Origin of the sequence: Pseudoalteromonas sp. A22 (assembly GCF_018141345.1) — a bacterium.
In the GTDB taxonomy this organism is placed as follows: domain Bacteria; phylum Pseudomonadota; class Gammaproteobacteria; order Enterobacterales; family Alteromonadaceae; genus Pseudoalteromonas; species Pseudoalteromonas maricaloris.
The window spans coordinates 400857-631542 of record NZ_CP047238.1; the positions used below are offsets into that span (position 1 = coordinate 400857).

A 230686-nucleotide genomic window follows, 5' to 3' on the forward strand; every position below is an offset into this window, starting at 1 on the left:
GACCGTGGTAAATCACACTCATCTGGTAAAGTGTTATATAACGCACGTGTGATCCCTTACCGTGGTTCATGGCTTGACTTTGAATTCGACGTTAAAGATAACCTTTACGTTCGTATTGACCGTCGCCGTAAACTACCAGCATCTATCATCTTACGTGCACTAGAGTTCACTTCAGAAGAAATCTTGGCACTATTCTTTGAAACGACAAGTTTCGAAGTAAAAGATGGCAAAGTGTTGATGGAACTTGTGCCTTCACGCCTACGTGGTGAAACCGCTGCATTTGATATTAAAGATGCAAACGGTGACGTATTGGTTGAAAAAGGCCGTCGTATTACTGCACGCCACATTAAGAGCATCGAAAAGCAAGGCATCGACACTCTTGAAGTACCACATGAGTACATCATCGGTCGTGTTGTTGCTAAAAACTATATCGACGAGTCAACAGGCGAAGTGATTGCAGAAGCGAACACTGAACTATCACTAGAGCTTATGGCTGAATTGGTGAAAGCGGGTCACTCAAAGATCGATACGCTTTACATCAACGAAGTAGACAGCGGTGCGTACATGTCAGAGACATTACGTGTTGATTCTACTAACAATCGCCTAGAAGCATTGGTAGAAATCTATCGCATGATGCGCCCTGGTGAGCCACCAACAAAAGAAGCTGCAGAAGCGTTATTTGATAACCTATTCTTCTCTGAAGAGCGCTACGACCTTTCAACGGTTGGTCGTATGAAGTTCAATAGCCGTGTTGGTTATGATTCAGACGAAGGTGACGGTACGTTATCTAAAGAAGATATCGTGAGCGTGATGAAGGTATTGATCGACATCCGTAACGGTAAAGGCGATGTTGATGACATCGACCACTTAGGTAACCGTCGTATCCGTTCTGTAGGTGAAATGGCTGAAAACCAATTCCGTGTAGGCCTTGTACGTGTTGAGCGTGCAGTACGTGAGCGTCTAAGTCTTGGTGACCTAGATAACGTTATGCCACAGGATTTGATCAACGCTAAGCCAATCTCTGCAGCAGTAAAAGAATTCTTTGGTTCTTCACAGCTTTCACAGTTTATGGACCAGAACAACCCGCTTTCAGAAGTAACGCACAAGCGTCGTATTTCTGCATTAGGTCCGGGTGGTCTAACTCGTGAGCGTGCTGGCTTCGAAGTACGTGACGTACACGTAACGCACTACGGTCGTGTTTGTCCTATCGAAACGCCTGAAGGTCCAAACATCGGTCTAATCAACTCGCTATCTACTTACGCGCGTACAAACGACTATGGTTTCTTAGAGACTCCATACCGCAAAGTAGTAGACGGTATCGTTACTGACGATGTTGATTACCTATCAGCAATTGAAGAAGGTCAGTTCGTTATCGCACAGGCGAATACAACGCTAACTGATGATAACCAATTTGCTGAAGAATTGATTCCATGTCGTTTTAAAGGTGAATCAACCTTTATGCCAAGCGACAGCATCCAGTATATGGACGTATCTCCACAGCAGGTAATCTCTGTGGCGGCAGCGCTTATCCCATTCCTAGAACACGATGACGCGAACCGCGCATTGATGGGATCGAACATGCAACGTCAAGCTGTACCTACACTACGTGCTGATAAGCCGTTAGTTGGTACTGGTATTGAGCGTACACTAGCGAAAGACTCTGGTGTAACAATCGTAGCTAAGCGTGGCGGTATCGTTAAGTATGCTGATGCAAGCCGTATCGTTGTTAACGTTAATGAAGATGAGCGCATCCAAGGTGAAGCGGGCATCGACATCTATAACTTAACTAAGTACACACGTTCAAACCAAAACACTTGTATCAACCAGAAACCAACTTGTATGGTTGGTGAGCCGGTGGTACGTGGTGACGTGCTTGCTGATGGTCCTTCAACAGACCTAGGTGACTTAGCTCTTGGTCAGAACCTACGCGTAGCGTTCATGCCTTGGAATGGTTACAACTTCGAGGATTCAATCCTACTTTCAGAGAATGTTGTAAAAGAAGATCGTCTAACGACTATCCACATTCAAGAGCTTCAGTGTATTGCTCGTGATACTAAGCTTGGTCCAGAAGAAATCACTGCGGATATTCCAAACGTAGGTGAGTCTGCACTAGGTAAGCTTGACGAATCAGGCGTTGTATATATCGGTGCTGAAGTGAAAGGCGGCGACATCCTTGTAGGTAAAGTAACGCCTAAAGGTGAAACGCAGCTAACACCTGAAGAAAAGCTACTACGCGCTATCTTCGGTGAAAAAGCGTCTGACGTTAAAGACAGCTCACTACGTGTACCTAACTCTGTATCTGGTACGGTTATCGACGTACAAGTGTTTACGCGTGACGGTGTTGAAAAAGACAAACGTGCACTTGAAGTTGAAGATATGCAGCTTCGCGAAGCGAAGAAAGACTTCAACGAAGAGTTCAGAATCCTTGAAGGCGGTATCCTGACTCACGCTCGTAACCTACTGATTAAATCAGGTATGAGCGAAGAGCAGCTTGCTGGCTTTAACACTGAGAAGCTACTAACACAAAGCCTTGCTGATGAAGAGCATCAAGCTGAGCTTGAGCAACTAGCTGCACAGTATGACGAGCTTAAAGCTGACTACGATAAGCGTTTCGAAAACAAGCGTCGTAAGATCACTCAAGGTGATGACCTAGCACCTGGCGTACTTAAGATTGTTAAAGTATACCTAGCTGTTAAACGTCGTATCCAACCTGGTGATAAGATGGCGGGTCGTCACGGTAACAAGGGTGTAATCTCAACTATCGTTCCTGTTGAAGACATGCCTTACGATGATAAAGGTCGTACTGTAGATATCGTACTTAACCCGCTGGGTGTACCATCTCGTATGAACATCGGTCAGATCCTAGAAACTCACATGGGTCTAGCTGCTCGTGGTATCGGTGAACGTCTTGAAGAAATGATGAAAGAGCAACGTGAAATTCACGAGCTACGCGAATTCATCAAGAAAGCTTACGAAATCGGTGACTGCCGTCAGAAAGTAGATATTGCTAACTTCTCTGATGATGAAATCCGTCGCTTGGCAGATAACCTTAAAGGTGGTCTTCCAATCGCAACACCAGCATTTGATGGTGCACGTGAAGCTGAAATCAAAGACATGCTAGAGCTTGGTGGTTATCCAAGAAGTGGTCAGGTAACGTTATATGATGGTCGTACTGGTGATGCATTTGAGCGTCAAGTAACAGTAGGCTACATGTACATGCTGAAACTGAACCACCTTGTTGATGACAAGATGCACGCGCGTTCAACAGGTTCTTACAGCCTAGTTACTCAGCAGCCGCTGGGTGGTAAGGCACAGTTCGGTGGTCAGCGTTTCGGTGAGATGGAGGTATGGGCACTAGAAGCATACGGTGCTGCCTACACGCTACAAGAAATGTTGACAGTGAAGTCGGATGACGTTAACGGTCGTACTAAGATGTATAAGAACATCGTAGACGGTAACCACAAGATGGAACCGGGTATGCCTGAGTCGTTCAACGTACTGTTGAAAGAAATCCGCTCGCTAGGTATCAACATCGAGTTGGAAGAAATTTAATCCGACCGCCGCAGTGCGCTGCGGCGTTGCATAACTGCAACCGGACTGAAAAGAATGTAGGGGCAAGCATGGCTTGCCCTCAAGATTAACCTCCGACAGGAGAGCTAAGGTGAAAGACTTACTTAAGTTTCTGAAGCAACAAAATAAGACCGAAGAATTCGATGCAATTCGCATTGGTCTTGCTTCGCCAGACATGGTGCGTTCATGGTCTTACGGTGAAGTAAAGAAACCTGAGACAATCAACTACCGTACTTTCAAGCCTGAGCGTGATGGCTTATTCTGTGCCCGTATCTTCGGCCCAGTAAAAGATTACGAGTGTTTGTGTGGTAAATACAAGCGCTTGAAGCACCGTGGTGTTATCTGTGAAAAGTGTGGCGTTGAAGTAACGCTAACAAAAGTACGTCGTGACCGTATGGGTCACATCGAGCTGGCTAGCCCAGTTGCGCATATTTGGTTCTTGAAATCACTTCCGTCACGTATCGGCCTAATGCTAGATATGACGCTTCGTGATATCGAGCGCGTACTTTATTTCGAATCATTCGTGGTAACTGAGCCAGGTATGACTACGCTTGAGCGCGGTCAACTACTAGGTGAAGAAGAATACCTAGATGCACTTGAAGAGCACGGTGATGAGTTTGAAGCGAAGATGGGTGCAGAAGCTGTACTTGATCTACTTCGTGACCTAGACCTTGGTCAGTTAATCGCTGAAATGCGTGAAGAGTTGCCAACAATCAACTCTGAAACTAAGCGTAAGAAAATCACTAAGCGTCTTAAACTAATGGAAGCGTTCCACCAATCAGGTAACAACCCTGAGTGGATGGTTATGAGTGTGCTACCGGTTCTTCCACCAGATCTACGTCCTCTAGTACCACTAGACGGCGGTCGTTTTGCGACTTCAGATCTGAACGACCTTTATCGTCGTGTGATCAACCGTAACAACCGTTTGAAGCGTCTTCTAGACCTAGCTGCACCAGACATCATCGTACGTAACGAAAAGCGTATGCTTCAAGAAGCGGTTGATGCGCTACTTGATAATGGTCGTCGTGGCCGTGCAATTACAGGTTCTAACAAGCGTCCACTGAAGTCGCTTGCTGACATGATCAAAGGTAAGCAAGGTCGTTTCCGTCAAAACCTTCTAGGTAAGCGTGTTGACTACTCAGGCCGTTCTGTTATCACCGTTGGTCCTACACTGAAACTACATCAGTGTGGTCTACCTAAGAAGATGGCACTTGAGCTATTCAAGCCATTTATCTACGGTAAACTAGAGCGCCGTGGTATGGCGACAACCATCAAAGCTGCGAAGAAGATGGTTGAGCGTGAAGTACCAGAGGTTTGGGACGTACTAGACGAAGTTATCCGTGAGCACCCGGTTTTACTTAACCGTGCGCCAACACTTCACCGTCTAGGTATCCAAGCATTCGAACCTGTACTTATCGAAGGTAAAGCGATCCACCTGCACCCGCTAGTGTGTGCGGCGTATAACGCTGACTTCGATGGTGACCAAATGGCTGTTCACGTACCACTGACGCTTGAAGCGCAGTTGGAAGCGCGTGCATTGATGATGTCTACCAACAACATCCTAGCACCAGCTAACGGTGAGCCAATCATCGTTCCTTCACAGGACGTTGTACTAGGTCTTTACTACATGACTCGCGATCGCATCAACGGTAAAGGTGAAGGCACTGTATTTAAAGATGCTAAAGAAGCTGAAAAAGCATACCGTGTAGGTGCTGCTGAGCTTCACGCTCGTGTTAAAGTGCGTATCACAGAAGTGACTATCGACGAAGAAACACGTGAGCGCGGCACTTTAACTCACCTAGTAGATACGACAGTAGGTCGTGCAATCCTTTCATTGAATATCCCTGAAGGCTTGCCGTTTGAACTGATCAACAAACCACTAGGTAAGAAACAAATTTCTGGTCTTCTTAACGAGTGTTACCGTCGTCTAGGTCTTAAAGATACTGTTATCTTTGCTGACCAAGTGATGTATACCGGTTTCCACTACGCGATGAAGTCAGGTGTTTCTATCGGTATCAATGACATGGTAATCCCACCAACTAAAGGTGAGATCATCGATCGTGCGGAAGCTGAAGTTGCAGAAATCAACCAACAGTTCCAATCAGGTCTTGTAACTGCCGGTGAGAAATACAACAAAGTTATCGATATCTGGTCACGTGTAAACGAAAACCTTTCTCGCGAGATGATGGCTAACCTTTCAAAAGAAACGGTTATCAACGCTGAAGGTAACGAAGAAGAGCAACCGTCATTTAACTCAGTGTTTATGATGGCAGACTCAGGCGCTCGTGGTAGTGCAGCTCAGATCCGTCAGCTAGCGGGTATGCGTGGTCTAATGGCACGTCCAGATGGTTCAATCATCGAAACGCCGATTACAGCGAACTTCCGTGAAGGTCTAAACGTACTACAGTACTTTATCTCGACGCACGGTGCGCGTAAGGGTCTAGCGGATACGGCACTTAAGACAGCGAACTCGGGTTACCTAACTCGTCGTCTAGTAGACGTAGCACAAGATTTGGTTATCAATGAATCAGACTGTGGTACCGAAGAAGGTCTAGTAATGAAGCCGCTAATTGAAGGTGGTGACGTTGTAGAGCCGCTTCGTGAGCGTGTACTAGGTCGTGTTGTTGCTGAAGACGTGGTTAAGCCTGGTACAACAGAAGTACTGGTTGAACGTAACGTAATGATTGACGAAAAACTGTGTGACCTTCTAGAAGAGCACTCAGTAGACGAAGTTAAAGTACGTTCTGTAATCACCTGTCAAAACGACTTTGGTGTGTGTGCACACTGTTATGGTCGTGACTTGGCACGTGGCCACATCATCAACCCTGGTGAAGCAGTTGGTGTAATCGCGGCACAGTCAATCGGTGAGCCGGGTACACAGCTTACGATGCGTACATTCCACATCGGTGGTGCGGCATCACGAGCTTCTGCAGAGAACAGTGTTCAAGTTAAGAACAATGGTAATCTGAAACTTCACAATGCGAAGTTTGTAATCAATGCTGATGGCAAAATCGTTATCACGTCTCGTTCAACTGAGATCACGATAATCGATGAACACGGTCGTGAGAAAGAGCGTTATAAAGTTCCTTACGGTGCAGTATTAACTGTACAAGATGGTGCTGACGTTAAAGGTAACGATATCGTTGCTACTTGGGACCCGCATAGCCACCCAATTATCATTGAACATGAGTCAAAAGTATCGTTCAGCGATATCGATGATTCAAACACTGAAGCACAGACTGATGAATTAACTGGTCTAACACGTGTGGTTGTTAAGGATCTTGCGAAAGTAAACGCGAAAGAGCCTAAACTAATCATTGAGAACGAAGAACGTGGTCTTCAAGAGATCCGTCTGCCTTCATTCACAACGATTGAAATCACAGATGGTGCAACAGTACTACCTGGTTCGGTACTGGCTCGTATTCCACAAGAAGGTTCGAAGACTCGTGACATCACGGGTGGTCTACCTCGAGTTGCTGACCTATTCGAAGCGCGTAAGCCAAAAGATCCTGCAATCCTTGCAGAAATCACAGGTACCGTTAGCTTCGGTAAAGAGACTAAAGGTAAGAAACGTCTTGTGATCACACCGGAAGAGGGTGATGCATACGAAGAGATGATCCCGAAATGGCGTCAGCTTAACGTGTTCGAAGGTGAGCAAGTGGCTAAAGGTGAAGTAATCGCCGATGGTCCAGAGTCTCCGCACGACATCCTACGTCTACGTGGTGTTACTGATGTATCTAACTACATCACTAACGAAGTACAAGAAGTATACCGTCTACAGGGCGTAAAGATTAACGATAAGCACATTGAGACTATCGTTCGTCAGATGCTTCGTAAGTGTATCATCCTTGATGGTGGTGACAGTGAATTCCTAGTAGGCGAGCAAGCTGAAGTTGCACGTGTAAACATCGCTAACCGTGAACTAGAAATGCAAGGTAAGATCCCAGCTAAGTTTGAAATCCAACTAATGGGTATTACTAAAGCGTCACTTGCGACTGAATCGTTTATTTCTGCGGCATCGTTCCAGGAAACAACACGTGTTCTAACCGAAGCTGCGGTTAACGGTAAGAGCGATGAGCTACGTGGTCTGAAAGAAAACGTAATCGTGGGTCGTTTGATCCCAGCGGGTACAGGTTTCGCATACCATGAAGAGCGCATCAACCGTCGTAAGCAAGGTGAAGCAGCTGTTGAAGAGCAAACAGTAAGTGCTGAAGAGGCAACTCAAGCGCTAACAGACGCACTAAACGCTGATTTACTAGGTGGCAACGAGTAATCCTCGCCATTTAGCGAATTAATTGAAAAACCGCTGTGTGAATACAGCGGTTTTTTTATGCCTTTGCAACTCGCTGGTCGAATTGCCATCAAAGCGTCACATCAATATGTATACTGCAACAAAGGTTTTTCAATGCAATCGCTAACTTTTGTTAACTTTCAATAGCTTCTCAGACAAAACCATTCGAATTGCATGCATTTACTTAGCGCTGATGACGACTTTTGGTTGACAGGTTAAACTTTGGTCATTAAAATTCGGCCACCCATTTTAGTCGTTCAAGAAAATTGGATTTGACCTAAATGGTAAGATTTTATTTTTCAGTAGTAATTTATTAATTCAGGAGCTATTTAATGGCAACTATTAACCAGCTAGTGCGTAAGCCACGTCGTAGCAAGGTTACAAAGAGCAACTCTGCTGCTCTTAAAGCTTGTCCACAAAAGCGTGGTGTATGTACTCGTGTATATACAACAACACCTAAGAAACCAAACTCTGCATTACGTAAAGTAGCGCGTGTACGTTTAACTAACGGTTTCGAAGTAACTTCATACATTGGTGGTGAAGGTCACAACCTACAAGAGCACAGTGTAATCCTAATCCGTGGTGGTCGTGTTAAAGACTTACCAGGTGTGCGTTTCCACACTGTTCGTGGTGCACTTGACTGTGCAGGCGTAAACGACCGTAGACAGGCTCGTTCTAAGTACGGTGCAAAACGTCCTAAGGGCTAATGGTTCTCCGTTAGTAAGGCCAAGCACTTAAGTTTTAAATTTTTATATATTGTTTTGGGAATCCGTGTTTAGCACGGACCTGAAGATACCGGAGAAAGAAAATGCCTAGAAGACGCGTAATAGGTCAACGTAAAATTCTTCCAGATCCGAAGTTCGGATCAGAGCTTCTTGCTAAATTCGTTAACGTAGTAATGCTTGACGGCAAGAAATCTACTGCTGAAAAAATCGTATATGGTGCGCTAGACGTGGCTGCTGAAAAATCAGGCAAGTCGCACCTAGAAATCTTTGAATCTGCACTTGATAACGTTCGCCCACAGGTAGAGGTTAAATCTCGCCGTGTTGGTGGTTCAACGTACCAAGTACCAGTTGAAGTACGTCCAGTGCGTCGTAACGCACTAGGTATGCGTTGGTTGGTTGAAGCTGCACGTAAGCGTGGCGAAAAATCAATGGGTCTTCGTCTTGCTCAAGAGATGATCGACGCTGCTGAAAACAAAGGCACTGCGGTTAAGAAACGTGAAGACGTTCACCGTATGGCTGAAGCGAACAAAGCATTCGCTCACTACCGTTGGTAATCTGCTAACACCCTTTAAGAGGATATTATGGCACGGACAACTCCGATTGAGCGCTACCGTAACATTGGTATATGTGCTCACGTAGATGCGGGTAAAACAACTACGACCGAGCGCGTACTTTTCTATACTGGTCTTTCTCATAAGATTGGTGAGGTACACGACGGTGCCGCAACTATGGACTGGATGGAGCAGGAGCAAGAGCGTGGTATCACGATCACTTCTGCTGCAACGACGTGTTTCTGGAAAGGGATGGATGCTCAGTTTGATGAGCATCGTGTAAACATCATCGATACTCCAGGACACGTAGATTTTACTATCGAAGTAGAGCGTTCATTGCGCGTACTTGATGGTGCTGTTGTTGTGTTATGTGCTTCATCAGGTGTGCAACCGCAAACTGAGACCGTTTGGCGTCAGGCAAACAAATACGAAGTACCACGTATGATTTTCGTCAATAAGATGGATCGTACGGGGGCTAATTTCTTGTCTGTTGTTGAACAAGTTAAAAAACGTCTCGGTGCTACACCTGTGCCTATTCAGCTACCAATTGGTGCTGAAGATGAATTTAAAGGTGTTATTGACCTTATCAAGATGAAAGCGATTAACTGGAATGAAGAAGACCAGGGGATGACTTTCAACTATGAAGAGGTCCCTGCAGATCTTCTTGAGCTAGCTGAAGAATGGCGTTCTCATCTAATTGAGAGCGCTGCAGAAGCTTCTGAAGAGCTAATGGAAAAATATCTTGAAGATGGTGAGTTGAGCGAAGAAGAGATTAAATCAGCCCTTCGCCAACGCACATTGGCCAATGAAATTGTGCCTATGACGACAGGTAGCGCATTCAAGAACAAAGGCGTTCAAGCTGTGCTTGACGCTGTAATTGAATTCATGCCTTCGCCTACTGAAGTAAAAGCTATCCAAGGTGTCTTAGATGACGAAACCGAAGATACGCGTGAAGCTGACGATAATGCACCGTTTGCGGCGCTTGCATTTAAGATCGCAACCGATCCATTCGTTGGCACACTTACTTTCTTCCGAGTTTACTCTGGTAAAGTTAGCCAAGGTGATTCGGTACTAAATCCTGTTAAAGGTAAAAAAGAGCGTTTTGGACGTATTGTTCAAATGCACTCAAACTCGCGTGAAGAGATTAAAGAAGTTCATGCGGGTGACATCGCGGCTGCTATCGGTCTGAAAGATGTAACTACTGGTGATACACTTTGTGCTCAAGATGCCCCAATTACGTTAGAACGTATGGAGTTCCCTGAGCCTGTAATCTCGGTCGCAGTAGAACCTAAAACAGTAGCTGACCAAGAAAAAATGGGCGTTGCGCTTGGTAAACTTGCAGCAGAAGATCCTTCATTCCGTGTAGAAACGGACGAAGAATCAGGTCAGACGATTATCTCTGGTATGGGTGAACTTCACTTAGATATCATTGTCGATCGGATGAAGCGTGAGTTTAACGTTGTGTGTAACGTTGGTAAGCCTCAGGTTGCATACCGCGAAACTATCCGAGCTTCTGTTGAAGCTGAAGGTAAGTTTGTGCGTCAATCTGGTGGTCGTGGTCAATATGGTCACGTTTGGTTGAAGCTAGAACCAATGGATGTCTCTGATGATGATGCGCCAATATACGAATTCGTTAACGAAATCGTAGGTGGTACAGTACCAAAAGAGTATATCCCAGCGGTTGATAAAGGTATTCAAGAGCAGATGAAGCAAGGTGTTCTTGCCGGTTATCCGCTATTGGGTGTTAAAGCTACTCTGTTTGATGGCTCGTTCCACGATGTTGACTCAAACGAGATGGCGTTTAAGATCGCAGGTTCGATGGGCTTTAGAAAGGGCGCGCTAGAAGCAAGCCCAGTTCTACTTGAGCCTGTCATGAAAGTAGAAGTAATCACCCCTGAAGAAAACATGGGTGATGTAGTAGGCGACTTAAACCGTCGTCGTGGCATAATTGAAGGCATGGAAGAAGCATTTGGTGGCTCGAAGCAAATTAATGCTCAGGTACCGCTTTCTGAAATGTTTGGTTATGCAACAGACTTACGCTCCGCTACACAAGGGCGCGCATCATACTCTATGGAATTCCTAAAGTATGCTGAAGCGGCCAAAAACGTAGCTGATGCAATAATTGCAGCTCGCGCTGTTAAGTAATTTTAGTTCGGTCCGGTCTTAGGGCTGGACTTTAATTTCTTTATAGGAAATTTGAAAATGGCAAAAGAAAAGTTTGAACGCGTAAAACCGCACGTAAACGTTGGTACTATCGGCCACGTTGACCACGGTAAAACTACACTAACTGCAGCAATCACTAACGTACTTGCAAAAGTATACGGTGGTACAGCAAAAGACTTCGCATCAATCGATAACGCTCCAGAAGAGCGTGAGCGTGGTATCACAATCTCAACTTCACACGTTGAGTATGACACGCCAACTCGTCACTATGCACACGTAGACTGTCCAGGACACGCTGACTATGTTAAAAACATGATCACTGGTGCTGCACAGATGGACGGCGCGATCCTAGTAGTTGCTGCTACTGACGGTCCTATGCCTCAAACACGTGAGCACATCCTACTTTCTCGTCAGGTTGGTGTACCTTACATCATCGTATTCATGAACAAATGTGACATGGTTGACGACGAAGAGCTACTAGAGCTAGTAGAGATGGAAGTTCGTGAACTACTTTCTGAGTACGACTTCCCAGGTGATGACCTACCACTAATCCAAGGTTCAGCGCTTAAAGCACTAGAAGGCGAAGAGCAGTGGGAAGCGAAGATCATTGAGCTTGCAGAAGCACTAGATTCTTACATCCCAGAGCCAGAGCGTGACATCGATAAGCCATTCATCATGCCTATCGAAGACGTATTCTCAATCCAGGGTCGTGGTACAGTAGTAACAGGCCGTGTAGAAGCTGGTATCATCAACGTGAACGACGAAGTAGAAATCGTAGGTATTAAAGAAACTACGAAGACAACTTGTACGGGTGTTGAGATGTTCCGTAAGCTTCTAGACGAAGGTCGTGCGGGTGAGAACATCGGTGCACTACTACGTGGTACTAAGCGTGATGAAGTTGAACGTGGTCAAGTACTATGTAAGCCTGGTTCAATCAAGCCACACACAAAATTCACTTCAGAAGTATACGTACTTTCGAAAGATGAAGGTGGTCGTCACACTCCTTTCTTCAAAGGTTACCGTCCACAGTTCTACTTCCGTACAACAGACGTAACTGGTGACATCCAGCTACCAGACGGCGTAGAAATGGTAATGCCTGGCGACAACATCAAGATGACTGTTGAGCTAATCGTACCAATCGCGATGGACGAAGGTCTACGTTTCGCTATCCGTGAAGGTGGCCGTACAGTAGGTGCTGGTGTTGTAGCAACAATCGAAGAGTAATCTCTAGATTGTCGTAACACACATAAAAAAGGTCGCTTTGGCGGCCTTTTTTAATGCCTTGTCGCTGTGATTTTATATCGCGACAAATGAAAAGGGTCGTTCTCTAATAGGAGTTCGACAATAGGAGTTCGACCTTTTTTAATACCTCGTAGCAGCGATTTTATATCGCGACCAGCGAAAAGGGTCGTTCTCCAATAAAGACGTACAGGCTTTTATAATACCTTGTAGCTGCGATTTTATATCGCGACCAGTGAAAGGGTCATTCTCCGATAAGACGTACAGGCTTTTATAATACCTTGTAGCAGCGATTTTATATCGCGGCTAGTGAAAGGGCCATTTCCCCGATAAGACGTACATACTTTTTAATACCTTGTAGCAGCGATTTTATATCGCGACTATCGAAAAGGGTCGTTCTCCATTATTGAGTACAGCCATTTTTAATACCCTGTAGCAGCGATTTTATATCGCGACCAACAAAAAGAGTCATTCCTAGTAATTCAATAACTGTTCTCGAACCTTCTTAAGTGATATTCCCCACTTATAGATATAGAGACTCAATCGTGTTGATAACACGCGGTACTACACATAAACGGCATACAACACCTCTTTTTTGTTCTCTTTTTATACGGTTAAGTGTCAAAAATAAGCGTTTCGCTTTATTTTTGCTCGAAAAAACGTTTTTTCGCAATTTTCTTTAAAAAAAGGGTTGCACTAAAATCGGATCGCCCTATAATGCGACCCCACTGACACGGGGCACTACGCTGAAAAGCAAAGCAGCAACGAGTTAGCGTCAAGTGAAACTTAAGTTAGAAACTTCTTCTCAAGAAATTCAAAATTAAGTGTTGACAAAAAATCGGGAGTGCTTAGAATGCACACCCCTCGAAACAACGAAATGTTTCGAAATGTTCTTTAAAAATATGAAGCAATCATCTGTGTGGGCACTCGTACAGATTGAGTTCTAACAGCAGATTCTAGTTCGCTAGATGACGCAAACAAATTTAGAGTCTCAATTGTAACTGAGTGACTATATAGTCAATTCGTTTTGATTTTACTTTTTTGAAAAGTAGAAACAAACAATCAGAATTCATTGAGCACGAAACTTAGGTTTCAAAAAAACTTTTAATTGAAGAGTTTGATCATGGCTCAGATTGAACGCTGGCGGCAGGCCTAACACATGCAAGTCGAGCGGTAACATTTCTAGCTTGCTAGAAGATGACGAGCGGCGGACGGGTGAGTAATGCTTGGGAACATGCCTTGAGGTGGGGGACAACCATTGGAAACGATGGCTAATACCGCATAATGTCTACGGACCAAAGGGGGCTTCGGCTCTCGCCTTTAGATTGGCCCAAGTGGGATTAGCTAGTTGGTGAGGTAAAGGCTCACCAAGGCGACGATCCCTAGCTGGTTTGAGAGGATGATCAGCCACACTGGAACTGAGACACGGTCCAGACTCCTACGGGAGGCAGCAGTGGGGAATATTGCACAATGGGCGCAAGCCTGATGCAGCCATGCCGCGTGTGTGAAGAAGGCCTTCGGGTTGTAAAGCACTTTCAGTCAGGAGGAAAGGTTAGTAGTTAATACCTGCTAGCTGTGACGTTACTGACAGAAGAAGCACCGGCTAACTCCGTGCCAGCAGCCGCGGTAATACGGAGGGTGCGAGCGTTAATCGGAATTACTGGGCGTAAAGCGTACGCAGGCGGTTTGTTAAGCGAGATGTGAAAGCCCCGGGCTTAACCTGGGAACTGCATTTCGAACTGGCAAACTAGAGTGTGATAGAGGGTGGTAGAATTTCAGGTGTAGCGGTGAAATGCGTAGAGATCTGAAGGAATACCGATGGCGAAGGCAGCCACCTGGGTCAACACTGACGCTCATGTACGAAAGCGTGGGGAGCAAACAGGATTAGATACCCTGGTAGTCCACGCCGTAAACGATGTCTACTAGGAGCTGGGGTCTTCGGACAACTTTTCCAAAGCTAACGCATTAAGTAGACCGCCTGGGGAGTACGGCCGCAAGGTTAAAACTCAAATGAATTGACGGGGGCCCGCACAAGCGGTGGAGCATGTGGTTTAATTCGATGCAACGCGAAGAACCTTACCTACACTTGACATACAGAGAACTTACCAGAGATGGTTTGGTGCCTTCGGGAACTCTGATACAGGTGCTGCATGGCTGTCGTCAGCTCGTGTTGTGAGATGTTGGGTTAAGTCCCGCAACGAGCGCAACCCCTATCCTTAGTTGCCAGCGATTCGGTCGGGAACTCTAAGGAGACTGCCGGTGATAAACCGGAGGAAGGTGGGGACGACGTCAAGTCATCATGGCCCTTACGTGTAGGGCTACACACGTGCTACAATGGCAGGTACAGAGAGCAGCGAGCTAGCGATAGTGAGCGAATCCCTTAAAGCCTGTCGTAGTCCGGATTGGAGTCTGCAACTCGACTCCATGAAGTCGGAATCGCTAGTAATCGCAAATCAGAATGTTGCGGTGAATACGTTCCCGGGCCTTGTACACACCGCCCGTCACACCATGGGAGTGGGTTGCTCCAGAAGTGGATAGTCTAACCTTCGGGAGGACGTTCACCACGGAGTGATTCATGACTGGGGTGAAGTCGTAACAAGGTAGCCCTAGGGGAACCTGGGGCTGGATCACCTCCTTATACGATTTAGAACTTATTTGTTCGAAGTGTCCACACAGATGATTGTTGCTTGGCCTGATGGCTAAGTGATATTGCTCTTTAAAAATTTGGAAAAGCTGAAAAATTAAATTCTGATAGATAACGTAAAGTTATTTGTCGAGTTTTCGAAAGAAAATGCCGATTAATCATTTTTATGATTAATTAGCGTCTACTTTAGTATTCAATATTAACTTCTGGCGAAGTTAAACTGTCTTTGACACATACACCTCAAAATAATAAACCATTTTGGGTTGTATGGTTAAGTGACTAAGCGTACACGGTGGATGCCTTGGCAGTTGGAGGCGATGAAGGACGTACTAACTTGCGATAAGCCTAGTCAAGCCAGTAAGAGGCGCTTGAGACTAGGATTTCCGAATGGGGAAACCCACCTGCTTGCAGGTATCGTTAACTGAATACATAGGTTAACGAGGCGAACGCGGAGAACTGAAACATCTAAGTATCCGTAGGAAAAGAAATCAACCGAGATTCCGAAAGTAGCGGCGAGCGAAATCGGACCAGCCCTTAAGCTTTAGTGTAGTTAGTGGAACATGTTGGAAAGCATGACGAAACAGGGTGATAGTCCCGTACACAAAAACTTATCTAAAGTGAAATCGAGTAGGTCGGAGCACGTGAAACTTTGACTGAATATGGGGGGACCATCCTCCAAGGCTAAATACTCCCAACTGACCGATAGTGAACCAGTACCGTGAGGGAAAGGCGAAAAGAACCCCTGTGAGGGGAGTGAAATAGAACCTGAAACCGTGTACGTACAAGCAGTAGGAGCCTACTTGTTGGGTGACTGCGTACCTTTTGTATAATGGGTCAGCGACTTATATTCTGTAGCGAGGTTAACCATTTAGGGGAGCCGTAGCGAAAGCGAGTCTTAACTGGGCGCTTAAGTTGCAGGGTATAGACCCGAAACCCGGTGATCTAGCCATGGGCAGGTTGAAGGTTGAGTAACATCAACTGGAGGACCGAACCCACTAACGTTGAAAAGTTAGGGGATGACCTGTGGCTAGGAGTGAAAGGCTAATCAAACCGGGAGATAGCTGGTTCTCCCCGAAATCTATTTAGGTAGAGCCTCGGACGAATACTTACGGGGGTAGAGCACTGTTAAGGCTAGGGGGTCATCCCGACTTACCAACCCTTTGCAAACTCCGAATACCGTAAAGTAATATCCGGGAGACACACGGCGGGTGCTAACGTCCGTCGTGGAGAGGGAAACAACCCAGACCGTCAGCTAAGGTCCCAAAGTGTATGTTAAGTGGGAAACGATGTGGGAAGGCTAAAACAGCTAGGAGGTTGGCTTAGAAGCAGCCACCCTTTAAAGAAAGCGTAATAGCTCACTAGTCGAGTCGGCCTGCGCGGAAGATGTAACGGGGCTAAACATACCACCGAAGCTACGGCTGCAGACTTTGTCTGCGGGGTAGGGGAGCGTTCTGTAAGTGGCTGAAGGTGTGCCGGGAGGCATGCTGGACATATCAGAAGTGCGAATGCTGACATGAGTAACGACAAGAGGAGTGAAAAACTCCTCCGCCGGAAGACCAAGGGTTCCTATCCCATGTTAATCAGGGTAGGGTGAGTCGACCCCTAAGGCGAGGCTGAAGAGCGTAGTCGATGGGAAACGGGTTAATATTCCCGTACTCGGTATGAATGCGATGGGGGGACGGAGCAGGCTAGGCAAGCATGGCGTTGGTTGTCCATGTGAAAGGCTGTAGGCTGGTGACTTAGGAAAATCCGGGTTGCCAAGGCTGAGAGTCGAGACGAGCCACCAAGGTGGTGAAGTTGTTGATGCCCTACTTCCAGGAAAAGCCTCTAAGCTTCAGTTCATACTGAATCGTACCCTAAACCGACACAGGTGGTCAGGTAGAGAATACTAAGGCGCTTGAGAGAACTCGGGTGAAGGAACTAGGCAAAATTGTACCGTAACTTCGGGAGAAGGTACGCTCTTGTTTGTGAAAGACTTGCTCTGTAAGCAAACGAGAGCCGCAGTGACCAGGTGGCTGGGACTGTTTATTAAAAACACAGCACTGTGCAAAATCGTAAGATGACGTATACGGTGTGACACCTGCCCGGTGCCGGAAGGTTAATTGATGGGGTTAGCTTAGGCGAAGCTCTTGATCGAAGCCCCGGTAAACGGCGGCCGTAACTATAACGGTCCTAAGGTAGCGAAATTCCTTGTCGGGTAAGTTCCGACCTGCACGAATGGTGTAACCATGGCCACGCTGTCTCCACCCGAGACTCAGTGAAATTGAAATCGCAGTGAAGATGCTGTGTACCCGCGGCTAGACGGAAAGACCCCGTGAACCTTTACTACAGCTTGGCACTGAACATTGACCCTACATGTGTAGGATAGGTGGGAGGCTTTGAAGCAGAGACGCTAGTTTCTGTGGAGCCGACCTTGAAATACCACCCTTGTAGTGTTGATGTTCTAACTTAGGCCCCTGAATCGGGGTTGAGGACAGTGCCTGGTGGGTAGTTTGACTGGGGCGGTCTCCTCCCAAAGAGTAACGGAGGAGCACGAAGGTTTGCTAAGTACGGTCGGACATCGTACGGTTAGTGTAATGGTAGAAGCAAGCTTAACTGCGAGACAGACACGTCGAGCAGGTACGAAAGTAGGTCATAGTGATCCGGTGGTTCTGAATGGAAGGGCCATCGCTCAACGGATAAAAGGTACTCCGGGGATAACAGGCTGATACCGCCCAAGAGTTCATATCGACGGCGGTGTTTGGCACCTCGATGTCGGCTCATCACATCCTGGGGCTGAAGTCGGTCCCAAGGGTATGGCTGTTCGCCATTTAAAGTGGTACGCGAGCTGGGTTTAGAACGTCGTGAGACAGTTCGGTCCCTATCTGCCGTGGGCGTTTGAGAATTGAGAGGGGCTGCTCCTAGTACGAGAGGACCGGAGTGGACGAACCGCTGGTGTTCGGGTTGTGATGCCAATTGCATTGCCCGGTAGCTACGTTCGGAACTGATAACCGCTGAAAGCATCTAAGCGGGAAGCAGGCCTCGAGATGAGTTCTCACTTTGACTTAGAGTCAACTGAAGGGCCGTTGAAGACTACAACGTTGATAGGCGAGATGTGGAAGTGCTGTGAGGCATTAAGCTAACTCGTACTAATTACCCGTGAGGCTTAACCATACAACGCCAAAGTGGTTTATAAGCGACAGAAGTTAATAGACTAAAGTAGACAAAAGAATTTAATAAGCTTTTTCCGGATTTACATTGATGAGGTAGACTTCATTGATGAACAGAATTTCCTGGTGACTATAGCGTTTTGGACCCACCTGACCCCATGCCGAACTCAGAAGTGAAACAAAACAGCGTCGATGATAGTGTGGATTACCCATGTGAAAGTAGAACATCGCCAGGGCCAAATAAGAGAAACCCGTTGCAGCAATGCAGCGGGTTTTTTGCTATGTGTGATTTGAAAACCTCGCGAGATGAACTCGCTCCCAGCACAGTATCAGCACAGTGTAATATGGTAGGAGGTGGTTCACCCACCGATGCTTGCAATGAAGTTCCAGCAAAAAAACATGTGCATCAAAACCCGTTGCAGCAATGCGACGGGTTTTTTGCTATGTGTGATTTAAAAACCTCGCGAGGTGCACCCACTCCCACTATAAACACAGTATTGTGGGAGGTTGTGGTAACTTTGAGAGTAAGGTGGTTAAATAACGCGAGAGAAGCGGGTGTTTTTGACTTGGTTTTGTAAGTAGGCATCAAAGCACATGCAAATGATGCGAATAAATAAATTCCCGCTACTGGTGACTTTTATGGTGTGCTCATTCAGCTCTACCAGTTCATCTGCTGCTAGCGGTTCTAGAGCGTCAAGTGCTTGAGCAAAATATTCGTCAAAATTTATATCATAGCGTTGCTCGAACACCTTTTTATCTAACTCAAAATGACAAATAAGCTGTTTGATCACAGCCGCGCGTATTTCATCATCACCACTTAAAGTTATCCCTTTAGTGATCGCACACTTTTTATCACTTAAAGCCTGATAATAAGGTTTTAACTCTTTTTCATTTTGCAAAATCATGTGACCAATTTGGGAAATGGATGAGACACCAAGACCTAACAGGTCACACTCGCCATGAGTGGTATAGCCTTGAAAATTACGGTGTAGATGCCCTTCATTTTGCGCCACAGCCAGCTCATCGTCTTTTTTGGCAAAGTGATCCATACCGATGAATTGATACCCTGCGGAGGTCATCTGTTCCAGTGTTTGCTTAAAGATCTCAAGTTTTTCTCCCGCACTTGGCATGTCGGCTTCTTTTAGTTTTCGCTGTGCTGCAAATCTATCCGGAAGATGGGCATAGTTAAATACAGAGACCCTATCGGGAGAAAGCGCGATAAGTTGCTCAATCGTTTGCTTGTAGCTCTCTACAGTTTGAAATGGTAGCCCATAGATCATATCCATATTAATAGATTTAAAACCGAGCGTTCTCGCTTCAGTTAAGGTAGCCAGCACTTCATCTAGATGCTGTGGGCGGTTTACCGCAGCTTGTACTTCATCATTAAAATCTTGTACGCCAAAAGACACACGATTAAATCCGAGCTCGTGTAGGTGGCGCATCATATTTGGTGCAAGTGATCTTGGGTCTATTTCAATACCACGCTGTGCACTTTGAGAGAAGTTAAATGCACTATTCAGCATTTCGATTAGACGTGTCATTTGTTCGGTAGTTAAGAAAGTTGGTGTCCCACCGCCTAAATGAAGTTGTTCTACACGATACTCAGAAAATAGCGGCGCTTTTGCTGCGATTTCTTGTGCTAAGTAATCTAGGTAAACGTCAGCTTTGGATTGATGACGAGTAATGATTTTATTACAGCCACAGTAGTAGCACAGTTGATGACAAAAAGGGATATGAATATACAGCGAGAGTGAACGAGATTTTGAACCAGTAATAGCCGCTTGTAACTCTTTTTGGCTATAACCAGAATCAAGCGATAGGGCCGTTGGATATGAAGTATATCTAGGACCAGATATATTGTACTTGTTGATAAGGGAATCATTCCAAATAGGTAAATTAATCACGATACGCACTCTCGAGTTTTATTAAGAGTGTCAGTGTACTTTTTACCGCCTAGGTTAGATTTGCCTCAGATCAAAACACGCCGCGATTGCGACGTGTTTTGGTGTTTGATTAAAGCTTAAACTGGTTGACTGTTGAGTTCAGCGCCTTGGCTAAGTCGTTCAAGTCGCGGGCTTCATCTGCCAGTACATTGGCGTGATTGGCAGTGCTATTAACGAGCTCATTAATTTGGTTAAGGCTATTGTTAATATCTTCTGCAACAACGGTTTGCTGCTCTGTTGATGTCGCAATTTGATGACTCTGGTCTTGTACTGTCGTGACCGACTCTGTGATTTCTTTCAAGGCATCAAGCACGGCTTGTGTTTCCCCTACGGTCCCCTCTGCGCGGTCTTGACCTTGTTGCATCATCACTGAAGCTTGTTGGGCAATTTGCTGTAAACGAGAGATCATATTGCGAATGTCGTCGGTAGACTCTTGCGTGCGGCTTGCAAGCGATCTTACTTCATCAGCAACCACCGCAAAGCCTCGACCTTGCTCGCCCGCTCTGGCGGCTTCTATGGCGGCATTGAGTGCCAGTAAGTTAGTTTGTTCAGCAATACCGTTAATCACATCAATAACGGCACCTATGTTACTGGTTTCTTGTTCAAGTCCGGCAACCACTTTTGCAGCCTCACCAATATGAAGTGCAAGTTCAGTCATGACTTCTTGGGCTTGCGATGAACGTCCTGCACCTTCATTGGTAATACGTTGCACGACATCAGCGGCTTGGTTGGTCTCTTGTGCATTACGTGAGATTTCAGTCACTGTAGCTGCCATCTCGGTCACTGCCGCACTTACGCTATCGACCTGTTCTTTTTCGCGCTGAATTTCGCTGTTAGTATTGTTTGATACTTCACGCAATTGGGCGGAAGCATTACTTAATTGCTCCGCTTGTGCTGCGGTATCGAGCATCATTGCTCTAAGTTTATCGATGAAGGTATTCATATGCAGCGCGAGTTGACCGACTTCATCTTTACTGGTGATATCGATACGTCTAGTTAGGTCGCCTTCACCCGACGCGATGTCTCGCATGGTTTCGGTAAGCGCTACAATCGGTTTGGTGATCATTTGCGTGGCGAGCAAGATCATTGCCACGATAATGGCTAAGATAATAATCAAGGCTGTGATTGTGCTCATTACGGCGTCATTTACAGGCGCTTCGATCAGCGACACCGGAATAAGTAAGCCAACGTGCCAATCCAATAGGGGGTTGTCTAATTTCACATTGTCATAAACAACATAATACGCTTCCCCTTTGAACGTGACCGTACTATTGCCAACGGGGTTACGCTTGATAGCGGCATTTAGAGCGTCAAAGCCTGATGTATTGGTAAACTGGGATTCAAGGCCATCTAAACCTTCTTTGCCTTTCTCGCCTTCATCTGTGGTAGAGAGTGAATGACCAGTACGCTTAGATAAATGAACAACATTTAAATCACCATCGAGCAAAAAGCCAAAACCTTTATCTTGAAACTTGATACGTTCAACCATATCGTTCAATTTATTGATCTGTAAGTCGACACCACCCATGGCGACGAGTTTGCCGCTGTTATTGTAGATAGGTTGACGGATCACAGCAGACACCGCACCGGTATTGATATCGGTTGCAATTGGACCGACATACAATTTACCTACATCAAGCGTATCCTGCCACCATGGGCGCTGATAGGCGTAGTAAGGTCGACCATCTGAATATGCTGATGTACGATCATTTTCTTTAAAATACTCACCGGTGTTTGCTGAGGCAATAAATGCTGAGAGAATATTTTCATCACCTTTGGCGATCCTAACCAAGTCTTCATTGACCTCTTGATAGTCTTTATCTTTAGTCAGATCGGCGCCACGGGTATTATAATTTTCAAACCAATGAATGTTGTGAGGCGTAGAAACAAAGGTTTCAACCACTTTGCCGTATTGGCCAAAGAATGCTTCCATTGCCAATTTTTCGGCTTGAATATAGCTTTGCGTTTCTCGTTCAATTCCATCTCGAGAGAGCGTTGCAATATGGCTGACGAAAAAGCTTGATGCAATAATTAATAATACGGAAATGGTGCCGCCAATTAGCAGCAATATTTTCTTTCTAAGGGATAAATTCTCAAGCATGACACTTCTTATTTTTAGCTTATGCAAACGGTAATCAAACCATAGATAACAGGAGAACGCCACCGTTTGCGTTAACTTCTTTTACATAGATAATACAAGGTAACTTCCTGGTTAAGGTAATATTCATATGAAAGTATTAAATCGCAGTCTGGTCGTACTGGGCGCGGGTTGGCTCGGTGAAGCGTTGTGTCGCGAAGCTGAGTTGCAAGGGTGGCAAATAGAAGGCACCAGAACCCAAGCTAGCGAGATGCATAGCTGGTCAAGGCAGCTGGTCTTGACTGAAAATGGCACCTTAGCGCACTCAATTTCTTTACACAACGCGTATTGGGTGTGTGCGATCCCACCAAGAGCGAGGCATGTCGATAGTAACTATTTAGAAACGTTAGAACAGGCATTGTTACTTGCAAAGAAGATGTCAGCAGCTGGCTTCTTATTGTGTTCGACCACTGGCGTTTATAGCACCGAAAATGGTGAATATGATGAACAAGGTAAGTTAGCGGATAAAGTCAACCGACGTGTTGATATATTAAGAACTGCTGAAGAGATGGTGCTTAACGCAGGCGGTAAAGTTGTGCGCTTAGCAGGTCTTCAAGGTCCCGGTAGGGAACCTGGGCGATTTGTAGCAGGAAAGGCCTTGTCTAGCTCAGCGAATGGTAGAGTGAATATGGTTCATCGCGGTGATGTTGTTACTGCAATCAATACCGTGATCGCGCAGTGGCAGGATGCTGCAGACATTTATAATGTTTGCTATCCAGCGCACCCCACGAGACAGGCGTTTTATCAATATCACTGTGAAAAGTTAGGGAGTGAGATGCCAAGTTTCGCTTCGTCAAAAGAAGAAGCGCGTATTATCAAAGCCGAGCGTATTACCGAACTCGGCTTTGCCTATCATCATCCGATTGTTAATGAATCTGAGTTAGGCTGAAGGTAAGAGTTGTGCTGGTAGCAAGTGCGCCAGTGCAGCTTGACCCAATAACGCATTAGCACTTTCAATATCAGGTGCAAAATACCTATCTTTGTCATAAAAGCTCACGACTGCTCGTAATATTTGCTGAGCTGTAGCCACTTTGTCAGATGGCTTAAGTGGCGCTCTAAAATCTAACCCCTGCGCTGCAGCAAGATATTCAACTGCGAGTACACCTTGGGTGTTGTCAGCCATTTCCTGTAAGCGTCTTGCCGCAAAGGTTGCCATGGAAACATGGTCTTCTTGGTTTGCTGAGGTTGGGAGACTATCAACACTGCCAGGATGTGCGAGTGTTTTGTTTTCAGAGGCCAGTGCCGCAGCGGTGACTTGCGCAATCATAAAGCCCGAGTTTACACCGCCATTGTTAACTAAGAAGGGAGGCAGTTTTGATAAGCTCGAATCAATAAGCAGCGCGATACGACGCTCAGCCAATGCACCAATTTCAGCAATGGCTAGCGCTAGGTTATCAGCCGCCATCGCGATAGGCTCAGCATGGAAGTTGCCGCCAGAAATAATATCTCCAGCATCTGCAAATACCAGCGGGTTATCTGTTACCCCATTGGATTCTACAAGGATCACCTCAGCGGCTTGGCGGATCTGAGTTAAACAGGCACCAAGCACCTGTGGTTGACAACGTAAGCAATAAGGATCTTGTACTTTTTCACAATCAACATGAGCATCACTTATTTCTGAGCGAGTTTGTAAGATATCTCTAAACGCCAGTGCGGTGTCGATTTGGCCTTGCTGACCACGGACTTCGTGAATACGAGCATCAAACGGCGAGCGGCTGCCCATAGCTGCTTCAATGCTCATTGAACCAACGACACAGCTTTGCGCATAAAGATCTTCAGCTCTGAATAGGCCTTGCAGTGCAAAAGCAGTAGATGCTTGTGTACCGTTAAGTAGTGCGAGACCTTCTTTTGCAGCTAAAGTAAGTGGTTCAAGTCCTGCTATTTTTAAGCCATCGATGGCATCAATAAGCTCGCCACGATAGCGAACCTGACCTTCGCCGAGGATCGGTAAACACATATGCGATAGTGGTGCGAGATCGCCTGATGCCCCGACCGAGCCCTTCTTGGGCACACAAGGATAGACTTCGGCATTAACCAAGGCCGCTAAGAATTCAATTACATCCAAGCGGATCCCAGAGAAACCACGAGAGAGTGAATTGATTTTTAGCACCATCATGAGTCGAACGGTGCTATCGTCCATTAACTCGCCAATACCGGCTGCGTGCGACAGTACAATAGAGCGTTGTAGCAACTCTAATTCGTCTTTTGCAATTTTGGTGTTGGCCAGCAAGCCAAAACCCGTATTAATGCCGTAAACGGTGCGTCCTTCTTTGATCACTTGCTGAACTGTATCTGCACTGTTAGCAATAGCGGCTTTCGCTGATTCGTCTAAGCTGAGATGAACAGGCTGTTGATTGATTTGTCGTAACGTGTTTAAAGTCAGTTGGCCTGGGATTAAATTTAGTGAGTACATACTTACTTTCCTTCCAGCATAGGTAAATCTAGTTTTTGTTCTTTTGCACAGTCTTTGGCTATGTCATAGCCGGCATCGGCATGACGCATTACACCGGTACCTGGGTCATTCCATAGTACGCGAGATAAACGGGCGTCTGCTTCGTCTGTGCCATCTGCGACAATAACGACTCCCGAATGTTGACTGAAGCCCATACCAACGCCACCGCCGTGATGCAGTGAGACCCAAGTTGCACCGCCAGCCGTGTTTAACAAGGCATTGAGTAACGGCCAGTCCGATACTGCATCTGAACCATCCATCATCGATTCCGTTTCACGGTTTGGACTGGCGACAGAGCCAGAATCTAAGTGATCACGACCAATCACAATCGGTGCTTTGAGTTCACCATTTTTGACCATTTCGTTGAATGCTCGTGCTAAACGCGCTCTGTCCTTCAGTCCAACCCAGCAAATACGAGCTGGCAGGCCTTGGAATTGAATGCGCTCGCGCGCCATATCTAACCAATTGTGAAGGTGTGGGTCATCTGGGATAAGCTCTTTAACTTTCGCATCTGTTTTATAAATATCTTCAGGATCGCCAGACAGCGCAACCCAACGGAATGGACCTATGCCTTGGCAAAACAGTGGACGAATATAGGCTGGAACAAAGCCCGGGAAATCAAAGGCGTTATCAACCCCTTCTTCTAAGGCCATTTGGCGAATGTTATTCCCGTAGTCAGTTGTTGCGGCTCCGCGCGATTGCAGCGTTAGCATGGCTTGTACTTGCACCGCCATAGATTGTTTTGCGGCTTTTACAACTGCTTTTGGATCGCTTTCGCGAAGCGCGGCTGCCTGAGCCATAGTCCACGTTTGCGGTAAGTAGCCGTTTAATGGATCGTGCGCAGAAGTTTGATCGGTCACTACGTCAGGCGTGATATTGCGCTCAACCAATTCAGCATACACATCCGCTGCATTGCCCAACAGGCCAACTGATACCGGTTGCCCAGCAGCATTCGCTTCATCAATGATAGCTAACGCATCATCAAGTGTGGTTGCCTTTCGGTCAACATAGCGTGTGTTAAGACGAAAATCGATTCGTGACTCATCACACTCAACAACGAGGGCGCTAAAGCCTGCCATTGTTGCCGCGAGTGGTTGTGCGCCGCCCATCCCGCCAAGGCCACCGGTTAAGATCCACTTGCCTTTTGCCTCACCATTAAAGTGTTGCTTTGCCATTGCTACAAAGGTCTCGTATGTGCCTTGCACTATGCCTTGTGAGCCAATATAGATCCAAGAGCCAGCGGTCATCTGGCCGTACATCATCAGGCCTTTTTTATCGAGTTCGTTGAAGTGATCCCAGTTAGCCCAATGTGGTACTAAATTTGAGTTAGCAATTAAGACGCGAGGAGCATTGCTATGAGTTTTGAATACCCCGACAGGTTTACCTGATTGCACCAGTAAGGTTTCGTCTTCTTCTAAGCGGTCTAACGTTTCGACGATTTTATCGAAGCATGCCCAGTCGCGAGCGGCGCGGCCAATACCGCCATAAACTACTAGTGCATTTGGGTGCTCCGCAACTTCAGGGTCAAGGTTATTCATCAACATTCGCTTTGCGGCTTCAGTAAGCCAGTTCTTTGCGGTAATGTCTGCACCTCGTGGCGCGCGGATCTCGCGGCTAAGGTCTAATCTTGGGTTGTCACTCATTCTGCTCTCTCCTGTTGTATATACAACCTAAGTGAAATGTCTAGTTGTTGCGATTGCTTAGTTTCGCTAGGTTGTTAGTCTATTTGTATTGCATGGCAATCTAGGCCGCCATGTCGTTTTGATTTACCTGTCGCGATGTTTGGCGACACTTTATGTGTTACGACCTTTGCTTAAAGGTGAGATGACCACCTAAGCGATATTTACTGCCTGGCGAAATTAACCTCGCGAAGCTAACAATGCCTTTTGCAGACCAAGTTCGGCGGATCATTTGTAAGCATGGTTCTTCATTATAAAGCCCAAGCCACTGGCAAACCTCTGGTGATGGCATAACAGCTTCAACGGTGTGTCTAGCCTCTGTGAGCGGCGCGACTTGAGATAAATATTCATGAGGGGTAGTCAGTTCAAAGTTTTGGTCTAAATACTCCGGTGCCAACTGTGGATTGACAAAGCGCTCTTCGACTTGCAGTGGTTGTTCATTTTCATTATGTACAATTACGCTTCTGTAGACTGGCGCGTCCGCTTCTACACCCAGTGCAATGGCGATAGGCGCTACTGCAGCAATAAGTTCAAGCGTCAGTACGGTACATGAGTATTTGCCATTGCGTGCATTGACCTCGTCGGCAATATTGCGGATCTCAAGTAACGAAGACTGAGATTTAAAACTGGCAACAAAAGTACCTAGACCTTGGCTACGAGTTAAAATTCCGGCTTCAGTTAGCTCGCTTAGTGCTCGTCTTGCGGTCATTCGGCTAACATTAAATTGGTCAGCTAACTCATTTTCCGATGGCACGCGCTCGTTTTCGAGCCAGCGCGCGGCGCGAATATTATCGATAATATATTGTTTTATCAGCGCAAATTTAGGAAGCTCAGGCACAGTTGTTGTCTCGAGTTCATATTTATGTAAATAAAGATGGCACACTTCTCTTGTATATACAAGTATCCCTGATAGACTCAATGGATAAATCTCGCAGTGAGCGAGTTTCTTTTAATGTGTTGGCATATGGATTTGATTTAGATTAGGACAAGTATGATGTTAGAAGCCGATTTGCTTATTATCGATGTCAATATTGCAACTATGGATCCCAATTTGGATACCCCTTATGGTGCGATAGAAAACGCAGCGATCGCTATTAAAGATGGCAAAATTAATTGGTTAGGCCCTCGTAGTGAATTACCTGAGGTTGACGCCATAGCAACCCCTATTCATAAAGCCAATGGCCAATGGTTGACCCCAGGGTTAATCGACTGCCACACGCATATTTTATTTGCAGGTTCTCGGGCCAACGAATTTGAGCAACGATTACTGGGGGCGTCATATCAACAGATTGCCGCGCAAGGTGGTGGTATCGCAAGTACCGTTAAGGCGACACGATTAGCAGACAGAGAAACGCTGTATGTTAACGGTAAGAACCGCTTGAATAGTTTACTCAAAGAAGGGGTTACCACGGTTGAAAGTAAATCGGGTTACGGCCTAGACGTTGAAAATGAGCTAAAGCTGCTAGAAATTAATCAACTACTTAATGAGCATCACCCGATTGATGTGCATAGCACGTTCTTGGGCGCGCATGCATTACCCCCAGAGTACAAAGACAATAGCCAAGCCTACATTGATTTAGTCTGTGATGAGATGCTGCCACAAGTTGCTTCGCGCCAATTAGCAACGGCTGTTGATGTATTTTGTGAGAACGTCGGATTTACCTATCAGCAAACTGAGCAAGTATTTACTCGAGCACAACAGTTGGGATTACAGGTTAAATGTCATGCTGAGCAGCTATCTAATCAACATGGCAGCGAGCTGGTGGCAAAGTTTAAAGGGCTTTCAGCGGATCATATTGAATATCTTGATGAAGCTGGTGTGGAAGCGATGGCGAGAGGGGATGTGACTGCGGTACTTTTACCCGGCGCTTTTTATTTCTTACGAGAAACGCAATTACCACCAATTGACTTGCTCAGAAAGCACAAAGTAGCGATGGCACTCGCGAGCGACTTCAATCCAGGTACTGCGCCTTTGTGCTCACTGCGATTAATGCTGAATATGGCATGCACATTATTTAGAATGACACCGGAAGAAGCGCTCTGCGGTGTTACGGTTAATGCTGCGAAAGCCTTGGGGTTGAGCGATCGTGGAGTATTGAAAGTTGGAACGCGGGCGGACTTAGCGTTATGGGACATTACCCATCCTGCACAGTTAAGTTATCAATTTGGTGTAGCGGACCTGTCAAATTTGTGGATCTTAGGTAAACTTAATCAGTAATGATCCTTTTATAAGCAACAAATTATGCTTTCAATTTCAACAGCTAGTGGCGGAGCCACGGAATTATTGCTGTCTGAAGGAATAGCGATACTAATTACGCCAATGATGGCTGGCATGGCTGGAGCCATTGTAATGGGGGCGTTAGCATTAATGCTGCAGCGCCCCTCAGGTATGCTCAAGCTGGCTCACCTTAGCAGTGCAACACTTGCAATACTGCTCGCCTTTACGGGCAATATCACTACATTGCATTTGCTTACTCTGACGATACTCTTGTATTTATTCCATGGCTTACAGGAGCACAAAAGTGGCTTATTGTTGATAAGTGCTGCGGCGATAATCACTTTGGTAATGTGGACTGTGTCTGAATATCTATGGACATTTCCTGCCCGGCATGGCGCAATTGTCATTGTGTTTATGTATATTCTTTTCCTTGCCTATCAAGCGTATAGCAGCGCAAATGAATTTGAATTGAAAGAACACAATGATGACCACACCGAGCATGAAAGTTTGGGGTTACCTGGTCGGCAAAGTTTTAAACGTGCTTTTAATGAATATCGCCAAACGGAAGGGAGCCCTTGTATGCTCGTGCTAGTCCGTCTCATGGGTTTCGAGCAGGTAAATTTTCATTTAGGGCGTGAGTTTGGTGACTTGCTGTTAGCTCAATCGGCTAATCGTATTGCGCAATGTTTGCAATCCGGTGATGTTATGGCCATCACTCATGGCAATGAAACTGCGAAAATGGCGCATCTAGGTGGTCTTAACTTTGCGTTTGTCTGTTCGTTAAAGCATGGTAAGCACTTTCATGAGCAGTTGATAGAGGAAATATCAAACAGCACTTTAAAGCCATTCAATGTTGGTAGCTGTACGTTAGAGATCATGATGCGTGCGAGTTACGTAAATTGCGATGAAGAAATGGGGCAACTTGAGAACCTGATTTCTTGCGTGTTTTTAGCGCTAGATACACAATCAGAAGCGCATCAGCATAGCCATCAACAAGTCGTACCGTATCAACAACGTATGCAAATTCATCGACTGGAGCAACAGGTTAGGTTGTCGGAGTTAGCTAAAATCAACTTTAGATCTGAATTTGAGCTCTATTTTCATCCAGTCGTTCGTCATGAAGATAACAGTATTGAGTTTGTGGAATTACTGTTGCGTTGGCAGCATCCAAAGCAAGGGATTTTAAGTGCCAATGAGTTCATTGATGATATTCGTTTAGTTGGACTTGCTATTCCCGTTGCTGAATATGTACTAGAGCGCGCTTGCGAAATCGCATTGGCACTGAAAATGGAAGGGATCAGCGTTCCCATCAGTATTAATGTCTTTGGTGCTGAGCTCTTGAGCGAAAGCTTTATCGAGTTTATTGACTACACCATGCTCAACCATCAGTTAAGCCCCGGTGCTATCATTATCGAGTGTCCAGCTAGTATGCTTGCCGAACTAGATGAGCAAGAAATTGCGATGATCAGTCGTTTGAAGAACTTGGGTGTAAAAATGTGTGTCGATAGCTTTGGTGATGCGCCGCTGGTGCTTGCTAAATTACCGGCACTGCGTTTTGAGTACGTGAAACTGTCGCGCAATATGACGCAAGAGCCTGAGCATATGGGGCATACCAAATCCTTGGTAAAAGGCATTGTAGAGATGCATCAAGAAAAGCACTGTCGCGTGATTGGCGAGGGTATTGAATCTCTCGGGCAACTCGAATTTGTAAAAAGCATTGGCACGGTGGCAGCGCAAGGGTTTTACTTTTCTCGACCACAGAACAGTAATATTTTGATCAGTTGGCTGAAACAAAGGCTGCCTCAATAACTAGGAGCGCCTTACCTTTACATGGGTTTTGGCTGCGGTAGTGTTTAGCGCCTCTGTTGACGGGTACTTAAATAAGCGTTCGCAAGGTTCGTTAGTATTTGGCCACAATGTTCGATACCCGCCTGCTCACCAAGTGGGTGTCTAGTCGGGGCTGCTTCACATAAGTGCAAATATTTAGCATTTCGAGCCTGAGCCATACGGTAAACAAAATATTCGGCATCGCTAGTTGTGAAGCCTTGATAGGTCAGGGCACTTGCAGGCATACCGACGATGGCATCAACGTCTAACTCTACGCCTAATGGAATGTCGCTTGGCATCGTTGCCAACGCTTTGTCGAGTGATGCGGATAAACTCTGAGTTTGTCTGGTTTTTATCGCTTGATAACTTGAAAATCCGAATCCAGCGTTTTGCAATTGAGTAAGGATTGTTTGGTTATTTTTGTGCTCGTGCAAGCCGATTACATGATAATGCGACAAGCTACCAGCTTGATGCGCGTAACTGAAGCCATTACCGCTATGTCTACCTTCACAAGCTCGAAAGTCAGCATGAGGGTCAAAGTTGATGGCACCAGCGGCACGCTTGCTGGCCTCAAAATGTGCCTGCAAAATACCAAAAGCATTATTGTGACCACCACCAATGATAATTGGCTCCAAGCCTGCAGCAAAGATAGGTGCTAGGGTTGCAATAACTTGGTTGTCGAGGTCGGCACAGAGAGCGCGTAACTGCGCTAGCTGTTCGCTATTAGTGTTATCGAGCGATAGTGCGCGCGTTTGAATAGCCTGGGTATCCACCTCGCCTAGCAACAAAATCTTATCGCCCGACAAAAACTGGTTATCGGGCTGATTTAAAAAGCGTTTTAAGAAGGCTCGCCAACCAAGCTCGGCGCCGCCTTGCCCGCAATTGGCGCGCGGACCTATATCTTCAGGGATCCCCAACAACACATAACGGATCCCAAATTGGGCCGCGTCTCTAAGCGAAGCCGCGTAGTCATGATCACATTGTAAAAAGCTTATGCTTTGCCAAATTCTGGTTTCACCGGCTCTTGCACTGACAAAAGTGGCAATATCACTTTCATCATATATACGGACTGCTGTACTCATGACTGTTACTTCTAGCGCTTAATTGTCTTCGTTATCGTCTTCTAAAACTAACTCTTCTGCAGAGATGATAATGCCGGTGGAGTCGGCGTAAACAAAATCATCTTCGTAAAAAGAGACACCTGCGAAATTAACGGGAATGCCGACTTCGCCGCTGCCACTGCTATCTGCTGCCACAGGGATAGAAGCGATAGCTTGAATGCCAATATCGCTTTCTTCTAGTTCATCAACATGGCGCACCGCGCCGTAAACGATAATGCCTTGCCAGTTGTTCTCGACCGCCAGCTCAGCTAAATCAATATCAACTAGTGCACGACGAGTTGAACCACCACCATCAACGAGCAGCACACGACCAGTACCGTCTTGTTGTAGTACATCTTGGATCTGCTCATTGTTTTCAAAACATTTGACGGTAGTGATACGACCACTAAATGACGTCTGGCCGCCAAAATTGATGAACATAGGCTCTAGCACATCAACCACATCAGCAAAGTGGTCGCAAAGATCAGAAGTGCTGTATTCCATATTGAATCCTCGAATATTGATTGTCGATAACCAGTATACTCTCATACTTGTGCTTAGCAATGCTTTGATTCAACTTACATATTTGTGTCTTAAAAGTGTCACCCATTTGTTATTTTGCTCTTCTATGCTGATATTGTGAGCAATTAGGCGTGACTCGAATGATGAAAGCAAAACTAGCTGAGCTGGACGCTGCATTATACTTTGTGGTGTTTTGCCCTAAGCCAAGAAACTGGTTTAGATTGATAGCATTAGGTCTATCCAAAAGTGGCAACGGTGGACTCTATGTGTTGGTCGCAATTGCGTGTGCTCTGTTTTTGGAGCAGCTAGGTCAGCAGTTTGCACTCACCGTGATTTTGGCCTTTGCAATTGAAAGGCCGCTTTACTTCTATCTAAAAAATCGTTTTGCACGATTACGACCATGTGACTGCTACGCAGTGAAAGCCTTGTTGACGCCGAGCGATAAGTTTAGTCTGCCCTCGGGGCATAGTGCTGGCGCTTGGCTATATGCGACTTGCTTGATGGAGCAAATTCCACTGGCTGCATTTCCGTTGATAATTTGGGCTTCAGGAGTGTCATTGTCACGCGTAATTGTAGGGGTACATTATCCACTTGATGTGGTGCTTGGTGCGGCAATGGGTGTTGCCTGTGCAAGTTTAGCGATAGTGATATTAGGAAGCGTATGAAGATACTATATGGTGTTCAAGGAACGGGAAATGGCCATACGACTCGAGCTAGGGTAATGGCAAATTGCTTTCGCAACATGGGAATTTCTGTTGACTACTTTTTTTCTGGACGTCCTTCGGAAAACTATTTCGATATGCATGATTTTGGTGATTATCGCAGTTGCCGAGGATTGTCATTCGTTACCGAGCGTGGCCAGTTAAATCGTTTAAAAACTTTTCAGTCGCTTAAGTTTGGTGAGTTTATTCGCGACGTTAGAAAATTAGATGTATCAGGTTATGATTTGATCTTTAACGACTTTGAGCCTGTCACCGCGTGGGCAGGAAAGCTGACAAAGGTTCCGGTGATAGCAATGAGTCATCAAGCGTCATATTTATATGATGCTGTTCCACAATTTGCCGTACAGCCTTGGCATAAAGCTTTGATCCGGTATTTTGCACCAGCTGATATTCATCTTGGGGTGCACTGGCAACCGTTTGATAAGCATATTATTCCGCCTTTTATTCCTTATGAGGCTGAGCAGGAGCAATGTGCATCGATAATTAACAAAGTTTTGGTTTATCTGCCGTTTGAAGCATTGGATAGCATTATTGAGTTGTTAAAAGACTTCCCCGATAAGGAGTTTTACTGCTATCACCCGGATGCTGACAATGCTTCGTTGCAACATATTCACCTGAGAAAACCGAGTCGTTCTGGGTTTATTCAGGACTTAAGAAATACCAGTGGTGTGATTGCAAATGCCGGATTTGAGCTTTCTAGTGAAGCATTAAAACTCGGTAAAAAACTGCTACTTAAGCCATTAGATGGTCAATTTGAACAGCAGAATAATGCGCAGACGCTAGCCGAACTCGGTCATGCCCAAGTGATGAATTATCTCAATGCTGGCGCGCTGGAAGAGTGGCTGCAAACAGACGCGAAGGCATCGTTTTATTTTCCATCCGATCCTCGCTTGCTAGTGGAGTGGTTGATGGGAGGTCAATGGCATAATATTGATTTATTACACAATCAACTCTGGAACGGTGTTAATAATTTGTATGTAAAAGCAGCGTAAATATATTAATTTGTAATATGAACCCAGAATAATTACCTATTATGAGGCAAGGCAGAAAGGCTTCAGCTATACTTTAGCCAGTCTATTAACATTGTAGGTAAGCCGATGGCGGTATTAGAAAATCTGACTATCAGACGTCGTTTGCAAGTGAATGCATTAGTGGTAGGGATTGCCTTGGTTGTTATGTTAATTATGATCATGTACGAAGCTCGTACTATGCTGAAATTGAATGAAACCATTCAATATGCAGAGGAGCTCGACATTCATGAATTAGCAATGCGCAAACACGAGAAAAATTTCCTTTTTTACAAGCAGGTAGATTCACTCGATGAGTTTGAAAACGAGTATCGTGAGCTGCAAACTAAGCTCGCTTTGTTGCAAGGTACTTTTTCTGATTTTGATATCGATTTAGGTCGGATCAACGAATTTGAACGCTTAGCAAAAAGTTATTACGATGACTTTCAAAAAGTGGTGCAATTACAAAAAACAATTGGCTTGCATCCAAAGGATGCTCTTTACGGTGAGCTTCGTGGTGCGGTACACGAGGTAGAAACACTACTAAAAGAGCAGCAGAATTATCAACTCCTTTCAACCATGTTGCAGCTTCGTCGAGCTGAAAAAGACTTTATGCTACGTTTTGACATCAAATACTTGAAACGCTTTGACGAGCTGGTTGCACAGTTTTCTCAGGAAATTCGCAGCGCTGGGTTTAACGCTCAATATCAATCTAAGCTACTTAGTTTATTGAGCACCTATCAATCCAAATTTGCGGGTTTAGTTCGAGCACAAGAAGCACTTGGCTTAGATTTAACGAGCGGTGCGCTTGGCAAGATGAAAGTGAGTGTTGAGAAAAGTGATGCGGTGGTCTCTGAAGTCGTGGAACAGGCAAAAGCAGAGATCAAAGAAAACGTTGATAAAACTCAGATGCTTGCCATCGGTGTATTTGTTGTGGCTGGTATTATCGTGATGACTTTGGTGTTATCGACTAGTCGCTCAATTATTCAGCCCGTAGAGCGTGTTTATCAAACCATTGAGCGCATTCGTCGTGAAAATAATTTAAGTCTACAAATTGAACAAAGCGGTAATGACGAAATCACGATTATGACTCGTGATTTTAATAGCTTAATTTCTGACTTTAGAGATCTTATTGCAGATGTGAATGGAGCGTTGGCAACTATTAATGAAGCCACGGATCATTTAACGGAGACAACAGCCCAAACGAGTACTGGTATGGCTGAGCAGTTGCACGAAGCAGATATGGTCGCAACCGCTGCAACCGAGATGCAAGCGACGATCCAAGACATTTCTCATAATACGGGTGAAGCGGCGCATAAAGCCGAGACAACGAATGAAAATGCGCAACAAGGTCGTCGTGAGGTTACAGCAACAATTGAGCACATCATGCAGTTATCGGAATCGTTAGGTGGTGCTTCAAGTGTTGTTGCTCAGTTAGAGCGTGACGGTGAAACCATTGGCTCGGTCTTGGATGTGATCCGTGGTATTGCAGAGCAAACAAACTTACTTGCGCTAAACGCTGCTATTGAAGCTGCGCGCGCAGGTGAGCAAGGTCGAGGTTTTGCTGTTGTGGCGGATGAAGTTAGGTCACTTGCGCAGCGTACTCAAGACTCCACACAAGAAATCGAAAGCATCATTTCTACACTGCAACAGCGTACACGAGAAGTGGTGAACATCATGGAACAATGTCGTGAGCAAGGCAATGAAAGTGTGTCGCAAGCCGAAAAAGCAGGGGAGTTGCTCAGCATGATCACCCAAGATGTGCAAACGATTATGGAAATGAGCACGCATATCGCGACGGCAATTGATGAACAAAACCAAGTTGCTTCAGAGGTAAATAAAAACGTGGTTAAAATCAGAGACATTGCGCAAGGTGCATCAGAACATGCTCGTTCTAATGCGCAAAGTAGTGAAGAAGTCGCAGAGCAAGCGCGCGTATTACACGAAGCTGTGGCTAAGTATCAGGTATAAACACCAATTCAACCTGAGGTTCTTTATGTCAAAGCCCCACTTAATTTATAGTGGGGCTTTTATTTAGACTCAAGATAGGTATCGCTTAAATGAATACCAATATAGCAGTGGTAAGTTACAATTCGGATTGGCCGCACCAGTTCAATAAAGAGAAACAGGCGATACTCGCTCATCTATCCAAGGCAAATGTAGCAGCTTTACATCATATAGGCAGTACATCGGTGCCACAGCTGTGTGCTAAACCAATAGTTGATATGTTATACCAATTGAATTAATTCTCTAATCAATTTGAAGGGTGAAATAGCATATTAGCTTCGTTAAAAATTTCTCATTTAGAACAACTAAATAGTAAAATTTTTGCCTTGCTACTAAAGCTATTTCCCCGCTTCAAGATAGATCATTTACTTAATACAACTGGTATTATTGGAAGTAAATGACTTAGATAAATTAGACATAGAGTCAGAAAAACTGCGTGATTTAGGTTATGAGATAATGGGAGAGTTTGGTATTGCTGGGCGTCGTTATTTTCGTAAAGGCATAGCGTCTAGAACTCATCATCTGCATGCTTTTTTAGCCGGTTCTGATGGAGTTAAACGTCACCTTGCCTTTCGTGACTATTTAATTACTTTTCCAGATATAGCGAGGCAATACGCTAGGGTTAAGCAAGAAGCTGTAAACGCCTGTAACCAGGATATGGAGAAGTACATTGCATTTAAGAATGACTTTATTCAATACCATGAGCAGCATGCATTGCTATGGCGGTTTGGTTAAGGCACAAACTTGATAGGTACGCTGTCCTTTTGGGTTTTATATTCTTCTACAGCGTTTACATATTCCTGCCATAGCGCATCGTGTTGTGTAGCTATAGTGTATAAGTATTGCCAGCTGTAGAGCCCTGAGTCGTGGCCATCATCAAAAACAAAGCGTGCAGCATAGTGACCAACGGGTTCAATTTTCTTTATGGTGACATTCTGTTTGTTTAGCACGAGTTGCTTTTGCGCTGGACTATGTCCTTGCACTTCGGCTGATGGTGAATGTGTTCGTAAGAATTCGGCACTTAGCGTAAAACAGCGGCCGTCCTCAAAATAAACATCGAGCACTTTACTGAGCGTATGATAATGAAGTTTGGTGACTTGATACATAATTGGTATAACTCAAAAAGCGGAGCAAGGCTCCGCTTTTGATTTTAATTTACAGAATGAAGCGGCTTAAATCTTCATCCTGAACAAGCATGTCTAAATGCTGTTCAACGTAGGCGGCATCAATCGTCAAGGTATCACCGGCCTTTTCACTGGCATCGAATGAAATCTCTTCCATCAGTTTTTCCATCACAGTGTGAAGGCGACGCGCACCGATGTTTTCAGTTTTCTCGTTGACCTGATATGCAGCTTCAGCCAGTTTGGTGATAGCGTCATCGGTAAAGTCGATAGTGACGTCTTCTGTTTTCAGTAGCGCTTGTTGCTGCTCTGTAAGAGATGCATTTGGCTCAGTTAGAATACGTTTGAAATCACCCGCAGTCAGTGCTTCTAGTTCAACGCGAATAGGTAAACGACCTTGTAGTTCAGGGATTAAATCCGACGGCTTGGCCATTTGGAACGCACCTGACGCGATAAATAAAATGTGGTCGGTTTTTACCATACCGTGTTTAGTATTAACGGTTGAACCTTCGATAAGTGGTAGTAAGTCGCGTTGTACACCTTCACGGCTAACATCTGGGCCAGAAGATTCACCACGCTTACAAATTTTATCGATTTCATCAATAAACACGATACCGTTTTGTTCAACTGACTCAATAGCTTGCTCTTTAAGCTCTTCTGGATTAACAAGCTTTGCAGCTTCTTCTTCAATCAATAGCTTAAGTGCTTCTTTAATCTTCAGCTTACGGTTCTTTTTCTTGTCACCCGACATGTTTTGGAACATGCTCTGTAGCTGGCTGGTCATTTCTTCCATACCAGGAGGAGACATGATCTCAACATGAGGCGCCGTTTCTGCGATGTCGATCTCAATTTCTTTGTCGTCTAACTGACCTTCACGTAGCTTCTTGCGAAATACTTGACGTGTTGACGAATTTTCATTTGGCTGAGACTCACCCCAAGCGTCTTTTGCTGGTGGCAAAAGTGCATCTAAAATACGTTCTTCGGCGGCTTCTTCAGCGCGGAATTTGAATTTCTTGGTTTGCTGTTCACGTGTTAGTTTAAAAGAAACTTCGACTAGATCACGGATGATGGTTTCAACTTCTTTACCAACATAACCCACTTCGGTGAACTTAGTAGCTTCTACTTTGATAAATGGCGCGTTAGCAAGCTTTGCTAAACGGCGGGCAATTTCAGTTTTACCCACACCTGTTGGGCCGATCATCAAAATATTCTTTGGTGTAACTTCTGCACGCAGCTCTTCATCAAGCTGCATACGACGCCAACGGTTGCGCAGTGCAATCGCGACGGCTTTTTTGGCTTTGTCCTGACCGATAATGTGTTGATCAAGCTCGTGCACAATCTCTCTTGGAGTCATAGCTGTCATGACGAGTCCTATTACAATTCTTCGATAGTTTGGAAATTATTGGTAAATACGCAGATATCGCCAGCGATCTTCAGGCTCTTTTCCACGATTTCTTTCGCACTTAAGTCTGTATTTTCAAGTAGTGCGGTTGCAGCCGCCTGTGCGAAGTTACCACCACTGCCGATAGCAATAAGATCATGCTCTGGCTGCACCACATCGCCGTTACCTGTGATGATAAGCGAGGCGGTTTCATCGGCTACCGCAAGTAGGGCTTCAAGCCTTCTTAATGCTCTGTCGGTACGCCAGTCTTTTGCCATTTCTACGGCTGCTTTAGTGAGATGGCCTTGGTGCATCTCAAGCTTTGCTTCAAAGCGTTCAAATAATGTAAATGCATCAGCCGTACCGCCAGCGAAACCTGCCAGTACTTTACCATTGTATAGACGACGTACTTTACGTGCGTTGCCTTTCATAACTGTGTTACCAAGCGAAACTTGGCCATCACCGCCGATAACCACTTTGTCATCGCGACGAACACTAACGATGGTAGTCATAGTAATCCTTATCTGGGCCTGTGCCCGTGTAACTCTAGATTAGTAGGAAATATGGGTAGACTTATAAAAATCAAGTCCAGCCCCAAATCCCGCAGCCAAATATCCCAACACGCTGCAATTTGTTTTTATCGCTCTCGGCTAAACGTTTGGTATCGTAGGGACCAAGACGGACACGATACCAGACACCGTTACTCCCTTCGGTACGACGGATCTCCGCGATTAATCCAGCAAACGCAACTTTGGCTTTCATGGCTTCGGCTTGGCTATGGGTTCTAAATGAACCACACTGCATTTGATAGGGGCCTTTGCTCTCGATCTCTTTAACTTCGACCTTGATTTCATGATTTTTAATTTCTTCAATGAACTCAGGTGGGCGAGGCTTTGGTTTAATAACCTTTTGCTCGGCAACTGGGTGCGGATTTTTGGCTTGCTCTACTTCTGTAGGATCGGCATTGGTTTTTATAAACCAAAGACCGTAGGCAAACCCACCGATTAGTAGAAATGCAAAAATAGCAGCAATAACAGGAAATTTTGCCGATTTTTCTGGCTTGTCTTTCCCCTTGCCTTTAGGTTTCTTATTGATGTAATCGTGCTGTGCCATAGGTTATTTGATTTTAATAGCTATCCATTGGATCAACATCTATGCTCCAGCGTACTCGATTGGCAGACTCATGCGTAGCAATATAGCGCGCAAGTTGCGAAAGGTAGTCCCGCAGCACAGTGCGTTGTTGTGCGTGTATATGTAATTGATATCTGAACTTTCCAGCTATTCGTTCAAGTGGTGCTGGAATTGGACCCAGCAATTGTATACCAGGATAGGGGGTAGCTGGAACCAAATCCGACAAAAAGCGCAATACTGTATTTATATTTGTTGCCTCGGCGCGGATGATAGCTAAGTGTGCGAAGGGGGAAGCATAGCTTCTTCACGCTCTTGTAAGGCATATCGCGCGAAGTCGCCATAACCATTATTGATTAAATCTTGCAATAATGGATGTTCTGGAAAATGCGTTTGCAATAACACGGTTCCCGCTTCACCGGCGCGTCCGGCTCGTCCAGCAACTTGCGTAATAAGCTGCGCCATTTGCTCGGTTGCTCTAAAGTCGCAAGAGTAAAGTCCTGAGTCCACATCCAAGATAATCACAAGACTGACATCGGCAAAGTGGTGGCCCTTGGCAAGCATTTGAGTGCCGACCAGAATTCGCGCGCCACCTTGATTAATTTCTTCGAGTGCGCTTTCAAGGCTGCCCTTACGGCGCGTAGAATCTCGGTCAATGCGAGTAACGGGAATATCGGTGAAGCGTTCGCTTAAAAAGCCTTCGAGTTGTTCTGTACCAAGCCCTGTGGGCATGATTTGGGTGCTGCCGCAATCTGGACACTGTCTCGGTACAAAGTCCTGTTCACCACAATGATGGCATACCAAGCGGTTCATGTTTTTATGGTACGTGGCGCTGGTAGAGCAATGTTTACAGGTATTAAGCCATCCGCATTCGTGACACATCAATGTTGGTGCAAAGCCTCGACGATTTAGAAACACCATAACTTGCTTACCGCGAGCGAGTGTTTTTTCCATCCAATGTAAACTCATTGCTGAAAACCCGCCTTGTTCTGGCTGACCTTTCATGTCTACAAGGTGAAATTGGTTATCGTGCTGGGTCTGCGCTCGTTTACTCAGTGTGACGAGTTGGTATTTGTTGGTAATGGCTTTGTGTAATGTTTCTAATGCCGGTGTTGCGGTTCCTAAAAGCAAAGGGCAGTGTGCCTGATGCGCTCGAAATGCAGCGAGATCTCTGGCGTGATAGCGCAGGCCTTCTTGCTGTTTAAACGAGTTGTCGTGCTCTTCGTCAACGATGATCATGCCGAGATTTTGAAATGGTAAAAAAATGGCCGAGCGAGTACCGATAACCAAAGCGCTCAGACCCTTTTCGGCGCGACGCCAAGTATGTAGGCGCTCGTTATCGGTTAGATTTGAGTGCCATAAATCAATGGGCAGGTTATTGAAGCGCTTCTTAAAGCGGTTGACTGTTTGCGGTGTGAGTCCAATTTCAGGCACCAAGATCAGTGCTTGTTTACCCGCTTTTATTATGTTTTCAAGGCTTTGTAAGTAGACTTCGGTTTTACCACTTCCCGTTACACCTTCGATTAAAAAGGTACGGTAACCGACTTGTGCATTGACGGCGCTGCAAATAGTCGCTTGTTGGTCGTTTAGGCGTGGTTTTTCGCCAAGCTGTAATTCGTTTTGCGACCAATCACTATCATGCTCAATAGATTGTGAGATAAGCGCTTTTTCTTCCAATGCTTTAATTGTTTGGCTTGCAAATCCGAGCGCTTTGAGTTCGCTTAATTTTATTGCGCCACCTTCATATAATTGTGAAAGCAGTGCTTGTTGCTTTTTGGCTCGCAGTGTTGGTAGTTTCTGCCCTTTTTCCGTTAATCTGACGACTGGGATCTGAGTTTTGTCTGGGCTTCCACCGTCTCTAAGTACTGCCGGTAGTGCTGTGAATAAGGTATCGCCAATTGGATGACAGTAATACTGAGAGACAAAGTGTAAGAAGCTAAGTTGTGCTTGATTAAAGACAGGATGCTCGTCCAACACCTCAATAATTTGCTTGAGCTTTTCTTTTGGTACATCGGTGTCGTCTTTTTTAGCAAGCGCAATTGCAGTGCAACGACGGTTGGCGAAATTGACGGTGACTCTCATTCCTGCTTCAACTTGCATGGTTGGTGCTAGCAAATAGTCGAATGTTCGGTGCAGTGGCAGCTTTAAAGCTACTTCAAGAATGAGCATGTATTACAATTCCATAAAGTGAGCGCAGTGACGAAGTATATACCTAAGGTGGTACGAATTGAAAACGTACTCTGCGACGGTGACAAAAAACTCTGAAATATTGCTTGTAGATTGTTCAGATAGGCACTAAAATACGCGTCCACATTTTTGTATAACTACGTATGGTGCCAGACTTCGGGTTTGGAGAGCGATACGGCCTTAACTAGAGGTTGCTATGAAAGAAGGTATTCACCCTAATTACGAGACGATCACTGCATCGTGCTCTTGCGGTAACAAGTTCGAAACTCGTTCAACGCTATGTAAAGATATTCACCTAGACGTATGTTCTGCATGTCACCCGTTCTACACTGGTAAGCAGAAGATCCTTGACACAGGTGGCCGTGTAGATCGCTTTAACAAGCGTTTCGGTGCACTTAGCAGCAAGAAGTAATCTTGTTGGTCTAGTCGAAAAAAGCACCTTAGGGTGCTTTTTTTGTGCCGGTTTGAAAATACCTTCTCGATTTATACATCCTATTCTGCATCAGCAGATAGACCGTCAGTCTTCCCGTCTTATTGTGTCTTTTATTCTTCTAAAATAAAAAACTTGCCAGTTTGGCAGCAAAACTTTACTGATCTCTTGAGTAGAGTAAAAACTCTATTTAGTAGATAAATACTGAATATTTACGAGCTTAAGTTGTGAAAATAATCAAAGCTCATATAGTAAATAGTATCAGGTATGAGCACTTAATATAAACCAAAGTCAGTATATTGTGATTAAATGTCGGTATCTTGACGTTAAAATTAGCTAAGTTGCTATTTTCTTATTGTTTTTATAGTTAGTGTACATTTGTGCTAATTTTCTACATTTTGTGCTGGTTTTAGCGTCTTATTTTTTAAGTTTTAGTCATTTTATTTGTGAAATCTTTCTTAAAATTGAGCTTATCTTCTCGGAAAAGTATAGAAAATACCGTGCTAGTGGATAGACCTGATTTTACTTGAATAATGAGCAAAACTCGGTATTGTGTGAATACGGTCGATTAACTATATGTCCTATTGACATACCGCGACAGCAAAGCATATGCGCTTGTTGAGTGGTTGAATGTCGTCGCTCATATAGTTAATCGCACTGTGTGTTGCTGTAACCAGTCTGATAGGTTGCCAACATTCAGAATGCGAACGTTTACCACACTCTCACATTAACTTCGTAGGAAAATATCGCGCCATGACAGATTTTCGTCAACAAGCTCTAGATTATCACGAGAAGCCCGTTCCAGGTAAAATCAGTGTTGAACTCACTAAACCTGCCGAGACCGTAAAAGACTTAGCACTTGCATACAGCCCAGGTGTTGCAGAGCCAGTACGTGAAATCGCGGCTGATCCGGCGAATGCATACCGTTACACGGGTAAAGGAAATATGGTTGCGGTGATCAGTAATGGTACGGCAATTCTTGGCTTGGGTAACTTAGGTCCTTTGGCGTCAAAGCCTGTTATGGAAGGTAAGGCGCTATTATTTAAGCGTTTTGCGGGTCTTGATTCAATCGATATCGAAGTTAAGCACAACACCACCGAAGACTTCATTAATACGGTGGCAAATATCGCAGACACATTTGGCGGTATTAACCTTGAAGATATTAAAGCGCCAGAGTGCTTTGAAATTGAGCGTGCGCTAATCGAACGTTGTGACGTTCCTGTTTTTCATGATGATCAGCACGGCACCGCAATTGTAACCGCTGCGGGTATGCTGAATGCGTTGGAAATTCAAGGTAAAGATATTCATGATGCGATTATTGTGTGTCTTGGCGCGGGTGCAGCCGCTATCGCTTGTATGGAATTACTGATCAAATGCGGTGCTCAACGTGAGCACATATATATGCTAGACAGAAAAGGCGTGATCCATACTCGCCGTGATGACCTAAATGAATACAAAGAGCTGTTTGCAAACAACACGGATAAGCGTACGTTACAAGATGTGATTGCGGATGCGGACGTATTTGTTGGTGTTTCTGGCCCAGACTTACTTTCTGCTGAAGATCTAAAGTTAATGGCTGACAAGCCAGTGGTATTCGCTTGTTCTAACCCAGATCCTGAGATCAGCCCTGAAGTTGCACACGGTGCACGTAATGATTTGATCATGGCGACAGGTCGCTCAGATTATCCAAACCAAGTAAATAACGTGCTGTGTTTCCCGTTTATCTTCCGTGGTGCGCTTGATGTACGTGCAACCGCTATCAATGACGAAATGAAGATTGCAGCGGTTGAAGCAATTAGAACGATTGCGAAAGAACCTGTGCCTGCTGAAGTGTTAAAAGCGGCTGACGTGGATAGTCTTGAGTTTGGTCCTGAGTACATTATTCCAAAACCAATGGATCCGCGTTTGTTACCTCGTATCGCAAAAGCGGTAGCGGTAGCTGCAATTGAATCAGGTGTGGCACAAATCGATATGCCAGCTGGATATATGGAATAATACCATTGGTATTATCCAAATGAAAAAAGCCTCGATTGAGGCTTTTTTTGTGTCTGTAAGTCCACAGAAAAAGAGTAGTTATCACTCTTCGTTTATTTCTGGGATCTCCAAACCGCGTTCTTCCATTATTTGTCTTACCTCTAACGGAATACGCTCTGGATTATCTTTTCTCAAGTCTTCATCGCTCGGCAGTGGCTGACCTGTGAAGGCATGTAGAAACGCCTCACATAAAAGCTCACTGTTCGTGGCATGACGTAAGTTATTCACTTGGCGACGTGTACGCTCATCAGTTAGCACTTTGAGTACATTCAGAGGTATGCTCACCGTGATCTTTTTTACTTGCTCTGCTTTCTTACCGTGTTCTGCATATGGGTGAATATACTCACCGTTCCATTTTGCCATAATTGTGTACTTGCCTCAGTTACATCAATGCCAATATGACTGGGTTCTGGTCTACATTATTCACCAACCGCATGAATATAGGGATAACCTTACGAATTAAAGATAAATCCCAAACTCAAATAGATGAATAAACTAATCCGCCATAGCGAGATAGAAGAATCTCTGCCATAGTTTTCAATAACTCAGTCGTATTAGCAACGCCTAGAGTGGCGAAATTTTATCGGTTTAAAAAAGATAGTCAAATACTAGTTATTTAGCCATTTAGCAGTATAAATGTTTTGACTTCTAGTTTCTGTTGCTCTAACCTTTTAGACGTCTAAACATCCAACTATCTAGGTGACCTTATGAGTCAAGTTAACAAATCGACGGTTGCAGTGCGTCATGGTATAGAAGCTGATAAAGCACATGGGGCAGTAGTGCCACCGCTTTACCTTTCTACCACCTATTCTTTTGCCGATTTTGATACCAAACGCAACTACGATTATGGCCGCAGTGGTAACTTTAATCGTGATGTGCTTGCACAGGCACTTACCGAACTTGAAGGTGGTGCTCGTGGCATTATTACCGCGACTGGCATGGCTGCCGTTCACCTAGTAACTCAGCTACTTAACCATGACGATACGCTGGTTATTCCACATGACTGTTATGGTGGTAGCTATCGCTTGTTTACATCGCTTGCTAAGCGTGGATTGCTCAAATTAACCGTCTTGGATCTCACACAATCAGAAAGTCTTGCACAGCTGCAGCAGATCAAACCTAAATTAGTTTGGATTGAAACACCAAGTAACCCAATATTAAGGCTAACGGATATAGAAGCTGTCGTAAATGCAGCACACGCTGTGGGGGCTTTGGTCGCCGCCGACAATACCTTCTTGTCTCCGGCACTACAAAATCCCATTGCTTTTGGCGTAGATGTAGTCGTGCATTCAACTACTAAATATATCAATGGTCATTCTGATGTCGTGGGGGGCGCGGTGATCGCGCGTACACAGGAGTTGGGTGATGAGTTAGCTTGGTGGGCGAATAATATCGGTATTACAGGTGCACCTTTTGATAGTTACCTAACCCTACGTGGACTGCGCACCTTAAACGTGCGTTTACGCCAACATCAAGAAAATGCTCAGCTTATTGCGGAGTATTTAGAAAAGTCGCCGTATGTTAGCCAAGTTTATTACCCTGGCCTTGAGTCGCATCCTCAACACGAACTTGCGAAAAAACAACAGCTCGGCTTTGGTGGCATGGTGAGCTTTGATATCAAAGGCGATCTGCAAACATCAGCGAAGTTTTTAACGTCTCTAACACACTTTTCATTGGCAGAATCTTTAGGTGGGGTTGAGAGTCTTATTTGCCATCCAGCGACGATGACACACGCAGGTATGGATCCGCAAGCGCGTTTAGAAGCGGGAGTGGGCGACACGTTGATTCGTATTTCTGTAGGCATTGAAGATGCACAGGATCTAATTGCAGATCTGGAATCAGGATTTGCATGTATTGATGAAAGTCAGGCGAGTGATGATGCTAAGTCATTCAAATTAACGCCTGCACATACAGTAGCGTTGTGGTGAGTAAATGGCAAAAGTAGTACATAAGTTTGGTGGTTCGAGTTTAAGCTCGCCAGAGCGTTATCAGGCAGTTGCCAAGATAGTGTTAGAGCAATGTCAACTAGGTGACAGTGTTGTGGTTTCTGCTGCAGGAAAAACAACGAATACCCTAGTGAAGTTATGGCAAAGCTTTGAGCAGCAAGATGTTCGCGCATTCAACGATGTTTTATTACAAGTTGAAAATCATCAACGAGAATTAATTGATGCCCTGTTTGTAGGTGAACAACACAGTGTGTTACTCAAACAGCTCGTCAATGAGCTGCAAGCAATCGCTTTAGGGCGAGAAGAACAGCTGCTTCACTACGCGAGTTTACTTGCACATGGAGAGCTATGGTCGGCTCGTATATTAGCAAACTACCTAAGCTCTCAAGGTGTTGAAGCCAAAGCTATCGACGCTCGTACGTTATTTGTACAACAAGAGGGGGTGTTACTACACGCCCATAACAAAGAAGCGTGCTATCGCGCCATTGATGATCACGCTATCTATATCGTTACCGGTTTTATTGCTGCAAATGCACAAGGTGAAACGGTGACTTTAGGCCGAAATGGCAGTGACTATAGCGCAACTTTGTTGGCAAGTTATCTTGATGCGGCTCAAGTATCAATTTGGACGGATACAACTGGTGTATTCAGCACAGATCCACGTAAAGTCGCTAATGCCATAAAATACACTAAGGTATGTCGTGGCCAAGCTGAATTACTCGCACGATTAGGCAATCCGGTACTGCATGCAAAAACGCTGTCTCCACTTAAAGATACCGATATAAAACTACAAGTTCGCAGCAGCTTTGACGCCGATGCACTTGGCACTGAGATAGTAAAGGCAGGCTATAGCAAAGAGAAGCGCTTTATTACCACTTTTGGACAACTTGACCTGTTACGCGTTGAGCAGCTAAAAAGTGGTGAAGTGAAACAGCTAAGCCAGCTTATTCAGCATAGCATTCATCATTTTGTTAAAGGCGGAGAGGCACACTTACTGGTGCCATCTGAGTTTAGCCATGTTGTGATCAAAGCGCTGGATTCGCGAGCCAATATTATTGAGTCGCAAGTACAAGGCTTTGCTATTGTAGCCCCAAGTCAGGATGTTGCTGGGTTACATCAGCAAGCTCTGGAATTATTGGATGAACATGCGATTGTCACCCGTTTTGTGCTGCAAGAGCGCCATTACAGCTTAGTGTTAACCGATCAAGCAATTGATAGCGATCTACTTGCTATATTGCACGAACGTTTGGTGAATAAAGGCAGAGAGCTTGCTGTGATTGTAGCTGGTGTTGGCAATGTGGGTGAAGTGTTTATCGAACAATGCAAAAACCAAGTCGCTAAGCTGAGTGAGCACTTTGATCTTAAGTTGGTTGGCTTACTGCGTTCTAGGCAAATGTTGTTCTGTCCAAGCGGGTTGAATTTAGCATCGTGGCAACAGCAATGGCAAAATGAGGCCATCGAATATAATGAAGCAGAGCTATTCACTCGTATTAAAGAGCTAGATTACGAGCATAAAGTGGTGGTCGATATTACTGCGAGCGAGCGTTTCAGCGAGTTGTATCCGCAGTTTGTTGAACATGACTGCCATTTGATCAGCGCTAATAAATATGCCGGTACGGCACAACAAGGTTGGTACTCCAAGCTGCGTCAGCAGTTACAAGAGCGTAACCTGTTATGGCGTTACAACACCAGTGTTGGCGCGGGTCTACCCATTAACTTTGCGTTGGCTGATCTGCAAAATAGTGGCGATGAAGTGGTGAGAATTGAAGGCGTCTTTTCCGGCACTTTATCTTGGCTTTGTAGTCGCTATGATGGTTCTGAAGCATTTTCTGAGCTAGTGCTTGGGGCGCAAGAACTTGGTTTTACTGAGCCCGATCCGCGAGAAGACCTATCTGGCCGTGATATGCAGCGTAAGCTTTTGATCTTAGCACGAGAGTTAGGCATTGAACTTGAGCTTGAAGATATTGAATTAGAAGCGTTAATGCCTGAGTCCTTGAGTGTGGGTTCATGGCAAACGTTTTTAGAAAATCGCCAGCAACTCGATGACTTTTATGCGACACACTATGCGAAGGCCACAGCGAATGACGCAGCGCTTCGTTATACTGGTGCACTTGAAATTGCAAGCAATGGCAAAGTGTCTGCAAAAGTAGGCATTGCACAGGTACCAAACGGCTCGGCAATCGCGAATTTAACACCGGGTGATAATATTTTTGTGATCCACACTAAATGGTATGAACAAAACCCACTGGTGATCCAAGGCCCCGGGGCAGGTAAAGAAGTGACAGCTGCGGGAATACATTCCGATTTATTCTGGCTGACGCAAAATCTAAAATAACTCTTTTAAGAAAATAGATATAATACAACTGGTATAAGACAAAAATGCCGATACATCTGTATCGGCATTTTTATTTTAGATTTTTATTTTAGAATAACTCTTCGTGAGTCGGTAGCGGCGCGGTATCGTCAAACGGTGTGCTGCTATTCGTATCTAATACATATTTGGTTGGCGCTGTACCTTGCTCGAAATATTCAAACCGAGATGTGTAATCGTTCTTACGAGACAAAAGCCCTGTCTTTAAATCAATCCGAGTTGAAATAAGCCCAGGAGGCGGCTCTATTGGAGCCAAAGGCTCATCTTTAAGTGCCTCACGCATAAAGTCTATCCAAGCAGGTTGTGCTGAAATCGCGCCGGCTTCTGCGCCAACAAGTTGATTATTACCAAGGTTAGCGTTGTAGGCCGCACGACCCAAGGATTTACTCGCATCATCAAAGCCAACCCAAACTGTGGTGAGGACATTGCGGTTAAAGCCCGTAAACCAAGTATCTACTGAGTCATTGGTGGTACCCGTTTTTCCAGCAAGGTCACGACGTTTTAACCACTGACCACGCCAGCCTGTGCCGCTCCAACCCGTGTCGTGTTTCCAGCTACCGCCACCCCAGATTGCACTATGAAGCGCATCAGCAATCAGAAATGCGTTTTGCTCCGAAATTACTTGCGGTGCACAGCGCTCAGGTTGTTCTTCCAGCTGCTGCTCGTCGCAGACCAATAACGGCTCTGCCGAACCCAGCTCAGTGCCGAATGAGTCGGTAATTTTATCGATAAAGTACGGCTCAATGAGGTGACCGCCGTTGGCAAAAGTGGCCATGCCGCGCGCCATTTCAATAGGAGTCAGTGCAGCACTACCAAGCGCCAATGACTCACTGCGATTAATATCTGCGTCTTGAAAACCAAATTTAAGCAAATGATCAGCAGCCTTATTTATGCCAACACCTTTGATCAAACGAACAGATACCACGTTTTTCGATTGTGCAAGCGCTCGACGAATACGGATTGGGCCGTTATACACTTCAGGGCTATTCTTCGGACGCCAAGCCACGCCAACGCTTCTGTCCCAATGATTAATCGGGGCGTCATTAAGAATGGTGGCTAGGGTATAGCCATTTTCTAATGCGGATGAATAAATAAAAGGTTTGATGTTTGAACCCACCTGACGCTTAGCTTGGGTAGCACGATTGTATTGGCTAAGCTCAAAGCTGTAGCCACCCACAATCGCCTTTACACGCCCATCCTGCGGGTCGAGTGAGACAAGAGCACTGGATGCCTGTGGCAACTGACTTAACATCCAGCCGTCGTCTTGTTTACGGACAAACACTTGCATGCCCGGCGCGAGGATATCTGCGGTTGTTTTTGGTGGTAAGCTTTGACGCGTCTCACTGATGTATTGTCTGGCCCAACTTAAGCCTGACCATTCCAATGTAATTTGTTCACCGGTCTTTAAGAGCAGGTCGGCCGTTTTCTCTGCAATGCTCAGCACCACAGCGGCTTTTAACGGTCCAATTTCATTGACCTTTTTAAGGCGAGTAATAATACCTTCATGGCTTAGCGGCGATCCCGTCTCAGCATGCCAATAGGTTTCTTCTGCGCCTCTAAAGCCGTGACGCATATCGTAGGCATGTAAATTATCAACTAATGCATGCTGAGCAGCCTGTTGCATGTCAGACTCCACACTGGTGTAAACTTTCATGCCTGAGTTATAAGCTTTATCAGTACCGTAGCGTTCGACCATATAGGCGCGAACCATTTCAGAAATATAAGGTGCATACAGCTCGATTTCGGCGCCATGGAATTTAGCCGTGATAGGAGCTTGTGTCGCCTCATCATATTCTGCGCGGGTAATATACTTTTCAGCAAGCATTCGTCCGAGCACAACATTCCGGCGCAATTGTGCGCGCTCTGGGTTACGAATTGGATTTAACGCAGAAGGCGCTTTTGGCAGGCCTGCAATCATTGCCATTTCTGCTAAAGTTAATTCTGATAGTGAGCGACCGTAGTAGACTTGTGCTGCTGCACCGATACCAAAGGCGCGATTGCCTAGTTCAATTTTGTTTAAGTAAAGCTCAAAAATTTCATCTTTCGTTAATAGTTGCTCAATATGCAACGCAATAAAGATTTCTTTCACTTTACGAATATAGGCTTTCTCTCTTGTTAAGAAGAAGTTTCTGGCAAGTTGCATGGTGAGCGTACTGGCTCCCTGCTTTTTTTGCCCTGTGGTGATAAGCACTATAGCGGAGCGGACGATACCTATCGGGTCAATGCCGAAATGATCGTAAAAGCGATTGTCTTCTGTCGCTAAGAATGCTTTTCGCATGGGAAGTGGAACATCCTGCAAACGTACAGGGATCCTGCGCTTTTCACCAAACTGATTGATGAGTTTTCCGTCTCGTGTAAAGACTTGCATGGGTGTTTGTAGTTGAACATCTTTCAAAACCTCTACACTTGGTATGTCAGATTTGACATAATAATAAAGACTGATAAGTGTCAACACGCCTAAAAGGGTACAAACAAAAACGAATTGTAAAAATCTTTTCAATAATTTCACGGAATTATCCCTAGTTAGACTCCCAATTACAGGTAGACACTGCTAGTATATCTTGATTAAAAAACGATTAATATTTTTGTGTGCTAAATTTTTATGGTACACAGTCTTAAAAGGAAACGGGCGCTTCACATGCTGAGCCAACTACTAAAAAAACAAGCACCTCTGATGATAGGGATCGATATCGGTTCCCATTGTGTCAAAGCGGTGTTGCTGTCGAAGACAAGTTCCAGCTACCGAGTAGAAGCCGTTGCGATTGAACCTATTCCGAAAGGAGCAGTAAATGAAAGGGCCATTCAAGACATTGAAGCGATCGGCAACGCGATAACTAAAATGAAGCGGCGCATTCCAAAGCTCACGCAATATGCAGCAGTTGCCGTATCCGGTCAAACCGTGATTACAAAAGTGATCTTTATGGATGTGTCATTAACTGATGCTGAACTCGAGTCCCAGATAGCGATTGAAGCAGATAGCCTGATCCCTTACCCGTTAGATGAAGTTAGTCTAGATTTTGAAAAAATTGGAGTAAACGAAGCCGATCCGTCAAAAATGAATGTGCTGCTTTCTGCTGCGCGTACTGAAAGCGTGCAAGCACGGGTAGGCGCATTGGAAGAAGCGGGTTTCAAAGCGAAAGTTGTTGATGTAGAAAACTACGCACTAAGTAGAGCCATGGATGTCATTTACCCTGAACTGCCAACGGATGCCTTTGATAAAATCGTAGCAATGATAGATATTGGCGCTGTGCTTACGTTGATAAGCGTTATTCAATCTGGGAAAACGATTTACACCCGTGACCAAGTGTTTGGTGGTGAGCAATATACCAACAGCATTGTTGCTTATTACAACAAAACCTACGATGAAGCGGAACTGGCGAAAACGACGGGTGATTTACCGCCAAACTATACCTTTGAAGTCTTGGCTCCTTTTCAAACTTCTATGCTGCAGCAAATTCGCCGAGCGGTGCAAATGTTTATGACGACCAGTGGTAAAGATCATATTGACTACATCGTGTTGACGGGGGGAACGGCGTTGGTGAATGGCTTAGATAAGCTACTCATTGACGAGCTTGGGATCCACACAATAGTGGCAGACCCGTTTACCGACATGGAGATCGCACCAAAAGTAGATAGGCATGTGCTGCAAAAGCATAAAGCGCAGTTTGCCTTAGCGACAGGCTTGGCATTAAGGAGCTTCTCATCATGCCACATATAAATTTACTTCCTTGGCGCGAGCAGCAAAGGCAAGCATCGCAACAAATCTTTTTGACTATCATTGCGGTGATCATCGCGGCTTGTCTATTGATAATGTACATGCTTGGTAGTTTTTATGACGGCTTAAAAACTGGGCAAGAAATTAAAAACCGCTATCTCGAAAGTGAGATCTCTCAACTAGATTCCCGGATAGTCGCGATTAACGATTTGAATAAGCAAAAAGAAAATTTGCAACGTCGTATTCGGCTGATTGAAGAATTGCAGCTTAATCGTAGCCTTGGCACGCAAATTATCGATGAAATAGCACGAGTAGTTCCGGCTGGGGTTTATCTCACCAGTCTTGAACGGCAAGACAATATGATCAAAGTCATTGGTCGTAGTGAATCAAATAACCGTTTATCGCAAATGCTACGACAAGTTGAATCGTCTTATTTATTAGAGCGACCTGTGATCCAAGGCATAGTAGCCGGTGAGCAAAGTTCAAAATTACTGAGTGATTTTACGATGCATTTTTATGTTAAGTCTCATGAAGACATCCACTTAGCCGATAAAGCGAAGTAGGGCGGAGGCACAGTGCATGAATTTTGACTTAAACAGTTTAAAAGAAATCGATTGGAATGAGCTGGAGCTCGACAACATAGGTCATTGGCCTTTTCCTGTAAAAGTTTTATGTTCCGTTCTGGTGGTTTTATTAATGATGGTATTGGGTTATAACCTGATGGTTTCAAGCTCAATAGACCGTTACGATCAAGCGGTTAAAAAAGAGCAAGAGCTGAGAACGAGCTACCGAATAAAATACGCAAGAGCAAACAATCTAGAGCTATATAAACAGCAAATGATTGATATGGAAGCGCAATTTACAGAGCTGTTGAGACGATTGCCAAGTTCCAACGAAACGCCTGGGTTACTTGATGATCTGACTTACGTTGGTACCTCAAGCGGATTAACCTTCCTAAAAATTGGCTGGATGCCAGAGGTACGCAAAGAGTTTTATACTGAATTGCCTATTAAGTTAGAGGTGATTGGTAAGTATCATGAATTTGGTCAGTTTGTGAGTAAAGTATCTGAGTTACCTCGCATAGTCAGCCTACACGATTTTAGAATCGAAAATGCAGGAAACGGCGAGCTAGTATTTAGTGTTGTGGCAAAAACTTATCGCTATGAGCAAGGAGGTCAGAAATGATCCGGTTAGTGCTCTGCGTAACCACATTGCTGTTCATCTCAGGTTGTAATGATAGTACGGCAGAACAAAAAGAATTTATTGATCAGGTAAAGGCAAGCTCAACGCCAAAAATCGAGCCTATACCTGAAATGCAAAATTATGAACCGTTTAAGTATAGCGCTTCGGAGTTACGTAGCCCTTTTGTTGCGCCACAGCCCGAAGTGATTGAAAATAAACTAGTTCAAATTAAAAACTGCTTACACCCAGATCCTGATAGAGATCGTTATCCGTTAGAGAAGTTTCCTTTGGATAATCTGCGTATGAAAGGCATTATTGCCAAGTCTGATGGTCGCTGGGCGCTAATCGAAGCGGCGACGCAAGGCTTGTATCGTGTAAAACGTGGTGAATATATGGGTTTGTATCATGGCAAAGTGCTGAGTGTACATGCTGATCATTTAGAATTATTAGAATTGATCCCAGATGGAACGGGGTGTTGGAAAGAAAGGCTAACAAAAGTGGAAATGTTAGAAGCGGAACAAGGTGGCACGAGTGAATACTAACAATAACGTTATAAAATCAACTATTAAAAGCACTCGAACACTATGGCGTTCCGTGCTCGGTGTAGCCTTAGTTGGCCTTTCGTCAATTGCGCATGCCATTCCTATGTTGTATGACATTCGCTATAACCCTGTGCCAACAGGGGAAACCCAGCTACAACTGGTGTTTGACGAAAAACTCAATACAGAGCCAAAAGTTCGAGTTGTTGGTGAAAGTGCTAGTATCGAATTATTTTTTCAGCAGGCTGAGTTTGAAGAGAGCTTAAAAGCATTGAGCATTAACAAGGCGGGCATTCAAGGCATTACCAGTGAACTCAGAGATGGCGGTTTTGCCGTTTCCATCAACATGGATGAGCTGAAGCTATATAAAACCGAGGTTAAGAATAATCTTGTGATAGTGGAAGTATCTAACAAACCGATTGTCTCTGAACAAGATCAAAGTCAAAAAGTCACCGCATTTATTAACCAAATTCAAGCTATCGATTTTCGTCGCGGTGAGAAAGGTGAGGCGAAGGTACTTGCGTTTCTAGAGCACAATCAAGCGGCTATTGATGTACAAGAGCGCGGTGGCAAAATCATTGCTGACTTCCACCATATTGATATTGCGGAAGACCTGTTATATGAACTTGATGTGTTAGATTTTGGCACTGTAGTATCTCGTATCGAGACCTTTAAAGAAGACAATAAAAGCCGCATTGTGATTGAGCCAAATGCGGCATTCAAGTTTACCTATCAACAGCTCGATAACATCTTTACGTTATCAGTTGAGAAAGACGAAGGTAATAAAACCTTTGGCGATAAAAAAGAGTATAAAGGTCAGCCGATCACGTTGAACTTCCAGGATATTCCAATTCGCTCTGTACTACAGATCATCGCAGATACAAACAACTTTAACCTAGTAACGAGTGACACTGTATCTGGCAATATAACCCTACGTTTAGACGGTGTACCTTGGGATCAGGCGCTTGATGTTGTGTTACGTGTGAAAGGGCTAGATAAGCGTATGGATGGTTCTATTTTGATGGTTGCACCATCAGAAGAACTTGCAGCGCGAGAAGCCAAAGAATTACAAGCGCGCCAGCAAGTGGAAGAGCTAGAGCCATTATATAGCGAATATATTCAACTTAATTACGCAAAAGCGGAAGAGTTTGCTGACTTACTTAAAACCGATATCAATTCTATTATTAGCCATCGTGGTAGTGTGTCCGTTGATAAACGTACCAACACTTTATTGATTAAAGATACCTCGCGTAGCATTGAAAGTGTGCGTCGGATGGTTGAAACCTTAGATGTGCCGGTAAAACAGGTGCGTATTGAGTCGCGTATGGTTACTGTGGATGATACCGTACAAGAAGACCTAGGCGTTCGTTGGGGCTTTAGCGATCAGCAAGGCAGTGATGCTATCTCTGGTACGCTAGACGGTGCTAATGCGCTATCCAATGGCAATATTCCGTCTTTGGAGAATCGCTTAAATGTTAATTTAGGCGTAAAAGGGGTCCCTGCAGGCAGTATTGGTATGCACATTGCTAAATTGGCGGATGGTACGTTGATTGATCTCGAGTTGTCTGCATTGGAGCAAGAGAACAAGGGGGAGATAATCGCAACGCCAAGCATCACTACCGCTAATCAGAAAAAGGCGCGTATTGAGCAAGGTACAGAAATCCCATACGTAGAGGCCTCGTCAAGTGGTGCTACAACGGTAAGCTTCAAAAAAGCGGTATTAAGCTTGGAGGTGACACCGCAAATCACACCCGATAATAAAATAATTCTCGACTTAGTGATTACACAAGACACTAAAGGTGATACCGTGCAGACGCCGAATGGCCCGGCGACAGCGATCAACACCCAACAGATCCAAACACAAGTACTGGTCGAAAATGGTCAAACTATCGTACTGGGTGGTATTTATCAGCAAGAAGTGAAAACAGCAGTAAGTAAGATCCCAATTTTGGGCGATATCCCATATTTAGGTCTATTGTTTAAGAACTCTCGTGATATTAACGAAAAGCGAGAATTGCTGATATTTGTGACGCCTAAGATCATTCAAGACAGTTTATAGGCCCGTTGACAGTAAAAGTATTACGCTTTTTGCGTGGTTTGACTTGAAATTGTTCACGGATTACTGAGATAATCCCCTCCTTAATTTTGGGGCCAGGTCGTTAGGCGGGGTTTTATTTCAAATTTTAGAGTTCGTTTGTACTAAAAAGATATGGCTGAGAAACGTAATATATTTCTAGTAGGCCCGATGGGGGCTGGTAAAAGCACGATTGGTCGTCACATTGCAGATCAATTACACCTTGAATTTTTCGATTCGGATCAGGAAATTGAGCGCCGCACAGGTGCGGATATTTCTTGGGTGTTCGATATTGAAGGCGAAGAGGGGTTCCGCAAGCGTGAAGAAAGCGTCATCTCTGACCTAACAGAAATGCAAGGCATTGTGTTAGCAACAGGTGGTGGCTCTGTGATCAGCAAAGAAGTGCGCAATAAGTTGTCTGCGCGCGGTATTGTTGTTTACCTAGAAACGCCGATCGAAAAACAGGTAGCTCGTACTCAGCGTGATAAGCGTCGTCCATTACTACAAACCAGTGAAGACTCACGTGACGTACTAGAGCGCTTAGCCGATGAGCGTGAACCACTATATAGAGAAGTGGCAGATCACGTTGTTCGTACGGATGAGCAAAGCGCTAAAGTAGTTGCAAACCAAATTATTGAAAAATTAGATTTCTAATAACAACACCGTAGGAGGGAAGCCATGCTTGAATTAAAGGTTGATTTAAACGAGCGAAGCTATCCCATCTTCATCGGTGAACATCTCTTATCAGATGAAGGACGACTTAAGCAGTACGTTGGGCAAAGTCGTCCTGTTATCATCACCAACACCACCATAGCACCTCTATATTTAGATAGTCTGTTAGCGATATTTGACGATCAAAAACCACTACATTTTGTTATTCCTGATGGTGAACAATACAAATCGCTAGAATGGTTTGAAAAGATCTCTGCTTTTTTGCTCGAGCATAATTGTGGTCGAGATACGTGTTTGATTGCCCTCGGTGGCGGTGTGGTTGGTGATTTGACTGGTTTTGTTGCGGCATGCTACCAGCGTGGTGTTCCGTTTATTCAGATCCCTACGACTTTGTTGTCACAAGTCGATTCGTCAGTTGGTGGTAAAACTGCGGTAAATCATCCGTTAGGTAAAAACATGATTGGTGCTTTCTATCAGCCAAAAGCGGTTTTTATCGACACCAAGACCTTAAGTACATTACCTGCAAGAGAGTTTGCTGCGGGTATGGCTGAAGTCATTAAATATGCGTTGATCTATGATGCATCTTTTCTTGATACATTAACGGATCAGCACCCTCAGCTCAGCGCACTAGATGCTGAAAGCCTTCAACAAGTTATTTATAAGTGTTGTGCAATAAAAGCTGAGATCGTCGCCAAAGACGAAACCGAAGCAGGATTGCGTGCATTACTTAATTTGGGTCACACCTTTGGCCATGCGATTGAAGCGCAAATGGGCTATGGTAATTGGTTGCACGGTGAGGCTGTTGCTGCTGGAATGATGATAGCTGCAAACTTGGCTTGCCAGCGTGGCGCGCTTAGTACTGCTGATGTTGAAAAGATCCGTCGCGTTATTGCGCTTTATCAATTACCGACAGAAGCGCCAAGCGAGATGACCGCAGCGCAGTTTTTACAACATATGCGCAAAGACAAAAAGAACAAACAAGGCAAAATTCGCTTTATTCTGCCAACGCAACTAGGTCAATGTGCGCTAGTGGATGATGTTAGCGATGAAACCGTGGTAACTCTAATAGGTCGTTAAATGCAGTCGCAAATTTTACCAAGCAGAGCTGCATTGGTAGATAGAATTGCTATGCAATTCGACTATGGCCAAAACCTGATAACCTTAGTCGGCTCTTCGGGTCTTGGTAAAAGCTACCTTGCAGAATCGTTTCTTACCGATAAGTATCCAGACTTTAACAAAGCGTTTGTAAAGCTGACTGCAAATACTCAAGAGTTTGATGTAGTGCGGCAACTGCTTGAGCATAGCTTTCGCAGTCCTCTCATTGACCAGAAGTTATCTCTAAGTGAAAATTTCATGTTGCTCCACGATGAACAAGCTTGTGGACCATGCTTATGGGTGTTAGACAACGTTAGGCATTTAACCCAAGAGCTTGCGGAACAACTACAAAAGCTCGCAAAATCTTCTCGCGAAACAATTTACATACTCGCTACGGCGCAGCAGCCTCAGCTGATCCCTGAAAGTTTGGATATTCATATCGAGCCTTTATCTATGCTTGAAAGCAAGCGTTTGATGAGCATGTTTTACAAAGACTTACCGCCTGATGAAGATCCTATTTTTAATACGTTTGTTGCTGAAGCTCGAGGTAATCCGAGTGTTTTACTTTCTTGGCAGCCGCAGCAACAGAGTCTGAATTTACGTGAACAAAGTTCAAAAGTGGGTAGCAAATCACAATGGCAATGGTATGTCATTGCGCTTTGTTTGATACTGACCGCGTTAATGGTTGCTTTAGTGTATAAGCAAGAATTAAAACGGTACTGGACGCCAACTCAAGATAATGAAGAAACTGTCGCTACTGCTATTGATGCGCAAGCTGTATTTGAAGCGCCAACTACTACACTTGAAAAAGTTGAAGTTGAAAACAACGTACAACCAGAGTTGCCAGCCGAAGCGCCAACGCAAATTGAAACCGCACCTGTTGGTAGTATTTTATCTGCATTAACTGAAGCAAAAGAAGATACTATAAACAACAATAACGCACTATCAGAGCAAGCGAATGAAGCTGAAGAAGCCAATGTTGGTAGTACTCCGGCCACTTTATCGCCAGTAAAAGAGCCTCAGTACGCAGAGCCTGAACCATTGACGGGAAACCCTTGGTATCTCAGTCGTTCAGATGATGAATGGGTTATCCAGTTACTTGCTGTGACAGAAAGTGAGATTGCAGCTGGGTTTATGGCGGAGCATAACGAGGTGGTGACACAGCAGTTTACTGTCTTAAGAAACGGCCGAACTTGGTTTGTGGTTACAACTGATGCTTATGATAGTTTGGCCTCAGCGAAGCAAGCAAAGGCGGTATTGCCTGAGGCGCTACGAAAAGGTCAGCCATTTTTTAAGAGAATGAGTAAAATTAAACAAGAAATTACTCAGTCTCTCGGTAATTAGCCACATTTAGTGTAAAATCGCGCAACCACTCACGACATAGAACGAGCATGCAACAAAAGACTAGAGCCTTCTTAAAATGGGCAGGCGGAAAATACAGCTTAGTAGAAGATATTTCTAAGCGCCTACAAGCAGCAAGTAATGAAGCCGACACGCTAGTAGAACCTTTTGTTGGAGCGGGATCTGTTTTCCTTAACACTCAGTTTAAGCATTATGTCTTAAATGACATTAACGCTGATCTTATCAACCTGTATAAAGAGTTGAAGCGTATTCCTGATGAATTTATCAGTGACGCTAAAAGGCTATTCGTCGAGCTGAATAACCACCCAGATGCTTATTACGCGTATCGACAACAGTTTAACGAAAGCATTGATGTGTATGAGCGTGCGATTCTATTTCTATATATGAACCGCCATGGCTACAATGGTTTATGTCGTTATAATTTAAAGGGGATCTTTAACGTCCCTTTTGGTAAGTACAAAAAGCCTTACTTTCCAGAGCGTGAGCTATATGTGTTTGCTGAAAAGGCTCAACAGGCTACTTTTACCTGTCAAAGTTACAGCCAAGTATTTGAAACTATGCCAAAAAATGCGGTAGTGTATTGCGATCCACCGTATGTGCCTCTGAGCAAAACAGCATCATTTACTAGCTATGCAAAAGGTGGCTTTAACTTAGATGACCAAGCGCAATTGGCGAATCTTGCGGAAACCGCGGCTTTTGAAAAACAAACGCCAGTGTTAATCTCCAATCACGATACGGTATGGACACGAAAGATTTATAATCAAGCGAAGCTAGATGTGATCAAGGTGAAACGTACAATTAGCCCTAAAGGTAATGGGCGGAATAAAGTTGACGAACTAATGGCGTTATATCACCGTCCGTAATTTGCTGCGGCATAAAGGACTAAGCCAAAACCACACCATTCACAAACCAAATTAAGCCAATGACAAAGGCGGCGACAAAAACGATGCCTGCAAAAGCAAACGGCCAAAAATGCTTTTTGTTAAAGTCATATGCTTGTTTTTGACCACTCTGCACACCAAACATTGCTGCACAGACACTTTGAACTAATGCGAATTTACTATTGGAAGAAGCCATAGTGTTTACCTCTTACCAGTTGATTGGCTCAACTGGTATTAGTAAGGAGATGAAACTTTACTACTGCTTTGATTGTCTTTAGAGCCAAGTAATAGCTCAAGCAAATCCAAATAATGGAATTGGCCACTCGAACTACCGCCAGTCAACCACGCAGCCCAACTGGTGTGCGCTTCTTGCTGACATTCCACTGCATTTATTCGACTGCTTAAATTGCCAGTGCTACAAGTGCATGCGGAGTAATTTGCGGCAAGACTTTCATCATTGTCGAAAGAAAATACCCCTGCCGACACGGCTAATACCGTCCCAAGCAGAGCAATCCGTGCTTTATATCTAGAAACCATAACCCTATCCCCAGAAGTTAGATATCACATAATGATACACAATGTTCGTTTATTGCACAATCATAAAGCGCCTTAAATCGCAGACATTTTGGGCAATTTACGGTACAGTATCGCGGTCTTACGTTTAGGGGAAAAGTATGTCTGATTTTTTAATTGCACCATCCATTCTATCCGCAGATTTTGCGAGGTTAGGCGAAGATGTTGAAAAGGTACTGACAGCAGGTGCCGACGTGGTTCATTTCGATGTAATGGATAATCACTATGTGCCAAATTTAACTTTTGGTCCAATGATTTGTGACGCATTAAGAAATTACGGAATTACAGCTCCTATCGACGTACACTTGATGATAAAGCCTGTAGATAGTTTAATTCCCGAGTTTGCTAAAGCCGGAGCGAGCATTATTACATTTCACCCAGAGGCCAGCGAGCATATAGACAGAAGCCTTGCGCTGATTAAAGAATCAGGTTGTAAAGCTGGCTTGGTATTTAACCCAGGCACACCGCTGCATTATCTCGATCATGTGATGGATAAAATTGATCAAATCCTCTTGATGTCGGTAAACCCTGGTTTTGGCGGCCAAAGTTTTATCCCACATACACTTGAAAAATTAAAAGAAGCGAGAGCACGCATTGACGCGTCCGGTCGCGATATTCGTCTTGAAGTGGATGGGGGGATTAAGGTGGACAACATTGCTGAAGTTGCAGCTGCCGGTGCAGACATGTTTGTTGCGGGTTCCGCTATCTTTAATCAACCCGATTACAAAGCGGTAATAGACGCCATGCGTCAAGAATTAGCAAAGGTAAAATAATGCGTTTTGAGGGTATTTTATTTGACCTCGATGGCACGTTAGTTGATAGCGTCGAGGATATGTACATGGCGCTCAATTTAACGCTGTCTGAGCTTGCTCATCCAATTGTTAGTCATGCTCTGGTGCGTGAGTGGGTAGGTAACGGCATCGATATGTTAGTAAAAAGAGGCCTAAGCGGTAGCCATGAAGTTAGCGAAGAGCTATCCGAAAGTTTAGCGCACACCGCCATTGAGCGTTTTAAAGTGCATTATGATGAATTAGTTGGTCAGTATGCAGGTTTATATCCGCATGTTGAGACGGGGTTATCTGCATTTGCCGCAGTGCCAAAAGCCATCGTGACCAATAAAAATCGTGCATTTACGCTAAAGCTGCTAGATAAATTAAATCTCACATCGCATTTTGATTGTATCGTCTGTGGTGATGATACTGACAAAAAGCCATCACCAGCTCCGCTATTGCTGGCTGCCGAGCGTCTTGGTATACCAGCGGATAAGCTTATTATGGTTGGAGATTCTAAAAGCGATATTTTGGCCGCTCAGGGCGCTAAGATACCTGTGATTGCGCTAAATTATGGGTATAATCAGGGATTCGATTTGAAAGAGTTCAATCCACAGTACCTTTGTGATGGATTCTTAGATATTATTCCCATTATCAATCAACGTTAATTCAATGAAGAAATAAAGGAACGACATGAGTAAACCTGTAGTATTAAGTGGTATTCAGCCAACCGGTGGTATGACAATAGGCAATTACGTAGGTGCCATTAACCAGTGGCTTAAACTACAAAACGATCATGATTGTTACTTTATGTTGGTTGACTTGCATGCCATTACGGTTCGCCAAGAGCCACAGCAACTACGCGATCGCGTATTAGACGGCGTAGCACTATATACCGCTTGCGGCATCGACCCAGATAAATCGTCACTATTTGTACAATCACAGGTTCCTGAGCATGCACAGCTAGGTTGGGTACTGAACTGTTATGCACAAATGGGTGAATTAAACCGCATGACGCAGTTTAAAGATAAGTCAGCAAAGCACGCCAATAACGTAAACGTTGGCTTATTCGCCTATCCAGTATTGCAAGCTGCGGATATTTTATTGTATCAAGCGGATCAAGTACCGGTTGGTGAAGACCAAAAGCAGCACCTTGAGTTGACCCGCGATATCGCAACGCGCTTTAACAATCTGTATGGCGATGTCTTTAAGATCCCAGAACCTTATATTCCAGAGTTTGGCGCTCGTGTTATGAGCTTGCAAGATCCGAGCAAGAAGATGTCAAAATCAGACGAAAACCCAAATGGTTTTGTGATGCTGTTGGATGAACCTAAGAAGATAGAGAAAAAGCTGAAAAAAGCGGTAACGGATTCAGATGAGCAAGCACGCATTTACTTTGATCGTGTTGAAAAACCTGGTGTATCCAACTTACTGACTCTACTTAGTGTTGCAACTAAACGCTCAATTGAAGAGTTAGTGCCAGAGTACGAAGACAAAATGTACGGCCATTTGAAGAAAGACACTGCCGATGCGGTAGTGAATATGCTTGAGCCTATTCAAGCGCGCTTTAAAGAAATCCGTGAAGATCAAACTCTGCTGAACGAAATCATGAAAAAAGGTGCGGAAAAAGCAAGTATTCGTGCCGAAAAAACGCTTAAAGCTGTGTATGACGCCGTCGGTTTTATTCCTCGCGGTTAATAAAACACAAAGAAAGACACCATTTATGGTGTCTTTTTGTATTACAAGGGCCTATTGCCCCTTGGTTTAAAGCAGATACTAGATATAAGAAAACCCTCCTGTTGAGTTCGTGATAAAATAGACTTATAACGAACATCTTTACCCTAGTGGCGAATAGGCTGCTTGGTTCTTTTAGTGGTACCTACATGCTGTTGATGATTGATAACTATGATTCCTTTACCTACAACCTAGTGCAGTATTTTCAGCGCTTAGACGTGGACGTGCTGGTAAAGCGGAATGATGAAATCAGCGCCTCACAAATCAAGCAGCTTAATCCCAAATATGTTGTGCTATCTCCTGGCCCTTGCAGTCCTGATGAAGCGGGGATCTCGCTTGAAGTCGTAAAACGTCTACAGGGACAAATCCCTATTCTTGGCATTTGCCTTGGTCATCAAACTATTGCACAAGCTTTAGGTGGTAAAATCATTCGAGCAAAACAAGTGATGCATGGTAAAACGTCGCAAGTGCACCATAACAATATGGGTGTATTTCAAGGTCTGCCATCACCATACGAAGTATGCCGCTACCACTCTTTAGTTGTTGAGCAAAGTAGCTTACCAAAATCTCTAGCCGTAACGGCTTGGACACAGACGCAAGAAGGTGAACGTGATGAAATTATGGGACTCGTAGCATCCGATAGAGCACTAGAAGGAGTGCAATTTCACCCAGAAGCTATCCTCACTGAACACGGCTTAGCATTACTTGATAACTTTATAAAACGCTTCTAAAGTTTAAACAAATCCAACAGAGTTTCGCCTAGGTGTTATATATCCATATTTGCCGCGCTTTTGTTGGTTAGACTAGGGTCTAGTTTTTGATACATAACTTTTTGATTCTATTGTGCGCAATATCAAATCATAATATTGCTTTTACTGGTATAATGTTAATCAGTAAGACGATTCTGTGAGTGCTTAACTCAGTGTTTTTCTTTTAGATAAGTAGCATGCATGACGCAAGAAAATAAGCAAATTAGAATGGCACAAGCGCTGTCCGAACGTGCCCATGACCTTCTTATCAGCCTCAACTTTGCGCAGAAGCAAATAGGCTATATCCATACATTTGATATTAGCTACGGTGAGAATATCGCACAGCGCACTATGCTAGAGGTGGAAATTGCTGCGGCTGCAAAACGCCAAGAGAGCAGCACAAGTCATCATAAATATATTGCCAAAGCGAGCAAGCATCTACATTCCGTTATCGAAGAAGCTATTACAAAGCAACTGCATGACCTTGATAATATCTATCATGAAGTCATTGGCATTCAAGACTCCGTTCCTGCGATCTTAGATATTCTAGCCGTGCGCTCAGCTTCGGTTGGGCGTTTAGAACCTTTGGTCAATGACTTAAGTTGGCTGGGTCGTGAGCTAGTTTCGCTAGTCAACTTGCCACAGTATCGCAAAAAAAACAGTAAAGGCACGTCCATTAAGGTCGACACTCCAGCATTAGCATTAAGGTATTTAGGCCTTGAGAACTTGCAAATGGTGATCCCGACAATGGCGGTAAGACACTGGATGCCGCATGCTACAGAACCATTTACTCTGATGAAACGTAAATTACGCGAGCTGAGCATGAGCACAGCCATTGCGGCAAAAGAGCTGGCACCATTTTTTGGGGTAAAAGAACAGCATGCGTTTACGTTAGGCATGTTACTAGAGCTTGGGAAAGTGGCCTTGATCCGTCTTTATTTACGCACCTTCGAAAAAGTGTGGCAAGCCAAGGTACAAATAGCACGAGACAAAAAGCAAAAAGACCTACACACCGCATTAATGGAGTTATCTCCTGATCCATTATTTTTACGTAACTTGTTGATAGAACATTCGGCAGAGATTTCACGTAAGCTAATTGAAAAAATGGAGTTACGTTATTTGCCCTTTAATGCCGTCATGGAAGAGTATGCGCAAACTTATCTACCAAATGCGCATAAAAACATTGCCGACCCATTACCTCTGACACAAGTGATGCAAAAAGCCTATGGCTACGCACAACTGCTTGTTTTAAAAGATAGTCAGTTAATTGAAGATGACGAAGCCGAGATTTTGCTCAATCATTTAGAACTTACCGAGGAAATGCGTCAGCAATTGGCAAAATGTGCGTTCCATAACCTGCAGTTGACGATTTTGTAAAAAAAATTGAAATTTTTTTTGCGACTATTCATTCAAAACCTAATCTTAACTGATCTGTGCAAGGCTGCACGGCGCTTGCTTTGCCCTAAATATCTGCCCTAGATAGTTATTCACTTGAGTTGAGAATATATGTTAAACCCTTGAATACTAAGGGCTGAGAACGTGGTATAAGTGAGACAAATGGCGCTTTTTCTGAAATAATGAGCGTATGAATTTTGTGCCATCAAGGGGCGGGTCAAAATACATAGCACCGAATTGGTGTGAATAAATATCCTATCAAGTGGCGGCAACGCGCCGACCTCCAAAAGGAAATGACTCCTTGTTTGCACTTTCACTCACCAAATATGAGGAAATAAAATGACTATCAATCGTGAATTGTTTGACGACGTAATGGTACCTAACTACGCACCTTCAGCGGTAATTCCAGTGAAAGGTGAAGGTTCTCGAGTATGGGATCAGGAAGGTCGTGAGTACATCGACTTTGCTGGTGGTATCGCAGTTAACTGTCTAGGTCATTGTCACCCAGCTTTGGTGGGCGCGCTTAAAGAGCAAGGCGAGAAAATTTGGCATCTGTCTAACGTGATGACTAATGAGCCTGCACTACGTTTAGCGAAAAAGCTAACTGATGCGACGTTCGCAGAGAAAGTCTACTTTGCAAACTCAGGTGCAGAAGCGAACGAAGCGGCGCTTAAACTAGCACGCCGTTGGGCACTAGATAAGTTTGGTGCTGAAAAGTCGCAAATCATCTCTTTCAACAAAGGTTTTCACGGCCGTACTTTCTTCACTGTGACCGTTGGTGGTCAAGCTGCATACTCTGATGGCTTTGGTCCAAAGCCGGGCGACATTGTTCATACAGACTATAACGATTTAGCGGCATTTGAAGCGCTTATTTCAGACAACACTTGTGCCGTGATGATGGAGCCGCTACAAGGCGAAGGTGGTATCATTTCACCAACTTCTGAGTTTGTAAAAGGTGTTCGCGAGCTGTGTGACAAGCACAATGCGCTACTTATTTTTGATGAAGTGCAAACTGGTGTTGGCCGTACTGGTGACTTGTATGCATACCAAGGTTTAAACGTAACCCCTGATATTTTAACAACGGCTAAAGCGCTTGGCGGTGGTTTCCCTATCGGCGCGATGATCACAACAACAGAGATTGCTGCGCACCTAAAAGTAGGTACTCATGGTTCTACATACGGCGGTAACCCGCTGGCGTGTGCGGTTGCAGAAGCGGCATTTGACACAGTAAACACAACAGCTGTACTTGATGGCGTAAAAGCAAAAGAGCAGCTGTTCCGTGAACTGCTAAACGACATCAACGAAAAGTACAACGTATTCACCGAAGTACGTGGTAAAGGTCTATTGCTTGGTGGTGTAGTCACTGAAAAGTACGAAGGCAAAGCAAAAGAATTCTTGGTTGAAGGTATCAAGCAAGGCGTGATGTCACTTGTTGCAGGTGCAAACGTAGTACGTTTCACTCCATCTCTTGTTATTCCAGAAGCTGACATCCGCGAAGGGATGGCACGCTTCGAAAAAGCCGTTGCTGCGGTAGTTGCTAACAACGCTTAATACTGGTTGCAAGGTCACCTTTTGGTGGCCTTGTTGTTATCCACATTTTTGAGGAGTAAGCGGGCTCATGATGATCCTTCGCCCAATCCAAGAAAGCGATTATCCAGCGCTTTTAAACATTGCTCACGAATCAGGTCACGGTTTTACCTCTTTGCCTGTAAACGAAGAGCTATTACAGAAGAAGATTGCACGCTCAGTTGCTTCCTTTGGCAAGCAAGCTGACAAGCCTTTTGATGAAGGTTATTTATTTGTATTAGAAGATACTGAAACAGGCGAGGTGGTTGGTACCAGCGGTATCGAAGCTGCGGTTGGTTTAGATGATGCGTTTTATCATTATCACCTAAGCAAAGTGATCCACTCTTCACGCACACTCGATGTTTATAAAGCAGTGGATATTTTAACGCTATGTAATGACTACACTGGCGCGACGGAATTATGCACTCTGTTTTTAAAAGATGGCTATCGCAAAGGCGCAAATGGCAAATTGCTGTCTCGCTCTCGCTTTATGTTTATCAATCAACATCGTGATCGTTTTGCTGAAACCGTTATCGCGGAAATGCGCGGTGTTTCTAACGAGCAAGGCGAAAGTCCGTTCTGGCAATGGCTTGAAGAGCATTTCTTCTCGATGGATTTCCCGACAGCGGATTATCTAACGGGGATCGGCCAAAAGGTCTTTATTGCTGAATTAATGCCTAAGTACCCAATCTACGTGAACCTGCTTAGTAAAGAAGCACAAGCGGTGATTGGTGAAGTTCACGACAATACGCGTCCTGCTATTGAGCTACTAAAAAGCGAAGGTTTCACATTTAATGGTTATGTTGATATCTTCGACGCGGGTCCAACGGTAGAAGCAAAAGTGGGGAATATCCGCACGGTTCGCAATAGTGAAACTCGTACTGTGAAAATAGGCGAAAGCAACGGTGGATTCCCTGTTATGGTCGCAAATGGTAAACTTGTTGATTATCGCGCGGCGGTAATCGAGTTAGCCCTGACTGATAGCAATGAAGTGACGCTTGCTCCACATGTTGCCGCGGCGCTAAAAGTTGAAGAAGGCGATCAAGTAAGCCTAGTAAAGATTTAAGATTGGGAACAGATTATGACAACACATGCAGCACAACTAATAAATGGTGAGTGGATTGCAGGACAAGGCGCAAGCTTTAGCTCTGTAAACCCAGCAAACAACGACGTTATTTGGAGCGCAAACGCAGCTACTGCTGAGCAAGTTGATGGCGCAGTAAAAGCGGCTCGTGAAGCTTTTTATTCATGGAGCGACATGAGCTTTGAAGCGCGTCTAGAAATTGTTAAGCGTTTCGCTGAAGTACTAAAAGAAAATAGCGAAGAGCTGGCTATTGCAATTGCTAAAGAAACGGGTAAGCCACTTTGGGAAACTCGTACAGAAGCGGGTGCTATGGTAGGTAAAATCGCGATTTCTGAGAAAGCCTATCAAGAGCGTACAGGCGTTGTGGAAAATCCAATGCCAGTTGGCCGTGCCGTGATCCGTCACAAGGCGCATGGTGTAGTTGCTGTATTTGGCCCATATAACTTCCCAGGTCACTTACCTAATGGCCACATCGTACCTGCGCTACTTGCTGGTAACACGGTTATCTTTAAGCCATCTGAACTGACGCCTTATGTTGCTGAGCTAACGCTTAAATACTGGCAACAAGCGGGTCTTCCTGCTGGCGTGATTAACCTAGTTCAGGGTGAAGTTGAAACAGGTAAAGCACTTGCATCACACGCGGGTATTGACGGCTTATTCTTTACTGGCTCTTCTCGTACGGGTCACTTGCTACATGAACAATATGCAGGTCAACCGGGTAAGATCCTAGCGCTTGAAATGGGTGGTAATAACCCACTTATCGTAAAAGACGTAGCGGATACCAAAGCGGCAGTACACGACATTATTCAATCTGCGTTTATCTCAAGTGGTCAACGTTGTACTTGTGCTCGTAAACTATTCCTTCCTGCAGGTGAACAAGGTGACACAATCCTTGAGCAACTGATCAAAGCAACTAAAGCGATTAAAGTGGGTAACTTTGACGATGCAGATCAACCGTTCATGGGTTCAATGATCTCAAATGCAGCCGCCGCTGGCATGGTAAAAGCACAGCAACAGCTTGTTGAGCTCGGTGGTGAGTCGCTTATCAAGCTGACGCACACAGAGGGCACGGGCTTTGTGACGCCAGGGATCATCGAATGTACTAACATTGCAGACTTTCCTGATGAAGAACACTTTGGTCCGCTGTTAAAAATATTCCGCTACACAGACTTTGACGCTGCTATCGAAAAAGCGAACGAGACAAGCTTTGGCTTATCTGCAGGCCTGCTTGGCGACAACGAAGCTGACTACGACCGTTTCTTACGTCGTATTCGCGCAGGTATCGTAAACTGGAACCGCCCAATCACTGGCGCTTCAAGTGCAGCTCCGTTTGGTGGTATCGGTGCATCAGGTAACCACCGTGCAAGTGCATACTACGCGGCAGATTACTGTGCATACCCAGTGGCTTCTGTGGAACTGGAAAAGGTAACTTTACCTTCTAGCTTGAGCCCAGGTTTATCTTTGGATTAAAATGCCAATATTGAGGTTTACTCAATAAAAATTGATAAGAAAAGCAGCTTCGGCTGCTTTTTTGTGTCTAGTTGACTACAAAAGTAGCAATCGAAAAAACTTTCTGCTTAAATCAATAGGAGATGTCTTTGATAGGTTCGGGTGAGCAAAGTATGGTTTTAGATAAACAAGGGTACGATGATTTAGTCATGTATTTGACGCAAAACTTAGCCTTGTTTGAGAAGTCTGGGACGGTTGAACCAGGGGCTCCAACAGTCATGGAATTAATCGAAGATGTGATCGCTGAAAACGTTATCCGTATATGCGAGCAGCACACTGAGTTATCTACAGAGCAGCGCAGCATGATCGTGCGTGAGGTAGATGGCATTGTGTACGACTTACAAGAAGTGCTATCAAGTGTTGTTGATAGACGTGTCACCGTAGAACAAAAAGAATTTATCGAAGAATTCGCGGGTTTGGTCAAAAACCTGTTTGATTCTGCTGTATAGCTTGGCACAATCACTATCGACAGTGTAGAAAACACACTTAGAGGCAATTCTAGGTTTAAGATACACCGCCATTTGGCGGTGTTATGCTTTATAGAGGATAACTATGTTAGCTAGCGTAAAATGGGTTGAAGGAGATACCTTTATCGGTCGCTCTGCGTCGGGACATAATGTGGTATTTGATGCCGGTTCTGATAGTGCTGCGCCAAGTCCAATGGAGATGGTATTAATGTCAGCGGGATGTTGTTCGTCAGTCGATGTAGTCAGCATTCTACAAAAAGCGCGTCAGGATGTTACCGACGTGGAAGTAAAATTAACCGCAGAGCGCGCAGAAAGCGCACCTAGGGTTTTTACCAAGATCAATTTACACTTCGTGGTGAAAGGGCGTAATGTCTCTGAAAAACACCTAGAAAGAGCCGTAAGTTTATCCGCTGAAAAGTATTGCTCAGTGGCATTAATGCTTGAAAAAGCAGTAGAAATTACGCATAGCCATGAGGTGGTTGAAATTGACGAAAAATAACGCTTTTTCATAGCGCTATTTTCGTATAAAATCCGCGAACTTTTGTTTCTGCAGCGCAGATTTTTTGTATTAAGGTGGGTCTATCGTGAACAAGCCCTTTGATAAAATTAAACTCCATGGCTTTAACAACTTAACTAAGAGTTTAAGCTTTAGCATTTACGATATTTGCTACGCCAAGACCGAGCAGCAACGTAAAGAATATCTAGAATACATTGATGAGCAGTATAGTGCTGATCGTTTGACGGATATTCTAAAAGACGTAACGGATATCATCGGTGCAAACGTACTGAATATCGCACGTCAAGATTATGAACCACAAGGGGCGAGTGTGACGATATTAGTATCAGAAGAGCCTGTTGATCAACAGACTTTTGATAGTAATGAAGCACCAGGTCCACTTCCTGAGTCAGTGGTAGCACACTTAGATAAGAGTCACATCTGTGTTCATACTTATCCTGAAGCGCACCCTGATGATGGCATTTGTACTTTTAGAGCGGATATCGAAGTTTCAACGTGTGGTATTATTTCGCCACTTAAAGCGCTTAACTTCTTAATTCACTCTTTAGAGTCAGATGTGGTGACGATTGACTATCGTGTTCGTGGATTTACTCGTGACGTTAATGGTGTTAAACACTATATCGACCACGCAATTCACTCGATCCAGAATTACATGACGGAAGATACTAAAGACGCATACCACATGGTAGACGTAAACGTGTATCAAGAGAACCTATTCCATACGAAGATGATGCTTAAGGAAACAGACCTAAATGCATATCTATTTGGAATTAGTACTGATGATTTAGATTCAGACGAAGAGGAAGAAATTCGTCTTAAGCTGAATCGTGAAATTCAGGAAGTGTTCTACGGTCGCAATTTACCAGAAACTGAATAATCAGCGGTAAATTGAGGAATTAAAAAAGGCGCGCAAGCGCCTTTTTTAATGTCTGAAATTTCTTGTTAAGTCATCATATAAGCGCATAGAGCACGACTGTACCCGCTTATAAGGTGACGGTTATATAAGTGCTAAGATTCGCTTTCTGATTCCTCATCAGGCGTATCAGGGCGCTGTCGTTCGACAAAAATAGTGGCCAGCAGGGTGGTAATCACACAAGCCAAGAGAATCGACTTCAAGTACTCATAACTTTTATAGACCCAACCCCAGCTCCAAAAGGGTTTCGAAGCTTCTTCTGAAACACCAAAGAAGAGATCCATATTGCGGATCAGGTTTTCACCAAAGGCTGCTAAATCAACAATAATAAAAGCGAAGAAAATACCGTAAAGAATGGGGTCTGCATGGGTCATGTAAACAGATTGCCAGTTCTCTGGGTTTGTTTTTCGTATATACTTAAGGGATAAGCGCATACGATACTTTAGCAATATCATGGTTATTAAATCTAAAATAAAGTGAGTGCCAAAGATAAGGGCATTATTTAGATATGGAGGGAGCTCATTAGGATTGTATTTAAGCAAGTAAAGGATCGCCAAGTATTCAACCAATACCATGAATAACAAAATAAAGGTGATGTGCTTAATATTCTCAAGGTTCTTACCAACAATGCTGATGACAAAAATACTGATTAACCAAACACTGTTAATATATAGTTCAAAGCGTATGTAGGCTGCTGAAAGCAAAATAGCTGTCACTACTCCAAATAATAAAAAAATCCATGATAACTTCATTGCTTTTCCTGATACCTCCAGCGTTTAGTCTGCGCACTCTAGAGTCGGCAGCATGACTCTCAGCTGCCGATGAGTATATTTGCTCGTCTAGTTGTAAGGCAGCTCTGTACAAACTGTAGCTTGTTGTTCTGTTTCTACTTTAGGGTCTTTATCTTTATTTGGACCGCTGCCACCAGAAACCATTTTTGTTTCTTTGAGGTGGAGCTGATAAATATCTGAAAGTTTACTAGTGGTCTTTTTTAGCAAAAAGCGCATAATGACGTCCTTTCTAAGTTAAGTTTTGCGGTGTTTAGTTTCCACTCTACTTTACTCCTTAACAACAAAGTTGAAAACACTATGTTGCAAATAGGCCTTATTCGTAATTTTATTGTTTTCCATCTAGCTGAAGAATTATGAAAGTGCGCGTCTTTCATTAGCCGTTATCCTCGTTGCTTGATTTGTTATTTCGCGGTGTTGGCGACTTACGCCATAATTTGGCGTCGTCAATTTTGTCTCTTAAGGCAAGGATTTGTTCTCTAAGTGGGTTGAGGTTGATGCCGCAGGTGTCGCACCATATTTCAAAATATTCGTAGGGAAATTTGCTTACGCCTTTTTCGTAGTTTTCGTAAGTGCCACGCTCCACACCGACCAAGTTAGCCATTTCTTGCGTGGTTTTGCCAGCGACTTTGCGCATTCGGCGCAGGTCGTCTCCTGTAAAGCGCTTATCAAATTTCCCCACCAACTCAATCCTTTTTGCCTGTCGCACTCGCGTCACAAACAGCATCAGTCCCTATATTGTCTGATGTACGCTATTTGTTTGTCTCTATTATTCGCTTAACCAAGTTGCATTTTTGTATCTAAACCGTAAACGCGAGTCTATCGTAGAAAATTTCTTTTTCAAGATTAGTCCGTCTAAAAATGAACATTTTGTTGCATTTAATGGATCTTCGCTCGATTTTTTAGGCGAAGCCTGAGATGAGTAACTCATTATTTAACTGAGGTGTTGCGATGATGATTTTGGCGTTTTTAATTAATTTACAAATAAATTCAAAAAAATTTTCTTCGCGCAGATTTTTGCTCGAAGCTTTTGTTACTTTAGTGTGAAATAAAGTGACATGTTGGAGAGCAATATGGATTATCTACGCCAATATCATGACTTAACGATTTATTACGATGCCCTCAAGAAGGCGGCAAGGCAGGGTGACGAGGTGCCAGACACCACAACTAAATGGTTAGCACTGGTGGAAACAACTTTGTTTGAACTGCAAGAGCTTGCCCATATGGAAAAGGCTTACATGCAGAAGTCAAAAACGATGAATAATCTGGTTGAGTTGGTGTATTCCAGTGCCCCAAGCATGGAATAACTATAAAGGTAATTGCTTTTTGAGTTTTTGCGGTGAGGGGGAACGTTTTACTCTAATTTTACGTTTCCCCTTTTTTTCTTTTTGTGCGTGTTTATCGCCTTATGTGTAGGCGATAAACGGGTCGTACTACAGTTCGTAAGTAAAACTTAAACCATAAACGCGTGGCTCGCCGTATTGTACATAGGTATTGTCTTGCCAACCGTCTAGTGGATTATTACCAAACCTAAAGCCACGTACTACAATGTCTTCGTCTGCAAGGTTTCTACCCCAAGCCGTTAATGACCAGTTGTCGCCATAGTAACTAAGGCTTGCGTTGATCAGGTTATGATTGCGCGCTTGCTCGTTGTGACTATCCGAGAGGTAATAGTTGTCTTTGCCTTCCACACCCAATTCAACCACTAGGTTATCCATTAACTCGTAATTGACGGCAAGCGAGTATTGGTAATTTGGCGCTTGTGCTTGGTCGCGACCATCAAGGTTTAGGCCACTGGCAGCCACAAAGTCTTCAATCTCGGTCTCTAAATAGCCTGCGCTGTAGCTAAAACCAAGGCGGTCCGTGTATTGTAGGTTGCCTTCAACTTCTAGGCCGTAGTTACTGCCTTTACTGGCGTTGTCGATGTAGCCTGCAAATTGCTGGTTAGAAACTTGCCATTGTTTTAACTGGATATCATCGCGTTGCATATAAAACGCGGTAACCCGCACAAGGTGACGCTTGTCTTCAGACTCACCTTTTACACCAAACTCAGCGTTCCAAACATACTCAGGGTCAAAGTAATGGTGTTCGGCCGGAATGTTTAAACCTTCATCTTTGGCTTTTGCCAGTGCTTCGCCGTTTACACCGCCGACTTTGTAACCGCGAGTAAGGCTGGTGTAGATCATAGTGCGCGGTACAACTTGATATTCAAGCGCGACTTTTCCGCCCCACATTACATCATCGGTTTCGATACTAAAGCCGTTACTATCTATATAGTCAGCGTCATATTGCTCCGCGCGAAGACCACCGATTAGGCGAGTTTTGTCTGAAAGGTGATGCACGTATTGACCAAAAATCGCCTTACTTTCTACGGTGTATGCTGACGTAAATGGGTTCTCAAGCCAAGTGTAATGACGGGTTAAATCAACATCGTTACGCTTTGCGAAAACACCTACCACCCAGTCATTTTGTTTATCTTTGATTAAAAACTCTATGTTGCCATTTTCATGGTTACGCTCGTAGGCATCGGTTGAGCTATATCCTTCAGGGTGTAATCCTGCTGCGCATAGCGCTGGTTGAGCTGCGTCATGACATACCCAATCTTCGTCGTAGCTATATAAAGTATCAGCATCTAGCCCAGATACTTTAAATTCGACATTGAATAAGTCTGAGCGAGTATAAACTCCACGTAGTGAAAACGCATCGGAGCTGAGGTTGTCTTGGCCCGGGTCATCAGCAACACTGTTACGTGAATTATCCAGGGTGAAACCGTCGTACCCGTTTTCAGTATCAATATGGTGATAAGCAAACTCTAGTGCGAGATTATCGCTCACTTGAGAGTTAAGTTTCACTCTTGCTACTTGCTCGTCTTGTTGCTGAGTGGGTTTGTTTAGGTAGAGGTTATCTACGTAACCGTCAGACTCTCGTTGATAGAGGCTGACGCGCACAGCGGTGTCGTCGCTTAACCCAGTGCCAGCCGCAAGGCCTGCTTCGTAGCTACCATAATTACCTGCGCCTAACTTCACTTTTAATGAGGGCGCTGTGGTAGCGGCTTGGGTATTTACTTCAACGATTCCTGCTAAAGCATCAGAACCGAATTTAGTGCCTTGAGGGCCGCGATACACCACCACTGACTCAGTATCAAAAAGCAGCGCACTTGCGCCTAATCCTGAGTAATTAATACCGTCAATTAATAAGCCAACGCTGGGATAAATAGGATCAACAAACTGTGAACGTAAGCCGATACCACGGATTTGCATAAAGCGACCACGAGACGCACCTGCCGTAAAGTTAACGTTAGCGGTGGCACCTAGTATCTCATCTAAATATTGCGCACCACGCTTAGCGATAGAGAGTTCGTCAACCACCGAAGCGCTTGCACTTAATGTCTGGATAGTTTCATTCTGAAAATCGCCAGTGACGACAATGGTTTCTAGGTTATCGTCGGCAAGTACCTGATGAGAGAAAAATGGCAGCAGTGCCAAGGTGATCGTAGAGAGTTTTAACTTCATGCTTAATCTTTGTCCCATTTTTAATTGGGCACAGTTTAACAAAAGCCAGACCAGTTGACAGTGAAATTGTGTTATATGTTAGCCCGCAAATGTTAAACAAATAGGCCAGATATGAGTTTTAAAGTTGATTTTAAAGTCCGAGACTATGAGTGTGACTTACAGGGAATAGTTAATAACAGCGTGTATTTTAATTATTTAGAGCACGCAAGACATGAGTTTTTATTGGCGAATAACGTTGATTTTGCAGCGCTTGCAGAGCAAAAAGTGAACTTAGTCGTTATTCGTAGCGAAATGAATTACAAAGACTCGTTACGTCCAGGCGATGCGTTTTATGTTGAAGTCGCACTTGAGCGTGAAAGCAGAGTAAAGTTTGCATTTAAGCAAAAAGTGATAAGAGCGCATGACAATAAACTCATGCTTGATGCTGTGGTCACTGGAACTTCGGTGAATGAGCGCGGTAGACCGTTTTTACCAGACGCTATTACACATTTATTTGAAGAGCAGCAATTTGTGAAATAGTTGGTGTTAAAACATTCAGGAAAGACAATTTTACAGAATTTTACTGCTATTTTTGTGTCTTGAAACGTTATAATAAACTCAGGGCATAAAATAGATGGTTTACCATGAAATTCATCAGCATAATCGGCGCAATAATGGCGCTTAGTGGATGTATATCAACAGGGAAGGTAGACACGGAAGCGCTTAAGTATTCCGCTTGGCAGTTACAGAGTATTAATGGCCAAAATATTACGCAATTACAATCAGACGCTGGACTTGGTGAAAAGCCTATTGATATTCGTTTTATCGATGCACTGCAAGTCAATGGTTTTGCGGGTTGTAATCGCTTTTTTGGCGAAGGCGAAATTGTCGAAGGGCAGTTAAAAGTTAAAAACTTAGGCATGACGCGTAAGTACTGTGGTGAAGAAATCGCTCAGGTTGAATCGCAGCTTATTAACCAATTACAAATTGGTGTCTTGCTTGAAGTAAATGCTAATAACTTGACCTTAAAAGGAAAACCTCAGTTTAGTTTTATTAAACAATAAGCTGAAAATAAGAATTCCAGTGTCAGTGCTTGCGAGCTTTCGTGTTAGCAAGTAGACTGGCGCTAATTCGTTACTTGTCGGAGTGCCTTGAATTTTTGCAGCAAATTTGTTGCAGATAGTCGGGCTGAGATCGCATTTTGCGGGATCCGTGGACCTGATCAGGTTAATGCCTGCGTAGGGAACAAGACAGCAAACGCGCTGCGTTTGTCTGTAGCAATAGTGGTTTATTGCTATCCACCTTACCCGAGGACTATCCTCGTCTCTCTCCTTTTGGAGATCTGACAAGACACCTTTGTATGAAAATAAGAGGGACGTCATGTCAAACAATAGTAGCAAGCTAAGTCGTCGTGAAGCGCGAGCAGCCGCGGCAGAATTTATCCATAACCTTAAAGGCCAGCCTTTTCCAAACTCACATAAAGTTTATGTGGAGGGTGAACAAGCAGGCGTACGCGTTGGTATGCGTGAAATCACACTAAGTGATTCGTTTGTAGGTGGCACGGAAGAAAATCCGGTATTTGAATCAAACGATCCCATTCGTGTTTATGATACTTCAGGTCCATACACAGATCCTGAAGTGTCGGTTGACGTTCGTGCTGGTCTTCCTAAATTTAGAGAACTGTGGATAGTTGAGCGCGATGATACCGAAATGCTAGAGTCGGTGACGTCACAGTTTTCTCAGCAGCGTATGGCGGATGAAGGACTTGATCATATTCGCTTTGAACATTTACCTAAAATTCGCCGTGCTAAGGCGGGTAAAAATGTCACGCAAATGCACTACGCCCGCCAAGGCATAGTGACGCCTGAAATGGAATATGTGGCGATCCGTGAAAATATGGGACGCGCTAAGTTGCGTGAAGAATTGCTGGCGCAGCAACACAAAGGCCAATCGTTTGGCGCCAGTATTCCTGAGTTTATTACGCCTGAATTTGTGCGTGATGAAATCGCCCGTGGTCGTGCTGTACTACCAAACAATATTAATCACCCTGAGACTGAGCCGATGATTATCGGACGTAACTTCTTAGTCAAAGTTAACGCCAATATTGGTAACTCATCAGTGACTTCTTCTATCGAAGAAGAAGTAGAAAAAATGGTATGGTCGACCCGTTGGGGTGCAGATACCGTAATGGATCTGTCTACAGGGCGTTACATTCATGAAACCCGCGAGTGGGTGGTACGTAACTCTCCAGTGCCTATCGGTACGGTACCAATCTATCAGGCACTAGAAAAAGTGAATGGCGTTGCCGAAGATCTAACGTGGGAGATCTTCCGCGATACCTTGATTGAGCAAGCTGAGCAAGGCGTGGATTACTTTACTATCCACGCGGGAGTACTACTGCGTTACGTGCCGATGACGGCAAAACGCGTGACCGGTATAGTGTCTCGCGGTGGTTCAATTATGGCGAAGTGGTGTTTAGCGCATCACAAAGAAAACTTCCTCTACACGCACTTTGAAGACATCTGTGAAATCTTAAAGCAATACGATGTTTGTTTCTCGTTAGGTGATGGTTTGCGTCCGGGTTCTATTGCCGATGCCAATGACGAAGCGCAATTTAGCGAACTGCGTACCCTTGGTGAGTTAACTAAGCTTGCGTGGAAACACGATGTTCAGGTCTTTATTGAAGGCCCTGGACACGTGCCGATGCATATGATCAAAGAGAATATGGAAGAGCAGCTTAAACACTGTGATGAAGCTCCATTTTACACGCTTGGTCCACTCACAACTGATATCGCTCCGGGTTATGATCACTTCACTTCAGGGATTGGTGCGGCGCAAATTGCTTGGTATGGCTGTGCGATGCTGTGCTATGTGACACCAAAAGAACACTTAGGCTTACCGAATAAAGAAGATGTAAAAGAAGGCCTGATCACCTATAAAATCGCGGCGCATGCAGCGGATCTGGCGAAAGGCCATCCGGGTGCTCAAGTTCGTGACAATGCGCTGTCTAAAGCACGCTTTGAGTTCCGCTGGCACGATCAGTTTAATCTCGGTCTAGATCCGCAGCGTGCTCGTGAGTATCACGATGAGACCTTGCCGCAAGAATCGGGCAAAGTCGCTCACTTCTGCTCTATGTGTGGCCCTAAATTCTGCTCGATGAAGATCACTCAGGATGTGCGTGACTATGCAAAAGCGTTAGAAGCGCGAGGGATTGATCCTAATAATGTAGGCGAAGAGATCAGCATTAAAATGGTGGATGTTGAAGCCGAGATGAAAGCAAAGTCAGAAGAGTTTAAGCAATCAGGCTCTGAGCTTTACCACAAAGCCTTATAACTCATCCCATCATAGCCACCTTGATGCCCGTCGGGTGGCTAATTTTAGGAGTGTAGCTATGTCTACTCAAGCACGTGTTGCTATCTTGGGTTTTGGCTTAACTGGGCGCATCGCTGCATTGATGCTCGCTGAGCGCTATCAAATCAGCGTGTTTGAACAAGCAAAGCAAGGTATGGAGATCTCAGCAGGTAGTGTCGCGGCGGCCATGTTAGCGCCGTTGGCTGAGTCTGTGATATGCGATGAAGCGTTGGCGCTGCAAGGGCTGGAGTCCATGAAACTGTGGCCACAATTACTGGCGAAGCTGGAAAACCCGGTATTTTTTCAGCAGCAAGGCTCCCTTATTGTGGCACATGGTCAAGACCGTGGTGATTTAGTGAGTTTTCAGCAGCGCTTAAAACCGTTAAAAGCTCATAGCGCGGAAGTGGTAAATGGCGCTCGGATCGCGCAATTGGAACCAGAGCTTGGTGGTGTCTTTCACCAAGGCTTGTATTTACCTTGCGAAGGCCAGCTTGATAATCAGGCGTTTTATCAAAGTAGTGCGGCAACATTAACGAAGCAAGGTGTAGAGATTAACTACGGTGTCCATTGTGATGAAGGGCAAAAGGCGCAGCTTAGTCAAGCGTATGACTGGGTGATTGATTGTCGCGGTCTTGGTGCGAAAGCCTCGTGTAATGGGCTTCGTGGCGTACGTGGTGAAGTGGCGAGAATTTATGCCCCAGAAGTGACCTTGACTCGACCTGTGCGCTTGATGCACCCAAGATATCCCATTTACATTGCGCCAAAGCCAGACCATCAGTTTGTTATTGGTGCGACGGAAATTGAGTCGCAAGATAATGGTGAGATAACGGTACGTTCTACACTCGAATTACTCTCTGCTGCTTATTCAGTTCATCGTGGGTTTGCCGAAGCGCGAGTATTGTCTTTATTAGCAGGACTTAGACCTGCGTTTAAAGATAATCACCCCAAAATTGAACAACAAGGTAATGTGATCAGTATCAATGGCCTATATAGACACGGTTATCTGCTGGCACCGCTTATCGTGAAACAAGCACTATCTAAGGAGTTATTATGAAAGTCGAATTTAATGGCGAAACGATTAATATCAACCGCGAGCAAAATATTCAGGAATTTATTGAAGCCAGAGGTGCCAAGCCGCCTTTTGCCGTCGCGCTTAATGGTACTTTTGTTTCCCGCACGGAGTTGCCAAGCGTGACATTGAGCGACGGCGATAAGATTGAGCTTTTATCGCCAATTCAAGGGGGATAAATATGCAGTCTTTGACTGATACTAAGCTCACTATTTATGGTGAACAATTTACTAGCCGCATGTTAATTGGCTCAGCACTTTATCCTTCTCCAGAGGTAATGCAGGCGGCTATCGCCACCTCGGGTGCTGAAATTGTTACTGTGTCGCTGAGACGCCAGCAAACTAAGCAGGCGGGTGATGACTTTTGGACGCTTATCAAAGAGATGGGACTACGAGTCTTACCAAATACGGCAGGCTGTCACAGCGTAAAAGAAGCGGTGACCTTGGCGCAGATGTGCCGGGAAGTGTTTGCCACGGATTGGATTAAACTTGAACTCATTGGTGATGAATATAACTTACAGCCAGATCCAATCGCACTGCTCGAAGCCACCGAAATTTTGCTAAAAGACGGGTTTAAGGTATTGCCTTATTGCACTGATGATTTGGTGCTGTGTCAGCGTTTAGATGCACTTGGTTGTGAAGTTTTAATGCCTTGGGGCGCACCAATTGGTACGGGAAAAGGGCTGTTAAATCCATATAACCTGCAAACCATACGCACACGTTTGCCCCATCAAACCTTGATTGTCGATGCGGGACTCGGCTTGCCGTCTCATGCTTGCCAAGCTCTAGAGCTGGGTTATGATGCCGTACTATTAAATTCGGCAGTGGCAGGGGCGGGTTGTCCTATCACCATGGCAAAAGCGTTTGAAGCCAGCACGGTTGCAGGGCGCCTGTCTTATTTGGCAAAAGCAATGCCACAAAAAGAGGTGGCATCACCTTCTACGCCAACCTTAGGCATGCCTTTTTGGCACGCAAACTAACTTGAATTGCGGATAACTATATAAGGAGTTCTCTTTGTCACATATCGTTTGGAGTATTGCGGGTTCTGATTCTGGCGGCGGCGCTGGTATTCAAGCGGATATCAAAGCAACGCAGAGCTTTAATGTTCATTGTTGTACCGTAGTAACTGCGTTGACGGCGCAAAATAGTTTAGGAGTGGAAGCGTTAAACCCGGTTTCGACCACGGTTATCGAATCTCAGCTGACGGCGCTTTCGCAAGATATGCCTGCAACGGTGATAAAGATTGGCATGCTCGCCAATGTTCAGCAGATCCAACTGATTGCTGAACACCTCGAGCATTATAAAGCAACATGGGAAAAGCCGCCGCTTGTGGTTTATGATCCAGTAGCTATCGCGACCAGCGGGGATTCATTAACCGAAGAAGACACGGTGGATGCGTTAAAAACCCATTTATTACCGCTGGTGGATATCATTACACCCAATACACATGAAACTCAGCTGCTGACAGGCGTGTATTTGATAGGTCCTGATGCTGTCAAAGAGGCTGCTGCCAAATTGCGTGAATTCGGTGCAAAGTCGGTGATCATTAAAGGCGGTCATTGGGATTACCCAAAAGGCTACTGCATTGATTATGGCTTAGCGGATGATACCGAGTATTGGCTTGGCAATGAGAAAATTCAAACACCGCATAGCCATGGTACTGGGTGTAGTTTATCGTCAGTGATCGCGGCATGTATGGCCAAGGAGTACCCATTTAAAGATGCTTTTATTCTCGCTAAGGCATACATCAATGCAGGGCTAAAAGCGGCGATACGTTATGGTGAAGGCGTGGGCCCTGTTGCGCATACGAGTTTTCCTGTTGATCTCAATGATTACCCGCAAGTGATAGAAGCGGGCTCTTGGCTTGCTGATGAACTAGAGTTTGCATTACCTGAGGAGTTTAATTTTGCCGCAGGCTTTGCCAGCATTGACGACCCTATTGGCCTTTATGCCGTGGTGGACAGCGCTGATTGGGTGGAAAAATGTCTCGCATTAGGTGTCGATACGGTGCAGCTGAGAATTAAAGATCCAGAGCAAGCTAATCTTGAAGCTGAAATACAAACCGCCATTGCACTTGGACAAAAATACGATGCGAAGGTGTTTATTAACGACTACTGGCAGTTAGCGATTAAACACGGCGCTTATGGAATTCATTTAGGCCAAGAGGATATCGATAAAGCTAATCTTGTTGTCATCCAAGAGGCAGGGCTGCGCTTAGGTATTTCAACCCATGGTTTTTATGAAATGCTCCGGGCACATAACTATCGCCCAAGTTATTTGGCTTTTGGTGCTATCTACCCAACCACGACTAAAGACATGACCGGCCAAATCCAAGGGCTGGAAAAGCTGACACATTTTGTGCCTTTGATGCAAAGCAGCTATCCAACAGTCGCTATTGGTGGCATTGACCTTAGTCGCGTGCCAGAAGTGGCTGCAACTGGCGTATCTAGTATCGCGGTTGTAAGAGCCATCACTGAAGCCCAAGATCCACAACAGGCTGTACTTGAATTAAAGCAAGCTATGGCGCGGCATGACTGAACTCAATGACAAAGAGCGGCTAAGGTATAGTCGCCATTTGCTGTTAAAAGAGGTCGGTGAGCAAGGCCAACTTGCATTGAAAGAGGCGCATGTGGCTGTGGTTGGCTGCGGTGGGCTGGGAAGCCCTGCGTTGTTTTACTTAGCGGCGAGTGGCATTGGTAAGCTTACTTTTGTTGATGACGACGACGTGGAATTGTCTAACTTACAAAGACAAATTCTGTATAAGGTGAACCACCTTGGTCAGCAAAAAGCCAAAGCAGCAGGAAAGGTGCTGGCAAGTCTCAATAACGAGATCACACTAGTACCAATAAATGCGAGATTGACTGATAAGAACGTCGCCGAGTTGCTCCGTGATGCCGATATTGTCTTGGATTGCAGCGATAACTTTACTACCCGTTATTTGCTTAATAGGTATTGTCATCAAGCGAGCAAGGTGTTGATCGCTGGCGCTGCTATCGCTACACAAGGCCAACTCATGTGCTTTGATTTTAGGGCTGAGTCACCTTGTTATGCTTGCGTTTTCCCTGAAGGTTCGCAAACACCAGTGGAGAATTGTGACAACTTTGGCGTCATTAGTCCATTACTGGGGGTGATCGGTGCGCAGCAAGCTTTATTGACCATAAACGTGCTACTTGGACATCACCAAGGAAGCGTATTTTGTACGCTAGATGCTATGAGTTTGCAGCAAAAGCAGTATGGGCTCAGTAAAAACCCCGAGTGTGAATGTTGTGGCTTGAGATAGTTTCAAGCCACTAATACAGTAGTCTACTCTGCTATTTTTGCGAAAGGCGTACCCATGCGTGTGACGGTCTCTGGGTTTTGACCATCTAAGAACTCAGCCTTATTTGCCCCCCACGCTAAGATCACGGTAGAGCCAAGTTTAAAGCGACCCATCTCTTCGCCTTTTTTCAGCGTTATCGCGTTGTCACCTTCTGCTGGATATGTCCAAGTAAAGACATCTCTTCCAGCGGGTGGTGTCACTGTACCGGCCCAAATCGTCTCAATGCTAGCAACGATAGTTGCACCAACCAGTACCATGGAAAGCGGACCAATCTCAGTGTCAAAAATAGCAACAACTCGCTCGTTACGAGCAAATAAATTAGGCACATTTTGCGCAGTAAGTGGATTTACTGAGAACAAATCGCCCGGTACATAAATCATTTTACGAAGTGTGCCATCAACCGGCATGTGGATACGGTGATAATCCTTCGGTGCTAGATAAATCGTTGCAAACTTACCACCAACATAAGGCGCAACGTCTTCTTCTTTACCGCCTAGCAGCGTCTGTAAGCTGTAGTTGTGACCCTTAGCTTGGATAATCTGACCATCGACGACATCACCAAGTTGGCTGATTGCACCATCAACTGGGTGGGCAAGGATATCGCTATCTTCTGCCAAAGGACGGATCCCCGGCTTCAATGGACGGGTAAAAAACTCGTTAAAGGTTTTGTAGTGAGCTGGATCTTCGTGCAATGCCTCGCTCATGTCGATTTTATATTGTTTGATAAACAGCTTAATTAGCTTTGTGGTTAAGGCGCCAGCTTCTGCTGCGGCAAGCTTACCAACCAAACGAGAAACCGCATGTTTAGGTAATGCATATTGCATGGCAATTTTTAGTTTATCCAAATTCACTTTTAACAGTTCCTAATTATTAGTCTTGTCACTTTCGCTTTTTTTGTATTGCGAAGTGGCTATCGGGCTCAAGTCATTGAGCCAATTTAGCAAATATTATCAGACTCTAGGCGCGCGCGCACCTGCGCGGCCATCGGCCATAGATTCTAAAATACGATGGTAACTTTCAAAACGTAATTCGCTGATTTTACCTTCATCTACGGCTTCACGAAGTAAGCATCCCGGATCGTTCAGGTGTTTACAGTCTCTAAAGCGGCAGCCGCCAATAAACTCCCTAAATTCTTTAAAGCACCAAGTGACGCGTTCCACGTCTAAGTGCCATAGGCCGAACTCACGGATCCCAGGGCTGTCGATCAGGTTTCCACCGGACGGCAAGTGGTGTAAGCGCGATACTGTGGTTGTATGTTGCCCTAAGCCACTATTTTCGGAGACTTCTTTGGTGAGAATATCTGCATTGGGCAGTACGGTATTGACCAACGTTGATTTGCCAACCCCTGATTGACCAACAAAAATGTTATTTTTGTCCTCAAGCATGTGTTTTAGCTCGTCAATGCCTTCGCCTGATTTTGTACTGACTAACAGTACGCGATAACCAAGCTCACGATATATATCTAAGACTTCATCAATATATTCGAGGCTTTCTTGGTCAAGCAAATCAATTTTATTGAGTAATAAAATTGGCTCTATCCCCATATCCTCACAAGCGACTAAATAGCGATCGATGATTTGAGGGGTAAATTCGGGCACAACGGCCGACACCATCAATATTTGGTCAATATTCGCAGCGACAACTTTTACACCGTCATAAAAATCCGGACGAGTGAGTTGTGTGCGCCTTTCATGTACAGCCTCAATTACGCCGGCTAAGTCACCATCACTGACCTTGGCACGACGAAAAATGACTTCATCACCGCAAACTAAGCTTGTTACGGTACGACGGATATTGCAACGCAAAACCTCTTGGTCTGTGGTTTCTATATCCGCATGTTGGCCGAAGCGGCTGATCACCACTGCGGCTTCTGTTGGCCCTAAGTTGTCGTTTTGCCATGAAACATCAGATACTTCTGTCTCTTTCGCTTTATCGATTCGCTTCTGATGATTGGCTTTAATCCGACGGGATTGGCCCTTACTGAGTTTCTTTTTCTTTGCCATGTTTATAATCTGTTTAAGCTTAGACGTGCAGAGCGTTCAAATTTAGGCTATAAATCAATAAAACGCCGCGCATGGTAAAAAAAGCTTTAGGTCGAGTGTTTAAACTAATATGATATATCTAATTGCATTGGATCTAAAGGAAAGTACCGCTAAGGTAAAGTATGACTTTTCATGAATCAAACTTGATCTGGCTCGATCTAGAGATGACGGGGCTAGAACCGAAAACAGATAAAATCTTAGAAATCGCGACGGTGATCACAGACGGTGATCTCAATGTTTTAGCTGAAGGTCCAGTAGTGGCAATTCATCAAAGTGATGAGCTGTTGGACAATATGGATGAGTGGTGCACCAATCAACATGGTCGCTCAGGTCTGACTGCTCGCTGTAAAGCGAGTAAGTTCACGGAAGCAGATGCAGTTAAGCAAACACTAGATTTCCTTAAAGAGTGGGTGCCGCCAGGTGCTTCACCAATGTGTGGTAACTCTATTGGTCAAGACCGTAGATTCCTCAACAAATACATGCCAGAGCTAGAAGCTTATTTCCACTATCGCAATTTGGACGTCAGTACGATAAAAGAACTTGCGAGACGCTGGAAGCCTGAACTATTGGGTGAGATAAAGAAAAAAAGCTCTCACTTAGCACTGGATGATATCAAAGACTCCATCATGGAGCTGAAAGTTTACCAAGAAAAATTCTTCAAAGTTTAAAAAACACTTGCAAAGCAAATTTTATCTTGTAGAATCCTGCCCCGCTTGAGATGACAAGCCTTGCGGGGTTTCTTGAGCATTATTAAAGCAGTATAAGCTCAGCTGTTATAGGAAAAACGCGACCTAGCGTAGTTACCGACAACATAATGAGCTAACTATGTGATGCGGCACTAGCTCAGCTGCTAAAACGTTAGACGCGACCTCAAGGTTGCGCCCAGCGGAAAACTAAGAGCTATATCGGAATGCGGCACTAGCTCAGCTGCAGTAGGTAATAAACGCGACCTTGCGTAATTACCGACAATATAATGAGCTAACTATGGAATGCGGCACTAGCTCAGCTGGTAGAGCGCGACCTTGCCAAGGTCGAGGTCACGAGTTCGAACCTCGTGTGCCGCTCCAAACACTTGTTTTAGGTGTATAAACTAAAAAATGTGATGCAGCACTAGCTCAGCTGCTACAGGTAAAGACGCGACCTAGCGTAGTTACCGACAACATAATGAGCTAACTATGGAATGCGGCACTAGCTCAGCTGCTACAGGTAAAGACGCGACCTAGCGTAATTACCAACAATATAATGAGCTAACTATGGAATGCGGCACTAGCTCAGCTGGTAGAGCGCGACCTTGCCAAGGTCGAGGTCACGAGTTCGAACCTCGTGTGCCGCTCCAAACACTTACTTTAGGTGTATAAACTAAAAAATGTAATGCGGCACTAGCTCAGCTGCAGTAGGTAATCAACGCGACCTTGCGTAGTTACCGACAACATAATGGGCTAACTATGGAATGCGGCACTAGCTCAGCTGGTAGAGCGCGACCTTGCCAAGGTCGAGGTCACGAGTTCGAACCTCGTGTGCCGCTCCAAACACTTACTTTAGGTGTATAAACTAAAAAATGTGATGCGGCACTAGCTCAGCTGCTTCAGGTAAGGACGCGACCTAGCGTAGTTACCGACAAATCCAGAGCTAAATATGTGATGCGGCACTAGCTCAGCTGCAGTAGGTAATCAACGCGACCTTGCGTAATTACCGACAATATAATGAGCTAACTATGGAATGCGGCACTAGCTCAGCTGGTAGAGCGCGACCTTGCCAAGGTCGAGGTCACGAGTTCGAACCTCGTGTGCCGCTCCAAACACTTACTTTAGGTGTATAAACTAAAAAATGTGACGCAGCACTAGCTCAGCTGCTACAGGTAAGGACGCGACCTAGCGTAGTTACCGACAAATCCAGAGCTAAATATTGTGATGCGGCACTAGCTCAGCTGGTAGAGCGCGACCTTGCCAAGGTCGAGGTCACGAGTTCGAACCTCGTGTGCCGCTCCAACTCTCCTAAATATTCTTACTTTTCAATCACTCTAAAAAAACCTTGCAGATATAGTCTTATTCCACCAATTTTTCATAACAAACTGATTGCTTAATTTTAATGCTACGCGTAAAATACGCGCTCTTTCGGCCTTACTATTATCGTTCCTTGCCTTACCCCGACTGGCCGAAACGGGACAAGGCTATACTAACCGTAAGGAATATCCATGCGTCATTACGAAATCGTATTCATGGTTCACCCAGACCAAAGTGAGCAAGTACCTGGTATGATCGAGCGTTATACTGGTGCTATCACTGAAGCTGGCGGTACTATTCACCGTCTAGAAGACTGGGGTCGTCGTCAACTGGCTTACCCAATCGAAAAGCTTCACAAAGCACACTATGTTCTATTGAACGTTGAAGCACCAACTGAAGTAATCAACGAGCTTGAAACTTCTTTCCGCTACAACGATGCAGTGCTTCGTAACCTAGTTATGCGTACTAAAAACGCGGTAACTGAAGCGTCTCCTCTTGCAAAAGAAGAGAAAAAAGAAGCAGCTTCTGCTTAATCGTTGTTGATTTCGGATTTGACTAACCTTTCGAGGTAATGGTGAGTAATCAGGTTGACCTGTATACCAATCAATATCTGCTTTCGGGCGTGATTTGTAAAACACCTAAATTTAGTCAAAGCCCAGCTGGGATCCCACATTGCATATTTGTACTTGAGCACAAATCAATGCAATTAGAGGCTGACCTAACTCGAAATGCCTACGTGCGTATTCAAGTGGTTGCCAGTGGAGAACAGTTCCGAAACCAAACTGAGCATTTATACGTTGGGCAAGCATTACAAGTTCGCGGTTTTATAAATCGCCACGAGAGCCGAAATGGCTTGAGTCAGCTGGTATTGCACGCACAACATATTGAAAGAATTAATTGAGGAAATTACTCATGGCACGTTATTTCAGACGTCGTAAGTTCTGCCGTTTTAAAGCGGAAGGCGTACAACAAATTGATTACAAAGATCTGGCTACTCTTAGAAACTACGTAACAGAAAGTGGCAAAATCGTACCTAGCCGTATCACAGGTACTAGCGCTAAATACCAGCGTCAGCTAGCAACTGCTATCAAGCGTGCTCGCTACCTAGCCCTTCTTCCATACACTGACTTACACAAGTAAGCAGCTGATTACTAGTTTTTAAAAGGTGTAGAGACATGCAAGTTATTCTACTAGACAAAATTGCAAACCTAGGTAGCCTAGGTGATCAGGTTAATGTTAAATCTGGCTTCGCACGTAACTTCTTATTCCCTAAGGGTAAAGCAGTTCCTGCAACTAAATCTAACATTGAAACTTTCGAAGCACGTCGCGCTGAGCTTGAAGCGAAAATCGCTGAAGAGCTAGTTGCTGCACAGGCACGCGCTGAAAAACTAGAAGCACTAGCTGAAGTAACTCTAGTTTCTAAAGCGGGTGACGAAGGTAAGCTATTCGGTTCTATCGGTACTCGCGATATTGCTGATGCTATCTCTGCAGTAGGTGTTGAGGTATCTAAGTCAGAAGTTCGTCTACCTCTTGGTACTATCCGTGAGACTGGCGAGTTCGATGTAGCTATCCAAGTACACTCTGACGTTACAGCTACGATCAAAGTAATCGTAATTGCTGAAGCTTAATTTTTAATTGAGCTTAAATTAAAAAAGCCGTGTATTTTTGTGCACGGCTTTTTATTCACTTAATTTTCCTAAATGAGCCCGAATTTCGGACAGTAAAAACCTAGTTAACAGATATTCTTAATGCTATTGGTTTTGTTGGTATCCAACTCTTAGGTTGAATTGAGTAACCCCTCGAAGAAAATCATAATAATAATCTTATTCATACCAATTTAAGGTGTGACATGGATGATCCTCTCGCTCAAAGTTTGCCTTATATCAAAAGGCAATACTGCTGTAATGTGGTGTAATAAGTTTCCTTTTTAGAAACTTTCGCTCCATGTTATGTTTACATATTATAGGTTAATCCTTTTCTTTGTCTTTTGTCTGTCATAAAGTGGAATAAAATGACAGCGCTATCAATTTAGTGGTGGAATAATTAAATGTCGGTAAATAAAGGTTTTACGCTTACAGAGCTATTAATTGCGGTTGCAATAGTGGCGATCACAGCCAGCGTGGCATATCCGTCATATGTGGAATACGTTCAGGATGGACGTCGTTCGCAAGCACAACAGCAAATGTTGGAAATGGCAGGTGTAATTGAGCGCATATATAGCCGTAATAGTGGCTACCCTGATGCGAGTTTACTTACAGGTTTGCCTGAATCTAAATTCTACACGTTTAAATATATTCCCACTGATAAACCAAATGGGGCTGTTGGCCAATACCGTAATTTAGGATATCAATTTACAGCCACGCCAATAGCGGGAAAAGCACAAGCGGCTGACAGGTGTGGTGTGCTAAGTATCAACCATCTTGGTGAACAAGGACCGAAGAACAATGATTGCTGGCAATAGACATTTAGGGTTTACCTTGCTTGAGCTGCTTATTTCCATGGCAATACTTGCAATTTTAGCTTCGATAGCTGCGCCAAGTTTTATAAAGCAAATTCAGCAAGACAGACTTACGACGCATGCTAATCAACTGCAGGCGGTATATCGCTTGGCCCGAAGTGAAGCGGTTCGACGTGAGCAACAGGTATCACTGGTCGTTGAGGACAGCGACTGGGTTGTGAAAACCAATGAAAATGGCCAATTGACCGAAGTGGGGCGGTTTTCTATTAAACATGGCTCGATAGAAGTGGCACTGGCCGACCAAGTTGTGCGCGAAAGTGGCGAAGTGCTGGCGACAAACAATATATTGATCACCGACAACATTACCGATACCCAGGATTATCGTTTATGTGTGCTGGTCAGTGGTCAAAGTTGGTTAGCTGAGGCGGAACAAAATTGCAGTTAAGTAAGGGATTTTCTCTCATTGAGGTCGTGGTGTCGATGTTGGTGGCTGGGCTAATGCTGCTAGGTCTAGCTGCAACACAGCTTAAGTCATTACAGTTCGCCTCCAATAGCTTTCAATACACGATGGCGTTAATTCATGGCCAAAATGCAATTGAGAGGATATGGCCCTTGTTATGTGAATTACAACATAACAACAATGATATGACACTCGCTAATCCACTTATTCAACAGCTGCATCCAGCGGATAGTCGCTTTACGTTAGTGCTGCCTCCGGTATATAGCAATAACATGCAGCTTACAGTGAGTTGGGAAGATAAACGGGTAAAAAACTCTGCTGAAAACCAAATTTCTTTGACTACCAGTTACCCAAATGTTGAGGATACTTGCTCTCCATCACCAGGAGGAGGCGTATGAAACAAATAAAGGGATATACCTTACTGGAGCTCATGGTCGCTATGGTTGTGGGGTTAGTATTGGTGATTGGGATTGCAACGTCATACACGTCGATAAAAGAAACGGTGACGACTAGCCAACAGCTCGCAACATCACAAGAAATTGTTCGCTACACCAATCGAGTGATGATGCGCAGCATCAAGCAAACTCAGGAAATCCCTACTGTGACGGCGACCGATATTACGATCCGCCAATTGGCTGGGGTGCCCGCTTGTGATGGCAGTGTCCCCACGGCTGACTATACTGAACGCTATTTTTTACAAGGTGGGTATTTAGTGTGCGATCGCGGCACGGGTGATATCAATCTTTTGAAAGGGGTAACTGGACTCGCGTTTGCAACCGATGCCAGTGGTCAGTTAATTACAGTCACAATACAAGGTAGTAGTTTTCCAACACAATACGGTGCTGGCATACAGATGAATTTTTACGCTGGATTAGGTAGCTAATACAATGAAACAACAACAAGGTTTTACACTGGTTAAAGTGATGCTGCTCGGCGGCATGGCTAGCGTTGTGGTATTCGCTTCCCTCAAGGAAGGTGTTGTACAAGAAAGATTAAGTGGTAACTTCCAAAAAGACATTAATGCAAGATTAGTGGCTGAACAAGGGATCAGGGAATATCGTCAAAAGCTGGATGCGGCGTTAGGCGGCAACCCGCAAGATGTCAATGAGCTGATAAATGGTATTAGTAAAACAGGTAGTGGAACGATCACTGATTCGCAATATCAGATCTCGGTTAATGCCAATGGCAATGAGTTTGAAATTGAAAGCTTAGGTCAGCGTCATGGTGAGCATGCGAACCATCGGCTAGTTGCGCGCTTCGAGTTACAGCCAGCAGCGAAAGAGTCCATATTCCAAAATGCGGTGACTGGCTGTAAAGGTGTGAATCTATCTGGTAGTGGCTCTGTCGATAGCTATGACTCATCGAAAGGCACTTACGAAGAAACAAAAAGCCATGATGGTGATGTACACACTGTGGTGGGCGATGCAGATGTGGTGCTATCAGGTCACTCTCCGATTAAAGGCGATGTTGAAGCATCTGGTGTGATTTACTTAAAAGGCTCTTCACCTATTTTGGGTGACGTTAGATCAAATACCGGGGTAGATATTTCGCCGTCATCAAGTGGTATTCGAGTGGAAGGTAATGTCTACAGCCGCGGCTTTTTTACACATAGAGGCGGCAAGATCCAAGGTTATGTGCGTGCCATGGGTGACGCGAAAATGGAGTGGGGCGCTGAGATCATCAACCAAAATGGCGATGCGTTCGATATTCAATATACTGGCAGTGGTCAATTTAAAGATACTGGCTTGCAAGTTCAAGATGGTGTGCATTACTCCGATGCTAAATTTAAAGTCGCAGATTTAGTGGTTGAGCCGGTAAAAGTGTACGATCCAGATTCTCCCGACTATGACCCTGCAAAGCCTAATAAAGAGTGTGATCCTTTGGCATTGCCTTTTAATATGGATAGCATTATCGATCCTCGTAATCGATTCACTCCTCTAAATGTAGGCGCGCAACAAATCTTACACTTTAAACCAAAACAGGCAGTGTATGAACGTAATGGCTCGAGTGTGTATGTTGCAAAAGAGCACACCATTTATTTGTTCCAAGGGGTAGATCAGAATCTCGGCACAGCGACAGAAAAAACGCAGCTCGCGTTCCCATTTAAAGGGTTGAAGTTAGGCTCTGACGGCAAAATCAAGATCTCTGGTGGCGATGTGATTTGGTTGATTGATGGTGACCTCACATTAACTGGCGATACCCACATCTGGATAGAAAAAGAAAGTTCTCTGACCGTGTTCACCACTGGCAAAGTTTCTATTGGCGCAAGTGCTAAGGTTATTGCTGAGCAAGAAGGCTTAACCAAGAAGAGCAAACTGCCGGTATTTAGTGTGTATTCTTCATTTGATGGCCCCGACGGTTTTGTATTTAGCGGCGCGTCTTCTTTATATGCTGCTATTTATTCACCGTTAACCTCTATTCTGTTGAATGGTAGTGGTCAGCTTTATGGTACGGTTCGAGGGGCATCGATTACTGGTACTGGTGGTACAGGGATCCACTTTGACCAAGCATTAAAAAGTGCAGGTATTGGCGTACAGCCACCGGGACAAAAGCCGACATTGGTCTTTAAGGGCTGGCACTATAAACCCTACCAAGTTGCCGATGAGAGTGAAGCTAAAAGCGCTGAGTAACTTTCCTGAGTGGAGCGCCAACGCTCCACTTTTTGCCGCTAAATAAAAAAAGTAAAATTTTTTCCGACCCTTTTAAACCATTTCCGATTTTGCCCGCGTCTAAATAAGTACTTTATAAAAAAGTAGAAATTGGCAATTGAGCGTTGGTGACTTTGTTTGTTCCATTCGATATGCGAAGATGAAGGAATCAACCCAAAGGAACAGACGCATGATAATTAATGCCAAAGAGGCATTTACACAAGAACAAACCGATGCGCTAGTGGCTAGGTGCCAGCAAGGGGACCAAGGTGCATTTCGCGAACTATTTGAGCAACATCACCGTCGCGTATACGCATTATGTCTTAGATTGCTCGCTGAGCCCGCCCATGCAGAAGATGCATGTCAGGAAGTTTTTGTGCAACTGTGGCAAAAGATAGACCAATTTAAAGGGCAATCACAATTTACGACTTGGCTTCATAGTGTGACCAGTAATATTGCTATCAGCTATCTTAGAAAGCAAAAAAACTGGTTACAAAAGGTCGTAAGCTTTGAACAATCCGGACTGGATGAGCAAGGAGCTGAGCAGCTAGGAGAGCTAAATGGCCTAGATAAACTCATTGTCAGATTGCCGGAACGTGCCAGGTTGGTCTTCGTATTACATGCTGTCGAAGGGTATCGCCACGAGGAAATTGCCAATATGTTAAACATGGCCGTAGGGTCGAGTAAATCGCAATATCACCGAGCACGTAACTTATTACAGGAGTGGTACAACAATGACTAAACCATCTTTTGATGAATTTATGCATACCGCACTGAATGACGAACAGTCGCAGCCAAAGCCACAACGTGACTTGTGGCAAGGCGTTGAGCGTGCAATCAATCAAGCACAACCGATACAGCCGCCAAAGCAAAATAATTGGCAAAAGTTATCTGGTATTGCGGCGTGTACTATTGCGGGCTTACTTGCTTGGCAAGTCATTATGAATCAGCCCAAGCAAGACTCACTGGCTAATATTAGCGCTTTTTTTGAGCAGCAAAAGCAGTCTTTACTGGTTCAATATGAAACGCAGCCAGCGCTGACTTCTGATTGGCAGACACAATTGCAAGAGCTCGAGCAGGCGGAACAAGCGATTAAGTTGTCTTTAAAGCAAGATCCTGAGAACGCTGCGCTGTTAAAAATGTTAGCTCAGGTTTATCAGCAGCAACTCGACTTAATCAATAAGGTTCACCAACCTCGTTGGCAACAAATTTAGGAGAATTAGGATGAAAGCATTAATTATTGGACTAGCGGCGCTACCTGCGATGGTGTTCGCTGGAGAATCTATCGATAAAGAACTGTCGGTTCCTGCAAATGGTAAAGTTGTCATCGAGAATCAGCGCGGTGACGTAACGATAAAAACATGGGATAAAAACGTTTTTAAAGTGACTGGCGAGTTAGACGATAAAGCCGAGGGTTATAAACTAGAAACCTCTGGTGAGGTAACCGAGTTTATCGTGAAGATGCCAAGACGCTATAAAAGTTGGGGCGGTGGTGATGGCTCAAAACTCACCATTTACATGCCTCGTAGCAGTGAATTAAATTTTGAAGGGGTAGTAGTTGACGTTGAAGCTGCTGATTTAACTGCGGGCGCCCGTATCAAAACGGTCAACGGTAATATTAAAGCGAGTAAAATCAGCGGTAAAATTGCATTAGAAACGGTAAATGGTGATATTGATAGTCGTGACTTAGATGGCAATATTCAGTTTGAAACCGTCAATGGGGACATTGAAGATATCGCTTCGAGCGGTAAGCTAAGGTTTAACGCTGTTAATGGCGAAATAAAAACGCAAACCACCGCAACCGAGCTGCGCTTAGAAAACGTCAATGGCGAAGTCGAGTTGAAGATGGCAGAGTTAAAAGACTTACGCTTATCTACCGTTAACGGCGAAATAGCAGTATATGCAGCAAAGTTACTGGACAACGCCAATATAAATATGGACAGCGTTAGTGGCGATATTGAGCTTTATTTCCCTACAGATGTATCGGCAAGGTTTGAAATCAACGCGCATTCAGGTGGCCATATCACCAATGAGCTAAGTTCAGATCAAGTTAAAAAAGCCAAATATGGCCCGGCTCGTTCACTTGAGTTTGTGCTTAACGGTGGTAATGCAGATGTGGAAATCGATACCGTTAGCGGCAATATTGAGCTAAAGCGTAACTAGTGAAGCAATAGACCTGCAAGAACAGCAAAAGGCCAGAGTTTCCCCCAAACTCTGGCCTTTTGTTATTTGCACTTATGGGTAGACCAGATACAATAGAGGGCCCTCAATTTCTCAATGTTGTGATATGGCTAAACCAGATATACAAGTCGATACCTTAAAAGTTCCACCGCACTCAATTGAAGCTGAGCAATCTGTGCTCGGTGGCTTGATGCTAGATAATGAAGCCTTCGACCGTGTTGCGGAATTGGTGGTGTCTCATGACTTTTATACCAGAACCCATAAGCTGATCTTTGAAGCGATGGAAAAGCTGGTAGAGCTTAGTCAACCTATCGACTTAATCACGATTTCTGAGAATCTAGAAAAGAACAATCAGTTAGAAACCATAGGTGGTTTCTCCTATCTTGCTGAGATTGCTAAAAACACGCCAAGTGCTGCAAACATTGATGCATACGCGAGTATCGTACGTGAACGTGCGGTTGTTCGCGAAATGATTGGTGTGGCGAATGAAATAGCAGAGGCTGGCTTTAATCCTGAGGGACGAGATAGTCATGAGCTGTTAGATTTAGCTGAGAGCAAGGTATTTAAGATTGCTGAGCAGCGCACTAAAAGCACTGAAGGTCCGCAAAGTATTCACAGCATCCTAGAGAAAACCGTTGATAAAATTGAAGAACTTTACCAATCTCCACAAGATGGTGTTACCGGGGTAAGTACAGGCTACGGCGACTTAGACAAGATGACAGCAGGACTACAGCCTTCTGACTTGATCATTGTTGCAGCGCGTCCGTCGATGGGTAAAACCACATTTGCGATGAACTTGGCTGAGCATGCTGCGATGACGCAAGATAAGCCGGTACTGATCTACTCGCTAGAGATGCCTTCAGAACAGATCATGATGAGGATGCTCGCCTCACTCGGCCGTATCAACCAAACCAAGGTACGTACCGGTCAATTAGATGATGACGATTGGGCACGTTTGTCATCCACCATGGGCTTACTGATGGAAAAGGGCAAGATGTACATAGATGATGCATCCGGTCTTACGCCAACAGATGTGCGTTCACGCGCGAGACGAATTGCGCGCGATCACGGAGGGATCAGCATGATCATGGTGGACTACTTGCAGCTCATGCGCGTACCGAGCCTTTCGGACAACCGTACGCTTGAGATTGCTGAAATTTCTCGTTCATTAAAGGCACTAGCCAAAGAGCTGCAGTGTCCAGTTATCGCGCTTTCTCAGCTTAACCGTACGCTAGAACAACGTGCAGATAAACGCCCAGTAAACTCTGACTTACGTGAATCAGGCTCTATCGAGCAGGATGCCGACTTAATCATGTTTATTTATCGTGATGAAGTTTACAACGATGATAGTCCAGACAAAGGCACGGCCGAAATCATTATAGGTAAGCAACGTAACGGCCCGATCGGTAAGGTTAGGTTAACCTTCCAAGGTCAATACTCTCGATTCGATAACTATGCGGGTCCAGCAATGGACGACGAATATTAACTGTCAATTGAGTAGTGAAATGCGACTAGCGAGTGCTGAAATCGATTTAACCGCGCTGAGAGAAAACCTACAGCTAACGCAAAAACTGGCGCCAAAAAGTAAGATTATGGCGGTACTTAAGGCCAATGCTTATGGTCATGGTTTGGTTAAAATAGCTCAGCATTTGCAAGATGCAGATGCATTCGCTGTGGCGAGAGTTGATGAAGCACTTGCGCTTAGAACAGGTGGCATCACTAAACCAATTGTCTTGTTAGAAGGTTTTTTTCATCCTTCTGATTTACCTATTTTACTTGCCAATAATTTGCAAACCATAGTGCATGACATTTCTCAGCTTGAAGCCATTGAGCGTGCTAATTTAGATGCACCGCTCACAGTGTGGCTAAAAGTAGATACCGGTATGCATCGTCTCGGCGTTGAGCCTGAAGAGTTTGAAGCGTTTTATGCTCGCCTTAAGCGCTCAAAAAATGTTGCTGATAAAATCCACTTAATGACACACTTTGCTTGTGCCGATGATATCAAAGACAATAAAACCGAAGTACAGCAAGTGCTATTTAAGTCTTTAGTTGGCCAAAGTCACGCACCATTGTGTTTGGCAAACTCCGCGGGGATCATAGGTTGGCCAGAATCTCATGGCGACTGGATCCGTCCGGGCCTAATGCTTTATGGTGTTTCACCTATGCTTGCGCGTGTTGGCCAGCAACACGGTTTAAAGCCTGTCATGCGCTTGACCACTAAAGTTATCGCCATCAAGCGAGTGAGAGCGCATCAGGCGGTAGGTTATGGCGGACGTTGGCAATGTGAACAGGACACCTATCTTGCCGTTATTGGTGTCGGCTATGGAGACGGTTACCCCAGACACGCTAAAATTGGCACACCTGTGGTTATTGGTAACCAGCGTTATGGCATAGTCGGCACCGTGTCTATGGATATGATCAGTGTGAATATTGGTGATAATCCTAATGGCATTCAAGTTGGTGACGAAGTAGAAATGTGGGGACCAAACCTGCCCGTAGAAGAAATAGCACAATGTGCAGATACTATTCCGTATGAGTTGCTGTGTAACGTCACCCCAAGAGTAAGCTACGAATACATCGAAGGCTAAGCGCTCAGCGCCTAGCCTTTTCTGTCACCTTGAAGCGTTGCGATAACGCGTCTTGCACCACCACGGTCACGATGCTCACCGAGATAAATACCTTGCCAAGTGCCTAAATGTAAGCGGCCCTCAGAAATGGGAATGGTTACTTCACATCCTAAGGTGCTGGATTTGATATGTGCTGGCATATCGTCATCGCCCTCATAGTCATGGCGGTAGTAGCTTTGCCTCTGTGGTACAAAATGATTAAAGTGGCTTTCCATATCCATACGTACCGTAGGGTCGGCATTTTCGTTAATTGTTAGGCTGGCTGAGGTGTGTTGTATAAACAGGTGCAGCAGCCCTATATGATAGTCATGTAATTCAGGAAGCTGAGAGATAATCTCGTCGTCTACCAAGTGAAAGCCTCGTTTTCGAGGCTTCAAGGTAATTTGTTTTTGAGTCCAACTCATAAAGTAACGTGTGTTTTTAGCTGTTAGGCGAGTTTGTCGAAGCTGACTTCGATATTGGCATTACCGTCAGGAGAGGTGAATGGCATAATAAGTTTAGGGCCATCACATTTATGGGTGATGGTATGGCCAGGGCCTGAAACAACAACCGGTGTTGCCATATCAAACTCGTAGCCTTTTTCGCCGAGCAGGTTTTTAGCACCGCCAGTGACCATGTTGGTGATTTCACCAACCATATCAGTGACGTCTTCATTTATGGAATCTGGGCGCTCTCCAAGCATACGCTCCATAATGGTTAGCGCTAGGTTCTCTTCAAAGGTGATCGAAAATGACCCTTTTGTCTGTGGACCAACCATGCCAATCAGACCCGATACATCACCTTGTGCGACTTCGTCTTTCTTCACTTTTGGCTTACCCGGCGTCAATTCAGTTTGCGCCATTGTAGCCAATACATTGATTAGAGATGATAAAAAGGGGTTGATGAACTCTACATTCATATGGACTTTCCCTTACGCATTTTTAATAAATTAGTGTCGCTCTTAGTGATAAGTGTAGTGGGCTTTTTTGCTCACTGCACTTAATCTTTACATTTTTCGCAACGGCCATGAGCCTCGATGGTTTGCTCTGTAACTACAAATCCAGTCTCAGCAGCTAGGTTGTTCAGTTCATGCGAAATCGTGTTTGAGTGTAACTCTTGAACGTTACCGCAACTATCACAGATCAGTAACTGCACTGGATGTGTGTGGTCGAAGTGGTGGCAAAGCATAAACGCATTCGTACTTTCAATTTTATGGATAAAACCCAACTCAGAAAGAAAGTCTAAGGCACGATATACGGTAGCGGGTTTTGCAGCCGCTTCCGTCAACTTGAGCTCTTCAAGTAAGTCGTATGCGCCAACGCCACCTTGTTTAGAGGCGAGTAGTCTAAATACTTTTTCTCTAATAGGAGTAAATCGTGCACCACGGTTGTCACATACTTGCTTGGCTTTGCTAACTAGTAACTCTATATTCATGATTCAAAATCCTTACACTGCCTTGCAATACTAACATATTATTTTTATTAGTCTTGTGTTTACCCTGATTTATTATCTCAAGTGGATATTCGGGCGCGATGTTGCTTTTACACTTTATTTTTCTTGCTAAGAAGAGCGTTTAACTGGTTCGATCTTAGTATGGTAAAAGGTTTCAAACTGTGCAGCAGAAAGCGGCTTGCTGATCAAATATCCTTGACCAAAGTCACATTCCAGCTGCTGCAATAAACGTAATTGCTCCAGCGTCTCCACGCCTTCGGCGACTACCTTCATCGATAAATTATGCGCCATGGCAATAATGGTTTTAACTAACGCTTTAGACTCGTGAGTGGCGAGCATATCGCTGATAAAACTGCGGTCGATTTTGAGTAAATCAAAGGGGTAATGACGGAGATAGTTCAGTGACGAATAGCCCGTACCAAAATCATCCAAAGATAATTTAAACCCTAACTGATGTAATTGGGTTAAGGTCTGTTTTACCTGTGCCTGTCCTGAGATCAGTACGCCTTCAGTGATCTCCAACTCGATAAAGCGATTGGCAATCGGGATGTCTTTTACTAATAGCTCTATCTGTTTCAATAGGTTAGGATCTTTAAACTGCCTAGGTGATAAATTGATTGCGATACGGATGTCGAAGTCTAAGTGTTGCTGCCATTGGTGTGCTTGGTTAATAGCAGTTGAGAGCACAAACAATCCGATGTCGATGATCAAACCGCTTTGTTCTGCGACGGGAATAAACTCCGCAGGAGAGACATTACCCAGTGTTTTACTGTGCCAGCGGAGTAAAGCTTCCGCACCAAATACATCACTGTCTTCAATATAAAATTGCGGTTGGTAAAACACTTCTAACTCGTTTTCATTCAGTGCTACGCGCAATGCTTCCTCAATTTCAATGCGCCGAGATAACTGTTGACTCATCTTCTGATTAAATAGACAGTAGTTGTTGCGACCATTACTTTTGGCATTGTACATTGCGGTATCAGCGCAGCTAAGTAACTCTTGGGGGAGTTCGCGTCTAAAGGATAGATAGCAACACCTATACTGACTGAAATATTAAAATCTTTATCGTCGACAATAATGGGATGGTGAAAAAGTTTGATGAGCATATCGGCAACAGAGGTAATGTCTGCAGTGTGCTTAAACCCTCCCATCAACACAATAAACTCATCACCACTAAGCCGTGACACGGTATCTTGCTCACGTAGCGATTGCTTGAGCCTTTCTCCTGAAGCGATGAGAATTTGATCCCCCGTTTCGTGACCGAGTGAATCATTGATCCTTTTAAAATCATCTAAATCAATAAAAAACACTACCGCAAGCTCATCGTTGCGTTCCGCATCAAACAGTTGCTGTGCTAGCCGCTCCATCGCTAAAAAGCGATTTGGTAAATCGGTCAATGAATCATAAAAAGCGTGATGTAAAATGACTTCTTCTTGACGCTTTTTCTCGGTGATATCGCGCACTGCGATTACTAGTTGATCTGTTCCTGGAATAGGAGATAACCGAGCTTCGAATAGCTTTGCTTGATCAGCAATTGTCAGTGGATATTCTATTTGGGTTAATTGGTGGCGCTGATTGGCAGACTTGATGGCTTGGCTAAATTGTTTAGCTGCGTGGGAGGGCAGTACCTCCGCCATTTTCTTGTTGATAAACTGCTCTGGCGACATATACAAGTCGTCTGATTTTCCGGTATGGCATTCTAAGATGGTACCGTCCGTATTGATTATAAAGAAAATATCCGGTAAAGCCTCAAAAACACTATTAATAAGAGCGTGACGGCGCTGTAATTCCTGAGTGCTTTGTAATTGTTGTTGCCAGTTTTTCTCTAACGTTTGTGCCATGACATTGAATTGCTTAGCAAGGACTCCAAGCTCGCCATGTCCCACGATGTCGGCTCTACTGCTCAAAGACTTTGTGGATAATGCATCGCCTACTTGGATCAGTCTTTTGATTGGTTTATGAATGAAGTAATGGGTAAAGCTTAGTAGCGCAATAATGATGAGTATCAAAAACACCGCTAAAATACTCGCCTTCGTTATCAATTGTTGCTTTAACGAAAGAAAAACGGTGCTTACGTCATAAATAGCAATCAGCCTAACTACATCAGCGGACTCAGCGACGGGCACTTTAGGTGAAATGGGAATGGCTGCGAGAAAGTGCTGCTGATTAGGGTCAAATGCTACAGTGAGATCAAGTGTCCGTAATGTTGCTGTCGCTTGCGCCTGACTGATAACTTGATTAAATACTTGTAGTCCAATCGCTGAGTGTTGGGTTTCGTTGATGAGCGTTTCTCCTTGAATAAGGAAGAGTGCTTTATATTTACTGTCAGAATAATAATCCTCGAGAGTCAGGCTAACTTGATTATTGTTGCCCTCCACAAACTCAGTAAAAAGATGTTTACCTAAATGAGTTAAATTTTGTCTTAGTTTGGTCTCATAGCTTTCGAGCAGCATGTCTCGTTGGCTAACATATGAAATGTAGATAATAAGAGACGAGATCACCAAGCCACAGAGTACCGTGCCCCAAGTCAGCGTTTGTTTTAAATTTATAGAAATAACCCGATTACTCATAAATAACCAATTCAATTACCTCAATCCCGATTAGGATTTTCATTTCAATGCGATTACCCAGGCTGTGGTTCTTGCTCTTACGCGTTTACTTTTTTCTGCAGAGTGATCCATCACTAGTGTAGTCCAGCTGCAAAAACCTGTATCAAATTTGGGCGAATATTCTCGTGGTAGAGCGAGTGCTATGGCAATGGATTGTTGAGTTTTCGCATTAGGTCCAATCTCGTTTTCTTTCGCTTTGACCGCAAATGAATTGCTGTAAGCAATTTGGCTTTTTATATTGGTTAAAAAGAAAACAACAAAAGAGAAAATAATGAATAAGGTAGTTAAATGCACGCTGGTTAGTATGCTTTGTGCATCAATAAGCTCAGCGGCTCTCGCTTATGACAGGATCACCGGAAAAGCGTTTGCTAGCCGCTCTGAGGTGATTGCAACTCAGGGCATGGCGGCAACTTCTCAACCACTGGCAACCCAAGTCGCAATAGAGGTATTGAAGCAAGGCGGAAGCGCCATAGATGCTGCAATTGCAGCCAATGCCATGCTTGGCTTAGTGGAGCCTACAGGTTGCGGTATTGGTGGCGACTTATTTGCGATTGTGTGGGACGCGAAGCAACAAAAGTTATTTGGTCTCAATGCTTCAGGGCGTTCACCAAAAAGCCTTTCGCTAGCAAAGTTACAGCAGCAAGGCGATACAATTCCAAGCTATGGACCGCTTCCCGTTTCTGTGCCCGGTGCGGTCGATGGTTGGTTTGAACTGCACAACAAATTTGGCAAACTGCCAATGAAACAGTTACTTCAACCCAGCATCGACTACGCTAGAAGCGGCTTTCCAGTTTCTGAGTTGATTGCTTATTATATGCAGCGCTCGGTGTCGGCCCGTGAGCAATATTCCGGATTTAAAGAAGTGTTTATGCCAGAGGGGGAAATGCCTAAAAAAGGAGAGATATTTAAGAATCCGGCACTCGCTAATACCTATGAGTTACTTGCAGAAAAAGGCCGCGATGCCTTTTATAAAGGCGAAATTGCTAAAGAAATTGACCGTTACATGAAAGCCAATGGTGGATACTTAAGTTACCAAGACTTGGCTGAGCACCACAGTGAGTGGGTTGACCCCGTAAGTGCTGATTATCGCGGCTACACGTTATGGGAACTACCTCCTAATGGTCAGGGCATTGCCGCCCAGCAAATTCTCAATATTTTAGAAGGCTATGATATCAAGGCAATGGGATTCGACAGCCCAGAGTATATTCACACCTTTGTTGAAGCAAAAAAACTTGCCTTTGCAGATAGGGCAAAATACTACGCCGATCCAGACTTTAATGAGATACCCGTCGCGACGCTTATTTCGCAAGCATATGCTGACAAAAGGCGTGCATTGATTGATCCAAATAAAGCAGCTAAACGCGATCATGCAGGGCCTGTAGAAGGGGATACCATTTATCTTACGACTGCCGATAAAGAAGGGAATATGGTGTCGCTGATCCAAAGTAATTTCCGTGGTATGGGCTCAGGTATGACTCCAGCTAAGCTTGGCTTTGTATTACAAAATAGAGGCGAGCTGTTTGCGTTAGATAAAAATCATTACAACGGTTATGCGCCGGGAAAAAGACCTTTTCACACCATTATTCCTGCCTTTGTCACTAAAGATGGTAAACCATGGATGAGTTATGGCGTGATGGGAGGCGCGACTCAACCACAAATGCATGCGCAGATCCTCATTAACATGATTGATTTTGGTATGAATCTACAAGAAGCGGGCGATGCACCTCGAATTTTGCATAGTGGTTCATCGCAACCAACCGGTGAAATCATGACTGATGGAGGGTATGTTAGTCTCGAGTCTGGTTTTTCCATGGAAACCCGTAGAGAGCTGATAAAAAAGGGTCATAAATTACAACAAGCAGTTGGTCCCTATGGCGGTTATCAAGCGATTATGCGCGATGGTAAAACTGGAGTGTACTATGGTGCATCCGAAACAAGGAAAGATGGCCAAGCAGCAGGTTACTAAAAGCCTGATTGAGTGGTGAAATCAACACGAATTGTAACAGTTAAAGCGCTTCGCTTTTTGTTATCTTGATGTAATATCATTGTTGTTAAACGGAAATGTAAGGAACAAGAACATGACAAAAATAATAACAAAGCGAAGTGCCTTGTCGACACTCGTTGCGGCGCTTTTAACTACCCAAAGTTGGGTGGTATTTGCTGACACCATTACCAATAATGTTTACTCAGAAAAGGGCTTAGCAGGCACACTAACCCAAGAAAAAATCGACGAGCAAAACTATAAAGCCAAAATTGAGTTTGGCTGGAACAATCGTCGGATCTTAATTGATGAAACCTTAAAGTTGAATGAAAAAGGACTACCCATCAATTTTAGTCTTAAAGGACGTTCTGCTTTTGGCTCCACAATTGACGAAACGTTTAGCTATAACAGAGGCATTGCGCAGTGGAAAAGTGTCAATGAATCAGGCATTAAGGCTGATGCGACACTCGATTTCTACGTACCGTCTAATAACCACCTTGCACTAGATAACGCGACGATGCGTTATGTTCTAAAAAATAATAAATACGAATTAGATGTTTACCCTCAAGGCAAAATGCTTATCGAAAAAATGAAAACGATGAAGTTAGGGGAGCAAACCGTTCATCTATTAGTAACGAGTGGCCTTAGTCTTACTCCTAATTTTGCATGGTATGACGACGATGGTAACTACTTCGCACAAAGTTGGGGGCCAATGTATGTCTTGCGCGACGGCTACACCAAAGCACAGTTCGAAGAACTTGAGGCTATCCAAAAACAAGCCGAACAGCAGCATTTAGAAAACCTCGCAAGCAAGCTGACACATGATGTCCCTGCATTACTTATTGAAAATGTTGCTGTCTTTGATGGTGAGCAGAAAAAACTGCTGAAAAACCATGATGTATTGATTAAAGATGGCAAGATTGTCGAAATCGCTAAACATATTAAAAAGCAAAATGGCGTGGTTAGCCTTGATGGAAAAGGGAAAACCTTGATCCCTGGGCTTTGGGATATGCACGGTCATTTATCAAAAGAGAACGGTATTTTAAATATTGCGAACGGTGTTACCAGCGTTAGGGACATGGGTAACGAGCACGACAATATTATGGAAATTGAAGCGCTCTTTAACACCAATCAGGTGCTGGGCTCTCGAGTGTACCGTGCTGGCTTTATGGATAAATACAGCGAAAACTCAGCGGGCTTAAGTGTGAAGTCATTGGAAGAAGCGCTCGAGACGGTCGATTTCTTTGCTGATAATGGCTATGTTCAAGTAAAGCTATATTCTTCTATCGATCCGAACTGGGTAAAGCCTATTTCTGAGCGTGCGCATAGCCGTGGATTGAGACTTAGCGGTCACGTGCCTGCGTTTATGACGGCAGAGCAAGCCATTGCAAATGGCTACGATGAGATTCAGCACATTAATATGCTGTTCCTTAATTTCCTTGCTGGTGAAGAAGTGGATACCAGAACACAAAAACGGTTTTCACTGATGGGAGAGCAAGCCTCAGGCTTATCACTTGATAGTCCAGAGATGAATGCATTCATTAAGCTACTAAGTGATAAGCGCATCGTTGTAGATCCTACCGTATCTACATTCAGAAGTTTATTGATGGCAGAAGATCAAAAGATCAATCCGGAATTTGCTGCTATTTCAGAGCATATGCCAATTGCATTCGCTCGCGGTTTAAAAGGGGCTGAGATGCATGTTGATGAACAGTTTAAACTGAGCTACCAAGAGTCGGGTGAAGCGATGCAAAAAATGCTGAAAAAGCTCTATGATGCTGGTGTTCCAATGGTACCTGGAACGGATAATATTGCAGGCTTTACCTTGATCCGTGAGCTAGCGCTTTACGTTGATGCGGGCATTCCTGCGGCTGATGTGCTGAATATGGCAACGCTAGAAAGTGCCAAATTGATGGGCGTTGCACATCAAACCGGCTCAATTGCCAAGGGTAAAGTGGCAGATCTAGTATTGATCGACGGCGATCCACTTAAGGATATTACGGCACTGCAAAAAGCGACATTGGTGATCAAAGGAGAGCAAGCGTTTAAGCCTGCTGAAATTTACCAAGCGATTGGAGTGAAGCCGTTCACTACCTCGCCTTCGCTAAAGTAATATTAAGTACGTTATAAAAGTAATAGTTTGATGCTGTAAGACCAGTGCAAATAAATATAAAACTTGCACTGGTTTTATTTTCGTTACCTCGATATCAGACTAAATTGTATTTCTGAGTTTTACCAAAAGTGTTTCTAAAACAGAGGTTTGTTCAATAAACAAACAAACCGTTCTGACTTTCCTATTACTATCTAATAAAAAATTCGTAAAAATGGTTCGGTGTAATCTTGTGTAATGGATAAATTTACTTTTTTGTTAATAAAGCGGTTTATTTATCAGTTTCTTGTGCTAGCCTTTTTCAGTACAGATCATGAGTCGTTGATGTGAAGCCACACAAATTGTGTGTGATTTACCAGCTTCAGTATGGTCTTTTTTATAACTCTATTTGAGACTTTGATGTCGTCACCCTCGCGTATAAGGATGGTAAAAAAGTTGCCATATTCAAGCGTTAAAGTGACAGTGAGTGATTACAGCAATGTTGTATGTATGCTGCAAGCAAATAGCAAAAGGTGCTGTTGATTAACTTGGCTCGCGGTTTTAGCGGTTAGTTAACCTTTATAGATATACCCTACAAACGTTCTCCTACTTAAGTGGGTACTGTGTTTGTTGCGGTTAAGTAATTGATTGGTTTTTTACAACGTTACTGATGGTTAACTGTCGCAAGCCAAATTGATACTGCTCGCGCTGTTGCCAAAGGAATCCCAACCAAGTTATGGGGATGGCATGAATACAAATATTGTTACTATACTCGCGGGTTTAGCGCGTACTCGATCTCAAGATATTGCCTATCAGTATTTTTACGATGAGGCATTACCAAGTAAAACCATTACCTACCAAGAACTGCATGAGCGTGCAGCCTCTATTGCTGAGACATTGAGTGAATATTTTGAACCGGGTGACAGAGCATTATTACTGTACAACTCTGGATTTGAATTTATTGAAGCTTTTTTTGCTTGTTTATACGCAGGGATAATTGCGGTACCGGTTTATCCCCCTAAAAAGAATCAAAATGTTGATCGTCTGCGTGCCATCATCGAAGACGCAGGTGCCAGAGGTGCGCTTACCAGTGAAAAGATCAATGAAATCGCCAAGCCATTGCTTGATTCTGAGCCAAGTCTAGCGCAGTTAGCACTATTTACTACCGATAACATTACACTTAAATCGACCACTCAACAGTGGCCTCGTGCACAACTCCTTGGTGAGCAACTGGCATTTTTGCAATATACCTCAGGCTCGACGGGCACACCTAAAGGCGTAATGGTAACCCACGACAATATTCTTGATAATCAGGCGCTAATGAAAGAAGCGTTTGGTCACGATAGCAACTCTTCGATTGTAAGTTGGTTGCCTCATTTCCATGATATGGGACTGATTTTTGGCATTATGCACCCAATCTACATCGGTGCGACAGCGGCACTGATGAATCCGGCTTATTTCCTGCAAAAACCACTACGTTGGCTAAAACTGCTTTCACAAACCAAAGCATTAACGTCAAGTGCGCCAAACTTTGCCTATGACCTGTGTGTGGACACCGTCAAAGATGAAGATCTTAAAGACTTAGATTTGTCCCATTGGCGCTCGGCATTAAATGGCGCAGAACCAGTGCGTGCCAGCACGTTAGAGCGTTTTTATCAAAAGTTTAAAGTGTGTGGCTTACAAAGAGAGAGTATCGCACCTTGTTACGGCATGGCAGAAACCACCTTATTTGCAACTGGTGGACGTCTTCTAGAAAAGCCAAGGATATTACGTATTGATGCGACCAAGCTACAACAGGGTAAAGCCGAACGAGTCGCAGATGAAGATACAGTAGATGCGTTTTATGCGTTAGATGTGGCTGATGAACAGCAGCCTTATTACGCCGTATCTTCTGGCGTGAGTTGGGGCGAGCATTGCATTGCGATTGTTAACCCTGAGTCTTTTGAAGCCTGCAATGATGGTGAAACCGGAGAAATTTGGGTAACTGGCCCAAGTGTAGCAAAGGGGTATTGGAATAACCAAGCGGCAACCGAGGCTACGTTTCATGCCAGAATTAAAGGTGCTGACGAGCGGGCTTATCTCCGTACTGGTGATTTAGGCTTTATCCAGCGTGGGGAATTGTTCGTTACAGGACGCGCCAAAGACGTGCTTATCTTCCGCGGTAAAAACTACTACCCGCAAGATATAGAACTTACGGTTACAGAAGCAAGCGATAGCTTAGAGCAAAATGGCGGTGCGGCGTTTTCGGTAGCTTCCAATGGCGATGAAGAGCGTTTGGTTATCGTGCAACAAGTAAAGCGTACTGCACTAAGAAAGTTAAATGCTGAGCAGGTATTACAGCAGATCACCGCTGCGATCGTTGAGCACCACGGCATTACGCCTTATGACATCGTATTGATAAAACCCGGTCGCATTCATAAAACATCGAGCGGTAAAATTCAGCGCCAAGAGAATAAGCGCAGTTATTTAGCCGATAACTTTGAAGTCATTGCGCACGCCCGTGAAGAAGCTACGCCACAACAAGCTGAGGCGCCATCGTCCTCGTCGTCACTACAGCAAATTCAGCGGTTATTACAAGATTTAGTCGCACAAGAAATAGATAAGCCCGCGCGTAGTTTGGATATCGACGCGCCATTCTTGGCATTAGGTGTGGATTCGATGAAAGCGGTACGGATCTCAGGGGAATTAATGGAAGTACACGAGCTAGATCTTGAGCCTACGGTACTTTACGAATATCCCTCAATTCGCGAACTAGCCCTGTATTTAAGTCAGTTTAGTACGCTTACTCAAGCTATAGGGCAGACAGAGCTTAACGAGTCGAAAGGCGCCACTGAGCAAGCGAATAAGACGCAAGCCTCTCGCCGAACTGAAGATATTGCGGATACAGATATTGCAGTGATTGGCATGGCCTGTCGTTATCCTTCAGCAAATGGACTCAATGCATTTTGGCAGCTGTTATGCCAGCAGGGCGATGGGATCACCGCGCCAGATCCTAAGCGTCAGCAGCTTTGCCCTAACCTTGAAGCTGACCGACTCGGTGGCTATTTAGAGAATGTCGATGAGTTTGACGCTGCATTATTCTGTATCTCGCCACTCGAAGCTAAGCATATCGACCCACAGCATAGATTATTGCTTCAAACGGCTTATTACGCCATACAGCACGCTGGCTACCAACCCGCCACACTCGCTGGTAGCGATATTGGCGTGTATGTTGGTATATCGCAAAATGACTACTTTTTATTGTCGCAACAACAGCAAAAAAGTACCGCGTATTTAGGCACGGGCACTGCGCTGAGCATTGCTGCAAACCGCATTTCTTATAGTTTTAATTTTACCGGCCCGAGTGTGGCGATTGATACGGCGTGCTCGTCATCGCTGGTGGCACTTCATCATGCAATTCAAGCACTAAGAAATGGAGAAACGAACGCGGCATTGGTGGCGGGCGTTAATCTAATTCTGAGCGATGATGTGACTAAGGCCTGTGAAAACGCACAAATGTTGGCAGCTGACGGCCATTGTAAAACCTTTTCACAGGCAGCGGATGGCTATGTGCGAAGTGAAGGAGTTGGGGTGGTGATGCTAAAGCCGCTACAACAAGCCATGGCAGACAACGACCCGATTGTTGGTGTACTCAAAGGCAGTGCAATTAATCAAGACGGCCGCAGCAATGGCATTACCGCGCCGAATAGTGCCGCGCAACAGGCTGTGATCAATGCCGCCCTTGGTAATGCCAAGATGCTGGCGGGAGATATTCACTATGTGGAAACCCATGGCACGGGTACGGAGCTTGGCGATCCTATCGAAATCACAGCATTAAACCGCACGTATGGAGAACACCATAGTCGCCATGATCCGGTTATTCTCGGTGCGGTAAAAGCGAATATTGGTCACCTTGAGTCCGGTGCGGGTATTGCAGGGCTTATCAAAACGCTACTGTGTTTACAGCATGGGCAAATTCCTGCGCAGCGTTATAGTGAGGTGTTAAATCCACATATTCCATGGCAAAAGCTCCCGTTTATGGTGCCGCAAAGCATGCAGACATGGCCTGCAGAACATGGGGGAATAAGAGCCGCTGGATTAAGCTCTTTTGGTTTTGGTGGTACTAATGCGCATGTGATCTGCGCACAAGCGCCTGCGCCTAAACCCGACGCGCAAGCTGAAGTAACACCGCCTTCGTTTTATCTATTGCCTCTCGCTGCTAAATCGAAAGCTGCATTGCAGAAACTTGCTGGTCACTATAGTGAACGATTGTCGAGTTTGACTCCTCAAGCATTTGATGACTTCTGCGCACAAAATGCCGAGCAAGTGCCGCTTAAAGGTGTGCATAAAACGTTTAGTGGCGCGAGCAGAGAAGCACTGATTTCGCAACTGAATATTCCGATTATTGCCGAACAGTCCTCGGCAAATGCTGCTCCAGAAGTTGCGTTTTTGTTCACCGGACAAGGTTCGCAATACCCCTTGATGGCTCACTCTTTATATCAACACCACTCAGTGTTTCGCAGGCACTTAGATGACATTGACAGTTTGGTTGGCGAGCGCTTTGGAGCACGCCTGTTGGATGTGTTATTCGATGAAAAGCATAGTGAACTACTCGCACAAACCCGTTGGACGCAAGTGAGTTTGTTTGCCGTCGAATACAGTTTGGCAAACTTATTGATGCATTATGGAGTAAAGCCATCTCAGCTGCTCAGTCATAGCGTTGGTGAGTATGCAGCGGCTTGTATTGCGGGTGTGTTCTCGCTTCGTGATGGCGTTGAGTTGATTGCCGCGCGTGGTCAACTAATGCATGAATTAGCGATAAAAGGCAGCATGATCGCCGCAAGATGTGATGAAAGAGCCGCACGTAATTGCTTGAGCGAGTATCAGGGGCAAGTGGTTATCTCAGCCTTCCATGGTGAGGCTGGGGTCGTATTCTCCGGTGCTGATGAAGCAATCACAGCCCTCAGTGATGTGCTTGCAGCACAGCAAATTAAAGTAAAAGCGCTGCATACGGCAAACGCTTTCCATTCTCCACTGATGAACCCCATGTTAGACGCCTTTAGGAAAGTCGCTGAACAGGTTAGATTTCAACAGCCTCGGCTGCCTTTTGTTTCGTCCATGACGGGGCAAGTAGAGACCGCACGCATTGCAACAGCTGAGTATTGGGTTGAGCAAATTATGGCACCGGTTCGCTTTGTTGACTGTGTAACTGCGCTTGAGTCACTAGAGCATGGCTTCGCGATTGAGCTTGGTCCCAAACCTATTTTGAGTGGCTTACTACAAGAAAACAGCAATAACAAAGCGCTCAATTATGCTCATGTATTGCACCCCAAAGGCGATGACAGCAAGAGGTTCGCCGAGTGTTTGGGCACATACCTCGACTTAGGCGGGGCGCTCGAATGGCAACAGGTGTATGGCAATCGCCCGAGCGTTAGAGCGAGCTTGCCGCAATATCCATTTGATTGCAGCTCATACTGGATTTTTGGTACTGAACAATCACAGCCCGAAGCACAGGCAGTGGTCGAAGCGAGTGACCGTGATGCACAAATTCACAGCTTTGTGCTCAATACCCTAGCGGGACTCTTGTCGATGCCCGCTGATGCTATCCAAACCAACCTCCCTTTGCTAGAAATGGGGGTTGATTCGTTGATGATCATGCAGGCCGTTAGAGTATATGAGCGGGAATTCGGTTTAGAGTTTAGTGTTCGTCAATTTTATCAAGAGCTCAGCGATGTCGATAAGTTAGTGGCCTATATTCAAAGCCATAGTGACTATCTCAAAGTACCGCAAGGTCCTCAGCAAGCTGGCAGTTTGCCATCACCTCTATCGATAACGACTGATACGCCAAAAGGGAGTGCAGTAGAGGCTGACAACCACACGCTTATCGCTGTCTATCAGGCGCAATTGCAGGCGGCAAGCACAGTGACTAACGCTGAAGCGAGAGCCGCGTTAGAAGCTGTGGTGGGGCAGCAGTTACGCCATATACAGGGCGTGAAAGTTGAAAGCAGTGCTGTCACCTCGACAGCAACCTTGGTATCAAAACCCCAGCCAAGCAGCGCTCAATCTGTATTACCAGGCGCACAGCAAAAACAAGTGCAGCGTGCCAATAGCAGCCCAGCCATGCGTCAACATCTTGCTGCATTGAGTGACTCTTACATTGCGAAAACGCACAGTTCAAAAGCGCTAGTGAGCGAATATCGTGCACGCCTTGCGGATTGCCGAGCATCGGCAGGTTTTAGACTGTCGAGCAAAGAGCTACTTTATCCGGTGTTCTCTAAGCGCTGTGAGGGCGCATATATCTGGGATATCGATGATAATCGCTATATTGATATCACCATGGACTTTGGTACTAACTTATTTGGTCATAATCCTGATTTTATCAAAGCAGCGCTGGCGCAACAGCTTGAATCCGGGATGCAACTTGGACTTGCAAGTCCTGATGCGCCCGAGGTCGCTGCACTTATCTGTGAGCTGACGGGGCTTGAGCGAGCATCGTTTTGTAACTCTGGTACAGAGGCGGTCATGACGGCGCTACGCTTGGCAAGAACGGTGACCAAGCGCGATAAAATTGTTCAGTTCTCAGGTGCGTACCATGGTCACTATGATGGTACTTTAGCAACTGAGTCGCCAGAGCAAGGCGTAGAGGCAATGTGCGCTGGAGTGCGTTATGGCGCAATCGCCGATAATCTTGTTTTACCTTATGGTGATGATGAAGCACTAGAGGTTATTACCCGAGAGGCACAACATATTGCCGCGGTGATTGTTGAGCCGGTGCAAAGCCGTCATCCTGAAAATCAGCCTTGGGCGTTTTTACGTAAACTACGTACGCTCACTGAAGCACATGGTATTGCCCTTATTTTTGACGAAATGATCACTGGCTTTAGAGCGCATCCAGGTGGCGTTCAAGGATTACTCGGCGTTAAGGCCGATATGGCAACCTACGGCAAAATCGTCGGTGGTGGTATGCCTATCGGTGTGGTCGCGGGGGCCGCTACCTATCTCGATGCCATTGACGGAGGAAATTGGCAATACGGAGATGATTCCTACCCTTTGACCGATACTACCTTCTTTGCCGGGACTTTCTGCAAACATCCAATGACCATGGCGAGCGCCAAAGCGGTGTTGCAAGCTATTAAGTCGCAAGGTCCAGCGTTACAACAAGGGATCAACGACAAAACCGCGGCATTTAAAGCACATCTCAATGCGTTTTTTGAAACCCATGACGTACCCATTCGAATAGAAGCGTTTGCATCATTATTCCGTTTTCGCTTTTCGCAAAATCTTGATGTGTTCTTTTATGAAATGCTAGAGCGCGGTGTATTTATCTGGGAAGGACGAAACTGCTTTTTCAGCGCCGCCCATACAGATGAAGACATTGCAGCGGTGATAAACGCAGTTGAAGCTAGTGTACTTAGCTTAAAACGTGCGGGTTATTTTGGTGAAGTGAGCCCAAGTGATGACGATGCTGCATTTCCACTTAGTCATAGCCAGCAGCAGCTATTAGCGATGGCGTTGACCTCTAGCGAAGGGGCGAGTGCATATCAATTACAAGCGATATTAAAGCTCTCAGGTAAGCTCGATTTAGTGCGGCTGAAGCAAGCCGTTAGCGCGGTCTGCCGCGACTTCCCAATCTTGCGTTTTGGTGTCGATAGTGACCGCTTAATGCAATATTGCCGAGTGGAACAAGCCGAGTTGCATGTTGAGCCATTGAACGAAGAAGACCAAGCAGCATTACACGCGCGACTATCCGCACTGCGTTATCAACCGTTTGACTTTGCAAAAGACTCACTTTGTAGAGTGACGCTGTTGAGTGATGGCAAAGCGCAGCACTATCTAAGTGTTGTGGCCCATCATGTGATCTGCGATGGGCTTTCACTACAAATGGTGCTGGCAGCAATCGCTGAGCGCTACAATCAAGATGTAAAACAAAATGAGGTGGCAAGCCGAGTTGTCTCCTTTAGTCACTACGTTGATAGCTTGCAGGCATATTCGCATTCACCAGAAGCTGCAAAAAACCAAGCTTTTTGGCATCAGTGCTTAGCGAGTTCGACACCACTTGCGCTGCCAAAATCAACGACGGTGAGCGTGGCTTCATATCAAGTTAATCAGCTCACATTACCCATTTCATCGAGTGCAATCCGAAATACTGAGACCCTTGCTCAATCTTTGCGTTGTGGGCAATTCGCGACAATGCTTGCACTGTATTGCTTGTGGCTACACAAGTTAAGCGGCCAGACTGTGATAAGTGTAGGAGTGCCGGTATCAGATAGGCAACGACTGGCATCGCAGTTTGAGCCTGAGTTACTCGACCAAGCCTTACTGGGTTATTGCACCAATATCTTACCCATTGTGGTGGATATAGCAGGCCTTAGCACTATCGGTGAGCTGGTACAGCGGGTACAAAACACCTTACTTGATGCCTTTGATCACCAAACTCATCCGTATGCAAGGCTTGCCGATGATCAGCTAATTCTACCTAGCACTTTGTTTAATCTAGATAAAGTCACCACTTTGCCGAGTTTTAATGGGCTAGAAGTTGAAGTGCAGCCAAGTGTAGCTAAATTTGGCCAATTTGAACTGACGACAAATATGACCTGTGTTGCGGGGCAGTGGTCACTGTTAGTGGAATATCACACGGCGAAATTTGATACTGAATTAATGACCCAGTATGTGGCTAAGTTTGTCCATTTGCTGTCGCAGGTTCAAGGCAACACACCGATAGGGGCTCAAAATGAGTTGATACAAAGTAGTGATGATGTGTATCGATTGGTTGAGTTACCGCTACAGCAAGAGAAATCGGTTAAGGTCGCGACGAGTTTTGTTGAAACTTGGCAGCACAATGTGTCGCGTTGCAGTGCACGTACGGCACTGGTAACGGATGATGTGAGTCTCAGTTATGAGGCGCTAGATGCGCGTGTTAACCAGCTCGCTCACTACTTGATGAAGCAGCAGGTAACGCCCAATAGTATCGTGGCGGTGGCATTACCACGCCGGGCGGAGCTGTTGGTAGCACTCATGGCGGTGATGAAAGCTGGAGCGGCATTTTTACCGCTTGATTTAACGTTCCCCGATGAGCGCATCGCGCATATCTTAGAGGATGCCAAAGTGAGTGTTGTGCTGTGTGATGCCAGCAGTGCAGAGTCTGCGTTATTCAATCACGGTCGTTTCAAACGAGTCTGTATGGATAGTGATGCCGAAGACATTGCCAAAAGTTCGACTCGCAGCCCAAGCTTACTAATTCAAGCTCAGCAGCGTGCATACGTGATTTATACCTCTGGTTCCACGGGGTTACCCAAAGGCGTTGAAGTCAATCACGGGGCATTTGCTAATTTGCTTGCGTCTATGTGTCGTGAGCCGGGGCTGGTGACAGATGACCGCTTATTGGCCATTACCACGGTAGCGTTTGATATTGCCTTGCTAGAGTTGTTTGGGCCGTTACTAGTTGGTGCGTCTGTGGTGCTGGCAAGTGATGAAAGTATTAGCGATCCTGCTGTGCTTGGCGCGCTTATTGAACAGCAGCAGATCACGGTGATGCAGGCAACGCCAACGCTATGGCAATTAGTGTTAAATGCGGCGCCAGCATGCACTTCTGGCATAAAAGTATGGAGTGGCGGTGAGCCTTTACCTCAGGCACTGGCCACGCAGTTACTTAGTCACAGCAAAGCTGTTTATAACTTATACGGGCCAACCGAAACCACGATTTGGTCGGCGGTGGCACATATCGACAATGCCGCAGAGGTAACCATTGGTAAAGCAATACAAAATACCAGCTTATTTGTGCTCCCAACCGAGTGTCATGGTGAAGGGTTGCCTTTACCCGATGGCGTATGGGGTGAGTTATACATTGGTGGCAGTGGTGTTGCTATGGGTTATTTACATCAAGCGGAGCTGACCGAGCAGCGTTTTATCAATCATCAATTTACAGCTTCCATTAGCCGCCGCTTATACAAGACGGGAGACAAAGCGAGGCGTTTAGCTGATGGCCGCTTTGAAGTAAAAGGACGCTTAGATAATCAAATTAAACTCCATGGTCATCGTATAGAGCTTGGCGATATTAGCCATCATTTGGGGCGGATACTCAATACTAGTGAAGTCGATGTTTGCGTGCAAACACTAGAAACTGGCCCATGTCTGTGTGGTTATATGATTGATGATGGTGAGCTATCAACCGAGTGGTCTTCGCCTCGGCTGCGCCAAGCGCTCGGTGAATGGTTACCAAGTTATATGGTGCCTGAGCATTTTGTTTGGTTAAGTCAATGGCCGATGACACCAAATGGTAAGCGCGACCGAAAAGCACTACCAATGCCTGCTGCCGAGCAAGTATCAGAAATATGCACGTTGGCTCCTCGCACTGAAACAGAAAAGCAGCTGCACCAGCACTATATCTCGCTACTCCCTGTTGAGCAGTTGGGCGTCACAGCACGTTTTGTGGATAGCGGCGGCAATTCGGTGATTGGTATGCAGTTGGTATCGAGACTCAACCGAGCTTTCAATATTAAATTGACCATTGGCGACATCTTTGAGCACGCCTGTATTGCAGAGCTTGCTGAGTGTATAGAAGCGCTAAAACAAGCTCATGATGCTATTTCGGTGGAGGTGCAAACTCCAAATGTAGAGAAAGTCAGTGATATTGTGAGCGATCGAGATTTGAGTGCTGCGCTAAGTGATAAATCTATGACGGAGATGGACTTGTAATGATGGAAAACTTTGCAATGAAACAGTGGTTAGATGTGCTTGACCGTCAACAGATTTATGTTTATTTACAGCAGGATAAATTAAAACTTAGAACACCGCTTGGGCAGGTGCCTGAGGGTATTCTGGATAAGATAAAGGCGAACAAAACTGCGCTTATCACCTACCTTCAGGGACAGCAAAAGCAATCTGCTGCGCTCTCGGCAGCACAGCAAAGAATGTGGTTTATTGATCAGTATGAAGGGGGCACTGCGGCGTACAACATGGCTGGGCTAGTTAAATTATCGCAGCCATTTTTAGTCACGGACATTGAACAAGTGTTGAACCGCTTGATAGCTAAGTACGATATTTTGAGAGCACGATTTATCACGGTGCAAGGGAAGGTGGTGCAGCAAATTGAACCTGCTGAAGCGATGAAAATTGCTGTGATGACCGTGGATGAAGAAGCACTACCCAACCAGCTACCAGAGTCGATTAAACAGGCTGTGCGGTATCAGTTTGATCTTGCCAACGAGTCGCTACTGCAAGTAACTGCTTTGGTAAACAACTCTCACACTGCTTGCCGCTGGTTACTCGTTAACATGCATCATATTATTGGTGATGGCTGGAGCGTGACTGTGTTTATCAACGCACTGTTGTATGAGCTAACGGAGGCGTGTGTTGAGCTTCCCGATTTACAGTATGTTGACTATGTGCACTGGGAGCAGCAATTAAGACAATCCCCAGACTATCAACAACAATTGGCTTATTGGGCTGAGCAGTTAGAGGCATTTACACCGTTTGAATTGCCCACCAGCTATCCAAGAAAAAAAGAAAAGCAGTACCAAGGTGACACGGTTCGTTGTTCGTTTAACGCGGAACAAATACAACGATTAGATAAAGCTTGCCGCAGCGATGGCGTAACACATTTTACCGCCTTGCTGGGCGTGTTTTACATCTTGCTTTATCGTTACAGTGAGCAAGCCGATATTACCTTAGGGGTACCGGTTGCAAATCGTCAGCAAAGCGAGTTTGAAGCTATGCTTGGCTGCTTTATTAATACCTTGCCACTGCGTATGCAGATAAACGGCCATCACTCCATGAGTGAGGCGATTAAGGCGCTGCAATACAAAGTATTGCAAGGGCTTAGTAATCAAAACGCTGCCGTGGAAGACATCATTGAAGCGCTAGATCTACCCAAATCCGCCGCGCATTCCGCCTTGTTCCAAGTGTTATTTAACTACAATGGTGTAGCCAGTAGTAAGGTGTCGGTAAATAACCAATTAGAAGCCGAGTTAATTGCCCTAGATAATGGCACTGCGAAATTTGACTTAACGCTATCTGTTGATGATACAGATGAATACCTTGTGTGTGACTTTGTTTACACAACAGGGCTTTATGACCATGCGCTTATTCAGCAATTTGCCGATGATTATTTGGCACTCGTCCAGTGCTACTGTGCTAAAGAGGCGCTGCCAATTGACGACTTGGTGCTCAAATCAACGAACGTACCGACAACGGCGGCGGATATCAATCACAGCATTAGCCAGCCGATGCCGGTGCCGCAAGCAATCAGAGAGATCGCGCAAACCCAAGGCGAGGCGATTGCCGTGGTGGTGCCTAGCACCAATGTTGAAGGATCACGCACCCTGACATATCAGCAGTTGTATGCCCAAAGCGTGCAAATTGCCAACAACTTACACGCAGCTACGTCAATTATTGCGCTGATAACAACGGGCGATATGAGTGACATTGTCACTATGCTTGGCGCAATGCAAAGTGGCCGTGCGTATTTACCTATTGATGGCAACATGCCTGCGGCCAGAGCGCTACAAATGCTAGCGCAAGCTGAGTGTAATACGGTGGTGGTAAGTGTCGAAACGCCACTTTTCCAAGCGCTACGAGAAGCTGACATCAGAGTGCTTACATATAGTGAGCTGAGCCAAAACAAAGGAGCGCCGCAGCAAACTTATTTACCAAGTTTTGATGATAGTGCGTATGTGTTGTTTACTTCTGGTTCTACTGGTGTGCCCAAAGGGGTTGAGATCAGCCATGGCGCGCTGAGCCACTATTGCAGCAGCATCGCGGCGAGATTGAGTTACAACCGAGATACGCGAGCGGGCGTGGTCACAGGACTTGCCACGGACTTATGCTTAACGGCTGTCTATCCGGTGCTTACTCATGGCGGCACTGTGGTACTCACCCTTGCAAACCAAGCGCCAGAACCTGCCGAAATCGCAGCCAAGTTAGTGGCTGAGCAAGTTAACTTGATAAAATTAACCCCTTCTTTTGCCGCGGTGCTTTTGCCTCAGTTTGCTGAGCAAAAGCCCGCTATTTCGCAGTGGGTGTTAGGTGGAGAAGCATTGGGTGAGCAGCTTGTTGATAGCATTCGTGCGCTGACACCAAGGGCGCGTATTTTCAACCATTATGGTCCGACGGAGGCTTGTGTTGGAGTGGTTTGTCATGAAGTCACAGACAGCAGGCTAACCGGCCACAGTTATCCGATCGGTGCGCCTTTGGCACATGTTGCCACCTGCGTACTCAACAAACAGGGAAAGCCAACACCCGCTGGCATGCCTGGAGAGCTCTATATTGGCGGGCCGAGCCTCGCCAAAGGGTATATAAATTCGCCTTCAGAGACCGCAGCTCAGTTTACAAGTAGCTTGCAACATAGTGCCCAATGCGCCCGTTTTTACCGCAGTGGTGATAGCGTTAGGCTGAATGCGAGCGGCGAGCTTGAGTTTCTTGGTCGAATTGACAAACAAGCGAAAATTCGCGGTTACCGCGTTGACCTTAATGAAATAGAAGCTGCACTGTTAGCGCTTGATGAGGTATCGCAGGCAGCAGTCGTGGTGCGTAAGCTCGGCAAGCAAGATGCTTTGGTTGCTTTTGTGGTAAGTGTTGATGGCAGCCTATGCGCGGCAACCAATCTGCGCGAGGTGATCCGCCAAGGCTTGAAGCGTCGCTTGCCTGAGCCGATGATCCCAAGCTGGATAGAGCTTTGCCAGCACTTACCCACCCTGAGTAATGGCAAGATAGATCGCCAACAATTACAGTCTTTGGCATTAACTTCTCAAAGCCAAAGTAGTGAGGTGACAAGTGCGTTACAGCGACAGTTAATCACACTCTATCAAACCTTAACGGGCGCACCAGAAGTGGGGCTGCACGATAGCTTTTTCAGCATCGGTGGTCACTCTTTATTGGCCATGCAATTACTCAATGAACTAAGAGCCCAGCTCTCGGTGGACGTGAGCTTAAAGCAACTGTTTGCCAATCCTAGCGTATTTGAACTAAGCGAGATGTTGGCTAACGCTCAGTCTCAAGCTTCATTACCAAGTCTACAACCTGCACTACCACAGCCCAATTATCCTTTGTCATTTGCACAGCGGCGCTTGTGGTTTGTAGACCAACTGCAAGGGCACAGCAACCAGTATAACCTACAGGGTATATTCCAATTGCAAGGTAAGCTGAATACTGAAGCCTTAGAGCAAGCCTTTATTGCTGTGATTAAGCAGTATCCAGTCTTGGCGTTTAATTACCATCAAAATGAGCAAGGAGAACCGCAGCAAAGCATTAACCTTGATGCTCGATTTACCCTGATTAAGCACGACTGGACAGATAAATCCGCTGCGCAACAAGCACATGCGTTAGAGCAGGCTATTGCAGAAGATTACGCAACCAGCTTCGATTTAAGCCGTGATTTAATGCTGCGCGCCAGTCTTTATCAACAACAGGCGATGCAGGCTACTCTTGTGATCACCTTACATCATATCGCTGCCGATGGTTGGTCTATTGCGTGTTTGAGTGACGCTTTAGGACAGGCTTACAAAGCCGCGCTCAGCGGCGAAACCTTACCGCTACAAGAGGTGCATTATGTTGATTACGTGATGTGGCAACAGCAGCTGGAACAGGGGGCGCTATGGCAACAGGAGCTCGACTATTGGCGTATGCAATTACAAGGTCTGCCCAAGGTTCATGAATTACCGCTGGATTACCACAGAGAAGCGAAAACCTCTGCGCGCGGCGCCTTAGTGATTGAGCCCATACCTGCAGCGCTGGTCAGTGCGCTTCGAGCGTATCAAACTCGCTCAGGGCAAACCTTATTTGTGTTACTGCAAACGCTGTTTTCATTGTGGTTAAGCCGCTTTTCTCAACAGCGCGATGTGGTTGTTGGTACGCCGGTATCAGGACGTCACCTTAAAGCATTTGAGAATATGATTGGTAATTTTATCAATACCTTAGTGCTTAGAAGCAAATGGAGTGAAGACACCAGTTTCACCCAAGCGCTACAGCAAACCCAAGGCTTACTCAATGACGCGCTGCAACATCAACATATTCCCTTCGATGTGTTAGTGGATGAGCTAGACGTTGAACGCTCAAGCACCCAGCACCCGCTGCATCAAATCGTGTTTCGGGTAAATAACCAGGTAAATGAAAACCTTACGCTAGAACAATTAGAAGTGACGCCGTGCCAAAGTAAAGTACGCGGTGCCAAACTAGATTTGGAAGTTGCAGTGATAGACGAGGGGGATGTACTCACCGTTGAATGGCTTTATGACAGCAATTTGTGGCAAGCAGCGAGTGTGGTTAGTTTCCATCAGCAGTTTTGTTATGTGTTATCGCAGTGTCTTGCAGAGCCAAATACCCCGTTGTCGGCATTGTCATTGTGGCCCGCTGAGCAGCAGTTAGCGCTATTAAAACAGCAGCAAAGTGTTGCGGTAGAAGTGACAGAGCAACAGCCATGGGTGACTCAGTTTAGTCAGGCGGCTCTTCAGACTCCACTACAGACTGCGGTGCGCATGGAAGAGTTCACTTGTAGTTATCTCACCTTAGAAAAATGCGCGAACCAACTTGCTAATAGCTTATTAGAAATGGCATTTGCCGAGCAAAGTCGCATTGCTATTTTACTGCCGTCTTCGAGTTACATGGTGGCCGCGGTGCTGGCAGTATTAAAAGCGCGCCATACCTATGTGCCCATTCATCATGACACGCCAACCGATACCTTAGCCTACATCATGAATGATGCAGACATCGTATTGACGCTGGCGCTAAGTGAAGATGCCGAGCGCTTGATTGAAGCCGGGAGTGACTTTTTGTTGCTTGATGATTTGTTTGAAGCTGAGGGGAATTTTGCGTTTTACGATACTAGTTTGTTGCTAGATGAAGACGCAGCAGCATATAACGAGGCCGAACTTGCCTATGTTATTTATACCTCAGGTTCAACGGGGCAGCCAAAAGGGGTGCCTATTAGTCATGGCAACCTCAATAATTATCTGCGCTTTGCGTGTCAGCGCTACCTGCCCCAATCCGGAGGCATAACCAAGGCAGTGCTCAGTACACCGCTGGCATTTGATGCGACGGTGACCGCCTTAGTGCCTATCTTAATGCGAGGCGGTGAGCTTGAGTTGCTCCCCACGGGCGCTGAATTGTTGCCTGCCTTACAAGTGCAGATTTTTGCAGCTAACGAAGCCAAGTTATTCAAGTTAACACCGGCGCACCTACGCGCGGTATTCGCATTAAGTGACGCACAAACTCGCAGTGATATTGCCCACCGATTTGTGGTTGGCGGTGAGGGGCTGAGCGCAGCTTTGGTTGAGAAGCTGATGGATAAGCTCCCTAACGCCCAGTGGATAAACGAATATGGCCCAACAGAGGCAACAGTCGGCTGTAGTATCTATGCTGTAAGCCGTGAGTCGCGCCACTTGTTAGCGGGCCATGAGGAAGTGCCGATTGGTCATGCTATCGGTAATATGACCCTTGCGGTGGTTGATGAGTTTGGCGAACTGGCTTTACCTAACATGCCCGGAGAGCTTTGGCTCGCGGGAGATGGGGTGTGTGAAGGCTATATTAATCTCGCGAGTGTGACGCAAACACGCTTTGTTGAGCAAGCAGTGCCTGCGTCTGGTACTTCAAGCTTGCGTTGGTATCGCAGTGGCGACAAGGCAAAGTGGCAGGCGAACGCGCGCGGAGAGGCTGACTACCTTTGTTATTTGGGGCGGTTAGACGAACAAGTAAAACTGCGAGGCTACCGTATTTCTCTTGTGGCAATCGCCCATCAAATCGACGCGTTGGTGCAAGTAAAAAGCTGCGCTGTAAGTGTTGATGAAGCACAAGAAAGCCTAGTGGCTCATGTGGTTTTAAATGGTGATGCTAAGCTCACACTTGTGCAGTTGCGCCAAGCTTTATCGCAGTCGCTGCCCAGTTACATGTTACCTGCCGCACTGGATATCGTTGCTGATCTTCCACTGACTGCAAACGGAAAAGTAGACAAGCAAGCATTACAGCTTGCCTATCAGGCACAGGCGAAAAGCCAAGAGGTCGCCGAGGTAATTGATGGATCTAAGCTCACAGACATACAGCGTTATTTACTTGAGTTATATCGTGAGCTACTGCCGAGCCCAGTACAGAGTATTAACGACAGTTTCTTTGACTTAGGCGGGCATTCACTGCTTGCCATAAAAGTGATCAGCCGAGTGCGCAGTGAGCAGCGGCGAGATATCACCTTGCCACAACTCTTTGATGCGCCAAGTATTGTAGCGTTTGCTGAAGTGATAACCGCAAGTTCGATGATTGCGCACAGCAATACCATTGAGCCGGTATCAAGAGCCCAAGCGTTACCTCTGTCTTTTGCTCAGCAGCGTTTGTGGTTAATCGATCAGTTACACGAGCAAAGTCTGCAATACCATATGCCAGCGAGCTATTGGTGTGAAGGTGCCTTAGATATTGACGCTTTAACACAAGCGTTAAGCGCAATTATTGCACGTCATGAAGTACTCCGTACGGTCATCGTTCCTGCAAATGGTGAGCACGGTGCAGTGCAACAGGTTCGTGATCAAGTAGCCTGTCCTGTGGAATTAGTAGATTTGTCTGGACTGAATAACGCAGAGCAACAGCAACGTTGGCAAACATTGCAGCAACAATCGCTCAGCAAGCCTTTTGATTTATGCCAAGACACTATGCTGCGCGTTATCTGTGTACAGTTTAGTCACAACCGATTTGGACTCTTGTTTAACATGCATCACATTGCCAGCGATGGTTGGTCGATGGCGCTGCTTGCCAAAGAATTTGTGGCGTTTTATCGGCACTTTAGTGAAGCGCCAGCGTATCCGTTGCCAGAGCAATACGCTAAACCGCTAGCGGTGCAGTATGCAGACTTTGCCTACTGGCAGCAGCAACAGCAAGATAGCTATCAGGCAGATCTTTCTTATTGGCAAACTCAGTTACAGCAGTGTCCTGTTGTTCATGAATTACCGCTGGACTTTGAGCGACCACAAGTTCAGTCCCTTGATGGTGAATGCATTCGTCATACTCTTACAACGTCGCAAGTTGAGGCGATAAAAGCGCATTGCCAAGCACAAGGGGTGACCTTGTATATGTGGTTGCAAAGTGCCTTTTCGCTGTTGATGCTTCGTCTTAGTCAAACGCAGGATATTGTCATTGGCTCGCCTATTGCCGGACGTGAGGTGAGAGAGTTAGAGGGGTTACTGGGCTGCTTTGTGAATACCTTGGCTATTCGCGCTCGCAAAGTGGGGTCGCCTTCATTTAACGACTGGCTAAATGAACAAAAACAGGTGATCTTGTCGGCTTTTGCTCATCAGAATCTACCCTTTGAGCAGCTTGTTGACGCCATTAATCCATCGCGCAGCTTAGCGCATTCGCCTTTGTTACAAATACTCTTTGCACTACAAAATAACGAACAAAGTGACTTCAAGTTACCTCATCTTAAAATCGAGCAACAGCTTGATCTTAAGCCTGCAATGAAGTTCGACTTAGAAGTCAATGCACAAGAATCCGGCAGTGAGATCTCAGTGCAGTGGAATTATGCCAAAGCCTTGTTTAAGCACACTAGCGTACAGGCGATGAGTGATGCTTTTGAAACCTTAATTGATGCTGCGCTCACAAGCCCTGAGCAAAGCGTGAATACCTTACCATTAGTTGAGACTAAAGCACTCAGCGAGTTAGCGGCTATCACGCAAGCGCAGCCCCAATCGCCTTGGTTTATCAGCGATAAAATACGGCATTTTGCTCAGCACCGCGCGCACCATAATGCAGTCCGAGATATGGTTGGCAAGCGGTTAAGTTTTGGCGAATTGGAGTCACAAAGTAATCAACTAGCGCGTTACTTGATTGAACAAGGCGTAACGGCAAGGTCGCAGGTCGCAATAAACTTAGCGCCAAGCTGTGAGCAAGTTGTGGCACTTTTGGCAACCTTAAAAGTTGGGGCCGTGTATGTGCCGCTTGACCCAAATGCACCGAGTCAGCGTCAGCACTATATATTGCGTGACAGTAAAGCGACTTGCCTTATCACCACCTCAGCACTACTTCCAAGCAGCGCAGAGCTCAGCTGCCGTTTGGTGCTAATGGACACCGCACAGCATTGGCAGAACAAGCCTGTAGAGGCGCTAGCGCCATTAAGTGACGTTGATGCGCCAGCTTATATAATTTATACCTCAGGCACCACAGGGCGACCCAAAGGCGTGGTGGTTAGCCATCGTAATCTACACCTTTATCTTGAGCACGTTAGTCACAGTTATCTCCAAGGCGATATACACGAGAGTGTTGTCAGCACGCCTTTAGCGTTTGATGCGACAGTAACGAGCTTATGGGGCGCGCTGGTTAATGGCCTTGGAGTTGTATTGTTGAATGATGGCGAGCAATTAATCACAGAGCTTAGTGCGTGTTTAGCGCGTGATGAGGCGCTGCTGTTTAAGCTGACACCAGCCCACTTGCGAGGCGTGCTGGCGCGATTACAACCGAGCAATGCTGCGCACCAAATTGTAGTAGGGGGAGAAGCCCTATCTAGCAGCGTGGTTGCTCAAGTTGGGGCACTGATGCCACAGGCTCATTTTTATAACGAATATGGCCCAACAGAAGCAACGGTCGGGTGCTGTGTGTATCGCTGTAACGGCCAAGATGCGGTTTCCCTTGCACAGCAATCGCAGCGCTTTGTGCCAATAGGTAGCGCCATTCAGGGCACTCATTTGGTGGTATTGGATCAGCATCAACAGCCGGTGCCGATGGGCATGCCCGGTGAGCTATACATTGCAGGCGATAATGTGGCTCAGGCGTATTTTGGGCTGCCTGAGCTCAGCGCCAGTAAATTTGTGTCATTGACATTGATGAATAACTCGCAGCGTTATTATCAGACGGGCGATCAAGTGCGCTGGCTGCTAGATGAACAGGGCTGCCCTAGTGCGCTTCAGTTTATTGGTCGTCGAGACAACCAAGTTAAACTGCGTGGCTATCGCATCGAGCTTGAAGAAATTGCGGCTCAGCTTGAGCAACTAGATGCAGTGCAACAAGCACATGTGTTACTTAACGAAAGTAAAGATAACTTACTGGGCTGTGTGGTGCTAACTACACCATCGCACAGTGATGCCATTTATGAGCTTGAACAGACGCTACACACTCAGATATTAGCCTCGTTAGCAGAGGTCCTACCAAGTTACATGTTGCCTTACAAGCTGTATGCACTTGCTGCTATGCCGCTCACCAATAACGGCAAAGTAGACACAGGAGCGCTTGCACAACTGGTGCAATCGCAACAGGCGCAAGCGCTTACAGCACCTTTAGCTCCTATGACTGAGCTACAAACGCTGCTGGCAGGAATTTTTGCTCAAGTGCTCAATACTCAAGTTCGAGATATTAACAGTAACTTCTTTGAGTTAGGGGGGCACTCTTTATCAGCAAGCCAAGCGGTTACCTTAATTGAGCAGGCGCTTGAGGTGCCCATCACCTTAAAAATATTGTTCGAGCGGCCAAGCGTAAGCGCACTTGCAACTTGGTGTGAGATCCATCGTGCAGTCAAAGCGGCAGACGAAAACGGTCAGTCTGAGGAGATGTTTTTGTGATGAATGAACAACAAAGACAGATAGAGGCTTTAATCGCAGAAGCATTAGCAGCTGGTGTGACCTTGTATGAAAAAAACGGTGGCTTGGCATTTAAGCAAACCGCTGGGTTTCCTCCACAGTTAAAACAGCAGGTGGTTGAATATAAATCAGAGATCATTGCCTATTTTCAGCAACAAAGCCGTGATGTGGCGAACTCATCGCCGAAAATAGTCGCGCAGCCAAGCTCGGGGAAAATCTTACCGCTGAGCTTTGCGCAGGAAGGACTGTGGTTTATTGAGCAACTGCAAGGTAGCAAGCAGTATTATATGCCCGCCGAGTTTTTGTTACGCGGCAAGCTTAATATTCAAGCAATGCGCAGCGCTGTACAAGATGTGCTGCAGCGCCACGAAATACTGCGCGCTAGGTTTGTAAAAAATGAACAAGATGGCCAACCCCAGCTGCAAATAACGGATGATATTGGTGCGCCGTTCGAGTGGCTTGATGCCAGTGTAGCACCTGAGGAAACAAGGCAAGCCTATATTACTTCACACCTTGAGGCTCACCAAAACAAGCCTTTTGATTTGGCTCATGATTGTTTGCTTCGCGTGCTGGTGGTAAGTAATGGCGATGAGCATCACCTTGCTTTTAATATGCACCATATTGTCTCTGATGGGGCGTCAATGGCGCTACTTGCACAAGAGATAGAAGCTGGCTATTGCAAACACATAGGCGCACCTTATACAGCACTTGCAGCGATGCAGGTACAATATAGTGATTTTAGCCTGTGGCAGCGAGCACAGCTAACGCCAGAGCGCATCGAGGCACCACTGGCGCAACTAAAACAGCAATTTAGCGAACTAGCGCCGTTGCAGTCATTGCCTTGTGATTTTGTCCGTCCTGCGGTGCAGTCGTTAACGGGGAAGGTATATCGCCAAGCGCTTGATGCGTCGTTATTTGCGGCGATCTCGACACAGGCGAAGTCGCTCCAGCTGACACCCTTTATGTGGCTGCTCAATACTTTTATGTTGTTTATCGCAAGGCTTACGCAATCGCAGCAGGTGGTTGTAGGCACGCCAGAGCTTGGCCGTCATCACCCCGAATTAACGCCACTAATCGGTTTGTTTGTTAATACCTTAGTGATGCATGCAAAGCTCGAAAGTGATATGCCATTTAGCCAATGGTTGCAGCAACAAAAAGCCCTCAACCTAGCGGCGTTTGAATACCGCGATATTCCTTTTGATAAAGTGGTTGAAGCGGTTGGCGCTCCACGAGATTTAAGCCACCATCCGCTAGTACAAATATTATTTACACTGGAAACCCGTAATGAGCGCGCTTTTACACTTCCGGGATTATCGGTTCAAGAAGTGCAAAAACAACAGGCGGATAGCATAGCAGTAAAATGCGACTTAGAACTCAATGCCGTAGTTGATGAGCAGGCACTTTATTTACATTGGAAGTTTGATAGCAACCTTTACACAGCAGAGACCATCAAACATTGGGCGGATTGTTTCCATACGCTGCTTCAAGCTTGTGTTACAGCCCCTCATACCGCCGTTGGTGAACTTGCGTTACTGAGTCAAAAACAGCAACAAGCATTAATAACGGGCGCTCAATGCCAAGCGGCAACTTGGCCTAAGCAAGACACCATCACCAGTTTATTTACGCGCTACGTCGAGCGCTTTGCCACACGCACTGCCGTGCAAGATAGCACGACTATGCTGAATTATCGTGAGCTTAACGATCGAGTCAATGCGCTGGCGGTAATGCTGTTACAGAAAGGCGTCACGCCACGGACCATGTTGGTGGTGAGTGTATCACGCAGCGTTGAGATGATAGTGACCTTGCTGGCAGTGCTTAGAGTGGGTGCTGCCTACGTGCCAGTAGATCCCGACTACCCGCAAGAACGCATTGAGTATATTTTGGGAGATGTGCAAAGCCCATGGCTACTTTGTGACAACGCTACCCAGGCACTGTTTAGTCAACTTTCATATCAGCTAATTAATGTGTCACAGGCAGAACATCAGGCTAGCCGCGAAGCCCTCAAGCAGCTTGATGCTATTCAGATTGAGCCGCAAGACTTGGCGTATATGATCTATACCTCTGGCACCACTGGGCGACCAAAAGGCGTACAAATTGAGCATCGTCATGTGGTGCGCTTACTTCATGTAGAGCCCAACTTATTCGATTTTAATGAGCAAGATGTTTGGACCTTGTTTCATTCCTTCTGCTTTGATTTCTCTGTGTGGGAGATGTATGGCGCGTTACTCTTTGGTGGTCATCTTGTGGTTGTGGATAAAGCGACTGCGCAAGACACTCAAGCTTTTGCTCAGTTGTTGGTTGATGCCCAGGTTACGGTCTTAAATCAAACGCCAAGTGCGTTTTACGCGCTACAAGCCACACTACTCAATGACAGTCAGCTGGCGAGCCAATGTGCAGTGCGGTACGTGATTTTCGGTGGTGAAGCGTTGCAGCCAAGTAAGCTACAACCTTGGGCACAGCACTTACCAAATTGTCAGTTAATCAATATGTATGGCATTACCGAAACCACGGTACATGTTACGTTTAAGGCGCTGGAGCCTGCGGATCTGACGCTTGGCATCAGTAATATAGGTCGTGCTATTCCGACCACCAGCTGCTATGTGCTTGATGACAAGCAAAGGCTCTTGCCGCAAGGTGCCGTGGGCGAGTTGTACGTAGGTGGCGAGGGAGTTTGTCGGGGGTATTGGCAACGTGACGAGCTAAACGCCACTCGCTTTATTCAAAACCCATTTAGTGAAGCGTCCGAGCAGCGATTATATCGCTCAGGCGATCTCGTGCGCTTAATGGCCAGCGGAGAGTTGAGCTATGTTGGCCGAATTGACGACCAAGTAAAGGTTCGGGGTTATCGCATTGAATTAGGTGAAATTGAAAACCAGTTGCGCCATCATCCCGAAGTGGCTGAGGTCACTGTGCTGTTAAATCGGCAAGACCCAGAAAATGTCTGGATCTGCGCCTTTGTGGTGTTACACAAACAGGTCGAGTTCGACGACATCACTTTAGTCATGCAGCAGTTTTTAAAACAAAATTTACCTGACCATATGTTGCCTGCCAAAGTGCAAGCGGTAGCAGCCATGCCACTGACCAGCAATGGCAAAGTAGATAAAAAAGCACTACTGCAGCAACTTGATACAAGCTTTAACGAAAACACTTATGAAGCACCAGTTGGCGAGCTTGAAACCCAACTTGAAAGCTATTTTTCCGAGATACTGCAGCGCGAGTCAGTTGGTCGCTATGACGACTTTTTTAGACTCGGCGGGCACTCGCTACTTGCTGCAAAACTGGCAAATCATATTCGCAAGACGCTGCACATTGAGTTACCGCTGCAAGCGATTTTTACGCACCCTACAGTACAAGGTTTAGCGGCTGCACTTGAAAAGCAAGACGCGCAGCTAAGTACTATTGCTGTGGTGGATAAAACCAATGGCGTAGTGTTGTCTTTTGCTCAGCAGCGTTTGTGGACATTAGATCAAATGCAGCAGGGCAGCCAGCAATATCAAATTCAAGCGTTATTGGCGTTTTCAGGAAAGCTTGATCTGAGCGCATTCGAGCAAAGTTGGCAAAAGGTGCTGTCACGGCATCAGGTGTTGCATTCGGCTATCACCAATACTAATGATGGGCCTAAACAGCACCTTGTGGCTTTGCCTGAGCATTTTGTTACGCTCATTGACGTCTCCACACCATCACCGCTGTGGCAAAATGTGGTTTGGCAGCGCGCGGTACGGGACGATCAAGCGCAGGGTTTTGATCTTAGTAAAGATCTAATGATCCGCGCAACTCTGGTTCGATTCTCATCAGGCTATCATCGTCTTATCGTCAATATGCACCATATTGCTAGTGATGCTCAGTCTATTGAAGTATTAATGCGAGAGCTCACACAGTTTTATGCCCATTACACCCAAGGCTGTGAACTTGCCCATGACTTGATTGCGCCACCTGAGGTGCAATACGCGGATTATGCCCATTGGCATCGAGCACATTGCCAAGGCGCGCAGCAAAGTGCAGACATGGCATTTTGGTCTGCGCACCTTGACGATGCGCCGCCACTACATCAATTACCGCTCGATACGCCGCGTGGGCAAGTTGTGAACAATAGCGCGCAAGCATTTACTGAGCAGCTAAGCGCAGAGACATGGCAACGGCTGCAACAGTATTGTCAGCGTTTGGGAATAACCCCGTTTATTTGGTTGCATAGCGCATATGCGGTGGTGCTCGCTAAGTTTAGCCAAGTGGATGATATTGTGATTGGTGCGCCATTTTCAGGGCGGCATCACCCACAAGTGGAGCAGTTGATTGGCTTTTTCGTCAATGCCTTACCTATTCGCGTGAAGCTCGATTGGCAGCAGAGTTTCAGCCAACTACTCGATATACAAAAAGAGCAAATTGAACAAGTACATCAACACCAATCACTTCCCTTTGAGCAGCTCATTGACCACCTTGGTGTTAGCAGAGAGCTAAGTCACCAAAGTGTTTTCCAGTTGAGTTTTGCATTTAATCCCGAGCCACAGCAAACGCCAGAGTTTGTGGGGCTCAGCACGGAAGTTTTAGCGTCGGAAAACGCGCGTGCCAAGTTTGATCTCGAGCTCAGTGCAACAGAAAGTGGGCAAGGGTTGAGACTGCACTGGCTATACAACAGTGGACTATTTGAAAGAGAAACTGTGGCTAGCATTGCAGAGTGTTTTAATGCCGTGATAGTGCAATTACTCGCGCAACCTGAGTGCCCGCTTGCGGATATAAAACTTTGCAAGGAGCAGCCGCTAGAGAATCATGCGATTTCAGGCAAATCAGCGCCGGAACATTTCGAGCAGTCAGTGCTTGAGCAAATTGAGCGACATATGGCAGAGCCTGCGCAGGCCGAGCGAGTTGCGGTAATTGACACAAACTCAAATCAAACCTTGAGTTATGGTGAGCTTAATGAAAGAGCCAAGGCATTGGCGGCGCTGTTATTAAGTGAGGGGTTACAACCTGAACAACCTGTGCTTGTTGCGATGACGGGTAGCGCAGATCTCATTGTGGCGATGTTGGCTGTGTTAAAAGCGGGTGGATGTTATGTACCTGTTGACCCTCATTACCCTCAAGCGCGAGTCAATTACATCGCTAAAGACAGCAGCGCTGCGCTGGTTTTAACAAAGTGTGAGTTTGCCGCTCGCTTTGAGGTAGCAGAGTTAGATGATAATCACCTTGAGGCTGAATATCGCTCCTCACATGTCATTTGTGTTGATGACGCCAACGTGCAAGCGCGCCTTGCGACAATACCACTACCTCAGCAGTTTCCAAAAGTTAAAGTGGAGCAGCTGGCCTATGTTATTTATACCTCAGGCACAACAGGTAATCCTAAAGGCGTGATGATAGCCCACCAAGGGTTAGCGAATTTATGTGGTTGGCACCGACGAGTTTTTGCGGTGGATAATCATAGCGTAGCGAGTCAAACCGCCAACCCCGCCTTTGACGCGGCAACGTGGGAGATTTGGCCTTATTTATGTGCCGGTGCGAGCCTCGTGTGTGTGACAAAAGCGGTGCTACAGTCACCAGCAGAATTAACAGCCTGCTTCAATACACACCAAGTCTCGCATAGTTTTATTGCAACGCCAATCGCTCAAACGCTGCTCACTGAGCCTTTGTTTAATCCACAAAGCTTGCGCTATTTATTGGTTGGCGGCGATAAACTTGGTGCGCTGCAAGCAAAAGAGTACGGATTTACCCTAGTCAATAACTATGGACCCACCGAAGCCTCGGTGGTCGCGACTTCAGGTGTGGTTGAGTTTGACGGAAAGGTGCCAGATATCGGCTTGCCCGTCGACAATAGTCAGCTATTTATTTTAGACCCACAACTGCGAGCTGTGCCTCCGGGGATGATCGGTGAGTTATACGTAACAGGGGCGGGGCTTGCCAGAGGATATTTACATCAACCACAGCTTAGTGCTGAGCGTTTTATTGAGCTACAAGTCTCTCCATCGCACACGGTGCGAGCCTATAAAACGGGGGATTTAGTGCGCCAGCTTAGCAACGGCCGTATCGCCTATATGGGTCGTAACGATGGACAAGTAAAACTGCGAGGTTATCGTATTGAGTTGGCGGAAATTGAACAGCAAATTGGGCTGCTATCGAGCGTACAAGAATGTGCGGTTCAGATAACCACAAGCGCGTCAGGGCAGCCACAGTTGCAGGCATTTGTGGTGGCAAACACTGAGCCTCAAGTGCTTCAAGCCCAGCTAAAGGAAAGACTACCAAGTTATATGGTGCCAGAGCATTTTGTCATGCTCGCAAGGCTACCTTTGACACCGCATGGCAAGGTTGACCATCGTGACTTGGCAGCACTTGGTAAAACTCAACAGACTATCACAGTAATCGAGCAAAGCGCGGTCACACCACAGGCTAACAGCATCGTGGCCCAGTTACTGGCGATTTATCGGCAGGTATTAAATACATCATCGATGACCGCTGAAGATGACTATTTTGCTTTGGGCGGCGACTCTATTTTGAGTATTCAAATCGCCAGTAAAGCCAAAGCACTCAAGCTACCAGTTAGTGCTACCGACGTGTTTACCTACCCCAGTGTTTCGGCACTTGCTGCAAGACTTGCCCAGCAAGATATTCATGTGCCGATGGGTAAAGCAAGGCAGCCATTGGTTGGTCAACTCGATAAATTACCAATTCAGCATTGGTTTTTTGCCCAACAATTTGCCAACCCCAGTCATTGGGATCAGAGCGTGCTGGTGAGTGTAGATAAGTCCGTCACACCAGCGCAGCTCATGCAAGTGATAGGGTACTTGATAGCTCAGCACGATGCGCTACGTTTGGTGGTGGCGGATGAAAATACCCTATTTGTACGTGATGGCATTGATATTCAAAAGGTATTTACGGCGCATACGCTTGAGCGTGAAGCATGGCAAGCTGAGCTGAGCGAGTTCAGTGAGCAAGTGCAGCAAGGCTTTGCGTTTACTGGCACGCCACTGTTTAAAGCGGTGTTATTTGTTACACCTGATAGTGAGGCCAATAATCGCTTGCTGTTTAGCGCACATCACTTGCTAGTGGATGGCGTCTCTTGGCGTGTGTTACTTGAAGATGTGAGCCAGCTACTACAGCAGCAAATAAACAATGTGCCGTTGGAGCTTCCTACCGCAAGCGCGAACTTGGCTGAACTTGCCGATTTTTATCGTGAACTTGCAACCAATAAGCGCGATTTGCACAAATGGCAGAATGTGGCTGCACTGGCTGAAACTTCGCACTTATTGAGTCTTAAAGATACAAGCGCGACCCCAACCATAGCCAAAGTTCGCCACACATTGTCAGCAGCGCACACCCGTGCGCTACTGGGATCCGCCAACACCAGTTATGGTACGACGGCGCAAACATTACTGCTTAGTGCGCTTGCCTGGTGTGTGCAAAAGCGTGGTGCAGGCAGTGAAGTGATCATGCTAGAAGGGCATGGGCGCGAGTTACTGACGGAGGCACTGGATAGCAGCCGAACCATTGGCTGGTTAACGGCGCTCTATCCAATACAGTTATTTAGTAATGGCAGCTGCTTGCATGATGTGATTTGCAGTATCAAGGTTGAGCTTGAAAGGAGCGCTAAAGTCGCCAGTATTTATGGTGCAGCGCGGTATTTACACCCAGAGCCAAACGTTCGCTCGTCACTTGAGATTGATACCCGAGGCTTACTGTTTTTCAACTATTTAGGCCAGCTAGATACAGTCATTGAGCAACAAGGTTTGCTGGGAGATGCTCGGGAGTTGACGGGCACTTTGGTTGCAGAGTCAAATCTCAGTTACTTTGGAGCACAACTAACAGCGGCGGTCGTGGATGGTAAACTGGCGTTAACGTTAGAGTTTGACAGCCAGCGCTTAACATCTAAAGAAGCAGAGCGATTAAGTAAAGAGATACTCGAAAGTCTAATTCAGGTCATCGAGCATTGCCAATCCCAGCCTCAACGTCATTACACAGTCAGTGACTTTGCACTTCTCAGCGGCGTTTCTGAACGGCAGTTACAGCGCATACTTGGGCAGGTTGAAGGGGAAGTTGAGGATATTTACCCTCTAACTGGTTTGCAACAAGGCATGTGGTTCCACAGTCAAACGGCACGTGAGGCGCACGCTCAAAGCACGCTACCTTATGTCGAGCAAACCAGCTTATTGCTACAAGGTTGTGTGGATATTGAGGCGTTGAGTTACGCTTGGCAGCAACTGATTAGACAGCACAGCATATTACGCTCGGCCTTTATAGATGTTGCTGGCGAGCCGCTGCAAGTGGTCTGTAAACATGCCGATGTGCCACTCAAACTGCTGCACAGCAGTGTCATTGCAGAAGAGCAATCGCAAATAGTGAAATCACAGGCTGCGGTGGAACTTGCCGAGCCGCTTAGGCTTTCACAAGCGCCTTGTATGCGATTGAAGTTAATTGCTTTTGAAGATGGCAATGTTGGGGTGGTTTGGACTTATCATCATCTCATCATGGATGGTTGGTCGCTGCCGGTATTATTTGCTGAATTATTGGCATTTTATCAAGCCCGTTGCCAAGGTGAGTTACGGCCCATTGTGGTAGATAATTTCCGCGATCATATCGAATATTTGCTTACGCATGTTGACCGCGACGAAGCGTTTTGGCGGGAGTATTTGGGTGGAGTTACCGCGCCCACATTACTCAGCGAAAAGGTACTTCACACTGAAAATTACACTGAAAATAAAGCGGCTGGTGTTAAAGAACTTAGTGTGACTTTACCGCAATCGCTGCAAGATGCCGTGACTCGCTTTACAGGCGAACAAGGACTTACCGTCAATCAGTTTATCCAAGGGCTCTGGGCGTATTGGGTGGCAAATTGCTGCAACGAACCGTATGCCTTATTTGGTCAAACCATCGCGGGCAGACCTCCTGCGCTTAGTAGAATGGCGCAGCGCGTTGGCTTGTATATCAATACGCAAGCGGTCCATGTCGCGATAGATCAAAATGCGCGTGTGAAAGATTACCTGCAAGCGGTGAAATCGCAGCTTACGGCATTGGCGCAGCACCCGCATACACCACTGACACAAGTTTATCAGTGGTCGGGTATTGAAAACGACAGTCCATTGTTTGATTGCTTGTATGTTTTTGAAAATTATCCGCAAGATCCGTTACAAAATAGCGCTGCGCTGCCATTTATCGCAACAACCTTAAGTGAAGTTGACGAAACGCACTATCCATTGACCTTTGTGGTCGGCGTAGGGGCCGGTTTATCGCTCACGCTGAGCTATCAGCAGCAATGCTTTGATGAAGTGTTTATCGAGCAAAGCCTTGCGGCGATGCAGCAGCTGATGTTAGCTGCGACACAACAGCCAGAGCAAACACTCGGAAAATTGTCTTGGCAGCCTCAACACGCGCCGTACAGCAAGGCATTGCCTCTGCCTACTTTTGCACTGACGCAAGCAGCGAAATATCAAACGCGAAATTTACCTATTCAGCAATTGTTTGCTCAAGTTGCTGCTGAATTTCCTGAGCATATTGCTATTCGTGAATATAGTACCGCCTCTGGGGAGGCACGCTGTTATCGCTATTCACAGCTGGATAAAGACGCCAATCAGCTCGCCTATTACCTTGCTTCACGACTAGAGCCGAGTACATCCCCCGTTATTATTGGTCTGTGTCTAGAGGCGAATTACCAGCTTATTGTGGCTATGCTTGCGGTGCTCAAATTGGGCGCAGCTTATCTACCAATTGCACCAACACTACCCGAGTCTCGACGTCGTTTGCTGTTGCAAAATGCCAATGCAGCCATGCTGGTTACCAAAACAGAATATTGGCAGGGTAGCTCGGAGCAGGTGGTGCCTCAAGTCGATTTAGATAGTATTCAGGGCGCTTTGGCGGAGCAGCCTAGTCGTTGCTTTACTGCGCCATGTAAGATTGACGGCCTCTGTTATGTAATTTACACCTCGGGCACCACGGGCATGCCAAAAGGGGTGATGGTGGAACATGCCAGTGTCGTTAATTATGTGCAGGCATTAACCTCGCAATATGCGATTACGCCCAGCGACAATTACCTGCAATTTGCTAGCATGAGCTTTGATGTGTTTGCGGAAGAAGTCTTTTGTACTTTACTTCGTGGCGCAACCTTGGTGATGGCACCGACAGACGACATGTTGGACCCCAACAAGTTGGCGCAATTAAGCCAAGATGCCGAGTTAACATTGATGAGTTTGCCAACAGCGTATTGGCATCAACTTGCAGCGACTTCAGTCACCTTGCCAGATTCGCTGCGGATCATCACCATAGGTGGCGAGCAGATGCAGATTGCCGCGCTCACCGATTGGCAGCAGCGCTATGGCGACCGTATTCGAATTATTAACGCCTATGGCCCGACCGAAGCAACCATTTCTGCAACCCTTAATGATGTCACACACTTCAGCGGCGCACGCGTGCCAATCGGTCAGCCCGTCGAGGGTTTGTCTTTATATTTACTGGATGAGCAGCTTCGAGCGGTGGCCACCGGTGTGGAAGGGGATTTATACATTGCAGGTACTGGCCTTGCCAGAGGCTACCTCAATGACGAAGAAAAGACGCAGCAGGCCTTTATCATTGAGCCAAATAGTGGCCAGCGACTATACAAAACTGGCGATCGCGCTTGCTGTTTAGCCTCAAATGAATTGCTGTATCTAGGTCGTGGTGATGACCAAGTTAAAGTGCGCGGTTACCGCATCGAATTGGGTGAGATTGAGCGGCAACTTCAGCAGCTAGACGAAATTGCTGCTTGCGCTGTGGTGGTGCGTGAAGATAGCAGTAACAACGCGCAATTGGTGGCATTTGTGCAGCCAGCGCAGCATACGGAAGTGAGTGATGCTGCTCTGCGAGCGCAATTACGCGCAGTACTACCCACTTACATGGTCCCTGAGTTGTTTCAATCAGTTAGTCTACTTCCGCTGACAACGAACGGCAAAGTAGACCGCAAACAGCTCTTAGCGCTGGCCGGCTTATACACTCCGCCTCAATCCCAGCGGCAAGAGGCTAAGCAGGAAAGGCTCACACCACTACAAACTCAATTAGCGCAGCAGTTTGCCTGTCGTTTGCAAGTGGATGGAGTGTGCCTTGACGATAACTTCTTTAATTTAGGTGGTCATTCGCTATTAGCGATGCGTTTAGTGGGTGATATTAATCAGCACCTACAGCTCAATTTGCCGCTGTCGGCACTTTTTGAGCATCCGACTGTGCATGGGCTCAGTCAGTATGTTCAAGCATTGAGAGATGGTCTTGGCGAATGCGATGGTAAACCTCAATCGCGTAAAACCTTAGTGTGTTTGCAAGAGGGCGAGCTTGGTTTTACACCTGTGGTATTGATTGCGGGGGCGGGAGGTTGGCTAATGGCGTTTCATGCTTTGGTGAATGGGCTTGATAGCCGTATACCCGTTTATGGCTTGCAGCCAGAGGCGCTAGCCGAGGAACCCGAGACGCTAATTTCTATTGGCCGCACCGCAGAATATTACTTGAGTGTATTAGTAGACGCTGAACTTGGTGAACAAGTGCATTTGGTCGGACATTCTTTTGGCAGCTTTATTGCCTATCAACTTGCCACTTTACTTGAGCAACAAGGTCGAATTGGCTGCTCGGTAACTGTGATTGATACGCCTGTACCAAGCAGCCCAGCGCTTAACTTGGATGAAGCACAAATCGCACAAATGATGCTGGATAATCTGATAGCGTTTTTTCGCCTTAGTGTCTCTGATGCTGAAATCAGTGCCTATAAGCAAGGTGATCCTTCAGCACGCATTGCCTATCTCAATCGTTGGATACACCAAGCTGGATTTAATTTTAGTGATGCGCATCTACGCCACTTTCAGCAAGCTTTTAGTGCCCAACTGCGAGCAAATATTGAGATGCCGGCTATGCTTAGCGACACCCCAATTTGCGTTGTAAAAACACAGCAAACACAAGAATTTGAAGGCCGTCCTGTGAATAAAGACATGGGGTGGAAACCATTTAGTCACTCTCTCTCTTGTTATGAAGTCAAAGGAGATCATTTGTCCTGCCTGCAAGCCGAGCAAGTAGGGCAGTTGGTTAACATAATTGAGCGCAACTATGTGTTGCACTAGCAAAAGTACTTACTTTTAAGGATGGGAAAACAATGGATCACGCACTTTCTTTGGAATTGGATCCGACAACGATTGCAGCAGACTCTCGGATACATGACTTATCTGAGGTTAAACAAAGCGGCATGGCATGGGTGAAAAACCACGTTCAAGAGGTGAATAACTGGGTTGAGCGAGATGGTTTTGCATTGCTTCGTGGCTTAAATATTGTGAGCACGAATCAGTTTAGCGCCATACTTGAGACCTTGTTTGGTGAGCGTTTAAGCCAGTATGTTTATCGCTCTTCGCCACGAACGGCACTGAACAACAATATTTACACCACCACGGAATATCATGCCGATCAAGTGATCCTGCAGCATAACGAAAATGCTTACTCCAATGTTTGGCCGATGCGAATGGGCTTTTTTTGTGTGATCCCAGCAACCACGGGTGGGTGCACACCACTTGCCGACAGTCGTGAAGTATATCGTCGTATTCCCGGTGAATTAAGAGACAAGTTTGAGCGTTTAGGTGTGCAGTACGTGCGTAACTACGGTGATATCGACCTACCTTGGCAAGAGGTTTTTCAGACCGAGAGTAAAGCCGAGGTTGAGCAATACTGCCGAAAAAATGAAATCGAATTTACTTGGCTTGATGATAAAAGGCTACAAACCAAGCAATGGCGTCCGGCGGTCATGCGTCATCCAAAAAGTGGTGAAAAGGTTTGGTTTAATCAAGCTCACTTGTTCCACTGCTCGAGTCTAGATAATCAACTCAGTGCACAAATGCGTGACAGTATCGGCAGCGAATTTTTACCTCGTAACGCCTTTTTTGGTGATGGTAGCGAAATAAGTGACCAAGACATCAAGCTTATCAATCAGGTTTATCAAGACCTCACTTTCGCTTACCCGTGGCAAAGAAACGATATTTTGCTGCTGGATAATATGCTGTTTACTCATGGCAGAGAGGCCTATACAGGCACTCGTAAAGTACTAGTTGGCATGGCAAATATCGCGTCAGCATAACTAGTTGGTACTCATTCCGATGAAAGTCGGGCAACAACATTTGTTAGTGGTTACGTGGTTGGCAATGTAAGGAATGAAAAAATGAAATGGCTAATACAACTACGGCTAAGAATGATGATGCTATTTTGCATCACCTTAGCACTGGCTTCTTGTTTGCAGAAAAAGAGCGTCGCAGATAATCACACCATTATGCCTAATCAATTAGAAATGATAGAGGCGGTGGTGAAAGAATATTGCGATGCCAACCTATTCTTTGGCACGGTTTATATCACCTCGGTTGATAAAGTGGTGTACCAGTCCAACTGCGGACCACAGAACATGCAATATGATGTTGATAACAGCGTTAAGTCCAAGTATCGCATTGGCTCCAATACCAAAGCGTTTTCGGCCGCTATTTTAATGAAGATGTTAGATGGTAAGGACTTGCGGCAGGAAACCATTGGCGATCACTTGCCTTGGTACCCAGATAACCAATGTGCGGATGTTTCGCTACATCATTTGCTTACCATGTCGTCTGGGATCAATAACTACAGCGACAACGAAGCCGTATACGATAATTACGGTTGGCGGCCTTATTTATATAATTCGAGTCTAGACCTTAACGGTCCGGAAGATTTTAGTAATCGCTTTTGCACCTGTGGTGCCGAAGCGGGGCAAAGTGGCACACCGTCATTTACGCCCGGCAGTAAGTATGAATACAGCAACTGTAACTACTATCTTATCGGTAATATCATCGAGCAGTTAGCGGCTGGCAAACAAGGCAATATCGGTCGTGAGTATTGGTTTGCCAATATCGTTCAAGAGCAAATTCTAAATCCGCTTAGCATGACGGACAGCGGCTCTTACAGTGCGATTGGTGTCTATTCAAATATGACCACAGGTTACATCTACAACCAAAACCAGTATTTATCCCTTGCTAATGGTCGTCCACCAGCAACTGGCGGGCCTGCACCCTATGAAGACATTTTGGTCAACCCTTACAGTAACCCGCTGGTGCTTTACTCAGCCGGAGATTTGTATTCGACCGTAGAAGATATGCACAAATGGGATCAGGGCTTGTATGGCACTCAGATTTTAAATGATGCACAAAAGCTCGCAGCCTTTGCACCATATTCCAATACCGGCAGTAGCACAGAATGTGAATACTATGGCTATGGCTGGTTTGTCACTTATGTTGACCCAAACCAGTACGGCAAAGTGGCAAATTGCCCCGAAAACCCGGCCGATGCAAATCTCAGAATGTATGAAAAATTTTTACAGTACTCAGGTAGTTACCCCTATTCATGGGTGACCAGTTTTACCCGTCTACTGGAACGAGATCAAAGCATCATGGTGTTTAGCAACTATGTGAAAGAGGGGATTGAGTCAGATTGTATCGCCAAGGAGATCCGCAACATTATCTTCTATAGTGATAAACACCGTACCGAGCAATGCCAGCAAGATTTGAATCAGGCATAACGCGGTAGGGAAAAATATCGAGCTTTCGCGCTCGGTTAAACAAATTAATAGAACGCCTGCAGTAGGTGGCAACGTTTCGCTCAGTTGTATTTGTGACACTGTGCAAATCCTTGGTTGTTCTTAGGTTTACTTCTTCATCATGGATGAAGGCGGTAAAGCTCAGAGTTGAATAAGTGCAGCTTGTTTGATTTTGGGTACTAGGGCAAGTGCCAATATGGTGCTTGATGAGTTCGACAACTGTTTAAATAAATCATAGAGGATGAATTATGGCAGTGACAAAAACAGCGAAGGATGACAAGGCGAGCGATGCTCCAGAACAACAGGAATCACAACTTGTTGCTGATGAAGACAGAGCAGCCGTTGCTCAGCTGATTGTCGACAAATACACAAAATGGTCGTTTGGCTCTGGGTTTATTCCCGTTCCTGCGGTTGATTTAGTGGCGTTGACAGGGATCCAAATGAAGATGATAGGCGAAGTCGCAAAAGTCTATGGTCAATCATATGGTGACAACAAGCTGCGTGGCACAGTAAGCGCATTGATCGGCGGCTCTTTTCCACAAACCTTAGGGGGCGCGGGACTAAGCAGCTTTTTGAAGGCGGTTCCTGTACTTGGCACGTTAAGCGCAATCGCATTTATGCCAGTTGTGTCTGCGGCATCAACACACGCAGTAGGCGCAACTTTTGTTCGACACTTTGAAAATGGCGGCACGCTGATAGACCTGAATCTAGCAAGTATGAAAGGGGATATCGCAGACATCGCAGCTAAGTATCGTGCAAATAAAGGGAATGCGGACGCAACAGCTACAGCGGAAAAAGCCACAGTATAACCGATACTGGCTGACATAAACCGGCAGGCAACTGCTGGTTTATTCTTCGCACCAAATTTATCAACAACTTGGAGAAAATTATGCTTATCGCTTTATATTTAGTGTTATGCATTTTAACTGGTTATTGGGGACGAAACACCTTTGCCGGACCTGTGGGCTTCTTTTTAATTTCGTTGATGTTTACGCCTATTGTTGGCTTGATCATTTTACTAGTTGGGCAAAAGCGCAAGCCCACAGAGGTGAATGACGAGGAATGAGATCTTACATTGCCGGTAAAACTGGGCGATTTATAAATATAACTTAATGTTTTAATGCAATATTTATTTAAATCCAACAGGCAGTTTTGATTTTTAGGGACTATGCTAAGTAGCATGCGCGGGCGGTAGCCCAATAACAATAAAAGATAATAACAATGGTATTGTACGAATTAATTCGCCGACATATTCAGATAAAGAAAAGGACCTTTGTTGCACTGGGGTGCATTTCTGGTTTGGCCAACGCGTTGGTGCTTGCGCTTATCAACAACGTAGCAGCCAATATCTCTGATATTAATAAAGAAAATCATATTCTTTACTACTTGGTGCTATTTACACTGACGATTGCAATATATGGTTTCACTCAGCAAAGATTGATGACTAAAGCCGCGCAAATGGTGGAGCGTGCCATAGACAAATTGAGAGTCGATCTGTTTGAAAGCATTCGTCATACCGAGCTGTCAACGCTAGAGAAAATTGGCAAAGAGCGGATCTTTAATACCATCAGCAAAGAGTTACAGACCATATCTCAGTCGGCGCAGCTGTTTGTGATCATTGGTCAATCCATCAGTTTGGTGTTTTTTACATCTCTTTATATTGCCTGGCACTCTTTTGTGGCGTTTATGGTTATATCGACACTGATTTTGGTCGGCGCGAGTATTCACCGTTTACGCGCCAATGAAATCCAGCGCAACATGCGCATTTCTTTTGAAAGCGAAAATCAGCTTATTCAACGCTTATCTGATTTGCTCGATGGCTTTAAAGAAGTAAAGCTCAGTGAGCCAAGAGCGGAAGATTTAGAACATGAGTACCGCCGTGATTCGAATCGTGCAAGGCGTGCAAAAACCAAAACCCAAACCTTGTTTGCGACCGACTTTATTCTGTCGCAAATCACCTTTTTCGCAGCGACAGGCGCGATGGTGTTTATCGTCCCTATGCTCTCTGACGTGTATACCGATGTGGTCATTAAAGTTACCACCGCATCGCTATTTTTAATCGGCCCTATTACCAGTATTGTTGGTGGGATCCCCGTTTTCACCACCGCAACAGAGGCGGCGCAAAACGTCTTAGCATTGGAGCGCGATTTAAAAAATGTCCAAGATGAGCAAGAGGTTAAACGGCCTAAACCGAGTGAAAGCCTAACCTCATTTAATGCCATCACATTAGCGGGGGCGTTTTATCAACACCAGAAAAAATCCAGCGATCGTCCGTTTGCTGTGGGGCCGGTGGATATCACCTTTGAGCAAGGAAAAACCACTTTTATTACCGGTGGTAATGGTAGCGGTAAAACAACGTTTATCCGGATGTTGACTGGCCTTTATGAATTACAGAGCGGACAAATTCTTTTGAATGGCAAAGCGGTTACGGAAGATAATCGCCTTGCTTATCGAAGCCTATTCACAGCCGTTTTTGCGGATTTTCATTTGTTCCAGCAGCTCTATGGTATTCGTGATTTGAGTACTGAAGAAATCGACGAATGGTTGGACTTTTTAGAGATGCGCGCCAAAGTGGGTATTCAAAATGGGGCGTTTAGCACCATAGACTTATCATCAGGTCAGCGCAAGCGCTTAGCGCTTTTGAGTACCATTTTAGAAAATCGTCCCATTTACATCTTTGATGAGTGGGCGGCGGATCAAGATCCTATCTTTAGGCGAAAATTCTATGAACAAGTGCTACCTCGTTTAAAAGCGCGCGGTAACACCATTATTGCCATCACCCATGACGACGCCTACTTCCATTTGGCCGATGTGCACTTAAAAATGGAGGAAGGTCAGTTGTTAGCACACCACGACAGTGAAAGTAATGGAGTACCATCATGAACATTAATATTTCAGGGGATTTTGCCTTACTCGTCGCCGGCGGCTTAATACTGGCACTGATCCTATCTAATTTGCTCATGCGGGTGTTAAAGCGTTACAAGCCCAAGTGGCATAAGCGTATTTTATCTTGGCGCTTTCGTGCTGGTGTGACGTTACTTATTCTACTGTTTATTGCCGTTGCATTGGTCAAAATCATTTTTATCAAGGTCGACTCAGGTCAAGTTGGAGTACTCTGGAAGCGCCTTGGCGGTGGTACGTTCGTAGAACACCCATTTTATGAGGGCACGGTGCTAGTTTATCCTTGGGATACGTTGACGATTTATTCGAGCCGCTTCCAAACCGCGACTACTCAGGTACATGCGATCACCTCTGAGGGCCTGCGGATCCAGCTAGATATTACCGTGCGTTACCGTCCTGTAGTGGAGCATATTCCTTACCTGCATAAATTAGTTGGAGCGGATTATTTAGACGAAATGGTGATCCCTGAGGTTGCCTCTGCAGTGCGCATGATTGTTTCTGACTATACTGCGGAGCAAGTCTATGGTCATCAGCGTCTAGAAGTTCAGGCTCGGCTATTGAACACGGTGTTAAAGGAGCTACAGCTGCAAGAAAAAACAATTCTTGAGCAAGAGAACAGTACGATGCAAGGGCATAATTTAGTGAACCTTGACGATATGCTTATTCGGCAGGTGGATGTGCCAGATAAAGTACATAACGCAATTATTTCTAAAGTGAATCAGATGTACTTAAATCAAGAGTATGAAATGCGTTTAGAAGTAGCCAAAAAAGAAGCAGAACGGAAAAAAACCGAAGCGCAGGGGATAGCCGACTTTCAAGAAACGGTGAGTGGTGGGATCTCTGAAACTTATCTAAGATGGCGCGGCATAGAAGCAACCATAGAATTGGCGAAATCTAATAACGCAAAAGTGGTGGTAATAGGCAGTGGTAAAGATGGCCTACCGCTTATTTTAAATACAGAGGGGAGCGCACCGGCTTTGCCAGCCTCGATTAACCCAAATGCTACGGATCCGCAAAGCCAAGAGCCGCAAACGCCTAATGCAACTAAATCACAGTAAGGAATAGTTACATTTTCAGTATCACGGACTACACTGTGACGGTAAAGGAAAAGAGAAGGATAACGAAAAATGCAAATTGATTTACATCATGGCATGACATGGGTGGTCGCACGCGCGGCGGGATTCACCGACCAAGAGGCTGAAATTATTGCTCACTCGGCACAATACGTAGATGATGCAACAAACTATGGTCACATTAAGTTTGATAACGGTGCAGCTTATGAGCGCATCGCAACCGCTCATAAAATGCTCGATTATAAAAACCTAGACAGCTTAAAGAACATGAAAGTGTGGGTACCTTTTCATTTCTTACCGGGTAATGGCGGTTTACCTGCTGGGCAAAATCCGTCGGGCACCTTTATTCAAAAGCTAGTGTGTAAGCCACATTCCCATGTAGCAAAAGATATGGTCGCTGAGTGTATTGCAGATAAGCATAGGCCTTATGGACTGCACCGCCTTGGTATCACCTCTCATGTCTTTATTGATACTTGGGGCCACCAGGGATTTGCTGGCATACAGCATAAAGTCAATGAAGTGACTGAAATAATGGACTTGAATGGTGAAGCAGAAGAGACTTGGCGCGAGCGAATAAGCGAATACTTTTCTGATGTTTTTCAAGATGATATTCCAAGTTTAGGACATGGGCAGGCGCTTTCTCACCCTGATCAGCCTCATCAGCAGTGGAGTTACTTCAACGGATTGGGCGAAAAAGTAGTGCGAGATAATCCAAGCGATTTTCTAATCGCAGCCGATGAGCTTTGCAAGGTCTATCAAGACTATCGAGGCGAGGCTACAAGTGGCTTGAGTGAGTCATTAAAGCAAGAAATAGCGCAGTGCTTTGCTGAATTTGATATGGATGATGGTGAAGAACGTCATCAACTGTGGCTTGATGCCATCGAAGCTAACCTATTTGGGCTTGGAAGTTATACCCTAACTTACATTGCCAAAGGTGAGGGGTCGTGGAAGCACCAAGCGCTAGGAACAACCCGTGCTAAAGGTGACGACGATAGCTATTCATTTCGCAGTGAATTCTTAACTTCTAACTGGAAGTATTTTCACGATGCAGCTAAAAAGCATCGCCTCTGTGTCATTGATGATATTCTGCCCAAATACGGAATTTGTGTGAGCTAAACTTCAGTAAAGTAAGTGCAGCTAGGCTGCACTATTCTTGTGTTTAAAATAGCTCGGAAGAAAGCTCACGGGATTGTGAGTTTTGGTTTATATGCCAAGTTTCGACAAGGCGAGTCGTACCACCCGAGTTTTTACAAATTAATTCCGTCACCAGCACTTTATAAAAACCACTGTATTTAGCCTCACCGACAACATTCAAGACATCACTATAAAATCCACCTTGATGTCTTTCATTGAAAAATTCTGGGTTACCACTGACGTAGTTGGTTTTACGGCACTGGCCTTGGTGCGAGTTGTTATTAATATTAATCAAGCCGGTATATTGAACATCCGCAAAATACCCTGGGCCATTGCTCGGCGTTTGCCAATCAGCCACTGTGATTTCACTGTGCCATACAACGGCGGGAGCCTTGGGTATCTTGTGATAAACAATCGCCTCTTCACCTGAGGGTAACGTGCAGCTGAGTTTAACCGACTTTTCTGTCAGTTTATGCTCCGCAGGCAGTGGGCCAGAAATAAAGGGCGCGTTGAATGTGAGAGGAGCAATCAAATCGCCGGTTTGTGTATTAACCATTTCAAATTGATGGCACTCATCCGCCGCTAAGCCGCCCGTGAGCGCATTAAAGTACTCAGTTGTGCCTGCACGAGCTGAGATAAAATCAACAGGTGCGCCCTGATACTGCGAATGATCTCCCGCACCATCCTGATCATAAAATACCTGTGTAGCCAAAACAGAAGTGGAACCACAAGCCAATGCCATAGCAAGCAGTCGAGTGTTGAATGTAACCATAGTCTTTCCTTTACAGTTGTGTTTGTTTTTTATTCAGTCTCAATATAAGGTAAATGTAACTTCATGCAACTTTTTGATTTTTCTGGTTTTGGCAACTATCTAATTACTGCAACCGCTATCTGGAGTGGTACGTGATGTGGATATAAATACTTAGAGTTTTGCCAGCACTAGGTGAATGGAGTTCAAGTGGGTCGAGGTTCGAGTCATCTGACGCTCTAGTTACTAGGTTTCAGTATTTTATTATGTGGATTGACAGTTGCGTTTGTACCGTCTTTTTGGGTTGAAGCTGTGCAACTTTAAAATTTAGGGCTAAGGAGTTATGAGGCCAATATCTTCATAGTTTGCAATCAAATAGACTTTTGAATATTGATTTCAGTAGTACGTTAAAAAAGAGTACAAAAGACGTAAGGTAACAAAAATGGTGGCCCCACCTGGACTCGAACCAGGGACCTAACGATTATGAGTCGTGCGCTCTAACCAACTGAGCTATAGGGCCATTTTGTGTTGTAAGTGCTCATTAAATTCATCCATGAAGCAATATCCTGTCGGCGTCCTGCCTCCATCTCATCAAGCTGCGAAGCGGTGCTTCGGTCTTGATTCGCCCAACTGAGCTATAGGGCCATTTTGTGTTTTTGCGCGTTATATTCGTCCATGAAGCTTGGTTCCGGTCTCGGATTTAACACTCAGGGTCGCTGCGCTAATATCCCTTCGCTTCCTCGACGTAAACTTTCTTTGAAAGTTTACCCAACTGAGCTATAGGACTATTTGCTGTAGTGATTTAAAGGTAAATCACTGAAAGCGCAGGCAGTATAAAAATTTTTAACAGGCTTGTCACTATTAAAACGTGAAAAAGTCGGGGTGAATGGATTGATTGCTCAATAATAAGCCAATGTTGTAGTGGTTAGGGTGTTGAGCTGTGCGGATCATTAAAATGGCGAGGTAACTACTGGTCTAGTTTTGCAGTGTAAAAAATAGAGTCTCTTAGAATTCGGGTTGGATTTTTGCTGTAAACACAAGATGAGCGAGCAGTAACGTTCGTTGGAAGTAGGGCAGAGATAAAAGAAGCCGGCATTTGGCCGGCCTCTTTTAGGAGAACGAATTAGGTTATTGGTGCATGCCTAGTTTTTTCTCTAGGTAGTGGATATTCGTACCACCGTTTTGGAAGTTCTCGTCAGACAAGATCTTCTTGTGAAGCGGGGTATTGGTTTTAATCCCGTCAATCACGAGTTCATTCAGTGCATTTTTAGCACGAGCGATCGCAACATCACGGTTCTCACCATAAGTGATTAACTTACCGATCATTGAGTCGTAATGTGGCGGTACTGTGTAATCAGCGTAAATATGGCTGTCCCAACGGATCCCAAGGCCACCAGCTGGGTGGAAGCGTGTAATTTTACCCGGTGAAGGGATAAAGCTCTCTGGATCTTCTGCGTTAATACGGCACTCGATTGCATGACCACGGATCACCACGTCTTCTTGTGTGATAGAAAGCGGTTGACCAGCAGCAATCTTAAGTTGCTCTTTGATTAAGTCTACGCCAGTGACCATTTCTGTTACTGGGTGCTCAACCTGAATACGGGTGTTCATTTCAATGAAGTAGAACTCGCCGTTTTCGTATAAGAATTCAAACGTACCTGCGCCGCGATAACCAATCTCGATACACGCACGAGTACAGCGATCACCAATGTATTTACGCATTTCTGCTGTGATCCCTGGTGCAGGTGCTTCTTCCACTACTTTTTGGTGACGACGCTGCATTGAACAGTCGCGCTCACCTAGGTGGATTGCATTGCCTTGACCGTCAGCGAGTACTTGAACTTCGATATGGCGTGGGTTTTCTAGGAATTTTTCCATGTAAACCATGCCGTTACCGAAGAACTGCTTCGCTTCTTGTTGTGTTAAGGCGATAGAGTTTGCAAGTTCTTTTTCGTTGCGAACGACACGCATACCACGACCACCGCCGCCGCCTGCCGCTTTGATGATAACTGGGTAGCCAATACGCTTAGCGATCTGCGTATTGCGGTCGTTGTCATCGGTCAATGGACCATCAGAACCTGGCACACAAGGTACGCCTGCTTTTCTCATCGCTTCAATTGCCGATACCTTATCACCCATTAGGCGAATAGTGTCGCCCTTTGGACCGATAAAGATAAAGCCACTTTGCTCAACTTGGTCAGCAAAGTCGGCATTTTCAGAAAGGAAACCGTAACCTGGGTGAATAGCAACCGCGTCTGTGACTTCTGCCGCCGCGATAATACGAGGAATATCAAGATAGCTTTCGCTTGCCGCAGGTTTTCCGATACAAATGGTTTCATCCGCAAGAAGAACGTGTTTTAGGTCGCGGTCAGCTGTTGAGTGCACAGCAACCGTCTTAATACCCAGCTCCTTGCAGGCACGCAATACGCGAAGTGCAATTTCACCTCGGTTTGCAATGACTACTTTATCTAACATAACGTTGACCTTCTGCGTAATTATTCGATGATGAATAGCGGTTGGTCGAATTCTACTGGCTCACCGTTTTCAACTAGGATTGCTTTCACTACACCAGCTTTGTCTGATTCGATCTGGTTCATCATCTTCATGGCTTCAACGATACAAAGTGTGTCGCCAACATTTACTTTTGAACCTACTTCAACGTATGCCGCTGCTGTTGGAGAAGAAGCTGTGTAGAAAGTACCAACCATAGGAGACTTAACTTGGTGACCTGCTGGTGCGCTGCTTTCTGCTGGTGCTGCTTCTACTGCAGGAGCCGCCGTAGGTGCTGCTGGTGCAGGTGCCGCTGGAGCTGCCATGTATTGTTGAGGTTGCGCATAAACTGGTGCACTGCTGTGGCGATTGATACGTACTGACTCTTCACCTTCAGTGATTTCTAGCTCTGCAATACCTGATTCTTCTACTAGCTCGATAAGTTTTTTGATCTTGCGAATATCCATACAATGACCCGCCTGTTAGTTAATTTGAGTTATTTTGTTTTCGCAATTGCGCTAACGCTGCATCAAATGCAGCACGATAGCCCAACGCGCCTAATCCACATATCACGCCTTCCGCCACATCAGAAAAATAAGACTTGTGACGAAATGGCTCTCTGGCGTACACATTGGTGATGTGTACTTCATAAAAAGGGATGTCCACACTGAGTAAAGCGTCTCGAAGGGCAATGCTCGTATGGGTAAATGCGGCAGGATTAATGATAATCGCATCGCATTGTTCATATTGAGCGTGAATAGCCTCGATTAGCTGCGCTTCACTATTACTTTGAATGTGTGACAAGCTGACTTGCTGTGCTTCTGCATATTCAGTTAATGCGTCAACAATTTCGTTGAGAGTCTGCGTGCCGTACTTGTGCGGCTCACGGCGACCTAGCATATTTAAATTAGGGCCGTTTACTAATAAAATCTTTAATTTTGCAGACATATTACGCGAACTTCCTATAACTAAAGCATTAGCCAAAAATTTAGACTGTATGGCTTGTTAACTTAAGCCGAATTCCAGCAAATAGCAAATATTTCTCCATTTCGTGGAGTATTATAGAGAGTTCGAGGTAAATAGCAGCAAAATACTGGTCTAATCAGAAGGGAAGAGGGGCAAATAAGCTTGCCCCTAAAATGGTTACTTTGCGTCCTGCTTGGCCTTTTCTAGATGGGCAGCAAAGTCTTTTGCATCTAAGAAGCCTGTGATGCGGTGTGCTGGCATCTCATTACCTTGGCTATCAAAGATTAAAATAGTCGGTAAACCAAACACCGTAAATGCTTCCATGATCTCTTGGGTGTTGTCATTGGCTTTGGTCAAGTCGAGCTTTAATAGCTCATAATCTTTGAACTGTGCTTGTACTTCAGGTTTCGGGAAAGTGTATTTCTCAAACTCTTTACACGCGACACACCACTCTGCGTATAAATCAACGATAGGCACTTTGCCTTTTGCATTGGCCTTGATCACTTCCTCTCGCAGTGCAGCTAAATCAGGGATCAATCTAAACTTTTGCAGTCCACTTACTCTTGGTTGCTTTATGGCTGGTAACTCAGTAGCTTTTGGTTGGTCTTTTGCGGATAGCCCAGCCGTCTTTTCTACTAACTGTTGTTTTACTGCGGTCAACTCAGCGGCTAACTCGTCCACGTGTAATTGAGTTTGTATTAGACTGGCTTCTAAACTTGGCTCTTGTTTAGGCATAATCGCGTCTTTAACACCAAATAAACCCGGTATCAGTAACATAAGCGCCATTGTCCATAGTAACGTCTTTCCTTTACTTGCTTGAAGCTGGCTTTGCCAGAAGTGTAAATATAGAGCTGTTGCAATAGCCAAAATACTTGCCATTAGTACTATGATGTCAAAGTTTACAATGCGCTCTAAAAGGATAAGCGGTACGAAGAGCATCACAAAACCAAATAGCGTTTTGACCTGATCCATCCAGCCACCTGCTTTTGGCAGTAATTTTCCACCTGAGGTACCTAACAGTAATAGCGGTAGGCCCATGCCCAAGCTAAGTGCATATAGCGTTACCGCGCCCACCACATAATCACCACTTTGCGCGACAAATAATAGCGCGCCGGAAAGTGGAGCCGTGGTGCAGGGCGATGCAATAAGTCCTGATAGTACACCCATAATGAATACGCCCCAGTAATTGCCGCCTTTTTGCTTGTTACTGAGCTGAGTGAGTTTATCCATCATGCCGCTAGGCAAACGAATTTCGTAAACCCCAAACATAGATAGCGCGAGTGCGACGAACAATATACTAAAGCTGATAAGTACCGCGGGATGCTGCAAGTAGCCTTGAATTTGGCCACCGAAATACGCAACGACTAACCCAAGTGCAGCGTAAGTGACCGCCATACCTTGCACATAAACAAAAGACAAACTGAAGGCTTTTTTAGTCGAAAGGCCTTGTTGACCGGCGATGAGGCTCGACAAAATTGGGAACATCGGGAATACACAAGGGGTAAACGCAAGGCCAATACCAAGGCCAAAGAACGTCAAAATATTCGCAAGTAAGCTGCGCTGCATTAGCTGCTCAGTGAAAGACAAATTATCGTCATCCACAGGCGCGCTTTCGCTTTGAGCTTCTGTTTTTGTCTCAGGTGCTTTTGTTTCAGGAGCTTTGGTTGACGTGGTCTTTGGCTTTTCTCCCGCAATCGTGCTTAACGGCACTTCTACAATTTCTGGCGGATAGCAAAGTCCAGCTTCGGCGCAGCCCTGATAGCGTATTTTTACGATTGCACCTTGCTCGATATTACTGAGCTTAGAGATAACAGATAAGTTATTAAAGTAGACTTCAGTGCGACCAAAAAACTCATCTTCAATCATCTTGCCTGATTCAAGCTCTGGCACTTGGATGTCGGCTTGTTTGGCGATAATTTGAAGATTCTTCTTATATAAGTAATAGCCGTCGGCGATGTCCCAACCCACAAACAAAGTGTTGCCTTGCTGGTCAAAATCGAACTTGAATGCTTCTTTTACTGGTAAAAAAGTCTGTTGTTTAGGAGCCAGTAAGCTGTCTAGCACCACATTGTTTGCTTGCGCGGGAAACCACATCAGCAATGAGAAAAGAACTACTAAGAGTCGCATTACAATAATACCTCGTCCATCCATTTGAAATAAGCTAAGTTGCCGCTGGTGACGTCCACGACTTGAATTTCTGGGACATCATAACTGTGTAAGTCACGAATAGCGGCCATCACTTGCTCTAGTTTTTCGGATTTTGTCTTGATTAACAGCTTGGTCTCTTGTGCATGTTCAACCTGACCTTCCCAAACATAAATAGATTCCACTGCCGGGATTAGGTTCACACAAGCTGCAAGTTTTTGCGTTACAAGTTGCGTTGCAATCTTACGCGCTTCTGCAACCGAATCGCATGTAGATAAGACGAGTTTATATCTTACGCCCATTGCCATTTCCATTTTAGGGTTAGTAATGGCATCTTAGCGGATAGCTCCTCTTTTCTAAAGCATCTTACTTGTATCGCTTGAATTAAGACCTTTGCACCCATATTTATCTTTCGTAGATTTGGAGAAAGTATGTTTAGATTCTTATTTATTTTATTTATCGCTATTCCGATTATTGAAATTGCTTTGCTGATCCAAGTCAGCGAGGTGATAGGCGGTTTTGCTACCATTGCGCTTGTAATTGGTACCGCCATTTTAGGGGCAAGACTGGTTAAACAGCAGGGTCTTGGCGCTTATGTCAACGTACAGCAACAGATGTCTCGTGGGCAATTGCCTGCACAAGATTTATTTACCGGTTTGTGTGTGATCATTGCCGGTGTGCTATTGATGACGCCTGGGATTATGACCGATGTATTAGGTTTTTTACTGTTAACCCCAGCCGTTAGAAAAAAGCTGGCGCAGTCGCTTTTAGCCCATGCCACCGTAAGAGTGCAAACAGGCATGCACTCAGGTCAGTCACCGTTTGCTAATCAATCACGCGACGAGCGTGCGGAACCGCAGGAAGAAATTAGAGATCCATTTAAAAATCAATCGGGTAGAAATTCTTCAACAACGATTGAAGGTGAATACGAAAGAAAAGACTAAATTTTTTTGGTTTTTTCTCTTGGGTTTTAATTTGCCCATCCCCATAAATGAAAGCAATTAAAATTGCGTGTGTTAACCACAACCTGTGGATGTAACACCGCCTTAAAAAAGCATTATTTCTGTCATTGTTCAGAAACTGTTAGGAGAACTATATAAATGAACATTCGTCCTTTACATGATCGCGTCATTGTTAAGCGTCTTGAAGAAGAAACAAAGTCAGCTGGCGGCATTGTGTTAACTGGTTCTGCAGCTGAAAAGTCTTCACGTGGTGAAGTAGTTGCAGTAGGCAACGGCCGCGTGTTGGACAATGGTGAAACTAAAGCACTACAAGTAAAAGCTGGCGACACAGTGTTGTTCGGCTCTTACATCGAAAAAACTGAAAAGATCGAAGGTCAAGAGTACCTGATCATGCGCGAAGATAACATCTTAGGCATCGTAGAATAATTAATACTTTTTAGTTTAATCGACAACAGAATTTAAGAGGAATTTATAACATGGCAGCTAAAGAAGTTCGTTTTGCAGGTGACGCTCGTACAAAAATGCTAAAAGGCGTAAACGTACTAGCAGACGCAGTAAAAGTAACACTAGGTCCTAAAGGCCGTAACGTCGTTTTAGAAAAGTCATTCGGTGCACCAACTATCACTAAAGACGGTGTATCTGTTGCGAAAGAGATCGAGCTTGAAGATAAGTTCGAGAACATGGGCGCACAAATGGTTAAAGAAGTTGCGTCTAAAGCAAATGACGCAGCGGGTGATGGTACTACCACTGCAACTGTTCTTGCGCAAGCTATCGTGAACGAAGGTCTTAAGTCAGTTGCTGCGGGTATGAACCCAATGGACCTTAAGCGTGGTATCGACAAAGCAGTTATCGCTGCTGTTGAAGAGTTAAAAACGCTTTCAGTGCCTTGTTCAGACGCAAAAGCGATTGCACAAGTTGGTACGATTTCAGCTAACTCTGACAAAGAGATTGGTGACATCATTGCAGAAGCAATGGAAAAAGTAGGTCGCGAATCTGGTGTTATCACTGTAGAAGAAGGCCAATCACTACAGAACGAACTAGATGTAGTTGAAGGTATGCAGTTTGACCGTGGTTACCTATCACCTTACTTCATCAACAACGCTGAAAAAGGCCAAGTTGAGCTAGATAACCCACATATCCTTCTTGTAGACAAGAAGATCTCTAACATTCGTGAACTTCTTCCTACACTAGAAGCTGTTGCTAAAACAAGCAAGCCGCTACTAATCATTGCTGAAGACCTTGAAGGTGAAGCGCTGGCGACTCTGGTTGTAAACAACATGCGTGGTATCGTGAAAGTGGCTGCGGTTAAAGCTCCTGGCTTTGGTGACCGTCGTAAAGCGATGCTACAAGATATCGCGACACTAACTGGTGGTACGGTTATCTCTGAAGAAATTGGCCTTGAGCTTGAGAAAGCTACGGTTGAAGACTTAGGTACAGCTAAGCGCGTGGTTATCACTAAAGATGATACAACTATCATCGACGGTGCTGGCGAGCAAGAAGCAATCGATGGTCGCGTATCTCAGATCAAAGCACAAATCGAAGAAGCAACTTCTGACTACGACAAAGAGAAACTACAAGAGCGCATGGCAAAACTTGCAGGCGGTGTTGCAGTAATCAAAGTTGGCGCAGCAACTGAAGTTGAAATGAAAGAGAAAAAAGACCGCGTAGAAGATGCACTACACGCAACTCGCGCAGCGGTTGAAGAAGGTGTAGTACCTGGTGGTGGTGTTGCGCTAGTTCGCGTAGCGAGCAAGCTTGAATCGCTAACTGGTGACAACGAAGACCAAAACCACGGTATTAAAGTGGCACTTCGTGCGATGGAAGCACCACTTCGTCAAATCGTTTCAAACGCAGGTGACGAAGCATCAGTTGTGGTTAACGCAGTTAAAGCTGGCGAAGGGAACTACGGTTACAACGCTGCAACTGGCGAATACAGCGACATGATCGAAATGGGTATCCTAGACCCAACTAAAGTAACGCGTTCTGCACTTCAGTTCGCAGCATCAGTTGCTGGTCTAATGATCACCACTGAAGCGATGGTTGCTGAAATTCCGAAAGAAGAAGCTGCTGGTCCAGATATGGGCGGCATGGGCGGAATGGGTGGCATGGGCGGCATGATGTGATAAACATCATCTCCTAAGCACAACACGCTTTAGAAAAACCCTAGCATCTTGATGTTAGGGTTTTTTTATGTCTTTAATTTGCTAAAGCTTCATCATTTTTGGGGTATAAAATGGGGTATTGATTAAACGCCCATGTGTTGTAAAAAATGTGCTTTTATGACTATTCTTTTTAATATCCATTCGACGTCAACAACGAATACATCAACACCTACACAACTGCTTGCTGCGTCCGTAAAAAAGAAGCCAGAACCTAATCAGGTTAAAGATACCAAAGAGAAACAAGTATCTGACGAGTCTGTGTCTATTGCTGCATTTACAGGTGATGCACCGAGCAGGTCACCATACAGCGCTCTACTTAATCCTGAGGGCTTTGATTACATCCGTTTGAGAACGATTTACCCTAATTTCGGTCTTACTAACTATAAACTAACTTGAACGCTAGCAATTGTGATTCCTTAAGAGTGCTTTAACTTTGTTTTTAATAGCCCCGAAAATCTACATTGCTTTTGAGAAAGCACTGCTCTAGGGTGGAATAGTATTAGTGAACTTAGTTTTTCATTCAGTTAGCTAACTAACTTTTGTGTACAGCTTTAGGTTGGTTATGTAAATGTAGTCAAATGTCACACTGCGTAAAAGGGTGTGATCTTGCTTTACTTCGCACAATGAAGGAGTAAGGTGATGGTAGAGTTTGAAGGAGATCCAAAGATGAAAACACAAATTGCAATACTTGCTTTATTTATGACTCCCTTGTTTGTCAATGCAGGTGAGGTCGCTGTGACTTGGAAGGACTTTAAAGAGTATCGCGATGTTAGACCTGGTAATGAAACGCGAGGTTCATTTCATAAACGGGTTGAAAAGCAACTGCAGAAACACCTAGAAGAATTAGCGACTAAATTACCCGAGGGCTACAAGCTCGCAATTACCTTTGATGAGATAGACCTTGCTGGTGATGTTCATTACGGTACCACTGATATTCGGGTGATTAAACCAATCCATTTCCCCCGTTTTGAAATTAGCTACAAGTTAACAGATAAGTCTGGTACAACCATCGTAGAGGAAAATAGCGTGACCTTAAAAGATATGTCGTTCATGGATAGAATAAAAAGAGGCATGGACGAATCTTTTTATTATGAAAAGCGTCTTTTAACTGATTGGTTTGAAGATGACTTGATGAAAAAAGTTAGTTAATTAACCGGTATTAGCCTTGAGATAAGCTTACACGCAGCGGCTAAGCTGCGTGTTTGGTTAACTAGTAGGCTATTTAAATGTAGCCAGTAGCTGTAGTAAGGATTGTAACTTTTTCACAACAAGTGCGAGTTTTTGCTCGTCAATTTCTTCAGTTGTCGATAGGCCTTCAACGTCGGCTGCAACATCTAAAACATAAGGTTTAAAGCGTTTTGCTTCAAACGTAAACCCCGCTTCTTCTGTAAATAGCGCTTTAAACTTACCATGACCTTGCTGCTGCAATTCATCGAGTTTTTTATCCGCATCTAGTGCTTGGCGGTATATGATCTTGAGATTTTCATTGAGTTTTTCGATAACGGCTTGCATGGTCAGTCCTAATCGCCCTACTAAAAGCGCTTATTTTAAGGGTTTCATTTACAAATGTCAGGTGTAAATCTACCCTTTTATAAGTAGTACAAAGGAATTGGAAATTTATCTCGTAATTTATCCTAAAGGTTTAAATTTATACGCCGATAACCAATTTGATCCATCAAAAAGTCAGGTAATCACTTATGAATATTTCCGGAAGTAACCTACCTGCTATGTCTGGAGCTGGTCAAAGCGGTGAAGTATACAGCGCCGTTTTGGCAAAAAAGCAACAGAAAGCAGATGGACAAGCCGCGCTTGCTTTAATTGAATCTGCGGGCAGCAGTGCAGCAGCACAAACGCCAGCTAAATCAGTGACAGCAACGCTGGGCAACAACATCAATACATACGCGTAAGCTTATGTCTGATGGCACGTTGTCTTCGGCATGTCCGATAGATATGTGCAAAGCAATCGGTGCTAGGGTCATTAGCACCGATTTTTTGCTATTTTAGTCTAGTAAATTTAAGTCAATCGGCGTTTTACTTGGCTGACCACCAATTTCTCTTACCAATTTAGGGACCAAGAATCCCGGTAGCACTTCTAAAAGCTCAGCCATTATCGCCTTGGCTTCACGCTCTTCTACATCAAAATGGCTAGCGCCTTCTACCTTATCGAGTAAATGCAAATAATAAGGCAGTATATCTGCATCGAATAGGGCTTCACTCAGTTGAGCTTGAGCCGCAACATCGTTATTAATTCCTTTAAGTAGCACAGCTTGGTTTAGCAAAGTCACATTGGCTTGTTTAAGCCTTTGCATTGCGGCTTTAAAGGTATCATCGATTTCATTTGCATGATTAATGTGATTTACCAAAATCACCTTTAAATGACTCTTTGTTAAACGTAGGCACAATTCCTCGGTTATTCTCGCTGGGATCACTACCGGTAAGCGACTGTGAATACGCAAACGTTTGATTTGTGGTATAGCCTCTAATTGTTCTAGCACCCAAGCAATCATGTCATCTTTGGCCATCAGCGGATCACCGCCACTTAAGATCACCTCATTGATTTCAGGATGGGTGCGCAAATAATCAAATACAGGCTCTAAGGTGCGTTTGTTGACCTGATTATCCTGATAAGGGAAGTGGCGTCGAAAACAGTAGCGGCAGTTGACCGCACAACCAGTTTTGAGCATGAGTAATACCCTAGAGCGGTACTTATGTAACAAACCAGGTACAGGCGCGTCTTGTTCTTCGAGTGGATCTTTACTAAATCCCGCTTCAGTTAAATATTCCTGATGTACAGGTAACACTTGTAATAGCAAGGGATCATGACGATCTCCTTGGCGCATTTTAGCGATAAATGGGCGAGGTACTCGCATAGGAAACAAGCGCTTAGCTGCAAAGTCTCGTGCATCAAATTGGTCATGCAACCCCAAGATGTTGAGTAGCTCTTGTGGGTCAGTGACAACATTTGCTAATTCTTTTTGCCAGTTAGTCTGCAAATTTACTTCATTTATTTGTATCATTAGCAGGTTAATTACTCGAATATACGTAGATTAGAGGATACGATGGCGAATTATAGCACCAACGAGTTCAAGGGCGGCCTAAAAATTATGATGGACGGCGAGCCTTGTTCTATCTTAGAAAATGAAATGGTCAAGCCTGGTAAAGGACAAGCGTTTAACCGCGTTAAAATCCGTAAGCTTATCTCAGGTAAAGTACTAGAGAAAACATTTAAGTCTGGCGACTCAGTGGAAGGCGCAGACGTAATGGATACTGATCTAGCGTATTTATACACTGATGGTGAGTTCTGGCATTTCATGAACAACGAAACATTTGAGCAGATCGCAGCTGATGAAAAAGCACTTGGCGATAGCGTAAAATGGTTGGTTGAAAATGACGTTTGTACTATCACACTGTGGAATGGTAACCCAATCGCAGTAACACCACCTAACTTTGTTGAGCTTGAGATCACAGAAACAGATCCAGGACTGAAAGGCGACACTGCGGGTACTGGTGGTAAGCCTGCAACTCTAAGCACAGGTGCTGTTGTTCGTGTTCCTTTGTTCGTTCAAATTGGTGAAGTGATCAAAGTTGATACACGTAGTGGCGAATACGTAAGCCGCGTAAAATAATAGCGTAAAGCAATTTACGATGTTTAATAAATCCCAGCATGTTGCTGGGATTTTTTTGGAGTAAACAATGACGGTGAACAATTGGCAGCCAAGTGCAACGATAGACACGCTTAGGCAAAGGGCTGCAATTTTAGCGAAGATACGGCACTTTTTTGCGGCTCGTAATGTGATGGAAGTCGACACGCCGAGCCTTTCTCAAGCCTCAGTGACCGACCCTCACTTAGATACTTTCCATACTCGATTTGTTGGCCCAAATCACAGCCAAGGTTTGCCTTTATTTTTACAAACGTCACCCGAGTATGCGATGAAAAGACTACTTGCCGCAGGCAGTGGTGCGATTTTTCAATTATGTAAGGCTTTTCGTAACGAAGAGTCAGGGCGTCATCACAATCCAGAATTTACGATGTTAGAGTGGTATCGTCCGGGCTTTGACGAATTTGACTTAATGGCGGAAATCGATGAGTTGATGCAGATGTTATTGGACTGTCCAGCTAGTGATTCGATGACTTACCAGCAAGCCTTTGAGACCCATCTTGGATTTGACCCTTTAAGCGTGTCGCTGACGGAATTGAAAGCGCACGCCAATAAATACGGTTATGGTGATATTGCAGCTATCGAGAATAATCCAGATACTTTACTGCAATTGCTATTTTGCATGGAAATAGAGCCTAAAATTGGTCAGCAGCAACCTTGTTTTGTTTATCACTTTCCGGCATCCCAAGCGGCGCTGGCAAAACTTAACCCGAAAGACAATCGCGTTGCAGGGCGTTTTGAGCTCTATTATCGCAATATGGAGCTGGCCAACGGATTTAACGAATTGACGGATGCAGCAGAGCAAAGAGCGCGTTTTGAGCAAGATAACCAGCTCAGAGCTGAGATGGGATTACACCCAGTGCCGGCCGATGAGCGGTTATTGGCTGCACTTGACGCGGGGATCCCCGATTGTGCTGGTGTTGCACTAGGAATAGATAGGCTAGTCATGCTGGCGCTAAACAAAGCTAGCATCAGCGAAGTGCTCACATTTGATGTTTCGCGGGCTTAGCGCCGCGAAACAAAGCGAGTAAGTTCTTTTTGAGTGGTTTCTGTGAGCTTTTGAGCACTTTGGCATTCGGCTAACGCGCCATCAATTTGTGATTTAGATTGCTGACCCAGTTCAACAATTTGTTGCACTGCTTGATGGGTATGTTTTTGCGTTTCTTCAAGTTGGTGTACCGCACTAACGATTTCTTCTAATTGCGCTTGATTGCGTTCAAAGTCATCACTCATCGAAATAAAGCCTTGAGAGGTATCACTGATGGCTTTCTCTGCTGAGCTTGAATGAGAAATCAATTGTTCTGATTCTTGATTGGTTTCACCGACCAGCACGTTCATTTGATTGATAAAATCGCTGATCTGGCGGGTGGCAGCATTGACCTTGACCGACAGCGCACGAACTTCATCGGCAACCACTGCAAAGCCACGCCCGGCTTCACCTGCTCGAGCTGCTTCAATTGCCGCATTGAGCGCAAGCAAGTTGGTTTGGTCGGAAAACTCTTCAACCATTTTTAGAATGTTGCGAATATTCTCACTATTTTCTTTCAGGCCTGAAACCGTCGATGAAAAGTTACCTAGTAGCGTGGTGATTTGTTTTACTTCAGCGACAAGCTTAGTTAACGACTGTGATGAACCGCGAACAAAATGCAAGCTTTCGGTATTGGCCTGATAAACCTGATCGGTATTGTGCACAATACTTTGTAAACTGTGGCTGACCTGATCGGAAGCGGCAATAATCGTGTCACCTTGGCTCAGCTGCTGCTGTCCATACTTTGCGGTACTTTGCATGGAGCTGGTGATATCGCGGTTGCTTTGTGTCGCCGCAGCGGCACTTTCGTATGTTTTTTCCAAAAGGACACTAAGGTGGGTAGTAAAGGTGTTGTACTGCTCGCTTAAATCTCTAAATTCGTCATAAGTGAATTGTGGCAGTTTCGCATCTAGGTTACCGTCTTGGCGATTAACACGCTCCAATGACTCTTTCATCGCTTGTACTGGTCGTACGATTAAAAAGCGCATATAGAAGACGGTAAATGCAAATGCAGCAAAGATCACAATAGTGATAAGCCAGAACAGTCCCATACTCGCACCGGAGTGAGCAAGTTCAGAATATAGCCAAACCAAGCTAATAACCTGAAATAGGAATAAAAAGCCTAAATTGCCAACAATTTTACGAGAAAGGGTATAGAAAAACGTCTGTTCTACAAAATTATAAATGCGCATATATAAACTCATATTGGGCTCATCATTGTGCCACTTTATTTGTCTCAGTATAGATGAGCTAAATGGAATAACAATGCTAAAGCGATCAAGCAGTTACTCAATTGGGGTGGCGTAGGCGCCAATGCCCTGTAAATACATTTTGGTTTGGCATGGAAAGTTGGTGAAAATACCATCCACCCCGAAATCTAGCATCATATCTATGTCTTGTTGTTTATCGACCGTATAAGCAAATACCTTTAATCCGCGAGATTTTGCGTCCAACACATATTCATGATTAATAAAGTTTTTGTCCATATGAATGCTATAGGCATGGAGCGATTCGGCAAATTGCGCATAATGAATTGGAATAGAAGCGGTTAACGCGCCAATTCTTACCCAAGGTAATTTCTGCTTTAGCCACAATAGTTGATGATGGTCAAAAGAGGAGATGAGTAGCTGCTCTCTGGTGATCACGCCTTGCTGGATATGTTCTTCAATATAGGTAACGAATTTATCTAGGCCAAAGGTATGCTTTAGTTCTAAATTGATATCTGTCTGTTTGCCTATGGTGGCGAACACTTGCTGCAAGGTGGGTATTGATTGCCCTTTACCGGCATCAAGCGTGGCAAGGTAGGCTTGAGTTTGTTCATTAACTCTACCCACGCCGTTAGTGGTTCTGTCTAGCCAAGTGTCGTGGATAATGGCGTAATCATCCGCGCAACTTTGCACATCCAACTCAATACCATCAACGCCAATATGGAGAGCCGCTTCTATTGCAGCAAGTGTATTTTCTGGATAGCTGCCACTGGCTCCACGGTGCGCTAAGACTTGAATCATGCTTTTTTCCTTGTAATAGACCAAGTTTCAAAACAGGCTGCACTAACTACCAACAACCCGCCAAGTAATGTTGTAAGTGTCAACGTCTCGTGTAACAGAATATAAGCTAATAGCGTTCCATACAATGGTTGTAAACAAGAAATTAACCCTGCAGTGGTGGCAGATAAATAACGTAGGCTAGAGGCAAATAAGGCGTGTGGAATTGCCGTAAATATTGCACCTGCAAGCAAGATTAACCAAATGTTTTCTGTGGAAACTTGCTGAATTGGCACTTCCACAAATGCTAACAGCATGAGACATGCAAGAAGCGTTTGATAAAGCATTGTGTGTGGGCCGCTATAGTGAGAAAAGAAGCGCTTTTGGAGCAAGTTGCGGAGCGCAAAGAGTGCGCCCGAGAATACGCCCGTAATAATCCCCAAGGTAACTTGGTTGCCAAGATTCGCTTCTGGTACTAACAGATAGATACCAAATAACACCGCGCTCGCACTGATAAAATCTTTTAGCTGTACACGGCTGCGAGTGAAAAGAGGCTCTAAAAAAACGGTGATCACGGGGTAAGTGAAAAAGGCAATGATCCCAACTGCAATTCCCGCCATTTGCATGCCTGCAAAGTAAGTCACCCAATGAAGTCCCACGATGACACCAAGAACTAAAGCTGTTAGATAATCTTTTTTGTGTATTAATTTTATCGGCTGCCGTTGTATTTTGAGTAACAGTAATAGCACAACGAAAGCAACGGCGGTACGGTAAACGGTGATATCCAGTGCTGAGAGTGAAATTAATTTTGAAAATAATGCTGTTCCACCAAATAATAAAACGGCACTATGAAGCGAGAGTAAAGCGGACTGTTGTGGGCGCATATTGAATATTAGAACTGTTTTTTAGCAGTCTATCATTTAATCGCTTTGAGATGACAAGATTGTTGACACTTGTCACTCAACATTCTGCGCTTAAACGTAAATAATAATAAAAAGAGTGAATCAGAGAAGCTTGTGTCCATTACCACAGAATTTACCCTAGTTGAGAAACGGCGCTCATTTTGGAATGCCGGACCCCTTATATTTTCAACCTTTTATTTTTTCCCATTGATATTTAACTGGGCGCAATTGAGTGCAGTTAATATTGCGTTGCAAGTTGTTGTGTACCTTAGTTTTGTCGTGCTCTATTGGCAGAGTATTGCAAAAACGGGCAATGCGTTGGTGATGAATTTAGTGCTGATGGCAGGGCTTTGTGTTGCAGGTAGTTGGGTGACGACCGGGACGAGTTCGTTATTTGGCTTTATTGCTTTTTTCTGCGGTTTTAATTTTCTGCCTCGCTATAAAATCATTGCGATGCTGGTCATCATAGCGTTGGTATTGCTAACGGCTAAATTTATCGCGACCCAGCAAACGGTTTATTTCTTGATGCCTGCACTGTGTGTGGCATGTGGACTCTTTATTTTTGGTTGGATGTCACACCGAGAGCGAGTACACAAAGAGTTGCAGAGGCAAAGTGAAGAGGAGATTAAGCGATTAGGCGCAGTGGCTGAACGAGAGCGTATTGCGCGCGACCTACATGATTTACTCGGCCATTCACTCAGCTCGATAGCATTAAAAGCGGAGTTGGCGAGTAAATTTGCTGCTGCAAATGCATTAGAGCAAGCGCAATCAGAAGCGCAGCAGGTTGCAGACTTAGCGAGAGAAGCATTAAGCGAAGTGCGCCAAGCCGTCACCGGCTACCATCAGCTAGCGCTTGATGCTCAGCTGCACATTTTGGCATCGAGGCTAAAAGATAAGGGCATTGCCGTAACGCTAGAATTGCAGGCGGTCACTTTAGATAAAGTAAGCGAAGCCTGTTTGTGCTTTTTTGCTAAAGAAATATGCACCAACATTATTCGTCACAGCGATGCAGATAAGGTTTGTTTCACACTGCGGCAAACTGACAAAAATGTCTTTGTAGAAATTAAAGATAATGGTTCTATAAAGTCCATAAAAGAAGGAAATGGTTTAATGGGGATCCGTACTCGATTGAAAGAATGTGGTGGCCAACTATTTTATCACACCGAACAGGGCGGATACTTTAAGGCAGTATTAGGGGAAGTAGGATGATCAAAGTTTTTATTGTTGAAGATCAAGCATTAGTAAGAGGGGCTATCGCGGCATTATTGAGCTTAGATAGAGAGATAGAAGTGGTTGGCGAGGCTGAAAATGGTCAAGTTGCAAAGGAAAAGTTAGCAAAGTTAACGCCTGATATCGTGCTAACGGATATTGAAATGCCACAAGTCACTGGACTTGAGCTTGCTCAGCACTTACAACAAAAAATGCCAGACACAAAAGTGGTTATCATGACGACCTTTTCTAAGGCGGGTTATATTCGTCGCGCGATCACTTTAGGGGTAAATGGTTTTGTATTAAAAGAAGCCCCAAGTGAGTACTTGCTATCAACGCTGAAAAAGGTCATGAACGGGTATAAGGTTATTGACCCAGAGCTTGCGTTGTACGCTTTGGAAGATGCTGATCCACTTACCGATAAGGAACGCAAAGCGTTACGTTTAGCTAGTGAAGGATTAAAAACCGCTGAAATCGCAGGACAGCTATTTTTGAGTGAGGGAACAGTGAGAAATTATTTATCCGACGCTATCGCAAAATTACATGCGACAAACCGGGTAGATGCAGCAAGAATTGCTAAGCAAAAAGGATGGCTGTAACTCGGTGTAATAGCATATATCCAGTTAATACTTCAAAATAATGCTGTGCGGTAATATACTGCACTATTCGCTAAGTAATAATAATGTATTAATTTTGAGTGCAATAATGGATCCTAAATTACTTATTCAAGTTACCGCAATAACGACTGTGGTCTGTACAGTTTTTATGGCCGTAAACTGGTTTATTAATAAAGGCCTACCAGGCACTCGAGATTGGCTTATTTTCATTGCGCTTACCGCAATTGGATGTGGCTTGTTAGCTGCCTATACACTTCCTATTACGTTCTCAATTTTTATTCCCAATCTCACTATCGCATTTGGGCTTTTTTATCTGGCTCGTGGTGTTGATGCGTTTTTTAGTGTGAAAAGTAACTATATGCCTTGGTATGTATTAGCCGCATTGGGTATTCCCAGTTTTACTTACTTTTTGTACGTGGATTTTAATTTTATCGCTCGCGTCGGGATCAACTACTTAGTCTGGGCGATGGCGATGATTTATTGCCTACGGGCTTTGAATAAAGGACAAAAGTTATTATCGAAGGAGTTTAGTGCAGCACATTGGGCGTTTGGCCTGTCGTGCTTGAGCTTACTAGCCGTGTTTACTTTTAGGTTGGTCATGCTTGGTGGCTACTCGGTGACAGATAGCCTTGTCTCGGCAAATTGGGTTAATCAGTTTTTTGCTGTCTCTGTGAGCACGATGCCGCTGCTGTTGTGTTTTTCTTTATGCCTGTTATGTAGCAGCCGTCGTGAAAAAGAACTCTGCCTGTTAAAAACTGCTGCTGAGCACTCAGCGCAAGTAAAAGGACAGTTTTTAACGTTATTAAGTCATGAACTGAGAACACCACTAAACGCCATTGTTGGTCATGCAGAATCACTTAAAAAAGTGCCGCGTGAGCCCAATCGCCATGCTCAATTATGCGATGTTATCGTCCACGCCGCGATGTCGATGTCAGACTTAGCCAATCAAGTATTATTGCAAGCGAAAGGGGAATATGCGGCGCAAAATCGCGTGCCTGTCTCGCTTTATAGTCTTTCGCAAGAGTTAGTTCGCCTCTTACAGCCGCTGGCATTGGCTAAAGGGTTGAGCTTGAGGGTCGAGGTTAAAGGCCTGTATCCACAGGACGTTCATGTTGTCGAGCAAGATACATTGTCCCTGGTACTTAGAAATCTGCTCTCGAACGCGATTAAGTACACAGATAAAGGCATTATTACGTTGATCCTTGAAGGCACAAGTCGCGCTGAGGATAAGCAAACTATCCGTTTTGCAATTAAAGATACGGGCAAAGGACTGACTGAAGTACAAATGGAAAAGATCTTCGAGCCCTTTGTCACATTAAATACCGAGCAATCCATCTCGCAAAGTGCGGGGTTTGGATTGGCGTTATGCAAGCAACTGCTGCAAGGGCTAGACTCTGAGCTTAACGTCGACAGCAAGCTTGGCAATGGCACTGTGTTTAGCTTTGAGTTAGATTGCCAGTGTAGTGATTCACCGTTACAGAGCACGGAGTTTAATACAGAGCAGCTAGCACTCAATGTGCTTGTTGTTGAAGATAACGCCATGAATATTGATGTGATCAGCACCTATTTAAACGATATGGTGAGTGAGTTTTCTATTGCTAAGTGCCTTGCAGAAGCTGAGGTCGCGTTATTAGAACACAATTTCGATATTATTTTGTTGGACATGCGACTGCCAGATGGTAATGGTCTTGAGTGGTTTAAAGAGGGCTTCAACGAAATTGGCTTCACCTCCAGCGTTAAGGTGATAGCGTTAACGGGTGATGGCGATCCTGAATTGAAAAGGCGATGCCTCCGAGCTGGCATGCAGGACTGTTTAACTAAGCCTATCATGCCAAGCCGTTTATATGCGGCACTGGAATGTGCGACTGTAAAAACAACGTCTCGCTTGGAATGCAAGACTCTGATTGATCAATCAAAATTTATGGATCTCGCAAACCGTGAAAGTTCAGGTGTGCTGGCGACGAAATTGATGTATTTAGCCGATCGATTTGAGTACGAAATTGCGCAAATTAAAGGGCTCACAGAGTTGAATGTAACTGACTTAGCCGTTGATAAACTTGCCTACATTGAAAACGAAGCACTGGAGCTTGGCATGGTGAATTTTGCCGAGCTTGTTCAAGCAGCAACTGCGCAGCTAAGTTACTCGGAAGAGCAAGTTGATTGGGACGGTCTTGCTATGGTTGCTAGACGCTCAGTTGAGCGTTTATTAGAACTTCATGCCCAAATTGCAACACTGGAGTCGGTATCAAATTCAGTGGTTAATCTATCTGCATAAAAAGATTCATCGATCTTGGCCTAGGTCATTAGGCTATTTTGGGTTAAAATAACAGCATAGCTTATTTAACAAGACAGTAATGCCAAAACAGGATCCCTATCTCGATAGAGAACAGCAAAAATACGACAATCCAGTACCTAGTCGCGAATTTATCTTAGAACACATTAAAAGCGCGGCCAAACCACCTTCTTTCTCTCAATTGTGTAACGATTTAAAAGTGCAAGACGAAGAACGTCAAATTGCGCTTAAACGCCGCTTGCGCGCAATGGAGCGAGACGGTCAACTGCACTTCAATAAATTTAAGTGTTACACCATTCCAAGTGATGATGGTCTAGTTAAAGGCCGCGTTGTTGGACACCGTGACGGCTTTGGCTTTTTAGAAGTCGAAGGCGAACCCAAAGATTGGTTTATCACTAAGTATCAAATGGAGCGCGTGCTGCATGGCGATTGGGTGTTAGCGAAGGCTGGCAGCCGAGGCTCAGGTGGTAAGGTGGAAGCGCGCATTGTGCGGGTACTTGAAAAAGAGCGTGCACCAGTCGTCGGTCGTTATTTTGTTGAGTTTGGCATGGCAGTCGTGGTGCCAGAAGACCCGCGCATTACTCAAGATATCATCATCGTACCTGGCCAAGAAAATGGTGCTCGCCATAATCAAATGGTGCAGGTAGAGATCACTCAAAGCCCTAGCAAACAAATGAATGCAATGGGTAAAGTACTTGAGGTGCTCGGCGATCATATGGCACCGGGTATGGAAATTGAGGTGGCACTTCGTAATCATGACATTCCTCATGAGTGGCCAAGTGAAGTAGAAGCACAAGTTGCAAATCTTGGTGAGTTTGTTGAAGAGTCAGCCAAACAAGGCCGAGTTGACCTGCGCGATTTACCGTTAGTGACCATTGACGGTGAAGACGCACGTGACTTTGATGACGCCGTATATTGCGAGCGTAAAAAGTCAGGAGGTTGGCGTTTATGGGTTGCTATTGCGGATGTATCTCATTATGTAGGTAAAGGCACTGCGCTTGACAAAGAAGCGATTGAGCGTGGTAACTCAGTGTATTTTCCTGAGCAAGTTGTGCCAATGCTACCTAAGGTACTCTCCAACGGCTTATGTTCATTAAATCCAAAGGTAGACCGCTTGTGTATGGTTGCGGAAATGACCGTGTCCGAAGCGGGTCGTTTGTCTGGCTACCGTTTTTACGAAGCCGTGATGAACTCTCATGCTCGTCTTACTTACACCAAAGTCCATGCGATTTTACAAGGTGACGAAAAGCTCAGAGCGGATTATCAGCCTCTTGTGCCTCATCTAACTGAGCTCCATAACATGTATATGGCGCTGAAGGCTGCAAGGCAGGAGCGTGGCGCGATTGAGTTTGAAACCCTAGAAACGCGCTTTGTGTTTAATGCTCATCGGAAGATTGACTCTATCGTGCCTGTGGTTCGTAACGACGCCCACAAGCTGATTGAAGAGTGCATGATCTTGGCTAATGTGTCAGCAGCAAAGCTGTTGGAAAAACACGAAGCCCATAGCTTGTACCGTGTTCATGATGAGCCAGACCCTGAAAGATTGAGCCAATTTAGGCAATTCTTGCAAGACTTGGGTATTGAAAGCCAATTACCTAACGATCCGTCACCAGAGGAGTTGACCCAAGCGCTTGAGTCATTGGGAGATCGCCCTGAAAAAGAATTGATCCAAACTATGTTACTGCGCTCAATGAAGCAAGCAGTATATCAGCCAGAAAATATTGGCCACTTTGGTTTGGCATTAAAAGCCTATGCACACTTTACCTCACCTATTCGCCGTTATCCGGATCTGGTGGTGCACCGCGCAATCAAAGGTATTTTACAGCAGCAACAACAGCCAGTAAGTGGCGCTTACATCTACAATGAAGATGAAGTGAAGCAACTGGGTGAGCAGTGCTCGATGACAGAGCGCCGCGCTGATGACGCCACTCGTGAAGTTGCTGATTGGCTTAAATGTGAATTTATGCAAGATCATGTTGGCGACGAGTTTACTGGTGTGATCTCATCGGTCACCAACTTTGGATTATTTGTGAGGTTAGACGACCTGCAGATCGACGGGATGATCCATGTTAGCAATTTAGGGCATGAGTACTTCCACTTTGATGGTGCAAAGCAATGTTTGATTGGCGAGCATAGTCGCACGGTGTTTAGACTCGGCGATAAACTTACCGTTGTGGTTGCTTCAGTTAGCTTGGATGATCGCCGCATCAACTTAGCTTTAGCTGAAGAAGGTCAGCAAGACAGGTATGCAAGGCGTCGAAAATCTCCAAAAAGCACAGCAAGTAGTGTTCGTGAGCAGCTAAAAACGGGTAAAATCCCGGGAGCTAAGCGCCGTGACGGTGAAGCGTCTGGTCGCGATAAAGATAATAAAGGCGATGACAAAGCCAAAAAGCGTAAAAGAACGACCCCTAAGGGTGAGCTCAAACAGGCGAAAAAGGCAGGCACGCTGAAGTCGAAGAAAAAATCGACGAGTAAAAAAGCCAAAGCGGCAAAGGGCAAAGCAAAACGCCCAGGTAAAAACGAAAGAAATCGTAGCAAAAAAGCGCAATAGATTATAAAGCGGGAGCTTTAACGTGAGTAACGAATTAATTTTTGGCTTTCATTCAATCGAAGCCATTTTGAATAACGCGCCGGAGCGCTTTTTAGAAATTTATGCACTAAAGGGACGTGAAGATCAGCGTTTAAATCAAGTCGTAAACGATGCCCGTAAGTTTGGTATTTCAGTGCAGTTTATGCAGCGCAAAGCGCTTGATAACAAAGCGAATGGTGAGCAACATCAGGGCATTATTGCCAATGTTAAAGCGGCGCGCGCATACAATGAAAAAGATCTTGATGAGATCATTCAAAGAGAAACCACACCATTTTTCTTGGTACTTGATGGGGTAACGGATCCTCATAACTTAGGTGCATGTCTACGTAGTGCTGATGCAGCAGGTGTACATGGTGTTATTGTACCAAAAGATAAGTCTGCAAAGCTAAACGGCACTGCAAGAAAAGTAGCGTGTGGTGCTGCAGAAACAGTTCCGCTTATCCAAGTAACCAATCTTGCTCGCACGTTGCGTGATATTAAAGAAGCCGGTGTGTGGGTTGTGGGTACGGCAGGTGAAACCGATACAGCTGTTTTTGATGCAAACCTGACTGGGCCTATGGCCATTGTGATGGGCGCCGAAGGCGATGGCATGCGCCGTTTAACTCGAGAGCATTGCGATGAACTGGTTAAGATCCCGATGGTAGGTAGCGTGTCTAGCTTAAATGTATCGGTTGCGACTGGTGTTTGTTTATTTGAAGTGTTAAGACAGCGCTCAGCACTTTAATCACTTGATAAGCGCCGGCTTTTGCGGCGCATCTTCAGCAGCTTTATCAACGTAAAGAGCTCGCAAGGTAAACTTGCTCCTACTCAGGTCTACCTTTGGTAGGAGCTGATTTGCTCGGCGAGCTTTTAATGATCCGCAAGGTAAATTTGCTTCCACTCAGGTCTATCTTTGGTAGGAGCCGATTTATTCGGCGAGCTTTTAAAACCCGCAAGGTCAGTTTACTCCCACACAATTGTACAGGGTATTACCCCATTAAAATCGCTTGCAACTCTTTAAGAGACTCTACGGTATAGGTTGGCTTGATATGGTCGGGGCAGACTTTGCCATCATGCTTTAACCAACAGCTGTCAATCCCAAAGCGGTTTGCGCCTAAAATGTCACTCGCTGGTGTGTCGCCAACCATTAATACTTTGGATTTGTCGGGATTCCCCAACAGCGCTAACGTATGCGCAAAAATACTCGGGTCTGGCTTGGCTTTACCTACCAACTCAGAGATCACCACTTCAGAAAAACGATCCACAAGGCCTGTATGTTCCAATCTTTTTTGCTGAAGCGCGGCAAATCCGTTGGTAATAATAGCCAAAGTACATTGGCCTTTCAGGCTGTCGAGCAAGGCTTTAGCTCCCGGTAACGGTTGGCAAATTTCAGCCATCGCTGCCAAGAATCCCGCGTTGAGTGTTTCTGGCGCGATATCGAGTTTTTCAGCCCAGCGACTAAAGCGCGTTACCTGAAGTGTTTTTGCGTCAATCTCACCATTTTGATACTGCACCCAAAGTGGCGCATTTAAGCCATTATATTCTTCGAAGTCCTCGTCAGTGAACACAACGTCATATTGAGTAAACAGCGTTTGTAATCCAAGTTTGGCATTAAAGCTAAATAAGGTTTCATCAGCATCAAATAAAATATGTGTGTAGTTCGGCATTATAAATACATCTCTGGGTGATTAAAGGGCGCCATTGCGAGCAATAAGGCTTGCGTGTAGCTACTCTCTCTGGTGGCAAGATGGTTGGTTAGCAAACCGATAGCACCGCCTTGTTGCTTGATATTAGTGGTATTGAACAGGTCATCCATTACATGCCCTAGCTCTTCACCTTGTTCAAGACGCGCGTAGACCGATGCCGGTAGCGGCAAATTACAACTACGACCGACACTCGTTCGACGGTTATCCGCAATGACGACATAAGCGAAAGTAGCTGCACCGTATTCAAATTTGGCAGCGCCTCCTTCCATGGCACAATAAAAATCGGCTTGATGATGTTGCTGTAAGTAAGTAACACGATTCTCTGCGCCTTCGCGGGTGGCTTGTTCACCTAAAGGCTGATCCGCAACGAGACTCGGCGCTGAGATACCCTGACAGTCAATTTTTGCATTGGGAAAGTACTGCGCAAAGATGGTTTTTGCAGCATTGATTTTTACTGGGTTTTTAGACCCCACTAAAATGGTAAGCACGTCCATATAACAACTACTCGTGATGCTTTAAAAGGCGTCAGTGTAAAGTGTGATATGGAGCGATGCAAGGAAGCTATTATTCCTAATCAAAACATAAGGCGTGTTAAATCGGTAAATCGACTGGAGCCATATTCTCAAGGGCGCGTTTCTTTACTAATAATTCTTTGATAAGTGGAGTCAGTACTAACTCCATTGCCAGCCCCATTTTCCCGCCCGGTACAACTAACGTGTTTACACGAGACATAAAGCTGCCTTCGATCATTTGTAAGTAGTAAGGGAAATTAACATCTTCGATGCCACGAAAGCGGATAACTACAAAGCTTTCGTCTAATGATGGTATGTCTTTAGCACTAAATGGGTTAGAAGTATCCACGGTGGGCACACGTTGAAAGTTAATATGCGTGCGAGAAAACTGCGGGGTAATGTGATTAATGTAGTCATCCATTGAGCGCACAATTGACGTCATGACCGCTTCTTTGGAGTGGCCGCGCTCATTGGTATCGCGAATGAGCTTTTGGATCCATTCAAGGTTGATGATAGGCACCATGCCAATCAATAAATCAACGTTGCTGGCCACATCATATTCGGGGGTCACGACACCACCGTGCAGCCCCTCATAAAACAGCATATCGGTGTTTTGTTCCAGTTCTTGATAAGGAGTAAAAGTGCCCGGTAGCTGATTAAATGGTACGGCATCGTCAAACGTGTGAAGGTAGCGACGGACTTTGCCATTGCCGGTTTCGCCATAGCTTTTGAACAGACTTTCTAATGCGCCGAAGTCATTAGCTTCTTCACCAAAGTAGCTAATGTGCTTACCTTCTTGCAGCGCTTCGCGACGCAATTTATCCATTTCAGGGCGAGTATAGCGATGAAAGCTATCGCCTTCGACATAGGCAGCTTTGGTATTAAGACTGCGGAATATGTGTTTTATCGCGCTTGTCGTTGTTGTAGTGCCTGCGCCTGAACTACCAGTAATGGCGATAATAGGGTGTTTGTCTGACATAAATCTGCCTTAGCTTTCATCATCCGTTAATTCGATGTTACGCGAAGCAAAGTTTTTGGCAAGCTTTGCTTGAGGGCAAGTGTTGGGTATCATAGCGGGGTGATATAACTACAATGAAAAATCAAAGGAACGTCCATGTCCATTTCAATGCGTGTGAAGCTCGCCGTTTGTCTATTCGCTTTCGCGTCCTGTTTACCGGCTTATTCAGCCATGCCCAAGAGCCAAATTTGGCTAGCTGAACTAGGTGAACATTTCAGTGCTAAACCAATTACCGAAAACACCGCATATTTTAATCAACCACTAGTGACTGATTCTGGGGTTTACTATACCGCGGAAGTAAGCGCTGATGGCAATAGCCAAACGGACCTGTTTTTTTACGACTTTCAAAGCCAAAACACAACCAACCTCACGCAATCCCCTGTCTCCGAATATTCACCCACACTGCATCCCAATGGGGAAGGGTTAACGACGATTGTGGTTGAGGGATCCGGTAAGCAAAAACTGTGGTTTTATCCGTTTGATAAGGCTACAAAACCAAGTCGTGTTTTTGAGCATATTGAACCTGTTGGATATCATGCTTGGGGGAGCAACCAAGATCTGATTATGTTTATTTTAGGTGCGACTGAAAGTGCTCCGCATACCTTACAGTACACAGATATTAACGGTCATTTACCACAAATTCTTGCCGAAGATATTGGTCGAACTTTGTCTTACAACCGTGCGCGTGACGTGTTTGCTTTTACTTATCAAGTCAATGGCTTGATGTGGTTCGCAACCTACCACAGAGAGAGCGATCATATTCAGCGATTTTTTGCTCTTCCCAGTCAAGTGCAAGATTATACTTGGTTGGATGATAACAAAGTGGCATATGCACTAGATAATAAAATTTATTACCGGGATTTAAATGCGCCTAAAAAAGTCCACTTATTAAGAAACTTAAGAAGTTACTGTCAGACTTCGATCTCTCGCTTGAGCTTTTTTGATAACAAGCTGGCATTTGTATGCCACAGCGAAGATTGATAGCGATACATTAAATTGCATGTTAAATGCAATGCATAGACAACAACCATAGGAATAGATATGACGATTCTCGTAACAGGTGGTGCAGGCTATATTGGCTCTCACACTGTATTAGAGCTGCTACAGCAAGGCAAAAAGGTAGTGGTCGTAGATAATCTAAGCAATTCTCAGCAGACTTCATTACATAGAGTTGCTGAGATAGTAGGAAAGGAAGCTGCATTTCATCAAGGTGATATTCTTGATAAGGCATTTCTTGATAGTGTATTTGCGCAATATGATATTGAAGAAGTGATCCACTTTGCAGGTTTAAAAGCCGTAGGAGAGTCGGTTCAAAAGCCAATCGAGTATTATCAAAACAACGTCCAAGGTACGTTGACGCTCCTTGATGCAATGCGTGACGCCAATGTATTTAAGCTAGTTTTTAGCTCGTCAGCGACGGTATATGGAGATCCTGCCAGCCTTCCTATTCGTGAAGATTTCCCAGTTGGTGGCACAACCAATCCTTATGGTACGTCAAAGCTGATGGTTGAAATGGTACTTCAGGATGTCGCTAAATCAGACCCGCGTTGGGCCTTTGCTATTTTGCGTTACTTTAATCCGGTTGGCGCACACGAGTCGGGGCTAATTGGTGAAGACCCAAATGGTATTCCCAATAACTTACTGCCTTATATCTCACAGGTTGCTGTTGGTAAACTGGCGAGTCTAGGCGTCTTTGGCGACGACTATGACACTAAAGATGGTACGGGCGTGAGAGATTACATTCACGTGGTTGACCTTGCTATTGGCCATTTAAAAGCACTTGAGAAAATCGCAGTAGCAGCAGGCACACATATCTATAACTTAGGTACTGGCAATGGCTACTCGGTACTTGAGATGGTTACCGCGTTTGAGAAGGCAGCGGGCAAAGCTATACCGTATGACATTAAACCGCGTCGCGATGGCGACATTGCCGCTTGTTACGCTGCGCCTGAAAAAGCCAAATCTGAATTAGGCTGGCATGCAGAGCGTGGTCTGGATGCCATGATGCAAGATACATGGCGCTGGCAAAGCAATAATCCAAATGGGTATAAATATTAACTAACTTCTTATCCTGAATTCAGGTTAAATAACCTAAACTCAGGATAACAACCAGAGCCTCTGTTGCTTCTCTTCGCCTTTGCCATTTAGGGTAAAGGCGAGCTTTCATTGAACATCATTACTACATCAATCTTAGTTTCATAAAAATGTCATGCCGTTGTCACCTAAACTCGGTTAAATGATCTGGTATAGACCAGTTTAGAGGCAAGTTATGAACAACGATTATTTACTCCTGACACCAGGCCCACTTAGTACCTCTCACACCGTGAAAGAAGCCATGTTGAAAGACTGGTGCACTTGGGATGACGAATATAACCAAGGTGTAGTGCAAGTTATTCGCAAGCAGCTTTGTGAAATTGCAGTTGCAGATCCGCAGTATCGCAGTGACTACAGTGCAACCTTAATGCAGGGCAGTGGTACAGCAAGTGTAGAGGCGGCTATTGGAACTTTTATTCCTAAGTCTGGCACTTTACTGGTTATCAATAATGGTGCTTATGGTGCGCGTATCATTGAGATAGCCAATTATCTAAATATTAATGTAATAGCGCTCAACTTTGTTGAAACCGAATTGCCACAACTGGAGCAGATCTCACAAGCGCTTGAGCAACACCCTGAGATCACCCACGTAGCAATGGTACACTGCGAAACCACAACGGGGATGCTGAACCCGGCTAAGCGCGTAGCGGAGCTTACGAAACATCACAATAAAGTAATGATCCTTGATGCCATGAGCAGTTTTGGCGGCATTGAGATGGATATGCATGAGTGGCAAATTGATATCCTCATTAGCTCAGCAAATAAGTGTATTCAAGGTGTTCCAGGTTTTGGCTTTGTGATTGCAAAAACGGCGCTGCTGGTTGCCTCTGAAGGACAAGCACGTTCACTCTCGCTGGATCTTCACGCCCAGTGGAAAACCATGGAAAACCATCACGGTAAATGGCGTTTTACCTCGCCAACGCATGTTGTCAGAGCTTTTGCCAAGGCACTGGAAGAATTGGCGCAAGAGGGAGGCGTTTCTGCGCGATTTAAGCGTTACAGCGAAAATCAAAAACAACTCGTTAGCGGTATGAAAGCCCTTGGTTTTGAAGCCTTGTTACCAGAAGTCATGCACTCACCTATTATCACTTCTTTTTATTCACCAAGTGACGAAAGCTATGAGTTTAAGCGCTTTTATGAAGCATTGAAGCAAAAAGGATATGTGATTTACCCCGGCAAAGTATCAAACGCAGATTGCTTTAGGATCGGTAATATTGGCGAAGTGTATGCCTCAGATATTAGCGGGCTACTTAAAGCTATCGCACAAGCAAAATACTGGTAAACCATCAGAGTAGGAGCCGCTTTACGCGGCGATGGCTATTACTAAAGCAAAATACTGGTAAACCGTTAGGGTAGGAGACGCTTTACGCGGCGATGGGTAAAAAGGGGGTTACACCCCTTTAGCTAAATAAATGAATAGCGAATCTTCAATTGTGTTAACGATGGCCTAATCTGAGCTGTCACCTTCCCATAAAATGATTCTGCACTCATTAAAGCTGGAGGCAAACTAAGAAAAGTCACGTTATACCAAATCACAGATCATCGCTGTGCTAACAGAAGCTGGGAAGTCTCTGGTGTATGTAATAAACACCGCGTAAGCAATGGTACGTATTCCAATATATTAAGAGCACACATTAGCTTTTGGTAGTGCTATTTGAATATGTAATCCAATGAAGAAAAATAGATATCAAAATTCCGGAATACAAATACCCAAAAACTGCCTCTATCGCTGCATAAAAACGACTATCAGCAGTGGGTGTAAAGTCACCAAACCCAAGAGTTGTCCATGTTACAGTACTAAAGTAAATACAGTCTAAAAATGTCCATTTGTATACTTCTCCTTGATAGTTGATTCCTAGAGAGTGGTAAATACAGGCAAACCACATTATAGTCGTCACCATAGCCACAGAAAGATAGTATAAAACACCACCTTGTTTTTTTACTTTAAAAAAAGTATGTACACAGGTAACTATCAACAAGCCTTGAACAACTACTACGTACTCAAACTTTTCAAACAACATAAGTAGGTAGTTTATAGGGATGGTAGAAAGCCAAGCAATATCTACAATATATTTTTTCATTCGCATTATTCCATAATGGTTTTAAATTTTAACTGTCTGCATCATTTACTTGCTTTAAACGGCAACCAAGTTCGCGAATAAAACCTATGAGAAACTCCTCAATGATTACTTTATTAGCTCTTTCCATGAAAGGTTTAATCGAGTTTTCACTCAACATACCACCTAAGTCTTGAGCTAAAAATTTGACAGGTTCGTTTGTTAATATACAACTGTCTATCCTTGGTAGCCTGCGATGTTTTGTGATGTTAACCAAGTCTTTTAACTCATTGAATATATCACTTTGCTTAAGAGCATCTAACTTTTCCGTTAAATCTTTTGATATAGAATCTTTTAAATATGCTTTAGCTTTTCTCCATTCTACTTTCTCCTTAAAATCAAGATCTTTACTCAATAGATATATGATTAGAGGTAAACTATCTATTAAAGCATGCAATGCCCTAAAAAATGCAAAGCAGTTCGCTTCAAATGCACACCTATAATATTCGGGGTGTTGAATATCAACCCTCTTGGGTAATATGCCAAACATTGCTTCTCTGTGCATTTTGGTAGCATTATTAAACTCCTGATAATGATACCAGCAATGATCCATATGCCTTTTGACACTAGCTAAAGCAATGCTGAGCTCTTGATATTGTTCCGTATCCTTTTCGACTAAAGCCAATATATCATTGATATTAAATGATTCGTTCTCTCTCACTGGCGCTATTCCAATTAAACATTGCTAAATTTGACAGCTCCGAACTGAAAGGTGTCTACTTCTAGCGCTTTAGTTCGCAAGCTTTCAGCAGTTTTTCTTTCGCTCGTTGCTGAGTCTGTTTATTTTTATCAAGATTGCTTTGCCCTATAGGCTCTACAGGGTCTCCAAACTTATCTTCCTCACACTGTATTGTTGGTAGCTGTTGGCTGAGGTAATAATCTTTGTTATAGACAGATACTATTTTTCTAGCTCGACGACCTATTTTAGATTCTAACTCGGCTATTAATTCTCTTTTAACGAAACGATTATCTAATAATAAGCACCTTATAGGTTGTACAGAGGAGTTGAACTCTGCACGTCTAACAATTCCAAGTTTAAGCCAGTGACCTAGCAAAAGCCCGGAAAGAAACTATATTAACGAGAATGGGCGTAATATCCAGTAGCACTTGTATCATGTAGTTTTTTCTCCGAGTGCAGGTACTGACTTATACAAATTATTCAATGAAGCCGTTAACTTTTGTGGAACCGGTATTGTGTATGTCACTTCATTGCTGACAAGGCTTATTGCCATTTCTATCACTTCATATGTAACACTAGTATCAAAAACCAGAAGTATTGGATTTATGAATAGTCGGATAGTGAAAAGAAAAAGCCCACAGTAGCGGACTTAGCTGATTATCTGCACGCAGCAGCCTGTAAGCCACTTACATCAACACCAAACTCTAACTGATATAAATGCACAGCCTTTTGCCATGTTTCTTGATTATCTTCGTCTGGGATATGGTGCAAAAATGCGCCAAAGAGGTTTTCACAGTCATTGTGATACGCGAGTGTATCGGTGATATGCTCATGCCATACCTCATCGGCCAGTTGCGGCGGTGTGATTGGCGTATTTGGATATTTTGACTTTAACACAAGAAATTGTCTGTACAGTACTTCCGCTTGTAAACAATCAGCTTCTGTCATACCTGTTGCGGTTTTGAGTCTATGTGTTATCCGGTTCAGATCTAGTCCTTTAAGTCGCTCATTAAAATTAGCCATCTTGATGTTCCTTGCAGTTGTCAAATGTGGGAGTACCAAATTTAAACTTAGCGCTATTTCTAAAATAGGACAACCGCAGTTATAGGAAAGGTTGTCGTGCTAAAGCACGACCTACGGGTATAAGGGTTATACGCCTTCAACAATCATTTCTATGGCGTCATGGAGCCAATATTCAATATTGTAATCCACCAATGCTTGCTCGGCGTCATAGCGGGCGCGCAGTACCTTTAAACAAGGTGCGCCGTTGTTCTTTTCTAATTTGTCGGCAACATCATCGGGTAGTACGGTAACGCTTATTACACATTGTTCAAAGCTGACATCAACTTGGTAGTGAGTTGACATCACTTCCGTGATAGAACCATCCAGCGGTTGGTTGTGCAAGTCGGCAAAACGTTCGGCTGCACAATAGATCTGCTCCATCATCATTGCGCGACTATCTAACGCGCGTACTCGGGTTAATTCATACACCGGCTGGCCGTTAAAATGAGAGTGGCTAAACTCAGGCTCTGTGGAAGGGGCATTAATTGCCACTACTTGAGTTGTTGGTGTAAAGCCTTGTTCAATGGCAAGGTGGTTAAAGTTCACTTTTTTAGCTGGATGCCATTTGAGTTTTTCTGGCGTGACAAACCAGCCGCGACGCTTTTGGCTAAAGATAAGCCCTTCGGCTTCTAGTCGTGCTAGGGCTTCACGGACGGTGATCCGTGTTGAGCTAAATGTTTCTTGCAGCGCACGCTCTGAAGGCAATTTGGCACCGGGCGTCATGCTGCCAGCGGCTAGCAGCGCTTGGATATGGTTTCGAATACGTTGATAAAGCAGCATAATTGAGTCGATAAAACCTTTTGTGACAAGCTTACTATCGTTTTATGACAGGATAAATATTTATAATTTGAGACTTGTAAACTCAGATTGGCCTAACTCGCTAAATAGGCTTCTATTTGGCTAAACCAATAGCTACTCGGCAAAACGGCTAAACTCGGATCTTTCCCTAAATCATCAAAACGACGCAGCGCGATAATAGCGTCCAATTCAGGCAGCTTGGAGAATGCCGCAAGCTCTTCGGGGCTCATCTTTCCGCCTTGTCTTGTTAGCGTTAATTGGCTGGCAGGAGAGAGCGTTTGGTAATACTCCTCATCCATACTCACCAGATAGCGTTTCGCATCTACGTGTTTGCGCACCAGTATTGTCACCGCGCGGTCAAAGCCAAGCTGGGTTAAATGATCCGCCCCTAAATCGCCATGATTGCTATATCCCTGCGGGGTAAAGTCAGGGTTATGCTGAGACTGAGCAACAAAATGGCCAATATCATGTAAAAATGCAGCGATTTGGGTCGCTTGATCATAACCATTTTCTTTCGCGAGGGTAGCGCATTGCTCGGCATGGTAAATTTGGCTACATGCCTCGTCATAGGTGGCGTGACCATATTGCTCGAATAGCTGTTTTATTTGTGCGATGGCATTCACTTTATATACTCCTGCTTCACGTTCGGATCTAATTTTGCTGCGCTGCCACTAAGCTTGCTTAGCCAAACATCGAGTTTATGCGGCGGCGTGTTGTTATCCTCAGCGCTTTCTTTACGGCGAATGGCATTTCTCACCATTAAGGCCCCCGCGGTGCGAAATGGCTCGACGGGAAACTGTTTAAGCGTTTGGTTGACTAAAGCGCAGTGACGCCAGTCGTTATGTTGATTAAGCAGAAGACTTGCTAAGATTTGTCCACCTAAATAGGATTGCACCACGCCGTTACCCGAGTAACCACTGCCATAAAACACATTAGCTTGACCATTTAAGTGACCAAAGAAAGGCATGCCAGAGACACTTCGGTCTGAGGGGCCGGTCCAAGTTCTGTCTATCTCGAGCTGGTGAGAGGCAAAGAAATGGCTCAATGAGCGTTCAAGAATGGCTTGATAACGGCTGGCGCGGTGAAAGGTGTCTCTCACTTGGTTATTGAAACTAAAATAATTTCCGCCTTTGCCAAGCATTAATCGACCGCTTGAAGTGGTGCGGTAGTAATTCACAAAAATACGTGCATCAATCACCGGAGCGCCGTGGTCCAGTCTCATTGCCGCAAGCTTTTCAGGTGCTGGTGTGGTGATCGCCATATCGCTCGAAACCAACACCACGCTGCGAGAAAACTGCGGCAATAAGCTTGGCAGCCAAGCGTTAACGGCAAATACCAGCTGATTGGCTCTGATCTCGCCTTTGTCTGTGGTAATGGTTAGTGTGTCTTGGCCTAGGTGCTTTAGGTAGCGGGTGTGTTCAAATACCTTGACCCCAAGGACTTTTGCCACCTTCATCAGTCCACGTACAAGCTTGGCGGGTTGAACACTACCGGCATGGGGGGAGTAAATTCCAGCAAGGTTGGCATTAGAGCCGGTTGCTTGCAACTGCGCTTTATCCAGAATTTGCCACGCATTAAGCTGGTGTTGCTCGAGTAGGGTGGTAATGGGGCCAAAGGCATTACGCTGGCTGTGATTAGAAGCCGTGTAGTAAGTACCATCAACGCGGCAATCACATTCAATCCCGTGTTTACTGGTAAAGGCCTTAATGTCATGAACGGCCTGCTCCGACTGGCGCACTAAAAAGCAGGCTTGTTCTAAGCCAAACTCTTTAATTAAACTGGCAAACTTAGTCGACCATGTCAGCATGGCACCGCCATTTCGACCCGAAGCACCTTGTCCACAGAGGTCTTTTTCAATAATGGCGATATTTAGCTCAGGTTTTTGCTTTTTCAGCGTTATGGCTGTCCAAAGGCCAGTAAAGCCGCCACCTATGATACAAACTTGGGTATCCAACGCGCCATGAGGTGGCGCGCTTGCTGCGGCTTCAATATCGGCTTGAGTGATTGCTTCATCAAACCAAAAAGGCTGAAAACGCATTACGGGCGCTCTCCACGGGCGATACGAGCAGAAATATCCACCAAAACCATTTCGATATCAGCCAGTGAATCAATCACATAGTGCGCACCAGCCTCGCCAAGCTGCTGATAAGCATTAAGGGAATGTGCACTTTGCTCTTCGTGACCGAGCGCCGTCCATTCTTCTTCGCTAAGCCCCACCGCATTACCCGTTAAAGCAAGTCCTACGGTCCACATGCCGGCATTTAATCCCTCGCTTATTCCCGGCGCGGAGTCATCGACTTTTACGCACCCAGACACGCGATTAATCCCAAGTCGTTGTACGTTTTCTAACGCCATCCAGGGGCCTGGGCGAGAGCCAGCTGCACATTCATCACTGGCAACCACACAATCTGGCTGATAACCATAGTCGGCAGCGGCAGGCACTAGTACGTCCATCACAGGTTTGGGATACCCAGAACAACTGCCAATCTTAACGCCTTGTTGTTGCAAACGTTTGATCACCGCAAGCACGCCCGGAATGGGGGCAGCTCGGTCGGCGACTTTTGCTTGTTGGAGCGGCATAAAGGTTTGATAAATATGGTCAACATCTGCCGTACTCGGTGCCTGACCAAATTGCGTTATCCAGCGGGTGCGGACGCTGTCCATTTGTAGCAAGGTATTAATGTGATCCCATTTACCCATTCCCATCGGACCGCGCGCTTCAGCTAAGGAAATATCAAATTGATATGCTTGCTTAAATGCTTCAACAAAAATACTGGTAGGGGCAATCGAACCATAGTCGACCACAGTACCAGCCCAATCCAAAATTAACGCTTCAATGTGTTTCATGTTGTTATGACTCCTAGCTAGGAAATATGTGATGAAAGTGCCGTGGCGCGTACTTGCGTTGACGCCTTACGTGGTCGCTTTAATTTCACGGCAAAATAAATAATTGAACTCACTACGAGGGCGCTTGCGATAAACGCTACCCAATAGCAAGCCATGGTAAAGAAGTGCAGCCAGCTGAGCTCAGGTGTGGCAAAAGTTTTATAGAGCAAAATGCCCACTGAACCGATGTAGCCCGCCGAATCCGCCAGATAAATCAAAAACCCTGCGTTCGCAGTCGAGCCAACTGCTGAGATCATGCGGTCAAACATAAAGCAGTTATAGGGGATATAACTGATATAAAGACCAGCCCCGAGCAGTACCATCCAAGTTTTAGGATCGAGACTTTGGGTTTGGTATAAATAGGTGCTGCCAGCCAGCAGTGAAGCCCCGAGTAAGACAAAGCCATGGTTGGCAAAAAATGCGATGCGGTTATTTTTAATTAACACCAAAGCGGCAAGGGCAATGAGCACGATAAAGGCGATGCGGATCCCGGCATAAGCAAAAATCGCGGGTTCTTGCCCATACCCTAAGGCCTGCCAGATCTCGGCTGAAAAGTTATCTCTAAAGTCACGAAAGCCGGTAAAGAGTAAAAAGCTAAGCACCAGTACGGTTATTCCAAACCAATACTGTTTAAAAAACGCCAGCCGGGCTTTGCCATCCATTGGCGCGCGCTTTTGTCGTAATTGTTCATCCTCTTGTGTAGGTTCAGGAATGCTATTAAGACAAGCAACGCTGAGTACAAGCAGCGGCAGAAAAATCGCTCCGGTTGCCGCTGGCATCCACAGTTCAGGCACATTGAGTTCGCTCACCAGCCATTTGCCCACAGTTCTGACTAATCCAGAGGCAAGAATAAAAGTCACGCTGAGTACCGCGCCTAAGATTTCGGTGGTTTTGCGACCTTCTAAAAAGCTAAAAACCAGCCCCCAGATCATGCCAAGGGATAGGCCATTGGCAAACAGCCAAACCAGATTCCAGCCCGTAGGAGTAATGGCAAATAGCACCAGTGCGAGCTCGGCGGCTAAAATCATGGCCAAAATCGCACGACCGCGATAATGATGCTGCATTTCAGCAATCACTTTAACGCCGATAAATTTCGCGCATAGGTAGCCAAACACTTGCGAAAGGATCAAGGCAATTTTAAAGCTAACAACCCAGCTTGGGTCATCAAAGGCTTCATAGGTATTGACCGAAAATGGCTTACGAAAGGCGTACATACAAAAGTAAGTCATAAACGCACTAGTCGCGGCAAATAGCACAAAGCCGATACCTTGGGCGTCTTTTAGCCAGCGCGGGCGGGCGTTAAATAGCGTGATCTGCAACATCATAGGATCCTCGGTAATTCGAGGGCAATCCTTTGTGGATTGCCCGTCAACCGGTGTATACCAATCGGCTTAATCAAGTGAATTGGTATTAAAATTGGTAGTTAATGCCGACCATGCCGCGGATACCATAGTATTCCACCTGTAATGGACGACCCTGCTCACCTTGGTAGTACTGCAATGCTTCATTGGTGAGGTTACTCAGCTCTAGGTAAACTAACGTTTGTTCGTTAAGTTGGTATGACGTTGTAAAGTCGACGCTGGTATTGGCGCCATAGTAGCTATCCGATTGGCTATCGCCGCCGTGCTCTTCGATATAAGCACCTTTATGATTAAGCGCTATTCGAGCTGCAAAACGGGTGTCGTCGTAATACAGCGTAAAGTTGTAAAGCTCATTGGCCTGACGTGGAATGGCTACTTTTTCTGTGCGCTCTGGGATCTGCATTTCAGAATCCATAAAGGTCGCATTGGTCATTACCCCAAAGTTGCTCAAACTGTCAGAAATAAAACCAAGGTCGCGGTTAAACGCCAGTTCAATGCCCGCAAGCCAAGCGCTATCGCCGTTTTCAGGACGGATGATGGTCACGCCTTGCTTGTTGTTGTAATTGCCAACGCTGGTGGCTTGGAAGATAGGGTCTTGGATATCTTTGTAGAATACCCCCGCAGAGACCAAACCAACGCGGTCAAAATAATGTTCCACCATCAAGTCGAGATTATTTGAGTACGTAGGGTCGAGCGCTGGATTGCCTGAGTTAAGCTGGTTGTCTTGCTCAAGGTAAGTTGCGCCTGGTGTTAATGAACCAAAATCAGGACGGGCAAAGGTGCGAGTTAGTGCGAGGCGATAATTGGTATCGTCATTGGCACGATAGGTAACATGTAGTGCAGGTAAAATTGACCAATAATCATTGCTGCTGGTGGTATCAACAACTTTGTCTTCGTCGGCTAAATAAGTGTAACCAGACACTTCGGTATCGGTGCGGGTAACGCGTAAGCCGCCTAATACTTCCCAGTTGTCACTAGCTTGGTAAGTTGCCATACCGTAGAGCGAGGTGTGGGTTTCTTCAACATCAAAGTTTCTGCCCAGTGCTCCACCGTTGCTGATGAGTGCTGATTCACCCGTATCTAGCTTGAACTTATTGCGATTTTGCGTCCAAAACTGAGCAAGAGCATCGGTGGAAGCCACTTGTGATAGCTGCGTGCGATAATCAAACTTGGCTTCGCTTAAGTAATCGCTGCGACCGGGTTGATCGCTTAGAGCAAAGCCTGCAAGCGTTGGCGCGGCGCCATATTGTTCGCTGTCCCAAGCGTAAAACTCATCGGCAAAGTCAGCTTTACGGACTTTGTCACGGTATTTCGCCCCAAACTTAACGGCTAGCTGGTTATTGTATTGCCAGTCAAAGTCGGCATTGGCCACCAGTCTATCTTTTTCGTTGACGTAGACCTTGTATAGCTCAACCCAAGACAATCCCATTTTGCTTGGATCGAGTGTAAAGCCCGAAGGGAAGTGATTACTTATGGCGTTCCAAGGATCGCTGCCGCCATCTACTTGGTTGTAAGCATAATTTTTACCGGTATCGCGGTCTTCAAGTCCAACATATCCCACCTCTTTTTGATCAAAACGGGCGACAAAATAGCTATTGTCTTCACTGTTGGGTTTGTCGCCATAGCGAAACTCATTTTCGTACGTGGCTACTTGCCAAGAAAGCGTCTTATCAAAGCCAAAGTCATGTTCACCTGCAATTTCAAAGCCTTGCATTTCGGTGATGAGTTCGTTGCGAATATGCTGCAGCTCAGCACGGTCTTTATCAAAACGCAGTCTGTGCTTATAGTGGGTTTCATCATCAATCAGTGTGCCATACAGCGCGCTGGCGCTCAGCGTGCCGTTTTCAAGTTGATATTCCAGCGAGCCATTTAAGCCGTAAGTTTCACGGGTTCCCGTATAATCACGCAGCTCTAAACGGTAAATGCCTAAGCCATCGTTACCTCGGCGCGGCTCATAGTTATCGGTTGCCCAATCACGTTGCCAAGCTGTGGCGTTAATGATAAAACCTAGCTTGTCGTCGAGTAGACGATCGCCGTACACCACATTGGCAGAATAGTTTGTGCCATCGGCCAGTTCATTTTGGCCCACAGCGAAGTTGGTTTTGAGGATAAAATCATCAGCGCCTTTTTTGGTCACGAAATTAACATTACCGCCAATCGCATCGCCTTCCATGTCAGGGGTGATAGCCTTAGACACTTCCACAAATTCAATCAATTCGCTTGGAAAAAAGTCGAACGCAGTAGCGCGGCTGGTGGTTTCCTCTTCAGCGGTTGGAAGGCGGTTACCGTTGATGCTGGCCGAACTCCATTGTGACGGTAAACCGCGCACTGCAACAAAACGGCCTTCACCTTGGTCACGCTCTATCGACACACCTGGAATACGTTGCACCGCTTCAGCGGCATTTCTATCTGGTAACTTACCAATCCCATCGGCAGAAATGATACTTTTGATATTACTGGCATTTTTTTGGTTATTTGCTGCGGCCATTGCGCCACGGAAGATTTGCCCAACCGTGACTACTTCTTCCATCGCTTGTTGGTGGTTTAATAAGATTGGAGACAAGGTAGTGACTTTGCCATCAGTTACTTCAACTTGAAGTTCAGTTTCCTGATAACCCATATATTTCACGACTAAGGTGTAGCGACCGGCATCTAGTTTTGGCAGTTCAAAGCGACCACGATAATCAGATACAGTGGATACATCTTGGCCTTTTACTGAGATAACAGCGCCAGACAGATTACTTTGTGGGTCTTTTACAACACCAACAAGTTTACCTGTCGCAGCATATAAGCTGGGACTGGTGGCGAGTAACACGGCAGCAGCGATTTGGGTTAGTTTTTTCATTGCTCTTTTCTCAAAAGTTTGGGTTAAGTTTTCTGGTCTAGTCCAGTTTGTTGCAGATAGAGTAATGACGGTTTTTTACATTCCGATGACACAAAGGTGAAAAATTAACTAGCGCCTACTGCTCTTTGTTGTTTGATTCGCTTTAAATGAGATAGGAGGATGTTGTTAGATGTTTGGCTTAACTGAATAAGATTTGTCATACTCGCGTTATCAGCAGCAGGTTTTCAGTAAAGGAATGGCAACGTGATTTATGCTTTGATTGCGGCGATTGGACTTTCTCTTTTTATCTATAGCATCACAGCTCGACAACTAGATAGGGCGGAGCTCACCGCACCTATGTGGTTTGTGCTAACGGGCGGGGCGATAGGCTTTGTGCTTGGTAATATTGAAGGAGGGCAACAAGCTTTAGCGGTAGATATTAATGGCCTACAGACTTGGTTGCCGATTATTGAGCTGACGCTTGCGATTTATTTATTTTCCGATGCTGCAAAAACGCGATTACGGGTGTTATCTCACAGCTTTCAGTTACCGGTTAAATTATTACTCGGGCTGCCATTAACCATGGTATTTGGCGCGTGGGTGGCCCATGAGCTATTTCAGTTATCGTGGTTGGCTTGCTTTTTAATTGCGGTGATCATCACTCCAACCGATGCCACTTTATGCAAAACCTTCATTCAGGATAAGTCCGTGCCCACGAGATTGCGTGAGGCAATTAATGTGGAAAGTGGCTTGAATGATGGCCTGTGTATTCCGGTATTTCTGTTTTTACTGGGAGTATTAGCTGAGCGAATGCAAGCGACAACTGAATCATTTGCTTGGATTTTTATACGTGAAGTGGGGATTGCACTCGTTGTCGCGGGGTTACTGACTGGGGTGATCATTTGGTTACTTAAACGCGCCTATCAACATCATTACTTTGCGTCTAAAACCAGCCCTTTTCTCTTTGTTGGCATCGCTTTTTTAGTTTTTTCGGTAACCCAAGCTCTGCATGGCAGCGGTTTTATAGCTGCATTTGTCAGCGGTTTGCTGTTTGATAAATATTATCGTGATGAGTTTAAAGATCAGCTTATCGAAGAAGGGGAGCATCTCGCCGAATTTGCGGCTTTTATGATCTGGATAGTATTTGGTTTGTCGGCAAGTGTAGTGTTGTTAAATGTTACCCAATGGCAGGTTTGGGTGTACGCAGTGTTAGCAACCGCCATGTTTAGATTGATCCCGGTATTCCTCTGCTTGTTAGGTGGTGAACTGACAACCAAAGAGCGCTTTACGTTAGCTTGGTTTGGCCCCAAGGGATTGGCTTCGGTGGTGCTCACCTTAATGCTACTCAGCGAAGAGTTGCCAAATGGTTTGCAAATTACTCAAGTGGCAATGGCAACGGTGCTGCTCAGCATTTTTGTGTTTGGATTATCTAGTCGACCTATTTCTAAATTATTTACCGGTGCTTCTGGTCGAGAGTGATTACTCTAAATCACAACTGGAGTAGCGTGTGATTTCGTATCTGAATTGTACTGTTATATTGTAACTTATTGTGAAATAAAATATTTTTTGTCACTTTGCTGAAATAAAAAAGTCATGTAACGCGCCTAGACTGTGCCCGCCTTACAGACAAATATTACGTTTCAGGAACAGTACAATGAATAAAAAGTTACTTACAGTTGCTATCTCTGCAATTCTACTCACCGCGTGTGATGACGATACAAAAACCGTTGAGGTGATCAAAGAAGTCGAAGTCATCAAAGAAGTACCAGTGCAAGAAGTGACACAAGTAAAAAATGTGATCCTTATGATCGGTGACGGTATGGGACCACAGCAAGTTGGCTTACTTGAAGAGTATGCTCAGCGCGCGCCAAACTCAACTTATAAAAACAAAGGCAATCAAACTGCGCTGTCTAAACTTGCTGCGGGTGGTCATTTAGGCCTTTCCATGAACGCACCACATGGCGCAACTGGCAGCCTAGTGACTGACTCTGCTTGTTCGGCAACTCAATTAGCAACCGGCCTTGCTGCAGGCTCAGAAATGATAGGCCTTGATGCCGATGGCAATAAAGTAGCGACTATCTTAGAAAAAGCCAAAGCCGCGGGTAAAGCGACGGGTCTTGTTTCAGATACGCGTATTACGCACGCCACGCCAGCAGCATTTGCTGCCCATATGCCGCATCGTTCATACGAAGCTGAAATCGCTGAGCAATTAGTTCGCTCTGGCAGCGTTGATGTGATGTTATCTGGTGGTGCTCGCGTATTTGTACCAAAGAGCACGCCTGATAACGCTGAAGTACAAGCACAACTTGACGCGCTTGGCATGCCTAGTAGCGTATATAAAAAATCAAAACGTGGAGATGAAACTAACCTAGTTGTTGAAGCAAAAGAGCAACATGGTTATGGCCTTGCTTTTGATAAAGCACAATTAAGCAGTTTTGAAGGCGAGAAAGTACTAGGTCTATTCGCAAACTCCGGTATGAGTGACGCAATTGCTTACAAAGCTTGTCAACAAAGCAACAGCTGTACTCAGCCTTCATTAAAAGAAATGACGGTGAAAGCGCTTGATATCTTGTCTAAAGATGAAGATGGCTTTTTCTTGATGATTGAAGGTGGTCAAATTGACTGGGCGGGTCACGCAAACGATGCAGGTTGGATGTTAAATGAGCTGCTTAAATTTGATGAAGCTGTTGAAGCTGTTCATGAATGGGTAAAAGACCGTAACGATACACTAGTCGTTGTGACTGCAGACCATGAAACGGGTAGTTTTGGCTTTAGTTATTCAAAGCATGAGCGTCCTGAAGCACAAACGCTATCTGGCGATGGTATGTATGTCAATGGTGTTGCTAAAGAATATCATCCTAAGTTTAACTTTGGCCCACTTGCGCAACTAGACAAGCTCTACGCGCAAACAGGCACCTTCTTCGATATTCTTGCTGAAGCTGCGCCTGATGAAGCCTATGAAAATGTATCGGGCCCAACTTGGAAAGCGACCATTGAAGATATGACGGCTTACACGGTGACGCTAGATAATGCAGAGAAGGTTGGTCAAAGTGTTTATGACGACAAAGGTGCAACGATGATCCCTGCGTTTGAGGACTTCGGTGACTTCTATGTATACGCTAAAGAAGATTACACTGGAAAAATCGCTCGCGCGATTGCCTCAGAGCAAAGCGTAGTGTGGGGTACTGGTACGCATACGGCTGCGCCAGTACCGGTTTATACTTTCGGTCCTGCAGGCGTAACTAAGCAGTTCTCAACCATGCAGCACCATGTGGACGTTGCAAACAAAATGATGACTGCGCTTGGTTTAACTGAATAAACCAAGCACCTAGATTTAAGTAACTTCAGTTAAGCCACAGCAATGTGGCTTTTTTCTGTCATTAAGGTTAGAAACTCGCGTTGTGGTAGCGGCTTTGAATAGTAATAACCCTGACCAAAATCACATCCAGCCTGTTTTAATAGCTGATGCTGAGTCGCAGTCTCAACGCCTTCAGCGATGACTTTTAAACCAAGGCGGTGGGCCATCAAAATAATGGTTTCACACAGGGTTAAATCGTCTGCATTGGTTGCGATGCCATCGACGAAGCGCTTATCAATTTTCACAAAGTGACAATCTAATTGTTTTAGATACGCAAGTGACGAGTAACCCGTGCCAAAGTCATCCAACGCAAATTGAAAACCTTGCTGCTTTAAGCGTTCAACACGTTGCTTTGTGCGGCTATCATTGTGCATCATCATTCCCTCAGTGACCTCTAAAACCAAGTGCTCAGGGGGGATCGCAAGCGTCGTGAGTTTGTCACTCCAGCTTGCCAAGGTGCAATTTTTAGCGGCAAATTGGACCGGTGAAACATTGATGCTAATTTGTGTTGTATGGCCTAAGTGCTGTAGTTGCGTCAACGTGTCAACAGACTGCGCAAAGGCTAAATCTCCAATATGATGAATGAGCTGGGTTTCTTCGGCTAACGGAATAAACTCAGCTGGACTCACCATGCCTTGCTCAGGGTGTCGCCAGCGGATCAAGGCCTCGGCTTTGGCGACGCGATTATCGTCAAGTGATACGATAGGCTGGTAGTGCATTTCAAATTGATTGTTATGCAGTGCAGTACGAATACCTTTGAGCATTTGCATTCTAGATTCCGCGACTTTGCGTAAGGTGTCATCAAAAATCACGTAGCCATTACGACCTTGTTGCTTTGCTCGATACATTGCTTGATCGGCGGCCTTTAATAGGGCTTCTGCGCCATTACCATCTGTTGGTGCGGTGGCAATCCCCATACTTGCCGTGATATGGCACTGCTCATCTTTGATCTCAAACGGTTGTTTAAGTGCTGATTGGATCTGGGAGGCCAATGCTTTGCATGTTGTTTTGTGTTCGTCATCTTCCAACACAAAGACAAACTCATCACCTCCAATGCGAGATAAAAACGCGTGCGGAGCCATACTCTTCAAACGTTGCGCGACTAACTTTAAGAGTAAGTCACCGTAATAATGGCCTAAAGTGTCGTTAATATCTTTGAAATTGTCGAGATCGAGTAACAATACGGCGGTTTGCTGTTGTCCGCTGGCAACCTGCTTTTTTAAGTGCTTTTTAAGTCCCACGCGGTTATGAAGATCGGTTAATTCATCAAAATGTGCTTGTTTCCAGATCAGCGCATCTTTACGCTTAACTTCGGTAATATCGGTGAAGATCGCGACACGGCGATAGATCTCACGGTTGCTATCATAAACGCTATCAATAGTTAGCCATTCGGTGTAAAGCTCGCCATTTTTCTTACGGTTGACAATCTCACCTTGCCAACGGCCGTGTTCGTTAAGCTGCTGCCACATTAATTCGTAAAAGCTATGGTCGTGTTGACCCGATCCCAACATGGCAGTGGACTTACCCAGCACCTCTGAGCGTGAGTAACCAGTTACACGCGTAAAGGCGAGGTTGACGTCCAAGATAAAGCCATTAGCATCCGTGATGATCATGCACTCGCTACTATTGTTGTACACCAATGCTGCAAGGTTTAGTGCCTCTTCTTGATGCTTACGTTGACTAATATCACGGAAAATCAGCAACGCCTGAGGATGGGATTCAATGGCGCACAGGCGACATTCAACTACTTGATTGCTGGTTGGAGAAAACTCGAGTTGCACATAGGTTTTATCGTTTAGCAGTGCAAGTTCTGCTCGGATCCGCTTATAAATATGTTCTGGTAGCAACTCTCTCAGCGTTTGTGCCTTATCGGTATAATCACCATAGCGAGATAAGATCTGAGCCTGTTGATCTAAGCGCACATAGCTATCGGGGAGTGCATTAATCAAGGCTTTTACAACTGCAAGTCTATGATTTGCGTTGTCTTCAGCGGCTAGGCGTGTTTGTGCCATATGAGCAAAACGCTCGGCGATATGCTCAAATTCACTGGGTACTTTGGTTGCATCAAAACGGGGATCTTGCTTGCCAGATTCAAGCTTTGCAATAGCATGCTTGAGTGCACTAAGCGGTTTTAAAAGCTGTTGTTTTAATTGCCAATGGGTTTGCCAAAACAAAATGCATACAAGCACAAAGAAGATCCCTAAAAGGAGCGCAAAACGCTTGTCTATGCTGCTCAACTGGGACTCAAAATCGAAACTAAAGTAGATTTGTAACGCTCGGTTGCTGTTATTGAGTGATTGCTTTACATACACCAAGCGATTGCCTTCTGGGGTGTTTAGTAGCGTCGCCTGCGTGCTTAAATTGCTTGGCCAAGAACTGCTAACAGCACGACCAAGCTCTGTATTTGCTGCTGGATATTGCGCAATGATTTGCGCTTTAGCGTCGGCAATCATTACCCGAGTACCAACAGGAAGAGGCAGTTTTGCAAGGGTCTGGCTCCAATGCGTTAAGCCTTTCACCGCAACAAGCATAAATAAAAATTGTTGCTGATCATCGTAAATTGGTAGCGCGAAGTTGACTGTTGCACGTTGCATGCTGCGGTCAATTTGATACTCACCAATACTAAACTGGGCAGTGCGCATTGCGGTTTTAAAGTAACCACGATCGGCGATATTGATCTCGCGTTGATCTGCTTGATGCGTAGTACAAAGTACGTTCCCTTGTGCGTCAACTATGCCAAGGTTAGCTAGATTGGGGCTGAGCAGCATCGCGTGATAAAGCAGCGGCGGGCATTTACCGTGCTCTACCGTAAGGTGATCAATACGGGTCGACAGTTGCTGTAACACTTGTTCTGTATCTGCGAGTTCTACCTGCTGGATCGCCGCAACTTGTTTGGCGTAATGCAGCGCCTGTTGTGACTGTTGTGTTAATGCCTGCTGACGTTGCTCACATAATAGAAATAAAATAATGATCAGACATGGCAAGCACAGTAGAACGAGTAAGCGATAAAATCGAAACTGTATTGAAGATTTCAGAATAATCCCACCTATGGAGCTGATCAGAGAGCGCGAATGATACCGAATCGAGTAGGGACAACCAAGCTAATTTGCATAAATAATTCAGCTGCAAAAGCATCCTTAAGCAAGGGTTAACAAATGGAATTTTTAATTTCTAATTTGAAAGTATGACGTGATTATCCGGCCAAAAAATATGGCATTTTTTCATCTCTCCACTTTTTTCCACAAAATTCATGATCTTCCACAAATCCCGCGATTTTTCTGGCTTTCAAAGGCGTTAAAGGTACCGACTGAGCTTGACAAAAGTGCTTGTCAAGCCCTAGACTGTTCTTCTGTGGTAAAAAGTGGGTTTTAGTGGATCAAACTGGATCAACCAACTTAGAAATAGGATCACGCATGTTTCGAGGTGCAAGTTCGCTAGCTTTGGATGACAAAGGGCGTTTTGCGGTACCGACTAAGTACCGTCAACCGCTGCTGTCCGAAGATCAGGGAACTGTTATTTGTACTATTGCGATCAACGAACCGTGCTTGTGGCTCTACCCACTCTCCGAATGGCTAGAAATTGAGACCAAACTAAGTCGCATCTCTAATACCAATCCCAGAGTGAGACGCTGGCAGCGGATGTTGCTAGGTCATGCTACAGAATACCAACTAGACAAAAATGGCCGAATTTTATTGGCGCCTTCATTGCGGTCCCATGCGCAATTAGGCAAAAAGATCATGCTAGTTGGGTTACTCAATAAATTTGAAATTTGGGACGAAGAACGCTGGTATCAGCAAATGCAGGCAGATACCGAAATTGAACACTCAGGAAACTTTGAGGAAAGCCCTGAATTGGAAAACTTTTCCTTGTAGGGGTAAACAAATTAATGAGCGAAGAGTTTAAGCATATTTCGGTATTAATGACCGAAACCCTAGATGCCCTAGCAATTAACCCTGAAGGTATATATATCGACGGGACGTTTGGTCGTGGTGGGCACTCAGGTGAAATCCTCAAAAGATTGTCGACTGGGCGTTTACAAGCCATAGATCAAGACCCTCAAGCGATTAAGGCGGCTGAAAAGTTTGCTGATGATACACGTTTCTCTATAGCGCGAAGCCGCTTCTCGCAAATTAAATCTGTCGCGGAACAAGCCGGTATCTTAGGTCAGGTTGATGGCATTTTGTTGGACATTGGTGTGTCTTCACCTCAGCTTGATGATGCAGACCGTGGCTTTAGCTTTATGAAAGACGGGCCACTAGATATGCGTATGGATCCTGATTCAGGTCGCAGCGCTGCACAGTGGCTAGCTGAAGCAGAGCTTGAAGAAATGGTATTCGTGATCAAAAAGTATGGCGAAGAAAAGTTTGCCACTCGTATTGCTCGTAAAGTCATTGAAGTGCGTGAGCACACCGCGATTACAACCACCGCGCAATTAGCGCAATTAATTGATGAAGCAGTGCCTGTCAAAGACAAACACAAGCATCCCGCAACTCGTACTTTCCAGGCTATTCGTATTTACATTAACAGTGAGTTAGAAGAAATTCAGACAGCATTGCAAGCGTCACTTGAGGTGTTAAAACCAGGTGGTCGGTTAGTGGTGATCTCGTTTCATTCTCTAGAAGATCGCATTGTAAAGCAGTTTATCAAGAAGCAGAGTAAGGGAGAGGCGATACCCAGAGGTCTGCCTTTAACGGATGAACAACTTAAACAAAATCTCACCTTAAAGGCAGTGGGTAAAGCCATTAAGCCTAGCGATGCAGAGATTGCACAAAATCCACGCTCGCGAAGCTCAGTATTAAGAGTGGCGGAGAAGCTCTAATGAATGCAAGTAAGCAACGTCAACCGAATCTATTTGTAGAAATAGGCTATTACATCATTGCAAACAAGTTGACGGCATTCTTGCTACTTACGATTTTGATTTCTGCACTCGCTGTAGTGCAAATTACCCATTTAACTCGCCAGCAATTGATACAGCAGGATGAGCTATTGCAACAGCGCGATGAGTTAGACCTACAGTGGCGCTACCTCGTTGTAGAAGAAGAGTTTTACTCCCAGCATGCAAGGATTGAAGAGATAGCGAAGATGCAGTTAGAGATGAAACGCCCAACCAGTAAAGATGAACAGGTGATTGTGCTGCCATGAATAAACAAAAGCAAAAAACTCAATCTATTATCACCTGGCGCTTTGCTCTAGTTTGCGGCGTAATGCTCACCGTTTTTATGACGCTTGTTGCACGCGCTGCATTTTTGCAAGTAATTGAGCCTGATAAGGCCATTGAAGAAAACGATAAGCGCACCGTACGGGTTGAGAAACTCAATGTTCAACGAGGCATGATCTTCGACCGCAATGGCAAAGAGCTGGCTGTGAGTGTGCCGGTTGTGAGTGTTTATGCAGATCCTCTTGCCATTGATAAGGCACTTGCCAAAAAAGTGTTACGTAAAGCCCGTAAAGAAGGTGAAGATTATAAAGCGTTAGAGCAAAACGATGCTGAGCTGAAAATACGGAAACAAGCTTGGTACGATGATGAGCTCAGGTGGAAAGAGCTTGCAGATGTGCTCAGACTTAAACCAGAAAATGTCGATGAACGGCTTAGGGGAGACCCAAGCCGTCGTTTTGTCTATTTGAAGCGTCAAGTGACGGCGGTTGTTGCCAACTATATTCGTCAAATGCGCCTGCCGGGCGTGCACTTGCTTGACGAGTCCAAACGGTTTTACCCAAGCGGCGAAGTAACGGCGCACATGATTGGTGTAACCGATATTGATGGCAAAGGTATCGAAGGCGTCGAGCGTATGTTCGACTCTGCATTAACCGGTACGGCTGGTAAACGCACCATTCGTAAAGATGCGCAGGGTCGTGAAGTACAAGTACTTTCAGAAGAACAGCGTGTTGAGCCTGAAGACGTTTACTTGAGTATCGATTTACGGATCCAGGCTATTGCCTATCGCGCGTTAAAGTCGGCGGTACTGAGCTATAAAGCTACCTCTGGTTCGGCGATAGTTGTTGATGTACACACTGGCGAAATTTTAGCTTTGGTGAATAGCCCAAGCTTTAATCCTAACGACCTAAGTACCGCAGCGCCTTATAAACGACGTAATCGTGCCATGACTGACTTGTTTGAACCCGGTTCGACATTAAAGCCTTTAGCGGTATTGGCTGGTTTAAATTATGGTGCAGTTAAGGCAACAGACACGATAGATACTTATCCGGGTTGGATGAACTTAAGCGGCGGCTTAGTGAAAGACACTCGTAATAATGGTGAGCTGAGCTTAAGAGAAATTCTTAAAATCTCCAGTAACATGGGGGTTGCGAAGATCTCACAAATGCTGCCAAAAGAGTATTTTATCAATTTATACCAAGAAGTGGGTTTTGGTGAGCCAACGGGCTCAAACATGATTGGTGAAAGCGCTGGCTTATTTTATCCAAACCGCCGTTGGTCTAACTTTGAAATTGCAACACTCTCTTATGGTTACGCAGTATCTGTAAGCACTGCACAAATGGCGAGACTTTACGCCATGTTTGGAGCCGGCGGTATCTTGCGACCACTCACTATTGTGAAGCAAGATGAAATTCCTGAAGGTAAGCGTATTTTTAGCGAGCAAGATACACATGCCGTGGTAGAGATGATGGAGTCAGTATTTGAACGTGGCGGCACAGCCCATAACGTAAAGGTTGATGGATACCGTGCTGCTGGTAAAACAGGTACTTCAGAAAAAGCGGTTGCGGGTGGCTATGGTGATGAGTACGTTGGTTACTTTGCGGGCGTTGCACCGGTAAGTGACCCAAGGCTTGCGGTTGTGGTGATGGTCAATGAACCAGCGGGAGATGTTTACTATGGCGGTCAAACCGCAGGGCCTGCATTTGCTGAAATTATGTCTAATGCACTGAGAATTTTAAACGTAGCGCCTGATAAAGAGCGCGTAGCTTATATTTCGGGAGCAGATAACGATGCGTGATCTGGCTCAGGTACTCAGTGATTTTGGTGTCAATATTGCCTCAGTTGAGGTTGAACATCTACGTATAGACAGTCGAGCGATTGAGCCGGGTGATTGTTTTGTTGCATTGCAAGGTCATGACCAAGACGGTGCTAAATATGCCGCCAGTGCCGTTGCGCAAGGCGCTAAATGTGTGCTTGCAGAAACGGGAAGCGAGGTTAATGTTGCACCAGAGCAAGCGATTTTTATCGATAATCTTGCCGATAAGTTGGCAGCAATTGCAGCGCAGTTTTATGCATACCCGAGTAAAAAGCTCAAACTCACAGGCGTTACTGGCACCAATGGTAAATCTACCACGACAGCAATGATTGCCAATTTAGCTAGCCTAACCGGTAGTGAAGGGGCTGTGATAGGTACGCTTGGTTATGGTCAACCAGACTGTCTTATTCCGTTGGCAAACACCACGCCGTCAAACGTAGATTTACAACGTATTTTGGCGTTTTTACAGCAACAATATGATCAAGTCGCGATGGAGGTATCTTCCCATGGCTTGGTGCAAGGTCGAGTTGACGAATGCGACTTTGATGTGGCTGTTTTCACCAACTTGACGCGCGATCACCTAGATTATCACGGTGATATGCAAAGCTATGCAGAAGCCAAAAAACTGCTATTTACTCGCTGTGCGCCAAATCACAAAGTCATCAATATTGACGACGAAGTAGGTGCAAGTTGGGCCGCTGAGTTCGGCGACGACACTGTGGTTGTTTACGGTCGCTGGACTGAAAAAAATAGCTACCAACAATATGTATTCTTTGATGCCGTGTCGGCACACCCAAATGGTTTAACGGCGACGTTAAAAACCAGCTGGGGTGAATGTGAAGTCAGTGTGCCACTGTATGGTGAGTTTAATCTTTATAATTTAGCTGCTGCGATTGCGACTTTACTATTACAAGGCGCAAGTCTTGAAGCATTAAGCGAAGCTTGCAGCCAGCTCTCGCCAGTTGCAGGCCGCATGCAGCCATTTAGTGCCCCTGAAAAACCTACATGTATTGTTGATTATGCCCATACCCCAGACGCTTTGGCACTTGCACTACAAGCCTTGCGAGCACATGTACCGGGTAATCTTATCTGTGTGTTTGGTTGCGGTGGTGATAGAGATAAAGGTAAGCGTCCTGAAATGGCGCGAGCGGCAGAGAAATATGCAGATAAACTGGTGATCACCAGCGATAATCCACGAAGTGAAGATCCCAATTTAATCATTGATGACGTTAAGGCAGGACTCATCCACCCTGAGTATGCTGTCTGCCAGCCTGATAGAGGGCTAGCCATTCAACACGCGATAGACCTAGCTGATGAAAATAGTGTGGTGCTGATAGCGGGGAAAGGGCACGAGGATTATCAAATTATAGGTACTGAGCGCATTGATTTTTGTGATAGGCAATGCGTTGCAGCGATTTTACGAGGGGAAAAGGCATGATCAAGATGGATTTTTCTTGGCTTGCAGCAGTCTTAAAAACCCCTTACGACGGGGAGAATTTGGCAGTCGCCAATATTAATACTGATACCAGAACAATACAGTCTGGAGAGGTATTTTTAGCACTTAAAGGGCCTAACTTTGACGGCCACCGCTTCTTGGATGTGGCCAAAGCGCAGGGTGCTATTGCAGCTATTGTTTCTGAGCACGATGAAGATATCGATTTACCACAGTTTGTTGTTGCAGATACGCGCATTGCTTTAGGCCAAATTGGCCGAGCAGTAATTGAAACCGTTGCCCCTAAAACCATTGCAATTACCGGCAGTGTCGGTAAAACCACAGTGAAAGAAATGTGTGCGGCGATTTTGGCGCAAAAAGGTAAAGTCCTTGCGACGAAAGGTAATTTTAATAACGACATCGGGGTACCGTTGACGCTATTGCGCTTAAGTGAAGATGATGAATATGCGGTGATAGAACTCGGCGCTAACCACTTGGGTGAAATTGCTTATACCACTGCATTGGTAAGTCCAGACGTGGCGACAGTATGTAACGTCGCACCAGCCCACATCGAAGGGTTTGGTTCAATTGATGGGGTAGGAAAAGCGAAAGGTGAGATTTTCTCAGGCCTAAAAGCTGACGGTGTCGCAGTCATCAATGCTGATAGCGATTATGCTCAGATGTGGCAGGAAAGCTTAGCTGTTTCTAAAGTGAAACGTTATAGCCTAAATGCTCAGCTTGATATTTGGGTGGAAGCAATTGAGCTGGATGAGCTAGCTCGCCCGACCTTCACGCTATGCCAAGGTGAACAGCGTACCACCATTAGTTTACCGCTTAGTGGCCAGCACAACGTTGGCAATGCGTTGATTGCGGCAGCATTGGCAACTGAACTGGGCGCAAGCTTAAGTGAGGTGGCAACGGGTCTTGAACAAATGGCTGAAGTAAAGGGCCGTGTCAACATGATCCAAGTCTCGGACACGCTGCGTGTCGTCGATGACACCTACAATGCAAACGTGAAATCTGTCAACGCGGCGATTGATTTACTGGCGTCTATGTCTGGCTATAAAGTATTGGCGTTGGGCGATATGGCAGAACTGGGTGAAGATGCCCGCGAATATCACCGTGAAGTCGGCGAGTATGCTAAGCAGCAAGGCATTGATGAATTGTTTTCATTGGGGGTGCTGAGTAGTAGCGCAAGCAATGTATTTGAAAAGCCAAATCGTCATTTCTCGACTCGCGAGAATTTAATGAAGGCGTTACGGGTTGTATTGGCTGAGCAATCAGGACAATGCACCGTTATCGTTAAAGGATCACGTAGTGCGCGGATGGAACTGCTCGTTGAAGAATTAGTAAACGCTGGCCAGTCGGATAGCGAGACAGGAGAAGTATCATGTTAGTTTGGCTAGCCGAGTATCTTACCCAATATTATTCTGGGTTTAACGTATTTTCTTACCTTACGCTGAGGGCGATTTTAGGCATTTTAACGGCCTTAATGATTTCGTTGTATTTTGGCCCTAAACTTATTGCTGCATTACAACGTATGCAAATTGGTCAGACCGTACGTGATGATGGCCCTGAATCGCACTTGTCCAAGTCGGGTACCCCAACTATGGGTGGGCTGTTAATTCTTGCTGCGATCTTTACCAGTACGCTCCTGTGGGGCGACCTTAGCAACAAATATGTATGGGTGACGTTATTTGTCATTGGCAGCTTAGGTATTGTTGGGTTCGTGGACGATTACCGTAAGGTGATCAGAAAAGACAGTAAAGGCCTAATTGCACGTTGGAAATACTTCTGGCAGTCGGTTATTGCGATATCTACGGCGGCATTTTTGTACTTTACGTCCACCAGCGCTGCGGAAACCACGCTAGTCGTGCCATTTTTGAAAGATGTATTACCACAACTTGGTTTGTTCTATTTAGTCATGAGCTACTTTGTGATTGTGGGTACGTCAAACGCAGTTAACCTGACTGATGGTTTGGATGGTCTTGCCATTGTTCCGACCATTTTGGTTGCCTCAGCACTCGCGATTATTGCATACGTGACTGGTAACGCTAATTTCTCAAGCTACCTTCATATTCCTCATTTGCCACTCACAAGTGAATTGGTTGTGGTATGTACGGCGATTGTCGGCGCAGGCCTTGGTTTCTTATGGTTTAACACTTATCCGGCACAAGTTTTTATGGGCGATGTGGGTTCATTGGCGTTGGGTGGTGCACTCGGGATCATCGCTATTTTAGTACGCCAAGAGCTAGTGCTGATCATTATGGGCGGTGTATTTGTGATGGAGGCATTATCCGTGATTTTACAGGTAGGGTCATACAAACTCAGAGGTCAGCGGATCTTTAGAATGGCCCCCATTCACCATCATTACGAATTAAAAGGATGGCCTGAGCCGCGCGTGATAGTCCGTTTTTGGATTATCTCGATTATCTTGGTTTTGGCCGGTCTTGCGACGTTGAAGATTAGATAATGATGTATATTGAGCAATTACAGAAAAAGCATGTCACGGTACTGGGGCTTGGAGTCACAGGACAGGGGATTGTGCGTTTTCTGCTGTCGCACGGTATTAATCCAAAAGTGGTTGATAGTCGTCCAGTGCCTCCGGGCTCGGATTGGCTAAGTCACAACGCACCTGAATGTGAAGCGGTATTTGGCAATCTTGCTGATGCCGCTTTGGCGCAAACGGATCTGATTATCATCAGCCCGGGGATCCCGCTATTTGAACAGAGCGTTGCCGCAGCCATTGCCGAAGGCGTTGAAGTCATCGGCGATATCGAGCTATTTGCACGTCTCAATACCCGTCCAGTGATTGCCGTCACGGGCTCTAACGGTAAGTCCACCGTCGTTACGCTTGCGACAGAAGTATTGAAAGCCGCTGGCTTAAAAGTCGGACTCGGCGGCAATATTGGCACGTCTGTGTTGTCGTTGTTAGAGCAGCCGTATGATGTTTATGTACTTGAGCTGTCTAGTTTTCAGCTTGAAACCACGCATAGCTTGGCTTGTTTGTCGGCAATGATCCTCAATATTACTGAAGATCACATGGATCGCTATCCTGATTTTCAAGCTTATATTGAAGCGAAGCAGCGTATTTACCAGCATGTTGAGCATATTGTCTTTAATGCTGAAGATCATTATACCTTTGCGCAGCATGGGCAAGGCAGCAGTGTATCCCTCACTGAGGGGGATTATCACTTAATGCCCTTTGACGGTGAGCCGCATTTCGCACACAAACAAACACCACTGCTAGCGGTAAAAACGTTGGCGATGGTGGGGCGACATAATCAATTTAACGCCTTGGCTGTATTGGCGTTATTAGCGCCGATGCAATTGCCTATGCAGGCATTTGCCAGCGCGTTTGCGAGTTTCACAGGGTTACCTCATCGTTGTCAGTTGGTTGCTGATGTTGCAGGGGTTCGTTACTTCAACGATTCAAAGGCAACGAATGTTGGCTCGACGGTCGCCGCTATTGATTCTTTGGCTTCAGGCCGAAAAAATATTATTTTGATCGTGGGTGGTGATGCGAAGGGGGCAGACCTTTCACCACTCAAGACGCCACTCACTACGCATTGCAAAGCGCTATTTTGTTTCGGACAAGACGGCGCACAGTTTATGCCACTGCTGCGCAATAGCCATCAGGTTAACAATTTGGAAGAAGCCGTGTTGGCGGCAAAAACGATAGCGACCAATGGTGATATTGTGCTATTAGCACCAGCCTGTGCCAGCATAGATATGTATCCAAACTATATGGCGCGTGGGGATGAGTTCGTCCGTTTAGTGGGGGAACATGCTTGATTAACGTCGCTGATATCAAAGAGGCGCTAACGCCTCGCCAGTCCGAAAGCTTATTTGACGTACCTTTGATGTACTGCATGCTCATGCTTATTGGAGTGGGATTTGTGATGGTAACAAGTGCTTCTATGCCGGTTGCCGAGCGACTATTTGATAATCCTTTTCACTTTACTATTCGCCACGTTATCTTTTTAGTGGGCTCGTTTATTCTCTTTTGGTTTGCGACGAGTGTGCCAATGACTTGGTGGAAGCGCAGTAATCCATATTTGCTGCTTTTTGGTTTGGTACTGTTAGTGGCGGTACTCATTATTGGTCGCGAAGTAAATGGTGCAAGACGCTGGATCCCGCTAGGTCCTTTTGGTTTGCAGGTGGCGGAGGCATCTAAGCTATTTTTCTTCAGTTATATTGCCGGCTACTTGGTACGTAAACGCGATGAAGTACAAGAAAACATCAAAGGCTTCGCCAAGCCAATGATTGTGTTTGCGGTGTATGCGTTCTTAATTTTGATGCAACCAGATTTAGGTACTGTGGTGGTCATGTTTGTGACGACCGTTGGCCTGTTGTTTTTAGCCGGTGCAAGGCTTTGGCAGTTTTTTACCTTAATGCTTACCGGTGTCTCTTTGGTGGTACTGCTTATTATCATTGAGCCATATCGTATGAAGCGTGTCGTGGGCTTTTTAAATCCTTGGGAAGATCCATTTGGTGCCGGTTATCAATTGGTACAATCCCTAATGGCATACGGCCAAGGTGGCTGGTTTGGTCAAGGTCTGGGTAATAGCATACAAAAGCTACAGTATTTGCCGGAAGCACATAATGACTTTATTTTTGCTGTAATAGCGGAAGAACTGGGCTTTATTGGGGTATTTAGCATTATTATTGTACTCGGCGTATTGGTTACTCGAGCGCTCTTTATCGGGCAAAAGGCCCTTAAAGCAGGCAAAGAATACGAAGGGTATTTTGCCCTGGGCATTGGTATTTGGTTTGCCTTTCAGGCAGTCGTTAATATTGGCGCGAGCGCCGGCATTTTACCCACTAAAGGCTTAACGCTGCCGTTTGTTTCTTATGGTGGGTCGAGTCTTTGGGTGATGACAATTGCGGCAGGCATTCTACAACGTATAGATTTTGAGACAAAAATGTCGACAAGGCAGGCAACATCCCGTGGAGGTAGACGATGACAAAACGTCTTCTAGTGGTCGCGGGCGGTACAGGTGGACATATTTTTCCAGGTATTGCAGTGGCACAATTTTTACAGGCGCAGGCTTGGCAAGTGAGCTGGGTTGGCACTGCGGATAGAATGGAAGCCGATGTGGTGCCGCGTTACGGTTTTGAAATTGATTTTATTGCCATGAAAGGCGTCCGTGGTAACGGGGTCAAACGATTACTAACCGCACCATTTATGGTTTTAAAAGCGGTACTTGCAGCAAAGCGTATTTTACAACAGCGTAAACCTGATGTGGTGTTAGCCATGGGCGGTTATGTAACTGGCCCTGTAGGTGTTGCTGCGAAACTGCTTGGGATTCCTTTGGTGATCCATGAGCAAAATGCGGTTGCGGGTATGAGCAATAAGTTGCTGGCGAAAATTGCAAGTCGCGTATTGGCTGGTTTTCCCGGCGCATTCAGTGAAAAGCTCGCTCAGGTTGTGGGGAATCCGGTACGTGCAAGTGTTGCTGAGATTAGCGATAAACCCGTTTCAGTGCCGTTAAATCTATTAATTGTCGGTGGTTCATTGGGAGCAAAAGCACTGAATGAAACCGTGCCAGAAGGACTCAAGTTACTAAAGCTACAGGTGGCCAGTATCGGATTAAATATTCGCCATCAAAGCGGTAAACATAACCAAGACGATACACAACAACGATATGAAAGTGCAGGCATTAATGCTGAGGTCAGCGAGTTCATTCATGATATGGATGCCGCATACGCTTGGGCTGACTTGGTTATTTGCCGTGCTGGCGCGCTTACCGTGAGTGAGATAGCCGCAGCTGGGAAAACGGCGATTTTTGTGCCTTTCCCACATGCCGTTGACGATCACCAGACGGCTAACGCGCAATTTTTAGTGTCGGCTGGGGCAGCTTTTATATTGCAGCAAACTGCACTGACGCCAGAAACGCTAGCAACTACACTGCAGCCACTTGTTATTGAGCCGCAAAAAATTGCGACCATGGCAGCAAAAGCGAGACAATGCGGTAAGTCGGAGGCAACAGCGAAAGTTGCCCAAATTTGTACAGAATTATCGAACTAGGATATTAAATGGAAGCTTCAAGCAGAAGAGCAATGCGACGTATCAACACCATCCACTTTATCGGGATTGGTGGTGCGGGTATGGGTGGGATTGCAGAAGTGCTGGCCTTTGAAGGTTACCGAATTACAGGCTCAGATATCGCTAAAAGTACGATGACAGAGCGATTAACAAATATGGGCGCCGAGATCTTTATCGGCCACCAAGCTGAAAATGTAAAAATGGCTGATGTGGTTGTGGTATCGAGTGCCATCAACGACCAAAACCCAGAGATCCAAGCGGCGAAGGCAAACCGTACGCCAATCGTTCGTCGCGCCGAAATGCTCGCTGAGTTGATGCGCTTTCGTCACGGGATTGCGGTGGCAGGAACACATGGTAAGACCACAACGACGAGCCTGATTGCGAGTATTTTTGCGCGGGCTGAGCTGGATCCAACCTTTATTATCGGTGGCTTGCTCAATAGTGCTGGCAGTAATGCCAAAGTCGGCAGCAGTGAATATCTTATCGCAGAAGCGGACGAGAGCGATGCATCGTTTTTGCATTTGCAGCCGATGGTGTCGGTGGTAACAAATATCGAAGAAGACCACATGGATACTTACGACGGTGACTTTGAAAAAATGAAAGACACCTACATCGAGTTTATCCATAACTTACCATTTTATGGTCTAGCGGTGGTGTGTATCGATTCGCCAGTCGTGAGAGAATTATTGCCACGCTTTGCAAGGCCGACAATCACGTATGGTGAGGCTAACGATGCGGATTATCAGTTACTGGACTTCAAGCAAACACAAAGTGAATCACACTTTAAAGTCAGAACCAAAGATGGTGAGTTACTTGAAGTGAAGCTAAATATGCCAGGTAAGCACAATGCATTGAACGCGCTGGCATCTATTGCGGTTGCAAAAGATCACAATATTGAAAACGAAGCGATTTATCAGGCGCTAGCCAATTTTGAAGGTGTAGGACGTCGCTTCCAGCATTACGGCTCATTCAATAATGAAGTGGGTGAGGTGATGTTGGTTGATGATTATGGTCACCATCCGTCTGAGGTTGCGATGACGATAAAAGCAGCTAAGTCTGGTTGGCCTGATAAGCGTTTGGTTATGATTTATCAGCCACATCGCTATAGTCGAACACGCGATTTATATGAAGATTTCGTAAAAGTGCTTTGCGATGTTGATAAACTACTGCTGTTAGATGTATATAGTGCCGGTGAAGCGCCCATCGTTGGTGCGGATAGTAAAAGTTTGTGCCGTAGTCTCCGTCAACGTGGCGTTGAGCCGATCCATATCAGTGACCATGGTGAATTGGCGAAAGTGTTGGCAAGCACCATGGCAGATGGTGATTTAGTGTTGACGCAAGGGGCCGGCAATATAGGTCAAATCGTGAAGCAGTTAGCCGCAACCGGGCTATCGATAGCGCAGTTAAAACAGAGTGAATTATGAGTAGTCAGTTTGGAAAAGTAGCCGTATTACTTGGCGGTAGTTCAGCAGAGCGAGAGGTGTCGCTAAAATCCGGTAATGCAGTGTTAAATGCCTTCGTTAATCAAGGTGTAGATGCGATTGCTTTTGATCCAGCAGAACGTAATTTATGGCAACTTAAAGACCTTGGTGTAGATCGCGTATTCATTGCACTGCATGGCCGTGGCGGTGAAGATGGCACTATTCAAGGTGCGCTTGAGTTTATGGGGATACCATATACAGGAAGCGGTGTACTTGGTAGTGCGCTTGCAATGGATAAAGTCCGCTGTAAGCATCTTTTTCAGTCTGCCAAGTTAAGTACGGCACCTTATGCTGTCGTAAGCAAAGAGACGGGTTTTGATGCTAAAGCGCTGATAGCTGAATTTGGCAAAGTCATGGTAAAGCCAAGTCACGAAGGCTCGAGCATAGGTATGGCTCAGGCAGACAGCGAAGAAACCCTGACTGCGGCATTAAATAATGCCTTTACGTTTGACGATCAAGTTCTCGTTGAACAATGGATCACTGGACGCGAGTTTACCGTGTCTATGCTCGCTAAAGAGGCATTGCCTGTTATTGAAATGCGTACGCCTCGTGGTTTTTACGATTATGAAGCCAAATACCAAGTCAACAGTACTGAGTATTATTGTCCGGCGGATATTAGCGCTGCACACACTGAGCAATTACAAGTGATGGCAAAGCACGCTTTTGAATTGGTTGGTGCCACTGGTTGGGGGCGCGTTGACGCCATGCAAGATGAGCAAGGTCATTTCTATCTACTCGAGGTAAATACCGTACCTGGTATGACCGAAAAGTCGTTGGTACCGATGGCAGCAAAAGCAACGGGTGTAAGTTTTGAACAATTAGTTGTTCGCATTTTGGAGCAAACGCTTTAATATGCGAGCATTTTTGGCAGGGTTGAAGCTGATCGGTTCAAGAGTGAACTGGCCCCTTTTTTGGGGACTTGGCTTCTTCTTTGTGGTGATTTTTACATTGGTAAGAGGAACATACTGGGTAAGTGATTGGTTAGTTGCACATCATGATGCGCAAATAAAAACACTCAAAGTGCTCGGTAAACCGCATTATACCAATGAAGATGACATTGTGGCGGCAATTAAAACCGCAGATTTAAATAGTTTTTTTGAGCTTGATGTAAAAGCAGTCCACAAGGCGGTAAAGTCTTTGCCTTGGATTGCGACAGTGTCAGTCAGAAAACAATGGCCGGATACGCTGCAAGTCTATGTAGTGGAACATAAGCCGGTTGCGCATTGGAATAGCGATTCATTACTCAATGATGATGGCGAAGTATTCCAAGCGAGTAGTAACAAACTGCCGCAAGGGCTGCCTGAATTATATGGCCCTGAAGGGAGTGCTGAAGAAGCATGGCAAACATTTAAGCAGTTTAAAGCCTTGTTGGCGGTAAATCAGTTTACGTTGGAAAGTTTAGCGCTTTCAGAACGATTTGCTTGGCAGCTATGGCTGGACAATGGGATCCGCTTAAATTTAGGGCGTGAAGACAAAGCCAAACGAGTACAACGTTTTATTGACGTGTATCCACGTATGGAACGCCCTGAAGGTAAAGTAATCGATGTCATTGATTTACGCTACGACACGGGACTGGCAGTGAGTTGGAAAGAACCTACTGAGCAGCAAGAACAACAAAATAACAAGAGTGAAGCATGACAAAGTCGGCAGAAAGAAACTTAGTGATTGGATTAGATGTTGGCACATCAAAGGTCGTCGCCACAGTTGGGGAGATCACTGTGGACAATCAACTTAGTATTGTCGGTGTCGGACGCCAAGAGTCTCACGGCATGGATAAGGGCGGGGTAAACGATTTAGACCTCGTTTCTGAGTCTATTAAACGCGCTGTAGATGAAGCAGAGCTAATGGCTGATTGCAGAATAAGCTCGGTTTATTTGGGGATCTCAGGCAAACATATTCAGTGTCAAAACGAAAGCGGCGTGGTGGCAATAAACAATGCTGAAGTTACAGACGATGATATTGCCAATGTTATTCACATTGCACGTTCTGTACCTATGTCTGCCGAACGCAAAATGCTGCACTCATTGCCGCAAGAATATAGCATCGACATGCAAGAGGGGATCAAAAACCCTCTGGGTATGAGTGGCGTAAGGATGGAAGCGAAAGCACATATCATTACGTGTTCGAATGACATGGCAAAGAATATTGAAAAGTGTGTTGAACGCTGTGGTTTACAGGTAGACCAATTAACGTTTAACGCCTTGGCGTCATGTTACTCAGTGTTGACTGAAGACGAAAAAGAGCTTGGTGTTGCGGTATTAGATATTGGTGGTGGCACCATGGATATTGCGATTTATGTGAATGGGGCGCTGCGTCATACTGCCGTGATCCCGGTTGCGGGTAATCAGGTCACGGGCGATATAGCAAAAATATTTAGAACACCTATTTCGCATGCAGAGTCTCTGAAAGTACAATATGCCTTCGCGTCGAGCCAAATGGCATCAAGCGAAGAAACCATCGAAGTACCAAGTGTTGGTGGACGTCCTGCTCGGGTAATGTCTCGTCATACTTTGTCTGAAGTGGTAGAGCCAAGATTTAGAGAACTGTTTGAGCTTGCACAAGAAGAATTACGTCGCTCAGGTTTTGAAGATCAAATTGCGGCGGGTCTTGTTATCACTGGCGGTAGTGCCAAGATGCAAGGTGCACAAGAAGTCGCAGAAGATATATTCCAAATGCCAGTAAGAATAGGGAAACCAATTGGCATTAAGGGATTAACAGATTATGTGGATGACCCTGCATATGCAACGGCGGTAGGTTTGTTACAATACGGCCGTTCACTACAATCGATGAATGCACAGAAGTCGAAAGTAGATGCAGAGGGGAGTTGGTGGAACCGTGTTACAAAATGGTTCCAAGGCGAGTTTTAATACTCAAGTCGGAGAGTGAAGATGTTTGATATTATGGAACAGCACAGCGAAGAAGCTGTCATTAAAGTCATCGGTGTCGGTGGCGGCGGCGGTAACGCCGTAGAACACATGGTAAACCAAGAAATTGAAGGTGTACGTTTTATCGTTGCGAATACTGACGCACAAGCGTTACGTCGTTCGTCTGCGGATATTACCGTACAGCTGGGGACTCAGATTACTTCAGGTCTTGGAGCTGGCGCAAACCCAGAAGTGGGCCGCAGCGCAGCAGAAGAAGATCTAGAAACCATCAAGAGCAGCCTTGAAGGCGCAGACATGGTATTTATCGCAGCCGGTATGGGCGGCGGTACAGGTACCGGTGCCGCACCTGTTGTTGCACGCGCAGCAAAAGAACTAGGTATTTTGACTGTGGCTGTAGTAACGCGCCCTTTCGATCTTGAAGGTAAAAAGCGCATGGCTGCGGCTGAGCAAGGTATTGCTGAGTTGTCAGAAATTGTAGATTCACTTATTACAATTCCAAACAACAAATTGCTTAAAGTTCTTGGTAAAGGGACTACACTGCTAGATGCCTTCGCAAAAGCAAATGACGTGCTTTATGGCGCGGTACAAGGTATTGCAGAGTTGATCACACGTTCAGGTCTAATCAACGTTGACTTTGCGGATGTGAGAACTGTAATGTCAGCAATGGGTACTGCAATGATGGGGACGGCTTCGGCGACAGGTCCTGATCGTGCACAAGAAGCAGCGGAAGCCGCGATTTCTAGCCCGCTTTTAGAAGATGTTGACCTAACTGGCGCGAAAGGTATTTTGGTGAATATCACCGCTGGCATGGACATTACTATCGAAGAGTTTGAGGTCGTTGGTAACCATGTTAAAGCGTTAGCGTCAGAAAACGCGACTGTGGTAGTGGGTGCTGTTATTGACCCTGAAATGAGCGAAGAGCTAAGAGTGACAGTGGTTGCTACCGGCTTAGGTGGTGACCGTCGTCCGCAATTTGGTATTGTAGACAATGGCTTTAGACAAGCCTCAGGCTCAGATGCAGTAGGTGGAACACAAACTAGCTCACAAACGAGCATGTATGTGCCAAGCTTTACGCAACCACAAACGTCAGCGGCAGAACCTGAGCAACCAGCTGAAGCGCCTGCACCACAAGTACAAGAGCAGAAGCCACAACAAGCTTCTAGTTCAGCAAGTGCAAAAGGCAGCGACAGTAAAGAAAAAGGTGACTACTTCGATATTCCGGCTTTTTTACGTAAGCAGTCAGACTAAAGTTGGTATAAAAAACAAACAAAGATTGGCAGTTTGGTGGAACTATGTTATACTCCGCCGCCTATCTAGAATTTAAGTAGGCGAATATATGATTAAACAACGTACGATTGCACAAGTCGTTAAAGCCACAGGTGTAGGTTTACACAAAGGTGAAAAGGTCACGATCACTCTCCGACCAGCTGGTGTGAATACAGGTGTTGTATTTCGCCGCGTTGATCTAGACCCTGTTGTTGATTTTGAAACAACACCGGAAGCTGTGGGCGACACGCAACTGTGTACGTGTTTAACAAATAAAGACGGCGTTCGCTTGTCTACTACCGAGCATTTGATTGCCGCGGTAGCTGCGCTTGGGATTGATAACCTCATCGTAGAGCTAGACAGCGCCGAAGTGCCTATTATGGATGGCAGTGCATTGCCATTCATCTACTTAATTCAAAAAGGCGGTATTGAAGAGCAAAACGCTGCCAAGCGCTTTATTCGCATCAAAGAAAAAGTGCGTGTTGAAGATGGCGACAAGTGGGCCGAAATTGAGCCTTACGATGGTTTCCACATCGACTTTGAAATCGACTTCAATCACCCTGCGATCAACGCTAGCCGCCAACGTATTGGATTAGACATTACCGCTCAAAGCTTTACTGAAGAGATCAGTCGTGCTCGTACTTTTGGTTTTATGCGTGATATCGAATACATGCATGCAAACAACCTAGCCTTAGGCGGCAGCATGGATAATGCGGTTGTTTTAGACCAGTTTAAAGTATTAAATCCTGATGGCCTACGCTATGCGGATGAGTTTGTTAAACACAAGATCTTAGACTGTGTGGGTGATATGTTTATGGCAGGTCACAACATTTTAGGTAAGATCTCATGCTATAAATCAGGCCACGGCCTAAACAATATGTTGCTTCGTGAAATCATGGCAACTGAGTCAGCATGGGAGTGGGCAACATTCGAAGAGCCAGTCAGTATGCCAGCGCCAGGAATGGAAGCGGGTATCAATACCGCAACGGCATAAGGCTTTTAGGCTAATACAGTTTGATAAAAAATGACGCTAAGGCGTCATTTTTTTTGCGTTGTGTTTGCGTGTTTAGCGAGTCTTTCTAGTTTCGCCTTAAGCGATGGTGGAGCGGATTGCGCTAGCGCTAGTAAATGCTCGCCAGTGGCTTGGCTCATACTGCGATTGGCTTGATAGGTCGAAGATTGGGATTCCACCTTGTTGGTGAGACGCTGTTGGGCTTCTGGATTAGTGGTAATTTTAACCAATGCACAGTCATGTAACCCAACTTTTCTAAATGCACTGAGAATATCCATTTTCAAAAAATTTAGCCGAGTAGCAAGCGTTGCCGAAGCCGCTTCTATCGTCAGTGTCCCCTCTTTGTAGTGAGCGACACGGCATTTTTTACTCAAAATAGGGCCTAGCGTGTCTTCCAAACAGCTCTGCAACTGTGCCGCTTGGGCACTTTTTTGGCCATATTGATTGAGCTTATCTGACCACCCACCCATCACTTCATCAAGCGGCTTTGGATTGTAGCGATTTTTAGCCAATGACTTACTTCCCATAGGTTGAAAAATAAAAAATAACCGCCATATCGGGATAATACGGAGTCAAATTACTCCGTACTGGTGGTTTCTCAGTCTTCTAAGTATATCAGAGACAAATTTTTGAGAAATCCAAAAGTACCAACATTTGTTGTCGAAAGCGCTTAGCTCTGTACTCGAATAACTGAGTCGAGTTAGATGCTAACTAAACTTTATCACTTGCAACGGTACGCTTACGCCCAACAGTAAAGATTTCTTGCAATTGAACTTGGTATTATTTACCCAATAAGGTTTGCAGAAACAAAGAGTCTGGTATGATAGGGCATAATTTTAACTCGGCAAGATACAAAATGCTCACTCCTAAATTGGCAAAATGAAAACCGGAATTTAGGAACGCTTTTGTCGCCAACAGGACAAGCGCGACCCAGCCTTAACCACATTGGCTTAGAGAAATGGGTCAGCCAATACACAGAGTGAAACGGTTTAAACATGTTAGCAAATATTTTTACCAAAATTTTTGGTAGTCGTAATGATCGCACCATCAAAAACCTAAGAAAAACAGTCGCTTTAATCAATGCGTTAGAAGAGCAATATGGCAAATTAAGCGATGAGGAACTAAAAGCAAAAACGGCTGAATTTAAACAGCGTATTGAGCAAGGTTCAAGTCTAGATGATTTATTACCAGAGGCGTTCGCTACGGTGCGTGAAGCATCTAAGCGCGTATTTGGAATGCGTCATTTCGATGTGCAGATGATTGGTGGTATGGTGCTTCACCAAGGTCGTATTTCAGAAATGAGAACGGGTGAAGGTAAAACACTAACAGCAACATTACCTGCGTATTTAAATGCGGTTTCAGGTAAGGGTGTTCACGTTATTACCGTCAACGACTACTTAGCTAAGCGTGATGCCGAGACAAACCGTCCACTCTTTGAATTCCTAGGCCTTACTGTAGGTTGTAACGTACCAGGCATGATGCCACAGCAGAAAAAGCAAGCCTATGCAGCGGATATCACTTACGGCACCAATAACGAGTTCGGCTTTGATTACTTGCGCGATAACATGGCGTTTAGTGTTGAAGAGCGTGTACAACGTCCACTTAACTATGCGGTTGTGGATGAAGTGGATTCAATCCTAATCGATGAAGCGCGTACACCACTGATCATTTCTGGTCCTGCTGAAGATAGCTCTGAGCTTTATGCCGAAATCAATAAAATTGTGCCTGATCTTGTACAGCAAGAAAAAGAAGACGAAGAAGGCGTGGAAGGCGATGGCGATTTCACCATTGATGAAAAAGGTAAACAAGTTCACCTTACCGAGCGTGGTCAAATCAAAGTTGAAGAGTTACTGACTGAGCGTGGTTTGATTGAAGAAGGTGATTCGCTTTACTCAGCAGGTAATATTTCATTACTTAGCCATGTTTACGCAGCACTTCGTGCTCACAAGTTATATCAAAAAGACGTTGATTACGTTGTAAAAGATAACGAAGTTATCATCGTTGACGAGCACACTGGCCGTACGATGGAAGGTCGTCGTTGGTCTGAGGGTCTTCACCAAGCTGTTGAAGCGAAAGAAGGGGTTCGTATTCAGAACGAAAACCAAACCTTGGCTTCAATCACATTCCAGAATTACTTCCGTTTGTACAACAAGCTTGCAGGTATGACAGGTACTGCGGATACTGAAGCGTTCGAATTCCAGTCAATCTATGGCCTAGATACGGTAGTTATCCCAACCAATAAACCTATGGTGCGTGATGACCGTGCAGATCTTGTATATTTGACGCAAGAAGAGAAATTTGAAGCCATTCTTGAAGACATTCGTTCTTGCCAAGAACGTGGTCAGCCTGTATTGGTGGGTACGGTATCTATCGAAAGTTCTGAGTATCTTTCTCACTTCCTTCGCAAAGAAAAAATTGACCATAACGTACTGAATGCGAAATTCCACGCCCAAGAAGCAGATATTATCGCGGACGCGGGTCTACCGGGCAAGGTAACGATTGCGACGAATATGGCTGGTCGTGGTACGGATATCGTACTGGGTGGCAGCTGGCAGTCGGATGTTGAAAAATTAGAAAACCCGTCGGAAGAGCAAGTAGCAGAAATTAAAGCCGCTTGGAAAGCGCGTCATGATGCAGTACTGGCTTCTGGTGGTTTACATATTATTGGTACTGAGCGTCATGAATCGCGTCGTATCGACAACCAGCTACGTGGTCGTGCAGGTCGTCAAGGTGATGCTGGTTCAAGCCGCTTCTACCTATCGATGGATGATGCATTGATGCGTATCTTCGCAGGTGAGCGTATGACTAACATGATGCGTAAACTAGGTATGCAACGTGGTGAAGCCATTGAACACCCATGGGTTAACCGTGCAATTGAAAACGCCCAGCGTAAAGTGGAAGCGCGTAACTTTGATATTCGTAAACAATTACTTGAATACGATGACGTTGCGAACGATCAACGTAAAGTGGTTTACGAACAACGTAACGAGCTACTTGAAGAAGGCGATATCTCAGAGACGATCACGGCTATTCGTGAAGATGTATTGAATGCGACAATTGATCAGTATATTCCACCGCAAAGTCTGGCGGAAATGTGGGACATCCCAGCACTTGAAGAACGCTTGAAAAATGACTTCCATGTTGAGCTTCCGATTGCTAAATGGCTTGAAGAAGACAGCAAGCTATATGAAGAAATGCTACGCGATCGTATCGTAGAGGACGTGGATAAGGCGTACAAGCAAAAAGAAGAGATGGTAGGCTCAGATGTGCTACGTCACTTCGAAAAAGCGGTTATGTTACAAAGCCTAGATCAGCATTGGAAAGATCACTTAGCGGCAATGGATCATCTTCGCCAAGGTATTCATTTACGTGGTTATGCGCAGAAGAATCCGAAACAAGAATATAAGCGTGAGTCGTTTGAGTTATTCTCACAAATGCTTGAAAACTTGAAGATTGACGTTGTTGGCGTACTAAGTAAAGTTCAGGTTCGTGCTGAGGAAGATGTTGAGAAAGTTGAAGAACAACATCGCAAGAGTGAGCAAGCACCGCGTGAATATCAACACGAAGAAGTTGAGCGCGTGGGCGGTGAAGCGCCTGAGGGGGCGGTTGTTGCTGAGCGCACAGAGCCAAAAGTTGGTCGCAATGAGCCATGTCCTTGCCAATCAGGTAAGAAGTTTAAGCAGTGTTGTGGCAAACTAAAATAACAGGCCCTAAATCTAAATTGGTATAAAAAGCGACGCTAAGTCGCTTTTTTTATGGAGTAAATGATGCAAAAAAAACGTGTCGAAGTCGCTGTTGGTGTTATTGAAAAGGCGCAGCAAATCTTTGTATGTTTAAGAGGTGAAGATCAACACCAAGGTGGGCTTTGGGAGTTCCCAGGCGGGAAAATAGAAGCGGGTGAAGATGTCTTTTCGGCATTGAAACGTGAGCTGCAAGAAGAAGTTGGCATTGAGATCTATAACTCATCTGAGCTAATGCGTATTGAGCATGACTATGCTGATAAAGCCGTATGCTTATACATTCATCATGTTGAGGATTTTTCCGGTGAAGCTCATGGTGCAGAAGGGCAGCCTTCTAAATGGGTTGCAGTTGAGCAGTTACATGAACTCGCGTTTCCTGAAGCCAACAAAGCCATTGTGGAATTATTACAAGCGCGCCAAAATTAGTGACAAACTTTGTTACTAAATTCAGCACTCTGAGTCATAGTCATTCACTATGTGCATAGGTAGACTAGTGAATGACCGCTTACGTGTAAATAAACATCAGCCAACGATTCTCGTTACTCTGAGATTTGATAGGAAACACAGCTAGAAGGAATTCTTTTCAAGCCACGAAGGTTATGTCTATATTACATTCATCTATATGCAATTGACCTGCTTGATTATTTAACCTGAGGTTTGGATAAGTAATTTGAGCATTATTTTATCTAGATGAATGGAATTCGACGTTTACAAGCGAAACTCTATCAGGGGAATAAAATGAAGAAATTATCACTGACCGCTGCGAGTGTTGCACTTGCATTGGGATTGATTGGTTGTAGTGAACAACCGCAAACACAACAACAGCCAACGGAACAAGCCGAAGTACAAAAGGCAGTTTTGAATTCTGGTATCGAATTAGAAAATATTGATAAATCAGTGCGCCCACAAGATGACTTCTATTTTCATGTGAATGGTCATTGGTTAGAAAAAACAAAAATCCCTGCAGATAAGTCAAATTATGGCTCTTTCTCGCAGCTTTATGATGAGTCGCAAAAAGCACTGCGTAAAGTACTGGAAGATGCTGCAAATAATGCATCTGCAAAAGCGGGTAGCGATGAGCAGAAGCTAGGTGCGTTTTATCAAAGCTATATGGATGAAGGGGCGAGAAACGAGCTGGGCTTAAACCCAGTTAAGCCTTATCTGAAAGAAATTCAAGACTTGAAGAGTAAGTCGGAGCTACCAGCTATCTTTGCTAAAATGCGTTTAACGGGGGCAAGTACACCGTTTGGTTGGTACGTTAATAATGATGCCAAAAATTCAAGCGAAAATGCACTTTATATGTTCCAGTCAGGGCTTGGTTTACCAGATCGCGATTACTATCTGAAAGATGACGAAAAATTCAGTAAGATCCGTGAACAGTACCAGCTTTACATTGAACAGTTGTTGGCTAAGGCTGGTCATAAAAATCCAGGCCAAGCTGCACTGAATATTGTTGCGTTAGAGAAGCAAATTGCTGAGGTGCAATGGACACGTGTTGAAAGCCGCGACGCGACTAAAACCTATAACAAGCTAAGCAATGATGCGTTTAATCAATTAATGCCAGACTTTGATACGTCAGCATTTCTAACTGCGCTTGGTATCAAAGCTGATTCACTTATTGTAAGCCAACCTAGTTTCTTTGAAGGGCTATCAAAAATCATTGCTGATTCAAAGCTAGAAGCTTGGCAAGACTATTTAACATTCCACTTTACCAATGACTACGCTGAGTTACTAAGTAAAGATGTAGTTGACCTTAAGTTTGGGTTCTTTGGTAAAACATTGACGGGTGTAGAGGAACAAGCGCCAACGTGGAAAAAAGCGGTGGATGCAAGTAATTCTGTGTTAGGTGAAATGTTAGGCAAGATTTACGTAAAGTCTTATTTCCCACCAGAAGCGAAAGCGCGGATGGAAGAGTTGGTTGCTAACCTTATTAAAGGTTTTGATCAAGCAATTGACGGCCTAGAGTGGATGAGTGCTGAAACAAAAGTAGCAGCAAAAGACAAGCTCAATAAGTTTACGCCAAAGATTGGCTATCCTGACAAATGGAAAGATTACTCAGCACTTGAAGTAAGCCCTGATGATCTAGTCGGTAACTATGTACGCTATAGCCAATTTGCTAATCAGGAAATGATCGATAAATTAGGCAAGCCTGTGGACCGTAGCGAGTGGTTGATGACACCACAAACGGTGAACGCGTACTATAACCCAGTGAATAACGAGATTGTATTCCCTGCTGCGATTTTACAGCCACCATTCTTTAACCTAGAAGCGGATGATGCAGTAAACTACGGTGCAATCGGTGCGGTTATCGGTCACGAATTAGGTCACGGCTTTGACGACCAAGGTGCGAAGTACGATGGTGATGGTAACCTACGTAATTGGTGGAGTGAGTCTGACCTTTCACAATTCGAAGCGCGTAGCCAAAAGCTGGTTGAGCAGTTTAATGGTTTTAAACCATTTGAAGACGCTGGTGTTAATGGTCAACTGACACTGGGTGAAAATATTGGTGATCTAGGCGGATTAACTGTCGCTTATAAAGCGTACCAAATTTCACTAGGCGATCAAAAAGCGCCGGTTATTGACGGTTACACAGGAGAGCAGCGCTTCTTTATGGGCTGGTCACAAATTTGGCGTCGCAAATACCGCGATGAAGAGCTGCGTAATCGTCTGATGACAGATCCGCATTCACCAAGTCATTATCGAGTGATTGGTGTGCTGCCGAATATGCCTGAATTCTATAAGGCATTTGATGTGAAAGAAGGCGATAAGATGTATCTTAAACCAGAAGACAGAGTGAAAATCTGGTAATTTCACATTATGAATTCGTGGCGGTTTTATTGTGTTCTTTCAGTAAATCCGCCGCTTTTACAACATCCAATTACAATTCTCTGAACTTCTCACAAAATATCACACTCAATTCAGCACTTTCTACAAGCACTCGCTATTTCCAAGGTCAAGTTCATCGCTATTTGATGGTATTTACAGCCAAATCAGAGTAGCTTCATTTTGTCTAACACAAGGATATGAAAAAATAATGATAGCGCTGTCATTTTAACTTTTATATGATGTTTAGGAACAATAAGTGATTAAATGATGTTCATTTTGAATTGAACATGAAGACTGGGAGCAAAAGATGAGAATAAAAACGACTTTGCTTGGGGCGATAATTGCTGGATGCTCGTTTTATACACACGCATCATTTACGCAGCAGCAGTTAGCGCAATTTGCAAGTGACACGCATTTTGAATTTGCGGTAGAAAATAACTTCAGTAATGGTGCAGGGGGCTTTAGCGGTGCTATTACACTGACTAACAATTCAAAAGTTGATCTACCAAAAGGACAAAGCGATTGGCAAATCTACTTGCACTCAGTTCGTCATATTTCAACGGAAACCGCTGAAGGTTTACGTTTTGAGCATATTAATGGCGACCTTCATCGTATAACCCCAACCGATTCGTTTGCTGGCTTAAAAGCCGGTGAAAAGCTTAAGTTAGCTTTTGATGGTTCGGCTTGGGTTGCAGCATACAGCGATTTTATGCCGCGTGCCTTTATTGTATCAGGTAAAAATAAACCGGTCATTTTTGCAAATACTGATACAGAAGATATGACGCAGTTCGTTGCGCCATTTGAGCGTGAGAACCAGCTGAAGAGATACAATACACCTACCGATTACACGCAGATAGCGAACGCAGCGCTGCGTTTTGAACGTAATCAAAGCAATATTTCGGTCTCAAAAGAAGATGCGCTAAGACGTATCATTCCAAAGCCTGAGCATATCGACTTTAATCGTGGCGAAATCACCCTTAACAAAAACTGGCAGATCCGCTTTGCCGGACGTTTGAAGTCAGAAGTCGCCGTTTTTCAAGAAGACTTATCAGAGTATGGTCTGGATTTAAAAGCGGAAGCTAATCACGTGCCTGAAGGGAATATCCCGACGATCCGCCTTAAAGTTGCGAAAAGTCTAGGGCGCGATTATGACTACAACCAAGCCGGATCATATACATTAGATATTGATGATGATGTGATTGAAATCACGGGTATTGATAACGCAGGTGTGTTTTACGGTATTCAAAGTTTGCTTGCACTATTTCCAGCCAATAGTAAAAATGAAATTACCTTGTCTCACGTAGAGATCAAAGACTCTCCGCGCTTTAGCTGGCGTGGTATGCATTACGACAATGCCCGCAACTATCATGGTAAAGATGCGTTATTTAAATTAATTGAACAGATGGCGCGTTATAAATTAAATAAGTTCCACTGGCACTTTTCAGATGATGAAGGTTGGCGCTTGGAGATCCCAGGACTGCCAGAGTTAACAGAAGTCGGCGCATTCCGTTGTTTTGATTTACAAGAGCGTGAGTGCTTACTGACTCAACTGGGCACCGGTCCTTTCAAAACGGGAAGTGGAAATGGTTACCTTTCTCGCGAAGACTTTGTCGAGTTACTTAAATTTGCCACTGCGCGTCATATCGAGATCATTCCAGAAATCGAAAGCCCTGGGCATGCTCGTGCTGCGATTAAGTCCATGGAAGCGCGTTATCACAAATTGATGGAAGCAGGTAAAGCGCAAGAGGCCAAAGCCTATCTTCTGAACGACATTGATGACACTTCAAAGTATCTAACCGTGCAACTCTATACTGATAACTCTATTAATGTATGCTTGGACTCAAGCTATGCCTTTATGGAGAAGGTGGTATATGAGCTGCAGGAAATGTATCGCGATGCTGGCACTATGCTAACCACAGTCCATTTTGGTGGCGATGAGGTTGGAAAGGGATCATGGACTGAATCACCAGCATGTAATGATCTATTTGCGGTCGCCGACAACGGAGTGGCTGGACCCAATGATTTAAAACCATACTTTACTCAAAAAGTTGCAAAGTTGCTTGCTAAGCGTGGGATCACCCCTGCCGCTTGGGAAGATGGTTTAATGTATAACACCACGACGACCTTTAAACGTGATGAATTTCCAAATCCACAGTTTTTGGTAAATACTTGGGATAACATTTGGGAGTGGGGTGTTGCAGACAGAGCTCACCGTTTTGCAAACAACAATTACCAAGTTATTTTGTCTCACGGTACACATTTGTACTTTGATCACCCTTATGAAGCACACCCTGAAGAGCGCGGCTATTATTGGGCAACTCGTTACACAGATACGAAAAAAACATTTTCGTATATGCCAGATAATATTTATGCAAATGCGGACTTCACGCGAAACCGTGAGCCTATCGTGAATCTAGAAGCCTTAGTTGGTCGAGAGTTACCTGCGCTTAAAAGACCGCAAAATATCCTTGGTATGCAAGGGCAAATATGGAGTGAGACCATTCGCTCGGAAGACCAAGTGTTACGATTAATTTTCCCTCGTTTGCTTTCGCTCGCGGAACGCGCTTGGCATAAAGCGGATTGGGAAGGGCGTCGTATTAACCAAAAAGAGTTAAATAAGGACTTCTCAACCTTTGCTGCAGCCTTGTCTTTAAAAGAAATTGCAAAGTTGCAAAACGATGGCATTAAGCCAAACCTTCCGGTTCCTGGTGCCAAAGTGGTGTTGGGTAAACTTGAAGCGAATAGTGCTTTCCCTTATCTTGCAATTGAAGTGAGCTTAGACAATGGTGAATCTTGGCAGCCTTATACTGATCAGATGAGTGTCTCAGATGAAAGTAAGGTATTGTTGAGAACGCGAGCCGGAGAAAAAAATACGAGCCGTGTCACAGGGTTGAAATAAACCCTCGTATTCAGTTTATCGCAAAAAAGGGCAATGGCCCTTTTTTGGTGATAATTTTGCTCAAATTCTAACTGGTAATGAAATAGATTTTAACGTAAAGTTAAATGTCAGCGCTGTCATTTTTCTGGATCTATGCCAAATTGAGCACATAAAGCGCAAAAATAATAATCCAAATTAACTTTGTACATTGCTGAGTTTGCTTCAAAACTGCAATGTACCCCTAGCAACAAGAAGAGTTTTATGGAAGCGACAGTGGATAAAGAACAACTCGCCAAACAAAGCGTCTGGCTACCTATGACACTCGCAGGGTCAATGTTTTTCATATTGGGCTGCATTACTTGGTTAAATGGGGCTATTACGCCATTCTTACAACAGATGTTGGAGCTATCACCGCTCCAAGCTTCATTTATCATTTCTTCTTTCTATATTGCAGTGACGATCGCAGGTATCCCATCAGCGATGCTGATCAAAAAAGTCGGTTACAAAAATGGTATGGCTATCGGTTGCGCGATTATGGCTTTATCTGCATTGATGTATATTCCTGCTGCAAAAATGCAAATGATCGAAATCTTCCTATTTGCTCAGTTAATGATAGGTGTTGGTCAAACTGTGTTGCAAACCGCTGTAAATCCATATGTGGTAAAAATGGGTTCTGAAGAATCAGCGGCTGTACGCGTATGTATTATGGGTTTACTCAATAAGTCTGCGGGTGTAATCGTACCTATCGTATTTGCAGCTGTTGTGGTCAGCGGCGTAGTAAATGAAGGTGAAGCACTGTCACAAGTTCAAAAGGACGCGATGGCAAACAGCTTGATTGCCCCATATATGAGTATCGCAGGTTTAATCTTCTTATTTGCTTTATTTGCAAAAGTATCACCACTTCCAGATCTCGTATTTGAAGAAGAAGCTTCAACAGGTAAGGGTGAAGTAAAAGAAGCGCTTAGTCACCCTCACTTAGCGCTAGGCGTTATTGGTATTGCGTTATATGTTGCAGTTGAAGTTATTGCCGCCGATACGATTGGTTCATATGCATTACAGTTAGGGATCGCTGATTACTCTGTGATGACGTCATATACCATGGGCTGTATGTTAATCGGTTATGCGATCGGGATCGCGACTATTCCACGCTTTATGTCACAGCAAACTGCGCTCGTGATGTCAGCTATTGCAGGTATAATCACCGTTTTTGCTGTTGTTTTAGGCAGTAATGAGTCATACTTCCTATCGAATATACTATTGGTACCTTTTGGTGGACCTCACTTACCAGATCCGCTATTGTGTATTGCGTTGTTGGGTTTTGCTAATGCCATGGTATGGCCTGCAATTTGGCCTTTAGCACTTGATGGCTTAGGGCGCTTAACAGGCACTGCATCAGGCCTACTTATTATGGGTATTGCCGGTGGTGCACTTGGACCATTGCTTATCGGTTTAGGCAACGTTGCTGGACTAGGTGCTCAAGGTGCGTACAGTTTAATGCTACCTAGCTACTTATTCATTCTCTTCTATGCATTGAAGGGTCATAAAATGAGAAGCTGGAAGTAATACAGAATTTCTATGTATGTAGAAATAATCCCGTGTGTGATGCCACCTGAATAAGGTGGCATTTTTTATGCCTAAATCACTCCCTTATCTGCAAAACCGGCTTAATGCTGAGATCTTATTCGCGATATAAAATCGCTGCTACGCAGATGTCTGGTGCTTGTTGCTTGGTGTTGGTCGTGTAGGAGCTACTTTATGTAGCGAGGGTTTTATTCTTAAGTCGCGATATAAAACCACTGCTACGCAGATGTTTGGTGCTTATTGTGTGGTGTTGGTCGTGTAGGAGCTGCTTTATGCAGCGAGGGTTTCATTCCTAGTCGCGATATAAAACCACTGCTACGCAGATGTTTGGCGCTTGTTGTTTGGTGCTTATTGTGTGGTGTTGGTCGTGTAGGAGCTGCTTTATGCAGCGAGGGTTTTATTCTCAGTCGCGATATAAAATCGATGCTACTCAGATATTCGGTGCTTGTTGTTTAGTGTTGGCAGTGTAGAAGCTACTTTATGTAGAGAGGGTTTAATTCTTAGTCGCGATATAAAATCGCCGCTACGCAGATGTTTGGCGCTTGTTGTTTGGTGCTTATTGTGTGGTGTTGGTCGTGTAGGAGCTGCTTTATGCAGCGAGGGTTTTATTCTCAGTCGCGATATAAAATCGCTGCTACGCAGATGTCTGGTGCTTGTTGTTTGGTGTTGGTCGTGTAGGAGCTGCTTTATGCAGCGAGGTTTTCATTCTTAAATCGCGATATAAAACCATTGCTATGCAGATATCTGGTGCTTGCTGTTTAGTGTGTAGGGGTGCAATGTGCGTAAAAATAAAAAATGTGGAATACATTTATAGAAAGAGTGGGGCGACTGATGGGACTTGAACCCACGACAACCGGAATCACAATCCAGGGCTCTACCAACTGAGCTACAGCCGCCACAAAAGACTTGAACACCTTGTCTGGTGTGGCGCGCATAATACATAAGTTTTTTCCAAATGCAAAGGGAAATATCGAAAAAACTTAATAAAAGTTTTTTTTCGGAGATTATTTCCGCATACAGCAAATATTCATATATCCTATGTATGATCCAGCCGATCTAATGATAAATAACTGCTTAATATAAAAAGGGGGATGAGTATGGAAGCTGTTTGGAAATGGGTTAATGAGAACTCAGATTTAATCTTACACTATGTGCTTCAAGGCGTTATAGCACTAATAATTTTCTTCGTTGGCTTAAAACTAGCTAAGCTCAGTGCTGATCTCACCGAAAAAGCATTTGGTAAACGCAAAGTAGATAAAGCGGTAGGCTCATTCGTTGCCAATATTGCTTATGCGATTGTGTTTGCCGCGACACTGCTTATGGCATTATCTCAGGTTGGTATCGAAACCACCTCATTCATTGCTATTCTAGGTGCCGCAGGTTTGGCTGTTGGTCTTGCGCTGCAAGGTTCACTTTCTAATTTTGCATCTGGCGTACTTATTATTATGCTACGTCCATTCAAGTCAGGTGACTATATTGAAGCTGGCGGTAGAGCGGGTAGCGTACAAAAGATAGAAATCTTCTCTACTGAGCTACGCACTCCTGATAACAAAGTGATTGTAATGCCAAACTCTTCGATTATGTCTGGTGCAATCGTTAACTACTCGCGTGAAAAAACACGTCGTATTGACCTTGTTATTGGTGTTGGTTATGACGCAGATCTAAGAGAAGCAAAAGCAGTATTAAAGTCTGTACTAGACAATGAACCAAGAATTCTTAAAGAACCAGCATACAATGTTGCGGTACTAGAGCTTGCGGATTCAAGTGTTAACTTTGTCGTTCGCCCTTGGGTTAAAACAGAAGAATACTGGCCAACGTATTTCACTCTTGTGGAAAATATTAAAATTGCGCTAGACGAAGCCGATATCACCATTCCATTCCCGCAAATGGATGTTCACCTACACAAAGATCAGTAAAAGGTTAGTTAGAAATGAAATTAAAGGTTTTAACCTGTTGTATTCTTGTTGCAGCAAGCGCTAATGCAGCGGCAGAAAGCAAAGCTAAGAAGCCAAAGAAAGTTTGGGATGTAACCAGTGAAGTGGGTGCGATTATCACCAGTGGTAACACAGAAACAACAACCCTAAAAGGTGGGATCAAAGCTAAGCACAACCTAACTAACTGGAATAACGAGTACAAGTTAGACGGCTTCTACAAAGAAGACACGCGTGAAAACGATGCGGGTGTAGATGTTACATCTCGTACTAACGAAAAATACTCAGCATCAGTTCAAGGTAACTACAAGTTAAATGAAGATAACAGCCATTTATTCGTGTTTGGCTCTTATGTTTCAGACTACTTTGGTGCTTACCGCAGTGAAGCTGTTATTTCAGTGGGTTACGGTCAGCGTTTATTCGAAAACGACGACATGTATCTTAACGCTGAAATTGGTCCCGGTGTAAAACGTTTTGAGCACCAAGACGATAGCACTGAACTTGACGATGACGGAGAATTACTTGCTGGTACTTCTGAAAGCGAGTTCATCGGTGTTGGTAAACTAGATTACCAATGGCAGATCTCAGAAAACGCACGCTTTACGCAGCTTATCGCGATTGAATATGGTGATACCAACACCAAGACAACCTCTGAAACAGCATTGTTGACTAAAATCAACGGCTCTCTACAGATGAAAGTGGCATACAACATCATCCACAACTCAGACGTAGCAGACGATAAAGAAAATACAGATACAGAAACCTCACTTACTTTGGTTTACAGTTTCTAACAAGTATCTTGTCAAAGGGCACCTCAGTGCCCTTTTAATTCTTCCAAACTTCGGTAGAATGCCTGAAGTTTAACAAAAATCCACAATGGAAGAGATTTACGTGAAGTTCCTCAGACTACTACTCCTCTCAATGCTTTTTTTGATCTCACATCAAACAATAGCGGTAACACCCAGTAAACAGCAAATAGAGCAGTTTAAAAAGCTCCCCAAAGCACAACAAGAAGCCTTAGCAAAACGTTATGGTTTCGATATAAGTGCGTTAGATAACAACAAAAAAGGTGATAAAAAGAACGAAGAGAAGGAATCTTCGATTTTACCACGTGACAAAAAGGGGTTACTGGAAGAGGAAGAAGAAGAGGATAAATTCAAACCAAAGTTAGAAGAGCTTAAGCCTTTTGGTTATGAACTCTTTGCTGGTGAGCCTACGACTTTTATTCCTTCTGAGTTGGCTGCTATTCCTGATACTTACTTGCTTGGGATTGGAGATACAGTAAAAATCAACCTGTATGGTAAAACCAATGAAGAGCACGAAGTACAAATCGATCGTGAAGGACGTCTCGCAATTCCTAACCTAAGCCCAATTCATGTAATTGGCTTATCATTTAAGGAATTGAAAGCACTGATCTCGAAAAAAATCTCTGAGGAAATGATCGGTGTTCAAGCTTTCGTCTCGATGGGTGAGCTTAACCCTATGCGTATTATGGTAGTGGGTGAAGCCTATAAGCCTGGTAGCTATACAGTGTCTCCTCTCGCCACTGTCACACACGCTCTGTTTGTTTCTGGTGGAGTGAGTGATAATGGTTCGCTGAGAAAAATCCAAGTCAAAAGGGCTGGTAAGCTAGTTACTACCTTCGATCTCTATGACTTATTGCTATTTGGTGATAGCTCTGATGATGTGGTTTTAAAGCCTGGCGATGTTGTTTTTATTCCGCCAGCGGCTAAGAAAATAAAAGTAAAAGGTGAAGTTAACCGCCAAGCTATCTTTGAGCTTAAAGAATCTGACTCGCTTGAGAGTGTGATGGCTATGTCAGGAGGCTTCAAAGCCAATGCAAATAAATCGAAAGTGGTTGTCTCACGCTACAACGGTGATGGAAGGCGCATCACCCTAAACTACAACTTTACTGAAAACACAAGCTACAAACCACAAAACGGTGATGAAATTTCGGTCAACGCGGCTTCAACTCGTTTCCAAAATACCGTTACTGTAGTTGGTGCGGTAACCAGCCCAGGTCATTATGAATGGCATCAGGGTAAGACACTCAAAGATATCTTCAGTGCGCCACGTGAAGACTTGCTATCCATTGCAGATTTTGGCTACTCATTGATTATTCGTGAAGTTAACTTTGAAGGCGACATCGCTATCCATCAGTTTTCTTTACAAGATATTTTTAACGGTAAAGCGGGAGATATAGAGCTCGAGTCTAACGATACAATCGTCGTATTTAGCCGTTATCAGCTTAAAGAAGAAGAAGAACAGTTATTAGAAGACCTCGCGTATAACAAAGAGCAACTGAAACTACGCGAAAACGTGAAATTATGGGAGCAATTTGAGCGTGATGAGTTCTTAAAATATATTGGTTTGAAAGAAGATGAACTATTTGAGCTTGAGGAAGAAGTTAAATTAATCACAAGTATTGATGCACTTTTTCAAAAGCCTGAAGAAGTAGAAGAAGAAGACTATGCGGTATTTAGTCGTCAAAAGCTACTTGCGCCAATTGTTGCTAAGCTACAGAGACAGGCAACACCTAGCGAACCTGCAAAATTGTTTGCGGTAAACGGTCAAGTAAAGTTTCCTGGTGTTTATCCATTATCTGAAAATGCAGATTTCCAAAAGGCGGTGCAAGCTGGCGGTGGATTTCTAGAAGCTGCGTATCTCGAGCAGGTTGAGCTAACTCGAGTTGTTTATAATGATGGTAAACAGGTAGAACATATCCAGCTCAACGGGTTGAACGAGTTGGCTAATCCAACTCAAATACTGACGAGCAAAGATACTGTTAACATTTTCCCAAGACCTAATTGGCAAGAAAGACTACAAGTAAAGGTTGTTGGCGAGGTTAAGTTCCCTGGGACGTACACCATTAAGCGTGGTGAGACACTTGATAGCCTACTAGAAAGAGTTGGTGGCTTTAATCAATTTGCACATAAAGAAGCGGCAATTTTTACGCGTGAATCTATCAAGCGTAAAGAAACTTCTCAAATTCAACGCCTAACTCAAGAGTTAAGACGCGATATCATTACTAATACTTTCCAAAAAAGTGCCACTGCAAATACTTCTATGCCATATGAAGATATGGATCAAATATTAAAAGATTTATCGAAGGTTGAGGCGTTAGGACGTTTAGTTATTGATCTTGATAAACGTTCGACCCAATCTTTGCAGTTAGAAGATGGTGATGCGTTATATATCCCAGCGATGCAAGACTCTGTTAGTGTCATTGGTGAGGTTAATCTGGCTGCAACGCACTTATTCGATTCATCCAAGTCTGTTGATGACTACATTAAAGCTAGCGGTGGATTAAAGCAAAAAGCGGATGATGAGCGTATTTATATCATAAAAGCTAATGGTTCAGTTGAATTACCAAGTTCAGGATCATGGTTTGCAGTCAGCAGCCATGGAGGCCAACTAGCGCCGGGCGACACGATCGTTGTACCTCTAGACGCTCAACATATTGATAGCTTGACACTGTGGAGTACTGCGACACAGATTATTTATCAGCTTGGCTTAGCTGCGGCTTCAATTGCAACGCTTAACAAATAATGGATAACAATAAACAGATGACTGAAGCTGATATCATTAAAAAAAATGAAGTTGATTTGACTGAAATTTTGTCAGTGCTTTGGAGGGGAAAGTGGCTAATTATATTAATCACTGCTGTATTTGCTGTATCCAGTGTGTTTTTTGCACTTTCTCTACCGAATACTTATAAAGCGACAGTATTACTTTCACCTGTTGAAGATACTCAAGGCGGCATGCTCTCAAATTTGAAATCGGAGTTTGGCGGCTTAGCTGCAATGGCAGGGGTGAATTTGGGGGGAAGAAAAGGTGATAAATCTGCTCTTGCGCTTCAAGTAATGCAAAGCCGCTCGTTTTTAAATAACTTTGTTGAAAAATATGAGTTAAAGCCAAAACTACTAGCTACTGAAGGCTGGGATCTGGGTAGTAATCAGCTGATATACAATGGTAAAGTTTATGATAAAGAAGCTGGTACTTGGCTCAGAGATGTTGCAGCACCTTTTAAGCCCGAGCCAGGCATTCAAGAAGTATATGAACATATCAGAGCAAAAAACTTAGCTGTGATTGAAGAAAAGGAAAAGGGACTAATTACTATTGCAATGACTCATTATTCCCCCTACTTAGCGAAGGAAATGGTTGAAAACATCGTTGTGGAAATTAACGATTACATGAAAGCTGAGGCAGTAGCAGAGTCCAATGTAAAAATAGAGTATTTAAAAAAAGCATTAGCGGAAACATCGGTTGCAGATATGCAGAAGATATTTTACCAGCTGATCGAGCAACAAGAGCAGGCAAAGATGCTAGCGCAAACACAGTCACAATATGTGTTTAAGACAATTGATCCTGCCATTCTACCGATCCAAAAAGCTGGACCAAAGCGTGCATTGATTTGCCTTGCTATTACTTTCTTAGGCAGCGTACTTGCGTTTGTTCTGTTATTATTCAGACATTTTGTGCTCAGAAAGTAATTTTTGGGTAGGGTAGAGAGTTGTTATTTAGTGTTATTGGCAATTTAGTTTAAATTTAATTTCTATTACAATGGCGCGTTAATTAGATAATGATGGAAGCATGTGGATCTTTATGGTCATTTTCTTTGCATTTTTAGCATCGTACTGTTCAATTTTTATGATTAAGCCTGTCGCTGAGCGTTTTGGCTTAGTTGACGTACCCTGCAGCCGAAAAAAGCATGTGGGTGCTATTCCGCTTATCGGTGGTGTATCGATTTTTGTGGCAGTGTTGGCTTCAATCATTGTGTTTTTGCCACTTGAGAAAAAGCTGATAGTTTACTTAATTTGTGCTGCTGCTATCGTCCTTCTTGGGGTAATTGATGATTATCGCCAATTAGGAGTCAAGATCCGTTTAGGTGTTCAGGCGTTAGTTGCACTCATTATGATGTGGGGCTCCGACGCGTATATTCATAACTTGGGCAATTTGTTTGGGTTTGGCTCTATTGACTTAGGGTTGTTGGGTATCCCTTTTACAGTCATTGCTGTTATTGCTGCTATAAATGCTTTTAACATGATTGATGGTATAGACGGCCTAGCTGGTGCCATGAGTATTACAACGTTTGCAGCCATTTTAATACTAATGGGGGTTAATGGTGGGCAGTTGTCGGTTTTACCGTTAATCATTATTGCAACCATAGTTCCTTATCTCGCTTTCAACCTAGGCGTATTGGGTCACCGAAATAAGAAAATATTTATGGGTGATGCGGGCTCTATGTTCATTGGGCTGAGCGTCATTTGGTTGTTAATGATAGCTACTCAATCAGAAGTAGATAACGCTTTCAGTCCAGTTACTGCGCTTTGGATAATTGCTATTCCACTGATGGATATGATGGCAATTATCATTAGGCGTGTTAAAAAAGGCCATTCTCCATTCAAAGCAGACAGAGATCATTTACATCATGTCTTCATGCGTATAGGTTTTAGCTCCAGAAAGGCCTTAATTACGATATCAATGTTGGCTGTATTTCTTGCGTCGATAGGGATTGTTGGAGAGTTGATAGGTATTCCCCATTGGTTTATGTTAGTCTTATTTATCGGTATTTTTGTTGCCTATTCTGCTTGTATTCAACACGCATGGAAGGTAGCACGGTTTTTAAGAAAGCACGTCTTTATCAAAAAAATTAAAGAGTAGTTCAATGAAAAACAATATGAAGGCAAAGAATAAACATAACGGCTTCACCATGATGGAGTTGTTAATTGTGATCGTAATTTTAGGCTTGCTAGCTTCATTAGTGGCACCAAAATTTTTCAACAAGCTTGGAAGCGCCTCTCGAGATATCGCTGCGGCACAGATGAATGCATTTGAAACTGCACTTGATACTTACCGCCTTGATATTGGTACATACCCACAAAGCTTAAACGAGCTAAGAGAGAGTGACAATCCAAGGTGGGATGGACCTTATTTACCAAAAAACATCCCTTTGGATCCATGGGGTAATAGTTATAATTATTCTCAACCAGGAAATAATGGTGAACCATATTCACTGTTTAGCTTTGGTGCTGATGGTAAAGAGGGTGGTGAAGGCGATAACCGAGATATTATTCACAAATGAGTTTATTTAGTGATTTTCTAGTCCATAACTATGAACTACAGGACTCAGATGTTCGTAGAGCTCTGACATATCAAGAAAAGTTTGGTGGAAAGCTAGAAGAGATTTTGGTGAATATGGGCATTTTAGATGACAGCCTAATTCCTGATATTTTAGCGTCATATCTAGAGCTATCTCTGTTTGATATCAATTCGGAGTTTTCAGTTTTTGTTGAATATCAATATTTCACCTATTTTGCTAGCCACAACTGGCTTGTTCTGAGAGGTGAAAATGAAACGCTTGAGTTTGTTACTTCTGATCCGTTGAATCCAGTTTTAAATAACTGGCTTGCAGAGCATGAAATCAACTGTACTATCAAAATA

Annotated in this window: 170 protein-coding genes, 7 tRNA genes, 3 rRNA genes, 1 pseudogene and 1 riboswitch (2 of these 182 only partly in view); of the genes and pseudogenes, 127 read left to right on the forward strand and 54 right to left on the reverse strand. The window is 44.9% G+C overall.

Translation table 11 applies throughout. From position 1 onward, the window contains the following. The 9 genes from rpoB to rrf form a co-directional block, all read left to right on the forward strand. Positions 1 to 3552, forward strand: partial view of a DNA-directed RNA polymerase subunit beta gene (gene rpoB / locus GSF04_RS06705; protein ID WP_010607819.1) — the 3' portion only. Its footprint begins 474 nt before the window's first position; the window shows 3552 of its 4026 coding nt (coding positions 475–4026); its start codon lies beyond the left edge, outside the window; its stop codon occupies positions 3550 to 3552. A 109-nt stretch (positions 3553 to 3661) separates the two neighbouring features. After that, complete coding sequence (rpoC, locus tag GSF04_RS06710) at positions 3662 to 7843, forward strand: DNA-directed RNA polymerase subunit beta' (protein WP_039494556.1); 4182 nt, start codon at positions 3662 to 3664, stop codon at positions 7841 to 7843. Between the two features lie 350 nt (positions 7844 to 8193). Then, a complete protein-coding gene (rpsL, locus tag GSF04_RS06715) occupies positions 8194 to 8568 on the forward strand; it encodes a 30S ribosomal protein S12 (protein ID WP_010367657.1) in 375 nt (124 codons plus the stop codon). Between the two features lie 101 nt (positions 8569 to 8669). Then, the gene (gene rpsG / locus GSF04_RS06720; RefSeq protein ID WP_010376219.1) at positions 8670 to 9140 is read left to right on the forward strand and encodes a 30S ribosomal protein S7; all 471 of its coding nucleotides are present in this window, start codon (positions 8670 to 8672) and stop codon (positions 9138 to 9140) included. A 27-nt stretch (positions 9141 to 9167) separates the two neighbouring features. Then, positions 9168 to 11282: an elongation factor G gene (gene fusA, locus GSF04_RS06725; protein WP_211859099.1), complete on the forward strand. Its 2115-nt coding sequence runs from the start codon at positions 9168 to 9170 to the stop codon at positions 11280 to 11282. A 57-nt stretch (positions 11283 to 11339) separates the two neighbouring features. Continuing rightward, entirely contained in the window at positions 11340 to 12524 is a 1185-nt protein-coding gene (gene tuf, locus GSF04_RS06730; RefSeq protein ID WP_039494551.1) for an elongation factor Tu, read from the forward strand. A 1120-nt stretch (positions 12525 to 13644) separates the two neighbouring features. Then, positions 13645 to 15177, forward strand: a 16S ribosomal RNA gene (locus GSF04_RS06735). 275 nt (positions 15178 to 15452) lie between these two features. After that, positions 15453 to 18336: ribosomal RNA gene (locus GSF04_RS06740) — 23S ribosomal RNA — on the forward strand. 118 nt (positions 18337 to 18454) lie between these two features. Beyond that, positions 18455 to 18568: ribosomal RNA gene (rrf, locus tag GSF04_RS06745) — 5S ribosomal RNA — on the forward strand. Together the 16S, 23S and 5S rRNA genes form the textbook arrangement of a ribosomal RNA operon. Before the next feature lie 297 nt (positions 18569 to 18865). Here the strand turns inward: rrf and hemN are convergent. After that, a complete protein-coding gene (gene hemN / locus GSF04_RS06750; protein ID WP_211859100.1) occupies positions 18866 to 20236 on the reverse strand; it encodes an oxygen-independent coproporphyrinogen III oxidase in 1371 nt (456 codons plus the stop codon). Positions 20237 to 20345: 109 nt separating this feature from the next. Next, on the reverse strand, positions 20346 to 22376 hold the full coding sequence (locus GSF04_RS06755; RefSeq protein WP_211859101.1) for a methyl-accepting chemotaxis protein: 2031 nt from the start codon (positions 22374 to 22376) through the stop codon (positions 20346 to 20348). A gap of 127 nt (positions 22377 to 22503) precedes the next feature. Here GSF04_RS06755 and GSF04_RS06760 point away from each other — a divergent pair, with 127 nt between their 5' ends. Then, entirely contained in the window at positions 22504 to 23301 is a 798-nt protein-coding gene (locus GSF04_RS06760; protein ID WP_211859102.1) for an NADP-binding protein, read from the forward strand. Here GSF04_RS06760 and hutH read toward each other — a convergent pair. The 3 genes from hutH to hutC form a co-directional block, all read right to left on the reverse strand. Then, positions 23293 to 24825 (reverse strand): histidine ammonia-lyase, encoded by a 1533-nt coding sequence (gene hutH / locus GSF04_RS06765; protein WP_174170529.1) that lies wholly within the window; start codon positions 24823 to 24825, stop codon positions 23293 to 23295. The genes GSF04_RS06760 and hutH overlap by 9 nt on opposite strands. Positions 24826 to 24827: 2 nt before the next feature. Then, on the reverse strand, positions 24828 to 26507 hold the full coding sequence (gene hutU / locus GSF04_RS06770; RefSeq protein WP_017217273.1) for a urocanate hydratase: 1680 nt from the start codon (positions 26505 to 26507) through the stop codon (positions 24828 to 24830). Positions 26508 to 26664: 157 nt separating this feature from the next. Then, positions 26665 to 27426, reverse strand: a complete 762-nt coding sequence (gene hutC / locus GSF04_RS06775) for a histidine utilization repressor (RefSeq protein ID WP_017217272.1) — start codon at positions 27424 to 27426, stop codon at positions 26665 to 26667. A gap of 111 nt (positions 27427 to 27537) precedes the next feature. Here hutC and hutI point away from each other — a divergent pair, with 111 nt between their 5' ends. Both hutI and GSF04_RS06785 read left to right on the forward strand, forming a co-directional pair. After that, entirely contained in the window at positions 27538 to 28761 is a 1224-nt protein-coding gene (gene hutI, locus GSF04_RS06780) for an imidazolonepropionase (protein ID WP_017217271.1), read from the forward strand. A gap of 24 nt (positions 28762 to 28785) precedes the next feature. Next, positions 28786 to 30570 carry a GGDEF domain-containing phosphodiesterase gene (locus tag GSF04_RS06785; RefSeq protein WP_017217270.1) on the forward strand — a complete coding sequence of 595 codons (1785 nt, stop codon included), beginning with the start codon at positions 28786 to 28788 and terminating at the stop codon, positions 30568 to 30570. A gap of 44 nt (positions 30571 to 30614) precedes the next feature. On the opposite strand, the gene GSF04_RS06790 is transcribed toward GSF04_RS06785, so the two are convergent. Together GSF04_RS06790 and rraA are read right to left on the reverse strand one after the other, a co-directional pair. Next, positions 30615 to 31670, reverse strand: coding sequence for a formimidoylglutamase (locus tag GSF04_RS06790; RefSeq protein ID WP_017217269.1), 1056 nt, complete (start codon positions 31668 to 31670; stop codon positions 30615 to 30617). Positions 31671 to 31688: 18 nt separating this feature from the next. Then, positions 31689 to 32192 (reverse strand): ribonuclease E activity regulator RraA, encoded by a 504-nt coding sequence (gene rraA, locus GSF04_RS06795; RefSeq protein ID WP_010368946.1) that lies wholly within the window; start codon positions 32190 to 32192, stop codon positions 31689 to 31691. A gap of 158 nt (positions 32193 to 32350) precedes the next feature. Between rraA and GSF04_RS06800 the strand changes: the two genes are divergently transcribed. The 4 genes from GSF04_RS06800 (at position 32351) to GSF04_RS06820 (ending at position 36681) form a co-directional block, all read left to right on the forward strand. Beyond that, positions 32351 to 32875, forward strand: a complete 525-nt coding sequence (locus GSF04_RS06800) for a phosphatase PAP2 family protein (RefSeq protein WP_017217268.1) — start codon at positions 32351 to 32353, stop codon at positions 32873 to 32875. Continuing rightward, positions 32872 to 33924 (forward strand): MJ1255/VC2487 family glycosyltransferase, encoded by a 1053-nt coding sequence (locus GSF04_RS06805; protein WP_026000929.1) that lies wholly within the window; start codon positions 32872 to 32874, stop codon positions 33922 to 33924. Before GSF04_RS06800 ends, GSF04_RS06805 begins: the two co-directional genes overlap by 4 nt. A 105-nt stretch (positions 33925 to 34029) precedes the next feature. After that, the gene (locus tag GSF04_RS06810) at positions 34030 to 35910 is read left to right on the forward strand and encodes a methyl-accepting chemotaxis protein (protein ID WP_017217266.1); all 1881 of its coding nucleotides are present in this window, start codon (positions 34030 to 34032) and stop codon (positions 35908 to 35910) included. A gap of 423 nt (positions 35911 to 36333) precedes the next feature. Then, on the forward strand, positions 36334 to 36681 hold the full coding sequence (locus GSF04_RS06820; protein WP_051020062.1) for a GrpB family protein: 348 nt from the start codon (positions 36334 to 36336) through the stop codon (positions 36679 to 36681). Here the strand turns inward: GSF04_RS06820 and GSF04_RS06825 are convergent. From GSF04_RS06825 to priA, 5 genes and pseudogenes are all read right to left on the reverse strand, one after another. Further along, positions 36678 to 37052: a DUF971 domain-containing protein gene (locus GSF04_RS06825; protein WP_017217265.1), complete on the reverse strand. Its 375-nt coding sequence runs from the start codon at positions 37050 to 37052 to the stop codon at positions 36678 to 36680. The two genes, GSF04_RS06820 and GSF04_RS06825, sit on opposite strands and share 4 nt — an antisense overlap. 49 nt (positions 37053 to 37101) lie before the next feature. Beyond that, the gene (hslU, locus tag GSF04_RS06830) at positions 37102 to 38430 is read right to left on the reverse strand and encodes an HslU--HslV peptidase ATPase subunit (protein WP_010607051.1); all 1329 of its coding nucleotides are present in this window, start codon (positions 38428 to 38430) and stop codon (positions 37102 to 37104) included. An 11-nt stretch (positions 38431 to 38441) separates the two neighbouring features. After that, on the reverse strand, positions 38442 to 38960 hold the full coding sequence (gene hslV / locus GSF04_RS06835) for an ATP-dependent protease subunit HslV (RefSeq protein ID WP_010368932.1): 519 nt from the start codon (positions 38958 to 38960) through the stop codon (positions 38442 to 38444). Positions 38961 to 39030: 70 nt separating this feature from the next. After that, complete coding sequence (locus GSF04_RS06840; protein ID WP_211859103.1) at positions 39031 to 39561, reverse strand: SPOR domain-containing protein; 531 nt, start codon at positions 39559 to 39561, stop codon at positions 39031 to 39033. A gap of 13 nt (positions 39562 to 39574) precedes the next feature. Beyond that, positions 39575 to 41745: pseudogene (priA, locus tag GSF04_RS06845) on the reverse strand (primosomal protein N'). Between the two features lie 214 nt (positions 41746 to 41959). Between priA and rpmE the strand changes: the two are divergent. Both rpmE and GSF04_RS06855 read left to right on the forward strand, forming a co-directional pair. After that, positions 41960 to 42175, forward strand: coding sequence for a 50S ribosomal protein L31 (gene rpmE, locus GSF04_RS06850; RefSeq protein ID WP_010607053.1), 216 nt, complete (start codon positions 41960 to 41962; stop codon positions 42173 to 42175). A gap of 771 nt (positions 42176 to 42946) precedes the next feature. After that, complete coding sequence (locus tag GSF04_RS06855) at positions 42947 to 44188, forward strand: malic enzyme-like NAD(P)-binding protein (protein ID WP_069020522.1); 1242 nt, start codon at positions 42947 to 42949, stop codon at positions 44186 to 44188. A gap of 81 nt (positions 44189 to 44269) precedes the next feature. Here the strand turns inward: GSF04_RS06855 and metJ are convergent, their stop codons facing one another. Further along, positions 44270 to 44590, reverse strand: a complete 321-nt coding sequence (metJ, locus tag GSF04_RS06860) for a met regulon transcriptional regulator MetJ (protein ID WP_010368921.1) — start codon at positions 44588 to 44590, stop codon at positions 44270 to 44272. A 344-nt stretch (positions 44591 to 44934) separates the two neighbouring features. On the opposite strand from metJ, the gene metB reads away from it, so the two are divergent. Both metB and metL read left to right on the forward strand, forming a co-directional pair. Further along, on the forward strand, positions 44935 to 46155 hold the full coding sequence (metB, locus tag GSF04_RS06865) for a cystathionine gamma-synthase (RefSeq protein ID WP_211859104.1): 1221 nt from the start codon (positions 44935 to 44937) through the stop codon (positions 46153 to 46155). 4 nt (positions 46156 to 46159) lie between these two features. After that, the gene (gene metL, locus GSF04_RS06870; protein WP_211859105.1) at positions 46160 to 48508 is read left to right on the forward strand and encodes a bifunctional aspartate kinase/homoserine dehydrogenase II; all 2349 of its coding nucleotides are present in this window, start codon (positions 46160 to 46162) and stop codon (positions 48506 to 48508) included. A gap of 88 nt (positions 48509 to 48596) precedes the next feature. Here metL and GSF04_RS06875 read toward each other — a convergent pair whose 3' ends face one another. Next, positions 48597 to 51053: a PBP1A family penicillin-binding protein gene (locus GSF04_RS06875; protein WP_211859106.1), complete on the reverse strand. Its 2457-nt coding sequence runs from the start codon at positions 51051 to 51053 to the stop codon at positions 48597 to 48599. A 129-nt stretch (positions 51054 to 51182) separates the two neighbouring features. On the opposite strand from GSF04_RS06875, the gene GSF04_RS06880 reads away from it, so the two are divergent. The 9 genes from GSF04_RS06880 to GSF04_RS06920 all read left to right on the forward strand — a co-directional run bounded on the left by GSF04_RS06880 (position 51183) and on the right by GSF04_RS06920 (position 60046). Beyond that, on the forward strand, positions 51183 to 52262 hold the full coding sequence (locus GSF04_RS06880) for a pilus assembly protein PilM (protein ID WP_211859107.1): 1080 nt from the start codon (positions 51183 to 51185) through the stop codon (positions 52260 to 52262). Further along, complete coding sequence (locus GSF04_RS06885) at positions 52250 to 52822, forward strand: PilN domain-containing protein (protein WP_211859108.1); 573 nt, start codon at positions 52250 to 52252, stop codon at positions 52820 to 52822. The genes GSF04_RS06880 and GSF04_RS06885 overlap by 13 nt, the downstream gene beginning before the upstream one ends. Positions 52823 to 52838: 16 nt before the next feature. Then, positions 52839 to 53444: a type 4a pilus biogenesis protein PilO gene (locus GSF04_RS06890; protein WP_010607059.1), complete on the forward strand. Its 606-nt coding sequence runs from the start codon at positions 52839 to 52841 to the stop codon at positions 53442 to 53444. Further along, a complete protein-coding gene (locus tag GSF04_RS06895) occupies positions 53441 to 53983 on the forward strand; it encodes a pilus assembly protein PilP (protein ID WP_211859109.1) in 543 nt (180 codons plus the stop codon). The genes GSF04_RS06890 and GSF04_RS06895 overlap by 4 nt, the downstream gene beginning before the upstream one ends. Further along, positions 53973 to 56039 (forward strand): type IV pilus secretin PilQ family protein, encoded by a 2067-nt coding sequence (locus GSF04_RS06900; protein WP_211859110.1) that lies wholly within the window; start codon positions 53973 to 53975, stop codon positions 56037 to 56039. The genes GSF04_RS06895 and GSF04_RS06900 overlap by 11 nt, the downstream gene beginning before the upstream one ends. Before the next feature lie 150 nt (positions 56040 to 56189). After that, the gene (aroK, locus tag GSF04_RS06905; RefSeq protein ID WP_010607062.1) at positions 56190 to 56708 is read left to right on the forward strand and encodes a shikimate kinase AroK; all 519 of its coding nucleotides are present in this window, start codon (positions 56190 to 56192) and stop codon (positions 56706 to 56708) included. Between the two features lie 24 nt (positions 56709 to 56732). Next, entirely contained in the window at positions 56733 to 57803 is a 1071-nt protein-coding gene (gene aroB, locus GSF04_RS06910) for a 3-dehydroquinate synthase (protein WP_211859111.1), read from the forward strand. Beyond that, positions 57804 to 59165 (forward strand): AAA family ATPase, encoded by a 1362-nt coding sequence (locus GSF04_RS06915; RefSeq protein ID WP_211859112.1) that lies wholly within the window; start codon positions 57804 to 57806, stop codon positions 59163 to 59165. Positions 59166 to 59212: 47 nt separating this feature from the next. Beyond that, positions 59213 to 60046: a Dam family site-specific DNA-(adenine-N6)-methyltransferase gene (locus GSF04_RS06920; RefSeq protein WP_010368897.1), complete on the forward strand. Its 834-nt coding sequence runs from the start codon at positions 59213 to 59215 to the stop codon at positions 60044 to 60046. A 19-nt stretch (positions 60047 to 60065) separates the two neighbouring features. Here GSF04_RS06920 and GSF04_RS06925 read toward each other — a convergent pair whose 3' ends face one another. Continuing rightward, positions 60066 to 60260, reverse strand: coding sequence for a DUF2970 domain-containing protein (locus GSF04_RS06925; RefSeq protein ID WP_010368896.1), 195 nt, complete (start codon positions 60258 to 60260; stop codon positions 60066 to 60068). Positions 60261 to 60298: 38 nt separating this feature from the next. Further along, on the reverse strand, positions 60299 to 60601 hold the full coding sequence (locus tag GSF04_RS06930) for a hypothetical protein (protein ID WP_010368894.1): 303 nt from the start codon (positions 60599 to 60601) through the stop codon (positions 60299 to 60301). A 137-nt stretch (positions 60602 to 60738) separates the two neighbouring features. Here GSF04_RS06930 and rpe point away from each other — a divergent pair, with 137 nt between their 5' ends. The 11 genes from rpe (at position 60739) to speD (ending at position 71305) form a co-directional block, all read left to right on the forward strand. After that, complete coding sequence (rpe, locus tag GSF04_RS06935; RefSeq protein ID WP_010368892.1) at positions 60739 to 61410, forward strand: ribulose-phosphate 3-epimerase; 672 nt, start codon at positions 60739 to 60741, stop codon at positions 61408 to 61410. After that, entirely contained in the window at positions 61410 to 62075 is a 666-nt protein-coding gene (locus GSF04_RS06940; RefSeq protein WP_211859113.1) for an HAD-IA family hydrolase, read from the forward strand. Before rpe ends, GSF04_RS06940 begins: the two co-directional genes overlap by 1 nt. 25 nt (positions 62076 to 62100) lie before the next feature. Further along, positions 62101 to 63105 carry a tryptophan--tRNA ligase gene (trpS, locus tag GSF04_RS06945; RefSeq protein WP_039494036.1) on the forward strand — a complete coding sequence of 335 codons (1005 nt, stop codon included), beginning with the start codon at positions 62101 to 62103 and terminating at the stop codon, positions 63103 to 63105. Between the two features lie 185 nt (positions 63106 to 63290). Beyond that, positions 63291 to 63872: an aminodeoxychorismate/anthranilate synthase component II gene (locus GSF04_RS06950; RefSeq protein WP_211859114.1), complete on the forward strand. Its 582-nt coding sequence runs from the start codon at positions 63291 to 63293 to the stop codon at positions 63870 to 63872. A gap of 219 nt (positions 63873 to 64091) precedes the next feature. After that, the gene (locus GSF04_RS06955) at positions 64092 to 65267 is read left to right on the forward strand and encodes an HDOD domain-containing protein (RefSeq protein ID WP_017217249.1); all 1176 of its coding nucleotides are present in this window, start codon (positions 64092 to 64094) and stop codon (positions 65265 to 65267) included. Positions 65268 to 65624: 357 nt separating this feature from the next. Continuing rightward, on the forward strand, positions 65625 to 66836 hold the full coding sequence (locus tag GSF04_RS06960; protein ID WP_045990221.1) for an aspartate aminotransferase family protein: 1212 nt from the start codon (positions 65625 to 65627) through the stop codon (positions 66834 to 66836). Between the two features lie 67 nt (positions 66837 to 66903). Further along, positions 66904 to 67917: an arginine N-succinyltransferase gene (gene astA / locus GSF04_RS06965; RefSeq protein ID WP_010368879.1), complete on the forward strand. Its 1014-nt coding sequence runs from the start codon at positions 66904 to 66906 to the stop codon at positions 67915 to 67917. Positions 67918 to 67932: 15 nt separating this feature from the next. Beyond that, the gene (gene astD, locus GSF04_RS06970; RefSeq protein ID WP_211859115.1) at positions 67933 to 69405 is read left to right on the forward strand and encodes a succinylglutamate-semialdehyde dehydrogenase; all 1473 of its coding nucleotides are present in this window, start codon (positions 67933 to 67935) and stop codon (positions 69403 to 69405) included. A gap of 152 nt (positions 69406 to 69557) precedes the next feature. Beyond that, on the forward strand, positions 69558 to 69893 hold the full coding sequence (locus GSF04_RS06975; protein WP_029215895.1) for a DUF3802 family protein: 336 nt from the start codon (positions 69558 to 69560) through the stop codon (positions 69891 to 69893). Between the two features lie 103 nt (positions 69894 to 69996). Beyond that, positions 69997 to 70410 (forward strand): OsmC family protein, encoded by a 414-nt coding sequence (locus GSF04_RS06980; protein ID WP_010607074.1) that lies wholly within the window; start codon positions 69997 to 69999, stop codon positions 70408 to 70410. Between the two features lie 85 nt (positions 70411 to 70495). Further along, positions 70496 to 71305, forward strand: a complete 810-nt coding sequence (gene speD, locus GSF04_RS06985; RefSeq protein WP_211859116.1) for an adenosylmethionine decarboxylase — start codon at positions 70496 to 70498, stop codon at positions 71303 to 71305. A 131-nt stretch (positions 71306 to 71436) separates the two neighbouring features. Here the strand turns inward: speD and GSF04_RS06990 are convergent, their stop codons facing one another. From GSF04_RS06990 to GSF04_RS07000, 3 genes are all read right to left on the reverse strand, one after another. Next, positions 71437 to 72093: a hypothetical protein gene (locus GSF04_RS06990; protein ID WP_211859117.1), complete on the reverse strand. Its 657-nt coding sequence runs from the start codon at positions 72091 to 72093 to the stop codon at positions 71437 to 71439. 87 nt (positions 72094 to 72180) lie between these two features. Continuing rightward, positions 72181 to 72348 carry a hypothetical protein gene (locus GSF04_RS06995; protein ID WP_211859118.1) on the reverse strand — a complete coding sequence of 56 codons (168 nt, stop codon included), beginning with the start codon at positions 72346 to 72348 and terminating at the stop codon, positions 72181 to 72183. 157 nt (positions 72349 to 72505) lie between these two features. Further along, positions 72506 to 72856, reverse strand: coding sequence for a helix-turn-helix transcriptional regulator (locus tag GSF04_RS07000; RefSeq protein WP_130164944.1), 351 nt, complete (start codon positions 72854 to 72856; stop codon positions 72506 to 72508). A gap of 346 nt (positions 72857 to 73202) precedes the next feature. Between GSF04_RS07000 and GSF04_RS07005 the strand changes: the two genes are divergently transcribed. Then, the gene (locus GSF04_RS07005; protein ID WP_010607079.1) at positions 73203 to 73436 is read left to right on the forward strand and encodes a hypothetical protein; all 234 of its coding nucleotides are present in this window, start codon (positions 73203 to 73205) and stop codon (positions 73434 to 73436) included. A 126-nt stretch (positions 73437 to 73562) separates the two neighbouring features. Here GSF04_RS07005 and GSF04_RS07010 read toward each other — a convergent pair whose 3' ends face one another. After that, the gene (locus GSF04_RS07010; RefSeq protein ID WP_211859119.1) at positions 73563 to 75641 is read right to left on the reverse strand and encodes a TonB-dependent receptor; all 2079 of its coding nucleotides are present in this window, start codon (positions 75639 to 75641) and stop codon (positions 73563 to 73565) included. A 111-nt stretch (positions 75642 to 75752) separates the two neighbouring features. Between GSF04_RS07010 and GSF04_RS07015 the strand changes: the two genes are divergently transcribed. From GSF04_RS07015 to GSF04_RS07050, 8 genes are all read left to right on the forward strand, one after another. Beyond that, positions 75753 to 76160: an acyl-CoA thioesterase gene (locus tag GSF04_RS07015; protein WP_211859120.1), complete on the forward strand. Its 408-nt coding sequence runs from the start codon at positions 75753 to 75755 to the stop codon at positions 76158 to 76160. Between the two features lie 104 nt (positions 76161 to 76264). Further along, complete coding sequence (locus tag GSF04_RS07020) at positions 76265 to 76684, forward strand: META domain-containing protein (RefSeq protein WP_211859121.1); 420 nt, start codon at positions 76265 to 76267, stop codon at positions 76682 to 76684. A gap of 68 nt (positions 76685 to 76752) precedes the next feature. Next, positions 76753 to 76882, forward strand: a riboswitch (TPP riboswitch). A gap of 118 nt (positions 76883 to 77000) precedes the next feature. Next, positions 77001 to 78953, forward strand: a complete 1953-nt coding sequence (gene thiC, locus GSF04_RS07025; RefSeq protein ID WP_211859122.1) for a phosphomethylpyrimidine synthase ThiC — start codon at positions 77001 to 77003, stop codon at positions 78951 to 78953. 58 nt (positions 78954 to 79011) lie between these two features. Continuing rightward, positions 79012 to 80025 carry an FAD-dependent oxidoreductase gene (locus GSF04_RS07030; RefSeq protein ID WP_211859123.1) on the forward strand — a complete coding sequence of 338 codons (1014 nt, stop codon included), beginning with the start codon at positions 79012 to 79014 and terminating at the stop codon, positions 80023 to 80025. After that, positions 80022 to 80219: a sulfur carrier protein ThiS gene (gene thiS / locus GSF04_RS07035; RefSeq protein ID WP_010368823.1), complete on the forward strand. Its 198-nt coding sequence runs from the start codon at positions 80022 to 80024 to the stop codon at positions 80217 to 80219. Before GSF04_RS07030 ends, thiS begins: the two co-directional genes overlap by 4 nt. Positions 80220 to 80221: 2 nt before the next feature. Beyond that, complete coding sequence (locus GSF04_RS07040; protein ID WP_039494063.1) at positions 80222 to 81019, forward strand: thiazole synthase; 798 nt, start codon at positions 80222 to 80224, stop codon at positions 81017 to 81019. Positions 81020 to 81053: 34 nt separating this feature from the next. Next, complete coding sequence (gene thiE / locus GSF04_RS07045; RefSeq protein WP_211859124.1) at positions 81054 to 82577, forward strand: thiamine phosphate synthase; 1524 nt, start codon at positions 81054 to 81056, stop codon at positions 82575 to 82577. Further along, positions 82570 to 83319, forward strand: coding sequence for a HesA/MoeB/ThiF family protein (locus GSF04_RS07050; RefSeq protein WP_211859125.1), 750 nt, complete (start codon positions 82570 to 82572; stop codon positions 83317 to 83319). The genes thiE and GSF04_RS07050 overlap by 8 nt, the downstream gene beginning before the upstream one ends. Positions 83320 to 83342: 23 nt before the next feature. Here GSF04_RS07050 and asd read toward each other — a convergent pair whose 3' ends face one another. Together asd and rsgA are read right to left on the reverse strand one after the other, a co-directional pair. Beyond that, entirely contained in the window at positions 83343 to 84209 is an 867-nt protein-coding gene (gene asd / locus GSF04_RS07055) for an archaetidylserine decarboxylase (RefSeq protein ID WP_045965938.1), read from the reverse strand. A gap of 99 nt (positions 84210 to 84308) precedes the next feature. Next, complete coding sequence (gene rsgA / locus GSF04_RS07060) at positions 84309 to 85361, reverse strand: small ribosomal subunit biogenesis GTPase RsgA (protein ID WP_010368812.1); 1053 nt, start codon at positions 85359 to 85361, stop codon at positions 84309 to 84311. A 161-nt stretch (positions 85362 to 85522) separates the two neighbouring features. Between rsgA and orn the strand changes: the two genes are divergently transcribed. The 20 genes from orn (at position 85523) to alr (ending at position 97738) form a co-directional block, all read left to right on the forward strand. Continuing rightward, complete coding sequence (gene orn, locus GSF04_RS07065) at positions 85523 to 86068, forward strand: oligoribonuclease (RefSeq protein WP_010607090.1); 546 nt, start codon at positions 85523 to 85525, stop codon at positions 86066 to 86068. Positions 86069 to 86391: 323 nt separating this feature from the next. Further along, positions 86392 to 86467 (forward strand) — tRNA-Gly (locus GSF04_RS07070). Between the two features lie 193 nt (positions 86468 to 86660). Next, positions 86661 to 86736: transfer RNA gene (locus GSF04_RS07075), tRNA-Gly, on the forward strand. A gap of 116 nt (positions 86737 to 86852) precedes the next feature. Continuing rightward, a tRNA-Gly gene (locus GSF04_RS07080) sits at positions 86853 to 86928 on the forward strand. 193 nt (positions 86929 to 87121) lie between these two features. Next, positions 87122 to 87197: transfer RNA gene (locus GSF04_RS07085), tRNA-Gly, on the forward strand. Between the two features lie 115 nt (positions 87198 to 87312). After that, positions 87313 to 87388 (forward strand) — tRNA-Gly (locus GSF04_RS07090). 206 nt (positions 87389 to 87594) lie between these two features. Further along, a complete protein-coding gene (gene rpsF, locus GSF04_RS07095) occupies positions 87595 to 87936 on the forward strand; it encodes a 30S ribosomal protein S6 (protein WP_010368810.1) in 342 nt (113 codons plus the stop codon). Positions 87937 to 87974: 38 nt separating this feature from the next. After that, positions 87975 to 88304, forward strand: a complete 330-nt coding sequence (gene priB / locus GSF04_RS07100; RefSeq protein WP_010368809.1) for a primosomal replication protein N — start codon at positions 87975 to 87977, stop codon at positions 88302 to 88304. A gap of 11 nt (positions 88305 to 88315) precedes the next feature. Next, positions 88316 to 88543 (forward strand): 30S ribosomal protein S18, encoded by a 228-nt coding sequence (gene rpsR, locus GSF04_RS07105; RefSeq protein WP_002962753.1) that lies wholly within the window; start codon positions 88316 to 88318, stop codon positions 88541 to 88543. A gap of 35 nt (positions 88544 to 88578) precedes the next feature. After that, a complete protein-coding gene (gene rplI / locus GSF04_RS07110) occupies positions 88579 to 89031 on the forward strand; it encodes a 50S ribosomal protein L9 (RefSeq protein WP_010368808.1) in 453 nt (150 codons plus the stop codon). 419 nt (positions 89032 to 89450) lie between these two features. Continuing rightward, entirely contained in the window at positions 89451 to 89864 is a 414-nt protein-coding gene (locus tag GSF04_RS07115; protein WP_211859126.1) for a type IV pilin protein, read from the forward strand. After that, positions 89848 to 90306, forward strand: a complete 459-nt coding sequence (locus GSF04_RS07120) for a GspH/FimT family pseudopilin (RefSeq protein WP_211859127.1) — start codon at positions 89848 to 89850, stop codon at positions 90304 to 90306. The genes GSF04_RS07115 and GSF04_RS07120 overlap by 17 nt, the downstream gene beginning before the upstream one ends. Further along, the gene (locus GSF04_RS07125) at positions 90297 to 90719 is read left to right on the forward strand and encodes a prepilin-type N-terminal cleavage/methylation domain-containing protein (RefSeq protein WP_211859128.1); all 423 of its coding nucleotides are present in this window, start codon (positions 90297 to 90299) and stop codon (positions 90717 to 90719) included. The genes GSF04_RS07120 and GSF04_RS07125 overlap by 10 nt, the downstream gene beginning before the upstream one ends. After that, entirely contained in the window at positions 90716 to 91204 is a 489-nt protein-coding gene (locus GSF04_RS07130) for a prepilin-type N-terminal cleavage/methylation domain-containing protein (protein ID WP_211859129.1), read from the forward strand. The genes GSF04_RS07125 and GSF04_RS07130 overlap by 4 nt, the downstream gene beginning before the upstream one ends. 4 nt (positions 91205 to 91208) lie before the next feature. Further along, the gene (locus GSF04_RS07135) at positions 91209 to 92951 is read left to right on the forward strand and encodes a polymer-forming cytoskeletal protein (protein ID WP_211859130.1); all 1743 of its coding nucleotides are present in this window, start codon (positions 91209 to 91211) and stop codon (positions 92949 to 92951) included. Between the two features lie 208 nt (positions 92952 to 93159). Beyond that, positions 93160 to 93711 carry an RNA polymerase sigma factor gene (locus GSF04_RS07140; RefSeq protein WP_010368802.1) on the forward strand — a complete coding sequence of 184 codons (552 nt, stop codon included), beginning with the start codon at positions 93160 to 93162 and terminating at the stop codon, positions 93709 to 93711. After that, positions 93704 to 94183 carry a hypothetical protein gene (locus GSF04_RS07145; protein WP_045987985.1) on the forward strand — a complete coding sequence of 160 codons (480 nt, stop codon included), beginning with the start codon at positions 93704 to 93706 and terminating at the stop codon, positions 94181 to 94183. The genes GSF04_RS07140 and GSF04_RS07145 overlap by 8 nt, the downstream gene beginning before the upstream one ends. 10 nt (positions 94184 to 94193) lie before the next feature. Beyond that, positions 94194 to 95132 (forward strand): DUF4097 family beta strand repeat-containing protein, encoded by a 939-nt coding sequence (locus tag GSF04_RS07150; RefSeq protein WP_211859131.1) that lies wholly within the window; start codon positions 94194 to 94196, stop codon positions 95130 to 95132. 124 nt (positions 95133 to 95256) lie between these two features. Further along, complete coding sequence (dnaB, locus tag GSF04_RS07155) at positions 95257 to 96636, forward strand: replicative DNA helicase (RefSeq protein WP_017217222.1); 1380 nt, start codon at positions 95257 to 95259, stop codon at positions 96634 to 96636. A gap of 19 nt (positions 96637 to 96655) precedes the next feature. Continuing rightward, a complete protein-coding gene (gene alr, locus GSF04_RS07160) occupies positions 96656 to 97738 on the forward strand; it encodes an alanine racemase (RefSeq protein ID WP_045987983.1) in 1083 nt (360 codons plus the stop codon). Positions 97739 to 97749: 11 nt separating this feature from the next. On the opposite strand, the gene GSF04_RS07165 is transcribed toward alr, so the two are convergent. From GSF04_RS07165 to GSF04_RS23335, 5 genes are all read right to left on the reverse strand, one after another. Then, complete coding sequence (locus GSF04_RS07165; RefSeq protein WP_211859132.1) at positions 97750 to 98181, reverse strand: secondary thiamine-phosphate synthase enzyme YjbQ; 432 nt, start codon at positions 98179 to 98181, stop codon at positions 97750 to 97752. A 23-nt stretch (positions 98182 to 98204) separates the two neighbouring features. Further along, positions 98205 to 98675, reverse strand: a complete 471-nt coding sequence (locus GSF04_RS07170) for a chemotaxis protein CheX (RefSeq protein WP_010607100.1) — start codon at positions 98673 to 98675, stop codon at positions 98205 to 98207. 80 nt (positions 98676 to 98755) lie between these two features. Beyond that, the gene (gene zur / locus GSF04_RS07175; protein ID WP_039494096.1) at positions 98756 to 99190 is read right to left on the reverse strand and encodes a zinc uptake transcriptional repressor Zur; all 435 of its coding nucleotides are present in this window, start codon (positions 99188 to 99190) and stop codon (positions 98756 to 98758) included. Between the two features lie 126 nt (positions 99191 to 99316). Then, positions 99317 to 100126 carry an EAL domain-containing protein gene (locus GSF04_RS23330; RefSeq protein WP_249122445.1) on the reverse strand — a complete coding sequence of 270 codons (810 nt, stop codon included), beginning with the start codon at positions 100124 to 100126 and terminating at the stop codon, positions 99317 to 99319. Beyond that, a complete protein-coding gene (locus GSF04_RS23335) occupies positions 100123 to 101778 on the reverse strand; it encodes a diguanylate cyclase (RefSeq protein WP_249122446.1) in 1656 nt (551 codons plus the stop codon). Before GSF04_RS23335 ends, GSF04_RS23330 begins: the two co-directional genes overlap by 4 nt. A gap of 310 nt (positions 101779 to 102088) precedes the next feature. Between GSF04_RS23335 and ggt the strand changes: the two genes are divergently transcribed. The 12 genes from ggt to GSF04_RS07240 all read left to right on the forward strand — a co-directional run bounded on the left by ggt (position 102089) and on the right by GSF04_RS07240 (position 146023). Then, positions 102089 to 103783: a gamma-glutamyltransferase gene (ggt, locus tag GSF04_RS07185; RefSeq protein ID WP_211859133.1), complete on the forward strand. Its 1695-nt coding sequence runs from the start codon at positions 102089 to 102091 to the stop codon at positions 103781 to 103783. Between the two features lie 112 nt (positions 103784 to 103895). Then, positions 103896 to 105911, forward strand: coding sequence for an amidohydrolase family protein (locus GSF04_RS07190; RefSeq protein ID WP_130126961.1), 2016 nt, complete (start codon positions 103896 to 103898; stop codon positions 105909 to 105911). Positions 105912 to 106634: 723 nt separating this feature from the next. Then, positions 106635 to 116561: a non-ribosomal peptide synthetase/type I polyketide synthase gene (locus GSF04_RS07195; protein WP_211859134.1), complete on the forward strand. Its 9927-nt coding sequence runs from the start codon at positions 106635 to 106637 to the stop codon at positions 116559 to 116561. 17 nt (positions 116562 to 116578) lie between these two features. After that, positions 116579 to 126388, forward strand: a complete 9810-nt coding sequence (locus tag GSF04_RS07200) for a non-ribosomal peptide synthetase (RefSeq protein WP_249122447.1) — start codon at positions 116579 to 116581, stop codon at positions 126386 to 126388. Next, a complete protein-coding gene (locus GSF04_RS07205) occupies positions 126388 to 138456 on the forward strand; it encodes a non-ribosomal peptide synthetase (RefSeq protein WP_211859894.1) in 12069 nt (4022 codons plus the stop codon). Before GSF04_RS07200 ends, GSF04_RS07205 begins: the two co-directional genes overlap by 1 nt. 32 nt (positions 138457 to 138488) lie before the next feature. Then, positions 138489 to 139457: a TauD/TfdA family dioxygenase gene (locus GSF04_RS07210; protein WP_211859136.1), complete on the forward strand. Its 969-nt coding sequence runs from the start codon at positions 138489 to 138491 to the stop codon at positions 139455 to 139457. An 81-nt stretch (positions 139458 to 139538) separates the two neighbouring features. Continuing rightward, positions 139539 to 140915, forward strand: a complete 1377-nt coding sequence (locus GSF04_RS07215) for a serine hydrolase domain-containing protein (protein ID WP_211859137.1) — start codon at positions 139539 to 139541, stop codon at positions 140913 to 140915. Positions 140916 to 141181: 266 nt separating this feature from the next. Further along, positions 141182 to 141742 (forward strand): DUF697 domain-containing protein, encoded by a 561-nt coding sequence (locus tag GSF04_RS07220; RefSeq protein WP_010607109.1) that lies wholly within the window; start codon positions 141182 to 141184, stop codon positions 141740 to 141742. A gap of 80 nt (positions 141743 to 141822) precedes the next feature. Beyond that, positions 141823 to 141999, forward strand: a complete 177-nt coding sequence (locus tag GSF04_RS07225) for a hypothetical protein (RefSeq protein ID WP_017217212.1) — start codon at positions 141823 to 141825, stop codon at positions 141997 to 141999. A gap of 155 nt (positions 142000 to 142154) precedes the next feature. Continuing rightward, the gene (locus GSF04_RS07230) at positions 142155 to 143816 is read left to right on the forward strand and encodes a cyclic peptide export ABC transporter (protein WP_211859138.1); all 1662 of its coding nucleotides are present in this window, start codon (positions 142155 to 142157) and stop codon (positions 143814 to 143816) included. Continuing rightward, the gene (locus GSF04_RS07235; protein WP_211859139.1) at positions 143813 to 144892 is read left to right on the forward strand and encodes a prohibitin family protein; all 1080 of its coding nucleotides are present in this window, start codon (positions 143813 to 143815) and stop codon (positions 144890 to 144892) included. The genes GSF04_RS07230 and GSF04_RS07235 overlap by 4 nt, the downstream gene beginning before the upstream one ends. A gap of 69 nt (positions 144893 to 144961) precedes the next feature. Then, entirely contained in the window at positions 144962 to 146023 is a 1062-nt protein-coding gene (locus GSF04_RS07240; protein ID WP_211859140.1) for a DUF6765 family protein, read from the forward strand. Positions 146024 to 146066: 43 nt separating this feature from the next. On the opposite strand, the gene GSF04_RS07245 is transcribed toward GSF04_RS07240, so the two are convergent. From GSF04_RS07245 to cutA, 7 genes are all read right to left on the reverse strand, one after another. Beyond that, entirely contained in the window at positions 146067 to 146813 is a 747-nt protein-coding gene (locus GSF04_RS07245; RefSeq protein WP_211859141.1) for a hypothetical protein, read from the reverse strand. Between the two features lie 419 nt (positions 146814 to 147232). Then, a tRNA-Ile gene (locus GSF04_RS07250) sits at positions 147233 to 147309 on the reverse strand. 608 nt (positions 147310 to 147917) lie between these two features. Beyond that, complete coding sequence (gene accC / locus GSF04_RS07255; RefSeq protein WP_045987969.1) at positions 147918 to 149264, reverse strand: acetyl-CoA carboxylase biotin carboxylase subunit; 1347 nt, start codon at positions 149262 to 149264, stop codon at positions 147918 to 147920. A 20-nt stretch (positions 149265 to 149284) separates the two neighbouring features. After that, complete coding sequence (accB, locus tag GSF04_RS07260; RefSeq protein ID WP_130126957.1) at positions 149285 to 149746, reverse strand: acetyl-CoA carboxylase biotin carboxyl carrier protein; 462 nt, start codon at positions 149744 to 149746, stop codon at positions 149285 to 149287. A 19-nt stretch (positions 149747 to 149765) separates the two neighbouring features. Continuing rightward, positions 149766 to 150227: a type II 3-dehydroquinate dehydratase gene (gene aroQ / locus GSF04_RS07265; RefSeq protein ID WP_010368763.1), complete on the reverse strand. Its 462-nt coding sequence runs from the start codon at positions 150225 to 150227 to the stop codon at positions 149766 to 149768. A gap of 195 nt (positions 150228 to 150422) precedes the next feature. Further along, positions 150423 to 152372, reverse strand: a complete 1950-nt coding sequence (locus GSF04_RS07275; protein ID WP_249122448.1) for a protein-disulfide reductase DsbD — start codon at positions 152370 to 152372, stop codon at positions 150423 to 150425. Next, positions 152372 to 152692, reverse strand: a complete 321-nt coding sequence (cutA, locus tag GSF04_RS07280) for a divalent-cation tolerance protein CutA (RefSeq protein WP_039494127.1) — start codon at positions 152690 to 152692, stop codon at positions 152372 to 152374. Before cutA ends, GSF04_RS07275 begins: the two co-directional genes overlap by 1 nt. A gap of 129 nt (positions 152693 to 152821) precedes the next feature. On the opposite strand from cutA, the gene GSF04_RS07285 reads away from it, so the two are divergent. The 5 genes from GSF04_RS07285 (at position 152822) to GSF04_RS07305 (ending at position 156663) form a co-directional block, all read left to right on the forward strand. Further along, the gene (locus tag GSF04_RS07285) at positions 152822 to 153334 is read left to right on the forward strand and encodes an FxsA family protein (RefSeq protein WP_211859142.1); all 513 of its coding nucleotides are present in this window, start codon (positions 152822 to 152824) and stop codon (positions 153332 to 153334) included. A 156-nt stretch (positions 153335 to 153490) separates the two neighbouring features. Further along, the gene (locus GSF04_RS07290) at positions 153491 to 153778 is read left to right on the forward strand and encodes a co-chaperone GroES (protein WP_010368755.1); all 288 of its coding nucleotides are present in this window, start codon (positions 153491 to 153493) and stop codon (positions 153776 to 153778) included. A 50-nt stretch (positions 153779 to 153828) separates the two neighbouring features. Next, a complete protein-coding gene (gene groL / locus GSF04_RS07295; protein ID WP_017217202.1) occupies positions 153829 to 155475 on the forward strand; it encodes a chaperonin GroEL in 1647 nt (548 codons plus the stop codon). Positions 155476 to 155631: 156 nt separating this feature from the next. After that, positions 155632 to 155910, forward strand: coding sequence for a hypothetical protein (locus tag GSF04_RS07300; protein ID WP_249122449.1), 279 nt, complete (start codon positions 155632 to 155634; stop codon positions 155908 to 155910). Positions 155911 to 156153: 243 nt separating this feature from the next. Beyond that, on the forward strand, positions 156154 to 156663 hold the full coding sequence (locus GSF04_RS07305; protein ID WP_211859143.1) for a DUF3016 domain-containing protein: 510 nt from the start codon (positions 156154 to 156156) through the stop codon (positions 156661 to 156663). Between the two features lie 69 nt (positions 156664 to 156732). Here the strand turns inward: GSF04_RS07305 and GSF04_RS07310 are convergent, their stop codons facing one another. Next, entirely contained in the window at positions 156733 to 157026 is a 294-nt protein-coding gene (locus tag GSF04_RS07310) for a hypothetical protein (RefSeq protein ID WP_010605837.1), read from the reverse strand. A gap of 185 nt (positions 157027 to 157211) precedes the next feature. Here GSF04_RS07310 and GSF04_RS07315 point away from each other — a divergent pair, with 185 nt between their 5' ends. Further along, positions 157212 to 157421, forward strand: coding sequence for a hypothetical protein (locus GSF04_RS07315; RefSeq protein ID WP_010368721.1), 210 nt, complete (start codon positions 157212 to 157214; stop codon positions 157419 to 157421). A gap of 93 nt (positions 157422 to 157514) precedes the next feature. Here the strand turns inward: GSF04_RS07315 and epmB are convergent, their stop codons facing one another. Next, complete coding sequence (gene epmB / locus GSF04_RS07320; protein ID WP_211859144.1) at positions 157515 to 158531, reverse strand: EF-P beta-lysylation protein EpmB; 1017 nt, start codon at positions 158529 to 158531, stop codon at positions 157515 to 157517. Positions 158532 to 158573: 42 nt separating this feature from the next. Here epmB and efp point away from each other — a divergent pair, with 42 nt between their 5' ends. Further along, entirely contained in the window at positions 158574 to 159140 is a 567-nt protein-coding gene (gene efp, locus GSF04_RS07325; RefSeq protein ID WP_017217199.1) for an elongation factor P, read from the forward strand. A gap of 67 nt (positions 159141 to 159207) precedes the next feature. Continuing rightward, complete coding sequence (epmA, locus tag GSF04_RS07330) at positions 159208 to 160182, forward strand: elongation factor P--(R)-beta-lysine ligase (RefSeq protein ID WP_211859145.1); 975 nt, start codon at positions 159208 to 159210, stop codon at positions 160180 to 160182. Here epmA and GSF04_RS07335 read toward each other — a convergent pair. From GSF04_RS07335 to GSF04_RS07345, 3 genes are all read right to left on the reverse strand, one after another. Next, positions 160179 to 161393 carry a methyl-accepting chemotaxis protein gene (locus GSF04_RS07335; RefSeq protein ID WP_249122450.1) on the reverse strand — a complete coding sequence of 405 codons (1215 nt, stop codon included), beginning with the start codon at positions 161391 to 161393 and terminating at the stop codon, positions 160179 to 160181. The genes epmA and GSF04_RS07335 overlap by 4 nt on opposite strands. 93 nt (positions 161394 to 161486) lie before the next feature. Continuing rightward, positions 161487 to 162209, reverse strand: coding sequence for a glycerophosphodiester phosphodiesterase family protein (locus GSF04_RS07340; protein ID WP_017217196.1), 723 nt, complete (start codon positions 162207 to 162209; stop codon positions 161487 to 161489). Further along, positions 162206 to 163069: a DMT family transporter gene (locus tag GSF04_RS07345; RefSeq protein WP_211859147.1), complete on the reverse strand. Its 864-nt coding sequence runs from the start codon at positions 163067 to 163069 to the stop codon at positions 162206 to 162208. The genes GSF04_RS07340 and GSF04_RS07345 overlap by 4 nt, the downstream gene beginning before the upstream one ends. A gap of 132 nt (positions 163070 to 163201) precedes the next feature. Between GSF04_RS07345 and GSF04_RS07350 the strand changes: the two genes are divergently transcribed. From GSF04_RS07350 to rlmB, 5 genes are all read left to right on the forward strand, one after another. Next, on the forward strand, positions 163202 to 164296 hold the full coding sequence (locus GSF04_RS07350) for a sensor histidine kinase (protein WP_249122451.1): 1095 nt from the start codon (positions 163202 to 163204) through the stop codon (positions 164294 to 164296). Next, a complete protein-coding gene (locus GSF04_RS07355) occupies positions 164293 to 164895 on the forward strand; it encodes a response regulator transcription factor (RefSeq protein WP_010605828.1) in 603 nt (200 codons plus the stop codon). Before GSF04_RS07350 ends, GSF04_RS07355 begins: the two co-directional genes overlap by 4 nt. A 106-nt stretch (positions 164896 to 165001) precedes the next feature. Continuing rightward, positions 165002 to 167188 carry an ATP-binding protein gene (locus GSF04_RS07360; RefSeq protein ID WP_211859149.1) on the forward strand — a complete coding sequence of 729 codons (2187 nt, stop codon included), beginning with the start codon at positions 165002 to 165004 and terminating at the stop codon, positions 167186 to 167188. Between the two features lie 79 nt (positions 167189 to 167267). After that, positions 167268 to 169757: a ribonuclease R gene (rnr, locus tag GSF04_RS07365; RefSeq protein WP_193522313.1), complete on the forward strand. Its 2490-nt coding sequence runs from the start codon at positions 167268 to 167270 to the stop codon at positions 169755 to 169757. A gap of 22 nt (positions 169758 to 169779) precedes the next feature. Beyond that, positions 169780 to 170520 (forward strand): 23S rRNA (guanosine(2251)-2'-O)-methyltransferase RlmB, encoded by a 741-nt coding sequence (gene rlmB, locus GSF04_RS07370; protein ID WP_010368698.1) that lies wholly within the window; start codon positions 169780 to 169782, stop codon positions 170518 to 170520. A gap of 244 nt (positions 170521 to 170764) precedes the next feature. Here rlmB and yjjG read toward each other — a convergent pair whose 3' ends face one another. The 3 genes from yjjG to GSF04_RS07385 form a co-directional block, all read right to left on the reverse strand. Beyond that, positions 170765 to 171442 carry a pyrimidine 5'-nucleotidase gene (gene yjjG / locus GSF04_RS07375; RefSeq protein WP_211859150.1) on the reverse strand — a complete coding sequence of 226 codons (678 nt, stop codon included), beginning with the start codon at positions 171440 to 171442 and terminating at the stop codon, positions 170765 to 170767. Then, positions 171442 to 171975 (reverse strand): inosine/xanthosine triphosphatase, encoded by a 534-nt coding sequence (gene yjjX / locus GSF04_RS07380; protein WP_010605825.1) that lies wholly within the window; start codon positions 171973 to 171975, stop codon positions 171442 to 171444. Before yjjX ends, yjjG begins: the two co-directional genes overlap by 1 nt. A 97-nt stretch (positions 171976 to 172072) precedes the next feature. Further along, positions 172073 to 172972 (reverse strand): phosphoribulokinase, encoded by a 900-nt coding sequence (locus tag GSF04_RS07385; protein WP_010368692.1) that lies wholly within the window; start codon positions 172970 to 172972, stop codon positions 172073 to 172075. A gap of 135 nt (positions 172973 to 173107) precedes the next feature. On the opposite strand from GSF04_RS07385, the gene GSF04_RS07390 reads away from it, so the two are divergent. From GSF04_RS07390 to phnW, 3 genes are all read left to right on the forward strand, one after another. Continuing rightward, positions 173108 to 173992 carry a hypothetical protein gene (locus GSF04_RS07390; RefSeq protein ID WP_211859151.1) on the forward strand — a complete coding sequence of 295 codons (885 nt, stop codon included), beginning with the start codon at positions 173108 to 173110 and terminating at the stop codon, positions 173990 to 173992. Between the two features lie 60 nt (positions 173993 to 174052). Next, positions 174053 to 175069, forward strand: coding sequence for a UDP-glucose 4-epimerase GalE (gene galE, locus GSF04_RS07395; RefSeq protein WP_045987947.1), 1017 nt, complete (start codon positions 174053 to 174055; stop codon positions 175067 to 175069). A 211-nt stretch (positions 175070 to 175280) separates the two neighbouring features. Further along, positions 175281 to 176387, forward strand: a complete 1107-nt coding sequence (phnW, locus tag GSF04_RS07400) for a 2-aminoethylphosphonate--pyruvate transaminase (protein WP_211859152.1) — start codon at positions 175281 to 175283, stop codon at positions 176385 to 176387. Positions 176388 to 176739: 352 nt separating this feature from the next. Here the strand turns inward: phnW and GSF04_RS23500 are convergent, their stop codons facing one another. From GSF04_RS23500 to GSF04_RS07445, 9 genes are all read right to left on the reverse strand, one after another. Then, positions 176740 to 177192: a potassium channel family protein gene (locus tag GSF04_RS23500; RefSeq protein WP_211859153.1), complete on the reverse strand. Its 453-nt coding sequence runs from the start codon at positions 177190 to 177192 to the stop codon at positions 176740 to 176742. A gap of 22 nt (positions 177193 to 177214) precedes the next feature. Beyond that, positions 177215 to 177883 (reverse strand): hypothetical protein, encoded by a 669-nt coding sequence (locus tag GSF04_RS07410; protein ID WP_211859154.1) that lies wholly within the window; start codon positions 177881 to 177883, stop codon positions 177215 to 177217. A gap of 675 nt (positions 177884 to 178558) precedes the next feature. Further along, complete coding sequence (locus GSF04_RS07415) at positions 178559 to 178924, reverse strand: hypothetical protein (protein ID WP_211859155.1); 366 nt, start codon at positions 178922 to 178924, stop codon at positions 178559 to 178561. Positions 178925 to 179050: 126 nt separating this feature from the next. Beyond that, positions 179051 to 179743: a UTRA domain-containing protein gene (locus GSF04_RS07420; RefSeq protein WP_211859156.1), complete on the reverse strand. Its 693-nt coding sequence runs from the start codon at positions 179741 to 179743 to the stop codon at positions 179051 to 179053. A gap of 92 nt (positions 179744 to 179835) precedes the next feature. After that, a complete protein-coding gene (locus GSF04_RS07425) occupies positions 179836 to 180384 on the reverse strand; it encodes an HD domain-containing protein (RefSeq protein WP_211859157.1) in 549 nt (182 codons plus the stop codon). Further along, complete coding sequence (locus tag GSF04_RS07430; RefSeq protein ID WP_211859158.1) at positions 180381 to 181799, reverse strand: FAD-dependent oxidoreductase; 1419 nt, start codon at positions 181797 to 181799, stop codon at positions 180381 to 180383. Before GSF04_RS07430 ends, GSF04_RS07425 begins: the two co-directional genes overlap by 4 nt. Beyond that, positions 181799 to 182608 (reverse strand): phosphonoacetaldehyde hydrolase, encoded by an 810-nt coding sequence (phnX, locus tag GSF04_RS07435; RefSeq protein ID WP_211859159.1) that lies wholly within the window; start codon positions 182606 to 182608, stop codon positions 181799 to 181801. The genes GSF04_RS07430 and phnX overlap by 1 nt, the downstream gene beginning before the upstream one ends. A 17-nt stretch (positions 182609 to 182625) precedes the next feature. After that, on the reverse strand, positions 182626 to 183972 hold the full coding sequence (locus tag GSF04_RS07440; RefSeq protein WP_249122452.1) for a DUF5690 family protein: 1347 nt from the start codon (positions 183970 to 183972) through the stop codon (positions 182626 to 182628). An 85-nt stretch (positions 183973 to 184057) separates the two neighbouring features. After that, positions 184058 to 186853, reverse strand: coding sequence for a TonB-dependent receptor (locus GSF04_RS07445; protein ID WP_211859160.1), 2796 nt, complete (start codon positions 186851 to 186853; stop codon positions 184058 to 184060). A 243-nt stretch (positions 186854 to 187096) separates the two neighbouring features. Between GSF04_RS07445 and GSF04_RS07450 the strand changes: the two genes are divergently transcribed. Both GSF04_RS07450 and GSF04_RS07455 read left to right on the forward strand, forming a co-directional pair. After that, positions 187097 to 188311, forward strand: coding sequence for a cation:proton antiporter (locus tag GSF04_RS07450; RefSeq protein ID WP_211859161.1), 1215 nt, complete (start codon positions 187097 to 187099; stop codon positions 188309 to 188311). A 175-nt stretch (positions 188312 to 188486) separates the two neighbouring features. Continuing rightward, positions 188487 to 190151, forward strand: coding sequence for an alkaline phosphatase (locus GSF04_RS07455; protein ID WP_211859162.1), 1665 nt, complete (start codon positions 188487 to 188489; stop codon positions 190149 to 190151). 29 nt (positions 190152 to 190180) lie between these two features. Here the strand turns inward: GSF04_RS07455 and GSF04_RS07460 are convergent, their stop codons facing one another. Next, on the reverse strand, positions 190181 to 193174 hold the full coding sequence (locus tag GSF04_RS07460; RefSeq protein WP_211859163.1) for an EAL domain-containing protein: 2994 nt from the start codon (positions 193172 to 193174) through the stop codon (positions 190181 to 190183). Positions 193175 to 193603: 429 nt separating this feature from the next. Here GSF04_RS07460 and mraZ point away from each other — a divergent pair, with 429 nt between their 5' ends. The 16 genes from mraZ to lpxC all read left to right on the forward strand — a co-directional run bounded on the left by mraZ (position 193604) and on the right by lpxC (position 211268). Continuing rightward, positions 193604 to 194062: a division/cell wall cluster transcriptional repressor MraZ gene (gene mraZ, locus GSF04_RS07465; RefSeq protein ID WP_010368661.1), complete on the forward strand. Its 459-nt coding sequence runs from the start codon at positions 193604 to 193606 to the stop codon at positions 194060 to 194062. A gap of 14 nt (positions 194063 to 194076) precedes the next feature. After that, positions 194077 to 195009, forward strand: a complete 933-nt coding sequence (gene rsmH / locus GSF04_RS07470; protein ID WP_039494187.1) for a 16S rRNA (cytosine(1402)-N(4))-methyltransferase RsmH — start codon at positions 194077 to 194079, stop codon at positions 195007 to 195009. Beyond that, positions 195009 to 195332 (forward strand): cell division protein FtsL, encoded by a 324-nt coding sequence (ftsL, locus tag GSF04_RS07475; protein WP_010368658.1) that lies wholly within the window; start codon positions 195009 to 195011, stop codon positions 195330 to 195332. The genes rsmH and ftsL overlap by 1 nt, the downstream gene beginning before the upstream one ends. After that, complete coding sequence (locus GSF04_RS07480; RefSeq protein ID WP_017217169.1) at positions 195329 to 197143, forward strand: peptidoglycan glycosyltransferase FtsI; 1815 nt, start codon at positions 195329 to 195331, stop codon at positions 197141 to 197143. The genes ftsL and GSF04_RS07480 overlap by 4 nt, the downstream gene beginning before the upstream one ends. Continuing rightward, on the forward strand, positions 197136 to 198599 hold the full coding sequence (gene murE, locus GSF04_RS07485) for a UDP-N-acetylmuramoyl-L-alanyl-D-glutamate--2,6-diaminopimelate ligase (RefSeq protein WP_211859164.1): 1464 nt from the start codon (positions 197136 to 197138) through the stop codon (positions 198597 to 198599). The genes GSF04_RS07480 and murE overlap by 8 nt, the downstream gene beginning before the upstream one ends. Beyond that, the gene (murF, locus tag GSF04_RS07490; RefSeq protein ID WP_130126932.1) at positions 198596 to 199990 is read left to right on the forward strand and encodes a UDP-N-acetylmuramoyl-tripeptide--D-alanyl-D-alanine ligase; all 1395 of its coding nucleotides are present in this window, start codon (positions 198596 to 198598) and stop codon (positions 199988 to 199990) included. Before murE ends, murF begins: the two co-directional genes overlap by 4 nt. Continuing rightward, positions 199984 to 201066, forward strand: coding sequence for a phospho-N-acetylmuramoyl-pentapeptide-transferase (gene mraY, locus GSF04_RS07495; RefSeq protein ID WP_010368649.1), 1083 nt, complete (start codon positions 199984 to 199986; stop codon positions 201064 to 201066). Before murF ends, mraY begins: the two co-directional genes overlap by 7 nt. After that, complete coding sequence (gene murD, locus GSF04_RS07500; protein WP_211859165.1) at positions 201066 to 202388, forward strand: UDP-N-acetylmuramoyl-L-alanine--D-glutamate ligase; 1323 nt, start codon at positions 201066 to 201068, stop codon at positions 202386 to 202388. Before mraY ends, murD begins: the two co-directional genes overlap by 1 nt. After that, a complete protein-coding gene (ftsW, locus tag GSF04_RS07505; RefSeq protein ID WP_010368646.1) occupies positions 202385 to 203560 on the forward strand; it encodes a cell division protein FtsW in 1176 nt (391 codons plus the stop codon). The genes murD and ftsW overlap by 4 nt, the downstream gene beginning before the upstream one ends. Continuing rightward, entirely contained in the window at positions 203557 to 204624 is a 1068-nt protein-coding gene (gene murG / locus GSF04_RS07510) for an undecaprenyldiphospho-muramoylpentapeptide beta-N-acetylglucosaminyltransferase (RefSeq protein WP_039494195.1), read from the forward strand. The genes ftsW and murG overlap by 4 nt, the downstream gene beginning before the upstream one ends. Positions 204625 to 204632: 8 nt before the next feature. Then, positions 204633 to 206066 carry a UDP-N-acetylmuramate--L-alanine ligase gene (gene murC, locus GSF04_RS07515; RefSeq protein WP_045962936.1) on the forward strand — a complete coding sequence of 478 codons (1434 nt, stop codon included), beginning with the start codon at positions 204633 to 204635 and terminating at the stop codon, positions 206064 to 206066. Next, positions 206063 to 206974 (forward strand): D-alanine--D-alanine ligase, encoded by a 912-nt coding sequence (locus GSF04_RS07520; protein ID WP_211859166.1) that lies wholly within the window; start codon positions 206063 to 206065, stop codon positions 206972 to 206974. The genes murC and GSF04_RS07520 overlap by 4 nt, the downstream gene beginning before the upstream one ends. 1 nt (position 206975) lies before the next feature. Then, positions 206976 to 207761, forward strand: coding sequence for a cell division protein FtsQ/DivIB (locus GSF04_RS07525; RefSeq protein ID WP_045987930.1), 786 nt, complete (start codon positions 206976 to 206978; stop codon positions 207759 to 207761). Then, positions 207758 to 208990, forward strand: a complete 1233-nt coding sequence (ftsA, locus tag GSF04_RS07530) for a cell division protein FtsA (protein WP_010605798.1) — start codon at positions 207758 to 207760, stop codon at positions 208988 to 208990. The genes GSF04_RS07525 and ftsA overlap by 4 nt, the downstream gene beginning before the upstream one ends. 21 nt (positions 208991 to 209011) lie before the next feature. Next, a complete protein-coding gene (gene ftsZ / locus GSF04_RS07535) occupies positions 209012 to 210256 on the forward strand; it encodes a cell division protein FtsZ (protein ID WP_045987929.1) in 1245 nt (414 codons plus the stop codon). A gap of 88 nt (positions 210257 to 210344) precedes the next feature. Then, positions 210345 to 211268 carry a UDP-3-O-acyl-N-acetylglucosamine deacetylase gene (gene lpxC, locus GSF04_RS07540; RefSeq protein WP_010368639.1) on the forward strand — a complete coding sequence of 308 codons (924 nt, stop codon included), beginning with the start codon at positions 210345 to 210347 and terminating at the stop codon, positions 211266 to 211268. Positions 211269 to 211312: 44 nt separating this feature from the next. On the opposite strand, the gene GSF04_RS07545 is transcribed toward lpxC, so the two are convergent. After that, positions 211313 to 211798, reverse strand: a complete 486-nt coding sequence (locus tag GSF04_RS07545; protein ID WP_010368638.1) for a DciA family protein — start codon at positions 211796 to 211798, stop codon at positions 211313 to 211315. A 483-nt stretch (positions 211799 to 212281) separates the two neighbouring features. Here GSF04_RS07545 and secA point away from each other — a divergent pair, with 483 nt between their 5' ends. The 5 genes from secA to GSF04_RS07570 all read left to right on the forward strand — a co-directional run bounded on the left by secA (position 212282) and on the right by GSF04_RS07570 (position 222293). Further along, positions 212282 to 214990 (forward strand): preprotein translocase subunit SecA, encoded by a 2709-nt coding sequence (gene secA, locus GSF04_RS07550; RefSeq protein WP_211859167.1) that lies wholly within the window; start codon positions 212282 to 212284, stop codon positions 214988 to 214990. A gap of 63 nt (positions 214991 to 215053) precedes the next feature. Next, complete coding sequence (gene mutT / locus GSF04_RS07555) at positions 215054 to 215452, forward strand: 8-oxo-dGTP diphosphatase MutT (protein WP_211859898.1); 399 nt, start codon at positions 215054 to 215056, stop codon at positions 215450 to 215452. A 312-nt stretch (positions 215453 to 215764) separates the two neighbouring features. Then, entirely contained in the window at positions 215765 to 217834 is a 2070-nt protein-coding gene (locus GSF04_RS07560; protein WP_211859168.1) for a M13-type metalloendopeptidase, read from the forward strand. A 325-nt stretch (positions 217835 to 218159) separates the two neighbouring features. After that, the gene (locus GSF04_RS07565; RefSeq protein ID WP_211859169.1) at positions 218160 to 220751 is read left to right on the forward strand and encodes a family 20 glycosylhydrolase; all 2592 of its coding nucleotides are present in this window, start codon (positions 218160 to 218162) and stop codon (positions 220749 to 220751) included. Positions 220752 to 220991: 240 nt separating this feature from the next. Beyond that, a complete protein-coding gene (locus GSF04_RS07570) occupies positions 220992 to 222293 on the forward strand; it encodes an MFS transporter (RefSeq protein ID WP_045987925.1) in 1302 nt (433 codons plus the stop codon). An 838-nt stretch (positions 222294 to 223131) separates the two neighbouring features. On the opposite strand, the gene GSF04_RS07575 is transcribed toward GSF04_RS07570, so the two are convergent. Further along, positions 223132 to 223207: transfer RNA gene (locus GSF04_RS07575), tRNA-His, on the reverse strand. A 201-nt stretch (positions 223208 to 223408) separates the two neighbouring features. On the opposite strand from GSF04_RS07575, the gene GSF04_RS07580 reads away from it, so the two are divergent. The 7 genes from GSF04_RS07580 to GSF04_RS07610 all read left to right on the forward strand — a co-directional run. Further along, positions 223409 to 224227 (forward strand): mechanosensitive ion channel domain-containing protein, encoded by an 819-nt coding sequence (locus GSF04_RS07580; RefSeq protein ID WP_010368624.1) that lies wholly within the window; start codon positions 223409 to 223411, stop codon positions 224225 to 224227. A gap of 14 nt (positions 224228 to 224241) precedes the next feature. Next, the gene (locus tag GSF04_RS07585; RefSeq protein WP_010368621.1) at positions 224242 to 225033 is read left to right on the forward strand and encodes a DUF481 domain-containing protein; all 792 of its coding nucleotides are present in this window, start codon (positions 224242 to 224244) and stop codon (positions 225031 to 225033) included. A gap of 130 nt (positions 225034 to 225163) precedes the next feature. Continuing rightward, positions 225164 to 227791 carry an SLBB domain-containing protein gene (locus tag GSF04_RS07590; RefSeq protein WP_211859900.1) on the forward strand — a complete coding sequence of 876 codons (2628 nt, stop codon included), beginning with the start codon at positions 225164 to 225166 and terminating at the stop codon, positions 227789 to 227791. Then, positions 227791 to 228735 carry a Wzz/FepE/Etk N-terminal domain-containing protein gene (locus GSF04_RS07595; protein WP_039494207.1) on the forward strand — a complete coding sequence of 315 codons (945 nt, stop codon included), beginning with the start codon at positions 227791 to 227793 and terminating at the stop codon, positions 228733 to 228735. Before GSF04_RS07590 ends, GSF04_RS07595 begins: the two co-directional genes overlap by 1 nt. A gap of 100 nt (positions 228736 to 228835) precedes the next feature. After that, positions 228836 to 229906: a UDP-N-acetylglucosamine--undecaprenyl-phosphate N-acetylglucosaminephosphotransferase gene (gene wecA / locus GSF04_RS07600; protein ID WP_039494208.1), complete on the forward strand. Its 1071-nt coding sequence runs from the start codon at positions 228836 to 228838 to the stop codon at positions 229904 to 229906. Positions 229907 to 229910: 4 nt separating this feature from the next. Next, positions 229911 to 230327, forward strand: a complete 417-nt coding sequence (gene gspG / locus GSF04_RS07605; protein WP_052258245.1) for a type II secretion system major pseudopilin GspG — start codon at positions 229911 to 229913, stop codon at positions 230325 to 230327. Then, a protein-coding gene (locus tag GSF04_RS07610) for a GspE/PulE family protein (protein ID WP_193522402.1) crosses the window boundary here: on the forward strand, positions 230324 to 230686 show its 5' end (the start). It continues 1278 nt past the right edge of the window; only the first 363 of its 1641 coding nucleotides appear in the window; the start codon lies at positions 230324 to 230326; its stop codon lies beyond the right edge, outside the window. The genes gspG and GSF04_RS07610 overlap by 4 nt, the downstream gene beginning before the upstream one ends.

Bases quoted from the DNA above. Each gene is read 5' to 3' on its own strand.
- rpsL (WP_010367657.1), top strand. From the start codon at position 8,194: ATGGCAACTATTAACCAGCTAGTGCGTAAGCCACGTCGTAGCAAGGTT.
- rpsG (WP_010376219.1), top strand. From the start codon at position 8,670: ATGCCTAGAAGACGCGTAATAGGTCAACGTAAAATTCTTCCAGATCCG.
- fusA (WP_211859099.1), top strand. From the start codon at position 9,168: ATGGCACGGACAACTCCGATTGAGCGCTACCGTAACATTGGTATATGT.
- tuf (WP_039494551.1), top strand. From the start codon at position 11,340: ATGGCAAAAGAAAAGTTTGAACGCGTAAAACCGCACGTAAACGTTGGT.
- GSF04_RS06755 (WP_211859101.1), bottom strand. From the start codon at position 22,376: ATGCTTGAGAATTTATCCCTTAGAAAGAAAATATTGCTGCTAATTGGC.
- GSF04_RS06760 (WP_211859102.1), top strand. From the start codon at position 22,504: ATGAAAGTATTAAATCGCAGTCTGGTCGTACTGGGCGCGGGTTGGCTC.
- hutH (WP_174170529.1), bottom strand. From the start codon at position 24,825: ATGTACTCACTAAATTTAATCCCAGGCCAACTGACTTTAAACACGTTA.
- hutU (WP_017217273.1), bottom strand. From the start codon at position 26,507: ATGAGTGACAACCCAAGATTAGACCTTAGCCGCGAGATCCGCGCGCCA.
- hutI (WP_017217271.1), top strand. From the start codon at position 27,538: ATGTTAGAAGCCGATTTGCTTATTATCGATGTCAATATTGCAACTATG.
- GSF04_RS06785 (WP_017217270.1), top strand. From the start codon at position 28,786: ATGCTTTCAATTTCAACAGCTAGTGGCGGAGCCACGGAATTATTGCTG.
- GSF04_RS06790 (WP_017217269.1), bottom strand. From the start codon at position 31,670: ATGAGTACAGCAGTCCGTATATATGATGAAAGTGATATTGCCACTTTT.
- rraA (WP_010368946.1), bottom strand. From the start codon at position 32,192: ATGGAATACAGCACTTCTGATCTTTGCGACCACTTTGCTGATGTGGTT.
- GSF04_RS06800 (WP_017217268.1), top strand. From the start codon at position 32,351: ATGATGAAAGCAAAACTAGCTGAGCTGGACGCTGCATTATACTTTGTG.
- GSF04_RS06805 (WP_026000929.1), top strand. From the start codon at position 32,872: ATGAAGATACTATATGGTGTTCAAGGAACGGGAAATGGCCATACGACT.
- GSF04_RS06810 (WP_017217266.1), top strand. From the start codon at position 34,030: ATGGCGGTATTAGAAAATCTGACTATCAGACGTCGTTTGCAAGTGAAT.
- GSF04_RS06825 (WP_017217265.1), bottom strand. From the start codon at position 37,052: ATGTATCAAGTCACCAAACTTCATTATCATACGCTCAGTAAAGTGCTC.
- hslU (WP_010607051.1), bottom strand. From the start codon at position 38,430: ATGACAGCTATGACTCCAAGAGAGATTGTGCACGAGCTTGATCAACAC.
- hslV (WP_010368932.1), bottom strand. From the start codon at position 38,960: ATGACTACCATCGTTAGTGTTCGTCGCGATGACAAAGTGGTTATCGGC.
- GSF04_RS06840 (WP_211859103.1), bottom strand. From the start codon at position 39,561: ATGGCACAGCACGATTACATCAATAAGAAACCTAAAGGCAAGGGGAAA.
- rpmE (WP_010607053.1), top strand. From the start codon at position 41,960: ATGAAAGAAGGTATTCACCCTAATTACGAGACGATCACTGCATCGTGC.
- GSF04_RS06855 (WP_069020522.1), top strand. From the start codon at position 42,947: ATGACAGATTTTCGTCAACAAGCTCTAGATTATCACGAGAAGCCCGTT.
- metJ (WP_010368921.1), bottom strand. From the start codon at position 44,590: ATGGCAAAATGGAACGGTGAGTATATTCACCCATATGCAGAACACGGT.
- metB (WP_211859104.1), top strand. From the start codon at position 44,935: ATGAGTCAAGTTAACAAATCGACGGTTGCAGTGCGTCATGGTATAGAA.
- metL (WP_211859105.1), top strand. From the start codon at position 46,160: ATGGCAAAAGTAGTACATAAGTTTGGTGGTTCGAGTTTAAGCTCGCCA.
- GSF04_RS06880 (WP_211859107.1), top strand. From the start codon at position 51,183: ATGCTGAGCCAACTACTAAAAAAACAAGCACCTCTGATGATAGGGATC.
- GSF04_RS06885 (WP_211859108.1), top strand. From the start codon at position 52,250: ATGCCACATATAAATTTACTTCCTTGGCGCGAGCAGCAAAGGCAAGCA.
- GSF04_RS06890 (WP_010607059.1), top strand. From the start codon at position 52,839: ATGAATTTTGACTTAAACAGTTTAAAAGAAATCGATTGGAATGAGCTG.
- GSF04_RS06895 (WP_211859109.1), top strand. From the start codon at position 53,441: ATGATCCGGTTAGTGCTCTGCGTAACCACATTGCTGTTCATCTCAGGT.
- aroK (WP_010607062.1), top strand. From the start codon at position 56,190: ATGGCTGAGAAACGTAATATATTTCTAGTAGGCCCGATGGGGGCTGGT.
- aroB (WP_211859111.1), top strand. From the start codon at position 56,733: ATGCTTGAATTAAAGGTTGATTTAAACGAGCGAAGCTATCCCATCTTC.
- GSF04_RS06915 (WP_211859112.1), top strand. From the start codon at position 57,804: ATGCAGTCGCAAATTTTACCAAGCAGAGCTGCATTGGTAGATAGAATT.
- GSF04_RS06920 (WP_010368897.1), top strand. From the start codon at position 59,213: ATGCAACAAAAGACTAGAGCCTTCTTAAAATGGGCAGGCGGAAAATAC.
- GSF04_RS06925 (WP_010368896.1), bottom strand. From the start codon at position 60,260: ATGGCTTCTTCCAATAGTAAATTCGCATTAGTTCAAAGTGTCTGTGCA.
- GSF04_RS06930 (WP_010368894.1), bottom strand. From the start codon at position 60,601: ATGGTTTCTAGATATAAAGCACGGATTGCTCTGCTTGGGACGGTATTA.
- rpe (WP_010368892.1), top strand. From the start codon at position 60,739: ATGTCTGATTTTTTAATTGCACCATCCATTCTATCCGCAGATTTTGCG.
- GSF04_RS06940 (WP_211859113.1), top strand. From the start codon at position 61,410: ATGCGTTTTGAGGGTATTTTATTTGACCTCGATGGCACGTTAGTTGAT.
- trpS (WP_039494036.1), top strand. From the start codon at position 62,101: ATGAGTAAACCTGTAGTATTAAGTGGTATTCAGCCAACCGGTGGTATG.
- GSF04_RS06950 (WP_211859114.1), top strand. From the start codon at position 63,291: ATGCTGTTGATGATTGATAACTATGATTCCTTTACCTACAACCTAGTG.
- GSF04_RS06955 (WP_017217249.1), top strand. From the start codon at position 64,092: ATGACGCAAGAAAATAAGCAAATTAGAATGGCACAAGCGCTGTCCGAA.
- GSF04_RS06960 (WP_045990221.1), top strand. From the start codon at position 65,625: ATGACTATCAATCGTGAATTGTTTGACGACGTAATGGTACCTAACTAC.
- astA (WP_010368879.1), top strand. From the start codon at position 66,904: ATGATGATCCTTCGCCCAATCCAAGAAAGCGATTATCCAGCGCTTTTA.
- astD (WP_211859115.1), top strand. From the start codon at position 67,933: ATGACAACACATGCAGCACAACTAATAAATGGTGAGTGGATTGCAGGA.
- GSF04_RS06975 (WP_029215895.1), top strand. From the start codon at position 69,558: ATGGTTTTAGATAAACAAGGGTACGATGATTTAGTCATGTATTTGACG.
- GSF04_RS06980 (WP_010607074.1), top strand. From the start codon at position 69,997: ATGTTAGCTAGCGTAAAATGGGTTGAAGGAGATACCTTTATCGGTCGC.
- GSF04_RS06990 (WP_211859117.1), bottom strand. From the start codon at position 72,093: ATGAAGTTATCATGGATTTTTTTATTATTTGGAGTAGTGACAGCTATT.
- GSF04_RS06995 (WP_211859118.1), bottom strand. From the start codon at position 72,348: ATGCGCTTTTTGCTAAAAAAGACCACTAGTAAACTTTCAGATATTTAT.
- GSF04_RS07000 (WP_130164944.1), bottom strand. From the start codon at position 72,856: ATGCTGTTTGTGACGCGAGTGCGACAGGCAAAAAGGATTGAGTTGGTG.
- GSF04_RS07005 (WP_010607079.1), top strand. From the start codon at position 73,203: ATGGATTATCTACGCCAATATCATGACTTAACGATTTATTACGATGCC.
- GSF04_RS07010 (WP_211859119.1), bottom strand. From the start codon at position 75,641: ATGAAGTTAAAACTCTCTACGATCACCTTGGCACTGCTGCCATTTTTC.
- GSF04_RS07015 (WP_211859120.1), top strand. From the start codon at position 75,753: ATGAGTTTTAAAGTTGATTTTAAAGTCCGAGACTATGAGTGTGACTTA.
- GSF04_RS07020 (WP_211859121.1), top strand. From the start codon at position 76,265: ATGAAATTCATCAGCATAATCGGCGCAATAATGGCGCTTAGTGGATGT.
- thiC (WP_211859122.1), top strand. From the start codon at position 77,001: ATGTCAAACAATAGTAGCAAGCTAAGTCGTCGTGAAGCGCGAGCAGCC.
- GSF04_RS07030 (WP_211859123.1), top strand. From the start codon at position 79,012: ATGTCTACTCAAGCACGTGTTGCTATCTTGGGTTTTGGCTTAACTGGG.
- thiS (WP_010368823.1), top strand. From the start codon at position 80,022: ATGAAAGTCGAATTTAATGGCGAAACGATTAATATCAACCGCGAGCAA.
- GSF04_RS07040 (WP_039494063.1), top strand. From the start codon at position 80,222: ATGCAGTCTTTGACTGATACTAAGCTCACTATTTATGGTGAACAATTT.
- GSF04_RS07050 (WP_211859125.1), top strand. From the start codon at position 82,570: ATGACTGAACTCAATGACAAAGAGCGGCTAAGGTATAGTCGCCATTTG.
- rsgA (WP_010368812.1), bottom strand. From the start codon at position 85,361: ATGGCAAAGAAAAAGAAACTCAGTAAGGGCCAATCCCGTCGGATTAAA.
- orn (WP_010607090.1), top strand. From the start codon at position 85,523: ATGACTTTTCATGAATCAAACTTGATCTGGCTCGATCTAGAGATGACG.
- rpsF (WP_010368810.1), top strand. From the start codon at position 87,595: ATGCGTCATTACGAAATCGTATTCATGGTTCACCCAGACCAAAGTGAG.
- priB (WP_010368809.1), top strand. From the start codon at position 87,975: ATGGTGAGTAATCAGGTTGACCTGTATACCAATCAATATCTGCTTTCG.
- rpsR (WP_002962753.1), top strand. From the start codon at position 88,316: ATGGCACGTTATTTCAGACGTCGTAAGTTCTGCCGTTTTAAAGCGGAA.
- rplI (WP_010368808.1), top strand. From the start codon at position 88,579: ATGCAAGTTATTCTACTAGACAAAATTGCAAACCTAGGTAGCCTAGGT.
- GSF04_RS07115 (WP_211859126.1), top strand. From the start codon at position 89,451: ATGTCGGTAAATAAAGGTTTTACGCTTACAGAGCTATTAATTGCGGTT.
- GSF04_RS07120 (WP_211859127.1), top strand. From the start codon at position 89,848: ATGATTGCTGGCAATAGACATTTAGGGTTTACCTTGCTTGAGCTGCTT.
- GSF04_RS07130 (WP_211859129.1), top strand. From the start codon at position 90,716: ATGAAACAAATAAAGGGATATACCTTACTGGAGCTCATGGTCGCTATG.
- GSF04_RS07135 (WP_211859130.1), top strand. From the start codon at position 91,209: ATGAAACAACAACAAGGTTTTACACTGGTTAAAGTGATGCTGCTCGGC.
- GSF04_RS07140 (WP_010368802.1), top strand. From the start codon at position 93,160: ATGATAATTAATGCCAAAGAGGCATTTACACAAGAACAAACCGATGCG.
- GSF04_RS07145 (WP_045987985.1), top strand. From the start codon at position 93,704: ATGACTAAACCATCTTTTGATGAATTTATGCATACCGCACTGAATGAC.
- GSF04_RS07150 (WP_211859131.1), top strand. From the start codon at position 94,194: ATGAAAGCATTAATTATTGGACTAGCGGCGCTACCTGCGATGGTGTTC.
- dnaB (WP_017217222.1), top strand. From the start codon at position 95,257: ATGGCTAAACCAGATATACAAGTCGATACCTTAAAAGTTCCACCGCAC.
- alr (WP_045987983.1), top strand. From the start codon at position 96,656: ATGCGACTAGCGAGTGCTGAAATCGATTTAACCGCGCTGAGAGAAAAC.
- GSF04_RS07165 (WP_211859132.1), bottom strand. From the start codon at position 98,181: ATGAGTTGGACTCAAAAACAAATTACCTTGAAGCCTCGAAAACGAGGC.
- GSF04_RS07170 (WP_010607100.1), bottom strand. From the start codon at position 98,675: ATGAATGTAGAGTTCATCAACCCCTTTTTATCATCTCTAATCAATGTA.
- zur (WP_039494096.1), bottom strand. From the start codon at position 99,190: ATGAATATAGAGTTACTAGTTAGCAAAGCCAAGCAAGTATGTGACAAC.
- GSF04_RS23330 (WP_249122445.1), bottom strand. From the start codon at position 100,126: ATGAGTCAACAGTTATCTCGGCGCATTGAAATTGAGGAAGCATTGCGC.
- GSF04_RS23335 (WP_249122446.1), bottom strand. From the start codon at position 101,778: ATGAGTAATCGGGTTATTTCTATAAATTTAAAACAAACGCTGACTTGG.
- ggt (WP_211859133.1), top strand. From the start codon at position 102,089: ATGAATAAGGTAGTTAAATGCACGCTGGTTAGTATGCTTTGTGCATCA.
- GSF04_RS07190 (WP_130126961.1), top strand. From the start codon at position 103,896: ATGACAAAAATAATAACAAAGCGAAGTGCCTTGTCGACACTCGTTGCG.
- GSF04_RS07195 (WP_211859134.1), top strand. From the start codon at position 106,635: ATGAATACAAATATTGTTACTATACTCGCGGGTTTAGCGCGTACTCGA.
- GSF04_RS07200 (WP_249122447.1), top strand. From the start codon at position 116,579: ATGAAACAGTGGTTAGATGTGCTTGACCGTCAACAGATTTATGTTTAT.
- GSF04_RS07205 (WP_211859894.1), top strand. From the start codon at position 126,388: ATGAATGAACAACAAAGACAGATAGAGGCTTTAATCGCAGAAGCATTA.
- GSF04_RS07210 (WP_211859136.1), top strand. From the start codon at position 138,489: ATGGATCACGCACTTTCTTTGGAATTGGATCCGACAACGATTGCAGCA.
- GSF04_RS07215 (WP_211859137.1), top strand. From the start codon at position 139,539: ATGAAATGGCTAATACAACTACGGCTAAGAATGATGATGCTATTTTGC.
- GSF04_RS07220 (WP_010607109.1), top strand. From the start codon at position 141,182: ATGGCAGTGACAAAAACAGCGAAGGATGACAAGGCGAGCGATGCTCCA.
- GSF04_RS07225 (WP_017217212.1), top strand. From the start codon at position 141,823: ATGCTTATCGCTTTATATTTAGTGTTATGCATTTTAACTGGTTATTGG.
- GSF04_RS07230 (WP_211859138.1), top strand. From the start codon at position 142,155: ATGGTATTGTACGAATTAATTCGCCGACATATTCAGATAAAGAAAAGG.
- GSF04_RS07235 (WP_211859139.1), top strand. From the start codon at position 143,813: ATGAACATTAATATTTCAGGGGATTTTGCCTTACTCGTCGCCGGCGGC.
- GSF04_RS07240 (WP_211859140.1), top strand. From the start codon at position 144,962: ATGCAAATTGATTTACATCATGGCATGACATGGGTGGTCGCACGCGCG.
- GSF04_RS07245 (WP_211859141.1), bottom strand. From the start codon at position 146,813: ATGGTTACATTCAACACTCGACTGCTTGCTATGGCATTGGCTTGTGGT.
- accC (WP_045987969.1), bottom strand. From the start codon at position 149,264: ATGTTAGATAAAGTAGTCATTGCAAACCGAGGTGAAATTGCACTTCGC.
- accB (WP_130126957.1), bottom strand. From the start codon at position 149,746: ATGGATATTCGCAAGATCAAAAAACTTATCGAGCTAGTAGAAGAATCA.
- aroQ (WP_010368763.1), bottom strand. From the start codon at position 150,227: ATGTCTGCAAAATTAAAGATTTTATTAGTAAACGGCCCTAATTTAAAT.
- GSF04_RS07275 (WP_249122448.1), bottom strand. From the start codon at position 152,372: ATGCGACTCTTAGTAGTTCTTTTCTCATTGCTGATGTGGTTTCCCGCG.
- cutA (WP_039494127.1), bottom strand. From the start codon at position 152,692: ATGGGCGTAAGATATAAACTCGTCTTATCTACATGCGATTCGGTTGCA.
- GSF04_RS07285 (WP_211859142.1), top strand. From the start codon at position 152,822: ATGTTTAGATTCTTATTTATTTTATTTATCGCTATTCCGATTATTGAA.
- GSF04_RS07290 (WP_010368755.1), top strand. From the start codon at position 153,491: ATGAACATTCGTCCTTTACATGATCGCGTCATTGTTAAGCGTCTTGAA.
- groL (WP_017217202.1), top strand. From the start codon at position 153,829: ATGGCAGCTAAAGAAGTTCGTTTTGCAGGTGACGCTCGTACAAAAATG.
- GSF04_RS07300 (WP_249122449.1), top strand. From the start codon at position 155,632: ATGACTATTCTTTTTAATATCCATTCGACGTCAACAACGAATACATCA.
- GSF04_RS07305 (WP_211859143.1), top strand. From the start codon at position 156,154: ATGGTAGAGTTTGAAGGAGATCCAAAGATGAAAACACAAATTGCAATA.
- GSF04_RS07310 (WP_010605837.1), bottom strand. From the start codon at position 157,026: ATGCAAGCCGTTATCGAAAAACTCAATGAAAATCTCAAGATCATATAC.
- GSF04_RS07315 (WP_010368721.1), top strand. From the start codon at position 157,212: ATGAATATTTCCGGAAGTAACCTACCTGCTATGTCTGGAGCTGGTCAA.
- epmB (WP_211859144.1), bottom strand. From the start codon at position 158,531: ATGATACAAATAAATGAAGTAAATTTGCAGACTAACTGGCAAAAAGAA.
- efp (WP_017217199.1), top strand. From the start codon at position 158,574: ATGGCGAATTATAGCACCAACGAGTTCAAGGGCGGCCTAAAAATTATG.
- epmA (WP_211859145.1), top strand. From the start codon at position 159,208: ATGACGGTGAACAATTGGCAGCCAAGTGCAACGATAGACACGCTTAGG.
- GSF04_RS07335 (WP_249122450.1), bottom strand. From the start codon at position 161,393: ATGCGCATTTATAATTTTGTAGAACAGACGTTTTTCTATACCCTTTCT.
- GSF04_RS07340 (WP_017217196.1), bottom strand. From the start codon at position 162,209: ATGATTCAAGTCTTAGCGCACCGTGGAGCCAGTGGCAGCTATCCAGAA.
- GSF04_RS07345 (WP_211859147.1), bottom strand. From the start codon at position 163,069: ATGCGCCCACAACAGTCCGCTTTACTCTCGCTTCATAGTGCCGTTTTA.
- GSF04_RS07355 (WP_010605828.1), top strand. From the start codon at position 164,293: ATGATCAAAGTTTTTATTGTTGAAGATCAAGCATTAGTAAGAGGGGCT.
- GSF04_RS07360 (WP_211859149.1), top strand. From the start codon at position 165,002: ATGGATCCTAAATTACTTATTCAAGTTACCGCAATAACGACTGTGGTC.
- rnr (WP_193522313.1), top strand. From the start codon at position 167,268: ATGCCAAAACAGGATCCCTATCTCGATAGAGAACAGCAAAAATACGAC.
- yjjG (WP_211859150.1), bottom strand. From the start codon at position 171,442: ATGCCGAACTACACACATATTTTATTTGATGCTGATGAAACCTTATTT.
- yjjX (WP_010605825.1), bottom strand. From the start codon at position 171,975: ATGGACGTGCTTACCATTTTAGTGGGGTCTAAAAACCCAGTAAAAATC.
- GSF04_RS07385 (WP_010368692.1), bottom strand. From the start codon at position 172,972: ATGTCAGACAAACACCCTATTATCGCCATTACTGGTAGTTCAGGCGCA.
- GSF04_RS07390 (WP_211859151.1), top strand. From the start codon at position 173,108: ATGTCCATTTCAATGCGTGTGAAGCTCGCCGTTTGTCTATTCGCTTTC.
- galE (WP_045987947.1), top strand. From the start codon at position 174,053: ATGACGATTCTCGTAACAGGTGGTGCAGGCTATATTGGCTCTCACACT.
- phnW (WP_211859152.1), top strand. From the start codon at position 175,281: ATGAACAACGATTATTTACTCCTGACACCAGGCCCACTTAGTACCTCT.
- GSF04_RS23500 (WP_211859153.1), bottom strand. From the start codon at position 177,192: ATGCGAATGAAAAAATATATTGTAGATATTGCTTGGCTTTCTACCATC.
- GSF04_RS07415 (WP_211859155.1), bottom strand. From the start codon at position 178,924: ATGGCTAATTTTAATGAGCGACTTAAAGGACTAGATCTGAACCGGATA.
- GSF04_RS07420 (WP_211859156.1), bottom strand. From the start codon at position 179,743: ATGCTGCTTTATCAACGTATTCGAAACCATATCCAAGCGCTGCTAGCC.
- GSF04_RS07430 (WP_211859158.1), bottom strand. From the start codon at position 181,799: ATGCGTTTTCAGCCTTTTTGGTTTGATGAAGCAATCACTCAAGCCGAT.
- phnX (WP_211859159.1), bottom strand. From the start codon at position 182,608: ATGAAACACATTGAAGCGTTAATTTTGGATTGGGCTGGTACTGTGGTC.
- GSF04_RS07440 (WP_249122452.1), bottom strand. From the start codon at position 183,972: ATGATGTTGCAGATCACGCTATTTAACGCCCGCCCGCGCTGGCTAAAA.
- GSF04_RS07445 (WP_211859160.1), bottom strand. From the start codon at position 186,853: ATGAAAAAACTAACCCAAATCGCTGCTGCCGTGTTACTCGCCACCAGT.
- GSF04_RS07455 (WP_211859162.1), top strand. From the start codon at position 188,487: ATGAATAAAAAGTTACTTACAGTTGCTATCTCTGCAATTCTACTCACC.
- mraZ (WP_010368661.1), top strand. From the start codon at position 193,604: ATGTTTCGAGGTGCAAGTTCGCTAGCTTTGGATGACAAAGGGCGTTTT.
- rsmH (WP_039494187.1), top strand. From the start codon at position 194,077: ATGAGCGAAGAGTTTAAGCATATTTCGGTATTAATGACCGAAACCCTA.
- ftsL (WP_010368658.1), top strand. From the start codon at position 195,009: ATGAATGCAAGTAAGCAACGTCAACCGAATCTATTTGTAGAAATAGGC.
- GSF04_RS07480 (WP_017217169.1), top strand. From the start codon at position 195,329: ATGAATAAACAAAAGCAAAAAACTCAATCTATTATCACCTGGCGCTTT.
- murE (WP_211859164.1), top strand. From the start codon at position 197,136: ATGCGTGATCTGGCTCAGGTACTCAGTGATTTTGGTGTCAATATTGCC.
- murF (WP_130126932.1), top strand. From the start codon at position 198,596: ATGATCAAGATGGATTTTTCTTGGCTTGCAGCAGTCTTAAAAACCCCT.
- mraY (WP_010368649.1), top strand. From the start codon at position 199,984: ATGTTAGTTTGGCTAGCCGAGTATCTTACCCAATATTATTCTGGGTTT.
- murD (WP_211859165.1), top strand. From the start codon at position 201,066: ATGATGTATATTGAGCAATTACAGAAAAAGCATGTCACGGTACTGGGG.
- murG (WP_039494195.1), top strand. From the start codon at position 203,557: ATGACAAAACGTCTTCTAGTGGTCGCGGGCGGTACAGGTGGACATATT.
- murC (WP_045962936.1), top strand. From the start codon at position 204,633: ATGGAAGCTTCAAGCAGAAGAGCAATGCGACGTATCAACACCATCCAC.
- GSF04_RS07520 (WP_211859166.1), top strand. From the start codon at position 206,063: ATGAGTAGTCAGTTTGGAAAAGTAGCCGTATTACTTGGCGGTAGTTCA.
- GSF04_RS07525 (WP_045987930.1), top strand. From the start codon at position 206,976: ATGCGAGCATTTTTGGCAGGGTTGAAGCTGATCGGTTCAAGAGTGAAC.
- ftsA (WP_010605798.1), top strand. From the start codon at position 207,758: ATGACAAAGTCGGCAGAAAGAAACTTAGTGATTGGATTAGATGTTGGC.
- ftsZ (WP_045987929.1), top strand. From the start codon at position 209,012: ATGTTTGATATTATGGAACAGCACAGCGAAGAAGCTGTCATTAAAGTC.
- lpxC (WP_010368639.1), top strand. From the start codon at position 210,345: ATGATTAAACAACGTACGATTGCACAAGTCGTTAAAGCCACAGGTGTA.
- secA (WP_211859167.1), top strand. From the start codon at position 212,282: ATGTTAGCAAATATTTTTACCAAAATTTTTGGTAGTCGTAATGATCGC.
- mutT (WP_211859898.1), top strand. From the start codon at position 215,054: ATGCAAAAAAAACGTGTCGAAGTCGCTGTTGGTGTTATTGAAAAGGCG.
- GSF04_RS07560 (WP_211859168.1), top strand. From the start codon at position 215,765: ATGAAGAAATTATCACTGACCGCTGCGAGTGTTGCACTTGCATTGGGA.
- GSF04_RS07565 (WP_211859169.1), top strand. From the start codon at position 218,160: ATGAGAATAAAAACGACTTTGCTTGGGGCGATAATTGCTGGATGCTCG.
- GSF04_RS07570 (WP_045987925.1), top strand. From the start codon at position 220,992: ATGGAAGCGACAGTGGATAAAGAACAACTCGCCAAACAAAGCGTCTGG.
- GSF04_RS07580 (WP_010368624.1), top strand. From the start codon at position 223,409: ATGGAAGCTGTTTGGAAATGGGTTAATGAGAACTCAGATTTAATCTTA.
- GSF04_RS07585 (WP_010368621.1), top strand. From the start codon at position 224,242: ATGAAATTAAAGGTTTTAACCTGTTGTATTCTTGTTGCAGCAAGCGCT.
- GSF04_RS07590 (WP_211859900.1), top strand. From the start codon at position 225,164: ATGCTTTTTTTGATCTCACATCAAACAATAGCGGTAACACCCAGTAAA.
- GSF04_RS07595 (WP_039494207.1), top strand. From the start codon at position 227,791: ATGGATAACAATAAACAGATGACTGAAGCTGATATCATTAAAAAAAAT.
- wecA (WP_039494208.1), top strand. From the start codon at position 228,836: ATGTGGATCTTTATGGTCATTTTCTTTGCATTTTTAGCATCGTACTGT.
- gspG (WP_052258245.1), top strand. From the start codon at position 229,911: ATGAAAAACAATATGAAGGCAAAGAATAAACATAACGGCTTCACCATG.